The sequence below is a fragment of the Stenotrophomonas mori genome (assembly GCF_023556335.1).
GTDB lineage: Bacteria > Pseudomonadota > Gammaproteobacteria > Xanthomonadales > Xanthomonadaceae > Stenotrophomonas > Stenotrophomonas mori.
Map to the genome: position 1 here is coordinate 225,675 of NZ_JAIKTS010000002.1, position 230,686 is coordinate 456,360.

General features: G+C 70.4%; 165 protein-coding genes and 3 pseudogenes (1 of these 168 running past the window's edge). 77 read left to right on the forward strand and 91 right to left on the reverse strand.

Annotated features, from left to right (window positions below; genetic code table 11):
- Positions 1-318 precede the first annotated feature (318 nt).
- Positions 319-636: pseudogene (locus K5L01_RS08655) on the forward strand (helix-turn-helix domain-containing protein); the annotation flags it as partial.
- A gap of 52 nt (positions 637-688) precedes the next feature.
- Here K5L01_RS08655 and K5L01_RS08660 read toward each other — a convergent pair.
- The 18 genes from K5L01_RS08660 to K5L01_RS08745 all read right to left on the reverse strand — a co-directional run bounded on the left by K5L01_RS08660 (position 689) and on the right by K5L01_RS08745 (position 17,568).
- Positions 689-1,138, reverse strand: coding sequence for a universal stress protein (locus K5L01_RS08660; RefSeq protein ID WP_250063909.1), 450 nt, complete (start codon positions 1,136-1,138; stop codon positions 689-691).
- A gap of 95 nt (positions 1,139-1,233) precedes the next feature.
- The gene (cml, locus tag K5L01_RS08665; protein ID WP_250063912.1) at positions 1,234-2,436 is read right to left on the reverse strand and encodes a CmlA/FloR family chloramphenicol efflux MFS transporter; all 1,203 of its coding nucleotides are present in this window, start codon (positions 2,434-2,436) and stop codon (positions 1,234-1,236) included.
- Positions 2,437-2,630: 194 nt separating this feature from the next.
- Positions 2,631-4,820 carry a DNA helicase II gene (gene uvrD / locus K5L01_RS08670; RefSeq protein WP_250063914.1) on the reverse strand — a complete coding sequence of 730 codons (2,190 nt, stop codon included), beginning with the start codon at positions 4,818-4,820 and terminating at the stop codon, positions 2,631-2,633.
- Between the two features lie 9 nt (positions 4,821-4,829).
- Complete coding sequence (gene rrtA, locus K5L01_RS08675) at positions 4,830-5,426, reverse strand: rhombosortase (protein WP_250063916.1); 597 nt, start codon at positions 5,424-5,426, stop codon at positions 4,830-4,832.
- The gene (rhlP, locus tag K5L01_RS08680) at positions 5,372-6,238 is read right to left on the reverse strand and encodes a rhombotarget lipoprotein (RefSeq protein ID WP_250063918.1); all 867 of its coding nucleotides are present in this window, start codon (positions 6,236-6,238) and stop codon (positions 5,372-5,374) included. The genes rrtA and rhlP overlap by 55 nt, the downstream gene beginning before the upstream one ends.
- Before the next feature lie 26 nt (positions 6,239-6,264).
- Entirely contained in the window at positions 6,265-7,650 is a 1,386-nt protein-coding gene (locus K5L01_RS08685) for an FAD/NAD(P)-binding protein (RefSeq protein WP_250063920.1), read from the reverse strand.
- Between the two features lie 153 nt (positions 7,651-7,803).
- Positions 7,804-7,971 (reverse strand): 50S ribosomal protein L33, encoded by a 168-nt coding sequence (rpmG, locus tag K5L01_RS08690; protein ID WP_169411268.1) that lies wholly within the window; start codon positions 7,969-7,971, stop codon positions 7,804-7,806.
- Positions 7,972-7,981: 10 nt separating this feature from the next.
- Entirely contained in the window at positions 7,982-8,218 is a 237-nt protein-coding gene (rpmB, locus tag K5L01_RS08695; protein WP_054668347.1) for a 50S ribosomal protein L28, read from the reverse strand.
- Between the two features lie 204 nt (positions 8,219-8,422).
- A complete protein-coding gene (locus K5L01_RS08700; RefSeq protein WP_250063921.1) occupies positions 8,423-8,881 on the reverse strand; it encodes a hypothetical protein in 459 nt (152 codons plus the stop codon).
- Positions 8,882-9,048: 167 nt separating this feature from the next.
- Positions 9,049-9,714: a hypothetical protein gene (locus tag K5L01_RS08705; RefSeq protein WP_250063923.1), complete on the reverse strand. Its 666-nt coding sequence runs from the start codon at positions 9,712-9,714 to the stop codon at positions 9,049-9,051.
- 236 nt (positions 9,715-9,950) lie between these two features.
- A complete protein-coding gene (locus K5L01_RS08710; RefSeq protein WP_250063925.1) occupies positions 9,951-11,750 on the reverse strand; it encodes a DUF885 domain-containing protein in 1,800 nt (599 codons plus the stop codon).
- A 150-nt stretch (positions 11,751-11,900) separates the two neighbouring features.
- Complete coding sequence (locus K5L01_RS08715; protein WP_425603868.1) at positions 11,901-12,236, reverse strand: lipid-A-disaccharide synthase N-terminal domain-containing protein; 336 nt, start codon at positions 12,234-12,236, stop codon at positions 11,901-11,903.
- 2 nt (positions 12,237-12,238) lie between these two features.
- Positions 12,239-12,961, reverse strand: a complete 723-nt coding sequence (locus tag K5L01_RS08720; protein WP_250063927.1) for a glycosyltransferase family 2 protein — start codon at positions 12,959-12,961, stop codon at positions 12,239-12,241.
- A 115-nt stretch (positions 12,962-13,076) separates the two neighbouring features.
- Entirely contained in the window at positions 13,077-14,042 is a 966-nt protein-coding gene (locus K5L01_RS08725; RefSeq protein ID WP_250063929.1) for an NAD-dependent epimerase/dehydratase family protein, read from the reverse strand.
- Positions 14,043-14,359: 317 nt separating this feature from the next.
- Entirely contained in the window at positions 14,360-15,274 is a 915-nt protein-coding gene (locus K5L01_RS08730) for a ParB/RepB/Spo0J family partition protein (RefSeq protein ID WP_250063931.1), read from the reverse strand.
- Complete coding sequence (locus K5L01_RS08735; protein ID WP_250063933.1) at positions 15,274-16,071, reverse strand: ParA family protein; 798 nt, start codon at positions 16,069-16,071, stop codon at positions 15,274-15,276. The genes K5L01_RS08730 and K5L01_RS08735 overlap by 1 nt, the downstream gene beginning before the upstream one ends.
- Positions 16,072-16,196: 125 nt before the next feature.
- Positions 16,197-16,838 carry a 16S rRNA (guanine(527)-N(7))-methyltransferase RsmG gene (gene rsmG / locus K5L01_RS08740; RefSeq protein ID WP_250063935.1) on the reverse strand — a complete coding sequence of 214 codons (642 nt, stop codon included), beginning with the start codon at positions 16,836-16,838 and terminating at the stop codon, positions 16,197-16,199.
- 142 nt (positions 16,839-16,980) lie between these two features.
- Positions 16,981-17,568 (reverse strand): 4'-phosphopantetheinyl transferase family protein, encoded by a 588-nt coding sequence (locus K5L01_RS08745; protein WP_250064155.1) that lies wholly within the window; start codon positions 17,566-17,568, stop codon positions 16,981-16,983.
- A 96-nt stretch (positions 17,569-17,664) separates the two neighbouring features.
- Between K5L01_RS08745 and K5L01_RS08750 the strand changes: the two genes are divergently transcribed.
- Entirely contained in the window at positions 17,665-17,919 is a 255-nt protein-coding gene (locus K5L01_RS08750; protein ID WP_250063937.1) for a GlsB/YeaQ/YmgE family stress response membrane protein, read from the forward strand.
- Between the two features lie 81 nt (positions 17,920-18,000).
- Here the strand turns inward: K5L01_RS08750 and xth are convergent, their stop codons facing one another.
- The 5 genes from xth to K5L01_RS08775 all read right to left on the reverse strand — a co-directional run bounded on the left by xth (position 18,001) and on the right by K5L01_RS08775 (position 30,334).
- Positions 18,001-18,768 (reverse strand): exodeoxyribonuclease III, encoded by a 768-nt coding sequence (gene xth, locus K5L01_RS08755; protein WP_250063939.1) that lies wholly within the window; start codon positions 18,766-18,768, stop codon positions 18,001-18,003.
- 300 nt (positions 18,769-19,068) lie between these two features.
- Entirely contained in the window at positions 19,069-20,262 is a 1,194-nt protein-coding gene (locus tag K5L01_RS08760; RefSeq protein ID WP_250063941.1) for a beta-barrel domain-containing protein, read from the reverse strand.
- Positions 20,255-22,411: a type I secretion system permease/ATPase gene (locus K5L01_RS08765; RefSeq protein WP_250064156.1), complete on the reverse strand. Its 2,157-nt coding sequence runs from the start codon at positions 22,409-22,411 to the stop codon at positions 20,255-20,257. Before K5L01_RS08765 ends, K5L01_RS08760 begins: the two co-directional genes overlap by 8 nt.
- Positions 22,398-23,585, reverse strand: coding sequence for a TolC family protein (locus K5L01_RS08770; RefSeq protein WP_250063943.1), 1,188 nt, complete (start codon positions 23,583-23,585; stop codon positions 22,398-22,400). Before K5L01_RS08770 ends, K5L01_RS08765 begins: the two co-directional genes overlap by 14 nt.
- A 95-nt stretch (positions 23,586-23,680) precedes the next feature.
- A complete protein-coding gene (locus tag K5L01_RS08775; protein WP_425603869.1) occupies positions 23,681-30,334 on the reverse strand; it encodes an Ig-like domain-containing protein in 6,654 nt (2,217 codons plus the stop codon).
- Between the two features lie 294 nt (positions 30,335-30,628).
- Here K5L01_RS08775 and K5L01_RS08785 point away from each other — a divergent pair, with 294 nt between their 5' ends.
- The 12 genes from K5L01_RS08785 (at position 30,629) to K5L01_RS08840 (ending at position 48,421) form a co-directional block, all read left to right on the forward strand.
- Positions 30,629-31,495 (forward strand): HpcH/HpaI aldolase/citrate lyase family protein, encoded by an 867-nt coding sequence (locus K5L01_RS08785; RefSeq protein ID WP_250063949.1) that lies wholly within the window; start codon positions 30,629-30,631, stop codon positions 31,493-31,495.
- Between the two features lie 24 nt (positions 31,496-31,519).
- Positions 31,520-33,940 (forward strand): sodium:solute symporter, encoded by a 2,421-nt coding sequence (locus tag K5L01_RS08790; protein WP_250063950.1) that lies wholly within the window; start codon positions 31,520-31,522, stop codon positions 33,938-33,940.
- A gap of 94 nt (positions 33,941-34,034) precedes the next feature.
- Entirely contained in the window at positions 34,035-34,916 is an 882-nt protein-coding gene (locus tag K5L01_RS08795) for a LysR family transcriptional regulator (RefSeq protein WP_250063952.1), read from the forward strand.
- Between the two features lie 247 nt (positions 34,917-35,163).
- On the forward strand, positions 35,164-37,317 hold the full coding sequence (locus K5L01_RS08800; RefSeq protein ID WP_250063954.1) for a TonB-dependent receptor: 2,154 nt from the start codon (positions 35,164-35,166) through the stop codon (positions 37,315-37,317).
- Positions 37,318-37,555: 238 nt separating this feature from the next.
- Positions 37,556-38,830 (forward strand): serine hydrolase domain-containing protein, encoded by a 1,275-nt coding sequence (locus K5L01_RS08805; RefSeq protein ID WP_250063956.1) that lies wholly within the window; start codon positions 37,556-37,558, stop codon positions 38,828-38,830.
- Entirely contained in the window at positions 38,827-39,768 is a 942-nt protein-coding gene (locus K5L01_RS08810; protein WP_250063959.1) for a ribokinase, read from the forward strand. The genes K5L01_RS08805 and K5L01_RS08810 overlap by 4 nt, the downstream gene beginning before the upstream one ends.
- 28 nt (positions 39,769-39,796) lie before the next feature.
- Complete coding sequence (locus K5L01_RS08815; protein WP_250063961.1) at positions 39,797-41,986, forward strand: formylglycine-generating enzyme family protein; 2,190 nt, start codon at positions 39,797-39,799, stop codon at positions 41,984-41,986.
- Complete coding sequence (locus K5L01_RS08820) at positions 41,983-43,842, forward strand: glycoside hydrolase family 127 protein (RefSeq protein ID WP_250063964.1); 1,860 nt, start codon at positions 41,983-41,985, stop codon at positions 43,840-43,842. The genes K5L01_RS08815 and K5L01_RS08820 overlap by 4 nt, the downstream gene beginning before the upstream one ends.
- 110 nt (positions 43,843-43,952) lie before the next feature.
- Complete coding sequence (locus K5L01_RS08825; protein ID WP_250063965.1) at positions 43,953-45,140, forward strand: CaiB/BaiF CoA transferase family protein; 1,188 nt, start codon at positions 43,953-43,955, stop codon at positions 45,138-45,140.
- A 13-nt stretch (positions 45,141-45,153) separates the two neighbouring features.
- Complete coding sequence (locus K5L01_RS08830; protein WP_250063967.1) at positions 45,154-46,113, forward strand: transaldolase; 960 nt, start codon at positions 45,154-45,156, stop codon at positions 46,111-46,113.
- Between the two features lie 10 nt (positions 46,114-46,123).
- On the forward strand, positions 46,124-46,969 hold the full coding sequence (locus K5L01_RS08835) for an acid phosphatase (protein WP_250063970.1): 846 nt from the start codon (positions 46,124-46,126) through the stop codon (positions 46,967-46,969).
- Positions 46,970-47,332: 363 nt separating this feature from the next.
- Positions 47,333-48,421 (forward strand): helix-turn-helix transcriptional regulator, encoded by a 1,089-nt coding sequence (locus K5L01_RS08840; RefSeq protein WP_250063972.1) that lies wholly within the window; start codon positions 47,333-47,335, stop codon positions 48,419-48,421.
- Between the two features lie 54 nt (positions 48,422-48,475).
- On the opposite strand, the gene bla is transcribed toward K5L01_RS08840, so the two are convergent.
- Both bla and K5L01_RS08850 read right to left on the reverse strand, forming a co-directional pair.
- Positions 48,476-49,510 (reverse strand): class A beta-lactamase, encoded by a 1,035-nt coding sequence (gene bla, locus K5L01_RS08845; RefSeq protein WP_250063974.1) that lies wholly within the window; start codon positions 49,508-49,510, stop codon positions 48,476-48,478.
- 65 nt (positions 49,511-49,575) lie between these two features.
- Positions 49,576-52,254, reverse strand: a complete 2,679-nt coding sequence (locus K5L01_RS08850; RefSeq protein WP_250063976.1) for a TonB-dependent receptor domain-containing protein — start codon at positions 52,252-52,254, stop codon at positions 49,576-49,578.
- 1,153 nt (positions 52,255-53,407) lie between these two features.
- On the opposite strand from K5L01_RS08850, the gene K5L01_RS08855 reads away from it, so the two are divergent.
- From K5L01_RS08855 to K5L01_RS08870, 4 genes are all read left to right on the forward strand, one after another.
- Complete coding sequence (locus K5L01_RS08855) at positions 53,408-55,786, forward strand: ribonucleoside-diphosphate reductase subunit alpha (RefSeq protein WP_250063978.1); 2,379 nt, start codon at positions 53,408-53,410, stop codon at positions 55,784-55,786.
- A gap of 99 nt (positions 55,787-55,885) precedes the next feature.
- On the forward strand, positions 55,886-56,926 hold the full coding sequence (locus tag K5L01_RS08860; protein ID WP_250063980.1) for a ribonucleotide-diphosphate reductase subunit beta: 1,041 nt from the start codon (positions 55,886-55,888) through the stop codon (positions 56,924-56,926).
- A 25-nt stretch (positions 56,927-56,951) separates the two neighbouring features.
- Complete coding sequence (locus K5L01_RS08865; protein WP_250064157.1) at positions 56,952-57,419, forward strand: flavodoxin; 468 nt, start codon at positions 56,952-56,954, stop codon at positions 57,417-57,419.
- Positions 57,391-57,720, forward strand: coding sequence for a thioredoxin family protein (locus tag K5L01_RS08870; protein ID WP_250063982.1), 330 nt, complete (start codon positions 57,391-57,393; stop codon positions 57,718-57,720). The genes K5L01_RS08865 and K5L01_RS08870 overlap by 29 nt, the downstream gene beginning before the upstream one ends.
- 153 nt (positions 57,721-57,873) lie before the next feature.
- Here the strand turns inward: K5L01_RS08870 and K5L01_RS08875 are convergent, their stop codons facing one another.
- The 3 genes from K5L01_RS08875 to K5L01_RS08885 form a co-directional block, all read right to left on the reverse strand.
- Positions 57,874-59,595: a cation acetate symporter gene (locus tag K5L01_RS08875; RefSeq protein WP_250063984.1), complete on the reverse strand. Its 1,722-nt coding sequence runs from the start codon at positions 59,593-59,595 to the stop codon at positions 57,874-57,876.
- Complete coding sequence (locus K5L01_RS08880) at positions 59,592-59,909, reverse strand: DUF485 domain-containing protein (protein ID WP_250063986.1); 318 nt, start codon at positions 59,907-59,909, stop codon at positions 59,592-59,594. The genes K5L01_RS08875 and K5L01_RS08880 overlap by 4 nt, the downstream gene beginning before the upstream one ends.
- Before the next feature lie 117 nt (positions 59,910-60,026).
- Entirely contained in the window at positions 60,027-61,433 is a 1,407-nt protein-coding gene (locus K5L01_RS08885) for a DcaP family trimeric outer membrane transporter (RefSeq protein ID WP_250063988.1), read from the reverse strand.
- Positions 61,434-61,731: 298 nt separating this feature from the next.
- Between K5L01_RS08885 and acs the strand changes: the two genes are divergently transcribed.
- The 3 genes from acs to K5L01_RS08900 all read left to right on the forward strand — a co-directional run bounded on the left by acs (position 61,732) and on the right by K5L01_RS08900 (position 65,429).
- Positions 61,732-63,675, forward strand: coding sequence for an acetate--CoA ligase (acs, locus tag K5L01_RS08890; protein WP_250063990.1), 1,944 nt, complete (start codon positions 61,732-61,734; stop codon positions 63,673-63,675).
- 241 nt (positions 63,676-63,916) lie between these two features.
- A complete protein-coding gene (locus K5L01_RS08895) occupies positions 63,917-64,582 on the forward strand; it encodes a response regulator transcription factor (RefSeq protein WP_250063992.1) in 666 nt (221 codons plus the stop codon).
- A gap of 268 nt (positions 64,583-64,850) precedes the next feature.
- Entirely contained in the window at positions 64,851-65,429 is a 579-nt protein-coding gene (locus K5L01_RS08900; protein ID WP_250063994.1) for a manganese efflux pump MntP, read from the forward strand.
- 270 nt (positions 65,430-65,699) lie between these two features.
- Here the strand turns inward: K5L01_RS08900 and K5L01_RS08905 are convergent, their stop codons facing one another.
- Both K5L01_RS08905 and K5L01_RS08910 read right to left on the reverse strand, forming a co-directional pair.
- Positions 65,700-69,125, reverse strand: coding sequence for a hybrid sensor histidine kinase/response regulator (locus K5L01_RS08905; protein ID WP_250063996.1), 3,426 nt, complete (start codon positions 69,123-69,125; stop codon positions 65,700-65,702).
- 66 nt (positions 69,126-69,191) lie between these two features.
- Positions 69,192-70,496, reverse strand: a complete 1,305-nt coding sequence (locus tag K5L01_RS08910) for a sensor histidine kinase (protein ID WP_250063998.1) — start codon at positions 70,494-70,496, stop codon at positions 69,192-69,194.
- A 260-nt stretch (positions 70,497-70,756) separates the two neighbouring features.
- Here K5L01_RS08910 and K5L01_RS08915 point away from each other — a divergent pair, with 260 nt between their 5' ends.
- Positions 70,757-72,640 carry a GGDEF domain-containing protein gene (locus tag K5L01_RS08915; protein ID WP_250063999.1) on the forward strand — a complete coding sequence of 628 codons (1,884 nt, stop codon included), beginning with the start codon at positions 70,757-70,759 and terminating at the stop codon, positions 72,638-72,640.
- 24 nt (positions 72,641-72,664) lie between these two features.
- Here the strand turns inward: K5L01_RS08915 and K5L01_RS08920 are convergent, their stop codons facing one another.
- The 5 genes from K5L01_RS08920 to K5L01_RS08940 form a co-directional block, all read right to left on the reverse strand.
- Positions 72,665-73,687, reverse strand: coding sequence for an OmpA family protein (locus K5L01_RS08920; RefSeq protein WP_250064001.1), 1,023 nt, complete (start codon positions 73,685-73,687; stop codon positions 72,665-72,667).
- A gap of 10 nt (positions 73,688-73,697) precedes the next feature.
- Complete coding sequence (locus tag K5L01_RS08925) at positions 73,698-77,081, reverse strand: hypothetical protein (RefSeq protein WP_250064003.1); 3,384 nt, start codon at positions 77,079-77,081, stop codon at positions 73,698-73,700.
- Positions 77,078-86,641 (reverse strand): SdrD B-like domain-containing protein, encoded by a 9,564-nt coding sequence (locus K5L01_RS08930; protein WP_250064005.1) that lies wholly within the window; start codon positions 86,639-86,641, stop codon positions 77,078-77,080. The genes K5L01_RS08925 and K5L01_RS08930 overlap by 4 nt, the downstream gene beginning before the upstream one ends.
- A gap of 396 nt (positions 86,642-87,037) precedes the next feature.
- Complete coding sequence (locus K5L01_RS08935; RefSeq protein ID WP_250064007.1) at positions 87,038-87,856, reverse strand: response regulator transcription factor; 819 nt, start codon at positions 87,854-87,856, stop codon at positions 87,038-87,040.
- A 120-nt stretch (positions 87,857-87,976) separates the two neighbouring features.
- Complete coding sequence (locus K5L01_RS08940) at positions 87,977-90,121, reverse strand: S46 family peptidase (RefSeq protein ID WP_250064009.1); 2,145 nt, start codon at positions 90,119-90,121, stop codon at positions 87,977-87,979.
- Between the two features lie 149 nt (positions 90,122-90,270).
- On the opposite strand from K5L01_RS08940, the gene K5L01_RS08945 reads away from it, so the two are divergent.
- Both K5L01_RS08945 and K5L01_RS08950 read left to right on the forward strand, forming a co-directional pair.
- Positions 90,271-91,956, forward strand: a complete 1,686-nt coding sequence (locus tag K5L01_RS08945; RefSeq protein WP_250064011.1) for a molecular chaperone HscC — start codon at positions 90,271-90,273, stop codon at positions 91,954-91,956.
- Entirely contained in the window at positions 91,953-93,461 is a 1,509-nt protein-coding gene (locus K5L01_RS08950; protein WP_250064013.1) for a J domain-containing protein, read from the forward strand. The genes K5L01_RS08945 and K5L01_RS08950 overlap by 4 nt, the downstream gene beginning before the upstream one ends.
- A gap of 72 nt (positions 93,462-93,533) precedes the next feature.
- Here the strand turns inward: K5L01_RS08950 and K5L01_RS08955 are convergent, their stop codons facing one another.
- From K5L01_RS08955 to glyQ, 4 genes are all read right to left on the reverse strand, one after another.
- A complete protein-coding gene (locus K5L01_RS08955; protein WP_425603870.1) occupies positions 93,534-97,391 on the reverse strand; it encodes a translocation/assembly module TamB domain-containing protein in 3,858 nt (1,285 codons plus the stop codon).
- Positions 97,388-99,175 carry an autotransporter assembly complex protein TamA gene (locus K5L01_RS08960; RefSeq protein WP_250064015.1) on the reverse strand — a complete coding sequence of 596 codons (1,788 nt, stop codon included), beginning with the start codon at positions 99,173-99,175 and terminating at the stop codon, positions 97,388-97,390. Before K5L01_RS08960 ends, K5L01_RS08955 begins: the two co-directional genes overlap by 4 nt.
- Positions 99,176-99,349: 174 nt before the next feature.
- Positions 99,350-101,452 (reverse strand): glycine--tRNA ligase subunit beta, encoded by a 2,103-nt coding sequence (gene glyS, locus K5L01_RS08965; RefSeq protein ID WP_250064017.1) that lies wholly within the window; start codon positions 101,450-101,452, stop codon positions 99,350-99,352.
- Positions 101,449-102,360, reverse strand: a complete 912-nt coding sequence (glyQ, locus tag K5L01_RS08970; RefSeq protein WP_250064019.1) for a glycine--tRNA ligase subunit alpha — start codon at positions 102,358-102,360, stop codon at positions 101,449-101,451. Before glyQ ends, glyS begins: the two co-directional genes overlap by 4 nt.
- Before the next feature lie 348 nt (positions 102,361-102,708).
- On the opposite strand from glyQ, the gene K5L01_RS08975 reads away from it, so the two are divergent.
- Together K5L01_RS08975 and K5L01_RS08980 are read left to right on the forward strand one after the other, a co-directional pair.
- A complete protein-coding gene (locus K5L01_RS08975; protein WP_250064021.1) occupies positions 102,709-103,428 on the forward strand; it encodes a glutamine amidotransferase in 720 nt (239 codons plus the stop codon).
- A gap of 128 nt (positions 103,429-103,556) precedes the next feature.
- Positions 103,557-104,450 (forward strand): BPSS1780 family membrane protein, encoded by an 894-nt coding sequence (locus K5L01_RS08980; protein WP_250064023.1) that lies wholly within the window; start codon positions 103,557-103,559, stop codon positions 104,448-104,450.
- Positions 104,451-104,468: 18 nt separating this feature from the next.
- On the opposite strand, the gene K5L01_RS08985 is transcribed toward K5L01_RS08980, so the two are convergent.
- From K5L01_RS08985 to K5L01_RS09020, 8 genes are all read right to left on the reverse strand, one after another.
- A complete protein-coding gene (locus K5L01_RS08985) occupies positions 104,469-105,464 on the reverse strand; it encodes a diguanylate cyclase domain-containing protein (RefSeq protein WP_336254095.1) in 996 nt (331 codons plus the stop codon).
- The gene (locus tag K5L01_RS08990; protein ID WP_250064025.1) at positions 105,455-106,033 is read right to left on the reverse strand and encodes a chemotaxis protein CheB; all 579 of its coding nucleotides are present in this window, start codon (positions 106,031-106,033) and stop codon (positions 105,455-105,457) included. The genes K5L01_RS08985 and K5L01_RS08990 overlap by 10 nt, the downstream gene beginning before the upstream one ends.
- Complete coding sequence (locus K5L01_RS08995) at positions 106,030-106,893, reverse strand: CheR family methyltransferase (RefSeq protein WP_250064026.1); 864 nt, start codon at positions 106,891-106,893, stop codon at positions 106,030-106,032. The genes K5L01_RS08990 and K5L01_RS08995 overlap by 4 nt, the downstream gene beginning before the upstream one ends.
- The gene (locus K5L01_RS09000) at positions 106,878-110,486 is read right to left on the reverse strand and encodes a response regulator (protein WP_250064028.1); all 3,609 of its coding nucleotides are present in this window, start codon (positions 110,484-110,486) and stop codon (positions 106,878-106,880) included. The genes K5L01_RS08995 and K5L01_RS09000 overlap by 16 nt, the downstream gene beginning before the upstream one ends.
- Before the next feature lie 101 nt (positions 110,487-110,587).
- Positions 110,588-111,334 (reverse strand): twin-arginine translocase subunit TatC, encoded by a 747-nt coding sequence (tatC, locus tag K5L01_RS09005; protein WP_250064030.1) that lies wholly within the window; start codon positions 111,332-111,334, stop codon positions 110,588-110,590.
- Positions 111,331-111,747 (reverse strand): Sec-independent protein translocase protein TatB, encoded by a 417-nt coding sequence (tatB, locus tag K5L01_RS09010; protein ID WP_250064033.1) that lies wholly within the window; start codon positions 111,745-111,747, stop codon positions 111,331-111,333. Before tatB ends, tatC begins: the two co-directional genes overlap by 4 nt.
- A 16-nt stretch (positions 111,748-111,763) precedes the next feature.
- Complete coding sequence (gene tatA / locus K5L01_RS09015) at positions 111,764-111,997, reverse strand: Sec-independent protein translocase subunit TatA (protein ID WP_250064035.1); 234 nt, start codon at positions 111,995-111,997, stop codon at positions 111,764-111,766.
- Positions 111,998-112,078: 81 nt separating this feature from the next.
- Positions 112,079-112,975 (reverse strand): lipid-binding SYLF domain-containing protein, encoded by an 897-nt coding sequence (locus K5L01_RS09020; protein ID WP_250064037.1) that lies wholly within the window; start codon positions 112,973-112,975, stop codon positions 112,079-112,081.
- A 189-nt stretch (positions 112,976-113,164) separates the two neighbouring features.
- Between K5L01_RS09020 and hemH the strand changes: the two genes are divergently transcribed.
- On the forward strand, positions 113,165-114,124 hold the full coding sequence (gene hemH / locus K5L01_RS09025; RefSeq protein WP_250064039.1) for a ferrochelatase: 960 nt from the start codon (positions 113,165-113,167) through the stop codon (positions 114,122-114,124).
- Positions 114,125-114,168: 44 nt separating this feature from the next.
- On the forward strand, positions 114,169-114,969 hold the full coding sequence (locus K5L01_RS09030; protein WP_250064160.1) for an alpha/beta fold hydrolase: 801 nt from the start codon (positions 114,169-114,171) through the stop codon (positions 114,967-114,969).
- A 269-nt stretch (positions 114,970-115,238) separates the two neighbouring features.
- Here K5L01_RS09030 and K5L01_RS09035 read toward each other — a convergent pair whose 3' ends face one another.
- The 3 genes from K5L01_RS09035 to ttcA all read right to left on the reverse strand — a co-directional run bounded on the left by K5L01_RS09035 (position 115,239) and on the right by ttcA (position 118,122).
- A complete protein-coding gene (locus K5L01_RS09035; RefSeq protein WP_250064041.1) occupies positions 115,239-116,024 on the reverse strand; it encodes a M48 family metallopeptidase in 786 nt (261 codons plus the stop codon).
- 53 nt (positions 116,025-116,077) lie between these two features.
- The gene (locus K5L01_RS09040; RefSeq protein WP_250064043.1) at positions 116,078-116,986 is read right to left on the reverse strand and encodes a recombination-associated protein RdgC; all 909 of its coding nucleotides are present in this window, start codon (positions 116,984-116,986) and stop codon (positions 116,078-116,080) included.
- A 209-nt stretch (positions 116,987-117,195) separates the two neighbouring features.
- Positions 117,196-118,122, reverse strand: a complete 927-nt coding sequence (ttcA, locus tag K5L01_RS09045; RefSeq protein ID WP_250064045.1) for a tRNA 2-thiocytidine(32) synthetase TtcA — start codon at positions 118,120-118,122, stop codon at positions 117,196-117,198.
- Between the two features lie 124 nt (positions 118,123-118,246).
- Between ttcA and K5L01_RS09050 the strand changes: the two genes are divergently transcribed.
- The 3 genes and pseudogenes from K5L01_RS09050 to K5L01_RS09060 all read left to right on the forward strand — a co-directional run bounded on the left by K5L01_RS09050 (position 118,247) and on the right by K5L01_RS09060 (position 122,481).
- Positions 118,247-120,790, forward strand: coding sequence for a TonB-dependent receptor (locus tag K5L01_RS09050; protein ID WP_250064047.1), 2,544 nt, complete (start codon positions 118,247-118,249; stop codon positions 120,788-120,790).
- Positions 120,790-122,259, forward strand: a complete 1,470-nt coding sequence (locus tag K5L01_RS09055) for a CehA/McbA family metallohydrolase (protein ID WP_250064049.1) — start codon at positions 120,790-120,792, stop codon at positions 122,257-122,259. The genes K5L01_RS09050 and K5L01_RS09055 overlap by 1 nt, the downstream gene beginning before the upstream one ends.
- Before the next feature lie 17 nt (positions 122,260-122,276).
- Positions 122,277-122,481, forward strand: a pseudogene (locus tag K5L01_RS09060) (YdcH family protein).
- 231 nt (positions 122,482-122,712) lie between these two features.
- Here K5L01_RS09060 and plsB read toward each other — a convergent pair.
- From plsB to K5L01_RS09080, 4 genes are all read right to left on the reverse strand, one after another.
- The gene (gene plsB / locus K5L01_RS09065; RefSeq protein ID WP_250064050.1) at positions 122,713-125,307 is read right to left on the reverse strand and encodes a glycerol-3-phosphate 1-O-acyltransferase PlsB; all 2,595 of its coding nucleotides are present in this window, start codon (positions 125,305-125,307) and stop codon (positions 122,713-122,715) included.
- A gap of 8 nt (positions 125,308-125,315) precedes the next feature.
- The gene (locus tag K5L01_RS09070; RefSeq protein WP_250064051.1) at positions 125,316-126,278 is read right to left on the reverse strand and encodes a hypothetical protein; all 963 of its coding nucleotides are present in this window, start codon (positions 126,276-126,278) and stop codon (positions 125,316-125,318) included.
- A 279-nt stretch (positions 126,279-126,557) separates the two neighbouring features.
- Positions 126,558-127,295 carry an orotidine-5'-phosphate decarboxylase gene (pyrF, locus tag K5L01_RS09075; RefSeq protein WP_250064052.1) on the reverse strand — a complete coding sequence of 246 codons (738 nt, stop codon included), beginning with the start codon at positions 127,293-127,295 and terminating at the stop codon, positions 126,558-126,560.
- Positions 127,292-128,197: a 5'-nucleotidase, lipoprotein e(P4) family gene (locus tag K5L01_RS09080; protein ID WP_250064053.1), complete on the reverse strand. Its 906-nt coding sequence runs from the start codon at positions 128,195-128,197 to the stop codon at positions 127,292-127,294. The genes pyrF and K5L01_RS09080 overlap by 4 nt, the downstream gene beginning before the upstream one ends.
- A 117-nt stretch (positions 128,198-128,314) precedes the next feature.
- Here K5L01_RS09080 and K5L01_RS09085 point away from each other — a divergent pair, with 117 nt between their 5' ends.
- Entirely contained in the window at positions 128,315-128,974 is a 660-nt protein-coding gene (locus K5L01_RS09085; RefSeq protein ID WP_250064054.1) for a YceH family protein, read from the forward strand.
- 977 nt (positions 128,975-129,951) lie between these two features.
- Here K5L01_RS09085 and K5L01_RS09090 read toward each other — a convergent pair.
- The gene (locus K5L01_RS09090; protein WP_250064161.1) at positions 129,952-131,934 is read right to left on the reverse strand and encodes a UvrD-helicase domain-containing protein; all 1,983 of its coding nucleotides are present in this window, start codon (positions 131,932-131,934) and stop codon (positions 129,952-129,954) included.
- 76 nt (positions 131,935-132,010) lie between these two features.
- Here K5L01_RS09090 and K5L01_RS09095 point away from each other — a divergent pair, with 76 nt between their 5' ends.
- Positions 132,011-132,631, forward strand: a complete 621-nt coding sequence (locus K5L01_RS09095; RefSeq protein ID WP_250064055.1) for a thymidine kinase — start codon at positions 132,011-132,013, stop codon at positions 132,629-132,631.
- A 70-nt stretch (positions 132,632-132,701) separates the two neighbouring features.
- On the forward strand, positions 132,702-133,463 hold the full coding sequence (locus K5L01_RS09100; RefSeq protein WP_250064056.1) for a spermidine synthase: 762 nt from the start codon (positions 132,702-132,704) through the stop codon (positions 133,461-133,463).
- A gap of 12 nt (positions 133,464-133,475) precedes the next feature.
- Here the strand turns inward: K5L01_RS09100 and K5L01_RS09105 are convergent, their stop codons facing one another.
- From K5L01_RS09105 to K5L01_RS09120, 4 genes are all read right to left on the reverse strand, one after another.
- Positions 133,476-135,074: an OpgD/OpgG family glucan biosynthesis protein gene (locus K5L01_RS09105; RefSeq protein ID WP_250064057.1), complete on the reverse strand. Its 1,599-nt coding sequence runs from the start codon at positions 135,072-135,074 to the stop codon at positions 133,476-133,478.
- Positions 135,075-135,151: 77 nt separating this feature from the next.
- Complete coding sequence (gene mutM, locus K5L01_RS09110) at positions 135,152-135,964, reverse strand: bifunctional DNA-formamidopyrimidine glycosylase/DNA-(apurinic or apyrimidinic site) lyase (protein ID WP_250064058.1); 813 nt, start codon at positions 135,962-135,964, stop codon at positions 135,152-135,154.
- 329 nt (positions 135,965-136,293) lie between these two features.
- On the reverse strand, positions 136,294-136,665 hold the full coding sequence (locus tag K5L01_RS09115) for an EF-hand domain-containing protein (RefSeq protein ID WP_250064059.1): 372 nt from the start codon (positions 136,663-136,665) through the stop codon (positions 136,294-136,296).
- Positions 136,662-137,864, reverse strand: a complete 1,203-nt coding sequence (locus K5L01_RS09120; protein ID WP_250064060.1) for a DesA family fatty acid desaturase — start codon at positions 137,862-137,864, stop codon at positions 136,662-136,664. Before K5L01_RS09120 ends, K5L01_RS09115 begins: the two co-directional genes overlap by 4 nt.
- Positions 137,865-137,993: 129 nt before the next feature.
- Here K5L01_RS09120 and K5L01_RS09125 point away from each other — a divergent pair, with 129 nt between their 5' ends.
- The 4 genes from K5L01_RS09125 to K5L01_RS09140 all read left to right on the forward strand — a co-directional run bounded on the left by K5L01_RS09125 (position 137,994) and on the right by K5L01_RS09140 (position 142,095).
- Positions 137,994-138,818 (forward strand): ABC transporter ATP-binding protein, encoded by an 825-nt coding sequence (locus K5L01_RS09125; RefSeq protein WP_250064061.1) that lies wholly within the window; start codon positions 137,994-137,996, stop codon positions 138,816-138,818.
- Between the two features lie 50 nt (positions 138,819-138,868).
- Complete coding sequence (locus K5L01_RS09130; protein WP_250064062.1) at positions 138,869-139,714, forward strand: acid phosphatase; 846 nt, start codon at positions 138,869-138,871, stop codon at positions 139,712-139,714.
- Positions 139,715-139,767: 53 nt separating this feature from the next.
- Entirely contained in the window at positions 139,768-140,880 is a 1,113-nt protein-coding gene (locus K5L01_RS09135) for a glycoside hydrolase family 18 protein (RefSeq protein WP_250064063.1), read from the forward strand.
- A gap of 180 nt (positions 140,881-141,060) precedes the next feature.
- On the forward strand, positions 141,061-142,095 hold the full coding sequence (locus K5L01_RS09140) for a patatin-like phospholipase family protein (RefSeq protein WP_250064064.1): 1,035 nt from the start codon (positions 141,061-141,063) through the stop codon (positions 142,093-142,095).
- A gap of 266 nt (positions 142,096-142,361) precedes the next feature.
- Here K5L01_RS09140 and K5L01_RS09145 read toward each other — a convergent pair whose 3' ends face one another.
- Complete coding sequence (locus K5L01_RS09145) at positions 142,362-142,847, reverse strand: Lrp/AsnC family transcriptional regulator (protein ID WP_250064065.1); 486 nt, start codon at positions 142,845-142,847, stop codon at positions 142,362-142,364.
- A 132-nt stretch (positions 142,848-142,979) separates the two neighbouring features.
- Here K5L01_RS09145 and phhA point away from each other — a divergent pair, with 132 nt between their 5' ends.
- Positions 142,980-143,870 (forward strand): phenylalanine 4-monooxygenase, encoded by an 891-nt coding sequence (phhA, locus tag K5L01_RS09150; RefSeq protein WP_250064066.1) that lies wholly within the window; start codon positions 142,980-142,982, stop codon positions 143,868-143,870.
- A 410-nt stretch (positions 143,871-144,280) separates the two neighbouring features.
- On the opposite strand, the gene K5L01_RS09155 is transcribed toward phhA, so the two are convergent.
- Genes K5L01_RS09155 through K5L01_RS09170 form a run of 4 tightly spaced genes read right to left on the reverse strand, consistent with a single transcriptional unit; the run spans position 144,281 to position 148,759 of the window.
- Positions 144,281-145,846, reverse strand: coding sequence for a PepSY-associated TM helix domain-containing protein (locus K5L01_RS09155; RefSeq protein ID WP_250064067.1), 1,566 nt, complete (start codon positions 145,844-145,846; stop codon positions 144,281-144,283).
- A 7-nt stretch (positions 145,847-145,853) separates the two neighbouring features.
- Positions 145,854-146,153 carry a hypothetical protein gene (locus K5L01_RS09160; RefSeq protein ID WP_250064068.1) on the reverse strand — a complete coding sequence of 100 codons (300 nt, stop codon included), beginning with the start codon at positions 146,151-146,153 and terminating at the stop codon, positions 145,854-145,856.
- The gene (locus K5L01_RS09165; RefSeq protein ID WP_250064069.1) at positions 146,150-146,437 is read right to left on the reverse strand and encodes a hypothetical protein; all 288 of its coding nucleotides are present in this window, start codon (positions 146,435-146,437) and stop codon (positions 146,150-146,152) included. The genes K5L01_RS09160 and K5L01_RS09165 overlap by 4 nt, the downstream gene beginning before the upstream one ends.
- 60 nt (positions 146,438-146,497) lie before the next feature.
- Positions 146,498-148,759 (reverse strand): TonB-dependent siderophore receptor, encoded by a 2,262-nt coding sequence (locus K5L01_RS09170; protein ID WP_250064070.1) that lies wholly within the window; start codon positions 148,757-148,759, stop codon positions 146,498-146,500.
- Between the two features lie 194 nt (positions 148,760-148,953).
- Between K5L01_RS09170 and K5L01_RS09175 the strand changes: the two genes are divergently transcribed.
- The 4 genes from K5L01_RS09175 to K5L01_RS09190 are packed head-to-tail and all read left to right on the forward strand — an operon-like array spanning position 148,954 to position 153,394.
- Positions 148,954-149,679, forward strand: a complete 726-nt coding sequence (locus K5L01_RS09175; RefSeq protein WP_250064071.1) for a DUF3348 family protein — start codon at positions 148,954-148,956, stop codon at positions 149,677-149,679.
- A gap of 10 nt (positions 149,680-149,689) precedes the next feature.
- A complete protein-coding gene (locus K5L01_RS09180) occupies positions 149,690-152,086 on the forward strand; it encodes a DUF802 domain-containing protein (RefSeq protein WP_250064072.1) in 2,397 nt (798 codons plus the stop codon).
- The gene (locus K5L01_RS09185; RefSeq protein WP_250064073.1) at positions 152,083-152,742 is read left to right on the forward strand and encodes an OmpA family protein; all 660 of its coding nucleotides are present in this window, start codon (positions 152,083-152,085) and stop codon (positions 152,740-152,742) included. The genes K5L01_RS09180 and K5L01_RS09185 overlap by 4 nt, the downstream gene beginning before the upstream one ends.
- A complete protein-coding gene (locus tag K5L01_RS09190) occupies positions 152,732-153,394 on the forward strand; it encodes a DUF2894 domain-containing protein (RefSeq protein WP_250064074.1) in 663 nt (220 codons plus the stop codon). Before K5L01_RS09185 ends, K5L01_RS09190 begins: the two co-directional genes overlap by 11 nt.
- A 10-nt stretch (positions 153,395-153,404) precedes the next feature.
- On the opposite strand, the gene gcvA is transcribed toward K5L01_RS09190, so the two are convergent.
- Entirely contained in the window at positions 153,405-154,313 is a 909-nt protein-coding gene (gene gcvA, locus K5L01_RS09195) for a transcriptional regulator GcvA (protein ID WP_250064075.1), read from the reverse strand.
- 168 nt (positions 154,314-154,481) lie between these two features.
- Here gcvA and K5L01_RS09200 point away from each other — a divergent pair, with 168 nt between their 5' ends.
- Together K5L01_RS09200 and K5L01_RS09205 are read left to right on the forward strand one after the other, a co-directional pair.
- Positions 154,482-155,273 carry an MBL fold metallo-hydrolase gene (locus tag K5L01_RS09200; RefSeq protein ID WP_250064162.1) on the forward strand — a complete coding sequence of 264 codons (792 nt, stop codon included), beginning with the start codon at positions 154,482-154,484 and terminating at the stop codon, positions 155,271-155,273.
- Positions 155,270-156,136 (forward strand): MBL fold metallo-hydrolase, encoded by an 867-nt coding sequence (locus K5L01_RS09205; RefSeq protein ID WP_250064076.1) that lies wholly within the window; start codon positions 155,270-155,272, stop codon positions 156,134-156,136. The genes K5L01_RS09200 and K5L01_RS09205 overlap by 4 nt, the downstream gene beginning before the upstream one ends.
- A gap of 81 nt (positions 156,137-156,217) precedes the next feature.
- On the opposite strand, the gene K5L01_RS09210 is transcribed toward K5L01_RS09205, so the two are convergent.
- Entirely contained in the window at positions 156,218-156,922 is a 705-nt protein-coding gene (locus tag K5L01_RS09210; protein WP_250064077.1) for a pirin family protein, read from the reverse strand.
- 132 nt (positions 156,923-157,054) lie between these two features.
- Between K5L01_RS09210 and K5L01_RS09215 the strand changes: the two genes are divergently transcribed.
- Complete coding sequence (locus K5L01_RS09215; RefSeq protein ID WP_250064078.1) at positions 157,055-157,984, forward strand: LysR family transcriptional regulator; 930 nt, start codon at positions 157,055-157,057, stop codon at positions 157,982-157,984.
- Positions 157,985-158,313: 329 nt separating this feature from the next.
- Here K5L01_RS09215 and recD read toward each other — a convergent pair whose 3' ends face one another.
- From recD to recC, 3 genes are read right to left on the reverse strand one after another with little or no spacing between them, the layout of a single operon-like run.
- Positions 158,314-160,209: an exodeoxyribonuclease V subunit alpha gene (recD, locus tag K5L01_RS09220; protein WP_250064079.1), complete on the reverse strand. Its 1,896-nt coding sequence runs from the start codon at positions 160,207-160,209 to the stop codon at positions 158,314-158,316.
- Positions 160,206-163,847 carry a UvrD-helicase domain-containing protein gene (locus K5L01_RS09225; protein WP_250064080.1) on the reverse strand — a complete coding sequence of 1,214 codons (3,642 nt, stop codon included), beginning with the start codon at positions 163,845-163,847 and terminating at the stop codon, positions 160,206-160,208. Before K5L01_RS09225 ends, recD begins: the two co-directional genes overlap by 4 nt.
- Positions 163,844-167,200 carry an exodeoxyribonuclease V subunit gamma gene (gene recC, locus K5L01_RS09230; protein ID WP_250064081.1) on the reverse strand — a complete coding sequence of 1,119 codons (3,357 nt, stop codon included), beginning with the start codon at positions 167,198-167,200 and terminating at the stop codon, positions 163,844-163,846. The genes K5L01_RS09225 and recC overlap by 4 nt, the downstream gene beginning before the upstream one ends.
- A gap of 108 nt (positions 167,201-167,308) precedes the next feature.
- Here recC and K5L01_RS09235 point away from each other — a divergent pair, with 108 nt between their 5' ends.
- The 7 genes from K5L01_RS09235 (at position 167,309) to K5L01_RS09265 (ending at position 173,380) form a co-directional block, all read left to right on the forward strand.
- Positions 167,309-169,111: a Na/Pi cotransporter family protein gene (locus K5L01_RS09235; RefSeq protein WP_250064082.1), complete on the forward strand. Its 1,803-nt coding sequence runs from the start codon at positions 167,309-167,311 to the stop codon at positions 169,109-169,111.
- 137 nt (positions 169,112-169,248) lie between these two features.
- Positions 169,249-170,037 carry an ABC transporter ATP-binding protein gene (locus tag K5L01_RS09240; protein WP_250064083.1) on the forward strand — a complete coding sequence of 263 codons (789 nt, stop codon included), beginning with the start codon at positions 169,249-169,251 and terminating at the stop codon, positions 170,035-170,037.
- A complete protein-coding gene (locus K5L01_RS09245; protein ID WP_250064084.1) occupies positions 170,037-170,786 on the forward strand; it encodes an MlaE family lipid ABC transporter permease subunit in 750 nt (249 codons plus the stop codon). The genes K5L01_RS09240 and K5L01_RS09245 overlap by 1 nt, the downstream gene beginning before the upstream one ends.
- Positions 170,787-170,893: 107 nt before the next feature.
- Positions 170,894-171,412 carry an outer membrane lipid asymmetry maintenance protein MlaD gene (gene mlaD, locus K5L01_RS09250; RefSeq protein ID WP_250064085.1) on the forward strand — a complete coding sequence of 173 codons (519 nt, stop codon included), beginning with the start codon at positions 170,894-170,896 and terminating at the stop codon, positions 171,410-171,412.
- 1 nt (position 171,413) lies between these two features.
- Entirely contained in the window at positions 171,414-172,082 is a 669-nt protein-coding gene (locus tag K5L01_RS09255; protein ID WP_250064086.1) for an MlaC/ttg2D family ABC transporter substrate-binding protein, read from the forward strand.
- Complete coding sequence (locus K5L01_RS09260) at positions 172,072-172,383, forward strand: STAS domain-containing protein (protein ID WP_250064087.1); 312 nt, start codon at positions 172,072-172,074, stop codon at positions 172,381-172,383. Before K5L01_RS09255 ends, K5L01_RS09260 begins: the two co-directional genes overlap by 11 nt.
- A 1-nt stretch (position 172,384) precedes the next feature.
- Entirely contained in the window at positions 172,385-173,380 is a 996-nt protein-coding gene (locus K5L01_RS09265) for an MlaA family lipoprotein (protein WP_250064088.1), read from the forward strand.
- 43 nt (positions 173,381-173,423) lie between these two features.
- Here K5L01_RS09265 and K5L01_RS09270 read toward each other — a convergent pair whose 3' ends face one another.
- From K5L01_RS09270 to K5L01_RS09280, 3 genes and pseudogenes are all read right to left on the reverse strand, one after another.
- The gene (locus tag K5L01_RS09270) at positions 173,424-173,903 is read right to left on the reverse strand and encodes a GNAT family N-acetyltransferase (RefSeq protein ID WP_250064089.1); all 480 of its coding nucleotides are present in this window, start codon (positions 173,901-173,903) and stop codon (positions 173,424-173,426) included.
- A 43-nt stretch (positions 173,904-173,946) separates the two neighbouring features.
- Positions 173,947-174,492, reverse strand: coding sequence for a glutathione peroxidase (locus K5L01_RS09275; RefSeq protein WP_250064090.1), 546 nt, complete (start codon positions 174,490-174,492; stop codon positions 173,947-173,949).
- A gap of 256 nt (positions 174,493-174,748) precedes the next feature.
- A pseudogene (locus K5L01_RS09280) lies at positions 174,749-176,362 on the reverse strand (DNA recombination protein RmuC); the annotation flags it as partial.
- 10 nt (positions 176,363-176,372) lie between these two features.
- On the opposite strand from K5L01_RS09280, the gene K5L01_RS09285 reads away from it, so the two are divergent.
- From K5L01_RS09285 to K5L01_RS09295, 3 genes are all read left to right on the forward strand, one after another.
- On the forward strand, positions 176,373-176,732 hold the full coding sequence (locus tag K5L01_RS09285; RefSeq protein ID WP_250064092.1) for a DUF488 domain-containing protein: 360 nt from the start codon (positions 176,373-176,375) through the stop codon (positions 176,730-176,732).
- Positions 176,733-176,939: 207 nt separating this feature from the next.
- Complete coding sequence (locus tag K5L01_RS09290) at positions 176,940-178,382, forward strand: amino acid permease (RefSeq protein ID WP_250064093.1); 1,443 nt, start codon at positions 176,940-176,942, stop codon at positions 178,380-178,382.
- A complete protein-coding gene (locus K5L01_RS09295) occupies positions 178,379-178,744 on the forward strand; it encodes a hypothetical protein (RefSeq protein ID WP_250064094.1) in 366 nt (121 codons plus the stop codon). The genes K5L01_RS09290 and K5L01_RS09295 overlap by 4 nt, the downstream gene beginning before the upstream one ends.
- 202 nt (positions 178,745-178,946) lie before the next feature.
- Here K5L01_RS09295 and K5L01_RS09300 read toward each other — a convergent pair whose 3' ends face one another.
- Together K5L01_RS09300 and K5L01_RS09305 are read right to left on the reverse strand one after the other, a co-directional pair.
- Entirely contained in the window at positions 178,947-180,185 is a 1,239-nt protein-coding gene (locus K5L01_RS09300; protein ID WP_250064095.1) for a dipeptidase, read from the reverse strand.
- 129 nt (positions 180,186-180,314) lie between these two features.
- Positions 180,315-181,484, reverse strand: a complete 1,170-nt coding sequence (locus K5L01_RS09305; protein WP_250064096.1) for a class I SAM-dependent rRNA methyltransferase — start codon at positions 181,482-181,484, stop codon at positions 180,315-180,317.
- 281 nt (positions 181,485-181,765) lie between these two features.
- Between K5L01_RS09305 and K5L01_RS09310 the strand changes: the two genes are divergently transcribed.
- Entirely contained in the window at positions 181,766-182,719 is a 954-nt protein-coding gene (locus K5L01_RS09310) for a TerC family protein (protein WP_250064163.1), read from the forward strand.
- 95 nt (positions 182,720-182,814) lie between these two features.
- Here the strand turns inward: K5L01_RS09310 and K5L01_RS09315 are convergent, their stop codons facing one another.
- Complete coding sequence (locus K5L01_RS09315) at positions 182,815-183,717, reverse strand: LysR family transcriptional regulator (RefSeq protein ID WP_250064097.1); 903 nt, start codon at positions 183,715-183,717, stop codon at positions 182,815-182,817.
- A gap of 174 nt (positions 183,718-183,891) precedes the next feature.
- Between K5L01_RS09315 and K5L01_RS09320 the strand changes: the two genes are divergently transcribed.
- From K5L01_RS09320 to K5L01_RS09345, 6 genes are all read left to right on the forward strand, one after another.
- Positions 183,892-185,466, forward strand: a complete 1,575-nt coding sequence (locus tag K5L01_RS09320; protein ID WP_250064098.1) for an ABC transporter substrate-binding protein — start codon at positions 183,892-183,894, stop codon at positions 185,464-185,466.
- 28 nt (positions 185,467-185,494) lie between these two features.
- Positions 185,495-186,436 (forward strand): ABC transporter permease, encoded by a 942-nt coding sequence (locus tag K5L01_RS09325; RefSeq protein WP_250064099.1) that lies wholly within the window; start codon positions 185,495-185,497, stop codon positions 186,434-186,436.
- A 97-nt stretch (positions 186,437-186,533) separates the two neighbouring features.
- A complete protein-coding gene (locus tag K5L01_RS09330) occupies positions 186,534-187,475 on the forward strand; it encodes an ABC transporter permease (RefSeq protein WP_336254099.1) in 942 nt (313 codons plus the stop codon).
- Positions 187,472-189,091, forward strand: a complete 1,620-nt coding sequence (locus K5L01_RS09335; RefSeq protein ID WP_272494140.1) for a dipeptide ABC transporter ATP-binding protein — start codon at positions 187,472-187,474, stop codon at positions 189,089-189,091. The genes K5L01_RS09330 and K5L01_RS09335 overlap by 4 nt, the downstream gene beginning before the upstream one ends.
- Positions 189,088-190,452: an acyclic terpene utilization AtuA family protein gene (locus K5L01_RS09340; RefSeq protein WP_250064102.1), complete on the forward strand. Its 1,365-nt coding sequence runs from the start codon at positions 189,088-189,090 to the stop codon at positions 190,450-190,452. The genes K5L01_RS09335 and K5L01_RS09340 overlap by 4 nt, the downstream gene beginning before the upstream one ends.
- Positions 190,449-191,948 (forward strand): serine hydrolase domain-containing protein, encoded by a 1,500-nt coding sequence (locus tag K5L01_RS09345; protein WP_250064103.1) that lies wholly within the window; start codon positions 190,449-190,451, stop codon positions 191,946-191,948. The genes K5L01_RS09340 and K5L01_RS09345 overlap by 4 nt, the downstream gene beginning before the upstream one ends.
- Before the next feature lie 115 nt (positions 191,949-192,063).
- Here K5L01_RS09345 and K5L01_RS09350 read toward each other — a convergent pair whose 3' ends face one another.
- The 3 genes from K5L01_RS09350 to K5L01_RS09360 form a co-directional block, all read right to left on the reverse strand.
- Positions 192,064-192,699 (reverse strand): FMN-binding negative transcriptional regulator, encoded by a 636-nt coding sequence (locus K5L01_RS09350; RefSeq protein WP_250064104.1) that lies wholly within the window; start codon positions 192,697-192,699, stop codon positions 192,064-192,066.
- 153 nt (positions 192,700-192,852) lie between these two features.
- The gene (locus K5L01_RS14945) at positions 192,853-194,820 is read right to left on the reverse strand and encodes a S9 family peptidase (protein ID WP_250064105.1); all 1,968 of its coding nucleotides are present in this window, start codon (positions 194,818-194,820) and stop codon (positions 192,853-192,855) included.
- Positions 194,821-194,955: 135 nt separating this feature from the next.
- The gene (locus K5L01_RS09360) at positions 194,956-197,211 is read right to left on the reverse strand and encodes a TonB-dependent receptor (protein WP_250064106.1); all 2,256 of its coding nucleotides are present in this window, start codon (positions 197,209-197,211) and stop codon (positions 194,956-194,958) included.
- Positions 197,212-197,870: 659 nt separating this feature from the next.
- Here K5L01_RS09360 and K5L01_RS09365 point away from each other — a divergent pair.
- On the forward strand, positions 197,871-198,656 hold the full coding sequence (locus K5L01_RS09365) for a rhomboid family intramembrane serine protease (protein ID WP_250064107.1): 786 nt from the start codon (positions 197,871-197,873) through the stop codon (positions 198,654-198,656).
- Positions 198,657-198,683: 27 nt separating this feature from the next.
- On the opposite strand, the gene K5L01_RS09370 is transcribed toward K5L01_RS09365, so the two are convergent.
- The 8 genes from K5L01_RS09370 to rpmH all read right to left on the reverse strand — a co-directional run bounded on the left by K5L01_RS09370 (position 198,684) and on the right by rpmH (position 209,093).
- A complete protein-coding gene (locus K5L01_RS09370) occupies positions 198,684-199,244 on the reverse strand; it encodes a hypothetical protein (RefSeq protein WP_250064108.1) in 561 nt (186 codons plus the stop codon).
- 352 nt (positions 199,245-199,596) lie between these two features.
- A complete protein-coding gene (locus K5L01_RS09375; protein ID WP_250064109.1) occupies positions 199,597-200,637 on the reverse strand; it encodes a glycerophosphodiester phosphodiesterase in 1,041 nt (346 codons plus the stop codon).
- A gap of 168 nt (positions 200,638-200,805) precedes the next feature.
- Positions 200,806-202,422, reverse strand: coding sequence for an ATP-binding cassette domain-containing protein (locus K5L01_RS09380; protein WP_250064110.1), 1,617 nt, complete (start codon positions 202,420-202,422; stop codon positions 200,806-200,808).
- A 191-nt stretch (positions 202,423-202,613) separates the two neighbouring features.
- The gene (gene mnmE / locus K5L01_RS09385) at positions 202,614-203,969 is read right to left on the reverse strand and encodes a tRNA uridine-5-carboxymethylaminomethyl(34) synthesis GTPase MnmE (RefSeq protein ID WP_250064111.1); all 1,356 of its coding nucleotides are present in this window, start codon (positions 203,967-203,969) and stop codon (positions 202,614-202,616) included.
- Positions 203,970-203,972: 3 nt separating this feature from the next.
- On the reverse strand, positions 203,973-206,654 hold the full coding sequence (locus K5L01_RS09390) for a polysaccharide deacetylase family protein (protein ID WP_250064112.1): 2,682 nt from the start codon (positions 206,652-206,654) through the stop codon (positions 203,973-203,975).
- 92 nt (positions 206,655-206,746) lie between these two features.
- Entirely contained in the window at positions 206,747-208,453 is a 1,707-nt protein-coding gene (gene yidC, locus K5L01_RS09395; protein ID WP_250064113.1) for a membrane protein insertase YidC, read from the reverse strand.
- A complete protein-coding gene (gene rnpA / locus K5L01_RS09400) occupies positions 208,453-208,914 on the reverse strand; it encodes a ribonuclease P protein component (protein ID WP_250064114.1) in 462 nt (153 codons plus the stop codon). The genes yidC and rnpA overlap by 1 nt, the downstream gene beginning before the upstream one ends.
- A gap of 38 nt (positions 208,915-208,952) precedes the next feature.
- Entirely contained in the window at positions 208,953-209,093 is a 141-nt protein-coding gene (gene rpmH / locus K5L01_RS09405; RefSeq protein WP_006404565.1) for a 50S ribosomal protein L34, read from the reverse strand.
- Positions 209,094-209,347: 254 nt separating this feature from the next.
- Here rpmH and dnaA point away from each other — a divergent pair, with 254 nt between their 5' ends.
- The 11 genes from dnaA to K5L01_RS09460 all read left to right on the forward strand — a co-directional run bounded on the left by dnaA (position 209,348) and on the right by K5L01_RS09460 (position 222,461).
- On the forward strand, positions 209,348-210,679 hold the full coding sequence (dnaA, locus tag K5L01_RS09410; protein WP_250064115.1) for a chromosomal replication initiator protein DnaA: 1,332 nt from the start codon (positions 209,348-209,350) through the stop codon (positions 210,677-210,679).
- Between the two features lie 367 nt (positions 210,680-211,046).
- Positions 211,047-212,147 (forward strand): DNA polymerase III subunit beta, encoded by a 1,101-nt coding sequence (gene dnaN, locus K5L01_RS09415; RefSeq protein ID WP_250064116.1) that lies wholly within the window; start codon positions 211,047-211,049, stop codon positions 212,145-212,147.
- Between the two features lie 989 nt (positions 212,148-213,136).
- Positions 213,137-214,231, forward strand: a complete 1,095-nt coding sequence (recF, locus tag K5L01_RS09420; protein WP_250064117.1) for a DNA replication/repair protein RecF — start codon at positions 213,137-213,139, stop codon at positions 214,229-214,231.
- Between the two features lie 109 nt (positions 214,232-214,340).
- Entirely contained in the window at positions 214,341-216,800 is a 2,460-nt protein-coding gene (gene gyrB, locus K5L01_RS09425) for a DNA topoisomerase (ATP-hydrolyzing) subunit B (protein WP_250064118.1), read from the forward strand.
- A 73-nt stretch (positions 216,801-216,873) separates the two neighbouring features.
- Positions 216,874-217,710: a CPBP family intramembrane glutamic endopeptidase gene (locus tag K5L01_RS09430; RefSeq protein WP_250064119.1), complete on the forward strand. Its 837-nt coding sequence runs from the start codon at positions 216,874-216,876 to the stop codon at positions 217,708-217,710.
- A 50-nt stretch (positions 217,711-217,760) separates the two neighbouring features.
- Entirely contained in the window at positions 217,761-218,573 is an 813-nt protein-coding gene (locus K5L01_RS09435; protein ID WP_250064120.1) for a M48 family metallopeptidase, read from the forward strand.
- A 156-nt stretch (positions 218,574-218,729) separates the two neighbouring features.
- Positions 218,730-219,926, forward strand: coding sequence for a tetratricopeptide repeat protein (locus K5L01_RS09440; RefSeq protein ID WP_250064121.1), 1,197 nt, complete (start codon positions 218,730-218,732; stop codon positions 219,924-219,926).
- A gap of 145 nt (positions 219,927-220,071) precedes the next feature.
- Positions 220,072-220,743, forward strand: a complete 672-nt coding sequence (locus K5L01_RS09445; RefSeq protein WP_425603871.1) for an energy transducer TonB — start codon at positions 220,072-220,074, stop codon at positions 220,741-220,743.
- An 89-nt stretch (positions 220,744-220,832) separates the two neighbouring features.
- Positions 220,833-221,576 (forward strand): TonB-system energizer ExbB, encoded by a 744-nt coding sequence (gene exbB / locus K5L01_RS09450; RefSeq protein WP_250064122.1) that lies wholly within the window; start codon positions 220,833-220,835, stop codon positions 221,574-221,576.
- A 45-nt stretch (positions 221,577-221,621) separates the two neighbouring features.
- A complete protein-coding gene (locus tag K5L01_RS09455) occupies positions 221,622-222,047 on the forward strand; it encodes an ExbD/TolR family protein (protein ID WP_250064123.1) in 426 nt (141 codons plus the stop codon).
- Positions 222,048-222,050: 3 nt separating this feature from the next.
- Positions 222,051-222,461 carry an ExbD/TolR family protein gene (locus tag K5L01_RS09460; protein ID WP_250064124.1) on the forward strand — a complete coding sequence of 137 codons (411 nt, stop codon included), beginning with the start codon at positions 222,051-222,053 and terminating at the stop codon, positions 222,459-222,461.
- 274 nt (positions 222,462-222,735) lie between these two features.
- Here K5L01_RS09460 and K5L01_RS09465 read toward each other — a convergent pair whose 3' ends face one another.
- The 3 genes from K5L01_RS09465 to cls form a co-directional block, all read right to left on the reverse strand.
- Positions 222,736-223,491 (reverse strand): pyridoxine 5'-phosphate synthase, encoded by a 756-nt coding sequence (locus K5L01_RS09465; protein WP_250064125.1) that lies wholly within the window; start codon positions 223,489-223,491, stop codon positions 222,736-222,738.
- Positions 223,488-223,760: a hypothetical protein gene (locus K5L01_RS09470; protein WP_250064167.1), complete on the reverse strand. Its 273-nt coding sequence runs from the start codon at positions 223,758-223,760 to the stop codon at positions 223,488-223,490. Before K5L01_RS09470 ends, K5L01_RS09465 begins: the two co-directional genes overlap by 4 nt.
- Positions 223,761-223,828: 68 nt before the next feature.
- Entirely contained in the window at positions 223,829-225,289 is a 1,461-nt protein-coding gene (cls, locus tag K5L01_RS09475) for a cardiolipin synthase (protein ID WP_250064126.1), read from the reverse strand.
- 104 nt (positions 225,290-225,393) lie between these two features.
- On the opposite strand from cls, the gene K5L01_RS09480 reads away from it, so the two are divergent.
- Positions 225,394-226,485, forward strand: coding sequence for a PA0069 family radical SAM protein (locus K5L01_RS09480; protein ID WP_250064127.1), 1,092 nt, complete (start codon positions 225,394-225,396; stop codon positions 226,483-226,485).
- Positions 226,486-226,959: 474 nt separating this feature from the next.
- On the opposite strand, the gene K5L01_RS09485 is transcribed toward K5L01_RS09480, so the two are convergent.
- The gene (locus K5L01_RS09485; RefSeq protein WP_250064128.1) at positions 226,960-227,973 is read right to left on the reverse strand and encodes a class 1 fructose-bisphosphatase; all 1,014 of its coding nucleotides are present in this window, start codon (positions 227,971-227,973) and stop codon (positions 226,960-226,962) included.
- Positions 227,974-228,228: 255 nt separating this feature from the next.
- The gene (locus K5L01_RS09490; RefSeq protein WP_250064129.1) at positions 228,229-229,431 is read right to left on the reverse strand and encodes an amino acid aminotransferase; all 1,203 of its coding nucleotides are present in this window, start codon (positions 229,429-229,431) and stop codon (positions 228,229-228,231) included.
- Between the two features lie 191 nt (positions 229,432-229,622).
- Here K5L01_RS09490 and K5L01_RS09495 point away from each other — a divergent pair, with 191 nt between their 5' ends.
- Positions 229,623-230,686, forward strand: the 5' portion of a protein-coding gene (locus K5L01_RS09495) for a TonB-dependent receptor family protein (protein ID WP_336254101.1). 1,030 nt of this gene lie beyond the right edge of the window; 1,064 of the gene's 2,094 nt are visible here — the first part of the coding sequence; the start codon lies at positions 229,623-229,625; its stop codon lies beyond the right edge, outside the window.

Here is a 230,686-nt window from a genome sequence, read left to right on the forward strand (position 1 = left end):
CCGCGCCAGCCCGGGCCCGCCCGGCCCCACGGGGCGCATGGCCCGCGGCAGCGGCCGGACGACCCGCAAGTCTGGAAGCCGCCGGCCACGGCCGCCCGACATTCCGTCTCAGGAAAAAAGCGGCCGCACGATGAGGGGTTCGCGCCGCTACCCGCGGTAGTTACTGTGGAGGCCCGCGGAACGGGCCATGACCCCACCGCCATGACACCCATGCACCGTACTTCCCCGCCCGACGCGCACGCCGACGACCGGGACCGCAGCACGCCGGCGCATGCCGGCGCCGGCCGGGCACAGCGCCAGGACGCGCGCCTGCGCGGCATCCTGGTCTACATCGACGCCCACCTGGGCGACAGCGGCCTGGATGCCGACAGGATCGGCGCGGCGTTCGCGATTTCCCGTCCCACCCTGTACCGCCTGTTCCAGGACCTCGGCGGCGTTGCCCGGCATGTCCGCGAACGGCGCCTGTGGCTGGCGCACCGCTACCTGGCGCACGACCCCGACTGCAGCCTCACCTGGCTGCTGTACGAGGTCGGATTCGCCTCGGAACGCCAGTTCCAGCGCGCCTTCCAGGCGCGCTACGGGCTCTCGCCCGCGCAGTGGCGGATCTGCTGCCGCGCGCGGCTGCGGCGGCCCTCCGCGGCCGGCCGCCGCCCGGTCGCGGCCGACCCGGGCGGGGACGCCGCCGGCGTCAGCGGATGACCAGCACCGGCACCGTGCTGCGCGCCAGCACCTCCGCCGTCTGGCTGCCGAGCAGCACCCGGGTGACGCCGCGGCGTCCATGCGAGGTCATCACCAGCAGGTCGCTGCCGCAGGCCTCGGCCGTCTCGATGATGCCGTCCGCCGCGTAGCGGTCGAGCAGGTGGTGACCGTTCGCTCCGGCGATGCCCGCGGCGCGCGCCGCGTCCAGCGCCGGTTGCAGGATCTTCTGCGCGGCGGCCTCGCGGTCCTGCTTGTACTCAGGGCTGGCCTCGTAGCCCGCGCTCCAGCCCATGGCGTCGTACATGCCCACCGCCCACGGCTCGGACACGGTGACCACATCGACCTGCGCGCCCAGCTGCGCGGCCAGCTCCAGGCCCTTCTGCAGCCCCTTGGCGGCAAGCTCGGAACCATCGGTTGCGATCAGAATGCGCTTGTACATGCGGCTCTCCTCGGTAGCAGGTGTGTAGGCACACCATTGCACACCCGCCGTGGTGCCGGTGCATTGCGTTCGATCAAGCCCCGCCCCGCACCCGGCTAGCGGCCGCCGCGCCTGCCCTCCGCCAGCCAGCGCAGGCCCAGCAGGCACAGCGCCGGCATCGCCAGCGCCTGCACCAGCAGCGGGCGCACACTGTCGCCTCCCAGCCATACGATCCACAGGGTGCCCAGCCCCGTCACCAGCAGGCTCTGGAGGGCGTAGTACAGCGCGACCGCGGTTCCGGCATGGTCGCCGGATCCGGCGAGCGCCCCCTCGGCGGTGACCGACACCATCAGCACGATGCCGGCGGCGATCCCCCACATCGGCACCACGACCGAAACGAACGAAGGGGGCATCGTCGCGGCACACAGGCCCAGCGCGATCGCACCCGCCATGACCAGCAACGCGCCCCGGCCACAGCAGCCGGCCACTCCCCAGCGGCCGGCCGCGCGGCCGGCCAGCCGGGTGACCGCGACCATCACCAGCGCCACCGACGCGAACGCCAGGCTGAACGCCATCCGCGACAGGCCGGCGCCCGTCATCAGCAGCCGCGGGGCGATCGAGAAGAACACGAAGAAGCTGCCCATCGCCGCGCTGAAGCCCAGCGTGTAGACCCAGAACGCCCGCCTGTGCAGGACCGCGCCCCATGCCGGTGGCCGCCGCGGGCCCGCTGGCGGCCGCGTCTCGCTCCAGCGCGGCCATGCCCGGCCTACCGCGATGGCTCCGAGCGCCCCCAGTGCGGCGAAGATCCCGCGCCATCCCAGGCCCAGGGCGAGGGCCGCCCCCAGGATCGGCCCCAGGGCCGGCACGAAGGCCAGGATCGCGCTGAACAGGCCATAGACCGTGCGGCCCTGCGGCGTGTCGGCGTACACATCGCGCACCGTGGCGAAAGTGGCGACCAGCGCGGCCGAGGCACCCAGCGCCTGCAGCACGCGCAGCCCCAGGAACACCCCGCCGGTATGCGCCAGGGCGAGGGCGAACGACGCCAGCGTGAACAGCAGCGCGCCTCCCAGCAGTACCGGCCGGCGGCCACAGCGGTCGGACAGCGGCCCGAACAGCAGCTGGCCGGTGCCCAGCACCAGCAGGTAGCTGCTCAGCGTCAACTGGACCAGCGTCGCCGACGTGCCCAGCGCGGCCGGCATGTGCGGGATCACCGGCAGGTAGATGTCCATCGCCAGCGAGGCCAGCAGATCGAACGGGACCATCAGCAGCAGCGCCGACGGCAGCGGGTGGGCCCAGGAACGGGCCGGATGAACAGGCATGGCGAAACCTCCGTACGGACATGCGATCCGACGGCGGCGCGTGGTGCGATCTGGAAGAACAGCAGCGGCCGCCGCAACAACAGCAGAGCGTTGTTGCGGCTTAGCGGACTGCGAGCGGGTCGGCTCCCATCAGTACGGTCCCGTGCGCGGTAGTGCGCCGGCGCAGTGTAGCGCAGGCCGCGGCGGTGACCGCGCTACAGCACCGTCAGGTGCGCGTACGCCATCACCAGCCACTTGCTGCCGGCGTCGGCGAACTCCACCTGCACGCGCGCATGCGCACCGGTGCCCTCGTAGTCGGTGACCATGCCCTCGCCGAACTTGGGATGGTTGACCAGTGCGCCGAGCCTGACCGGCGGCGCCTCGACCGCGGCATGCCCCATGACGCGGCTGGTGCCCAGCGAGGCCGGCCGCGAGACCTGCACCTTCGGACGCACTTCATTCAGCAGTTCGCGGGGAATCTCGCGCAGGAAGCGCGAGGGCAGGCTGTAGTTGTCCTGGCCGTGGATGCGCCGCGATTCGGCATAGCCGAGCAGCAGCTTCTGCCGCGCGCGGGTGATACCGACATAGGCCAGGCGGCGCTCTTCCTCCAGCCGCCCGCTTTCCTCGAGCGAACGGGCGCCGGGGAACAGGCCCTCCTCCAGGCCGGCCAGGAACACCAGCGGGAACTCCAGGCCCTTGGCCGAATGCAGGGTCATCAGCTGCACCCCGTCCTCGCCGGCCTGGGCCTGGCCTTCACCGGCCTCCAGCGACGCGTAGGACAGGAACGCGACCAGTTCGCTCATGTCGGCGGCGCCTTCCTCGTCCTCCTCGCGCTGGATGAAGCGCGAGGCCACCGATACGAGTTCGTCGAGGTTGTCGCTGCGCGATTCCGAATCCAGCGCGTTGCGGCTTTCCTTGCCCCAGTGTTCGCGCAGCGCCGAGCGCAGCAGGACGTGGTCGATGCGTTCGGCCAGGGTCATCCGTGCGGTCTCCACGCCGATCTGCTGCACCAGGTTGGCGAAGCCGGCCAGCGCGTTCTTCGCGCGCGCCGTCAGCGTGCTCTCCTGGGTGGCGAGCATCGTCGCCTCCCACAGCGACAGCGCCTGCGCGCGGGCGATGCGCCGCACTTCGTCCAGGGTGCGCTCGCCGATGCCGCGCGCCGGGGTGTTCACCGCGCGCTCGAACGCGGCGTCGTCGTTGCGGTTGGCCAGCAGGCGCAGGTAGGCCAGCGCGTCCTTGACCTCGGCGCGCTCGAAGAAGCGCATGCCGCCGTACACCCGGTAGGGCACCTGCTCGGCCAGCAGGACCTCTTCGAACGCGCGCGACTGCGCGTTGCTGCGGTAGAGCACGGCGATGTCGCCATAGCTGCCGCCGTCGCGTACCCATTGCTTCGCGCGCTCGACCAGGTAGCGCGCTTCGTCCATCTCGTTGTAGGCCGCGTACAGGTCGATCGGCTCGCCATCGCCGCTGTCGGTCCACAGCTGCTTGCCGATGCGGTCGGGGTTGTGCGCGATGACCGCATTGGCGGCGTTGAGGATGTTGGCGCTGGAACGGTAGTTCTGCTCCAGGCGGATGGTCTGCGCGCCCGGGAAGTCCTTGAGGAAGCGCTGCACGTTCTCGACCTTGGCGCCGCGCCAGCCGTAGATGGCCTGGTCGTCGTCGCCGACCACGAACACGTTGCCCGAGTCGCCGGCCAGCACCCGCACGAACGCGTACTGGATGGCGTTGGTGTCCTGGAACTCGTCGACCAGGATCTCGCGGAAGCGGGCGCGGTAATGCGCCAGCAGCGCCGGGCTGTCGCGCAGCAGCTCGTGCGCGCGCAGCAGCAGCTCGGCGAAATCCACCAGCCCCGCGCGGTCGCAGCGCACCTGGTACTCGGCATAGGCCTGGCGCATGGTCTCCAGCCACGCATCATGCGGTTCGGGCTGGATGTGCTGCGGGCGGCGGCCTTCGTCCTTCTGCTGGTTGATCCACCAGGCGACCTGCTTGGGCGGGAACTTGCCGTCGTCCAGCTCCAGTCCCTGCACCACCCGCTTGACCAGCCGCAGCTGGTCGTCCGAGTCCATCACCTGGAACGCCTCGGGCAGCCCGGCATCGGACCAGTGCAGCCGCAGCAGCCGGTGCGCCAACCCGTGGAAGGTGCCGATCCACATGCCCCGCGCGCCGTTGCGCAGCTGCAGGTCGATGCGGTGGCGCATCTCGCCGGCGGCCTTGTTGGTGAAGGTCACCGCGAAGATGCCGTGGGTCGGCACCCCCTGCACTTCGTTGAGCCAGGCGATGCGGTGGGTGAGTACGCGGGTCTTGCCGGAACCGGCGCCGGCCAGGATCAGGTAATGGCCGGGGGGGGCGGAGACGGCCTCGCGCTGCGCTGGATTGAGCGCGTCGAGCAGGTGGGAGACATCCATGCCGGCATTTTAGTGCCTGTTGCCGGCGGCGGGGCCCATCAGGGACCGCACGGCCCCGCTGGCAGCCACCCAGAGCACGCCCCAGGCCGCTCCCAGGCGGTGCGCCAGGGTGACCACCGCGATGTCGCGCCAGGGACCGCCGGCGGCCGCTTCCCAGGCCAGCTTGAACGCCAGCAGCAGCAACAGGCCCGCGGCCACGGCACCGCCACGCCGCAGCAGCACGATCACCAGTACGCCGTGCAGCAGGCCGGACATGCCGGCGTACCACTGCAGCGTCGGTTGCAGCGCCATCAGCGCCAGCGAGATCACCGGCATGCCGGCCACGGCGCCGACCCCGATCTCCGGGACGATCCGCTGCCGTGCCGCCACCGCGACAATCACCAGCAGCGCGGCCAGGTTGAGCGCCGCATGCGTCGCGTCCAGGTGCAGCAGGTGGCCGCTCCACAGGCGCCAGGCCTGGCCCTGCGCCAGGCCGTCGCGGTCCAGCAGCAGCGCATCGAAGACCGGCGGCCAGCGCAGCGCCAGCACGCTGGCCAGCGCCGGCAGCAGGATCAGCGCCGCCGCAACAGCAGCAGCCCGGCCCCGGCCAGCAGCACCAGTTCCCATCCGCGCACGCTCCCGCCACCGCCGCGGCGCCACTCACCGCCGGAGCGGCGGTCCACCAGCTTCACCTGGCCTTCCTCGCGGGCACGCACCGCGAAGTCGGCGATCGCCGTGTCCAGGTTGGTGGTCATCTGCCCCATCGCCGCGGTGAAACTCTCGCCCGCCAGGCGCCCCTGGACCTCGTCCACGCGCACCGCGGTGGAGCCGGCATCGCGCTGGTCGGTGCCCGGCGCGCGGAACAGCAGCGCGCGGCTGGCGACATCGAAGACCGACGTATCGACGAAGGTGCTGACCTGGTTGCGGTTGCCGTGGATCGTGTAGGCGCCCACCAGCGTCCAGTACAGCAGCGACGCCGCGTTCTGGTCGGTGCGCACGATCTGGTCGTAGGAGACCAGCGCCACCAGGTCCACGCCATGCATGCGCGCCACCTGCTCCAGGTTGTCGAACCCGCCGCCGGGCCGCAGGTACTGGCCCGGGATCACTTCGATCCGCTCGATGAACGGCTGCTCCTTGAAGGTGCTGCGCACCTTCTCCAGCAACGCGCTCTGCTCGGCCGGGCCGACCCCCATCGGATCGTTGCGCGAGGGCACGAACATCAGCCCGACCCGCGCCGGCAGCCGCACCTGCGGCGTGGCGCTCTCGTCGGCCGGCTTGAACGCCTCGCCCTTGGGATACAGGTAGTCCACCACGCTGCTGGAAACGCCGCGGCGCTGGCCGCCGTCGAACAGCGTGGCGCAGCCGGCCAGCAGCAGCACCAGGGCCGCGGCCGCACCCACACGCATCCGCGCACGCAGCGCTCCGTCCTTACTTCGCATACCTGTCTCCCGATGTGGTCGCGGCACTATACGCGCGCGGCCAGTGCGGCGGCAGCCTGCGCCGCCTGGCCGCGCAGCTCGGGAATGGCCAGGCTCTCCCACAGGCCGCCGATGCGCAGGCTGCCGACGATGCGCACGCGCGGCTCGACGCGGCCATCGGCGGCGACCAGCTCGCCGTCGGCGGTGCTGTCGATGCCGATGCCGTGCGGCCCCGGGCGCGCGATGCCGCTGCCCAGCATCTGCTGCAGCAACGGGTTGCGCATGGCCTGGGCGCGCATCTCCACGCCGGTGGCATTGATGACGCAGCGCACGTCCAGCTGGAAGGGGCGCCGCCGGGCATCAAACGCCGTCAAGCGCACGCAGGCGCCTTCGGCGACCGCGCTGTCCAGCCGGCCACGGTGCAGGTGCAGGCGCCCCTGCGCGCGCATTGCCAGCAGGCTGGCATGCACCGGCACGGCGATGCGGTGCCGGTGCACGTCCCAGTAGCGCACCGCATGGCGCAGGAAACGCCGCTGGTCCTGCACCGACAGCGACTGCCACAGCGCCTGGCCCAGCGGGCGGATGCGGTCCATCACGCTCTGCCACGGAATACCGTGCCGGGCGGCCTCCGCGGCATGGCGGCGCAGCGTACGCACGCGCTGCCGCAGGGTCATGGCCAGCAGCGGTTGCGGATCGTAGCCGGCCGCCGGGCCGGCCGCGTGCGGCAGCGGCAGCAGCGCGTGGCGCGACAGCACATGCACCTGGCCGCGGTGCCCCGCCGCGGCCAGCGACACCACGCAGTCGGCCATGCTCAGCCCGGAGCCGACGATCGCCACGTCGGCATCGGCGGGAATCTCCCGCACCGCCTCGACCTCCCAGGCATCGATGCAACGGCCGGCAGGCAACGACGACACGCCGCGGGCCGGCAGCGGACGCAGGGCGTTGCCGGTGCACACCGCCACCGCGGCGGCCCGCAACGGCGGGCCGGATGCCAACTGCAGGGTGATGCCCTCCTCCCCTGCCGCCATCGCCGTCACCCGCTCGCCACGCACCTCCAGCCGCGCCGGGCTGGCCGCCACCGCCTGCTGCAGGCGGTGGCGCAGGTAGGCGGCATAGTGCAGCCGGGGAACGAAACGCGCCGCCAGCGCCTCGCGGTCGCTGTCGGGAAACGCACCGCTCTCGAGCAGGTAGTCGAGGAAATCGTCGGGGCGGTCGGGGAAGCCGCTCATCTTGCCGGCCGGCACGTTCAACAGGTGCCCGGGATCGCGGGTGGCGTAGGCGATCCCATGCCCCAGCGGCAGCCGCGGCTCCAGGATCACCAGGCGCAGGCCGTCGCGGGCGCCGTGCAGCGCGCCGATGGCCGTCAGCAGGCCGCTGGCGCCGCCGCCGATGATGGCGAGGTCGCAGACCTGCGGCTGGTCGAAAGCTGTCATGGGCCGATTGTAGGGGATGCCGCCGCCCGCGCCTGATGCCACCGGCACATGTGCTGATGGGCGCGCCCCATGGCGCCTGTCATGCGCCTGAAACACGGAACCCGCCTTGCGGCGGGTTCGGCGTCGAACGGCGGGAACAGCAATCCGCGTGGATTACTTGATCTTGCCTTCCTTGTACAACACGTGCTTGCGGACCACCGGGTCGTACTTCAGGAATTCCATCTTCCCGGGGGTGTTCTTCTTGTTCTTGTCCGTGGTGTAGAAGTGGCCGGTACCGGCCGAGGAAATCATACGGACCTTGTCGCGCTTGCCTGCCATGATGGTTTACTCCTCAGACCTTTTCGCCGCGGGCACGCAGCTCAGCCAGAACGGAATCGATGCCGTTCTTGTCGATGGTGCGCAACGCATGCGCGGAAACACGAAGCTTGACCCAGCGGTTCTCGCTGGCGACCCAGAAACGGCGCTCGTGCAGGTTCGGCTGGAAGCGGCGACGGGTCTTGTTGTTGGCGTGCGAGACGTTGTTACCCGTCTGCACCTTCTTGCCGGAAACTTGGCAAACTCGGGACATTGCGCACCTCGGTAATGTCGGTTGTCTCTTCCTTGGCCAGGAAGAGGGCGGCCCCGGCGGTGGTCCGCCGCACGTCACGGGAATCGGTCGCGCCGCGGGGCGGCCGGGCGACGTGCTGCCGGCCACCGACCCGGATTCCCGGGCACAGCGAGCCGCGTATTATGCGGCCGGGCCGCTCTCCTGGCAAGCGCGCCTTACGGGCGCTCAGTCGCCCAGCAGCCGGCCGGCGATCTCCAGGGCCCGCAGCGGCTCCAGGAGCGGCGCTCCGCCCGCCGCCCCGGCCCCGGCCTGGTTGACCATCAGCACTTCGGCATCGGCCAGGGCCAGCCAGAACGTCACCGCGGTTCCGCCGGCATCGGCCTGCGTGCGGATCGCGGCGGTGCCGCCCCGGGCCGCGAACGCCGGCACCGGCACCGGGCTGATCCCGGCACCGGCCGGCGAGCCGTCATCGACCGGTACCGGCGCCATCCCGGGCGCCACCCGCGCCTGCAGGCTGAACGAACGCCCGGCCTGCCTGTCCCACCAGGCGCATTCGAGGCTGCCGGCCGTCTGCCCGGCCCCGGCCGCTACCCGCTCCATGCCGTTGACCAGGTCGCCCAGCACCCCGCCCAGGCGGTCGCAGTCGGCGATGGCCAAGCGCGACACCGTCGCCGGCGCGGCCACGGGCGCCGGATCCCGGCCCGGATCCGGATCGCCGGCGCCGCCCTGCGGAAAGCAGCCGGCCAGCGGCAACAGCAGTACAGCCGGACCCCACCTGCGGACCCCATGCATCCCCTTCTCCCTTGCCGCGCGGACCCTCCGCGCACCGTCCGCGCGATGATAGCGCCCGCTCATTCGGGCGCGAATGACAGGCTGCGCCGCCAGCGCAGCGGCGTGGCCGCACGCGCCGGGTCCGGCGGGAACAGGCTCATGTAGCCGGCGGCGAAAGCGCGGTCGCGGAGGTGCTCGCCGATGCCTTCGGCGACCTCGATCTCGACATGGGTCACCCGCCCCTCGGGATCCACCTCCATCACCCAGACCAGCCGGCCACTCCATTGCGCCGCCGGGAACAGTGATGCGTCGTAGTTCGGGCGGCCGACCACATAGGGACTGTCGCGCTCCAGGGAGTAGGGCGACGCGTCGATGCGCGGGTCGACCCGGATGGAGGCCTCCTGGCTGCGGCCGTCCCCCAACCGCGCCGTCACCGTCCACGCACCCGGCACGCCGCCCTGGCCGAGGTCGGCGGGATAGCAGCGCTTGGTGCCGCGGTAGTCGGGGGACGAGTGCCGCGCGACCGTTTCGCCCCGCGCATCGGCCAGCGTGATCCACAGGCCACCGACGTCGGTGTCGGCCGTCTCGGCCGCCACGCAGATCTGGTGGTCGTGCCCGGCCTCGGTGACGAACTGGCGCGTCTGCTGGCGCGCGATGGCATCGGACGCGGGCTTGGACCAGAGGAACTCGATATAGAGGCTGTCATCGGCGCTGGCGCTTCCGGCCACCGCCGACAGCAGGATCATCCGCCCCGCCATGCCTGTCCGCATCGTCTTCTCCTCGCCATGCCGGGGGTCCGTGGCGATCCTGGGCCGCCACGGACCCGCCGTCAAACAACGGCCCTGCCGGCGCCGGATTGGGCGCCCGCCGTGGGCCGGGCCGATTCCGATGCCGCAGGCGGCCCGCCGATGGCACAACCAGGCAGCGGGCGTGCCGGGCGCGCGCGGCAGCCTGCCGCCTCTCCGCCGCGGCTGCGGCGGGATCAGGCCTTCTTGCGCTCTTCGATATAGGCCTGGATCTGCTGCTCCAGCACCGGCAGCGGCACCGACCCCTGTTCGAGCACGGCATCGTGGAAGGACTTGATGTCGAACCGTTCGCCCAGCGCCTTCTCCGCCTGCGCGCGCAGGCGGACGATGGCGATCTCGCCGAGCTTGTAGCTCAGCGCCTGCGCCGGCCAGGAGATGTAGCGGTCGACTTCGGTGGTCACCTCGTGCTCGCTCAGCGCGGTGTGGTCGCGCAGGTAGGCCAGCGCCTGCTCGCGGCTCCAGCCGTAGTGGTGCACCCCGGTGTCGATGACCAGCCGGCAGGCCCGCCACATCTCATAGGTCAGCCGTCCGAAGTCCTCGTAGGGCGTCTCGTAGATGCCCATCTCCACGCCGAGCTTCTCGGTGTACAGCCCCCAGCCTTCGCCATAGGCGGAGATGTAGGCGTTGCGCCGGAAGTCCGGCTGTCCGGTCTGCTCGGCGGCGAGCGCGCCCTGCAGCGCGTGCCCCGGATCGGACTCGTGCAGGGTCAGTGCCGGCAGGTTGTACAGCGGCCGCGCCGGCAGGTTGTAGGTGTTGAGCCAGTAGGTGCCCATGCCACCGCGGCCGGCGGTCCAGAACGGGGCGATGTCCGGCGGCACCGGCACGATGGTGAAGCGCGCGCGCGGCAGGGTCATGAACTTGCCGATCACGCCGTCCACGCGCTTGGAGATCCACGCCGCGCGCCACAGCAGCTCTTCCGGGGTCTTGGCGTAGAACTGCGGGTCGGTGCGCAGGAACTCGAGGAAGTCGGCGAAGCGGGTCTGCGCGCTCTTCCCCTTGAAGTCCACCTTGTCGATGATCGCGTTCATCTCCCGCTGGATGCGGGCGACTTCGCTCAGGCCCACCGCATGGATCTCCTGGGGGCTCATGTCCAGCGTGGTGTATTCGCGGATCTGCTGCCGGTAGAACGCCTCGCCATCCGGCATCTTCTCCGCCGCCAGCGTGGTGCGCGCCTGCGGCACGTACTCGTCGCGGAAGAACTGCAGCAGGCGGGCGAAGGCCGGCACCACGCTGCCGCTGATCGCCTGCCGCGCGGCCTCCTGCAGCGCCTGCCGTTCGGCGGCCGGGAGGCTGGAAGGCAGTTTCTCGAACGGCGCATACAGCGGCGAGGCGGTGGGGTCCTTGAGCTCGGCGACGGTCGCGATGGAGACGTCGCGGCCCTCGAGCACCGCGCGCGGCACGCTGAAACCACGCGCCAGACCGGCGCGCATGTTGACCATCTGCTGGTCGAAATAGCGCGGCACGTCGTTGAGGCGGGCGATGTAGTTGCGGTAGTCCTGCGCGGTCTTCATCTCGCGCCGCGCCATGAAGCTGAGGTTGGACCAGAACGAGGAGTCGGAGTTGAACGGCATCTCGTAGGTCCGCAGGCGCACCGCATCGGCCAGGCTCTCCACCTGGTAGCGGTAGATCGCGTAGTTGACCTGGTTGTCGGCCGACAGCGTGGCCGGATCGATCGCCTGCAGCTGTTCCAGCACCCCGTCCCAGACCTTGAGCCGTGCCTGCTGCGCGTCGGCGCCGACATCGGCCAGGCGGGTGGCGGCGGCCGGACCGTCGCTGTCCTCGCTGGCCTCGCCGCCACCGGTCTGGCGCCAGGCCCATTCCTTCTCGTAGATCGCCTGGAAACGCGCATCGGCGGCCCGGGTGGCGCTCGCGTTCGAGGGCGCGGCGGCGGTGGCCGCGGCCCCGGGGGCGGCATGGACGGCGGCGGCCGGCAACGACAGGGCGAGCAGCAGGGCGGTGGACAGGGCGGTTTTCACGAACGGACGACTCCCGGAAATACAGGCCCCGATCATGTCACCGGCGGCGCCGGCGTGCATGGTTCGAAAGTCCTGCGCGCCGCCCGGCACCTGTGCGTGCCGGTTCCCTGCCGGCTGCCGCGGCGCCGGCGGACGCCGCCTCCGGCAGGCTCAGTGCCCGGCGCGGTCGCGCCGCCAGCCGCGGTGGCGGATGTCCAGGCGCAGGCTGTACAGCGCGGTGAAGGCCGGGAACAGGTTCTGGATCACGCCCACCGCATCCTGCTTGGCCGAAAACACGAAGTAGCTCAGCGTCATCAGGCTGCCCAGCACGCTCATGTACCAGAACAGCCGCGGGATCACCGGCTTGCCGGCGCGCCGCGAGGCGACGAACTGCACCAGCCAGCGGCCGCCGAACATCAGCGCGCCGGTCAGGCCGATCAGCTTCCACGGCGACATGTGCACGCCGGTCCACTCCAGCCAGGCCAGCGGCTGGTTCATGAACTCCATGCTCAGAGCTCCTCCACCGCCGTGCGCCGGCTGCGTGCGATCAGCCACGCCACGCCGCGCAGGTCGCGGATGCCCACCAGCGCGCGGCCGAGGTTGGTGTACTTGGAGACGCCCGCGGTCCGCTGGCGATGGTTGACCGGGACGCTGGTGGTCGTCCAGCCGGCGCGCTGCATAAGCGCCGGCAGGTAGCGGTGCATGTGGTCGAAGTACGGCAGGTCGAGGAAGGCAGCCCGCTCGAACAGCTTGATGCCGCAGCCGGTATCGGGCGTGTCGTCGCGCAGCATGCGCGCGCGGATGCGGTTGGCCCAGCGGCTGGCCCAGCGCTTGGACCCGGAGTCCTGGCGGTCCACGCGCCAGCCGGCGAACAGCTTCACCTCCGGCGCCGCCGCGGCACGCGCGGACAGCAGCATCGGGATGTCGGCCGGGTCGTTCTGGCCGTCACCGTCGAGGGTGGCGATCCACGGCGCCCGCGCCGCCTTCACACCGGTGCGCACCGCCGTGCTCTGCCCGCATTGGCGGACGTGGTGCAGCACCCGCAGTTCCGGGTGGGCCGCCTTCAGCGACCGCAGCACCTGCAGGGTGTCGTCCTTGGAATCGTCGTCGACATAGACGACCTCGAAATCCATCCGGCCGCGCAGCGCGGCGGCGATCTCGGCCACCAGGGGCGCGACATTGTCGCGCTCGTTGAAGACGGGGACGACCACCGAAAGTGCGGGTTGGTTCATCGCGGGGATCCGTGGGTGCGAGGTGGACGGGAGCGCGCATTTTCCTGCACGCGGCTTGACGGCGCATGAGCCGGCCGCTGCCGCGGCCCGTCGGCGCGCCCTTGGCCGGACCGCTTCAGGCGTCCGCGCCGAAGTAGTCGCGGCACCAGGCCACCACCGGCGGCAGCCCGGTCTCGATCGGCGTGGCCGGATCGAACCCGAAGGCCGCCCGCGCCCGCGACGTATCGGCCATGGTCTCGACCATGTCGCCCGGCTGCATCGGCCGGTAGCGCTTGTCCGCGGCGCGCCCGGCCGCGGTGGCGATCACCTCGATGAAACGCTCCAGCGCCACCGGCACATGGTTGCCCAGGTTGAACAGCCGATGCGGGTGCGCCGCCTCCGGGGCCGCGTCCAGCGCGCCGAGGATACCGGCGACGATGTCGGAAACATGTGTGAAGTCGCGGCGCATGCGGCCTTCGTTGAACACCTCGATCGGCCGGCCCGCCAGCACCGCGCGCGAGAACAGCAGCGGCGCCATGTCCGGGCGGCCCCACGCCCCGTACACGGTGAAGAAGCGCAGCCCGGTGGCGCGCAGTCCGTACAGCTGTGCATAGGCGTGTGCCATCAGTTCGTTGGCGGCCTTGGTCGCGGCGTACAGCGAGCGCGGCTGGTCCACCCGCTGGTCCTCGGAGAACGGCGGCGTGGCCGAATCACCGTAGACCGAACTGCTCGATGCATAGACCAGGTGCTGGACGCCGTGGTGGCGGCACAGCTCCAGCATGTTGACGAACCCGGCCAGGTTGCTGTCGACGTAGGCGTGCGGGTTCTGCAGCGAGTAGCGCACCCCCGCCTGCGCCGCCAGGTGGATCACCCGCGCCGGCTGCAGTTCCTCGAACAGTGCGGCCAGGCCGTCGCGGTCGCCGAGGTCCAGGACCCGGATGTCCGTCTGCGGGCACAGCGCGGCGACGCGGTCGCGCTTGAGCTGCGGGTCGTAGTAGTCGTTGTAGTTGTCCAGTCCGACCACGCGCTCGCCGCGCGCGGCCAGTGCCTGACAGGTGTAGGCGCCGATGAAGCCGGCGGCGCCGGTGACGAGAACGGTCATCAAGGGGTTCCGGAAAGCGGAGGTCCAGGCGCCGCGCGACGCCGGCGGGAGCGGTCGCGGGGCGACCCGCCCATGATAGCCGGGTGCGCCGGCGGCCACGTGGCCGGTACCGGCCACGGCTTGCGCGGGCGACGGAGGCGGCCGGAACATCCTGCCCATGCCGGAGCCGCATGGCACATGCCGCACGGACGGGCGCGGCCGGGTTGCAGCCTCTCGGCAGTCCTGCCGCGGCCCGGGCGGGCACCGCGCGGACGTACGGCTGCTGGCGATCGCCCCCGGCCGGGCGCGCCGGGAACGTGGTCCGCGACAGCCGCCGCTCAGGACGCCTGGCGGGTGCGCAGGCGCTCCAGCACGCCTTCGAGCGTGTCCAGGTCGGTGTAGTGGATCACCAGCCGGCCCTTGCCGGCCCGGCCGTGGGCGATCGCCACCCGGGTCCCCAGCGATTCGGACAGCTCGGTCTCCAGCGAGGCGATGTCGGCCTGCGGGGCGGCCGGTGCCGGCCGCGCGCGGCGGGCGCCCGGCACCTTGCCGGCGGCGAACTGCTGGGCCCGGTGCTCGACCTCGCGCACCGACCAGCCTTCGTCGGCGGCTTCCTCGGCCAGCTTGGTCGCCAGCTCCGGCGCCAGGGTCAGCAGCGCGCGGGCGTGGCCCATCTCCAGGCGGCGGCTTTCCAGCAGCACGCGCACGCCCACGGGCAGGTCGATCAGGCGCAGCAGGTTGGACACCGAGGCGCGCGAGCGGCCCACCGCCTGCGCGGCCTCGGCATGGGTCAGCGAGAATTCGGAGATCAGCCGCTGCAGCGCTTCGGCCTCCTCCAGCGGGTTGAGGTCCTCGCGCTGGATGTTCTCGATCAGCGCCATGGCGATGACGGTGCGGTCCTCCAGCTCGCGTACCACCACCGGCACTTCGTCCAGCCCGGCCAGCCGCGAGGCGCGCCAGCGGCGCTCGCCGGCGACGATCTCGTACTTGCCGCCGGCGACCTGGCGCACCAGGATCGGCTGGATCACGCCCTGCGCCTTGATCGATTCGGACAACTCGCCCAGCTTGGCCTCGTCCATCTCCCGGCGCGGCTGGTACTTGCCCGGCTGCAGCAGGTCGATGGCCAGCTTGCGCAGCGCCTCGCCCGGCTGCGGCTCGGCCACCGCCGCCACCGAGACCGGCGTCACCGCGCCCTTGGGGCCGAGCAGCGCGTCCAGGCCGCGGCCCAGGCCGCGCTTCTTCACTGTGCTCATCAGACAGCCTCCATGGCCCTGACGGCCCTGTTGCGTTCATCGGTGCGGCGGATGAGCTCTCCCGCCAGCCCGAGGTAGGCCACGCCGCCGCGCGAGGCGCGGTCGTAGCCGACGATGCTCTGGCCATGGCTGGGCGCCTCGGCCAGGCGCACGTTGCGCGGCACGATGGTACGGAACACGCGGTCGCCGAAATGCTCGGTGAGTTCGGCCGACACCGCGTTGGCCAGGTTGTTGCGCACGTCGAACATGGTCCGCAGCACGCCCTCGATCTCCAGCGCCGGGTTGAGGTTGCCGCGCAGCGCCTCGATGGTCTCCACCAGCGCACTGAGGCCTTCCAGCGCGTAGTACTCGCACTGCATCGGCACGATCACCGAATCGGCCGCGGCCAGGGCGTTGAGGGTCAGCAGCGACAGCGCCGGCGGGCAGTCGATCAGGATGAAGTCGTAGCCGTCGCGGATCGGCGCCAGCGCACGCTTGAGCCGCTGTTCGCGGCCCTCCTGCTCCATCAGCTGGATCTCGGCCGCGGTCAGGTCGATGTTGCCGGGCAGCAGGTCGTAGCCCTCCGGCGCCCGGACCAGGATCCCGGCCGCGGTGTTCTCGCCCAGCAGCAGGTCGCAGGTGGACGCGGCGACCTCGCGCTTGTCCACGCCGCTGCCCATGGTCGCGTTGCCCTGTGCATCGATGTCGACCAGCAGCACCCGCCGGGACGCGGCGGCAAGGGCAGCGGCCAGGTTCACGGCGGTGGTGGTCTTGCCGACGCCGCCCTTCTGGTTGGCGATGGCGATGATGCGGGCCATGCGGGTGGGCCTCATGGACGGGAAAGGGTGGGACTGGGCATTATGCGGGCTGGCGCCGGTTCGGGGAAATCCGGCCCCGGCGGGCCCGTGCCCGCCCTTCCCGGCGCGTCCGGACGCACCGGCGCCTAGGCCCGGCGGCCGCACACCACCAGGTGGCGCTCGCCCACCAGCCCCGGCACCTGCAGCGGGCGCACGTCCAGTGCCTGCCAGTCCCCCGGCAGCGCCGCGATCTCCTCGTGCGGGTGCACGCCCTTCATCGCCAGCAGCTGGCCGCCGGGGCGCAGCAGGTGGCCGCCGACCGCGACGATGCCGGCCAGGGTGTCCATGGCGCGGGCGGTCAGGTTGTCGTAGGCGGCCGGCTCGTCCAGCGCCTCGGCGCGGGACTCGGCCACCCGGGCGTTGCCCAGGCCCAGCTGGCGCACGGCCTCGCGCAGGAAGCGCGCCTTCTTGCCGTTGCTCTCCACCAGCGTCACCTGCAGCCGCGGGCGGGCGATTGCCAACGGGATGCCCGGCAGCCCCGGACCGGTGCCGAGGTCGGCCAGGGTGCCCGACTCGATATGCGGCACCATCGCCAGCGAATCCAGCAGGTGGCGGGTCACCATCTCGCGCGGATCGCGGATCGCGGTGAGGTTGTAGGTGCGGTTCCAGCGCACCAGCAGGGCCAGGTAGGCCAGCAGCGGCGGCGCCAGGGCGGCGTCCAGGCCCATGGCCTGCAGCCCGTTCCGCAGGTCGGCGGCGACCTCGGGCGGGAGGGAGGTGTCGTTCATGGGGGGATTATCGCAGGCCGCCGCGCCGGCAAGGGCCGGCCACCCCGGACCGCACCCGCCGTCCGTGGCCCCGCCGGACGCGGCCCGGGTGCCTGCGGGGATCGGCAGGCGCCGTCGCGGACAGCGCAGCGGCGGTCCGCCCTCAGAGCGGATACCACGCCAGCGCCGCGCGGAAATCGGCCGACGCCTGCCATTCGTGCAGGTGCCAGCGGCCCGCGTCGCCCAGCCCCGGATCGCACCAGGCCAGGTACAGGGCGCCGTCCTCGCCCGGGGCGAAGCGCAGCCTGTGCAGGCCGAAGGACAAGCCGTGGCCGTGCGCCTTGAGCAGCGCTTCCTTGGCGCACCAGACCCGGAAGAACCAGTGCTCGCATTCGGCCGCCGCCAGCCCCTGCAGCCAGGCGATCTCCGCGGGATGGAAGAAGCGCCCGATCACCTCGCGCATCTGCCGCCGCGGACGCTGGCGCTCCAGGTCCACGCCCAGCCGCACGCCTTCGCCCAGGGCCACCAGCAGGTGCCCGCCGCTGTGGCTCCAGCCGGTACCGTAGTCCGCCAGCGCCCCGATCAGCCACGGCCGGCCGCGCTCGTCGCGGGTCAGCGGCAGCCGCTCCGGGGCGGTGTCCAAGGCGTCCGCCAGCAGTACCCGCGCCTGCGGCTCGCCGCGGGTGCCGGGCTGGTGCGGCAGCTGCCACACCCGCACCGGGCCGAAGCGCCAGGCCGGCTCCGCGGCCATCAGCCCCGGCCCCCGGTCCACGGCCGCTTCACGCCCGATCGTCTTGACTGCGGGGGCCGCGCCAATCCGGGGGCGGCAACAGAAGGAGGCACGGACATGGGCATCATCGTCTGGTTGATCGTGGGCGGCATCGTCGGCTGGCTGGCCAGCCTCATCATGCGCCGCGACGCACAGCAGGGCATCATCCTGAACATCGTGGTCGGCATCGTCGGCGCGATGATCGCCGGCTTCCTGTTCAGCGGCGGCAGCATCAACGGCGCGATCACCCTGCGCTCGTTCCTGCTCTCGCTGCTGGGCGCGGTGATCCTGTTGGCGATCGTCAACCTGTTCACCCGCAACCGCGTGCGCTGACCGCCGCGGACGCCGGCCCACCCGGGCCGGTGGCGGCCGTCCGCCCCGCGGACAGGCGCCGCCGGCCCGTCACGCCGCCGCTCACCCCAGCTGCACCCACGCCGGCGCATGGTCGCTGGGCCGCTCCCAGGTGCGCGGCTCGCGGTCGATGCCCGCGGCCACCACCCGCGGCCGCAGCGCTTCGGACACCAGGGTCAGGTCGATGCGCAGGCCCAGGTCGCGGCGGAAGCCGGCGGCCCGGTAGTCCCACCAGCTGAACACCCCGGCCTCGTCGCTGTGCAGCCGGAAGCCGTCGTGCAGGCCCAGCCGCAGCAGTCCCTCCAGCGCCCCGCGCTCGGCGCTGGAGGTGAGGATGTGGTCCTCGTTCCAGACCGCCGGGTCGTGCACGTCGCGCGCGTCCGGGGCGATGTTGAAATCGCCCATCACCACCAGCTCCGGGTACCGGCCCAGCTCCTCCTCCACCCAGGCATGCACCGCCTCGAGCCAGCGCAGCTTGTAGGCGTACTTGTCGGTGCCCACGTCCTGGCCGTTGACCACGTACAGGTTGATGATCCGCACGCCGCCGACGGTGCCGGCGATGGCCCGCATCTGGGCATCCTCGAAACCGGGGATGCCGATCCGCACGTCCTCGATGGGGCTGCGCGACAGCAGCGCGACGCCGTTGTAGGTCTTCTGCCCGGCGAACACGCTGCGGTAGCCCAGCTCCAGCAGCCGGGTGTCGGGGAACTTGTGGTCCTCCAGCTTGGTTTCCTGCAGGCCGACCACGTCGGGGGCGAAACCGGCCAGCCACTGTTCCAGGTGCGGCAGGCGGACATTGAGCGAATTGACGTTCCAGGAAGCGATACGCATACATCATCCAGTCTTCTGCTTTCTTCCACTACCTTCATGCCCGGCGCCATACGCCCGCGATCACGGTGCGGTGCGCCGGGACGCGATGGATCCTCTCCGACGCCTTCGGCCGGCGGAGCCCAGCCCGGCACGAACACCGTCCAAAGGGGACGGCTTGAGCAACATGATGCTGTTGGCTTCCCCCACAATGAAGACCCGTCGATGATCGTGAACAACACGCGGACCAACGGCACAGTGGGTTGGACCGGCTATGCAGGATGCCCCTGCATCACGCCATAAGACAACCCTGACCGGCCTGACCTAGTTCAGCCGTGCCTTGATCAGGGGACGCAACAGGTAGTTCAGCACGCTGCGCTTGCCGGTCAGAATATCCACATCGGCCACCATGCCGGGGATGATCGGCAGCGTCTGGCCGTGCCGGCTCAGCTGGCTGCCATCGGTGCGGATCAATACTTGGTAGAACGACTCCTTGCCGCGTGGCGTCTGTTCCTCGATGGTGTCGGCACTGATCTGTTCGACCGTCCCATGGAGTTCGCCATAGATCGTGTAGTCGTATGCGGTGATCTTGACCTTGGCCGGCATGCCGGGCACCAGGAAGGCCACATCCCGTGGCTTGATCCGGGCCTCCACCAACAAGCGCTCTTCCACGGGAATGACCTCCATGATCGGCTCCCCCGGCGGGATGACACCACCGCGGGTATTGATCAGCACCGTGTTCACGCGGCCGCGGACGGGGGAAAGGATCTCCGTACGCCGCAGCTGGTCCTGCCGTTGATCTACGATGGGCTCGATGGCCGCCAGTTGCGCCTTGAGCTTGGAACGTTCGGTGTAGGCGTCCTGGAAATAGGTATTGCGCAGTTCGCCGAGTTTGCCGGTAAGCGTTGCAATCTCCTGGCTGAGCTTCAGTTCCTCCATCTGGCTCACCGCATTGCGCGCGACCAGCGGCCGCACAATCGCCAACTGCTCCCGGGCGATGGCCAGTTGCTGGCTGATGGCTGCGCTGCTCTGCTCCAGCGTGGCACGCCGTGACCGGTACAGGCCCTGCTCCGAGCGCGTCAACGCACTATCGGTGGCGATGTCCGCGGGAAAGTGGATGGCGCCTGTACCAAGAACCTCCGCGTCCAGCCGGGCAATGGCGGCACGCAGCACCTGCGACTGGTTGGCAGACTCTTCGTAGTTGGTCCGGAAATGGGTGGCCTCAAGCCTGACCAGGGGCTGCCCCACTTCCACCAGGTCACCCTCCTTGACCAGCAGTTGATCGAGGATGCCGCCCTCCAGGCTCTGGATCTTCTGCATGCGGCTGAAGGGCACAACCCTGCCTTCGCCCCGCGTGACCTGGTCCAACTGCGCAAAGGCAGCCCAACCGATGGCGATGGCCACCGTCGTCAGCAACACCCACAGCAATGGCCGGTAGACCGGGTGCGTGGTGGCAAGCAGCGGGTCTGAAAGACCACGCCTCAAGCGTTGCGCCAGCTTGCGCTTGTGCTCAGCCATGACGCATCTCCGCGGCCTTGCCGCCAGCCTGCACCTGATTGCCCTGCACCACCTGGTCCAGCTCGCCGTCCATGATGATCCGCCCGTTACGCATCACCACCGCGCGATGCGCCAATGCCAGCATGCTGCGTTTGTGCGTGGTGAGTACCAGTGTGCGCTGCCCCAGCCAGCGCTGAAGGAACTCCACCACATGGGTTTCGCTGTGTTGGTCGAAGGCTGCGGTGGGTTCGTCCAGCAATACGATGGGAGGGTCCTGCAGGATCACCCGCGCCAGCCCGATGGCTTGTCGCTGTCCGCCGGACAGGCTGCCATTTCCCAGCACCCGCTGGTCCAGCCCCTGCGGATTGCCGCGCACGAAGGCGCCCATTCCCACCGCGTCCAGCGCCTCGAGCAATTCATCATCGTCCCACGTCGCCCCTTCCAGGTTGAGGTTGTCACGCAGGCTTCCATGGAACAGGGCGACATCCTGCGGCAGGTAACCGATGTTGCGGGCGCGGTCGGCCGGATCAATCTGCGAAAGCGCAACGTCATCCAACAACAGCGTTCCCTGCTGCGGGGCAACCCAGCCGGACAGCAGCCGCAGCAGGCTCGATTTGCCGGCACCGTTGCCCCCCAACAACGCCACCCGCTGCCCCGGTGCGATGGTCAACGCCTGCACGTCCACCACATCGGGGCCATCGGCGAAGGCCATGCGCACATCCTGCAACTGATAACCACCCTGCAGACGCGGCTTGTACACGAACCGGCTGCCTTCCGGGCGCTCCTGCGCGGAGCCCACCAACTGATCCAGGCCCTCCATCGCCACCTTGGTGTGCTGCCAGCGGCCAAGCACCGCAGCCACCTGCGCCAGTGGTGCGATGGCGCGGGAGGAAAGGATGGATGCAGCCACCAGTGCGCCCACGGTCATGGCGCCGTCATTGATCCGGTACACACCGAACGCGACTACCCCGACGTAGCACAGTTGCTGCACCACGGCTGCGCCGTGGCTGAGGCTGGCAGTCAGCGTGCTGGACTTCAGCGAGGTGCTCGCCAGCTGTGCCGTCAGTGCTTCCCACTGTTTCAGGCTGCGGCCTTCGGCCCGCGTGGCCTTGACTGTTTCCAGGTGTTCAAAAGCCTCCAGCAGGACGCTGTTCTTCACCGCGCCCTCGCGCAGGTTCTGTCGCGACAAGGCGCCCAGGTGGCGTTGCGCCAGCAGCCCGGGGATCACCATCAGTACACAGCCGATGACCGGAACCCAGACCACATGGCCGCCAATCAACGCGATCAGCAGCAGGAACACGAACACGAACGGCAGGTCGCTGAGCAATGCTGCCGTGGAGGAAGTGAAGAAATCACGCACCCCCTCGAACTCCCGCACCTGGGTACTGAATGCCCCCATCGACGCGGGCTTGGCGGAAATGCGCATCCCCAGCACGCGCGAGAACAGCAGGCTGCCCAACTGCAGGTCCAGGCGCTTGCCCAGCACATGCAGCAACTGCCCGCGCAGGACGCGCAGCACTCCTTCGATCACCACCGCCAGGGCAACGCCGCTGGCCAACACCCACAAGGTATCGAACGCCGCCACCGGCACCACCCGGTCGTAGACCTGCATGGCAAAGAGAGCGCTGGCGATGGCCAGCAGGTTGGCCACGAATGAGGCCACCCCCACTTCCACATAGGAACGCCACAAGCGACGCAACGGCCCGTAGAACCAATGTTCGGGACGGCTGGCCGCAAAATCACCGGCGCGCGGATCGGCACGGAAGCGCGCCTTGGCAAACACCGCCGTGCCGCTGTAGAGCTCGGCCGCCATCTGCCGCGGCAACGACTGCGTGCCCCCGTCAGCCTGGGGCACCTCCACCTGCACGTCTGCCTTGTCGATACCTGTAAGCAGCAGTGTGTTGCCGTTGTTGAGCAGCAACAGCGCCGGCAGCAGGTAGGCGTCCATGTCATCCAGCCCGTACGGGACGACTCGCGCATTCAAATCAGCGCGGCGCAGCGCGCGCGGCACCCGCGACAGGGGCAGCCGGCCCTGCTCCAGGGCAATGCCCTCCACCAATTCTGCCGCACCCAGCGGCCTCCCGAGGCGGGCGCACAACAGCAGCAACCCTTCCTGCAGCGGATCAAGCGCACGCTCGTGCGCACCTGCCGTTGTTTCAGTGCGTGGCATCGGCACGGGGGGGACCTCCAAGCAGCACTCCAAGCTGCCCAACCTGGGCTGCGGCGCGGTAATCAATACGGATGCGTTCCATGCGCAACGTGGCCAGTTGACGTTCGGCTTCCATCCGCTCGCGCTCCACGCTGAGCAGGTCAATGATGTCGCGACGCCCCACCTGGAACTGATCGCGATAAAGGCTGCCCACACGGCTGGACTCTGCCACCTGCTGGTCCAGCGCCTGCTCACGCAGTGCCAGCACCTGTGCACTGTCTGCCAGCGTGCGCATCTTGCGCGCCAGGTCACGGCGTGTTGCTTCAGTGGACCATTGCGCGGCGTCCAGGCGTTGCCGCGCGGCAAGCGGACGACGGAAACTGCTCAGGCCATGGGTGATGTCCATGCGCAGCCGCAGGGAGACACTGGCGTCATTTTCCATATGCCCGCCGATCTGCCGACGCAGTGCCGAAGCCTCCACGTTGAGCTGCGGCCGAAGCACAGCCCGCGCCTCGGCCAATTCGGCTTGGGCAGCGGCGGCCGCTTCATCCGCCTGCCGCAGCAGCGGTGCTGCTTCAATCGCCGCCGCCAGCCCCGCATGCTGCCAGGGCCATTCCGTGTCAGGCAGCACGGGCATCTGCAACTGCCCCGGGTCTTGCCCGAGCAGCAACCTCAGTTGGCTATCGGCGTCCTGCAACGCCCCCTCTTCCATAGCCAACTGCTCACGTCCGCGTGCCAGTTCCAGCTGTGCGCGGTCCCGCTCCGTGCGATCGGCATAGCCGCTGTCACTGCGGTTGCCGGCCATGGTCCGCACGTTCTCCATGCGGCGCAGGAAGTCACGTACAACGGCAACCCGCTCGCGCGCCAGCATCACATCGAAATAGGTTTCGATGATGTCCAGGGCTGCGTCGTCACGTGCAACCTCCAGCGCACTGAGGTAGCGCCGCTGCGTGGCATTGGCCGCTTCCACCTGGCTGCGCGTGCGCCCCCAGTCGAACAGCATCTGCGACAACGTGGCGTCGTAGGCGACCTCAGACATGCGGCCGGCCTGCGGTCCACCTGAAAGTTGCAGTGCAGGGAAATACCCGTCTTTTGCAATATCCACCTGCGTCCCGGCACGTTCGGCATCGGCCAGCGCCGCCCGCACCTGCGGGTGGATCGCCAGCCCCGATTTCACCGCCTGTTCCAGCGGCATCGCCTGTGCGCACAATGGCAGGCAAACCCCGAGGAACCAAGCGGCTCCTCGGGCAGGGCCATGACGCGGCCGGACATACTGCCTGTCACGACGCATCACACCACGACCTGCACCGTGTTGTCCTCGATCAGCAGCGTGGTGCTGCCGAAGGTATAGACGTCGTAGGTAGTGCCATTGATCAACTGCGTGCTGCCGGTATTCACCGCGCCCACGACATTCAGGATGTCGTTGTTCTCGCCGGTGATCTGCAACGTGTTGTTGGCATCGGTTATGGCATCCACCTCCGCTGCGGTCAGGGTCAGCACGCTCCCTGAATCGCCCTTGCCGAGGTCGATGCGCTCAAGGTTGCTGAGGGTACCGACGCCGACGGCGCTGTAGTCCAGGTCGATACCGTTGGCCAGGAGGAGCGTATCGAATCCCGCACCACCATCGATACTTACAAAATCGATCGCAGTGATCTGGATGGTGTCGTTGCCGCTGCCGGCCACCACATGATCGCCGGTGCCCACGTTCAAGATCAGGTCGCTGCCGTCGCCGCCATTGATGTACTCCGAACTGCCGTGGGCACCGGACAGCACGTCGTCGCCGTAAGTTCCATTGACGTTGATCTGGCCGATGTTGAGCGCCAGACCGCTGGGGACCAGAGTGATCCCGTAGGCGGCACTATCGTTGCCGCTGGAGTCGGTGGATACCAGGCTGAACGAGATCTGCGAGCCCAGGTTGAGGATGTCAGTCCTGTTCACCCCCAACTGGCCTAGGGTGGTCGGGCTCAGCAGGTCCAGCGAGAAGGTGCCCGACGAGTCCGTCTGGATCGGCAGCAGTTCGGTGTTCAGCGTCGGAGTGATGACCCGGATCACCACGCTGGAACCGGGCTCGGTGGTGCCACTGAAATGGAAGCGCGGGTTCAGCGGGTTGAGGCTGACGTCCAGACCGAAGTTGCCGATGGTCACCGGCTGCTCGATGCTGCTGCCGACGCCGATGCTCGCCACGTTTCCGGGGTTGCCGGCCGGGTCGTGACCGACCACCGCCACCTGTGCATGGAGAAGCTGGTCCCAGCTGAAGTCGATGTCAAGGCCGGTTAGCAGGTTCAGCGAGGTCAGCCCGCTGTTGTCGGCGGTCACCGCAGCGGTGGCCTCGATCCCGCCGACGTCGACGGTGACCATCAGTTCCGTGCCAGGCTCCGCCGAGATGGTCAGGAGGCTGCCGACCAGGGACAGCACCGGGGTCGCCGGCGGAATGGTGTCGATGGTGAACGGCACCGGGGTCGACGCGGTGCCGCCGTCGATGTCGGCGGTGACGGTCGAGGCGCCCTCCGGGAACGGGCCCATGCCGCCAGGAGGCGTCAGGGTCAGGGTCAGGTTGCCGGCGGCGATGTCGCCGGCGGTGAGGGTATGGCTGACCTCGGCCTCGTAGCCGTTCTGCCCGGCGAACTTGACCGTGACCACCTGGCCGACCTGCATGGTCGGACGGACCGTCACATCGACCTGGATGCCGTCGCCGATCTCCGCGGCGTTGATCCAGGTATCGGCGGCTTCCGGCACGCTGATGGTCGGCGGCGCCAGGTCCGGCGCGTTGATGGTGGCCGGCCCGCTGACGTTGCCGGCGGCGTCCACGGCAACCCCGGCGATCAGGTCTCCGGTGATCAGCGGCGGCGCGAACGGCAGGCCGAAGTTGCCGGCGCCGTCGACGGTGACCGTGATCGGGTTGGCGGTGTCGCCGTTGACCACGATACGCACCTGGCTGTTCGGCTCGGCGGTGCCGGTCAGCAGCGCGCCGTCGGCGCTGATGCTCAGCAGAGGAGCGGATGGCGCCACCGTGTCCACCGTGGTGCTGGCTGGACCGCTGGCGTTGCCTGCGGCGTCCTCGGCGACGGCATTGATCACCGTACCGTTTGGCAGCGGTGTCCCCGGGGTGAACGTCCAGTGGCCACTGCCGTCGGCGGTGGTCTCGCTGATCGGGTTGCCGTTGCCGTCGGTGAGGATCACTTTGGCGCCGACCTCGGCGGTGCCGGTGATCACGCTGCCGTTGCTGGCATTGATCACCGGCGTGGCCGGCGCCACCGTATCCACCGTGGTGCTGGCCGGACCGCTGGTATTGCCGGCCGGGTCCTGGGCCACGGCATTGACCACCGTGCCGTTGGCCAGCGGCGTGCTCGGTGTGAAGGTCCAGTTGCCGCTACCGTCGGCGAGGGTCTGGCCGATCGGGTTGCCATTGCCATCGGTGAGGATCACCCGGGCGCCGGGTTCGGCGGTGCCGCTGAGTTCCACACCGTTGCTCGGGTCGATCACCGGGGTGGCCGGAGCGACCGAATCCACTGTGGTACTGGTCGTACCGCTGGTGTTGCCGGCGGCGTCCCGAGCCATCGCCTTCACCACTGTGCCGTTGGCCAGCGGCGTACCGGGCGTGAAGGACCAGTTGCCGCTGCCGTCGGCTGTGACCTGGGCTATCGGGTTGCCGTTGCCGTCGGTGAGGATCACCGTCGCCCCGGCCTCGGCCGTCCCGCTGATGACCGTGCCGTTGCTCGGATCGAGTACCGGGACGGCCGGCGCCACTGTGTCGACGGTGGCACTGGTGGGACCACTGGTATTGCCGGCCGCGTCGCGGGCCACCGCATTGACCACTGTACCGTTGGCCAGCGGTGTCCCAGGGGTGAACGCCCAGTGGCCGTTGCCGTCGGCGGTGACCTGCCCTATCGGGTTGCCGTTGCCGTCGGTGAGGATCACCGTCGCCCCGGCTTCCGCCGTACCACCGACGACGACTCCGTTGCTCGGATCGATCACCGGCGCCGGCGGGGCGATGGCATCGACGGTGACGCTGGCCGGACCGCTGATGTTGCCGGCCGCATCCAGGGCGACGGCGTTGATCACCGTACCGTTGGCCAGCGGGATGCCCGGGGTGAACGTCCAGTTGCCGCTGCCGGCGGCGGTGGCCTGGCCGATCGGGTTGCCGCCGCCATCGGTGAGGATCACCGTCGCGCCCGCTTCCGCGGTACCGCTTATCTCGGTGCCGTTGCTCGGATCGATCACCGGCGCCGCCGGGGCCACGCCATCCACCGTGATCACCGCCGGCGCACTGTCGACATTGCTTGGGCTGCGCGCCACCACGTTGACCACCGTGCCATCCGGCAGCGGGATGCCTGGAGTGAAGGACCAGTTGCCGCTGCCGTCGGCGGTGACCTGGCCAATCGGGTTGCCGTTGCCATCGGTGATGATGATGGTGTTGCCGGCGTCGGCCCCGCCACTGATCACCGAGCCGTTGCTTGGATCCACCCGCGGGATTGACGGCAGCGAGGAATCCACCGTCGTCGTGGCGGGAGGGCTGGTATTGCCGGCGGCATCGGTCGCGGTCACGTTGACCACGGTGCCGTTGGGCAGTTGCGAACCGGGCGTGAAACTCCAGTTGCCGCTGCCATCGGCGGTGGTCTGGCCGATCGGGTTGCCGTTGCCGTCGGTCAAGGTCACGGTGCTGCCCGGCTCGGCGGTACCGTTGAGCAGGTTGCCGTTGCTCGGATTGACCACAGGCGTGTTCGGCGCCACCGCGTCCACGGTAGTGCTGCCCTGCGGGCCGGTATTGCCCGCAGGGTCCTGGGCCACGGCGTTGACCACCGTGCCGTTGGCCAGCGGCGTGGCGGGCGTGAAGGTCCAGTTGCCGCTGCCGTCGGCGGTGGTTTCGCCGATCGGGTTGCCGTTGCCGTCGGTGAGGATCACCTTGGCCCCGGCCTCCGCGGTGCCGCTGATGGTCGTGCCGTTGCTCGGATCGATCACCGGCGCCGGCGGCGCCACCGCGTCCACCGTGGTGGCGGCCTGCGGGCCGGTATTGCCGGTCGGGTCGGTGGCCGTGGCGACGATCACCGTGCCGTTGGCCAGCGGCGTGCCCGGCGTGAAGCTCCAGTTGCCGCTGCCGTCGGCGGTGACCTGCCCTATCGGGTTGCCGCCGGCATCGGTGAGGGTCACGGTGGCACCGGCCTCGGCGGTACCGCTGATGACGACGCCGTTGCTCGGGTTGATCACCGGCGCCGGCGGCGCGCTGGAATCGACGGTCACCGTCGCCGGCGGGCTGCTGTTACCGGCGGCGTCCTCGGCCACCACGTTGACCACAGTACCGTTGGCGATCGGCGTGGACGGGGTGTAGGTCCAGTTGCCGCTGCCGTCGGCGGTGACCTCGGCGATCGGATTGCCGTTGCCGTCGGTGAGAATCACCGTGCTGCCCGGCTCGGCGGTGCCGCTGAGGCTGCTGCCATTGCTCAGGTTGACGGTCGGCGTGGCCGGCGCGATGGCGTCCACGGTGGTGCTGCCCTGGCCGCTGGTATTGCCGGCCGGGTCGGTAGCGGTGGCGTTGACCACGGTTCCATCCGCCAGCGGCGTGGACGGGGTGAAGCTCCAGTTGCCGCTGCCGTCGGCAGTGACCTGCCCGATGGGATTGCCGCTGCCATCGGTCAGGGTCACGGTGGCGCCCGGTTCGGCGGTGCCGCTGATCTCCGCGCCGTTGCTCGGATTGACCACCGGCGCGGCCGGCGCCACCGAGTCCACGGTGGTGCTGGCCGGAGCGCTGGTATTGCCGGTCGGGTCGCTGGCCGTGGCGTTGACCACGGTGCCGTTGGGCAACGGCGTGCCCGGTGTGAAGCTCCAGTTGCCGCTGCCGTCGGCGGTGACCTGGCCAATCGGGTTGCCGTTGCCGTCGGTCAGGGTCACGGTGGCGCCCGGCTCAGCGGTACCGCTGAGCGTGGTGCCGTTGCTCGGGTTGAGCACCGGAGCCGCCGGGGCCTGCGAGTCCACGGTGACGCTGGCGCCCGGGCTGCTATTGCCGGCGGCGTCCTGGGCCACCACGTTGACCACGGTGCCGTTGGCGATCGGCGTGGACGGGGTGTAGGTCCAGTTGCCGCTGCCGTCGGCGGTGACCTCGGCGATCGGATTGCCGTTGCCGTCGGTGAGGATCACCGTGCTACCCGGTTCCGCAGTGCCGCTGAGGCTGCTGCCGTTGCTCAGGTTGACGGTCGGCGTGGTCGGCGCGATGGCGTCCACGGTAGTACTGGCCGGGGCACTGGTATTACCGGCCGGGTCGGTCGCGGTGGCGGTGGCCACGGTGCCGTTGGCCAGCGGCGTGCCCGGTGTGAAGCTCCAGTTGCCGCTGCCGTCGGCGGTGGTCTCGCCGATCGGGTTGCCGTTGCCATCGGTGAGGCGCACCTTGGCCCCGGCCTCCGCGGTGCCGCTGAGGGTCGTGCCGTTGCTTGGATTGACCACCGGCACATCGGGCGCCATGGCATCGATCGTGACAACAGTGGGCGGGCCGGCGTTGCCATGCTCATCCACAGCAACGACAGTGACTTCCGCGCCATCGCTCAAAGGAACATCCGGCGTAATGTGCCAATGGCCGTCCTCGCCAACTCCTCCCCGGGCGATAGCTTGCCCGTTGGCATCAAAGGCGATGATGGACTGTCCGGGCGCCGCCGTGCCGGAGATGTGGCTCCCATTGCTGGGCTCAACGATTGGGGCATCGGGAAAGTCCGGTGCATTGACCGTGGTGACGGCGCTGCGGTTGCCTGCAGGATCAACCAGCACGACGTCCAAGGTTTCGCCTGCAGTCAAGGGCGGCTCAAGTGCAAGGGTGAATTCGCCATCGGCCCCCACAACGCCAAAGATGTCCGGCTCGCCATCACCGTCGAGATCCACGCTCACCGTCGCACCGGGCTCGCCGTTGCCGCTGATGCTGCTGCCGTCAACGGCCACTGCCACCGCACTTGCAGCTGCCGGCGGTGTGGTATCCGGCGCAACCACCTGTACGACACTGCTGGTATTGCCTGCTGGATCGATCAGGACGACGCTCAGGCTCTCACCATTGGTCAACGGTGGCGCCAATGCAATGGAGAACCTGCCCTGCGCATCGACCTTGCCGGTGACATCGGCACGCCCGTCACCATCGAGATCCACAGACACGATGGCGCCCGCCTCACCGGTTCCCGTCAGCAGCCTGCCATCCGGGCTGATCATCAATCCGTACGGCGCAGCCGGAGGCTCGGTATCCGCTACAGGCACGGGTGTGGGTACGCGTGCGCTGCCATCTGACGCCGCGGCCAGGCCCACACCAACCATGCCAACTCCGCCCAGCAGCATGGCCACGCCCATCCCATCGGCGGACGTCAGCAATTCAAAGCCGGCGGGACCCGCCGTCCCTCCACTGGTGGCAAACAGCGGGCCATCGCTGGCCATCGCCGGCATCTCCACCACCACCAGCATGTCATCACCATCTACCAGGAACAGGTGGCTGGGCGGCTGCCCCTCCATGTAGAAGTTGACGAGCCGGATCGTCTGCCCATCCTTCAGCTGCACCAGCAGGTCCGGGCCCTGCTTCACGTACCCGGCTATCTGGTCCATTGGGGCATCCAGTGCCACGTTGCTGCTCTGCCGCAACGTCAATCCACCATCACCCACAAGGCTAGCGGCGACGTCCGCCGTAATTTCCTGGTCGCCAGCGACGACTTTTGCGCGAATGATCATGAGGCTCTTGATCTCGGTAGTGGAGTACAGCCCAAGTCCCGACGACGGAACGCCTCCGGTCCGGCCTGCGTTGTACCATGGCACCGTAAGAGCCCATCGGCACAATTGGTGAAGCCTGCAGCTTGGCTGCGATGCAACACGAGCCGCTTTCATGCCTCCAGGCCGTTTCGGTCCACCGGCGGCGCAATCGCCCCACCGCCATAGCCCACCGGCGCATGGGGCAGTGAATACGATGCGACCGGCGGCTGGCCCCATGGCGACCAGCCCACCGTCGGCGGCCGCGAGTGCCGCATCGATACGGGCAGGCGTCCACCACCCATCCACCGGAAGCGGTGCACCCGGCCGGGCCGCCCGTGTCCACAGCTGCGCGGACGCGGCCGCCGATCCAGCGCGACGCACTCATCCGCGGCCACCGGCTCCACGACAGGGCGGCGCTTCAGACCGATTATGCGCTGCCACTACAAACAAACGCTATCGCATGAATGTCCGGGAACGCACTTTTTCAGGGGTCCTATTCGCGCAGACTGCCCCGCAGGATGAGGGGAAACCATGCGTAGCAAGCTGTTCGTACCCGGTGCCCGGCCGGAGCTGTTCGACAAGGCGATGGCCGGCCCGGCCGATGTCCTGTCGTTCGATCTGGAGGATTCGGTCCCGGAAGCCGGCAAGGCCGCCGCGCGCGCCGCGGTCGCCGCCTTCCTGGCGCGCGCCGACGTCGCTGCCAGCGGACGGCGCCTGATCGTACGCAGCAACGCCGCCGAGAGCCCGCACTTCGCCGCCGACCTGGCGGCACTGGCCCGGCCGTCGGTGTGGCTGCTCAACCTGCCCAAGGTCGAGTCCGCGGCACAGGTCCGTGAGGCCGCCGCCGCGCTGGAACGCGCCGAGGCCGGCAACGGCGTCACGCGCCCGATCGGCCTGCTGCTCAACATCGAGACCGCCCGCGGCCTGCGCCTGGCGGCCGGGCTGGCGGCCGCGCACCCGCGGGTGGCCGGCCTGCAGCTCGGGCTCGGCGACCTGTTCGCGCCCAACGGCATCGCCCGCACCGCCGACAACGTCCACGCCGCCCTGTTCGCGCTGCGCATGGCCGCCGCCGAAGCCGGCGTGTTCGCCTGCGACGGCGCGTTCCCGGACATCGGCGACGCGGACGGCTTCCGCGCCGAGGCGCGCATGGCGCAGGCGCTGGGCTTCATCGGCAAGAGCTGCATCCACCCCTGCCAGGTGACGCTGGCCAACGCCGTGTTCGACGTGCCCGAGTCCACGCTCGAGGACGCCCGCCGCATCGTCGCCGCCGCCGCGGCAGCCGACGCCCTGGGCCGCGGTGCGTTCCTGTTCGAAGGGCGCATGATCGACCTGCCCTTCCTGCGCCGCGCCGAGGCGCTGCTGGCCACGGTGGCCGGCAGCGCACGCACGGCCTCCTGACCCTCTTCCCGCCGAGCTTCCCCGATGCCGACATCCGCCACCGCGTCCACCCTCCCCCTGCCCCGACGCCTGCTGCGCGGCCTGCGCCTGTTCGCGGCGACGGCGCTGCTGGCGCTGGGCGGCACCGCCGCCGCGGAGAACCTGAGCACGGTGGCCTCCGGCACGCTGGCGCCGCTGCCGGCCGATGCCGTCCAGCCGCGCCTGCTGGCGGTCGATGGCCGCGACGTCGCGCTGTCCGCCGGGCGCGGCTGGCTGCTCGACGGCGACGGCGCGGCCTGGGAGCCGCTGGCCCTGGCGCCGGCCAGCGGCACCGATGACATCCGCATGGCCGTCAACGCCGGCGGCCAGGCCTGGCTGCTCCGCGGCGTCGCCGGCAACCGCAGCGACCGCCTGCAGGGCGCGCGGCTGCAGGGACGCACGCTGGCGCTGGGGCGCACGCTGGCGCTGCCGGCCGTGCTCGGCGACGCCCAGGCCGCGGCGCTGGGCGACGTGCTGTACGTGGCCGGCACCGACAAGGACGGCCGGACCCGGCTCTACCGGCACACCCTGAGCGTGGAGAGCAGCGGCTGGCAGGCCGTCGCGGCGTGGCCGGGCGACGGCACGCTGGTCGCCCTGCAGGGCCAGAAGGGCGGCCTGTATGCCGCGATCGGCAACGCCGCCGGCACCGCGCTGTGGCGCTGGACCGCCGACCAGGGCTGGCAGGAAGCGCCGGCGCCGGACGGCCACGTGCTGCCCGGTTCGCTGCGGGCACTCGGCCAGGCGCACCTGCTGATGCTGGTGCGCGGCGCCGACGGCACCCGCCTGCGCAGCTTCCATACCATCACCAGCGCCTGGGCCACGCTCGACGGCCCGACGCTGCAGAGCGAGCCGCTGGCGGTCGCCGCACGCGGCAACGGGCTGCTGTGGGCCGGCACCGACGGCAGCGTGCACCGGGCCGAACTGCAGGGCGGCAAGCACCTGCTGGGCTGGCTGGACTGGAGCGTCATCGCCCTCTACCTGATCGGCATGATCGGCATCGGCGTCTACTTCTACCTGAAGGACCAGACCGCCTCGGAATCCGACTTCTTCGTCGGCGGCCGCAGCATTCCCTTCTGGGCCGCCGGCATCAGCCTGTATGCCACCAACACCAGCTCGATCAGCTTCATCGCCATCCCGGCCAAGGCCTACGAGACCAACTGGCAGTACCTGACCAACAACCTGGTGGCGGTGCTGGGCCTGATGTTCGTGGCGGTGTGGATCGTGCCGCTGCTGCGGCGCCTGGACCTGATGAGCGTGTTCTCCTACCTGGAGACCCGCTTCCACCCGGCCATCCGCATGCTCGCCAGCGCGCTGGCCATCGCCATGCAGATCGGCAGCCGGCTGAGCGTGATCCTGTTCCTGCCGGCGCTGGCGATCGCCACCATCACCGGCATCGACGTGGTCTGGAGCGTCCTGATCATGGGCGTGTTCAGCATCATCTACACGGTGATGGGCGGCATGCGCGCGGTGGTCTGGACCGATTTCGTGCAGGTGTTCGTGAAGATGGGCGGGGCGATCTTCGCCATCGGCTTCATCGTCTGGACGCTGGGCGCCGATTTCGACGGCATCCGCGAAGCGGCGATGGCCGAGCACAAGACCAAGCTGCTGGACTTCAGCTTCGACCTGACCAAGGCCACCGTGTGGGGCTTCATCTTCCTGGTGGTGTTCGACGTGGTGCTGACCTTCCCCAAGGACCAGGTGCTGATGCAGCGCACGCTGGCGACCAAGTCGGACAAGGAGGCCGGCCGCTCGATCTGGATCTTCGCGGCGATCATGATCCCCGGCGGCTTCATCTTCTACAGCATCGGCACCGCGCTGTGGATGTACTACAAGCACAACCCGGGCCGGCTGGACCCGCTGCTGCCGATCGACGCCACCTTCCCGCTGTTCATCGCCGCCGAGCTGCCGCCGGGCGTGACCGGGCTGATCATCGCCGGCATCTTCGCCGCGGCCATGTCCACCCTGTCGAGCATCATCAACAGCGTGGCGACCCTGCTGTCGGTGGACTTCTACGACAAGCTGGCCAGGAACCCCACCGAGCGCGGCAGCGTGCGCTTCGCCGAGATCATGACCGTGGTCGTCGGGCTGGTCGGCATGGGCCTGGCGCTGGTGCTCTCGCGCTACGACATCCACTCGCTGTTCGACGTCTCGATCGAGCTGGCCGGGCTGCTCGGCGGCGGATTCGCCGGCGCCTACACCCTGGGCATGTTCACCCGCCGCGCCAACTCCCCCGGGGTGGCCATCGGCATCGGCGGCAGCATCGCGCTGACCCTGCTGGCCTGGTCGTTCGACCTGGTGCACCCGTACTTCTACCTGGGCATCTCGATCCTGCTGTGCATCGTGATCGGCTACCTGGCCAGCCTGTGCTTCCCGACCCCGGAGCGCTCGCTGAAGGGCCTGACGATCTACCGCCAGGACGCAACATGAACGGAAAGCGCGCGCCGGCGACGACCATGACGTTGGTTGGATGCCGGCGGCCATGCCGTCCTGTAGCGTTGCCCCGACCCCGGAGGCCCACGCAGTGGAAACCCAGTTCCTCAACACGTTCGTGACCGTCGTCGACCGCGGCTCGATGGCCGCGGCCGCGCGTTCGCTGCACATCACCCCGGCCGCCGTGGCCCAGCAGATCCGCACGCTCGAACGCGAGCTGGGGGTGCCGCTGATCGCCCGTGCCGGGCGCACCGTCAGCGTCACCGAGGAAGGCACCCGCATCCTGCAGCGCGCCCGCGACCTGCTGCGCGGCGTGGCCGACCTGCGCAGCGTGGCCAACGAGAGCGGCATGGCCGGCGAACTGCGCCTGGGCGCGTGCCCGACCGCGCTGGGCGGCCTGCTGCCGGACATCCTGGCGCGGATGGTGGCCAAGTTCCCCGAGATCAACGTCTTCATCAAGCCCGGCTATTCGGCCGACCTGTACGGTGCGGTGGAGTCCGGCGACCTGGATGCGGCGATGGTGCTGCAGGCACCGTTCGCGCTGCCCAAGACCTGCGACTGGCAGCTGCTGCGCGAAGAGCCGCTGGTGGTGCTGGCGCCGGCACGGCTGGCCGGGGCCGACCCGCACCAGCTGCTGCGCGAGCAGCCGCTGGTCCGCTACGACCGCCACGAATGGGGCGGGCGCCAGGCCGACGAGTACCTGCGCCGGGCCGGCATCGTCCCGCGCGAGCGCTTCGAGCTCAACGCCCTCAACGCCATCGCGGTGATGGTCGACCGCGGGCTCGGCGTGTCGCTGGTGCCGGACTGGGCACGGCCATGGCCGGAGGGGCTGGCGGTGGCCCGGTTGCCGCTGCCCGAACCCAGCGAGCCGCGCCGCATCGGCCTGGTATGGTCGCGCGCGTCGGTGCGCCTGCGCCAGGTCAACGCGCTGCTGGAGGAAAGCCGCGCGGAGCTGCTGCCGCGCCGCGGCTGAACACGCGCGCGGCGGGGTGCGGTGCCGGCACCCTCAACAAAAGCTAGGCAGTGAACATACGAATCCGCGCTTCTATCGTCATCAAGCCGCCCCTAGTCTTCGCCCATGACCGGCCAGGGCGTGGCCAGACCCCGTAGAGGGTCGGCCCACCCGCGCCGGCGCGACGGGCCCGCGCCCGGACCTGTTTCCCGGTGCTGACGACTCCCCGGTCTTCGACGCCGCAATCCACTCGGGGGGAGAGAAAACCATGAGCAAGCCCATCGATGCAGCCCGCGTCGGATCGACACGCGCCCGCCTGTCGCTGGCCATCGGCATCGCGCTGACCGCCACCAGCCTGGCCGCCACCGCGCAGGACAACGCCGACGCGGTCAACCTGGACAACGTGATCGTCACCGGCACCCGCGCGCCCAAGGCCGTGGACCGCATCCCCGGCGCCGTCAGCATCGTCAGCCTGCAGGAAGTGCAGAACTCGCTGAGCCTAACCGAGGACGCCACCGCGGTGCTCGCGCGCACCATCCCCGGCTACTCCGAGTCCACCCAGGCACTGACCAACTCCGGCGAGACCCTGCGCGGCCGCATCGCCCTGCGCCTGTTCGACGGCATTCCGCAGACCTCGCCGCTGCGCGAGACCAACCGCGCCGGCAGCTTCACCGACCTGGGCGTGATCGGCCGCATCGAGGTCGTCAACGGCCCGTCCGCGGCCGAAGGCGTCGGCGCCGCCGGCGGCATCATCAACTACATCTCCAAGACCCCCGAGGAAGGCAGCCACACCCGCGTCGATACCCGCTGGAGCACCCAGGGCCGCGACGACAGCGACGGCTGGAAGGTCGGCGTGACCTTCGGCCACAAGGAAGACGCCTACGACCTGCTGCTGGCGACCTCGTTCGTCGAGCGCGGCATGGCCTACGACGGCAACGGCCGCAAGATCGGCATGCGCGGTTCGGGCACCATCAACGACTCCGAGTCGAAGAACCTGTTCATCAAGCTGGGCACCAACTTCGGCGAAGCCGACATGCAGCGCCTGCAGGTGTCGGTGAGCCGTTTCAACCTGACCGGCAAGGGCAACTACACCGGCGTGATCGGCGACCGCGCCAACAACGTCACCTCGACCTCGATCCACGGCACCCCGCTGGGCGCCAAGACCGAGTTCAACGACTTCAACCAGGTGGCGCTGTCCTACAGCCACTCCGACTTCTTCGGCGGCACCCTGCTGGCCGACGCCTACCGCGCCGACCAGCACATGCGCTACCCGGCCGAGGACGGCGCCGACCGCCAGGACCCGCTGCTGGCCCCGCTCGGCACCCTGATCGACCAGTCCGAGGTCAACTCGGAAAAGAAGGGCGCACGCGCCTCCTGGACCCGCGGCGAGCTGTTCAACGTCGACGGCCTGGAACTGCGCGTGGGCGTGGACCACGTCAAGGACACCACCGACCAGCGCCTGGCGCTGACCAACCGCGTCTGGGTGCCGCCGATGGAGTACACCTCCACCGCGCCCTACACCCAGCTCAGCTGGGACGTCGGCAACCTCACCCTGAGCGGCGGCGTGCGCCGTGAAAGCGGCGAGCTGCACGTGGACAGCTACACCACCACCTACTACAACAACCGCGTGGACGTGCAGGGCGGCACCCTGAAGTACCGCGAGACCCTGCCCAACGCCGGCCTGGTGTACCGCTTCACCGACGGCCTGTCGGCGTACGCCTCCTACTCCGAAGGCTTCAGCCTGCCCAACGTCGGCATCCCGCTGCGCAACATCAACCAGCCCGGCTACAAGGTCGACGGCATCCTCGACCTGCAGCCGATCATCGTCGAGAACAAGGAGATCGGCTTCAACTGGCGCGGCGGCAACGCCTCGGCGAGTGCCTCGTACTACCGCAGCTACTCCGAACTCGGCGTGTCGCTGAGCACCGACCCGGTCACCGGCGACTTCGTCATGAACCGCGGCCCGGTGCGCATCAACGGCATCGAGCTGACCGGCAGCTACGACTTCAGCGACGACCTCAAGCTCAGCGCGCTGTACTCGCACATCGTCGGCAAGACCTGGTTCACAAAGAACGGTCCGCTGGACAAGCGCATGGGCGCCAACGACGTCAGCCCGGACAAGATCGGCCTGAACATGTTCTGGCGCTTCGCCGAGCAGGCCGACCTGAACCTGGGGACCACCACCCTGCTCTCGCGCACCATCAACCGCGGCCGCAGCGGCGCCGAGCACACCTCGGGGCGCACCCTGCTGGACCTGAGCGTGAACTACGACACCGGCCGCTTCGGCAAGCTGACCCTGGGCCTGGAGAACCTGCTCAACAAGCAGTACATCCTGACCACCTCCGAGGCCAGCAATGCCAACGACGACTGGATGGCCGGCCGCGGCCGGGTGATCTCGCTCTCCCACAGCATCGCGTTCTGACCGTCGTACCCGCTCCCGAGCGGCGTCCCGGCTACCGGGGCGCCGCTTTCTTTTGCCCGCGCGCCCGCCCCCGGACGCGCCATCACCCCAGCATTGCTGTGGCCTGAAGCAAGCAGGCTTCCCTTTGCGCCGTGGCGCCCGCCGTCTAGGCTGGTCCCCGGGATGCGCCGTCCAGCGACGCAGCGCATCGCGCCCCTTCCGAACGGACCGGCCCGCGCCGGCGACACCGGACACCCGCATGCACCGCACCGCCAACGCCATCGCCCCCCTGCCGCGCCGCATCGCGCGCTGGCTGCCGGCCGCACTGCTGGCGGTGCTCGCCGCCAACGCCGGTGCCGCCCCCGCCGGACCGGCGCGCTGGCAGCGGCTGGATGCCTTCCTGCAGCAGGCCACCGGAGCCGACGGCTATCCGGGCGCGGTGGCGCGGGTGGAGGTCGCCGGGCGCCCCGTGTTCCAGGGCCACTGGGGGCATGCCGACCCGGCGCGCAGCCGCCCGCTGCACGACGACGCCATCTTCCGCATCTACTCGATGACCAAGCCGGTCACGTCGGTCGCGGTGCTGATGCTGCTGGAGGAGGGCAGGCTGTCGCTGGACGACCCGCTGTCGCGCTTCCTTCCCGACTTCGCCGACCGCCGGCAGGTCGTCGGCGGCGACCTGGACCACCCGCGGCTGGTACCGTCGCCGCGCCCGCTCACCCTCCGCCACCTGCTCACGCACACCAGCGGCCTGGCCGCCGACAGCGACACCCACCCGCTCGCGTCCGCGCTGCTGGCGCGCGCGGACGTGGACAGCGCCACCTCGCTGGAGGACGTCGCCGCACGCCTGGCCACGGTGCCGCTGGCCGATGCGCCGGGCACCCACTTCCACTACGAAGGCGCCAACACCGAGCTGCTGGCGCGGGTGGTGGAGGTCGTCGCCGGGCAGCCGTTCGCACGCTTCCTGCAGCAGCGCGTCTTCGATCCGCTGGCGATGCACGACACCGGCTTCGAGGTGCCCATGGCCCAGCGCGGCCGCGTGGTCGCGCTGCCCACCGGCGATGCCGCGGGCCGCCTGCGGCTGGCCGACACCGCCAGCGCGCGCACCCCCGGCGTGCGCCTGAAGGGCTACGACAGCGGCGCCGGCGGCCTGTATTCCACCGCCGCCGACTACCTGGCGTTCGCGCGCATGCTGCTCAACGACGGCGAGGAGGGCGGCGTCCGGCTGCTCTCGCGCCGGACCGTCGAACTGATGATGGCCGACCAGCTCGGCGGCTTCGAACCGGCGATCGCCGGCGCCACCCGGGGCGAGGGCTTCGGCCTCGGCGGCTACGTCGTCACCGACCCGGCCGCACGCGGGCGGCTGGGCAGCGTCGGCCAGTTCGGCTGGTCCGGCGCGGCCTCCACCTATTTCACCATCGACCGCCGCGAGAAGCTGGTGGCGATCCTGCTGATGCAGTACCTGCCCGGCGACGGCGTCCGCCTGCCCTCCCCGGCCACCCCGTTCTACACCCTCGTCTACCAGGCCCTCCCATGACCTCCACTGTGCTTGTCGCCGGTTCGGCCAACCTCGACTTCGTGGTCCGCGCGGCGCATGTGCCGGCGCCCGGGGAAACCGTGCTCGGCCGGGACTTCCGCACCTTCCCGGGCGGCAAGGGCGCCAACCAGGCGGTGGCCTGCGCGCGCGCCGGCGGCGCCGCCACGCGCATGCTGCTGGCGCTGGGCGACGATGATTTCGCCCGCCCCATCGAGGCCTCGCTGCACGGGGCCGGCGTGCAGCTGCACACGGTGCGTGAGACCGGGCTGCCGACCGGCACCGCCTTCATCTGCCTGTCCGACGATGCCGAGAACGCGATCACCGTCGCGCCTGGCGCCAACACCGCGCTGGAGGCCGGGCACCTGCCCGCGCTGGACGGCGTGCAGTGGCTGCTGCTGCAGCTGGAAACCCCGCTGGACACGGTGCTCGCGCATGCGCGCGCGGCACACGCGGCCGGGGTCAGGGTGGCGCTCAACGCCGCGCCGGCGCAGCCGCTACCGGCCGCGCTGCTGGCACAGCTGGACCTGCTGATCGTCAACGAAGGCGAGCTGGACGTGGTCGCCGGGCAGCCGCCGGACCTGGCCACCGGCCTGGCGCGGCTGGACGTGCCCTGCGTGATCGTCACCCTCGGCGCGCGCGGCAGCCTGGCCCGCTGCGCGGGCCGCACGCTGCTGCAGCCGGCGTTTGCGGTCGCGCCGGTCGACACCACCGCCGCCGGCGACACGTTCTGCGGCACCCTGGTGGCGGCACTGGCGCGCGGCGACGGCCTGCAGCACGCCCTGCTCGCCGCCAGCGCCGCCTCCGCGCTGGCCTGCACCCGGCTCGGCGCGCAGTCCAGCATTCCCACCCATGCCGAGGTCGCCGCGCTGCTGGCCGACCCCGCCCGTGTTCCCGATGCCCACGCCCATGCCGCACTCGCGGCGTGGTGTGCGCTGTAACCCCTGTGTTCCCTGTTGGATGAATGCCATGACCACGCCCTACACCACGCCCGACTACGACAACGAAGCCGCCGACCGCGGGCGCGAGGCGATCCGCACCGAATACAAGTTCTCGCACGTCACCACCGGCCGCTACCTGCCCACCCCGGGCAAGGCACCGGCATGGCCGTTCGCCGACATCGGCAGCTGGATGATCGACGCCAACGCCAGCGCCGCGGACTGGCTGACCGAGCTCAAGGACTGGCGCCGCGAACACCTGGTGCGCATCGGCTACACCGACGTGAACTACCGGCGCCCGGAACTGCAGTGGGCGCAGCGCAACTTCGTGCACGCACAGATGATGGTCGAGGACCGCTATTTCTTCGACGTCGAGACCGCGCAGTACACCGTCGACAAGTACCTGGACGACCTGATCGAACGCTTCGGCGGCATCGACTCGGTGCTGATCTGGTACATCTACCCGAACATCGGCATCGACGACCGCAACCAGTTCGACCTGGCCCACACCCTGCCCGGCGGCCTGGACGGGCTGAAGACCGCGGTGCAGGCGTTCCAGAAGCGCGGCGTGCGGGTGTTCCTGCCGGCCAAGCCGTGGGACCACGGCACCCGCGATCCGGGCGTGACGCACTGGGACGGCATGGCGCAGATCATCAAGGCGACCGGCGCCGACGGCATCAACGGCGACACCTTCAACGGCGTGCCGCGCGCGTTCTTCGACGCCTGCGACGCCAACGGCAACCCGGTGGTGGTGCAGCCCGAGTCCACCATCAGCTCGGAAGAGCAGCTGATCTGGAACGTGCAGAGCTGGGGCAAGAAGGCGCCGGACGGCCCGGTGCCGCCGGTCTCCAAGTGGAAGTGGCTGGAGCCGCGCCACATGGTCAACTACGAGAACCGCTGGGGCCGCAACCGCAACCACGACCTGCAGTACTGCTTCTTCAACGGCATCGGCTACAACGCCTGGGAGAACATCTGGGGCATCTGGAACCCGTTCACCGCGCGCGATGGCGAAGCCCTGCGCCGCATCGCCGCGATCTACCGCCAGTTCCCGCAGCTGGTAGTGTCGATGGACTGGGAGCCGTACCAGGTCTGCTACCAGGGCGGCATCTTCGCCAGCCGGTTCCCGGCTGACGGCCTGTGCCTGCACACCTTCGTCAACCGCAACGAATACGCGGTCGACGGCGAGCAGATCGGCCTGCCGCATGTGGATGGCACGCGCTACTACGACGTGTGGCACGGCGTGCCGCTGACGCCGGTGGTGCGCGACGGCCTGGCCATCATCGAACTGCCGATGGAAGCGCGCGGCTTCGGCGCGGTACTGAGCGTGCAGCCCGGCGTCGCGGTCGACAGCCTGAACGGCTTCCTCGCCGCGGCCGCCGCACGCGCCGAGCGGCCGCTCAACAGCTTCTCCGCCGCCTGGAAGGCCTCGCCGCAGCAGCTGCGCGCGATCCCCGCCACCGCACCGCAGGCCAGCGCCCCGGCCGGCATGGTCACCGTTCCGGCCGGCGAATTCGTGTTCGCCGTCGGCGGCATCGAGATCGAAGGCTTCAACTGGGCCGGGCAGGACGTGCAGTTCCCCTGGGAGGACTGCCCGCGCCGGCACCACCGCAAGCGGATGCAGATGGCCGCGTTCCATATCGACCGCCATCCGGTCACCAACGCGCAGTTCAAGGCCTTCATCGACGCCACCGGCTACCGGCCGGACGACGACATCAACTTCCTCGCCCACTGGGTGGACGGCGCGCCGCGCACCGGCTGGGACAACAAGCCGGTGGTCTGGGTATCGCTGGAGGACGCCCGCGCCTATGCCGCCTGGGCCGGCAAGCGCCTGCCGCACGAATGGGAATGGCAGTACGCCGCGCAGGGTGGCGACGGCCGCCTGTATCCCTGGGGCGACGACTGGGACGAAACCCGGGTGCCGCGCGTGAACCGCGGCCGCCGCGTGCTCGCGCCCGACGACGTCGATGCGCACCCGCGGGGCGCCAGCCCGTTCGGCGTGGAGGACCTGGTCGGCAACGTCTGGCAGTGGACCGACGAGCACTTCGACGCGCATACCCGCGCGGCGATCCTGCGCGGCGGCTCCAGCTACCAGCCGCAGACCTCGCACTGGTACTTCCCGCAGGCCTACCGCCTGGACCAGCACGGCAAGTACCTGCTGATGGCGCCGGCCAAGGACCGCAGCGGCATGCTCGGTTTCCGCTGCGTGGTGGACGCGGCATGACCGCGGCCATCGCCAGCGGTCAGCTGCTGGTCGCCCCGGCGGCGGTACGCCTCGACGGCGTGTTCGGGCAGATGCTCGCGGCCAACCGCGGCGGCCGCCTGAGCCACTTCATCGTCGACGAGGACAGCCCGTCGATCAGCATCTTCGGCCAGGCCCACAAGCAGCAGAACCAGGAAGGCGACTGGTACGGCGAACACGCCGGCAAATGGCTCTCGGCCACGGCGCGTGCCGTGGCCCAGGGCGGCCAGGCGGAACTGGAGGCGAACCTGCGCCGCGTCGCCGACTGGCTGATCAGCCAGCAGGACGACGACGGCTACCTCGGCAACTACGCCGCCGACCGCCGCTTCACCGTGCCGCAGCCGCCAAGACCGGAGAGCTGGAACGGCGAACCGGCGCTGCGCACCTGGGACATCTGGACCCACAGCTACCTGATCCTCGGTTTCCTGGAGACCTGGCGGGCGCTGGGCGAGGACCGCTACCTGCAGGCCGCACGGCGCATCGCCGACCTGTGCTGGCAGGCGCTGGACGCCGGCATCGACATCACCACCCTGGGCAACCACCACGGCATGTCGGCCACGGTGCTGCTGGATCCGGCCGCCGACCTGTACCTGGCCACCGGCGAGCCGCGCTACCTGGCGCTGGCCGAGACCATCCTGCGGCAGGCCAACGCCAATCCGCGCCTGGCCCTGCTCGACCAGGCGCTGGCCGGCGAGGACGCCGCGTTCATCGCCACCGGCAAGGCCTACCAGCTGTCATGGAACCTGGTCGGCCTGGCCAAGCTCTACAAGGCCACCGGCAAGGCCGACTACCGGCAGGCCGTGGACACCCTGTGGAACAGCATCCGCGAGCGCCACCTGACCCTGGGCGGCGGCCCGTGGGGCGGCGTCGCGCACCGCTCGCGCGAGGTGTTCAACGCGCCCGGCAGCTTCTTCCCGCAGGCCTATGTCGAGACCTGCTCGGTGCTGGCGTGGATGCAGCTCAACCGCGAGCTGCTGGCCATCACCGGCCACGCGCGCTATGCCGGGGAACTGGAGCGCACCGCCTACAACGACCTGCTGGCGGCGATGGCACCCAACGGCGAGGACTGGTGCTACTACACCTTCCCCAACGGCAAGCGCGTGCACACCACCTACTGGCGCTGCTGCAAGTCCTCCGGCGCGATGGCGGTGGAGGAACTGCCGCAGGTCGCCTACGGCGTCGCCGCCGACGGTGGCCTGCGGGTCAACCTGTACGGCGCCGGCGAGGCCACGCTGCCCCATGCCGGCGCCGGCGAGGTGGTGCTGCGGCAGCAGACCCGCTATCCGTTCGACGGGCAGGTGACCCTGCACGTGTCGCCCGCGCGCAGCGCCACGTTCAGCGTGGGCCTGCGGATCCCGGCCTGGGCCGAGGAAGCGCGCATCCGGGTCAACGGCACCGAGGTGCCGGTGCAGGCCGGCGAGGACGGCTTCGTGCAGGTCCTCCGCGAATGGACGGACGGCGACCAGGTCATCCTGCAGCTGCCGATGCGGCCACGGCTGCACCATGCCGCCAACGTCAACGTGCAGGAATCGCGCGCCCCGGACGGGTCGCCGGTGGCGCAGGAAGTGCTGCGTTGGGAGTACGTGGGCCTCAGCTACGGCCCGCTGGTCTACGCCACGCCGCTGATCGACGGCTTCAAGACCGACGAGACGGTGCGGCTGCCGGCCGGCGATCCGGCCACGTGGCTGCAGGTCGGCCCGGACCACGGCGAGGGCGCGGCGGTGACGATGCGCCTGGACTGCCGCGCGCCGCTGGTGTTCGAACCGTACTACCGCTGCGGTGGCCGTGAGCATGGCGCCTGGCGCCTGACCTGGCTGTCGCTGGCCCCCCGGCCGTGACCGCCCGCATCTCCCATTCAGCGTTTTAGGTCCTCGCTGAAAGTACCCGCACGCTATGTTTCTTCCCGGAGGCGCGGAGGAAACTGCAGACAAGGAATCGAGCGCACCCCATGTCAGGAAGCCACCCCCCTTCTCCCTTCGATATCGCCCGCCGCGACGGGGCCCCCGGCCCGCTCAGCGGCGTGCGCGTGCTCGACCTCAGTGCCTACATCGCCGGGCCCTACGGCTGCACGCTGCTGGCCGACCAGGGTGCCGAGGTGATCAAGGTGGAGCCGCCGAGCGGCGACAACCTGCGCAAGTACCCGTCCACCCTGGAAGCGGAAAGCCGCGCCTTCCTCGGCGTCAACCGCTCCAAGCGCGGCGTGGTGCTGGACCTGAAGCAGGCCGACCAGCGCGCGCTGCTGATGCGGCTGGTGCGCGGCGCCGACGTGCTGGTGCACAACTTCCGCCCCGGGGTGCCGGCGCGGCTGGGCATCGACTTCGAGAGCCTGAACCGGATCAACCCGCGGCTGGTGTACTGCGCCGTCACCGGCTACGGCGAGAGCGGTCCGTTGCGCGACAAGGCCGGCTACGACCAGGTGCTGCAGACCATGACCGGCATGTGCGCGATGCAGGGCAAGCCCGGCGGCGCGCCGGAGATCCTGTACGGCTCGGTGGTGGACTACTACGCGGCGGCGCTGGTGGCCGCCGGCGTGTCCTCGGCGCTGTTCGAGCGCGAGCGCAGCGGCGAGGGCCAGTACGTCGGCGTGTCGCTGCTGCGCAGCGCGCTGACCATGCAGTCGGCGCGGATGATCTGGGCCGAGGGCGAGCCGGAAGGCGTGGGCCGCGACATGCGCTCGGGAGGCGTCACCGGCATCCACCCCACCGCCGACGGCTGGCTGTACATCTCGGCCAACACGCCGCACTTCTGGACCGCGCTGTGCGAGAAGACCGGCCTGGCCGAGCTGGCCGGCGACCCGCGCTACGACAGCGTGCGCAAGCGGGCCGAGCATTCGGCCGAACTGCTGGCGCGGCTGCATGCCGCGCTGGCCGCACGCAGTGCGCTGGAGTGGGAGGCGCTGTTCGGCGAGGACGTGCCCTGCGCCGCGGCGCGCAAGGTGGAAGACATGTTCGCCCACCCGCAGGTGCAGGCCGAGGACATGATCGCCACCCTGGCCCACCCCTTGCTGGGCAGCTACCGCGGCATCGCCCGCCCCATCGTGTTCGGGCGCACGCCCGGCCCACAGCCCTTCGCCGCCCCGGTGTTCGACCAGGACACCGATGCCGTGGCCGCCGCCGCGGCCGGCGACGGCCCCTGACCCGGAGGACCGCATGCCCCCCCTGTCCAAGCTCGCCCGACTGCGTGGCCTGTCCGTGGTGGTCGCCGACACCGGCGACTACGAGGCCATCCGGCGCCTGCGCCCGGTGGACTGCACCACCAACCCGACGCTGGTGAAGAAGGCCCTCGACCTGCCGGTCTATGCCGGCCTGATCGAGCGCGAGCTGCAGTGGGGCCGGGCCCAGCCCGGCGACCGCGACGATGTCGCCCGGGCCGTGGTCGACCGCCTGACCATCGGCGTGGGCGCGATGCTGGCCGGGCTGGTCCCGGGGCGCGTCTCCACCGAGGTCGATGCCGACCAGGCCCACGACAGCGCCGCGACCATCGCCAAGGCCCGCCAGTTCATCGCCCTGTACGAGGCGGCCGGCGTGCCGCGCGACAAGGTGCTGATCAAGATCGCCGCCACCTGGGCCGGCGTGCAGGCCACCCGCGTGCTGCAGGCCGAGGGCATCGACTGCAACCTGACCCTGATCTTCAACCCGACCCAGGCCCTGGCCTGCTCGGAAGCCGGCGCGTTCCTGATCTCGCCGTTCGTCGGCCGCATCCTCGACTGGTACGTGGCCAACGGCCAGGCGCCGGCCAGCATCGACGCCGACCCGGGCGTGGTGTTCGTGCGTGGCGTGTATGCCGAGTTCAAGCGCCGCGGCTCGGCCACGGTGGTGATGGGCGCCTCGTTCCGCTCCACCGCGCAGATCGAGGCGCTGGCCGGCTGCGACCGCCTGACCATCTCCCCGGACCTGCTGGAGAAGCTCGATGCCGACTTCGGCGAGCTGCCGCGCAAGCTGGTGCCCGGCGCCGCCGAAGCGGTGAGCGTGGCGCCCATCGACCAAGCCCGCTTCGATGCCGACCTGGCCGCCGACCCGATGGCCACCGAGAAGCTGGCCGCCGGCATCGACGCCTTCGCCCAGGACCTGAACACCCTGCGGCGGCACATCGCCGCGCGACTCGCCTGAGAGGACTGCCATGACCCTGCTGCGCTCACCGCTCGTCCCCCTGCTCGCCACCGGCCTGTGCCTGTTGGCCAGTGCCTGCGCCACGCCCGCGGCCACGGCCCGCGATGCGGTTCCCGAGATCCGTCCCGGGGTCGCCCGCGGCTACCTGGAGACCGCGCAGCTGCCGGACAGCATCGCCCTGCTACCGCCGCCGCCGGCCCCCGGATCGGCCGCGTTCGCGCTGGACGAACAGGTCAACCAGGCCCGCGCGCTGCGCGGCTCGCCGCGCTGGCAGCAGGCCATCGCCGACGCCAACCTGCAGTTCCCGGAAGCCGCCTCGATCTTCGCCTGTGCGATCGGCAGCCGCATCGACGAGGCCACCACGCCGCGCCTGTACGGCCTGCTGCGGCGTACCCGTACCGATGCCGCGGTGGTCAGCGACGCCGCCAAGGACCGCTACAACCGCACCCGCCCGTTCGTGGCCAACGGCGAGGCCACCTGCACCCCGGACAAGGAAGCCGGCCTCGCGCAGAACGGCTCGTACCCGTCGGGCCACACCTCGATCGGCTGGGCCTGGGCGCTGATCCTGGCCGAACTGGCGCCGGACCGCAGCGATGCGATCCTGGCCCGCGGCCGCAGTTACGGCGAGAGCCGCCTGGTCTGCAACGTGCACTGGCACAGCGACGTGCTGTCCGGCCGCTTCATGGGCTCGGCGGTGGTCGCGCGCCTGCACGGCGACCCGCGGTTCCGCCAGGACATGGACGCGGCGCGCTCCGAACTGGCCGCCGCCCGTCAGGCCACCGGCAGCACCCCGCCGGCCGGCTGCGATGCCGCCGCCGCCGCGCTGGCCCAGCCGCTGCCGGTCACCGCCTACTGACCACACCCCGGGTTCGGATACCGGTTGCTCTCTCCCCCTTCCGGTATCTCCGCGGCCGGACCGTCATGGTCCGGCCGCGGTTCTTTTGCCCCCTCGCCGCCGACCGCGGCAGCAGGCCGTTCCCCCGGCCGCCACGCCCCACGCCCGTTTCCGGCGCGGGCGATCCTTTCCGCTGAAACCGATGCCGTGCCCGCACTGGCCGCGGCCCGCGCATCCGCCCACACTGGACGATCCGTGCGATCGCCGCGGGTGCTGAATGCCCCGGCAGCCCGCCCGCACCCCTCTTGATGATCGCCGGGCGGTATTGCATCGTCTGTCACAGCACATCGCCATCGCATTCTTCACCGTAGGGAACGCCATACCATGTTGGTACGCGAACGGGACATTCCGATCGGCTTCGGTCCCAACCCTCTCGAGGCGCGGGCCGAGGCCCTCAAGGCGCTGGACATGCACTCGCTGTGGAACGCGTGTGTCGACCTGATCAGCTACTTCCTGCCCTGCCATTCGTGCACGCTGATGTACGACATCCACCATGGCTACCTGCCGCAGAAGGGCCTGCACTTCCTCGGCGAGATGCCCGAAGGCAGCGAACTGCCGGCGCGCAGCCTGGACGTGGCCGCGCCCTACCTTGCCAAGAACCCGCGCATCCACTGGTACACGCTGTCGCAGATCGCCTCCGACGATGCCGGCGCGCACCAGCGCCTGCAGGCGCAGAACCCGGCGCCGGGCTGGGAGGAATTCATCCACCTGGCGTTCTGGCGCGACGATGCGCTGGACGCGGTGCTCAGCATCCGCATGCGCCTAGGCCATGAACGGCTCAACGAGCTGCAGAACAGTTTCCTCGGCGAACTGCACCAGTTGATGGGCGCGGGGCTGCAGCGGGTGCACTCGCTGCAGAACGAGCGCCGCACGCTGTTCCAGTCGCTGCTCGAACGGCAGGTGCTGCCGGACATCATCCTGGACCACGAGCTGCACCCGATCAGCTTCTCGCCGGCGCTCCGCCAGCTGTGCGGGGAGTGGCTCAATTTCGACGACCGCCACGAGGTGCTGCCGGAGGCGATCGCGGTGCCGCTGCATACCTGGCTGACCCACGCCAACGAGCAGGGCATCGACAGCGGCCTGCAGCTGCGCCATCCCAGCCAGCCGGACATGGAGCTGCACATCACCCTGGAGGGCCAGCTGCTGGTGCACCCCGGGCAGCCGATGTACCTGCTGCGGATCGCCCGCTCGCCGGCGTCCACCGCACTGCGCGGGCCCAAGGCCTGGGTCAAGCTGTCGCCCAGCGAACGGCGGGTCGCGGAACTGGTGGTGCAGGGGCTGCGCAACGAGGAGATCGCCAACCACCTGGGGCGCTCGCGCAAGACCATCGAAAGCCAGATCAGTGCGATCTACCGCAAGCTCGATGTCGGCCATCGGGCGCAGCTGGTCCGCCTGCTCAGCCCGGTGTGCTGAGCAGGCGGATCTGCCGGGGGCCGTCGCCCCAGGGGGGAGGACAGGACCTGGCGGTTACGGAACGAACAGGAAGTAGTCGTGCGCGGCGCGCGCGAGCTGGGCGATGGCCGCATCGCGGTCCTCGCTGCTGGCGCGCGATTCGACGAACACCGTGACGATGGCGTGGCCGCGGTCGCCCGGCAGGGTGATCACGCCGACGTCGTTGATCACGTCGCCCACGGTGCCGGTCTTGTGCGCCACCGGGGTGCGCTTGGGCAGCATGCCGCGCAGGCGCGCGTTCCCGGTGCGGGTGTCGAGCATGATGTCCTGCAGGACCTGCACGCTGTCCTTGCTCAGTACGTCGCCGGTCCAGACCTTCTGCAGCAGGGTGGCCATCGCCCGCGAGGAGCTGGTGTCGCGCGGGTCGGCGTTCCAGGCATCGGCATGGCTGCGGCGCTGCTGTTCGCTGCGCTCGCTGCGCGACAGCTCGCCGTAGGCCTGCGGCCCCATCGGCGCGGCCTGCGAGGCGCTGTTGCCGCGGTAGTTGGCCAGCAGCTCCCAGATGTAGCGGTCCACGCGCATGCCGCTGACGCCCAGCGCCTGCATGCGGGCATTGACCGCGTCGGTGCCGCCGCCCAGGCGGATCAGGATGTCGGTGGCGTTGTTGTCGCTGACGGTGATCATCATGTGCAGCAGGTCGCGCACGGTGATGGCCGAGCCGGCGCTCAGGTGCAGGTCCATCGGACCGCCCATTTCCGGATAGACGTCGTCGGCGCCCAGGGTGACCTGCTGCTGCAGGGCGAGCTTGCCTTCGTCCACCAGCTTCAGGATGTGCACGGCCACCGGCACCTTGACGGTGCTGGCCATCGGGAACGCACGGTCGGCATTGACGTGCACGCTGCGGCCGCTCTCCAGGTGCACGATGGTCGCACCGAGTTCGCCGGGCAGCAGCGCGGCCAGGCGCTGGGCCTCGGCCTGCAGCGGTGCCGGCGCGGTCGCCGGTGCGCGGGCCATGGCCACGGCGGGCGCCAGGCCGCAGGCCAGCAGCGAGGCCGCGACGAGCACGCGCAGGCGCAGGGGGGAACGGTGGCGGGTGTGGGGTTTGGACATCGTTGGATCCTCGTGTAGCGGAAAGAACGGCGCCGGGTCCTGCCCGGACCCGGCGCCGTCATGACTCAGAAGCGCATGCGCGCGCCCAGGGTGTAGTAGCGGCCGACCACATCGTAGTACGGCGAACCCACCGCGCCGAGCGGCGACTTCTTGTCGAACAGGTTGCTGATGTCGGCGTAGATCTCCAGCTCGTTGTCGCCGGACAGCGGGATGCGGGCCTTGCCGCCGACGTCCCAGTACATGTACGACCCGATGTTGCCGTTGGTCAGCACCAGCTGGTTGTTGTACACGCCCGGGGAGATGTAGCGGGCCCGGGCATGCGCCGCGTAGCGGTCGCCGCGCCAGCCGAAGCTGGCGTTGCCGCGCCAGCGCGGGACACCCGCACCGCCGGTCAGGCCCTGCGACTTCACGTACTCGAAGTCGTTCTTGCCGTCGAAGGTGGTCAGGCTGTCGATCCAGGTCGCCAGCACGCGGGTATGGAAGGTACCCGGCATCGACGGGAACAGCTTCGACGCCGGCAGCGTGTAGAGCAGGTCCAGGTCGACGCCGTTGGTGCGGTACTCGGCCAGGTTGACGTAGTTGGACTTGATCTGCTCGATGTCGCCGTTGGCGTCGCGCTCGATGCGGTTGCACATCGCCTGGTTGCCGGCGATGCAGCGCAGCACCGTTTCCTGTGCCGAGACCTGGGTGATGACGTCCTTGATCTCGATGTCGAAGTAGTCCAGCGACATGATCAGGCCCGGGATGCTGGCCGGCGCCCAGGTGAAGCCCGCGGTCAGGGTGTCGGCCCTCTCCGGGGTCAGCAGCGGGTTGCCGCCGCCGATGATCAGCGCATTGATCGAGCTGCCGGTCAGCGGATCGCTGATCGTGGACCAGCCGGTGGTGCTGGTGGTGTACATCTCCGACAGGTTGGCCGAGCGGATGTCGCGCGACCGGGTGAAGCGGCCACGGAAGCCGTCGAAGAACTCGTTGGTCAGGCCGTACTTCCACGACCAGATCGAGCCGGAGCTGTCGTAGTCGCTGAAGCGCGCGGCGGCGTTGATCTGCAGGTCGCGCAGCGCGGTGACGTCGCGCAGCAGCGGCGCGGCGACCTCGGCGAACGCCTCGCGCACGGTGAAGCTGCCCGACATCGGCGACGAGCTCCAGGTGGTGAAGGCCTTCGCCAAGTCCTGGGCGCCGACCTTCTGGTCGATCTGCTCCTTGCGCGCTTCCAGACCGACCGCCACCGACACCTCGCCGGCGGGCAGCGAGAACGGTTCGCCGCGCAGGTCGATGCCGGCCGCATCGAGCTTGTTCTTGGTCATGCGGCGCGGGGTGCCGGTGACGTAGGCCGCGGCCTCGGCCGACGGCGAACCGTGGCCGAACAGGTTGATCGGCACGCAGCCGGAGTTGGGGTTGGTCAGGGTCACGCGGCACACCGCCTTGCCGGTGGCCGGGTCGATCACCGCATCGACCGCGTCGCGGTAGTTGGCGGTGAGCAGGAAGCCCGGCGCCTCCAGGTCGTACTGGTTCTCGCCGTGGCTGTAGTAGCCACCCCAGCGCCAGTTGTCGCCGACCACGCCGTCCAGGGCCACCGTGAACTGGGTCGAGCGGCGGTCGTAGTCGACGTCGGGGAAGGCGAAATCGCTGTTGAAACGGCCCATGCTGAAGCTGGTCTCGCCGGCCGCCACCAGGGTGTCGCGCACCGCCTGCGGCAGGAACGCGTTGTCCACGTTCATGGTCAGGCTGCCGCGGTTGTGGTCGCCGAACCACGGGAACTTGTTCCAGCTGCGCGAATGGCGCACGTCCACGGTCAGGCCGACATCGTCGGTGAGGTTCCACGACAGCCGCGCCATTGCGTTGTAGCGGCGCTGCGGGGTCACCAGCGAGTTGATGTCCTCGTTGTTCGGGCTTTCACCGCCCTGGATCAGCGAATTGCCGTTGTAGCCGGCGAAGGGACGCAGGCTGCCGTCCGGATTGAACGCCTGCCCGGCCAGCACGCCGCTGGTGATCAGGCCGCCGATCGCGGCGTTGCCGTAACCGACGTCGCCATGCATGGTGTAGGTGCCGTCGCCGTTGGACAGCTGCGCGGTGCGGCCCAGCCAGGAGCGCGAGGTCTTCGGGATCACACCGTCGCTGTTGAGCATCTCGCCGCCGATCACCACGTGGCCGCGGCCCTGGGCGATCTCGAAGCCGGTGGCCGCCGAGACGTACTGCTTCTGGTTGTCCGAACGCGAGGACACGCCGCCCTGGACGTCGATCTTGGTGCCGACCAGCTGGCTGTCCAGCTGCACGTTGACCACGCCGCTGACCGCGCCCGAGCCCCAGGCCGCGGAGGCGCCGCCGGTCACCACGTCCACGCCGCTGATCAGGATCGAGGGGATGCTCGCCAGGTCGTTGTCGCTGGAGAACCGGCGGCCGTCCAGCAGCACCAGGGTGCGGCTGAGGCCGAGGCCACGCAGGTCCACCGGTGCGCGCGCGGCGTCGACGCCGGTGGTGTGGGTCTGCGGCGACATCGTGCCGCGGAACTGCGGCAGGTCGTTGAGCGCGGCGGCGACGTTGTTGTGGGTGGACAGCTGCAGATCCTCCGGCGTCACCTTGACGGTGGGCGTCGGCGCGTTGAAGCCGGGGCGATCGATGCGCGAGCCCGATGCGGTGACATTGACGCTGGAGATCTCCACCACCTTCTCGTCATCGGCGTTCTTTTCCTGCGCGTACGCGGCATGGGACAGGCCCACCATGCTCAGCGTAATTGCCGTGGACAATGCGGTTCTTGCGATACGGCACGACATACGGTTCCCCACGATTGGACTGGACGAAACGGGTGCCGCCGACATGGCGGAGCGACCCTTCGACCGCATCTTAGGAAGCCGCTTCGCGGTTCCGCATCAGGGGAAACCCCCAGTGCCGATGCCGCACTGCGGCAATTCCGGCCCCCGCCGACGGCCCCCGCGCAGGCCGTCGGTGGCCCCGCGGCGGCAACGACTTCGACCGCTGCACCGTGCGCGACGGACGCAAGCGCCTGTCCGGTTTCCACAACGCCGGCCACCGGCCGGACATGCACGCACGCGCTGTACGCCACCGCGAAAAGCACCCGCCCGCGCACCGACGCCGGCATGTACCGCCACGGCTACGCGGTGGACTACGAAGGGGTGGACGACGTCCGCGCCGCACGGCCCGACGCCCTCGCCCGGTGCCATGCCCACCGCACCTTCCGCCCCCAGGAATTTCCGGGCAGCAACCCGTCGTCCAAGGAAGACAACGATGTCGGCATCCGCGGTGCGCGGGGACGGCTCGACTGCAGCCTGAACTGCAACTACGGACGCGACCGCTATCGGTTCACCAGCGACCCGCCCACCGTCGACGGCGGCATCCACGGCGGGAGCGGCATCCGCGGGCAGGGCGAGCGCGACGAGCCCGACGCCGTGCCGGAACCGGCGCGCCGGGCATACGGGCCGGCGGACCCCTTCGCGTCGGCGCGCCCGTCGGCCTCCAGCGGCGCCACGCCACGGGCTCCGGCACGGCGCGGCCACCCACCCCCGGCCCTGTGCCCGCGCACCTGCCGGCGGCGGCACGGCATGCCCGGCACCGCGACCACATGTTTACAACATGTTGTGTTGACCATGCGCCACATACCCACTATGTTGTGCCCACTCCTCCCGGTCAGCCGCCGCCGCCGGACGCAGCAGTACACGTCCCGCGGCCCGCCCTCCAAGCCAGCCGTGTCGACGCGGCCGCCATCGCGCGGACCCTGTTCGTCGCCCACGGCCCGGCTACCGGCCGCAGGCGCAGGCGCATGCCGACGACCCGGTGTTCCCACGCCCTGGCATCCCCCCGAACGCCCTGCGCACCGGTACCGCGTGCGGGGCCGCCACGGCATCGGCGCCGCCGCGCGCGCGAGCCTGGAGATGCAGCCCCATGACCGACACGCCCCTGCACACCGCCGATGTGGCCGGTGCAATAGACGCCCTGCGCAGCAGCGGGGAATGCGTCCCGACCTGGATCACCAAGGAGGCCGGCAACCGGCGCCTGGCCTTCGACGCCCAGCGCCTGCAGCGCAGCATCGACGCCGTCCATGCCGAGTTCCCGCAGCTGGACGCGGACGACTACCGGCGCGTGGTGCAGGCGATGGTCGAGCGCAAGCCGAGCCTCAGCGCCGACGACCTGGTCGACCTGCTGATCCGCGAGGCCGAATCGCGCGTGGACCTGGTCGCGCCGGAATGGGAGCAGTTCGCCGCGCGGCTGTACCTGCGCCGCCTGTACAAGCGCGCCAGCCGCAACCGCTTCTACGACGTCGGCCTGAAGTACGGCTCGTACGTGGGGTTGCAGGAGAGCCTGGCCGACCGCGGCATCTACAGCAACGACATCCTGCGCTGCTACTCCAAGGAGGAACTGCAGCGTGCCGGGGAGATGATCGACCCGGAACGCGACCGCCTGTTCGCCTACAACGGCCTGTACCTGCTGGCCACCCGCTACCTCGCCAGCGACGGCAGCCGCGAGGTCTACGAGCTGCCGCAGGAGCGCTGGCTGACCATCGCGCTGTACCTGATGCAGGACGAGGGCGGCGCCGGCGAGAGCGGCCGCGCGCGGCGCATGCAGCTGGTCGGCGAGGCCTACTGGGCTCTGTCCAACCTGTACATGACGGTGGCCACGCCGACCCTGGCCAATGCCGGCAAGGTCGGCGGCCAGCTGTCCAGCTGCTTCATCGACACGGTGGACGACAGCCTGCAAGGCATCTACGACTCCAACACCGACATCGCGCGCGTCTCCAAGCACGGCGGCGGCGTCGGCGCCTACCTGGGCTATGTGCGCAGCAGCGGCGCGCCGATCCGCGGCGTGCCCAATTCCTCCGGCGGCGTGGTGCCGTGGATCAAGCAGCTCAACAACACCGCGGTGTCGGTCGACCAGCTCGGCCAGCGCAAGGGCGCGGTGGCGGTGTACCTGGACATCTGGCACCGCGACATCGAGGCCTTCCTGGACCTGCGCCTGAACAACGGCGACCAGCGCCTGCGCGCGCACGACGTGTTCACTTCGGTGTGCGTGCCGGACCTGTTCATGGAAGCGGTCGAGCGCCGCGCCGACTGGTACCTGTTCGACCCGCACGAGGTGAAGCAGGCCAAGGGCTGGTACCTGCAGGACTTCTACGACGAGCAGCGCGGCTCGGGCAGCTTCCGCGACCGCTATGCCGAGCTGGTCGCCGACGAGCGCATCAGCCGCCGCACGGTGAAGGCCATCGACCTGTTCAAGCGGATCATGCTCAGCCAGCTGGAGACCGGCAACCCGTTCCTGTTCTACCGCGACGAGGTCAACCGCCGGAACCCGAACAAGCACGCGGGCATGGTCTATTCCAGCAACCTGTGCACCGAGATCCTGCAGAACATGAGCCCGACGCGGATGATCCAGGAGATCGTCAGCGGCGACCAGATCGTCACCACCCGCCGCGCGGGCGATTTCGTGGTCTGCAACCTGTCCTCGATCAACCTCGGCCGGGCGATCAGCGCACCGGACGACCTGCTGGCCACGGATGTGCTGGAGCGCCTGATCCCGATCCAGGTGCGCATGCTCGACAACGTGATCGACCTCAATGCGCTGCCGGTGCCGCAGGCCACCATCACCAACCGCAAGTACCGCGCCATCGGCCTGGGCACCTTCGGCTGGCACCACCTGCTGGCGCAGCAGGCGATCCAGTGGGAATCGCCGGACGCCGAGCAGCTGGCCGACCGCCTGTACGAGCGCATCAACTTCCTGACCATCCAGGCCAGCGCGCAGCTGGCGAAGGAGAAGGGCCGCTACCCGATGTTCGCCGGCAGCGACTGGCACACCGGCCGCTACTTCCGCGACCGCGACTACACCGGCGAGGCGTGGGACGGCCTGGCGCGCGAGGTGGCCACGCACGGCCTGCGCAACGGCTGGCTGCTGGCGGTGGCGCCGAACATGAGCACCGCGCAGATCGCCGGCTCCACCGCCTCCATCGACCCGATCTACAGCGCGTTCTACTACGAGGAAAAGAAGGATTTCCGGCGGCCGGTCGCCGCACCGGGTCTCTCACTGGAAACCTGGCCGTACTACGAGAAGGGCGCCTACAAGGTCGACCAGTTCGCCAGCGTGCGCCAGAACGCGCGCCGCCAGCGGCACGTCGACCAGGCGATCAGCTTCAACCTGTACGTGCCCAGCACCATCCGCGCCAGCACGCTGTTGGAGCTGCATCTGACGGCCTGGCGCGAAGGCCTGAAGACCACCTACTACGTGCGCTCCAACGACATCGACACCAGCGAATGCGAGTGGTGTTCCAGCTGACCGGAACGCCCATCCAAGGCCGGGCCGTGCTCGGCTCCGGTTGGAACGGCAGCCGAGCGCGGGCTCGGCTCTACACACGCAACACGAAGGCAGACGACCATGGCAACCCCGCTCGACCGCATCAAGATCCTCGAACCGCGCCACCCCAACCGCAGCACCGGCATCATCAACGGCCGCACGTCCGGGATCCTCAACTGGAACGACATCCCGTACCCGTCGTTCTACCGGGCCTACAAGGAACTCTCGACCAACTTCTGGATCCCCGACGAGGTGGACATGAAGGCCGACGCGCGCCAGTACGGCGAGCTGTCCGGGCGCGAGAAGAACGCCTACGACTCGATCATCGGCCTGCTGGCCACGCTCGACTCGCCGCAGACCCGCTTCATCTACAACGTCGCCGAGTACATCACCGACCCGGCCGCGCACGCCAACGCGGCGATCATCGGACAGCAGGAGGTCATCCACAACGAGAGCTACAGCTACGTGCTGGCCTCGATCACCGACCTGCCGAACCAGAACCGCATCTTCGAGATCGCCCGCACCCACCCGACCATCATCAAGCGCAACGCGCCGATCATGGGCGCGTATGACGACTTCATGCGCGAGAAGACCGCCGAGACGCTGCTGAAGTCGCTGATCCAGTCGTCCATCCTGGAAGGCATCAACTTCTATTCCGGCTTTGCGTACTTCTACAACCTGGTGCGGCAGAACCGCATGACCGGCACCGGCAAGATCATCAGCTTCATCAACCGCGACGAGCTGGCCCACACCAAGTTCATCAGCGAGCTGATCCGCGCCATCATCGGCGAGAACCCGGAGCTGCAGACCAACGAGCTGACCGCCTACGTGCACCAGGCGTTCGAGCACGCCATCGAGCTGGAGACCCAGTGGTCCTCGGAGGTGCTGGACGGCATCGACGGCATCGACGTGGAGGAAATGACACGTTACGTGAAGTACCGCGCCAACAAGATGGCCGGCATGCTCGGCATCGAGCGGCTGTACAGCGACACCACCGACAATGTGATGCCGTGGATCAAGGCCTATGCCGACAACTTCACCGAGACCAAGACCGATTTCTTCGAGATGCGCAACGCCAGCTACAAGAAGACCAATGTCGACAACGGCTTCGACGACCTCTGACCGGCCGCCGGCACTGGACATCCTGATGGTGGTGGCGTCGCTGAGCGGCAATACCCGTGAACTGGCGCGGCGGGTGGCCGCGCGCTGCCGCGACGCCGGCCATGCGGTGCACTGGTACGAGGCCGACGACCTGCGCCAGGCGCCACCGCTGGCCGCCGATGCGGCCGACCTCGTGCTGCTCGGCTGCTGGACCGACAACGCCGGGCGCACGCCGGCGGAGATGAAGGCCTGGGTGGCCGGCATCGCCGCGCGCGGCGAGCAGCCGCGGCAGCTGGCGGTGTTCGGCACCGGCGAGACGCAATGGGGCGCGGAGTACTACTGCGGCGCGGTGCACCGCCTGCTCCGCTACTTCCGCAGCGACTACCCGCCCCTGGAGATCGAGCAGATGCCGCACGGCGAACGCAACGCCGCGGCCATCGCCGCCTGGACCGACGCGGTACTGGCCCACTACCGGAGCAACACCGATGCAGATCATCGACGCCACCACGCCTGAGCAGTTCCGGCAGCTGCTGGCCGAGCACCCGCGGGTGCTGGTCGACTTCCACAAGGACCAGTGCCCGGGCTGCCGGATGCTGGCGCAGTCGCTGCAGCGCGTGGCCGGCGGCGCCGCCGGACAGGGCACCACGCTGCTGCGCGTGCAGCTGGAAGTGCTGGGCGAGGCCTTCTTCCGCGAGCTCGGGCTGCGGCAGACGCCGACGCTCGCGCTGTTCCGCGACGGCGACGAACGTACCCGGCTCCCCGGCTTCCAGTCGCCGCAGCAGATCGAGGCGGCCATCGCCCGCTTCCTCGCCTAGCCCGCGGCCCGGGCCGCACGGTGCCGGCCGGTACGCCGCGCGGGCACGGCCCGCCCGCGACCGCCGCCGGACCATGGCGCCCCGCCCATCATGGCCGGGCAGCGAGGGCCGTCCGTCGCCGGGCGGCCCTCGTCGCCTCCTGCCGGACCGCGGTCAGTGCTCGGCGGCCCGGCTCGCGCCGACTCCGGTCTCGGCACGCACCTGCTGCGCCGGATAGGCCGCGCGTTCGGCCTTCGCCCGCGCGCTCCGGTCCAGCACCGAGAACAGCCAGATGGCGGCGAACGCCAGGGTCATCGAGAACAGCGCCGGGCTGGTGTACGGGAACGGCGCGCTGCCGGCCGGATTGCCCAGCGTATCCACCCAGACCGACGGCGACAGCAGGGTCAGCAGCAGCGAGGAGGCCAGGCCCAGGAAACCGCCGATCACCGCGCCACGGGTCGTGCAGTCCTTCCACAGCAGCGACAGGATCAGCACCGGAAAGTTGGCCGAGGCGGCGATGGCGAAGGCCAGCGACACCATGAAAGCCACGTTCTGCTTCTCGAAGGCGATGCCCAGCAGCACCGCGATCACTCCCAGCACCACGGTGGTGATGCGCGACACCCGCAGCTCCGAGCCCGCCGGCGGCTTGCCCTTCATGATCATCGTCGCGTACAGGTCGTGCGATACCGCCGAGGCGCCGGAGAGCGTCAGGCCGGCGACCACCGCCAGGATCGTGGCGAAGGCCACCGCCGATATGAAGCCCATGAACAGGTTGCCGCCCACCGCCTTGCCGACCAGCACCGCGGCCATGTTCGGCCCGCCCTGGATGGTGCCGGTGAGCGGGTCGGCGTACTCGGGGTTGGTCAGCACCAGGGCGATGGCACCGAAGCCGATGATGAAGATCAGGATGTAGAAATAGCCGATCCAGGTGGTGGCCCAGAGCACCGACTTGCGCGCCTGCTTGGCATCGGGAACGGTGAAGAAGCGCATCAGGATGTGCGGCAGGCCGGCGGTGCCGAACATCAGCGCCATGCCGAAGGAGATCGCCGAGATCGGATCCTTGACGAACCCGCCCGGGCCCATGATCGACAGGCCCGCACTGGCCGCTTCCTCCGCGTTCTTTCCGCCATTGGCGGCGATCTGGGTCTTGACCCGGACCGCTTCGGAGAACAGCGCCTCGAAGCTGAAGTTGAAATGCCACATCACCATCAGCGCCATGAAGGTCACGCCGAACAGCAGCAGGCAGGCCTTGATGATCTGTACCCAGGTGGTGGCGGTCATGCCGCCGAACAGCACGTAGACCATCATCAGCACGCCGACCAGCAGCACCGCGACCCAGTAGTCCAGGCCGAACAGCAGCTTGATCAGCGCGCCGGCGCCGACCATCTGCGCGATCAGGTAGAACAGCACCACCACCAGCGTGCCGGACGCGGCGAACAGGCGGATCGGCTTCTGCGCGAAGCGGTAGCCGGCGACGTCGGCGAAGGTGAAGCGGCCCAGGTTGCGCAGCCGCTCGGCCATCAGGAAGGTCAGGATCGGCCAGCCCACCAGGAAGCCGATGGCGTAGATCAGGCCGTCGTAGCCGTTGGCCATCACCGCCGCGGTGATGCCCAGGAACGAGGCCGCCGACATGTAGTCGCCGGCGATCGCCAGGCCGTTCTGGAAGCCGGTGATGCCGCCGCCGGCGGTGTAGAAGTCCGACGCCGAACGGGTGCGCGCGGCCGCCCACTTGGTGATGCCCAGGGTGGCCAGCACGAAGGTGGCGAACATGGCGATCGCGGTCCAGTTGGTCGGCTGGCGCACGGTCTGGCCGAGGTCGCCGCCGGCCGCCAGGGCCGCGCCGCTGGTGGCCAGCAGGGCGAGCAGCGCGCCGCTGTACAGGACGGGGCGGGTCATCGGCTCTCCTCCACGATCTGCTGGGTCAACTGGTCGAACTCGCGGTTGGCGCGGCGCACGTACAGGCCGGTGATGAGGATGGTGAACACCATCAGCCCCAGCGCGATCGGAATGCCGAGCGTGGTGACCTTGCCGGCGGCGACCGGCGTGGCCAGGAACGCCTTGTCGAAGGCGATCAGGCCGATGTAGCCGTAGTAGGCCAGCAGCATGAGCACGGTCAGGGTCCAGCCGAGCCGGTTGCGGGCCGTGCGCAGGCGCCGGTAGGCCGGATGGGAGGCGATCCGCTCAACACGGGGATCGACGGAAGCATTCATCGGGATTCTCCTGGTACGGGACGGCGGACGACAGGCCGCGGCGGTGGCGTGGAAGCTCGCCGTGGGGAGAGGGAAAGGAGGCGGCGCCGGCACCGCATGCGGGCCGGCGCCGCCGGTTCAGAAGCTGTACTTGGTGGTGAACTGCACGCGGCTGATGTCGCCCTTGCGGCCGTTCTCGATCTCGCGCACGCCGTACATCAGTTCGGCGCCGACATCGACCTTCGGCATCGGGGTGTAGAACACGTTGCCGCGGATCGACTGCACGCGCCTGGTCACCAGGTCGCCGGTGATCGCGGCATCGTTGTCGTAGTCGCTGCGGGCATAGATCAGGTTGCTGCGCAGCCGGGGCGAGAACGCATGCCGCCAGCCCACGTAGGCGGCGACCACGCCGGTCGGATCGAGACGGTCGCGCAGGGCGTCGTAGCCGCTGTCGGCGGTGATGCCCAGGCCGATGTAGCGCGCGATGCCCTCGCCGGCGGTGAGCTGGTAGTGCAGCGTGTCGCTGGCGCCCATCGCCCACTTGCCGCCCACGCTGACGCCGCCGCCGGTCGCGGTGGCGTGCGCGCCGGTGGCGCGGTTGTCCACCTTCAACTGGCGCAGCAGGCCGGCCATGCCGAACGTGCCCCAGTCGCCCTTCCATCCATAGCGCACGGTCATGTCCGGCAGCGCACCGCGGTCGGAACTGGCCGCCGCCGGGACGTTCCAGGTGCCGGCCACCGGGTCGTAGCTGCCGGTGAGGCTGGTGGTTTCCGGATTCTCCAGCGCCACGCTGAGGCCGCCGCGGGTGTAGCGCAGCTGCGCCTGGCGCACGAACACCACGCCATCGGTGGGGCCGACGAAGTCGGCCGCCTCCGGCAATGCGCCGGCATCCATGAAATTGGACCAGGTCTGCCCGGCCAGCCAGCCGTTCCAGTACATGTAGGCGTGGCGCAGGGTGACGCCATAGGTGTTGGTGGCGGTCTGGTTGCCCAGCGCATTGCCGAAGAAGTCCATCTCCAGCATCGCCCCGGCCTTGTCGCCGTTGTCGGCCACGTGGTCCACGCCGAGGTTGAAGCGCGAGAACTTGGCGTGCGCGTTGTAGTCCACCCCGGAGGCCCTGCCGTTGCCGCCGGCACCGGGTACCGGCGTCTGCCCCGGCAGGTACAGCGCGCGGCCGGTGGCGTCGTCGGCGAGCTGGCCGTCACCGGTGCGGGTGGCGAGGAAGTCGACCTTGATGAAGCCGCCGACCTTGAACGTGGTGCCCGGCGCGGCGCCGGGCGTGATGCTGGTGGCCTGGATGGGCGGCGCGGCGGCGGCCGCCGCCGGCGCGGTGGCCGCACCCTGTCCGGTGGCTGTCCCGCGGGCCTGCCCGTCGGTCCGCACCATGGCCTCCTCGGGCACCTGGCGATGCGTGAGCAGCTGCTGCACCTGGCGTTCCAGTTCGGCCACGCGGGCTTCCAGCGCCTGTTCCCGGGGCGTCTGCGCGAGCGCGATGACCGGCGCCGACAGCACCAGCGACAGCGCCACCACCAGCGGCCGGCGCATCCTGCACCCGGGGGTGTGCGCCGGGAGACGCACTCGATCCAACACGTGTCTGTTCATCCGCTCTGCCTCTCTCCGACGGGTATCGACGGCCGCTTCGCTTGCACGGTCGAGGGCAGGGTGCGGGGCTTCCGCCGCGGACGGCTATTCGCCATTAGTCGAAAGCGGCCCCCCATTCGACCATCGTCTAACACCGGGGGCAGCGCGCACCCGGGTGGATGCGGCACACTTGGGAGGTTCCGGCCGCGTCGCAGGATGCGGCTGCTTCATTGGTTACACGTGCAAAAGGTGAGGATTTGCCATGGCTGACATCTATCCCGTCGATCCCGCATTCGCCGCCAAGGCGCGGATCGACAAGACCACCTACGAGCAGCAGTACCGCGAATCGGTGGAGAATCCCGATGCGTTCTGGGCCAAGGCCGCGGAGCGCCTGGACTGGATCACCAAACCCACCCGGATCCGCAACGTCAGCTACCAGCTGGACGATTTCCGCATCAAATGGTTCGAGGACGGCGAGCTCAACGTCAGCGTCAACTGCCTGGACCGCCAGCTGGCCACCCGGGGCGACAAGACCGCGATCCTGTTCGAGCCCGACAGCCCCGATGCACCGGCGCAGAAGGTCACCTACCGGCAGCTGCACGAGCGCGTGTGCCGGCTCGGCAATGCGCTGCGCAACCTCGGCGTGGGCAAGGGCGACCGCGTCACCATCTACCTGCCGATGATCGTCGATGCCGCCGTGGCGATGCTGGCCTGCGCACGCATCGGCGCGGTGCACTCGGTGGTGTTCGGCGGTTTCGCCGCCAACTCCATCGCCGACCGCGTCGGCGACTGCGGCAGCAAGCTGATCATCACCGCCGACGAGGGCCTGCGCGGCGGCAAGAAGGTGCCGCTGAAGGCCAACGTCGACGCCGCGCTGAAGCTGCCGGGCACCCATACGGTGGAGACCGTGCTGGTGGTGCGCCATACCGGCGCGGCGGTGGACATGCAGGCGCCGCGCGACCGCTGGTTCCACGACGTGGTGGACACCCAGCCCGCGCAGTGCGAACCCGAGCGCATGAACGCCGAGGACCCGCTGTTCATCCTGTACACCTCCGGTTCCACCGGCAAGCCGAAGGGCGTGCTGCACACCAGCGGCGGCTATCTGCTGTACGCGGCCTACACCCATGAAGCGGTGTTCGACCTGCGCGAGGACGACATCTACTGGTGCACCGCCGACGTCGGCTGGGTCACCGGGCACAGCTACATCGTCTATGGACCGCTGGCCAACGGCGCCACCTCGGTGATGTTCGAGGGCGTGCCCAACTACCCCGACACCTCGCGCTTCTGGAACGTCATCGACAAGCACCAGGTGACGATCTTCTACACCGCCCCGACCGCCATCCGCGCGCTGATGCGCGAGGGCGAAGCACCGGTGAAGAAGACCTCGCGCGCCTCGCTGCGCCTGCTCGGCAGCGTCGGCGAGCCGATCAACCCGGAAGCCTGGCGCTGGTACCACGAGGTGGTCGGCGACAGCCGCTGCCCGATCGTCGATACCTGGTGGCAGACCGAGACCGGCGGCATCCTGATCTCGCCGCTGCCCGGCGCCACGGACCTCAAGCCGGGCTCCGCCACCCGACCGTTCTTCGGCGTGCAGCCGGCGCTGGTCAACGCCGACGGCGAGATCCAGGACGGCGTGGCCGAAGGCAACCTGGTCATCCGCGACTCGTGGCCGGGGCAGATGCGCAGCGTCTACGGCGACCACCAGCGCTTCATCGACACCTACTTCCGCACCTATCCGGGCAGCTACTTCACCGGCGACGGCTGCCGCCGCGATGCCGATGGCGACTACTGGATCACCGGCCGCGTCGACGACGTGATCAACGTCTCCGGCCACCGCATCGGCACCGCCGAAGTGGAAAGCGCCCTGGTCGGCCACCCGAAGGTCGCCGAGGCGGCGGTGGTCGGCTTCCCGCACGACGTGAAGGGCCAGGGCATCTACGCCTACGTCACCCTCGTGGCCGGCGAGGCGCAGACCGACGACCTGCTCAAGGAGCTGGTCACCTGGGTGCGCAAGGAGATCGGGCCGATCGCCGCACCGGACCACCTGCAGTGGGCGCCCGGCCTGCCCAAGACCCGTTCCGGCAAGATCATGCGCCGCATCCTGCGCAAGATCGCCGAGAACGCGCCGGACCAGCTGGGCGACACCTCGACCCTGGCCGACCCGTCGGTGGTCGCATCACTGGTCGAAGAGCGCAAGGTGCGCTGACCCCGCTGACCCCGCTGGCCCGGACCACGCCGAGCGCGTGGCCCGGCCAGCCCCCGCGGTGGCCCTGCGCCGCCACGGGACCGGGCGCAGGGACGCGCCGGATGCCACCGCGCCACGGGCCGCACGCAGGCCCCAGGCGCGGCGCGGTGCTGGACACCGCCGCGCATCGCCATGATCCTGCGGCCCTGCCCTTCCCTCCGCAGGACAGGGCGCCAACCGCCATAGCCGGACCGTTCGCCCCATGCCCACGCTGCTGATCGCCGACGACCACCCGCTGTTCCGCGAAGCGCTGCGCGGCGCGGTGCAGCGGGTGATCCCCGGCGTGCGGCTGCTGGAGGCCGACAGTGTCGAGGCGCTGTACGCGCTGGCCGAGCAGCACCCCGACGCCGACCTGGTGCTGATGGACCTGAACATGCCCGGCGCGCAGGGCTTCAACGCGCTGGTGCACCTGCGCGCACTGCACCCGCAGCTGCCCATCGTGGTGGTGTCCGCGCGCGAGGAGCCGACGGTGATGCGCCGCGCCCTGGACCATGGTGCGTTCGGCTTCATTCCCAAGTCGGCCGATTCGGACACCATCGGCCAGGCGCTGGGCACCATCCTCGATGGCGAACGCTGGGCGCCGGCCGAAGCCCACAGCCTGCCGCCCACCGACCGCGAAGAGCGCGAAGTGGGCCAGCGCCTACGCGAGCTGACCCCGCAGCAGTACCGCGTGCTGCTGATGCTCGGCGCCGGCCGCCTCAACAAGCAGATCGCCTACGACCTGGGTGTTTCCGAAGCGACCATCAAGGCGCACGTCACCGCCATCCTGCGCAAGCTCGGCGTCACCAACCGCACCCAGGCGGTACTGATGGCCGGCAAGCTGGCCATCGACGACGACAGCATGGTGCTGCCTCCCGACGAGGACTAGCCCGCGGCGCGATGCGGCGGCAGGCCGTCGCCGCCTTCCCGGCGCGTTTCCCGCCCCGGGCCCCCGCGGGCGCGGCATGTTAGAATGCGCGTTCCCTTGGGGAGTAGCCTGCTTCCGGCATCCGGAAGCGCACGCATCAACATGCTCGACCATTGCGTCGTGGTGCGTGTGACCGGTTTCTTCGGTTGGCGAGACCAGCGGCACGCGTGCGCAACTTCCGGTTGGGCGCGCCGTGTGCCGACCGCGTCCGCCCGACCAGGTAAACCCGATGTCCCCGATCTCCATCCTGCTTGTCGGCTTCGCCATGTCCACCGACGCCTTTGCCGCGGCGATCGGCAAGGGCGCGGCGATGCGCCGGCCGCGGCTGCGCGACGCCCTGCGCGCCGGCCTGATCTTCGGCACCATCGAAGCAATCACGCCGGTGCTCGGCTGGCTGCTGGGCCGCGCCACCTCGCAGTACGTCGAGGCCTTCGACCACTGGATCGCCTTCATACTGCTCGGCGCACTCGGCGCGCACATGATCGTGGCCGGCCTGCGCGCCGACCCCGAGGACGCCGGCGACGACGACGACAACCGCCACCACCGCTTCTGGACCCTGGCCGCCACCGGCCTGGCGACCAGCATCGACGCCGCCGCGGTCGGCGTGAGCCTGGCGTTCTTCGACGTGCACATCGGCATGGTCGCGCTGGTCATCGGCGTATGCACCCTGGTCATGGTGACCCTCGGCATCATGCTCGGCCGCGCCCTCGGCGCACTGGTCGGCAAGCGCGCCGAGATCGCCGGCGGCGTGATCCTGATCATCGTCGGCGCCAGCATCCTGCACGAACACCTGACCGGCGCCGCCTGACCCGGCCACACGGCAGCGCCCGCCCATTACAGAGCGGGGCCGCGGCGGGGCATCACCGGCAACGCCCCGCCGGGCACGGCCCGGCGCTACCGAACTCGACAACTTGCCCCCCTCCTGTAGAGCGGGGCCACGCCCCGCTGGGACACCAGCGGCAACACCCCGCCGGGCACGGCCCGGCGCGACCGGGCCCGGCAACCTGCCACCCCTGTAGAGCGGGGCCACGCCCCACTGGAGCATCACCGACAACGCCCCACCGGGTGCGGCCCGGCGCTACAGCCGCCAGGCGGTGAGGAAGGCGCGCAGGGAGGCCGGTTTCACCGGCTTGGTCAGCACCCGGTAGCCGCACTCGCGTGCCTGGCGCTTCAGTTCGTCGCGGCCATCGGCGGTGAGCAGGGCGCCGGGCAGGGGCCGGCCCGCGGCCTCGCGCAGCGCGACCAGGGCGTCCAGCCCGTGCATGCGGTCGTGCAGGTGGTAGTCGGCCAGTATCACGTCGGGGTCTTCGGACAGCTTCTGCAGGGCGATGTCCACGGTGCTGGCGGCGATCACCTGCACCTGCCAGCGCCCCAGCAGTGCGCGCATGCCGTCGAGGATCTCCTGGTCGTTGTCCAGGCACAGCACGCGCAGCCCGGCCAGGGCATTGTCGCTGGCGGCCGGGCCGGCGGCCCGCGGCGGTGGCGGCACCGCGGGCGCCGGTACCCGCGGCAGGGTGATGGAGAACATGCTGCCGCGTCCAGGCTGGCTGCGGGCGTTGAGCGCGTGGCCGAGCAGGCGCGAGATGCGCTGGCAGATCGACAGCCCCAGGCCCAGCCCCTGCTCGCCCCAGTCGAACGGCTGCGGGTAGCGGTGGAACTCGTTGAAGATCTGCCGCATGTGGTGCTCGGGAATCCCCGGCCCGGTATCCCACACCTGCAGCTCGACCCGGGCGCCACGCGCGCGCAGCGCCAGCACGATGCGGCCATGCCGGGTGTAGCGCAGCGCATTGGCCATGAAGTTCTGCAGCACGCGGCGCAGCAGCCGGCGATCGCTGTACACCCAGGCCGGGCGCGCGAACACGTGCAGGCGCAGGCCGCGCCCGGCCGCCACCGGGGTGTACTGCGCGGCCAGCTCGCGCACCAGTGCGGCGGCGTCGAAGTCGGCCAGGGCCGGGCGCAGGCCGCCGGCCTCCAGCCGCGATACGTCCAGCAGGCCATCGAGCAGTTCCTCGGCGGCGCGCAGCGAGGCGTCCACGCGCTCGGCCAGGTAGCGCTGTTCCTCGTTCTCCTGCGCGCCGTCACGCAGCGCCGAGGCGAACAGGCGCGCGGCGTTGAGCGGCTGCAGCACATCGTGGCTGATCGCGGCGAGGAAGCGGGTCTTGGACTGCTGCGCCAGTTCGGCGGCCTGCGAGCGCTCGGCCACCCGCTGCTCGAGGGTCTCGTTGGCCTCCAGAAGCGCGCGCTCGGCGTGCTTGAAGTCGGTGATGTCGTTGTAGCTGGTGACATAGCCGCCGCCGGGCAGCGCCTGGCCGCGCAGCTCGATGACCTTGCCGTCGGCATCGGTGCGCTCGAACACGTGCGCGGTCCCGGCGCGCATGTGGGCGATGCGGCGGTCGATCTGCAGCTCGATGTCGCCCTCGCCCAGCTCGCCGCGCTCGGCGTTGTAGCGGATCAGGTCGGCCACCGGGCGGCCGACGTAGAGCATGCCGTCGGGGTAGCCGAACATCTGCTGGTAACGGCGGTTCCAGGCGGTCAGGCGCATGTCCGGGTCGACCACGCTGACTCCGGCGCTGATGTTCTCCAGCGTGGTCGACAGGATCTCGCGGTTGAAGCGCAGCTCCTGGCCGGCCTCGTCGAGCACCGCTACCACCTCGCCCAGGTCCATGCCGGAGCCGCGCAGCAGGCTGGTCAGCAACAGCCGCGCCGACGCCGCGCCGATCGAGGCGGCGAGCAGGCGCTCGCTGAACTGCACCCAGGCGCGGTCGGCGGCCGCGGCCGGCTGCAGCTCCCGCTGCAGCGCCTGCGCCTGGTCGGCGAAGGCGCGCTGCGCGCGCTGTTCGCCCACCACCCGGGTGGCCAGCGCCAGCAGGTCGCGCACCTTGACGTGCGCGGGCCAGTCGCCGACCACCACCGGACGCTGCGCGTACGGTTCCAGGAACGGCCCCGCGCGCAGGCGCTCGGCGACCCCGGGGCGCCAGCGCATCGACACCAGCAGCATGGTGGCGGTGTTGAGCAGCAGCGACCAGAACGTGCCGTGGGTCAGCGCATCCCAGCCGCTCAGGCCGAACAGCTGTTCCGGCCGCAGCCAGGCGATGCCGAACGGGCCGCGCTCGACCAGCGCCAGGTCGAGCCAGCCGCCATGGCTGAGCGCCGGCAGCAGCAGGGTGTACACCCACACCCCGAAGCCCACCATCATGCCGGTGCCTACCCCGCGGCGGCTGGCGCCGCGCCAGTACAGCCCGCCGAGCAGGCCGGGGGCGAACTGCGCCACCGCGGCGAAGGCCATCAGCCCGTAGGTGGCCAGCATGGTGTCGTTGTCGCTGCCGCGGTAGTAGCCGTAGGCCACCAGCGCCAGCAGCAGGATCGCCAGGCGACGGGTCCACAGCACCCGCGAGGCGACGTCGGCGGCCACCCGGTGCCCGCCACTGCGGCGCAGCAGCAGCGGCATCACCAGGTCGTTGCTGATCATCGTCGCCAGCGCGATCGAGGACACGATCACCATGCCGGTGGCGGCCGAGAACCCGCCCACGTAAGCCACCAGCGCCAGCGCGGTGTTGCCGTCGCTCATCGGCAGCGCCAGCACCAGCCCGTCATCGGCCACGCCGCCACTGCCGAGCAGCGCGGTGCCGGCCACCGCGATCGGCACGATCATCAGCGAGATCAGCACCAGGTAGCCGCCGAACAGCCAGCGCGCGCGGCGCACGTCGCCGACGTCGCCGCACTCCACCACCGCCACGTGGAACTGCCGCGGCAGGCACACCAGCGCAAGGAAGCTGAGCAGGGTCTGAGACACGAAGCCGACCGGCGGTGTCGCCTCGAACAGCGTGCGCGCCGACTGCACCACCGTGGTGCCGCGGTCGGCCAGCCACACGTAGGCGAACACGCCCAGCGCCACGATCGCAAGCAGCTTGATCATCGACTCCAGGGCGATGGCCAGCATCATGCCGTGGTGGTGTTCGGTAGCGTCCACCTGGCGGGTGCCGAACAGGGTGGCGAACAACGCCATCAGCAGTGCCACGTAGAGCGCCGGGTCGCGCAGCACGCCGCCGCCGCCAGCGTCGCCGGTGAGCACCTGCAGGCTCATCGCCACCGCCTTGTACTGCAGCGCCAGGTACGGCACCACGCCGATCAGCGCGATCAACGCCACCAGCGCCGCCAGCCGCCGCGAACGGCCGTAGCGGGAGGAAATGAAGTCGGCGATCGAGACGACGTTCTCGCTGCGCGCGATCAGCGCCAGCCGCTCGATGATGCGCCAGCCGAACAGCAGCAGCAGCAGCGGCCCCAGGTAGATCGGCAGGTAGCCGATGCCGTAGCGCACCGCGGTGCCGACCGCGCCGTAGAAGGTCCATGACGAGCAGTACACCGCCAGCGCCAGGCTGTAGACCACCGGCCGCAGCCAGGGCCGGTCCGGGTACAGCGGCCGGCGGTCGCCCCACCACGCCACGCCGAACAGCAGGGCGGCGTAGCCGAGCGAGACCAGCAGCAGGATCCAGCTAGAGACCAAGGGCGAGTTTCCGGACGGGCCGCGGCCCAGTGTAGCCGGCGCGCGCCCGGCACCAGGGCATGCGGCTCAATAGGGAATGGCCACGTCGTCCTCGGAGCGCGGCGACACGTCCACCGCCGGGGGACGCGCCGGCAGGTACAGGCGGAAGCAGCTGCCCTCGCCCAGCGCGCTGGCGACCTCGATGCGGCCGCCGGCGGCGGCCACCAGGTTGGCCGCCACCGCCAGGCCCAGGCCGGTGCCCTGGCCGCTGGGCTTGGTGGTGAAGAACGGCTCCAGGCAGCGCTGGCGGACCTCTTCGCTCATGCCGTGGCCGCTGTCGCGGACCTCGATGCGCAGCTCCTCCCCCGGCGGCGGGCAGGCCAGGGCCAGGCGGAAGCGGCCGCCGTCGGGCATGGCCTGCTGCGCGTTGGCGGCCAGGCTCAGCAGCAGCAGCTCCAGCTGCGCCGGATCGAAATGGATCTGCCGCTGCACCTGGCCGGTGTCCAGCTCGAACGCCACCCGCGCGTCGAACAGCTGGCGCAGCATCGGCTCCATCGCCGCCACGGTGCGCGCGGCGTCCAGCAGCTGCGGCCGCGCCACGTCCTGGCGGCTGAAATCCAGCAGCCGCACGGTCACCGCCTTGGCCCGCCGTGCCGCCGACTCCACCCCGCGCAGCGCCGCCTTGAGTTCCTCCGGGTCGTCGCTGCGGCGTTCCTTGCCGGCATAGCCCATGATCAGCCCCAGCAGGTGGTTGAAGTCGTGCGCCACGCCACTGGCCAGGCGCTCCACGTTCTCGATCCGCAGCGCATGCGCCAGCTGCGCGTGCGAACGCTCCTTCTCCTCCATCTCCAGCTGCAGTTCGTCGCGGCGCCGCGCCAGGTCGGCCTCGCGGCGGCGGGAGAGGCGCAGGTTGTCGCGCATCGAGGACATGCACTGGTCGAGCACGAAGGCGGCCATCAGCACGCCCAGGCCCGCCAGGGCCAGGTCGCGGGTGGCCAGCGCCACCCGCGCCGGATGGTAGAAACCGCCGGCCGCGTCCAGCCAGGCCCCCACCACCAGCAGCGCGCACAGCCAGATCGCCGCCAGCCACAGCGCCCGCCGCCCCAGCACCGCGCCGGCCAGCAGCACCGGCAACAGTTGCAGCAGCTGCCCGGGCATCTGCGCCCGCAGCCCCCAGCTGGCGTACGCCACCGTCGCCAGCAGCAGGTTGAGCAGCACGAACAGCGCCGCCGCGAGCCGCAGCCGGCCCCGCCGCAGCGGCAGCAGCGGCACCAGGCACGCCAGCACCCCGCCCACCCCCAGCAGCAGCGACGGCGAGACCAGGGTGGCCGGCGCCCACAGCAGGAGCAGCACCTGGTAGCAGGCCATCACCAGCAGCAGGCGCCGCAGCATGGCCGCCGCGCGTGCGCGCGGCGCACTGGCGACCCGCTCCCTCCAGCGGGCGGGGGTGGCGGGTGGAAGCGGCAGGGAACCGTCGGGTTCCCCCGGGGACGGGGAGTATGGGGGCATCGGCAAGGGGGCCCGCGGCCGGGGCGTGGCACGTCGTCTGGATGAACGGCGCTATATTACGGTCCATCCGCCGCCGGCGCCGGGCCGCCTTCAGCCACCCGCGCCCGGAACGGCCTCCTACTCCGTCCGGAAGCGCACCCTTGATGTCCTGCCCCCCCCGCACCGCCCGCCTGTTCCTCCGGTGGTCCTGCCTGCTGTCCGTGGCGCTGGCCGCCCCCGCGCAGGCCGACGCGCGCTTGATGGACCAGGTGACGAACTGCCATGCGGTGATGCATGGCTCGCCGCCCGAAGCGCTGACGATCGCCAACGAGCTGCTGGCGATGCCGGCGCTGCCCATCCCGGTGGAGATCGGCGCGGTGAGCTGCCAGGGCTATGCGCTGCATCTGCTCGGCCATGGCGAGGGCAGCCTGGAGGCCGCCGCCCGCCTGCAGGCGTTGATGACCACCCCCGGCCTGGCAACCGAGGACCGCGACCGCGCGATGCGCTTCGCGGCCGCCCTGCTGCAGCGCAATGGCCAGACCCAACAGGGCCTGCAACTGCTCGAGACGATGCTGGAGCTGGGCGTCGCCGAGGCCGACATCAGCGCGCAGATCACCGCGCTGACCGGGATCTCGCTGATCCGCGCCGAACAGATGGACGACCCCGAAGGCGCGCTGCGCTACCAGCAGCAGGCGATCGCCCTGTCGCACCACCTGCGCCGCCCGGCGCTGCCGCAGGACGTGATGCTGCACTACAACTACGGCTACACGCTGCTGCGCCTGAAGCGCTACGAGGACGCCGAGCGCGCCTTCGCCCGCGTCGAGGCGATCGCCCGGCGGGTGTCCGACCAGGACGTGATCCTGCACCGGGTGCGCGGCCACCGCGCCGAGCTGCTGCACGCGGCCGGCGACCTCGACCATGCGCGGCAGCAGCTGGCGGCGCTGCTGCCGTGGCAGAAGGACAACGACCCGCTGGGCCAGGTGGTCACCCTGCAGCGGCTGGCGCGCATCGCCCTGGAACAGGCGCAGCTGGAGGCCGCGCGCGGCTTCGCCGAGGAGGCACTGGCGGTGGCCGAGCCCGGCAAGTTCCCGGAGGGCGTCCGCGACAGCCTCGACCTGCTGACCGAGATCAGCATCGCGCTGGGCGAGGCCGACCAGGCCCGCGACTACCTGCGCCGGGCGCGGCAGCTCGACCAGTCGCGGATGAAGGGCGACAGCCTCAACCGGCTGGCGCGGCTGCAGGCCAAGGCCGAACAGGCCCTGGACCCGATCCGCACCAATGCCGTGCAGGAGGCCAGCCGCGACCGGCTGCTGCGCAACGCCGCCCTCACCGCGGCGGTGGTGTTCCTGCTGCTCGGCGGCGGCCTCTACCTGCGCATGCGCCGCCAGCAGCGGCGGCTGCGCCAGCTGGGCATCACCGATGCGCTCACCGGGCTGCCCAACCGCCGCGAGGCCGAATACCTGCTCAATGCGGCGGTCGCCAGCGCCAGCGGCGCGCAGCGCACCGCGGTGCTGCTGCTGGAGATCGACGGCTTCAAGGCGCTCAACGACCTGCACGGCCACGCCGCCGGCGACGTGCTGCTGCGGGCGGTCGCCGATGCCCTGGTCGAGCACTGCGATGCCCATGACCGGGTGCTGCGCTGGGGCGGCGCGACGTTCGTGGTGATCCGCGCCGACACCGCGCAGGCCGCGGCCTTCGCCCTGGCCGCCCACCTGTGCCGCCGCATCGAGCGGTTGCAGGTGGATGTCGCCCACGGGCAGTGCCTGACGCCCAGCGTCTCGGCGGGCATCGTCGCCCACCCGCTGTTCCCCGGCACCACCCCGGACAACGCCGACACCCTGCGCGCGGTCAGCCGCGCGCTGCAGGTGGCGCGCCGCAGCGGCGGCGGCGGCTGGGCCGGGCTGTGGGGCCACCCCCAGGGCCGCGAGGCCGACCTGCATGCGGTGCTGCGCGATCCCGAGCGGGCCGCCGCCCAGGGCTGGATCGCGCTCGGCAGCAGCCGCCCGATGTCCTGGCTGCCGCCGGCCGCGGCCGGCGCCCGGCGCTGAGCCCCGGGCCCCCGCCGCACCGGGTCAGTCGGCCAGGTCGAAGCGCACTTCCACGCGGCGGTTCGGCAGCAGGCACTCCAGCAGCGCCGCGCGCGGCTTGACGCCGTCACACTGCTGCACCTGCTCGGTATCGCCGCGGTACTCGTAGCCGATGCTGGCCGGATCGATGCCACGGCCGACCAGCAGCTCGCGCACGGTCTGCGCACGACGCTGCGACAGCCCCTGGTTGTAGTCGAAGCCGCGGCCCTGCATGCGGTCGGCGTGACCGACCAGGGTGACCCCGGCCAGGGTCCGCCGCTCCTCGGCGATCGTCGCCAGGGCGCGGTCGATGCTGTCCAGCGAATAGGTGCGGATGTCGCGGTAGCCGTCGCGGTCGAACTCGAACAGCACATTGGCGATCAGCGGGCCGGGGGCCGGCGCCGCCGGGGCGGGGCCCTCCGCGGCGACGCCGCACTGCCGCGCCATCGCCTCGGCGTCGTTGACCAGGTCCTCGGCGATCTGGATGTACGGCTTGGAATGGCGCCACTGCTGCTGGTTGAACTCGTTGCCGGCGTGCACCAGCTCGACCTCGCCGCAGGCCACGGCCTGCTGCGCGCAGGCGAAGCCCGGGGTGCCGTGGATCGCCTTCAGGCGCTGCCACAGGTCGTCGCGCAGGTACTTGGCGCCGTTCACCAGCGGGGTGTCGGTGGGGATCGGCGAAATGCCGTTCTCCATGTCCACGATCAGCTTCTCCGACTCGGTCAGCGCTTCCTGCGGGAACGCGCTGCGGTCGTTGCGGGTGTATTCGTGGAAGGACACGTCCAGCCAGCACTGCGCCTTGGACAGGTGGTAGTCGCGGACCGGGCGGCCGGCATCGTTGAGCGCCTGGATGCGGCCCTGGGTGGCGTCGTAGCCCTGCAGGTCGGCATGGATGGCCTCGTCGGTGATGCGCTTTTCCTGCGGCAGGAGCCGGGTCTGCTGGGCGCCGGCGGTGCCGGCGACGGCGGACAGGACGGCGGCGGCCAGCAGTGCGCGCGACAGGGGGGAACGGGTATGCGGTGATTTCATCGGGTCGTCCTCAGCGGGCCGGGTCGCGGTAGCGGACCGGGTCACGGCGGAAAAGGTCTTCGTCGAACTTGAAGCGCAGGCGCAGGAACAGCCCCTGCTGGGTGTACTCGTAGCCGTTGAGGTCGCGGTCGCCTTCGAAGCCGGTCCAGTTGTAGCCGGCCGACAGCCACAGGTTCTGCCGCAGCAGGCGGCCCACTTCCACGCCGTAGGCGTACTGGTTGGCGCCGTACTGGCCGCGGAAGGTCGAGCCGAGCACGCCGACGTCCCAGTTCTCGGTGATGTCGTAGACGATCCGACCGGAGAACAGCACGGCGCGGAAGCTGCTGTTGACGCGGCCGCCGTCGCTGTAGGCGAACTGGTCGCGCTGCCACTTGCCGGCCACGCGCCCGGTCAGCCACCACGGCCGCGACGGGTGCCAGTCGGCATGCGAGGAGACGATATGGGCGCGGGTGCGCACGTCCTGGCTGGTGCCGTTCACCGCCTGGCCGCCGACCAGGGTCAGGCCGCTCTCGTCGCGCTCGAGCTTGTACTCGTAGCGCATCAGCGCGTTGACCCGGTTGCGGTCGGTGTCGCGGTAGGCCAAGCCCAGCTGGAAGCGGTCCTGCAGGACGTCGCCCCGTTCCTTGTAGTTGGTCGCCAGCAGGTAGTTGCGTCCCAGCAGGGTCCAGTCGCGGCTGAGCTTGCGCGCCACCATGAACTGCACCAGGGTGGTGTCGAACGCCTCGTTGACCTCGGTGTGCGGCACGTCCTCGGAGATCCGGTGCTCCACGCGCAGGGCGCCGCGCCACAGCGGGTTGGCGCTGTAGTCCAGCGCCAGCGCCAGGCCGGTGCTGTCGCCGGTGTCGCCGGCGATCACGTTGACCCGTTCGGCCGAGCTGCTCAGGCGCAGGCCTTCGCGGATGTCCCAGGTGTTGCGGATGCCGGAGGCGGCCTGGACGTCGCGGCCGCTGATCGCGTCGCGCAGCCGGTACTCGCTGAACGCCTGGGTATCGCGCAGGTAGGTGCTGTCGACGCCGAACACCAGCGCATCGGCCTCGCGGTCGGTGGTGGTGATGCCGTAGGCGCTGGTCAGGCCGGTCTGCTTCTCATAGCGGCCGTACAGCCGGCTGCGCTCGAACACCTGGTAGTCCACGCCGGCGGCGACCCGGCGACGGTCCTCGCCGTTGACGCTGTGCTCGTACTCGGCACCGCCGCTGAAGCGGTCGTTGAAGCGGTAGCCGAGGCCGAAGCGGGCGCTGTCCGACTCCAGCCGGGTGCCGACCGGGAGATCGCTGGTGAGCGTGCTGCCGGACGAGGAGCCGTTGATCACCATCAGCCCGGTGGCCGGGTCCAGCGCCTGCTGGCCGTAGCCGAGCGCGCCGCCGCCCATGCCGGTGGCGAAGCCGCCGGTGAGGCCGCCGGTCTGGCCGAACGGCGACCCCATCGACCAGGGCGACGTCACGCCGATGGTCTCGCGGATGCTGCGCAGCCCGAAATCCACTGTCAGCCGCTCGGTGGCGCCCACGCGCACGCCGGCGCCGCCGGCCTCGCGCTTGCCGCCGTCCGGGTTGCGGTCCTCGCTGCGCAGGCCCTCCACGTACAGCTCCAGGCGCGGACCGACCGCATAGCTGAAGCGCGCGTTGTACTCGCCGCGGCCGCCGTACAGCGGCGAGGCCGGGTTGTTGAACGCCGGGTCGGTGCGCGCCGCGAACAGCCGCGCGTCGAACTTGTCGCCGGCATGGGCGAACTCGACGCGCCACGCGTCGCCTTCCACCTCGCCGGTGACATCCTTCAGGCCCTGCGAGGTGACCTGGTTGAGCGCATTGGTGTTGACCTCGCTGCGGGTGCGCGCGAACTCGGCCACCAGCAGGGTGTTCTCGCCGAAGCGGTAGCCGGCGTTGACACTGCCCATGCGGAATTCCGCATGCGGGTTGCGGTCCTCGACCGCCGCCGCGCCGACTTCCAGGCGCTCGGTCACCTTGAGCTGGCCATCGGCGCCGAACACCCAGAACTTCTCGGTCTGCTGGTCCAGCTCGTAGGTGATGCGCAGCGAGACCGGGTTCAGGTCGCTGTCGAACGAGGGCATGAACTGGTTGAGCAGGATGCGGCCGGAGAACGGCTCGAAGCTGTAGTCCACCAGCCGTGCCAACGGCTTCACCGAGACGATGCGGGTCGGCTGGTTGCGGTCGCGCACGATCATTTCCACGCGCTCGCTGCCTTCCAGCACCGCGTTGTTGCGCAGTGCGTACGGGCCGCTGCCCTGGCTGCGGAACTCTTCGATGATCTGCCGCAGCGAATCCTCGATGGCGAACACGTTGCTGCGCACCCGCTCGCTTTCGAAGTGCCAGCCCAGGCCGGTGGCAGTGCGGTTGTAGGTGCTCAGGCTGCGCTGCGGGACCGGGCCGCTGCCACCGATGCCGGTGCTCGTGGCCAGGGTGTCGCCGGTCTGGAAGTCGCCGTACAGCAGGTAGCTGCGCTGGTTGTCGATGCGCACGTACAGGCGTTCGGCCGAACGCGCGTCGAAGCCGCGCAGCGACGAGTCGCCGTACACCGGGTAGAACTCCTCCGGCTGGATGTCGCGCAGCAGGCGGCCGCGCACGTCCTTGTCCGAGTCGTAGGCCGCGGTCAGCAGGTACTCGCCCTTGATCCGGCCCTTGACGAAGAACGCGGTACGCGCGGCGGCATTCGCCTTGCCGTTGTTGAACTGGCGCTCCCAGCGGCGGATGTCGCGGTCGAACGCGTCATGGTGCTGGACCGGCGAGATCAGCCCGGCATTGGACTTGTTGCGGAAGTTGACCACGCCCTCGATCAGGCCGGTGGCCAGCAGCTCGCGCATTTCCGGCAGGAAGCCGATCACGCCTTCGGCGGTATGCCCGCCGGCGGTGATGCGCAGCACCACGTCCTGCGGCTCGTGCGGCGCCAGCAGGTCGAACTCGGCCACGCCATCCTCCACCAGCAACTGCACGCCGGGGGTGAGCTTGTCGGCATCGGCCGCGCCGGGGCCGAACTCGTCGGTGCGCGAACCCGGCAGGCGGATGCGCCCACCGCTGTTCTCGATGGTCGCGAACGCCTTGCCGGCCAGCGGCTTGCCTTCGCCATCCAGCAGCTGCACCACCACGTGCACCGGGGTCTGGCCGTCTGCGGGCACGCCGTCGCGGTCGACCTCCACGCGCACCCTGTCCACGCCGCGGTTGAGGCTGTAGTCCACCTGCCCGGAGCGCGCGGCCAGGGTTTCCGGCGCGGCGTCGGTGCTGGCCGGCGAGCGCGGGTACAGGGTCGAGGCATCGCCCAGCACCGGGGTGAAGCGGTGGCCGCTGCCCACGCTCTGGGCCAGGGCCGGCATCGCCACGGTCGCCAGGGCACAGGCCAGCAGGCTCAGGCGCGGGGCCGCGCGCAGGGAATGACGCCGGCTCATGGCTGCACCTCCTGCGGGGCGGATGCGGACGGCGGGTTGGGTCTGGGTTCCACGATCGGTCTCTGGTTGGCCGAGTCCGTGGCCTGCTGCGGCGCACGGACCGGCTTGCTCTCGAAGCGCAGCGGCGACTGCCCGGACTCGTTCTCCGGCGCGCGCACCTCGCCCTGGGTGCGGCGGGCCTTGACCTGCTCCAGCACCGGGTTGGAGCAGCTGCCCTCGATGAAGTCGGCGCGGTGCAGCTCACCGTTCTTCAGGTCCAGGAACAGGCTGTCGGCATCGCCCAGGTTGCGGTTGCTGCTGGTGGTCAGGCGCGCGCCGAGCGGCAGGGTCGACGGATCGACCTTCAGCGTGTGGCTCTGCGGCGGCAGGCCGCAGTAGCTGTACTTGCCCTCCGAGTCGGAGATCAGCCAGGTGCCGTCGGAGAAGTACAGGCGCACGCCCGGGATGCCCAGCTCTTCCTCGTCCTGGACGTGGTTGTTGTTGCAGTCCACGAACACCTTGCCCAGCACGCAGGCTTCCTCGGTGAACACGCCACCGGTCACGCGCACGCGGTACTCGGCGCGGTTGGAGGGCACCGAGCCCGGCACCGGGGTCAGGCTCACCGGCTCGATGCAGCCGCCGTCGATCGAGCAGCCGTGGGCCTGGGCGCGGTTGACGCCGTCGCCCTGCATCGCACCGACGCCGACCCGTACGCGGTAGGTCAGCACCCGCTGCCCGCCGACGTCGATCGACCCCAGGGTGAAGCCCAGGCGCGGGCCCGGCCTGCCCAGCGGCTCGTCCAGCGCACGGCCGTCGACGCGCGCGGTGCCGTCGATGTAGGTGAAGCCGCGCGGCAGGGTGTCCACGATGTTGACCGTCTGCAGCGGGCTGCCGGCGGTCTGCCGCACCGTGATGGTGTACTGCACGGTGTCGCCGATCTCGGCGATCCGGCGGTCACCGGTCTTGGTGATCACCAGCCCGGTGGCCTCGGCGGTATCCAGCGGGATGTGGTTGTGGACGATGCCCGCGGTGGCCGAACCGGCGTACAGGGTCAGCCAGTACTGGGTGTCGCTGCCCACCGCGCCGGTCGGTGCGGTGGCCTGCGGCTGCACCGTATGGGTGGTGCCGGCGGCACCGGCCGGCGACAGGCTGCCGTCCTCCGGCACGATCAGCGTCGACACGAAGCGGTAACCGCCCGGGGGCGCCACCGTCAGCCGGAACTCGCAGCGTGCCGGCGCACCGGGGCCGAACACGAACTGGTAGTAGCCGCGGGTGCCCACGGTCATCGAGACCGCGTTGCCTTCGACGGTGTAGCCACCGGCGCCGGCGTTGAGGATCGCGGTCAGCGGGTCGTAGCCGTTGCACGCGCCCACCGGCTGCAGGGTCACGATCGAGCCCGGGACCGGATCGCGGGTGGTGGCGTCGTAGACCACGCCCGACGGATCGACCGGCAGGCTCTGCTGCGGCAGGTGTTCGCCCGGCTTGAGCACCACCTGCAGCTGGCTGTTGCCGCCATCGCTGACGCGGCAGGCGCTGGCGCCGCCATTGGCCAGCGCGGCATCGACGTCGCACGCCACCCCGGTACCGGCCGCGGTCTCGCGGTTGACCGGCCAGGCCCACACCACGCCCGAGGACGGATCGCGGAACTGGATGTTCCACTTCACGCCCGGGACCAGGTCGGCGAAGCGGTAACTGCCGTCGGCCGCGGTGGCCGCGGTCTTGACCACCGCGCCGCTGTCCGGATCGACCAGCTCGACGGTCCAGTCCTGCAGGCGTTCGTCGCCGCCGTCGAGCAGGCTGTCCTCGCTGCCGATGTCGAACCACACGGTGCCGCCGACCGAGGCGGCCAGCTGCACTTCGTTGGGAACACGGCAGGCGTTCTGGGTGATGGCCGGATCGCAGACCGGGAGGTCGGTCACCTCGCCCTCGAACGCGGCGCGCTCGGCAGGCGTCGGGGTGCGGAACTCGTTCTCACCGCCACCTTCGACCAGCACCGCGTTGTTGACGGTGCCGGCACGCGCGGCGGATTCGGCCACGTCGGCGCGCACGGTGATCGTCGACGGCGACGTCGCGCCGGCGTTGAGCACCTCCGAACTGCGGCACTGGAAGCGGCTGTCGCCACGGGCGCCGGTGCAGGTCCAGCCGTCGCCGGACGGCGTGTCCGCCAGGGTCAGGCCCGCCGGCAGGCGGTCGCTCACCAGGTACTCGCCGGACGAGGCCTTCTGTCCGCCGTTGCGCACGGTGATGGTGTAGACGGCCACGTTGTTGACGGTGAACTTCGGCGTGGTCGAGGACTTGCCGACCAGCATGTCCGGCGAATCGCCGATCTCGCCGAAGTTGTTGTCGATGGAGGACGCCCCCACCGGCAGCACGATGCCGCTGATCGCCGAGGGCACGGTGTCCCTGTCCGTGGCCACGCCGACGCTGTTGCCGTCGATGGTGCCGGCGGTGGTGATGCCGTTGAGCGTCTCCGGCGGCTGCGTCGGTTCGGTCACGGTGTAGGTGCCCGGGCGCAGGTTGTCGAACTGGTAGCTGCCGTCGACGTCGGTGGTCATGGTCACGTTGACCGGGTTGCCCAGGTCGTCGGTCCCGCTCAGCACCACGGTGACGCCGGCATAGCCGCCTTCGCCGGCCTGCTTGATGCCGTCGTCGTTGCTGTCGTTGTAGACGAAGCCGCCGATGCCGCCGGGCGGAATCTCGCCGAAGTTGTTGCCGGTCGAGGTCTGGTCGACGCCGACCTTGATGCCGGTGATCTTCGACGGCCCGTCGTTCGGCTGGCTCGGCGTACCGCCGGTGCTGCCGGCCACGGTCGTGCCGTCCAGCGTTCCGCTGGGCTGGTCCGGCTCGGTCACGGTATAGGTGCCCGGCGGCAGCTCGGTGAAGCTGTAGGTGCCGTCCGGTTCGGTCGTGGTGGTCAGGGTGATGGGCGTACCGTCGTCGGCGACGCCCTCCAGTTCGACGGTCACGCCGCCGATGCCGGTCTCGCCCGGATCGACCACGCCGTCATTGTTGCGGTCCAGCCAGACCTTGCCGGTGATGGCGCTGCTGCGCGGGATCTCGGCGAACAGGTTGTCCACCGAGGTGGCGCCCGGAACGCTCAGGTCGATGCCGGTGATGGTGCTGGGCAGCGTGGTCACCGCGCTGGCGGTACCCGAGCTCTGGCCGCCGATGGTGCCGGCGGTGGTGATGCCGTTGGCGGTGCCGGCCGGCTGGTCGGGCTCGGTCACGGTATAGATGCCCGGACGCAGGCCGTCGAAGCTGAAGCGGCCATCGGCATCGGTGGTGAGGGTGACGGGTGTGATCGGACCGAGGTCGTCGACCCCCGTCAGGGTGATGGTCACGTCCTTCAGGCCGACTTCGCCGGCGCCGGACTGGACACCGTCGTTGTCCAGGTCCAGGAACACGCTGCCGGACAGGGAGACCGGCAGGATCTCGCCGAAATCGTTGCCGCGCGAATGCTTGCCGGCGCCCAGCACGATGCCGGACACGGCCGACGGCGTGGTCGCCACCGCGGTGGCGGTACCGCTGGAAGCGCCATCGATGGTGCCCGCCAGGGTGACGCCGTTGAGGGTGGTGACGCTGGCACCGTCCACCGTGACCACCGGCTGCGTCGCCTCCTGGGTGACGGTGTAGGTGCCGCTGACCAGGTTGTCGAAGCGGTAGCTGCCGTCGATGTCGGTGACGGTGGTCAGGTTCACCGTGGCGTTGTTGGCATCGATGCCGCTCAGGATCACGGTGACCCCGGCGATCGGCGGTTCACCCGCGTTGCGGACCCCGTCGTTGTTGACATCCAGCCACACGTTGCCGGAAAGCGTGCCTCCCAGCTCGCCGAAGTTGTTGTCCGGCGACCCGCCCACCGGCAGGCCGGTGATGGTGACCACGTCCGGCGTCGCGCTGGCGAGGCCGTTCTCCTGGCCCTGGCCCAGGCCCGCGGGCTGGGTCTCGGTGATGCGGTAGTTGTGGCCGATCACGGCGTCGGCATACAGGTAGCTGCCGTCGCTGCCGGTCTCCTGGGTGTGGACAGTGGTCCACACGCCCGGGCTGGTTTCCTCCTCGATGACGATGGTGACGCCCGGCACCGGGACGTCGATGCCCGGGTCGTAGCGGCCGTTGTCGTCATGGTCCACGTACACGATGCCGCTGATCGGCGCGCTCTTCAGTTCGCCGAACAGGTAGCCGCTGGCATCCTGCCCGGCGGTCAGGCCGATGTCGCTGATGACATTGCTCACCGAGGCGTCGCCCGGCACGTCGGCGTTGCCGGCCACGTGCTTGCCGTCCAGGTAGGCCGGCTGGGTCTCGGTAATCGTGTAGGTGCCTTCCAGCAGGTCGGCGAACCGGTAGTTGCCGTCGCTGTCGGTGATGGCGGTGCGGGTGACGCCCTTGCCGGTGACGTCGGTGCCGGTCAGGGTCAGGGTGACGTTGGCGATGCCCTGCTCGCCACTGTCGCGCTGGCCGTTGTCGTTGGTGGCGGTGTTGGCCGAGAAGTCCTCGTAGACCGAACCGGACAGCGACCCCAGCTTCTCGCCGAAGTTGTTGTTGTTCGAGCCGGCCGCCGGCAGCGCCGCGATGTCGATCACGTTGCTGCTGTTTTCCGCGGCGTCGGCATAACCGTCGGGCTGGGTCTCGGTCACGCGGTACTTCTGCCCGACGCTCAGCTCCTCGAAGCGGTACTGGCCGTTGCTGTCGGTCTGCACCGTCACCGGCTCCGGATCGTCGGCGGTGCCGAAGATGCCGTCCGGACCCGCGCCTTCCAGGGTGATGGCCACGCCCATCAGGCCGCCGTTGGGCTGCGAGTTGAGGCCGTCCTGGCCGGCCGCGTCGCCGGCGTCGAAGCTGCCGTTGTTGTTGCGGTCCAGGTACACGGTGCCGGTGATGCCGGCCACCGCGTCCTCGCCGAAGTTGTAGTCGCTGCCGTCCTCGCCGCTGGCCAGCGAGATGCCGGTGATGAGGTCGGTGGTGGCATCCTCGGCCTCGGCGGTGCCACCGCCGTTGCTGCCCACGTTCACCGCGCTCGGGCGGTTGCGGTACTCGCCGTTGCCCGGCAGCACCTCGCGCAGGGTATAGGTCGTCAGCGGATCGAGGTCGTTGAAGGTGTAGAAGCCGGAGCTGTTGGTCTTGGTCGTGGTCACCACGTTGCCGGTGGCCGCGTCCAGCAGCTCGATCACCGCATCGGCGATGGCGCCGTCGCCGGCGTCGCGGACGTCGTTGTAGTTGCTGTCCACGTACACGTAGCCGGACAGCGCCGGGCGCCGCACTTCGGGGAAGTTGTAGCGCACCGCGGCGGTGTCGGCCGGCAGCACGATGCCGGTGTAGACCGAATCGGCGGTCTTGACCGGGTTGACGGTGGCGAAATCGCCGCCGGCCGAAGGAGCCTCGGCGCCGCTGGTCGGCGGATTCACCGGGCCGTTGACGTAGGTCGTCGGCTGGATCTGGGTCAGGGTGTAGCCGGCCGTGTCCGCCGGCGGCAGATGGTCGAACACGTAGCTGCCGTCGGCACCGGTGGTGGCCTCGACGTAGCCGGTGCTCCCGCCCAGCGGATTGCCGTAGGCATCGGTTCCGCTCAGCCGCAGCTTGATCCCGGAGATGCCCGGTTCACCGGCCTGCTGGATGCCGCCATGGGTGCCCGCACGGTCGCGGTCCTCGAACACCACGCCGGCCAGCGAGGACTTCTTGACCTTGATGTCGTAGGGGTCGTCGTTGTTGCCGGGATTGGGGTCGTGCTGGTCGCTGTCGGTGTGCGCGGTGTTGCGCACGTCGCCGGCGCCCGGCCAGGTGGTCCAGCGCACCGGCACCAGGATGCGGGTACGGCCGCCCAGTGCCAGGTCGCCCATGCGGCAGTCGATCGTGTTGTCGCTGCTCAGGCTGCAGTTGCCGTTGCCGGTGGTCACCACCTCGGCATCGCTGGTGGTGCCGTGCTTCTGCCACTGGATGGCACCGGCGCCGCCGAGCACTTCCAGTCCCTCCGGCAGGGTGTCGGTGACGACCACGCCATTGCCGCGCGCCGGGCCGTCGCCGCTACGCAGGCGCGACAGGCTGTGCCCCGGACCGTGGTTGTAGACCTCCAGCACGTACCAGAACGGCTGCAGCAGGTTGACCACCGGCGCGCTGGCCGGCAGCGGCTGGGTCGGATCGAGCTGCGGCTGGTCCAGCACCGCGGTCTTGGTCATCTCCAGGTCGGCGCGGAGACGGATGGTAGTCGACTCGCTGGCGTGGTTGTTGCCGGTGTTGCTCTCGTTGGAGCCGACGGTGACCTCGTTGGCCAGGGTGTCGCCACCGGCCTCCGGCGAATTGCCGTACTCGTAGACCAGGTACAGGTAGCTGGTCGAGCCGACGGCGATCACGCCCTCGCGCAGCGGGCTGGTGCCCACGCCGGGCATGGTGCAGGTCAGTTCCTGCGGTGCGCCGATCGTCGGGTTGCTGCTGCCGGCGCTGACCGCGCACGGGCTGGCGGGATCCTCGGCCAGCACCAGCGGACCGGTCATCGCGGTCTGGGTACCGGTGCGGGTGCCCACGAAGGTGACCTTCACGTCGGGACGCGGCGGGGTCAGGGTGTCGGTGATGACGGTGCCGGTCGCCAGCGACGGGCCGCTGTTGCGGACGTTGATCTGGTAGAAGAGGCGGTTCTGGGCCTCGTTGCCCGGACGCGCGTCGTAGCCCAGCGGATCGATGCCGCCCGTGAACCCCTGGTCGTACTTGTTGATGATCAGCTCGACCTTGCCGCTGTCGAAGCGCAGCGTGGCCTCCTTGCTGTCGTTGGTGGTGTTGGTGTTGTAGTCGTAGGTCTCGCCGCTGGGCAGGGTGCCCGACGTCGCGCTGTCGGGCACGCCGTCGCCATTGACGTCGAAGTAGAAGTCGGCGGTGTTGCGGAACTCACGGCCGGTGTTGCCGCTGTTGACGTTCGGACGGATCTTGATCGTCACGCTCTGCGCGTTGTTCCGCGGCATGCTCTCCAGCCGCGGGCACAGCAGGACCAGCGCTGCATCGCTGGCACCGGTATTGGCGTAGGACATGCCACTCGGCGCCGGCGTGGCGGTGATGCCCGATGCCAGCGGCGTCTGCACGGTGCAGGCGGTGCTGCCGCCGCCGGTGCGCACCGCGGAGATCAGCACGAAGCCGGCATCGTTGGCCGGAAGCGTGAAGGTGTCGCGGAACACCACGCCGGTCACGCCCGAGGCCCCCATGTTGCGGTAGTCGATGACGTAGGTGGTCTCCACGCCGGCACGACCGGGGTTGCCGGAGGTGATCTTCTTGGCGGTGGTGGCCATGTCCGCCACCGGGTGCACCTGCACCCAGTCCGACGCGCTGTTGTTGTGGTAATTGCTCTCGCCGATCGCACCCTGCCGGCTCGGATCGATGGCGATTCCGGCGGTGTTGCACCAGCTGCCGGCCGGCATCGCGGCCGTGCCGCAGGTGCCGGCGGCGCGGCCGACACTATCGGTCATGCCGCGGTTGACGCGGAAGCTGACCGTGACCGTGGCGTTCTTGGCCAGGACCTGGTCGTTGGAGCGCAGGGTCAGGGTGCTGTTGCTCCCCGTGGCACCGCTGTGCGTCCAGCCGATGGGCAGGCCGGTGATGTGGGTGACCGTGGTGGTGTTGTTGATGAAGTTCGGGATCAGGTCGTCCACCACCACGCCGGCGGTCGCGTCGCCGTCGTTGCCGATGACCAGCGTGTACTCCACGTAGTCCTCGTCCGCGGTCAGCACCTTGCCGCCATCGGGGGTGGTGGCGGTCTTGCCGATCTTCAGGTCGGCACGCAGCGCGGTGGCGCGCGCGGTGCCGTCGGCGCAGTCGTTGCCGGAAATCGGATCGCTGTTGATGCTGCCGCCGGTCTGCGGTTCCAGCGAGCCGCCCGAACCGCCGGTGCAGGCACGGTTGGTCAGCGCGTCGCCGGCGGCGAGTGCCAGCGTGTTCAGGGTCAGGCTGCGGCTGCTGCCCACGGCCACCGGGTAGGCGGCGGTCAGGGTGCAAGTGACCTTCTGCGCGGTATGACCGTCCCAGGCACGGTCCACGGAGCAGCTCCAGGTATTGTTGCCGCCGCCCACGCTGACCGACGTCCCGGGCGCGATCGGCAGCCCGGCGGCATCTACCCACTGTTCGCCCAGCGCCAGGGTGTCGACCACCTGCAGCTGGCCGGTGACCGCGCGCGGGCCGAGGTTGGTGACCTTCATTTCCGAGGTCAGCATGCTGTCGGAACGGTCGCCGCTGCCGTTGTAGATCGGCACCAGTTCCGGCAGCTTCCGCTTGGCCATCTCCAGGTCGGCGCCATCCGGCAGCACCGTGAAGGTGGCCTGGCCGCTGTTGTTGTCCGGATTCGCGTCGGGCGTGGTCGTGCTCACCTGCGCGGTGTTGGTGACCGAGCCTTCGCTGTTGGGGCCGGTGGACGGCACCAGTGCGCGCACGGTGATGTCCTCCTGGGCACCGGCGTCCAGCTCTCCACTGCGGGTGCAGCGCACGCGCTGGCGTCCCGGGGTGGGGGTGGTGACCTCGCAGCTCCAGCCGGCCGGTGCCGTCGGCGTGCCCTGGACCTCGAAGCCCTCGGGCAGGTCGTCGACCACCACGATGCCGGCCGCGGCGCTGGGGCCCAGGTTGCGCGGGGTCAGGGTGAAGGTCATTTCCTGGCCGGCCGAGGCCGGCGCCGGATTGGCCTTCTTGCTGAGGCTCATGTCGGCGCCCGCGGTCACCTGGGTGTCGACGGTGCCGGTGTTGTTGTCCGGCCGGGGATCCGGGGTGACGCCACCGGCCACGTGGGCGGCGTTGGTGACGGTGCCGCTGCCGACATTGACCTTGGCGCGGAAGCTGTAGCTGACGCTGCCGCCGTTGGCCAGCTGCCCGGCATAGGTGCCGTTGGCGCCGTCGAAGGTCCAGCCGGCACCGCTCTGGCTGCCCGCGACCAGCACCACGCCGCTCGGCAGGTCGTCGGTCACGGTGAAGCCCGAGGCAGCGCTCGGGCCGTTGTTGCGGACGGTCACGGTGTAGGTGACCTCACCGCCGCCGATCACCGGATCGGGGGTGGCCTGCTTGCTCAGCGCCAGGTCGCTGGCCGCCTGCAGGGTGGTGTCCTGGATGAAGGTGTTGTTGTTGGTGTTGGTGTCGCCGCCGTAGAACGCTTCGGTCGCGCCCAGGCTGGTGATCGGGGTTTCCAGGTCCGGCAGGGCGTTGGCATAGCCGATGGCCGCACGCAGCGTCATCAGGCCGGGCGCGCGGCCCACCGTGGAGACCCACAGCTCGAAGTTGTAGGGCGTGGTGGCGGCGTTGGCATCGTTCAGCGTCGGGTTGACGCAGACCACGCGGGTGAGCCCGGTGCTGGCGACCCCGGCGACACTGCAGCTGGAAGGCGTGGGCGCGGTCAGGCTGGTGCCGGCCGGCAGGTCGAAGATCGTCACCGTGTCGGCGGCATCGACGTTGACGCCGTTGGTGACCGTGACCTGGTAGCGGACATCCGCGCCGGCCGGTACCGGATCGTAGTCGATGTCGCTGACCGTGGTGATCTGCAGGTCCACCGCCAAGGCGGGCAGCGGCAGCGCCAGCAGCGCCGCAAGTGCGGTGCGCCAGCCGGCGCCGCGCAGGGCGCGGGCGAACACATTTCCACGCGCGCGCCCAAAGGCAGCGCGATCGGCCTGATCGTCTGAATGATGCACGGGATGTCCCCTGATTTACTGCGGTTGCGCCCTGCCCGGCTTGTCGATCAAGCGCGGGCCCGGCAACGCGGCGGTTGCCGCGCACACCGTCTCCGGCATGCGCCATTGCCCTTCCCAGGGCAAGTGGGGCGGCATTCTGGGCAGGGGGTCGGGTGAAAACAATGCCACCCGCCGTCAATTACTCACACTTGCTCACACTTGCTCACGAACGACGGCCGGATTCGGTCGTGGTGCCCCCGGCACCGGCAGCGCGGGTCCGGGCACATCGGCGCACGATTGCGCCCCCGGCACGCGCACGGGCGTGCCGGGTATGGAAGAGGCAGGTGCAGCGGCGGGATGCTAGCGGGAGACGCCGCCGTCGACGGACTCGGCAACCAGCAGATAGCCGACGCCACGCAGCGAGCGGATCGGCGGCGGTGCGCCGGTGGCGCTGCGGGCACGCAGGCGCAGGCGGTGCACCAGCACCTCCAGCCGATGCGGGTCGAAATCCCAGGGCTGGTCGGTGATCGCCGCGATCAGCCGCTCGCGGTCCACCGCCTTGCCCGGCGTGGCGAACAGCTCATGCAGGAAGCCGCGTTCGGCGGCGGTCAGGGTCAGCACCTTGCCGTTGGGCGCGCACAGGTCCCAGCCGTTGGCGCGCAGGCTCCAGGCCGCGTCCACGTCCCGGGGCGGCTCCTCGACCATGACGGCGGTGACGGGGACGGGGGCGGCCACCGGCAGCGGGGACGGTTCGCGGGACGGCAGCCCCAGCCGCCGCGCCAGGCTGTGCAGGGCCGCCACCAGCACCGGCAGCTCCAGCGGCTTGGACAGGTAGACATCGGCCCCCATCGACAACCCCTGGGCCATGTCCGCCGACCCACTGCGGCCGGTCACCAGCACGATGCCCATGCCGTCGGTGCGCCGCAGGTGGCCGGTGGCGCTGAGGCCATCCTCGCCGGGCAGGCCGACGTCGAGCACCAGGATGTCGCAGCGGTCCACCGCCAGTTCGCGGTACAACGCCTCGACGCTGCCGATGCCGCGCACCGTCGCGCCATGGCACTGCAGTTCCTCGAGCATCATGCCGCGCCATTCCGGGTCGTCCTCGACCACCCAGATCCGCACCCCGGCCAACCGACACTGGACGTCCGTCGGCGCATCCTCCTGCATCGTTTCCCCCACGTGCTTGTGCTGCCCCTGCCCGGCCATTTTAGCCAGTCGCGCAACCGCTGGCTTGAACGTACCCGACGCCGATCGTTGCGTCCGAAACCACCCGGGCGGCGGACCGCCCGGGCGCGGGGTTCATTCCTGCGGCAGGCCCATCTCCGCCAGCAGCGCCGGCGCCGGATAGACCTTGGCCAGCAGCCAGCGCAGGTAGCGCATGTCCACGTGCACGGCGCGCTTGTAGCGGGGATCGAACCACCAGCTGGCACTCACCGACTCCCAGTTGGAATCGAAGTTCAGGCCGATCAATTCGCCGCGGGCGTTGAGCACCGGCGAGCCGGAGTTGCCGCCGGTGGTGTCCAGGTTGGTCAGGAAGTTAACCGTCTGGGTCTTCAGCACCGGATCGGCGGTGCTGCCGAAATCGCCCTTGGCGATGGCGTCCAGCAGCGGCCGCGGCGCATCGAACGGATAGCGGCCGGTGTCCTTCTCGACGATGCCGGCGACCGTGGTCACCGGCGTGTAGCTCACCGCATCGCGCGGATGCAGCGCCTCGACCGTTCCGTAGCTGATGCGCAGCGTGCCGTTGGCATCCGGGTACACGGCGCGGCCCTGCCCGGCGCGCCAGGCGAACAGCGCCTGCATGTAGGAGGGGCGCAGGCGCAGCTGCTCGCCTTCGCGTTCCTTGCGGTCCCGCTCGGCGTTCAACTGCGCCATCACCAGGGCCGAGGCGACCGACACCAGCGGATCGGCCTCGATGAACCCGCCCTTGCGCGCGGATTCGAAACGCGACAGCCGCTGCGCTTCCTCGCCCAGCCGGGTGTCCGCGTACAGGGCGTCCAGGTGTCGGGCCAGCTCCGCCGGCGTGCGCCCGAACAGGTTGTCGTAGTGCGCATCGCGCTGGCCATCGGGCAGCTGCTGGTAGCGGGTAAGCAGGGCGGTGAGGAGCGCCTTCTCGACCGCCGGATCGTAACGGCGCTGCACCTGCTTCAACACGCCCTCGATCAGCGCCTGGTCGCGCTGCTGGTAGCCGCTCTCGCGCTCGGCGTCGGGCTTGGCCGACTCGATGCGGAGGCGTTCCAGCAGCAGCGCCGAGCGCAGCAGCTGGGTCTGGCTCGACATCAGCGTCACCAGGAGCTCGCTGGCGCCCACTTCGCGGTCGGCGGCCAGCGAGGCGAACAAGGCGTCGATGTCGGCCTTGTACTTGCCATCGGCGGCGGCGAGCATCGCCTGCTCGTCCTGCGCGCGCCGGGTCTTGGCATCGCTGCGCAGCAGGCCTTCCAGTTCGCCGGCGGCGCGCTTGCGGTTGTTCTTCAACGACTGCAGCTGCGAGGCGTAGCGCGTACGCGCATCGGCGTTGTCCTTGCCCTGCGCTTCGATGACGTCGATCAGCTGCTGGAACACCTCCACCCGGCGCGGCAGCACGGAATCGATCTGGTTGGCGAACTCGGCGGCGGTACGCAGGCGGTAGGTGGTGCCGGGGTAGCCGGCCAGCATCGCGTAGTCGCCCTCCTTCGGGCCGTCGGCAGCCATCTTCAGGTGCGCCGGCGGCTGGTAGGGCACGTTGTCGGTGCTGTACGGCGCGGGCCTGCCGTCCTTGCCGACATAGGCGCGCAGCAGGGTGAAGTCACCGCTGTGCCGCGGCCACATGAAGTTGTCGATCTCGTCGCCGTAGTTGCCGATGCCGCGCGGCGGCGCGTAGACCAGGCGGATGTCGGTCAGCTCCAGCTGCCGGATGCGGTAGAAGTCGGTGCCGTAGTACATGTTGGCGACCGAGCAGCGCACCCCGCCCTCGGCCTCGCAGTCGGCGACGATGCGCTTGCGCGCGCCTTCCACGGCATCGTAGTAGGCACGGCCGGTCTTGCCGCGCGCGTCCTTGAGGACCTCGTCGGTGACCTTGTCGAAGCCCACCGTCACCAGCACCCGGTAGTCCGGATTGGCCGAACGTTCGTCGGTGCGGTCGCGGGCGATGAAGCCCTCGTCGATGAGGTCGTGTTCCTTGCTGGCGTTGTACTGGATCACGCCATAGGCCACGTGGTGGTTGGTCAGCAGCAGGCCGTCGCCGGAGACGAAGGCGCCGGTACCGCCCCCGACCCGCACCACCGCGCTCAGCGGCGGCGCGGTGACATCGGCCAGGCCGCGGGGTTCCCCCTGGAACCCGGCGTCCTTCAGCGCACCCGCCAGCTCCGGCAACTGCGTGGGCATCCACATGCCCTCGTTGGCGTGGGCGGCGGTGGCCAGGGACATGCCCAGCGCCAGGGCGGCGGCAAGCGGTGTGCGGGTCATGGAAGCTCCAGCGGAAGGCAATACAGGCGCCGACAGTAGCGGCGCCCGCACGGAGCGGCAACCGCCAGCAGTCATGCCGCCGCCCGCGGTTCCGGTACCCGTGCGGCCCGCCTACAATCCCGATCAGGATCTGAACAGGTGTATCAAGGATGATTGTCGGTATCGATCTGGGCACCACGCATTCGCTGATCGGCAGGCACGGCGCCGACGGCCCGGTGCTTTTTCCCAACGCGCATGGACAGGTACTGACGCCCTCGGTGGTCAGCGTGTCGGCCGACGGCGTGTTGGTGGGAGCGCCCGCGCGCGACCGCCTGGTCAGCCACCCGGGCGACAGCGTGGCCGGCTTCAAGCGCTGGATGGGCACATCGCGCCCGACCCGGCTGGGCAGCCACACGTTCCGTCCCGAAGAGCTGTCGGCCCTGGTGCTGCGCGCCCTGCTGGCCGACGCCGAATCCGCGCTGGGCGAACCGGTGACGGAAGCGGTGATCAGCGTCCCTGCGTATTTTTCCGACGCGCAGCGCAAGGCCACCCGGGCCGCCGGCGAACTGGCCGGGATCCGCGTCGAGCGCCTGATCAACGAGCCCACCGCCGCGGCGCTGGCCTACGGACTGCAGCAGCGCGACCACGAGGGCCGCGTGCTGGTCCTGGACCTGGGCGGCGGCACCTTCGACGTGTCGGTGCTGGAGCTGTTCGACGGCGTGGTCGAAGTGCATGCCAGCGCCGGCGACAATTTCCTGGGCGGCGAGGATTTCCTGGAACGGCTGCTGCAGGCATTCCGGCAGGAACTGCAGGTGGACACCGCAGCGCTGGACGGCGCCGGACAGGCGCGGCTGCTGCACCGCATGGAGCTGTTCAAGCGCGAACTGAGCACCCGCAGCGACGACGCGCAGCTGGACATCACCCTGGGCGGGCGCGACCTGCACTGGCAGTTGGACGAGGCACGCTACGCGCAGCTGTGCGCGCCGCTGCTGCAGCGGATGCGCGCGCCCATCGAACGGGCGATCCGCGATGCGCGGCTGCAACCCGATGCGCTGGACGACATCGTGCTGGTCGGAGGCGCCACCCGCATGCCCATGGTGGTGCGCCTGGTCGCGCGCATGTTCGGGCGCCTGCCCCTGCGACATATCGATCCGGACCAGACCGTCGCCGCCGGCGCCACCGTGGCGGCCGGCATGAAGGCACGGGACAGCGCACTGCGCGAGGTGGTACTGACCGACGTCTGCCCCTACACGCTGGGCACCCAGGTCTCGCGGATGGGACCGGACGGCAAGGAACGCACCGGCTATTTCCACCCCATCATCCAGCGCAACAGCGTGGTGCCGGTCAGCCGCGAGGACGTGTTCCATCCGGTGCACGCCGCACAGAGGCTCCTGCGCATCGACGTGTTCCAGGGCGAAAGTCCCACCGTGGACCGCAACATCAAGCTGGGCGAACTGCAGGTCCCCTTGACCACCGGGAGCGAGGACCGTTCCGTCACCACCCGTTTCACCTACGACGCGGACGGCATCCTGCAGGTCGAGGTCACCGAGAATGCGACCGGCAGTCGCCATGAGCTGGTGTTGGAGCAGAACCCCGGCGTGCTGTCGCCCGAGCAGATCCAGCAACGCCTGCAGGCCCTGGACATGCTCAAGATCCATCCGCGCGAGCAGCAGCCCAACCTCGCCCTGCTGGCCCGCACGGAGCGCATGTATTCCGAATACGTCGATCAGCGCGACCAGCTGCAAGGCTGGCTGCTGCAGTTCCGCGAAGTGCTGGAAAGCCAGGACCCGCAGCGCGTGGAACAGCACCGGCGCGAACTGAGCCGTGTCCTGGACGAACTGGAGGGCGTGCATTGAACTGGGCGCTGGAGATCCTGGAACTGGACCCGGGCGCCGATGAACGGACGATCAAGCGCGCCTATGCACGGCTGCTGCGCAGCAACCGCCCGGATGATGATCCGGATGCCTTCCAGCGCCTGCACCAGGCCTACCAGGCCGCGCTGAACTGGCATCGCCACCAGCAGGAGTTCGAGCAGGACGAGTTCGCATGGGAAGCGCACATGGATGCGGAGCCGGCGCGTGAATCCGTTGCGTTGACGCAGGAGGCCGTACAGGACGTCACGCTGTCCGGTGGCCAGCCGCGATCACCCCGCCCCGCATCCACCACGCTGCATGGGGTGCCATCGCACACCCTCGAAGAAGACCCGGCGCTGGAACCGGTCACTGCGTTCCAGCCAGTCAGCGTGCCGCTGCCGCAGATCGACGTGGAAGCGCTGGTCGCGCGCATCATCGACGCGGCGCAAACGCTGCCCGACACCGAGCTCGGCCCGTGGTTGGAGCAGTGCCCGGAACTGTGGTCGATCCGTGGCAAGAGCGATGCCGGTGCGCGGCTCCTGGGGCGGCTCCAACAGCCGGAGATCGCCATGAACGGTGCCAGTTTCGACCTGATCGTCACCACGTTCGGCTGGGACGAGGTCAGCAACCACGTCGATCCGGACATGCTCAAGGCCCTGGGGGGCACCCTGCATGCGCGCTGGCTCCTGCTGGCCGGCAACGAAGCGCAGCTGGCGCTGCTGCTGCTGACCGGCGACGGCGACCCGGTGAGCCTGGCGGAGGCTCGCCGCTGCCGCATGCGGCTGGTACGTCCCTGGCATCGGGGACGTGCGCTGCTCAGTGCGGCACGGCCTTCCTGCGTGACCAGGATGCGCGCCATGCTGCAACGGCTGGACTGGTACGGGAGCGAACTGCCCTGCCCGCCGATCGATCAACACCAGCTCCGGTTCTGGCGTGGTCTTGTCGACAGGAGCCGGCCTGGCGGCAACCACCTGTTGGTCGGCGTGATCCGCAGCGCGCTGCTGTCGTGCCTGTGGCTGTTGCCCCTGGTCGCCGTATACGGACTGCTCGCCGCCAGCGACCTGCTGGCTGGAAAGGGTTGGCCCTCGCCCGGCGGCCTGGTGACGTATGCCGCTGCCGGCATGGGCATCATGCTGCTGCTCGGCATGGGAACCTCGCCATGGGTATGGGCAGGATCGCGGATCGCGGCGTCGCGCCCGTTCCAGCAGCTGCTGCGCCTGCGCTGGCTGGTGCTTCCCGGGCTTGCCCTTGCCGGCATCGCCGGATACCGCGTTGACCCGCTGCTGAGCGCGGTGGCCGGCGTCGGCGCAGCGTGGCTCGCGTTCATGGCGGCCATGCGCATGTTCCCCACGCTCGCTCCGCTGAGACCGATAGGCGGCCTGGGGCTGTTCCTGGCAGCCGTGTTCATGGCCGATACCTTGAACGTGCCGTATGGCACCGTCTGCGGCAGCATGGCCCTGCTGCTGCACGTGGGTACCCTCTGGTGGTCGCGGCGCGCCCGGCGTTAGCCGCGGCCGGGCCAGACCGCTCCCGCCCCCAGGCCGGGGCAGGGAGCCGCCCGGCCCGCGTACCGGCGGCGGCTACTTCTCCGTGCGCCAGTTCACCGAGCCGCGGTTCTCCACCGTGCTCGATTCCACTTCGACGTCGAAGCCCCGGCGCAGCAGGTACTTGAGGGTGAGCACCGAGCCGCTGCCGATCAACGAGACGCCATAGCCGACGTAGAGCTTGGGCGTGATGTACTTGCCCACGCCGATCACCGAGCCGCCCAGCGCGCGCGACTGGCTGACGCCCGCGTCGTCCAGGCCCAGCTTGGCGCCGACCTGCGCGGCCAGCAGGCCGCTGCCGGCCGACAGTGCCGCCGAAGCCGCGTTGACCTGCTGGGCCTGGTCGCTGCTGGCCATGCTCAGGCTGCGCCCCAGCACCAGGTAGGCCAGCGCCTCGGACTGCGACATGGCCGGATCGGACCAGACGTCCACCCGCGGCGCCTGCGCGCGGCCGCTGACATGGATGCCGGCGGTGACCTCGCCGATCTCGCGCTGCGCCTTGATGTTGATCCGCGGGTCGGACACGATGCCGTGGTTCCACAGCAGCTGGCCGTCGGTGATGGTCAGGTCCTGGCCATAGGCCTTGTAGCGGCCGCCGACTTCCAGCCCGCCGTTGGCGGTCATCTCGTGTCCCGGCCGCGCCCGCACCTGCATCTTGCCGGTCAGCGCGCCCTTGAGGCCGAAGCCGTTCATCCGGACCTTGTCGCCGAGGCTGACCGTCAGGTCCATGTCCAGCGGCGACGACGGCCCTTCCTCCGGGTCCACCGGGTCGCGCACCACGATGTCCTCCGACACCGAGGTGCCGCGGTCCAGGCGTTCAAGGTCCAGGTCGGCCTCGGGCACGTGCACGCTGCCGCGCAGCTCCATCGCCGTGCCGGCCAGGGTGAACTCCAGGTCCGGGTTGGCGACCACGCGCATCTCGCTGGTGTTGGCCAGCAGCACGTTGTCGCCGTGGATGTGCAGCTGCAACGGCTGCGCGTCGCCGAACCACGACAGGCCGCCGTCCACCTGCAGCGCGCCTTCGCCGCCGGTCTTGGCCGAGGCGCGGATCCGTGCCGACCCGTCGGACTGGGCGGTGAACTCGCCCACGCCCTCGCTCAGGGTCAGCCCCAGCGCCGGGAACTCGCCGGTGAAGTCGCTCAGCCGCGCTTCGCCGCCCAGCAGCGGCTGCGACCGCGTGCCGCGCAGGCTGACGTGGCCTTCGACCAGGCCCTTGGGCCGCACCAGGTCCGGCGAGAACAGCTCGATCCAGTACAGCCGCGCCATGTTCATGTACAGCTCGCCGGTCAGCGCCGCGCCCGGCTCCCAGCCGGTCTGCACCCGGGCGTCGATGAAGCCGTCGCCCTTGAAGCCCACGCCCAGGTAGCCCTGGATGCTGCCCGGCTGCATGTCCACGTTGATCGAGAAGTTGTCGTAGTGCAGCAGTTCGCCGCGCGCGTTGTCGCCCAGGCGGACGCCGCCGTCGGGGGAGGCCACCTTGAAGCTGCCCTCCCAGGCCTCGCCGCGCGGGCGCAGGCTGCCGTCCAGGGTGACTTCGCCACGCAGGTGGATGCGCCGCCCTTCGTTGGGCGGCAGCCAGGGCTGCACCAGGGTCAGCGGCAGCGCGTCGCCGCGCACCGCGAGCCCGGCACGCGGCCAGTCCGCGCTCACGCACAGGGCACCGCCGGTGTCCGCTCCCAGGCAGGTATCGTCCAGGCGGATGGCGCCGTCCTGCACGCTGAAGCCGGCCGCCTGACGCAGCTGCCAGGGCTCGCCCTTGACCGGTGCGATGCGCAGCGTGCCCAGCTCGCCGCGCCACGCCTGGCCGGCCTGGCGCACGCTGCCTCCCAGGCTCAGCGCCCCCAGTTCGTTGCGGGTGGCCGCGTCCAGCCGCAGGTCCTGCAGGCTGCCGCGCGCCTCCACGCGCACGCTGTCCAGCAGCATGCCCGCCTCCACCGCGGCCGCCTGCAGTTGCAGCGTCCCGTCGCCGCCCTTCCAGGGCAGGTGGCCTTCGAGGCTCACCTGGTCGGCTTTCCAGTCCTCCCACTGCAGGCCGCTGCCGCGCAGATGCGCGGTGATGTCCGGCTGCGCCGGGGTGCCGCGCAGGCGCAGGGTGCCGGCCAGGCTGCCGGTGGCCTCGGGCAGCAGGTCGGACAGCCGCAGCGGCTCCAGGGTGGCGTCCACGTCCAGGCGGTCGCCGACCTTGCCCTTGGCTTCGACCCGGCTGTCGCCCAGCACCAGGTGCAGGTCGCCCTCGCCCTGGGTGCCCTGCAGGGTCCCCTTGGCGCGCGCGTCGACGCCGCGGCCGCGCAGCCGGCCATGCAGCCGCGGCAGGTCCAGGGTGGCCTGCAGGCGCAGCGCGTCGCTGCCGGGCGGCGACGGCAGCTGCGTACCGGTGGATGCCAGGGTGCCGGACAGGTCGCCCTCCCAGCCGGGCAGGAAATAGCCGGGGTCGAAGCCGGCCAGCCGCGCGTCCACGTCCCAGGCCAGCGCCGGCTGCCAGGCCGCCGAGCCGCTCAGGTCCAGCGTGCCGCCCGGGGTGGTGGCCTTGAAGCGTTCGATGCGCGCCTGCTGGTCGCTGCCGCGCACGTCGAAATCCAGGTCGGCATCCTGGGCCTCGCGGGCCACTTCGGCCTTGCCCACCGCGGCCCAGTTCTTCAGGTGCCCGGCCACGCCGAGCCGGGCCTGCTTGAGGTGCATCGGCACCGGTGCGGCGTCCGTCGCCGGGTCGGGCTCCGGGGTCCAGGTCAGCTGGCTGGCCACCACCGCGAAGCGGAAACCGGGATTGTCCGCGTCGCTGAAATCCGCGGTGCCCTGCAGGCGCACGCTGCCGCCGAAGACCTCGGCCACCAGCGGCGCGACCGTCAGCACCTGGTTGTCGATAGCCACGCTGGAAGGCGCCAGCACCAGCTCCTGGTCCCCCTGGCGTACGCGGCCCTGCAGCTGTGCGTTGCCGCCGCGCCCGCGCGCGGTGAGGTCCAGTGCCAGCGGCGCGGGCGCCTCGGCCAGGAAGCGCGCCGGCACCAGCTGCCCGAGGTCCAGCGCCTCGCTGCGCGCGGACACGGTCCATACCGGATCCTGGCGGCCATCGAGCACCAGGCTGGCATGCAACGGCCGGGGCGCATGGCCGGCCAGCGCCACTTCCATGTGCGACAGGTCGCCGCGCGCCACCAGGCCCAGCCCCGCGGCCTTCTGCCCGGGACGCGCGGCCATCCGTGCCCGCACGGTCAGGTCGGTGCGGTAGTCCTGGCGCGGACGGTAGTGGCCGTCGATGTGGAAATCGCCGAGGTCGCTGTCCACCGCGAGCGCGGTCGCCGCGAACTCGCCGTCGGCCACTTCCAGTCCGCCGCGGATGCGGCTGATGTCGATCAGCGGCTGCTGCAGCTGGGTGATGCGCAGGCCGTCGACCTCGATGGTGTCGGCCTGCAGCGCCAGCGGCAGTTCGATGGCCGGCAGCACGTCCGGCCAGCGCGGCAGCTCGAACGGGGTGTCTTCCGAGGGCCCCAGCTCCAGCCGCGCGTCACGGATGCGCAGCGCGTCCAGGCGCAGCTTGCGCCCCAGCAGCGGCCGGATGTCCGGGTCCAGGTAGGCCTGCGCGGCGCTGAAGTGCAGGCCGTCGTAGCGGAAGTCGAGGTCGTGCAGGATCAGCGGACCGGCCAGCGGGCCCTCGACCTTGCTCCAGGTCAGCGACGAGGTCGCCGGCAACCGTGCCACCACCTGGGCCAGCAGCACGTCGCGGCCGGCCACGGTCTGCAGCAGCCAGTACAGCCCCACCAGCACCAGCACCACCAGCACGGCGATGCCGATGCCGCTGCGTACCGCCAGGGTGCGCAGGCGTGCGCGGCGACGCGCGCGCAGGTCGGCGATGCGCGCCTCGCGCGCTTCCGGGGTGAGGTCTTCGCTGGGCCGGCTCACAGGTCCGCTCCGATGTTGAGGTAGACCTGGAACTGCGAGTCGGGATGGTTGAGGCCGCGGGCGATGTCGATGCGCACCGGCCCCACCGGCGACTTCCAGCGCACGCCGAGGCCGACGCCGGTATGCAGGTCGATGGTGTTGTCGAAGGCGCTGCCGCTGTCCACGAACACCGCCGCGCCCCAGGGGCCGCCGCCGAAGTAGTGCTCATATTCGGCCGAGCCGACCACCAGGTTCTTGGCGCCGAGCGCGTATTTGTCCGGCGGCGGGGTGCGCGGGCCGACCTCGCGCCAGGCGTAGCCGCGGATGGAGCGGTCGCCACCGGCGAAGTAGCGCAGGCTGGGCGGCATCGCCACCAGGTCGCTGGTCCAGGTGGTGCCGACCTGGCCACGCAGGATCAGGCGGTCGGACGCGCCGACCGGCACGTACCAGCGCAGGGTGGCGTCGGCCTGGACGAAGCTGGTGTCCGAACCGGCTCCTTCCACGCCGCCGCGCAGCGTGGCGTTGCCGCTCAGGCCACGCCGCGGGAAGCTGCGGTCGTCGACGTCGACGTAGTCGGCGGTCAGCTGCGGATAGACCAGGGTGGTGTGCTGGTAGACGGCATCGTTGAACTGGTCGTCCGAGCCGTAGCGCCAGCGCTCGCGCAGGGCGTTCATCGAGACGATGGCGGTCCAGTGCTCGTTGATCTCGCCGCTGCGGCTGGCGATGAGCTTGAAGTTGCGCATGTCGATGTAGCGCGTCTGCTCGTCATAGGCGCTGACCGCGAAGGTGTACCAGCCATCCAGCCAGTGGAACGCCGGGATCCGGTAGCTGGTGATCAGGCTCTTGCGCTTCTGCGCATAGTCCAGCTGCGTATCGAGCTTGTGCCCGCGGCTGTTGACGTAGCGCCGCTCGACCCCGCCACGCACACCGGGGCCGCTCTCGCTGCCGTAGCTGAGACCGGCGGTGTAGACGGTGCGCTTGGCCCGGGTCAGCTTGACGTTGACCGGCACTTCGCCGTTCTCGTCGGCGTCCTCCGGATGCGGCTGGATGTCGATGACGCTGAAGTAATCGAGCTTGGTCAGCGATTCGCGCAGGCGGTCCAGCTTGCCTTCGTGCCAGTAGCTGCCCTGCTCCCAGTACACCAGCGGTTCGAACAGGCCGGGCCGGAAATAGTCGTACTCGAAGGTGATCGGCCCCATGTCGTAGCGGCGGCCGCTGTCCCAGGTGAGGAAGATGTCGGCGGCGTTGTCGGCACGCACCACGTCCACCCTGCGCTGGGTGAAGTCGGCATCGAAGTAGCCGCGCTCGGACAGGCGCCGGCTGATGGTGACCTTGCTGGCCTCGTAGCTGACCGAATCGAAGGGCTGGCCGGCCTTCGGCGTGAAGGCCGCCAGGTCGTCCTGCAGGTAGCGGTCGCGCGCGGCCGGCCCGGTGATGGCCACCTCTTCCTCGCGCACCGCGACCTGCGCGCCCTTGTCGACGTGGATCACCACCCGCACGTCCTCGCCCTCGCGCGGGCTTTCCACCCGGATCGTCGGGTTGTAGTAGCCGAACGGCTCCAGCGCCTTGCGGGTCTGGCGCTCGGCCTGCGACAGCAGGTATTCCAGCCGGGACTCGCCCTGCGGCTTGCCGATCGCGTCGTGCAGCGACAGCGACACCTCGATGTTCTCGATGATCTCGGCGTCGTCGCCCTTGTCCAGGCCCTTGATGTCGACCTTGCGGACCGTGCCGCGGGCATGGGCCAGGGAAGCCACCAGCATCAGGCCGGTGGCGAGGAGCACGGAAACGGTTCGGGAGGGCTGCATGGCGTGCAGGATACCGATGCGGACATGAGCGGCAAAATCACACCGCCACGACACCGCGGCCGGTGCGCGCCGGCGGCCTTCCGGCGGGGCCCTGCGGCCGGCGCCGCGCCCCGCGCGGACGCCGGCCCGGACCACCCTAACCGGCGGTCCGGCAGGCCCCGGAACCGCCGGGAATCAGCCCGACAGGTGCTCGATGGCGGCCACGCTGCCCAGGCGCCCGCCCAGCGTGCGCAGCAGCGCCAGGCGGTTGCCGCGCAGCGCCGGGTCCTCGGCGTTGACCATCACCTGGTCGAAGAACCCGTCCACCTGCGGGCGCAGGCGGGCGAGGCGGCCGAGCACGGCCACGTAGTCCTTCTGCTGCAAGCTGGCGTTGGTGTCGTCGATGGCGGCGGTGACGGCTTCGGCCAGTTCGCTCTCGGCCGGTTCGCGCAGCAGCGACGGATCGATCTGCCCCGGAATTTCACCCTCGGCCTTGCGCAGGATGTTGCGGATGCGCTTGTTGGCCGCGGCCAGCGCCTCGGCCTCCGGCAACTGGGCGAAGGTGCCGATGGCGTCGATGCGGCGGTCGAAGTCGTACAGCGAGGCTGGCTTCAGTTCGGCCACGGCGTTGAAGTGGGTGGCTGGGACGCCCTTGTCGGCGTAGTAGCCCTTCAGGCGGTCGAGGATGAAGTCGTAGAGTTCCGGAAGAGCTTTGCCTTGGATCGTTTCCGCCTCCAAATGGATAGATTCCGACTGATCAGATATCTGCTCGAATCCCTCGAAAATTAGATCCTTGATCGAAAAATCAAACCCACTCTCAATGATCGTCCGCGCCAGCCCCAGCGCATTGCGGCGCAGCGCAAACGGATCCTTGTTGCCGGTCGGCTTCAGGCCCGCGGCGAAACCGCCGGCCAGCGTGTCCAGGCGTTCGGCGATGGCCAGCACCTTGCCCAGTGGGCTCAGCGCGATGTCGTCGCCGCCGAAGCGCGGCCGGTAGGCCTCGTCGATGGCCAGCGCCACCTCCGGCGATTCGCCGCCGGCCACGGCGTAGTGGCGGCCGGCGATGCCCTGCAGCTCCGGGAACTCGTTGACCATGCGCGACTGCAGGTCGTTCTTGGCCAGCCCGGCGGCCCGCCCGGCCTGCACCGGATCGGCGCCGACCTGCGCGGCGATGGCCTGCGCCAGCGCACCGACACGCTGCACCTTGTCGGCCACGCTGCCCAGCCTGGCCTGGTAGGTCACGCTCTTCAGGCCCTCGCCCATTGCCGCCAGGCCCTGCTTGAGGTCTTCGTCGAAGAAGAACTTGGCATCGGCGAAGCGCGGGCGGATGACGCGCTCGTAGCCCTTGGCGACTTCGGCCACGTCCTTCGACGCGATGTTGGCGATGCCGATGAAGTGCTCGGTGAGCGTGCCCGCTGCATCCAGCACCGGGAAGAACTTCTGGTTGACTTCCATAGTCTCGATCAGCGCTTCCTGCGGCACCGCCAGGAAGTCGCGCTCGAAGCCACACAGCACCGCCGACGGCCACTCGACCAGGTTCACCACCTGCTCCAGGTTGTCCTCGGTGATGCGCGCCATGCCGCCGGCCTGTGTGGCGGCGGCCTCGACCTGGGCGACGATGCGCGCGCGGCGCGCGTCGGCATCGGCCAGCACGCTGGCGGCTTCCAGCGCGCCGAGGTAGTCGTCGGCGCGCTCCAGCCGCACCGGGCGGTCGGCCATGAAGCGGTGGCCACGGCTGAAGCGGTCGGCCGCCAGCCCGAACAGCCCGGCCTCCACCACCTGGTCGCCGTGCAGCAGCACCAGCCAGTGCACCGGGCGGGCGAAGGCATGTTCGTGCGCGCCCCAGCGCATCGGCTTGGGGATCGGCATCGCGGCGATGGCCTCGCGCAGGATCTCCGGCAGCAGCGCGGCGGTCCTGGCTCCCGGCACGACCGAGCGCAGCACGAAGCGCTCGCCCTTGGCGTCGGTGGTGCGCTCCAGTGCGGTCCAGTCGATGCCGGCCTTGGCGGCGAAGCCCTGCAGCGCCCTGGTCGGCGCGCCGTTGGCGTCCAGCGCGATGTTCAGGTACGGGCCGAACACCTCCGAATGCTGTTCGGGCTGCTCGGTTTCCACGCCCGGCAGCAGCACCGCCAGGCGGCGCGGGGTGGACAACGGCTTGGCGTCGCCGCGCTCGACGGCGATGCCGCGCTTGCCCAGTCCGTCGATCACGCCCTCGAAGAAGGCCTGCGCCAGGCCCGGCAGCGCCTTGACCGGCAGCTCCTCCACGCCCAGTTCGATCAGCAGCGGCTGCATGCTCATGCCCGCACCTCCTTGGCGGCCACGGCCTCCAGGCGCTTGGCCTCGTACAGCCTGGCCACGGCCTGGGCCAGCGCGCGCACGCGCAGGATGTAGCGCTGGCGCTCGGTCACCGAGATGGCGCGGCGCGCGTCGAGCAGGTTGAACGAATGCGAGGCCTTGCAGACCTGCTCATAGGCCGGCAGCGGCAGGCCGGCCTCGACCAGCGCCTGCGCTTCCTTCTCGCAGGCATCGAAGCGGTGGAACATCTCGGCCACGTCGGCGTGCTCGAAGTTGTAGGTGCTCTGCTCCACCTCGTTCTGGTGGTAGACGTCGCCGTAGGTGACCGCGGCGCCGTCCGGGCCGTAGGTCCACACCAGGTCGTAGACGTTGTCGCAGTTCTGCAGGTACATGCACAGCCGCTCCAGGCCGTAGGTGATCTCGCCCAGCACCGGGCGGCACTCCAGGCCGCCGGCCTGCTGGAAGTAGGTGAACTGGGTGACCTCCATGCCGTTGAGCCAGACTTCCCAGCCCAGGCCCCAGGCGCCCAGGGTCGGCGATTCCCAGTTGTCCTCGACGAAGCGCAGGTCATGCACCAGCGGGTCGATGCCCAGCGCCTTGAGCGAGTCCAGGTACAGCTGCTGGATGTTGTCCGGGCTCGGCTTCATCGCCACCTGGTACTGGTAGTAGCGCTGCAGGCGGTTGGGATTCTCGCCGTAGCGGCCGTCGGTGGGACGGCGGCTGGGCTGCACGTACGCGGCATTCCAGCTTTCCGGGCCGATCGAGCGCAGGAAGGTGGCCGGGTGGAAGGTGCCGGCGCCCACTTCCAGGTCCAGCGGCTGGATCAGCACGCAGCCCTGCTTCGCCCAGTAGTCGTTGAGGGTCTGGATCATGCCCTGGAAAGTGATGGGAACGGTGGGAGTCGCGGACATGCTGCCTGGGCCGTACGGAGGAGCCCGCTAGTATAGCGAGGGGCCGTTGCCGGGCCGCGCGGGAGCGCCGCCAGGGCCGCCAGGCAGGCCGCCGGTGATGGCGATGCGGCATCAGCTCATGCCGCGGCGCATGCACTCGGCGACCCTGGCGGCGCACGCCGCGGACACCGGAAAACCCCGCGAACGCCCGCCAGCACTGGCGCGGCGGGCGCCGACCCGCGGCCGCGGCGGTCGGCGCGGCCGGGGCCGGTCGACCGCCATGCCCGCCGCAGCGGCCGGCGACGGCTTGAAGGGGGCGGGCGGGGGCTGCCTACAATCGCCCCGCATCCTCCGCCCCCACACCGCGCAATGACCGCTCTGCCGTTCCTCATCATCGAAACCGGGCAACCGTTCCCCGGCCTGCGCCGCTACGGCCGCTTCCCGCACTGGATCCGCGTCGCCGCCGGCCTGGCGCCGGCGCAGACCGTGGTGGTCGACGTCCAGCAGGGCGAACCGCTGCCCGACCGCGGCCGTTTCGCCGCGGCGATCGTCACCGGCTCGGCCGCCTATGTCACCGACCGCGCCGACTGGAGCGAACGCAGCGCCGACTGGCTGCGCGAGGCCGCGCACGCCGGGCTGCCGCTGCTGGGCATCTGCTACGGCCACCAGCTCCTGGCGCATGCCCTGGGGGGGCAGGTGGACTACAACCCGGCCGGACGCGAGTCGGGCACCATCCGCCTCGACTTGGAGCCCGCCGCCGCCGGCGACCCGCTGTTCGCCGGGCTGCCGGCCAGCTTCGCCGCGCAGGCCACCCACCTGCAGACCGTGCTGCGCGCCCCCGAAGGCGCCACGGTGCTGGCCCGTTCGGCCCAGGACAACTGCCATGCGTTCCGCTGGGGCACGCAGGCATGGGGCCTGCAGTTCCATCCGGAATTCGCCACCCACCACATGCGCGGCTATGTCCGTGCCCGCGCGGACTGCATCGCACGCCATGGCGGCTGCGCGCGCCGGGTCGCGCGCGAGGTGAGTGCGGCCCCCGAGGCCCGGCGCCTGCTGCGGCGCTTCGTGCACCACGCCCGCGCCGCCTGAGCGCACGCCGGCCACGGCGTGCGCTGGAATGCACGGTCCCGCGGCCGCGGCTCGCCCGTCACCCGGGTTCGGGCGATAATCCGCCCACGCCGGCAGCGTGGCCGGTGCTCCCCCTCTTCGGAACTGCAATGGGCGATATTCGCAAGGTGCCGGCCTCCGCCGGCGCGGAATGGCTGCTGACCGGGTTCGGCCTGTTCAGGCGTGCGCCGATGGCGCTGGGCGCGCTGGGCATCCTGTGGGGAATCGGCACCTCGCTGGTGCTGTCGCTGTCGATGCTGGTGCCGCCACTGGCGCCGCTGGTGCAGTTGCTGTTGCTGCTGGCCGGCCCGCTGTTCATGGGCGGGCTGCTGTGGGCGGTACGGGAAGTGGACCAGGGCCGCACGGCGCGGCCGGTGCACCTGCTCGAAGGCGTCCGCGAGGGCCGTGCCCCGCACCTGCTGGTGGCACTGCTGCCGCAGGTGGTGGCGGCGCTGCTGCTGGGTGCGCTGCTGCTGGTGCTGGTCGGCACCGACGGCCTGCAGCGGCTGTCCGAGGTGATGCTCCGGTTCAACGAGATCAGCCGCTCCGGCGCACAGCCGGATCCGGCGCAGATCGAGGCGCTGGTGGCGACCCTGCCGGCCGCGCGCATCCTGCTGTGGCTGCTGCTGCTGATGGCCAGCTTCGCCGCGGTCACCCTGGCGCTGTTCGTGATGCCGCCGCAGGTGATGTTCCAGCGGGCCGGCGGCTGGCATGCGCTGCGCCGCAGCCTGCGCTCGAGCCTGCGCAACCTGCCGGCGATGCTGGTGTTCTTCGTGCTGGCGTTCATCGCGATCTTCGCCATCTACTTCGCGGTGGTGATCGCCGCGGCGGTCATCGGCCTGATCGCCGGCCAGGCCGCGGCCATGGCGGTGGCACAGCTGCTGTTGATGGCAGTGCTGATGCCGGTCTTCGCCGGCTCGGTCTACGCGGCCTGGAAGCAGATGCTCGGCCCGGCCGGCGGCGTCCCGCCCGCCCCCGCTCCCGGCACGGTGCTGGAAGCCTGAACCGCGGCGCCCGCCGGCTCAGCGGCCGCGGGCGCGCTTGACCAAGTACATCGCCTGGTCGGCGGCATGCAGCAGCGCGTCGACCTCGGCACCGTCCTCGGGGAAGGTGGCCAGGCCGATGCTGGCGGCGATCGCCAGTTCGATGGCGTCGCCATCGCCGCGGTGGACCATCGGCGCCTCCAGGCAGACACGCACATCCTCCAGCCGCCGACGTGCCGCTTCCAGGTCCTCCAGGTCCTCCATCACCAGCGCGAATTCGTCGCCGCCGAGGCGGGCGACGGTGTCGTTGTCGCGCAGCGCGCTGCGCAGCCGGCCCGCCAACTCCACCAGCAGCGCGTCGCCCGCGGCGTGGCCCCAGGTGTCGTTCACTCCCTTGAAGCCGTCCACATCGACGTAGATCAGCGCGAACTTGCCGCCGCTGCGCGCCGTGCGGTGGTAGGCGTTCTGCAGGCGGTCCATGAACAGGGCGCGGTTCGGCAGCCCGGTGAGCATGTCGTGCATCGCCAGGTGGCGCATCTCCTGCTCCATCTGCCGGCGCTGTTCGATCTCGATCTCCAGCTGGCGGTTGCGCTCGGACAGTTCGTGCAGGGCGTCGCGCAGGGCGACACGGTGGCGGTACAGGTCCAGGAACACCTGCACCTTGGACAGCAGGATGGTGGTGTCCAGCGGCTTGGCCATGTAGTCGACCGCGCCGAAGCCGTAGCCCTTGAGGCGGTAGACGTCGTCGGCGTAGGTGGCGGTGACGAAGATGATCGGCGTCTGCCGCGTGCCCTCCTCCTGCGAGAGGATCTCGGCGACCTCGAAGCCGTTGATGTCCGGCATGTAGACGTCCAGCAGGATCAGCGCGAACTCCGCGTCCAGCGTGGCCCTGAGGGCGTCGTTGCCCGAGGCGGCCTCGACCACGTCCACGTCGAGCTTGGCGAGCACGCGGCGGATCACCAACAGGTTGGCGGGGTTGTCGTCGACGGCGAGGATTTTCGGACGCGGCGGAACCGCCGGCACGGTCATGGACATAGCGACTCCAGCAGGGCGGGGATGTCCGCCAGCGGCAGGCAGTGGTCGGCGCCCGCCAGTTCAAGGGTGGCGGCCGGCATGGCCGGCGCCTGCGCGGTGCGCGGGTCTTCCACGATCACGCGGCCGCCGGCCGCGCGGATCCGCCGGCAGCCCTGCGCGCCGTCGGCGTTGGCGCCGGTGAGCAGCACCGCCAGCAGGCGGTCGTGCCAGGCCTCGGCGGCCGACTCGAACAGCACGTCCACCGACGGCCGGGAGAACGCCACCCGCGGATCGACGCTGAGCGCGAACCGGCGGTCGCGCTCGAACAGCAGGTGGTAGCCGGACGGCGCCACGTAGACATGGCCCGGCTGCGGCACGCAGCGCTCCTCGGCCTCGCCGACCGGCAGGCCGCTGCGCGCGGCCAGCAGCTCGCAGAACAGGCGCATGTCCTCCGAACCGCTGTGGCAGACCACCACCATCGGCGCCGGCAGCGGCCGCGCCAGGCCGCCCAGCAGCTGCTGCAGCGCCGCCAGCCCGCCGGCCGAACAGCCGACCACGACCGCCCGTGGCGGTGGCGGCGTGCCGCTCACGCCCAGCCTCCGGCATGGCGGTACAGGCGCAGCTCGGCATCGATGGGGACGAAGTCGCGGGCGCTGGGCGCGAAGCGGATCGACTCGCGGTTGCCCAGGCACAGCACGCCGCCGCGGGCCAGGCTGTCGCGGAACAGGCCGAGCACGCGGTCCTGCAGCGAATCGGAGAAGTAGATCAGGACATTGCGGCACAGGATCAGCTGCGCCTCGCAGAACACCCCGTCGCACACCAGGTTGTGGTTGGCGAAGGTCACGCGCTTCTTCAGGCTCTCGTCCAGCTTCATGAAGTCGTAGCGCGCATGGTAGTAGTCGGACAGCGTGTGGCGGCCGCCGGCGGCCAGGTAGTTCTCCGAGTACAGCCGCGCGTCGCGGATCGGGAAGATGCCTTCCTGGGCCCGGGCCAGGGCCTCGTCGCTGAAGTCGGTAGCGTAGATCTGGCAGCGCTCGTACAACCCGGCCTCCTTGAGCAGGATCGCCAGCGAGTACACCTCCTGCCCGTGCGCGCAGCCGGCCTGCCAGATGTTGATGTGCGGATGGGAGGCCAGCACCGGGAACACCTCGTCGCGCAGCCGGCGGAACACCGACGGGTTGCGGAACATCTCCGAGACCGGCACCGACAGCCGCGCGATCACCGCCGGCACCAGGGCGTCGTCGCGCAGCACCCGCGCGGTCAGCTCGCCCACGTGCGCCAGTTCCATCGACTGCGCCAGGGCCAGCACGCGGCGGCGCAGCGAGGCCGGCGCATAGCCGCTGAAATCGTAGCCATGGCGCCGCGCCATGGCCTGGACGAAGGCATCGACCTCGATGTCGTCGATGTCCTCGCCGTTGCGCGGGAGGGCGGCGCCTACTTTTGCAGCCATACGCGCATCATCGACAACAGCCGGTCCAGGTCCACCGGCTTGGCGAGGTAGTCGTTGGCTCCCGCATCCAGGCACTTGTCGCGGTCGCCGTGCATGGCCTTGGCCGTCACCGCGATGATCGGCAGGCTGCCCCACCGCGGCTGCTTGCGGATCTCGCGGATGGTCTCGTAGCCGTCCATGCCCGGCATCATGATGTCCATCAGCACCAGCTCGATGCCGGCGTTCTCCTGCAGCTGCTGCAGCGCCTTGTAGCCGTCCTGGGCCAGCACCACGGTCATGCCGCGGGCGCGCAGCGACTTGGACAGCGCGAACAGGTTGCGCATGTCGTCGTCCACCAGCAGCAGCGTGCGCCCGGCCAGCTGGGTGTCGTCGGTGGGCGTGGCGCCGGCGCCGCGCGAGCCGATGCTGTGCAGGAACAGGCTGACCTCGTCGAGCAGGCGCTCGGGCGAGCGCTTGCCCTTGATCACGATGCTGTCGGTGTACTGGCGCAGCTGCAGGCTGTCCTCGCGGCTGAGCTCCTGGGCGGAATAGATCACCACCGGCGGTACCGCGACCAGGTTCGCCGCCTTCTCCAGGAACTCGATCCCGGAAATGCCGCCCAGGTTCAGGTCGAGCACGATGCAGTCGTAGCTGTGGCTGGCGATGCGCGCCAGCGCCTCCTCGCCCGAGGCGACCTGGTCGATCTCGACGTTGTCGGCCTGCAGCAGCCGCGTCAGCGCCAGCCGCGAATCGTCGTCGTCGTCGACCAGCAGCAGCTTGCGGACGATCTTGCCGGCGACCTCCAGCAGGTGGTCGAAGGCGGCGATCAGCGCCTTGCGGTCGACCGGCTTGGTCAGGTAGCCGACCGCGCCCAGCGCCACGCCCTTGGCGGCCTCGTCCACCGCGGAGATGAAGTGCACCGGGATCGCCGCGGTCGCCGGATCGTGCTTGAGGTGCTGCAGCACCGACCAGCCGTCCATGCCCGGCAGCATCACGTCGAGGAGGATGCCGGTGGGCCGGTAGCGGCGCGCGAGCTCCAGGCCGCTCTCGCCGTCGGCCGCGGCCAGCGCGCGGTGGCCCTTGCGGCGGATCAGGTCGACCAGGATGCGCGCGAACGCGGGATCGTCCTCGATGGTGAGGATCACCGACTCGCCCGCGGCGATGGCCTGGCGGTCGTCGGGAATCCAGTCGATCAGCGGCGCGGCGAGCGCCCGCGCGACCGGCTTCGCGCGCGGCGGCGGCGCGGCCGCTTCCGCCGCCGGGGCCTGCAGCGCCGCGCGTGCGCGCAGCGGCGACAGCGGCAACACCAGGGTGAAGCGGCTGCCGCGCCCGGGCTCGCTGTCGGCCACCAGGTGGCCGTCCAGCAGCTGGGCCAGCCGCCGCGCGATGGCCAGGCCCAGACCGCTGCCGCCGTAATGCCGGCTGGTGCCGGAATCGATCTGCTCGAACGCCTCGAAGATCGAATCCAGGCGCTCGGCGGGGATGCCGATGCCGGTGTCGGCCACCGTCACCGCCATGTGCGGCTGGCCGGCGGCGGCGCCGACCCGGTTGAGCAGGGCCGCGTCGGCGGCATCCAGGCGCAGCGTCACCGTGCCTTCGCGGGTGAACTTGAAGGCGTTGCCGAGCAGGTTGTTGAGGATCTGCTGCAGCTTGGAGCGGTCGGTGACCAGCGCCTCGGGAAGCTGCGGATCGACATCGATGGCGAACTCCAGCCGGCTCTCCACCGCCATGTGCCGGAAGTGGCGCATCACCTCGCGGGTGATCGCCTCCACCTGCACTTCCTCGCGGTGGACATCCATCTTGCCGGCCTCGATCTTGGACAGATCGAGGATGTCGTTGATCAGGCGCAGCAGGTTCGAGCCGGAGTCGTGGATCACCGCCGCCGCCTCGACCTCCTCCTCGTCCAGGTGGCCGCTTTCGTTCTCCGCCAGCTCCTTGGACAGGATCAGCAGGCTGTTGAGCGGCGTGCGCAGCTCGTGCGACATGTTGGCCAGGAAGTCGGTCTTGTACTGGCTGGCGCGTGCCAGTTCGTGGGCCTTGAGCTCGGTCTCGCGCTGCAGCACCTGCAGCACGTCCTTCTGCTCGTTGAGCACCTCGGTCTTCTGGCGCAGCTCCTCGTTGGACGCCTGCAGCTCCTCGGCCTGCACCCGCAGCTCCTCTTCGGAGGCCGACAGGCGCTGCGCATGCTCCTCCAGCTCCACCGTCTTGCCCTGGAGCTCTTCATTGGTCGCGCGCAGCTCCTCCTCCTGCGCCTGCAGCGCCACCTGGGAGCGCTGCAGCTCCTCGGCCTGGGCCTGCGTGTGCTCCAGCAGCGCCTGGGTCTGCTCGGCACGGTGGATGTTGTCCAGGCCCAGCGCGGTGGACGGCAGCAGGCTGTCCAGGAAGGCCTCCTGGGCCGCGCTGAACTGGCCGAAGGTGCCGAATTCCAGCACGCCCAGCAGCCGGCCCTTGAGCAGCAGCGGCACCGCCACCAGCATGTTCGGCTGGGCTTCGCCGAGGCCCGAATGCACGCCGAAGAAGCCGTCCGGCACGTGCTGCACGCTGATGCGCTTGCGCTCCAGCGCGGCCTGGCCGATCAGCCCCTCGCCCAGCGCATAGCGCAGGCCCAGGTGCTTGCGGCGCTGGAACCCGTAGCTGCCCTGCAGGCTCAGCACCTTTTCGTCCTCGTCCCAGGCGAAGAACACGCCGATGGGCGCATCGATCCGCGGCGCGATCTGCGATACCAGCGCCTGCGCATACGCGTCCGAGGTCGCCGCCGCCTGCAGCAGGGCGCCGACCTCGCCGGCGCTGAGCTTGACCCAGGTCTCGTCGCGCGACGTCACCGAGTTGTGCCGGAACACCTCCAGCGCGCGGGCGATGGCGCCGATCTCGTCGCCGCGGCCGAGGCCGCTGATCTCCACGTCCAGCTCGCCGTTAGACAGGCGGGTCATCTTGTCGGTGAGGCGGTTGATCGGCGACACCACCAGCCGCGACACCATCCACAGGGTGCACAGGATGATCAGGAAGCCGGCGACCAGCAGCGCCAGCGACAGCCGGTGGGCCAGGCCGATCCAGCGGCTCATCTGCCCGCGCTCGTCGAGCAGGATCGCCAGCTCCGTGTCGTAGATGCCGTCCAGGGTCTCGGCCAGCGCGTTGCCCTGGCCGCCGCTGCTGATCGCATGCAGCCGCTGCAGCGGCGTCGTGTCCGCGCTGGCCGTGCCCAGCACGTCCAGTGCCTCCTTGTCCCAGGCCGCCGCCTGCGCCTGGACCTGCTGCAGACGCTCGCGCTGCGCGGTATCGCCGTTCCCTCCGGCCACGGCCGCCAGGGCCGCTTCGAGCGCGGCGTCGCGCTGCCGGCTCTGGGCCTGCAGCGTCCGCAGTTCCTGCTCACCGTCGCCCAGCAGGTAGTTGCGGGCGGCGATCTGCTGCAGCCGGACCGCCTGGACGGCGTACTCCACCTGGCGCACCACCTCGATCCGCTGCCCTTCGCGGCGGCGCGCGGCATCGTCCTGTCCGGACGTCCGGTAGCTGACGATGCTGGTGGCGAGGAAACACAGGAAGATGAGCGCGAATGCCGCCAGCATCTTGCCCATCAACGAAATATTGCTGATCCAGCTGTCTTTTTTCTGCGTCATGGGCCACCCCCTGGCTGCCGGCCACCGTGCCTGCACCGCCGCGCGGACCGGAGTCCGCCGGAAAGGTAACGCACACCGCCTGTACGCGCCTTCACGCCCATTCAGGGTGCAGCGGTGCGGTCCTGGTCACGGGGCGCCAGCCAGCGCGCGGCATGCAGGCCCAGTTCGTAGAGGATGCACATCGGAATGGCCAGCATCAGCTGCGACACCACGTCCGGCGGCGTCAGCACCGCCGCCACCACGAAGATGCCCACGACCGCGTAGCCGCGGCCCTCGCGCAGCTGCTGCGGCGACACCCAGCCCAGCAGCACCAGGATCACCATCGCCACCGGCAGCTCGAAGCTGGCGCCGAAGGCGAAGAAGATCGCCAGCACGAAATCCAGGTAGGCGTTGGCATCGGGGGTGATCGCGATGACATCGGGGCGGAACGTGGTCAGGAAGTGGAACACCGCCGGCAGCACCAGGAAGTAGGCGAACGCGCAGCCGATGTAGAACAGCGCCACCGCCGATCCCAGCAGCGGCATCGCCAGCCGCTTCTCGCGCGCGTACAGCCCGGGCGCCACGAAGGCCCAGACCTGGTACAGCAGCCAGGGCGCGGCCAGGAACACCGCGCTGAAAAAGGTGAGCTTGAGCGGCGCGAAGAACGCGCCGGCCGGGTTGGTGGCGATCATCGACTGCCCGGCCGGCAGCTGCGATATCAGCGGCATGGCCAGGTGCGAGTACAGCGCGCGCGAGAACGGCAGCAGCGCCAGCAGCACCGCGCCCAGGCCGAGCAGGCCGCGCACCAGGCGCGCGCGCAGCTCGATCAGGTGCTCGATCAGCGGGCTCTCGGTGAAATCGGCACTCATCGCGGCGGCTCCGGTGTCTGCCCGGTGCCGGAGGGCGCCGGCCCAGCCTCAGCGGAGGGCGCCGGCTCCGCGGGCGCATCGCCGGGGTCCACCGCGGAGGCCGCGGCGTCCGCTTCCGGCGTCCGCGCGACGTCGCGCTGGAGGGTATCGGCGGCCGCCTGCACCTGGCGCGCCTGTTCGCGCAGCCCGTCGCCGGCCTGCTGCACCGAGCGCTGCACGTCCTGCAGGCTGCGCTTGAGGTCCTCGGCTTCCAGTTCGCGTTCGAGCTCCTGCTTCACCGAATCCCATTGCCGGCGCGCGCGGCGCACCCACAGGCCGGCGAAACGGGCCGCCTTCGGCAGCCGTTCGGGACCCAGGACCACCAGCGCCACCACCGCGATCAGCAGCAGCTCGCTGAAACCGACGTCGAACACGCGCGCGCCCGCCCGGTCAGCGGGACGGGCGGTCGTGCTCGGACGGCTGCTCCTCGCGGCGGCTGCCGGCGGTGCGCGAGGCATCGTCCAGCCGCGCCGGCGGCGCCTCGTCGTCCTCGCGCATGCCCTTCTTGAACTCCTTGACCGCGCTGCCAAGATCCTTGGCGCCGCTGGTCAATTTCTTGGTGCCGAACACCAGCAGCACGATGACCAGCACGACCAACCAGTGCCACAAGCTGAAACTGCCCATGATCCGCTCGCGTTGTCTGTGGGGAGAAAGCCGAGCATAACGCACCCCGCCCTCCCCCAGCGCCGTGCCGAAGGTCAGTCCTCAGTGGCCGTCGTCCAGCGTTTCGGTGCGGATCTCGTCATCGGATACCGGCTGGAAGCCCTGCTGCGGAACGCTCTCGGTGGACGCCGGCTGCAGCGGTGCGGTGGTCGCGGTATCGGCCGGGGCCGGGAGCGGCGGCACGGCCACCGCCTCGGTGCGCGCACCGGTGGCCGGCGCCGCGGCGGCGGCCCCCTGGGTGCCGCGCTTCTCGCGGGCGGCATAGGTCGATTCCTCGAGCCGGTCGCGGAACGCCACCACGTCGCTGGACGGGGCGGCGGTCAGGCGGCCTTCGATGATCATCCGCGGCGTGGTGCCTTGCCCGTAGGCGTCGAGGTTGGCGGCGTCGTCGATCGACAGCACCGCGCCGTCCAGGGCCACGCCGGCGAACAGCCCGCGCGCGCGCGACCACGACCAGATCTCGGCCTTGAGCTGGCCGTCGGTGGCGGCGGCGGCGTTGCGGCCGACCGGACCGGCGGCCACGCCGGCATCGGCGCCGAGGGTGAACTTGCCGTTGACGATGTTGTCCAGGCTGCGGCTGTTACGGAACACCAGGATCACGTCGGAGGACTGCACCCCGGCCTGGAACCCGATGCTGCCGCCGGTGAGCTTGACGAACACCGGGTTGGACCAGGCGCCGTCGGGGGTCTTGACCGACATCAGCCCGTGCCCGCGGCGGCCGCCGATGACCAGGCCGGCCTTGATGGTGTCGGGAATGACGATGATCGCGCGGCCCTCGTCGAGCAGCTTGTCGGGGATGCCCTGCTCGGGGATCTCCTGGATTTCGCCCAGCACCCGCACCGCGTTGCGGGCGCGCTGGTCCTGCTGCGGGCCGGCCACGGCGAGGACGGGGAGCAGGCTGGCGGTCAACAGCAGGGCGAGATACGGCAGGCGGCGCATGGCGGACTCCACAGGTCGATGCACGGAAAGATACGGCAAGCTCGGCAAATTAGAAGCGGCGCGATGAACGTGGTGGAAACGCCGCACGGCACCGGAACACCGCGTACCGGTGCCGCCGGCCGGCGTCCGCCGGCCGCGGCGACGACGGCGCGGATTCTCACCCCGGCCCGCACCTGCGAGAATGGCGCCATGTCCGACGCACCCACCGCCCTGCTCGCGGTCAACCTAGGCACGCCCGAGACACCCACCGCCGGCGCGGTGCGGCGTTATCTGGCCGAGTTCCTCGGCGATCCCCGCGTGGTCTCGATCCCGCCGCTGCTCTGGAAACCCCTGCTGCACGGACTGATCCTGCCGTTGCGCAGCGGCCGTTCGGCGCAGAAGTACGCGCAGGTATGGCTGCCGGAAGGCTCGCCGCTGGCGATCCATACCCGGCGGCTGGTCGCGAACATCGCCCGCGAACTGCCGCAGTGGCAGGTGCGCGAGGCCATGCGCTACGGGCAGCCGGCACTGCTGCCGGCACTGGATGCGCTCGCCGGGGACGGCGCCCGGCGCATCGTGGTGCTGCCGCTGTATCCGCAGTACTCCACCACCACCACCGCCTCGGTCGAGGACCAGGTGCGGCAGTGGTCCGGACGCCACCCCGGGGTGGCCGTGCACACCGTACGCGACTACGCCGACGATCCGCACTGGGTTGCGGCGGTGGCCGACACGATCCGCGACCACTGGCAGCGGCATGGCCGTGGCGAGGTCCTGGTGTTCTCCTTCCACGGCATCCCGCAGCGCCTGGCCGACGCCGGCGACCCCTATCCGCGGCGCTGCGAGGCCAGCGCGCGGGCCATCGCCGCCGCGCTGGAGCTGGACGAGAGCGCCTGGCGGCTGACCTACCAGTCGCGCTTCGGGCGCGAACGCTGGCTGCAGCCGTATGCCGAGCCCACCCTGTGGGCGCTGGCCGAGGGCGGCGCGAAGACCCTCGACGTGGTCTGCCCCGGGTTCGCCACCGACTGCCTGGAAACACTGGAGGAAGTGGCGATGGGCTTCGCGGCGACGGTCGCCGAACGCGGCGCGGCCCTGCGCTACATCCCCTGCCTGAACGACACGCCGGCCCACGCCCGCGCACTGGCCGCGCTGGCCGCGGCGCACCCGGCGTGACCACGCCGTTCGTGCTGGACGCGGGCGGGCTGCGGGTGGCCGGGATGCGTGCCGGCACCCGCGGCGGGCTGCCGGTGCTGGCCCTGCACGGCTGGCTGGACAATGCCGCCAGCTTCCTGCCGCTGGCCGCGGCACTGCCGGAGCCGGACTGGGCGCTGGTCGACCTGCCCGGGCACGGCCTGAGCGCGCACCTGCCCGCCGGCGCGTCCTATGCGCTGCCGCAGGCGGTCGCGCAGGTCCTGGCCATCATGGACGCGCTCGACTGGGAGCGGTGCGTGCTGCTGGGCCATTCGATGGGTGCCGGCATCGCCAGCCTGGTGGCCGCGGTGGCCCCGCAGCGGATCCAGGGGCTGATCGCCATCGAAGCCCTCGGTGGACTGGCGGCACCGGCCACGGAAACCGTTTCCCGGTTGCGCGCGCATGTGGCGGCCCTGGCCGCCGCCGGCGGCAAGCAGCTGCGGGTGTTCAACGACCTCGCCGCCCCGGTGCGTGCGCGCATGCAGGCCAACCAGCTCGACGAGGCTTCGGCGCGGCTGCTGGTCGAGCGCGGCGTGCGCGCGGTCGAGGGGGGCTGGAGCTGGTCCAGCGACCCCCGGTTGATGCTGCCGACCGCGGTGCGCATGACCGAGGCACAGGTGCTCGATGTGCTCGACGCCATCACCTGCCCGGCGCAGGTGATCTACGCCACGCCGGCACAGGCGTATTTCCCGGAACCGGAACGCAGCCAGCGCGCGGCGCGGTTGCGCCACGGCCGCCTGCACACCCTGCCCGGCGGCCACCACCTGCACATGGACCAGGCCGATGCCGTGGCGGCGCTGATCCGCGGCTTCCTGCCGGCGCTGTAGCTCCCCGGAACGCTCCACAGCCTCCCGGGCGCCGGTGCATGGCCGCACCCGGCGCGCGTGGCGGGAGACGCTTCCGCCCCAGAGCAGACCTCCCGGGGAGGGCGGATGGGGCGTCACGGGACGGCGCCAGCGGGGCAGGGCCCCGCGCTACAGGGGGATCGGCATGCAGGCGACGGGAGCGGAGCGGGCAGCGCGCCATTGCCTGCGCGGGCGCTCGGCGGGGCCGCAGGAAGGCGCCCGCGGAGCAGGGCGACGGGCGGTGCGCCCGCTCAGGGCTGCAGCAGCTGTCGCAGGGTCGCCTTGAGCCGCCGGCCTTCCTCGCGCAGGTAGTCGCGCTCCTGCCGCCAGTGCGGGAAACGCGCTTCCACCTCGGCCCAGAAGGCCGGGGAATGATTGGCCTGCAGCAGGTGGCAGAGCTCGTGCACCAGCACGTACTCGAATGCCGGCGGGCGGGCCAGCGCCAATGCCAGGTCCAGCGCCAGCGCGCCGTCCGGCGCCAGCGATCCCCACTGCGAGGACATCACCTTCAGCCGCAGCCGCGCCGGCGCGCGCGGCAGCCCCGGGAGGTAGCCGGGCAGCCAGCGGCCGATGTCGGCCCGCATCTGCGCCTCGTAGAACTCGCGCAGCACCCGCCGCAGCGAGGCGTCGCCGGCACGCGCGGACAGCTGGATGCAGGCGCCGCCGGCATCCACGTCGATGCGGGTGAAGCGGCCGTCCTGCCAGCGTACCGGCAGCAGCGCACCGCGCAGCGGCAGCGCGCCCGGCTGCTGCGGCACCAGCGGCGGCGCCAGCAGGCCGTCGCCGTCGAAGTGCGCGAGCTGCTGCTGCAGCCATTGCCGGTTGGCGTGCAGGAAGCGCTCGCCGGCAGCCAGGCTCGCGCGCAGCGGCAAGGTCAGCCGTGCGCCCCGCTCGTCGACGCTGAGCTTGAGCCGGCGCGCACGCGGATCGCGCACGCGCAGCACGTCGATTTCGGCTCCGTCCAGGCGCAGGCGCACGGTATCGCGCTGGATCACCGGCGTGGCGGGAGCGGACGGGCGACGGAAGAGACGCTGCATGGCACCAGCATAGTCCCTGCGCCGCGCGCGATCCGGGTCAGGCAATTCCTGGTTCAGCTGTCGGCCTTGCTCAGCTTGAAGGCCTGCTCGAGCAGCAGGAACAACCGTCGGATCTCACCGCTCTGCAGCGCGAAGCGCGCATCCAGTTCGGCGCGGCGGCCGTCCTCGTCGATGTGTTCGAGCTGGTCCAATGCGCCGTCGAGGAACTTGAGCTTGCGCACGATCAGGTCGTCGCCGAGCACGAAGGACAGGTTGTCCTCGAACACCAGCGCCAGCTTGGTGACCTGCTTGCCGGCGTCCAGGTGCTTGTCGATCTCGTCGCAGCGCAGTTCCTGGTGCTGGCACTTGACCACCGCGCCTCCCTCCACCGGGTCCTTCATCTCGCATTCCTCGCCCAGGCTCAGGCCCTCGGGCAGCGGTTCGCCGGCGATCCACGCGGTCAGGATCGCGCGTGGCGCGACCTCGGCGTTCAGCGGCATCGCCGGGAAGCTGCCCAGCAATCCGCGGATGTCGCTCATCACGTTCTCGCCGGTCTTGCGGCTGGAGCTGTCCACCGCCACGTAGCCGTGCTGCAGGTCGAGGAAGGCGTCGGTGCGCGAGCTCTTGACGAAGGCGCGCGGCAGCAGTTCATGCAGCAGCTCGTCCTTCATCCGCTTGCGTTCGCGGCCGCCGGGCTTGCGGCCTTCCTTCTCCTCGATCTCCTCCAGCTTGCGCGCCAGCAGGTCGTTGACCACCGCGCCGGGCAGGATCTTCTCTTCGCCGCCGACGGTCAGCCACAGGGCGTCGCCGATACGGTGCGAGAACTGGGCCTTCTCCTCGCGCCCGAAGGGCGAGATGAAACCGCGCGAGCTCATTTCCAGCGCGCCGACCGGCTTGAGCACGGCCTCGGGCAGCAGGGTATCGACCTCGGCGAAATCGACCGACGTGGGAAAGCGGAACAGGGTGAGATTCTTGAAGAACATGGCATGACCGGTAAAGGAACGGATGGGTGGGCCGGTCGCCCTTCGGAAGGCGATCGGCGGTGGGGTCCGGCGCTGCGGCCGGAACGCCCGGAAGGCGGGGTGGGCGGTGGCGCCGCGGACCGCGGCGCGGCCGGGCGGCGGGGCACGGGCGGCGCGCCACGACCACGGTACCGCATCGCCACCCGCCGACGGGTGGCCTGCGGCCTCATTCAGTCCGCCCCGGCACCGGGCGGATGCGCCGCGGCCGGCACGGCCGGCCCGTCGCCGCCCAGCCAGGCGTGCAGGTCGGGCAGCGGCGCGTCGGCGCGCCGGCCCAGCGCCCTGAAGTCGAACAGCGACGGGTCGGCCATCTGCGAGGGACGGATGTCGCCCAGCGCGCGCGCGATCTGCTCGATGCGGCCGGGATGGTCTTTTTCCCACTGCTGCATCATCAGTCCGACCTGCCTGCGCTGCAGGTTTTCCTGACTGCCACACAGGTTGCAGGGAATGATCGGGTACTGCCGCGCGGCTGCGTAGTCGATGATGTCGCTCTCGCGCACATAGGCCAGCGGGCGGATCACCACGTGCCTGCCGTCGTCGCTGCGCAGCTTCGGCGGCATGCCGGCGACCTTGGCGTGGTGGAACAGGTTCATGAAGAACGTGGCCACCCTGTCGTCGCGGTGGTGGCCCAGCGCGATCTTGGTGAAGCCGTTGGCCTCCGCATGGTTGTACAGCGCGCCGCGGCGCAGCCGCGAGCACAGCGAACACAGGGTCTTGCCTTCCGGGATCACCCGGCTGACCACCGAATAGGTGTCCTGTTCGATGATCTGGTACGCCACGCCGAGCCCGGCCAGGTACTCCGGCAGCACGTGCTCGGGGAACCCCGGCTGCTTCTGGTCCAGGTTCACCGCCACCAGCTCGAACGGCACCGGCGCCTTCCTGCGCAGCTGCAGCAGGATGTCCAGCAGGGTGTAGCTGTCCTTGCCACCGGACAGGCAGACCATGACCTTGTCGCCGGCCTCGATCATGCCGAAGTCGGCGATGGCCTGGCCGACCTGGCGGCGCAGGCGCTTGGCCAGCTTGTGGTGGTCGCGCCCGGCCGGGCGCGGATCGCGCGCGCGCGGCGCGGGATCGGGCAGGGAAATGACGGCGTTCATCGCCCGCATTCTACCGGCTGGCCTGTCGGCCAGCGACGCCGCGGCGGTTTCAACAAAGCGTCATCGGCCCGTCACGGCGCGATGACAGCATGCCGGTCCCCTCCGCCACGCAACAGGCCGCACCGTGCTCCACAACCGTCTTGCCTGCGCCGTGTTCCACGCGCTCCTGCTGTCCGCCCTCGTTCCCGCCACGGCCTCGGCCGACGAGGCCGCCGCCTCCACACCCGCCTCCGCCAAGGACCTGGATACGGTGGTCGTCACCGGCCGCAGCGGCACCGGCGTGCGCACCAAGGCCGAGACCAGCTACTCGATCACCACCATCGAGGAAGAACAGCTGCGCATGCAGGCGCCCACCAGCGTCACCGAGGCATTGAAATCGGTGCCGGGCTTCTGGGTCGAGGCATCCGGTGGCGAGGCCAGCGGCAACATCCGCGCGCGCGGCATCCCGGTCGACGGTTTCGGGTCGGTGACCCTGCTGGAAGACGGCATCCCGGTGGTGCACGACCCGGCGCTGGGCTACCTCAACGGCGACCAGGCGTTCCGCCTGGACGAGACCATCGAGCGCATCGAAGTGGTGCGCGGCGGCCCGGCCTCGGTGATGTACTCCAACGCCCCGGCCGGCGCGATCAACTTCATCCCGCGCCAGGTCGGCGAGGACGCCAGCGGCGTGTTCAAGTACACCGTCGGCGACAGCGGCCTGAACCGCCTGGACTTCGCCTACGGCAGCCCGCTGGGCAACGGCTGGAAGCTGCTGCTGGGCGGCTTCTATCGGGTCGAGGACGGCGTGCGCGACCCCGGCTTCAACAGCAACGACGGCGGCCAGTTCCGCCTCAACCTGGCCAAGGAATTCGAGGGTGGCCGTTTCAGCATCGACGCCAAGCACCTGGACGACCGGGTCGCGCTGTACCTGGGCATCCCGATGTACACCAACGGCAACGGCGACATCCGCGCGGTGCCGGGCTTCGACGGCAACCACGGCACCCTGGCCGGCCCGGAGACCCGCCACCTGTCGATGAAGACCGCCGACGGCCGCGGCTGGGACTTCGACAACGCCGAGGGCACCCACGTCAAGCGCGACCAGCTGACCCTGAAGCTGGAAACCGAACTGGGCGCCGGCTGGGAGCTGGCGCAGTCGGCCCGCTTCAGCAAGACCGACACCATCCGCAACGGCGTGTTCCCGAACTCGCTGGCGCCCGCCGCCACCTTCCTGGACGGCCAGCAGGGCCTGCTGGCCTCGGTACCGGGCGCCACCGCGCTGGGCCTGCGCTACGTCAACGGCAGCGGCGGCTTCGACACCGCCCACCAGAACGGCAACGGCCTGCTGGTGGTCGGCGGCCTGCGCGGGCTGGACATCCCGGTGCGCGAGTTCGTCAGCGACACCCGGCTGATGCGCAGCTTCGACCTGGGCAGCCAGCAGCACAACCTGACCCTGGGCTACTACATGGCCTCGACCAAGGAGGACTACACCCGCTATTCCTCCTCGGTGCTGATGGATGCGACCCACAATGCCGGCCTGCTCGACCTGGTGGCGCTGGACGCCAATGGCCAGGTGCTGGAGACGCTCAGCGACAACGGCGTGTGGCGCTACGGCTATGAATGGAACAACGCCTCCGGCGAACAGAAGACCCACGCCTTCTACATCAGCGACGAGTGGCAGCTGAACGACCAGCTGCGCATCGACAGCGGCCTGCGCTGGGAGAAGGCCAGCAGCAGCGGCTGGAACGAGGTGCGCCGCAGCGTCGACGGCGGCACCCTGGCCACCTCGCAGATGCTGACCGGCTCGGGCCTGTACGTGAACCACGACCTGAGCTCGGACGACCTGGGCTGGTCGATCGGCGCCAACTGGCAGTTCAACGACAGCATGGGCCTGTTCGGCCGCTGGACCTCGGCCTTCCGCCTGCCCAGCCTGGGCAACTACATCACCCGCAACGACAACTGCGACGCGACCTCGGCCGAGACCGTGGCCGCCTGCGCCGCGGCCAACGGCAAGGCCGCCGACACCCAGACCATGGACCTGGCCGAGGTCGGCTTCAAGTTCGCCAACCCGGTGTTCAGCGCCTACGCCACCGCGTTCTACACCAAGTACGACAACGTCGGCTTCAGCAACTACCGCTTCAATCCCGACACCGGCGTGTCCACCCGCGAAGCCGGCTATGCCAGCACCCGCACCTTCGGCCTGGAGCTGGAGACCGCTTGGTACCCCAGCGACTGGTTCGACCTGCGGGTCAATGCCACCTGGCAGGACGCCCAGTACCGCGACCTGCGCTACAGCGAGCTGGTCAACGGCGCACCGGTGCTGCGCGACTTCGTCGGCAACCAGCTGATCCGGGTACCGGAGCTGGGCGCGCGCGTGGTGGCCGGGGTCAACCTGCTCGACCAGCGCCTGCGCCTGCAGGCCGCCGCCGAGCACCAGGGCGCGCGCTACGTGGACACCGCCAACTCGGTGCGGCTGCCGTCCTACGAGCTGCTCAACCTGAGCGCGCGCTACGAGCTGACCGACCGTTTCTCGATCTACGGCTACATCGACAACGTCACCAACTCGCTGGGGCTGACCGAGGGCAACCCGCGCGCCGGCGAGCTGGCCAGCAGCGATGCCGGCGCCAACGCCTTCATCGCGCGCCCGCTGCTGGGCCGCAACTATCGCCTGGCCGTGATGTACCGGTTCTGATGCGCGCCCTGCTTCCCGCACTGCTGGCGGCGCTGGCCGCCAGCACCGGCGCCGAGGCCGCGCAGACCCTGCAGCTGCAGGGCACGCTGACCGGCGCGGACCATCAACGCTACCGGGAGCTGCCCTTCGAGGTGCCGGCCGGCACCGCCCGGGTCGAGGTCGCGCTGCAGCATGCCGGCGACGGCGAACGCACCGTCATCGACCTGGGCCTGCTGGACGCGCATGGCTTCCGTGGCTGGAGCGGCGGCGCGCGGCGGTCGATCAGCGTATCGCGCTACGACGCCAGTGGCGGCTACCTGCCCGGCGCGTTGCCGGCGGGCCGCTGGAAGGTGCTGCTGGGCATTCCCAACATCCGCGCCACCGTGCGGACGCCCTACCGCGTCGAAGTGACCCTCTGGGACGAGGCCGACGTGCAGGCCGGCCGGGACCGGGCGCCGCTGGTGCTGCGCGACACCGCGGGCTGGTACCGCGGCGACCTGCACATGCACAGCACCCACAGCGACGGCAGCTGCAGCAGCCAGCAGGGCGCCAAGGTGCCCTGCCCGCTGTTCCTCAGCCTGCAGGCGGCGGTCCGCCAAGGCCTGGACTTCGTCGCCGTCACCGAGCACAACACCGTCTCGCACCTGGAGGAGCTGGCGCGCCACCAGCCCTGGTTCGACCGCCTGCTGTTGATCCCCGGCATGGAGGTGACCACCTTCCAGGGCCATGCCAACGTGTTCGGCGTGAACGGCCCGCTGCCGTTCCGGCTGGGCGACACCCTGCCCGACTGGAACCCGCTGCTGCGCCAGGTCAACGACAGCGGCGCGCTGCTGTCGATCAACCACCCGGCGCTGCCGTCCGGCGAGGACTGCATGGGCTGCGGCTGGACGCCGGCGACACCGGTGGACATGGGTGCCGTCGCCGCCGTGGAAGTGGTCAACGCCGGCCAGGCCGACGGCCCGCGCGCCGGCGTCGGGTTCTGGGAACGGCAGCTGCAGCAGGGCCGGCGCCTGACCGCCATCGGCGGCAGCGACAGCCACAATCCCGATGCCGACGGCGGCACCACGCCGGTCGGCCTGCCCGCCACCCTGGTGCACGCCCAGGCACTGTCGCGCGAGGCGATCCTGGCGGCGATCCGCCAGGGCCGGGTGGTGGTGGACGTGGCCAATGTCGCCGGCAGCCGGCTGGACCTGTCGCTGCAGGCCGACGACGGCCGCCGCGCCGCCATGGGCCAGGCACTGGCCCTGCAGGCCGGGCAGTGGGCGACGCTGGAGGCCGAACTCGACTACCCGGATCCGGCGCGGCTGGAGTTCATCGTCGATGGCCGGCGCCAGCCCGCGGCGATGGCGCGGGACGCGGACGGCAGCCGCCGGGCACGCCTGCGCTGGCAGGCCGACGGCGAGCGCCACTGGCTGCGGGTGGACGTGCGCGGCGACGACGGACGCCTGCTGATGCTGGGCAATCCGGTGTACGTGAACTGGCCACACTGAGGCGCTAAGCTGGCGGCATGTCCACACTGCCGCCCGCCGCCGACCTGCACCAGCGCATCGCCGAACTGCGGGCCGAGCACCGCGCTGGATGCGCGCATCGCCGGCCTGGCCGCCAACCCGGACGACGAACTGGAAGCCAAGCGCCTGAAGCGGCGCAAGCTGCAGCTCAAGGACGGCATCACCCGCCTGGAGAGCCTGCTGATTCCCGACGAGCCGGCCTGAGGCCGTCGCGGTTCCGCGGCCGCCCGCGGGCAGCGCACCGGCATCGGGGCAGCCGGACCGCCGCAGCCGACACCAGGGTTGCCACGGGCTCCGGAGCCGGCACGCGCGGGCGGTCCGCAGTCCTCCGCGCCTGGGCAGGCGTCCGGATGCGGCGCGTCGGCGGTGGCGTCCCCGGCACCGGGCCAAGCGTGCCGCCGGCGCTGCCGGCACGGCAGCGTTCCGGGCGGCGGTTCAGCCCGCCGCCGGCGCCTCCGGCTTCACCGCTTCCGGGCTGACGCGTTCGATGGTGTGCCGCAGCTCGCGGCCGAGGATGAACTTGGCGTCCTTGGCCCAGGCATCCAGGCGTTCGTCGAACAGCAGCTTGCTGTTCTCGTCCGGCCACACCAGGCGCAGCTGGCGCATCTTCTGGATGAAACCGCGGAACAGGGTGCGGTCGAAGAATTCCGGCGCCGCCGGCGCATAGAGCAGGCTCAGGCGCTGCGCTGCCTGCTGGCACAGGCTCTCCAGTTCGGCCGCACCCAGCACGCCCGGACCGTTCTTCACCAGCACCGAGATGGCGATGTAGTAGCGCTCGAACGCCTGCTGCAGCGAATGGCCGATGGCACGCAGGCGGAACACCTCGTCGGTCTGCCCGGTGTTGCGCGCGAGCATCCCGCCCTCGTCCTCGCCCACCTGCTGCAGCAGCCCTTCGCGCACGAACACGTCGATGGTCTGGTCGATGCGCGCGGCGAACTCGTCCTCGCTCCACGGCAGGAACAGTTCGGCCTGCAGGAACGGGTACAGGCCGCGGCCCAGCCGCAGCAGGCTGGCGCGGTTCATGCGGCGGTTGTTCTGGAAGCAGCACGCCACCCACGACGACGCGGTGAACAGGTGCAGCACGTTGTTGCGGAAATAGCTGAGCAGCACGGCGTTGTCGCCGTTGACGCTGAGCACGTCGCCGAGCGGGTGCTTGACCCGGGTGAGGACATTGATCTCCTCGGCGTGGGCGATGATCCGCTCCGGGGTATGCGGGGTGACCGTGACCCGGTCCGAGTACGGCATCTCCACCAGCAGCTTCTTGCACAGCTCGATCTGCGCGATCAGGTCGGACTCGCCCATCGCGTGCTTGGGCGTGGACAGCAGCGCCAGCGCCAGCAGGTTGATCGGGTTGACGTCGGCCGCGCCGTTGATGTGCACCTGGATCTGCGCGGCCAGGGTATCGACGGTGGTCGACAGCCAGGCCGGCTTCTCGTCCTCGCTCACCGGCTCGCCGTTCCACTCCGGGGCCTTCTCGGCCAGCACGTCGTTGAGTGCGATGGGCTCGCCGAAGTTCACCACCACCTGGCCGAAATTCTGCTTGAGCACCTTGGGAATCCCCCACAGCAGCGCCCAGATCGACTCGCTTTCCTTCGGCCGGCCGGACAGCTCGTCCAGGTAGCTGCCGCCTTCCATCAGCTTTTCGTAGCCGATGTAGATGGGCTGGAACAGCACCGGCTTGCGCGGCTGGCGCAGGTAGGCGCGCAGGGTCATCGAGATCATGCCGCCCTTGGGCTGCAGCAGGCGCCCGGTGCGCGAGCGCCCGCCCTCGACGAAGTACTCGATCGAATAGCCGCCGGCCACCAGCTGCGCGACGTACTCGCTGAGCACCGCCGAATACAGCGCATTGCCCTTGATCGAGCGGCGGATGAAGAACGCGCCGCCCTTGCGCAGCAGGGTGCCGACCACCGGCAGGTTGAGGTTGATGCCGGCCACGATGTGCGGCGGCACGATGCCGCGGTCGTACAGCAGGTAGCTCAGCAGCAGGTAGTCCATGTGGCTGCGGTGGCTGGGCACGTACACCACTTCGTGCCCGGGCGCGGCCTGCTTGAACTTGTCCAGGTGGTGGACCAGCACGCCGGCGTAGATGCGGTTCCAGACGTGGGTCAGCATGAAGCTGGCCGAGCGCACCACCGGGCTGGAGTAGTCGGCGGCGATCTCCCAGGCGTAGCCCTGCGCCTTCTTCCAGGCATCGGCCGGCTTGGAGTTGTCGCGCTTGGCCTGCGCGGCGATCGCCTCGCGTACCCCCTCGGCGTCCAGCACCTTGTCCACCAGCAGGCGGCGGGTGGACAGGTCGGGGCCGATGATCGATTCGCGGATGCGGCGGAAGTGGGCGCGCAGCACGCGCTGCAGCTTGCGCACCGTGCGCTCCGGCTCCAGGCCCTCGTCCACCGTGGCCCGCAGCGACACCGGCGCGGCGAAGCGCACGATGCTGTCGCGACCGTTGAGCAGCACCGCCAGCAGCCGGCGGAAACGCCCGACCAGCGCCCAGTTTTCCGAGAACAGCACCGCGAACCAGCCACTCTGCTTGTCCGGCGCGCGACCGACGAAGATCGACACCGGCACCAGCTGCACGTCCAGCGCGGGATCGGCCCTGTGTGCCTGCAGCAGCCGCGCCAGCGAATCGGAGTGGGTGCGGGCACCGCGCTGCTCGGGGATCAGCGCGTTGTTGCTGGACCGCCGCGACAGCGCGACGTAGGCGCGCTTGCGGCCGGTGGGATCGCCGGGCAGCGGCACCAGCGGCGACGGCAGGCCGGCGTCGCGGCAGGCCTTGTCCAGGATCAGCGCGTTGGACAGGCCATAGCCTTCCAGCACGTACACCACCGGCTGCGCGGGATCGTGCGGCAGCTGTTCGGGCTCGATCTTCAGCCCCAGCCACGGTTCCACCAGCCGGCCGAGCAGGCGCGCCCAGAGCGGGCGCCGGCCGGGACGCGCGGAAGGACGGCCGCCCGGCGCCGGTGGCATCGGGGAGCGGGCATCGCCCTGGGGCAGGAGTTCGCCCTGTTCGGGCCGGGAGTTCGGTTTCGACATCGGCGACATTATGGCTTAGCGGCCGCCACCCGGTTTCCCGTGCCGTCGTCGTCGCCGGCCGCGGGCGGCGGCGCGTCCTCCGGCGGCGGCGAGGCCGCGCGCGCGGCGGCCAGCACGGCCTCCACCTCGGCCAGGGTGCGGACCAGGTACCACTGCCCCTGGCGACGCTCCAGCGCCACCTGGAGCTCGATCTCGCGCGCCCCCAGCGGGTACTGCACCTGCACGGTGGCGCGGTCGCCCTGCTCGCTCACCAGGCCGGTGCGCAGCTGTTCGATGCTGTCGTCCAGCGGCAACCCGTAGCCGGCCAGCACCTGCTTGACGGCGGCGGCGAACGGCTGCAGGCGGGTCAGGCTGCCGGTCATGCCCGCCGCCTGGAAGTCGCCGTCGTCCTGCAGGCCGGTGGCCCGGGCAGCGGCGGTCAGGGTGGCGACCGTGGACTGGGCCAGCTTGGGATCGGACAACGGCGCGGCCTGCGCCCATTCGCTGAGCGCCTTGACCAGCTGCACGTAGTGGGCACGCTGGGCGTCGTCGTAATCGCCCTGCTGGGCGATGTACTGCTCGCCGAACAACCCCAGTGAATGCGCCGCCTGGCGCACGGCCGCGGCCTGCCCGGCGATCTGCGCCTTGAACGCCCGCTGCAGCCCGGCTTCGGCCTCCGGCGCGGCCAGGGCACCCAGCAGCGCCGGCAGCTTGTCGTGCAGCGGCAACTGGTCCAGCGGCCAGCGGCTGTGGCCCTGGGCCCAGGCGGCCTCCAGTTCGGCGTACTGCCCCGGCGGCACCGACGCCCGGGCGTAGGCGGCCAGGTCGTTGCGCTGCAGGTGCTGGACCAGCTCGCGCACGGCGGCGGCCGGCTCGGTGGCCGCGCCCGGCAGCGGCTCCTGCGAACGGCGGCAGCCCACGGCCAGCACCGCCACCGCGCAGACGGACAGGAATACGGCAGCCGGACGGCTGCAAGATGAACGGCGTTGCATGGCGTCGTTGCTCCTTCCTCCCCCGGAACCGGGGCATCTTGCGGCCTGTCAGGTGACAGCGGCAAGCGCGGACGGGCAGGTGGCGGCCCCGCTCCGGGTCGGTGCCCGGCAACGCCGCGGCCGGTTGGACGGGCGCAAAAAAAAGAGGCCGCCCTCCGTTGCCGGCAGGCGAACCTCTCTCAAACCGGCTGCGCCGGGGACATGTGACACATCGCCGGCATCGCCGGGACGGGCACAGCCTACGCGTCCCCGTCAGTTAATGCAACACTTCATGAATAATCATGCAAGTGATTGATTTTTATCGATTGCATCCGAAATTTCGCGCTGTATTTCCAGTGCGGCGGCACGCGGGTCCGGGGCCAGCCGGATCGGCCGGCCGACAACGATGGCATCGGCGCCGTCGGCGAATGCCCGGGCCACGCCCACCGTGCGCTGCTGGTCGTCGCCACCGCCGCCGTCCGGGCGGATCCCCGGACAGACGATGGAAAAACCGGCGCCGGTGGCGGCCCGGATCGGAGCGGCCTCCTGGCCGGAAGCGATCACCCCGTCGATACCGGCACGCTGCGCGGCCAGCGCACGCTCCACCACCACCTCCACCGGGGCGCGGTCGATGCCCATCCGTGCCAGGTCGGGACGGCCCATGGAGGTCAGCACGGTCACCGCCAGCAGGCGCATGTCCGACGCATTGGCCGCCGCCGCGGCCTCCATCATCGCCGGATGCCAGCCGTGGATGGTGCAGTAGCTCACCGGCCAGCGCGACAAGCCGCGGACAACGCCGGCGATCGTGGCGGGAATGTCGAAGAATTTAAGGTCCACGAACACGCGCTTGTCGCGTTGCGCCAGGGCGTCGAGGACCGCGAAATAGTCCCCGGAGGCCAGCAGCTCCATGCCGATCTTGTAGAACGACACGGCATCGCCGAGGCGTTCCACCCATGCGATCGCCTGCGCGCGGTCGGGCACGTCCAGCGCGAAGATCAGGCGCTCGCCGGCACCCAGCGGCAGGGGCCCTCGGCTCATTGCGCCACGTCCAGGGCACCGTGCTTGGCGGCACGCCGCTCGGCTTCCGGGCGCGACCAGGCATTGTCGAACTGCGCCGCTTCCCAGCCGCCGTAGGTCGGGTTGGACAGCATCCACCAGCGCTGGCCGAACCAGGCCTGGTGCGCCTGCAGCAGGCCATCGCGGCCGGCCTGGGTATTGGCGCTGATCGCCGCGAAATCGCCCAGCTGGTCGCCGACCTGCATCAGCACGCGGTACTGCTGCGCCACCAGGCGGCGGCGGCAGGCCTTCTCGCTGCCTTCCTGGGCACAGCCCGGCACATGCTTGTCCACGCCCAGATAGACGTCATCGCCGGCCACCGGGAATCCCAGCCGGCGCAGGTTCGCCAGCGTCACCGCCTTCATGTGTTCGGTGCGGTTGGTGATGTAGATCAGGGTCACGCCCTTGGCCGCCGCGGCCTGCGCGAACGCGACCGCGCCCGGCACCGCACCGGCCTTGCCCTCGGACACCCAGGCGTCCCAGGAGACGTCGTCGTAGCTGCCGCCATCGCGCACCAGCCGCGCCTGGTAGGGCGAGTTGTCCAGCACCGTCTCGTCCACGTCCACCACCACCGCCGGCTTCAGGCCCGGCGCCTGCGTGTCGCCGCCTTCCTCGGGCAGCAGGGCGGTCCAGCCGGGATCGGCCAGCGCACGGTCCAGCTGCGCGGCGGCCGCGCGCCAGGTCTGCAGGGCGTTGGCACGGTACTCCTGCGACCGCTGCACCCACAGCACGGCATTCAGGTTGTCGTTGGCGGCCGCGGCCACCGGTACCGCGGCGTCAGGCGCGCGCTCGCCCTGCAGCAGGGACTGCGGGGTGGTGCAGGCGGCCAGCGACAGCACGGCGCCGGCCAGCAGGGAAAAACCAGGAAGTCGGGACATGGGCATTGCGTCCGGATAGCACGAAAACCCGCGCAGTTTAACGGCTTGCCCGCGCCGGCGCCGCGGCCCCCGCCGCAGGCCGCTCGGCTATGCTGGCGCCCCCCGCGCCACCGGATGCCGACGATGACCGACGCCCCCGCCTTTCCGCCCGCCCCCGTCCTGGATGCAGCCCAGGCCCGGGTACTCGGCTGCCTGATCGAGAAGGAGGCGACCACGCCGGATGCCTATCCGCTGACGGTCAACGCCGCCCAGACCGCCGCCAACCAGAAGACCGCACGCGAACCGGTGATGAACCTGGATGCCGGCAACGTGCAGCACGCGCTGCGCCAGCTGGAGGCGATGGGACTGGCGCGCCAGCACTATTCCGCGCGCGCCGAGCGCTACGAGCACCTGCTGGGGGCGACGCTGGACCTGCCGCGCCAGCAGGTCGCGCTGCTGGGCCTGCTGCTGCTCCGCGGCCCCCAGACCGCCGGCGAACTGGCCACGCGCGGCGAGCGCATGGCCCGCTTCGCCGACGCCGACGACCTCCGGCACCAGCTCGGCCGCCTGGTCCAGCGCGAACTCGCGGTGCTGCTGCCGCGCGCCGCAGGACAGCGCGAGGACCGCTACATGCACCTGCTCGCCGGGCCGGTGGACATGGAGGCGCTGGCCGCGCAGTACCGGGCACCGTCCGGTGCGGCCGCGGACGCCAGTGCGCTGGAACCGCGCGTGCAGCAGCTCGAAGCCGCCGTGGCGGCGCTGCAGGAACAGCTGGCGCAGCTGCAGGCCCAGGTGAACGGCTGAGCCCCCGCGCGATCGCGGATGCGGACCATGCCCCGCCTGCCTTCCACCGGAAACGCCAACGCCCCGTCCCCGCACCACGGACGCCGCTACCGCCGTAGAGCGGGGCCTTGCCCCGCTGGAGCCATTCCCGGCAAAGCCCCGCCGGGCGATGCCCGGCGCTACAGATGCCGGTTACCGCCGTAGAGCGGGGCCGGGCCCCGCTGGAGCCATCCCGGCAAAGCCCCGCCGGGCGGTGCCCGGCGCTACAGATGCCGGTTACCACTGTAGAGCGGGCCCGTGCCCCGCTGGAGCCATCCCGACAAAGCCCCGCCGGGCGATGCCCGGCGCTACGGATGCCGGTTACCGCCGTAGAGCGGGGCCCTGCCCCGCTGGAGCCGTCCCGGCAATGCCCCCGCTTCTCATCCGGGGTCGCCGGGCGCGTTGGAGAGCGCCCGCACTTCCTCGTCCCTTCCCGGCAGGCGGGTCATGCCGCCGGCCCGGAACCCGGGCTTTTCCGGCAAGGCTGGGCGGGCGCCGGTTGTCCGGCGTCACGATTGCGCACAGCGTGCCCGTCCCCCAGAAGGTCCCGCGCATGGCGCAGCACCGCCTGCATGGCCTCGCGCGCGCAACCGTGGCCGGCAGGGCATAGCCGACGTCGGGATGCAGCAGTGTGGCGTGGCGCACCGGCCCTGCCGTGCCCAGCCAGGCTCCATCACCGCGCCACTCGAGTACGTACAGGCCATGACCGTGCCGTTCGCAGCTCGCCGGCGGGCCGCTGCGGAGGCGGTCCCGTGCCTGTTCCGGCGTGCGGAGGCGGCGGTCGCCGATGCAGCGATGGACATCCGGCGCGTTGAACAGCTCCCGCACGCCACGGCATCGCCCTCGTCGCCGCCCGGCAGACGCGACCGCGGCCGTCCGGTTTCGACCCGCATCGCCCCCGCACACCGCCATGCAGCCTCGCCCCGCCAGCGGACTGGTGCACGCACCGGAGGAGGTGCCTAGTCGAACAGCGCCTGGATCGCCGCCAGCCCCGCCTGGGCGCGCTCCTGTTTGTTCGCCGCATCGGCCACCGGATCGGCGCCGTCGCGCTGCAGTTCGGCCGTCGGCAGCTCGTCGAAGAAACGGCTGGGCTTGAGCCGGACATGCTCGCCGAACTTGCGCGTCAGCCGGCTGTAGCTCATCCACAGCCGGGTCTTGGCGCGGGTGATGCCGACATACAGCAGGCGCCGCTCCTCCTGCAGCTGGCCTTCGTCGAGGCTGACCTGGTGCGGCAGCACGCCGTCCTCGCAGCCGACGATGAACACGTAGGGGAACTCCAAGCCCTTGGAGGCGTGCAGGGTCATCATCCGCACCTGGTTGCCGCCCTCGTCGCCATCGTTGCGCGAAATCAGTGCCAGCTGCGCGGCCATGTCCGCGGCGCTGGCGCCGCGCGGGCCGTTCTCGAACCACGATGCCAGCTCCTCCAGGTTGCCGGCACGGCGTTCGTAGCCGGCGGTGTCCTTGGCCTGGTTGCGCAGTTCGGCCAGCAGGCCGGAGTCCTTGGCCACGCGCCGCACCAGGTCGCCGGAGGACAGCTGCCGCATGTCCATGCGCAGCGCGCGCAGGATGTCGGTGAACCGGCTCAGGCTGTTGGCCGCGCGCGGGGTCAGCAGCGCCAGCGCACCCATCGCCTCGGCGGCCTGTGCCATCGACATGCCCTTCTCCGAGGCCAGCTCGGCGAGCTTGGCCAGGGTGCCCGCGCCGACATCGCGGCGCGGCGCCTGCACCGCGCGCATGAAGGCGCTGTCGTCGCCCGGATTCACCAGCAGCCGCAGCCAGGCCAGGGTGTCCTTCACTTCCTGGCGTTCCAGGAACACCGTGCCGCCGGTCAGGTGGTAGGGCACGCCGACCATCTGCAGTGCCTTTTCCAGCGGACGGCTCTGGAAGTTGCCGCGGAACAGGATGCAGAAATCGCTCCACGGGATGCCATGGCGGGTGGCGACGAACTGGATCTCGGCCGCCACCTTCTCCGCCTCGTGCTCGCTGTTGCGGCACTCCCACACGCGGATGCGCTCGCCGTCGGCCTGGTCGGACCACAGCGTCTTGAGGTGCTCGTGCGGGTTGTGCGCGATCAGCGCGTTGGCCGCGCGCAGCACGCGGTTGGAGCAGCGGTAGTTCTGCTCCAGCTTGATGATCTCCAGCGCCGGGTAGTCGCGGCCCATCTGCTGCAGGTTCTCGGGATTGGCCCCGCGCCAGGCGTAGATCGATTGGTCGTCGTCGCCCACGCAGGTGAAGTTGCCGCGGTCGCCGGCCAATTGCCGGAGCAGCCGGTACTGGGCGTCGTTGGTGTCCTGGCACTCGTCCACCAGCAGGTAGCCGATGCGTTCGCGCCAGGCCGCGGCGGTGTCCGGATTCTCCTCCAGCACCTGCACCGGCAGGCGGATGAGGTCATCGAAATCGACCGCGTTGAAGGCGGTCAGGCGCGCCTGGTAGAGCGCGTACACGGTGGCTGCGTTCTTCTCGCGGCTGCTGCGCGCCGCCGCCGCCGCCTGCTCGGGCGACAGGCCGGCGTTCTTGGCCCGCGAGATCAGGTTCTTCATGTCCTCGATGTCGTCGGGCTTGGCAGTGCTGCCGCCGAGCAGGTCCTTGACCTGCGCGGCCGCGTCGTCGGCGTCGAAGATCGAGAAACCGCGCTTCAGGCCCGCCGCCGCATGCTCGATCTGCAGGAATTTCAGGCCGAGCGCGTGGAAGGTGCAGAGCGTCACCTCGTCGGCCTGGCCGCCGCGCAGGCGCTTGCCGACGCGCTCGCGCATCTCGCGGGCCGACTTGTTGGTGAAGGTGATCGCGGCGATGCGGCGGGCGCTGTAGCGGCCACTGCCGATCAGGTGCGCGATCTTCTCCACGATCACCCGGGTCTTGCCGCTGCCGGCGCCGGCCAGCACCAGCAGGGGGCCTTCGGTGTGCAGCACCGCCGCGCGTTGGGGGGGATTGAGGGAGTCCAGCATGGGGTCGGGTCCATCGCAGGGCGGCAGTGTAAGCCATCGGCCGGGCCGACCGGCGCACGCGTTAAAATGCGCCATGGCCAAGCTCTACTTCTACTACTCGGCGATGAATGCCGGGAAGACCACCACCCTGCTGCAGTCGGCGCACAACTACCGCGAGCGGGGCATGCGGGTGGCGATCATGACCCCGCGCCTGGATCACCGCGCCGGGCGGGGCGTGGTCGCCTCGCGGATCGGCCTGCAGGCCGAGGCCATCGCCTTCGAGCCGGATACCGACCTGCGCCGGCTGATCGAACACGACATCGCCACGCAGGGACGGCTGGGATGCGTGCTGGTGGACGAAGCGCAGTTCCTGAGCAAGGCGCAGGTGTGGCAGCTGAGCGAAGTCGTCGACCAGCTGCGCATCCCGGTGCTGTGCTACGGCCTACGGACCGATTTCCGCGGCGAGCTGTTCGAGGGCAGCCAGTACCTGCTGGCCTGGGCCGACGAGATGCAGGAGATCAAGACCATCTGCCACAGCGGCAAGAAGGCGACCATGACCGTGCGCGTGGACGCCAACGGCTTCGCCGTGCAGGACGGCCCGCAGGTGGAGATCGGCGGCAACGACCGCTATGTATCGGTCAGCCGCGCCGAGTTCAAGAAGATCACCCGCGGCGAGGGGCGGATCGACCCGATGCAGGCGCCGCTGCCGCTGTAGGCGATTTGCATCCGCGGGGAAGTTTGCAGAGGATGAAGCGGTCGTTCTGGTTCTTCACCGCGGATATCCAATGCCACCACTCCACGGCCACCGCGCCGGCTTCCATGAAGCGGTTTCCCGCCCCGCGCTTCCCGGCGAGGGCGTCCTGGTCACCGACGAGCACACCGGCCTGCAACAGGCGCGCATCGTCCGCCATCCGGTTTTCGGCGGCCAGTTGTTCCTCGATGGCGACTTGCAGATCTCCGAGTCCGATGCCGCCTACGGCATCGCCATGACCAACCCGCTGCTGGGCCTGGAGCGGCTCGAGCGGATCGCCATCCTCGGTGGCGGCGACGGCGGCGTGCTCTGGCAGCTGCTGCGCAGCCTTGAACCACGCACGCCACGCCCGCGGGTGACCCTGGTCGAGATCGACGCCCGGGTGATCGAGCTGTGCCGCGCCCACCTGCCGGCGGTATGCGGCGACGCCTTCGCGCATGCCGATGCCGACCTGCGCGTCGGCGATGCATTCGCATGGATCGCCGACGCGCGCGGCCTGGACGCGGTGATCTACGACCTGACGATGGACCCGGTGCGCGAGGGCCAGTCGCGCGATGCGTTCGTGCGCCACATCGTGGCGCTGGCCGCCCGCGCGCTGCGGCCGGGCGGGGTGTTCTCGATGCAGTGCTGCGGCCACGGTCATGCCGACCCGGCCGACCGCGCCGAACGCCGCCGGCTGCTGCCGGTCATCCGCGACGCGATCGACGCCCATTTCCAGGACCGCTGCGAACAGGAGGTGCTGATTCCCTCCTACCGCGACCTGTGGACCTTCCTGTGCGCCCGCACGCCGGCATGAGGCCGGCGGCGGTCAGTACAGCGTGCGCCGGGCCGCATCCGGCGGCGTGTACTGGTACAGCCAGGTCTCGGTGAGGGTGCGGCCGCCGCTGCGCAGGTACAGGCGCAGGTCGATCTGCCCGGTGCCGTCGTCCGGCGGCACCAGGTCGAACATCGCACGGTAACCCTGGATCTCGCGCAGCGGGCGTGCGGAGACGATCTCCACCCGGCCGCGGCTGGCTTCGACCACCGCTTCGACCTCGGCCTTGTCGATCAGCGCGGCCAGTTCGCCGCCCTCGAAATCCACCGCGAAGCGCCAGGAGAAATAGTCGCGCTTGCGGCCGATGACCCCGCCCAGCCCGGTGCGGCTGGCCACGCACTGCGCCAACGACGGCCGCGCCGGCGGCTGCGCGCCCCAGTACAGGCGGTAGCCGATCAGCAGCTCCTGCCCGGGCTGCGGCTTGGCCGCCGGGTTCCAGAAGGCGACGATGTTGTCGAAGGTCTCGTCGACGGTGGGGATCTCCACCAGCTGCACCGAGCCTTCGCCCCATTCGCCCTTCGGCTCCACCCACAGCGAGGGCCGCTTCTCGTAGAACACGCCGTCGTCCTGGTAGTGGTCGAAGTTGCGGTCCCGCTGCAGCAGGCCGAACCCGCGCGGGTTGCGGTCCATGAACATGTTGAAGCGCAGCTGCTCGGGATTGCACAGCGGCCGCCAGATCCATTCGCCGCCACCGGTCCACAGCGACAGCCCATCGGTGTCGTGGATCTCCGGCCGCCAGTCCCAGGCCATGCGGCGGTCGTTCTCGCCCACCTGGTACATGCTGGTGCAGGGCGCGATGCCCAGCCGCTCGATCTCCCTGCGCGGATACAGCGCGCTGTCGATGTCCATCAGCAGCACGTCGCCGTTGGTGATGGTGAAGCGGTAGGCGCCGGCCACGCTGGGCGAATCCAGCAGGCCATGGACCACGATGCTGTCCGAGCCGGGCCCGGGCTGCTCCAGGTAGTAGGCGATGAAGTCCGGGAATTCCTCCGGCTTGCCCATGCCGGTGTCGATCGCCAGCCCGCGCGCGGACTGGCCGTACTGGCCCTCCTTGCCGACCGCACGGAAGTAGCTGGCGCCGAGGAAGGCGGCGAAGTCGCGGTCGGTGTCCTTGCGGGTGTTCAGGCGGAAGCCGGCGAATCCCAGGTCGGCCGGCAGGCGGTCGCCGTGGATGCCGCTCTTGCCGTAGTCGAACGCGGCCGGGTCGTAGGCCAGCTCCTGCGCCTGCCCGTCGACCACGTCGAACATCCGCACCGGGGTGTGGAAGTACAGGCCAAGATGGAAGAACTTGGCCTGGAACCTGCCGGGCTGGTCGGCCCACAGCGCGTGGTCCTGGCGGTAGCCGATGGACTGGTACTGGTCCCAGTCCAGGGCTTCCACCTCCGCCGGCAGCGCGCGCTTGTGGCTGCGGTACGGCGCCTGCGCGAGGGCCCGGGCCTGGCCCTTGAGCGCGGCGAAATCGAACGGCTGCGGCTGGCCGATGCGGCGCAGGCCGAGCTGCCGCTTGTCGGTGGCCGCGCAGGCCGGCAGGACGGGGAGGCCGAAGGCGGCCAGGGCGAGCGAGGCGCGGCGGAGAAAGTCGCGTCGATGCATGCGATGGTCCGGATTGGGATGGAGGGATGATAGGCAGCGGCGGGTGAACGAAGCGACCCTGCCGCGCGGCGGGCGGCTCACCGCTGGCAGCGGCCGCACCAGACCGTCGCGCGCTGGCCGATGCTGGCGTGGCGCAGCGCCTGGCCGCAGCGCACGCAGGCAGCGCCCTCGCGGCCGTAGACCGACAGCTCCTGTTCGAAGTAGCCGGGCGCGCCGTCGGGGCTGATGAAGTCGCGCAGGGTCGTGCCGCCGCGGGTGATGGCGTGGCCGAGGATCTGCCTGGCCGCCGCGGCGAGCCGCCGGTAGCGTTCGCGCGAGACCCTGCCCGCCTCGCGCAGGGGGCTGATTCCGGCCATGAACAGGCTTTCGGCGGCATAGATGTTGCCGACGCCGACGACGATGCGCTGGTCCATCAGGAACGCCTTCACCGGCACCCGGCGGCCGCGGCTGCGCGCGAACAGGTAGTCGCCGTCGAAGGCGTCGTCCAGCGGTTCCGGACCGAGGCCGCCCAGCAGTTCGTGGGTCTCCCCCGGTGCCTGCCACAGCAGGCAGCCGAAGCGGCGCGGATCGTTGAAGCGCAGCAGCCGGCCGTCCTCCAGGCTGATGTCCACGTGGTCGTGGGCACGCACCGGGGTATCGCCGGGCAGCACCCGCAGGCTGCCGGACATGCCCAGGTGCAGCAGCGCACTGCCGGCAGCGGTGTCCAGCAGCAGGTACTTGGCGCGGCGGCGGATCGCGGTGATGCGCTGGCCCGGCAACTCACGCTCGATCTCCGGCGGGATCGGCCAGCGCAGGTCCGGCCGGCGCAGGATCACGCCGTGGATGCGGCGTCCCTGCAGGTGGGGTTCCAGGCCGCGGCGGGTGGTTTCGACTTCGGGCAGTTCAGGCATGCGCCGATTGTAGGGGCGGGCGCACGCCTTCGCTTCGCGCGGCGCCCCACGGTTCGCGGGGCGGACCGCGGGCCCCGTCTCTCGCCTGCCACGCCCCCCGCCTTCGGCGCGCCCCCTGACTCAGGGGGACACGCCTTCGCTTCGCGCTGGCGCCCCACGGTTCGCGGGGCGAACCGTGGGCCCCGTCTCTCGCCTGCCACACCCCCCGCGCCTTCGGCGCGCCCCCTGACTCAGGGGGCCATGCGTCAAAGCCTCGACAGATCGCAGGTGCGGGGCGGGCCCCGCACACCGGCGTTACCGGTACCGCGTCGGTTGTCGGAAAACCGCGGTCAGCGGGGCGGCGCCATCAGTTCGCGGGCGCTCAGGTAGCCGTCGCCGTCCGCGTCCTGCCTGCGGAAACGCTCGAGGATCACCCGCTTGTGCTGCTCGCGGGTGATCGGCCTGCCGCGGCCGCCAGGCTGCTCTTCCGGCTCCAGCACGCCATTGCCGTTGCGGTCCATGCGGTCGAAGGCATAGAGCATCCACTGCAGGTACTCGTCCGGGCCGATCCGGCCATCGCCGTCCAGGTCCATGCGCCGCAGGTAGTCGCCGGTGTCCTGCACCTGCGCTGCTGCAGCCCCCGGCAGCAGCACCGCCAGCAGGAACGGCAGACGCCGCACGAGGCGGCGTCCATGGGCGCAACCGGCGGCGCGACCGGTCATGCCGCGTTGAGCGAATAACCCTTCAACCGCGCGGCATACGCCTGCAGTGCCGCCACGCCGCTGGCCTCGGCCTCCAGGCACCAGGCCTGCAGGTGCCGGAGCCGTTCGGCGGCGTCGTGCGTGCGCGCCTCCAGCAGGGCGGCCAGGCGCGCGCGGTGCTCGACCAGCAGCTGGATGCGCGGGCGCTGCTGCACCCAGGCCTGCAGCTGCTCGCGGCATGCCGGCTTCAGCCAGCGGCCATCATTGACCAGGCCGTTGCGCAGGCGCCGCGGCAGCAGCTTGCGCAGCTTGGCGCCGGCGGCGGCGGCCTCCTCGCGCAGGGCCGGGGCGAACACGTTGCGCTGGTAGTCGGTCATCGCCTGGAAACGGTGCGACAGCAGGGCTTTCAGGGTGTCGGCATCGGGCACGGCGATGTTCGGGCGGATGTCCATGGTCGGCGCCACGCGCAGCACCTTGGCCAGTCCGAGCGCCTGCAGCAGGCGGATCGCCTGCCAGCCGATGTCGAACTCCCAGCGGCGCATGGAGAAGCGCGCCGAGCTGGGGAAGGCGTGGTGGTTGTTGTGCAGTTCCTCACCGCCGATCCAGAACGCCCAGGGCGTCAGGTTGGTGGAGGTGTCGGCCGATTCGAAGTTGCGGTAGCCCCACCAGTGGCCGAGGCCGTTGACCACGCCGGCGGCCCAGAACGGGATCCACGCCATCTGGATCGCCCACAGGGCGATCCCGGGCAGGCCGAACAGCACGAAGTTGACCGCCAGCAGCACCACCGGGCCAAGGTTGGCATGCGGGGTGTACAGGCGGCGCTCGATCCAGTCCTCCGGCGCGCCACGGCCGTACTGCTCGATGTCCGCGCGCAGGGTGCGCGCTTCGCGGTACAGCTCCACGCCACGCCAGAACACCCGGCCGATGCCCTTGGTCACCGGGCTGTGCGGATCCTCGTCGGTCTCCACCCGGGCGTGGTGCTTGCGGTGGATGGCCACCCATTCGCGGGTGATCATCGAGGTGGTCAGCCAGGTCCAGAACCGGAAGAAATGCGCGATCAGCGGGTGGAAATCCACGCCACGGTGCGCCTGGCTGCGGTGCAGGTACAGCGTGACCGAGAAGATCGTGAGCTGGGTGAACACCAACAGCACCGCGAGCATGCCCCACCAGCCGAGGCCGGCGACGCCGCCGACAAGGAAGTCGAAAAGGGTATCGGACATCGGGAAAACTCCAGGCAGCTCGGTGGCAGATGAAACCGTGGGTACCCATGATGGGGCCTGTCGCGGCAAACTTCACCCATCCGGCGCGGTGCGCCGTGCCCTTCCTTCAGCTGCCCGGCCCACGCCTGAATGTCCATCGCTCCCACCCCCGCTGCGGCACCCCTGATCGAACTCGACCATGCCTGCGTGGTCCGCGGCCAGGTGCGGGTCCTGCACGACCTGGACCTGCGTATCGACCAGGGCCAGCACACCGCGATCCTCGGCCCCAACGGCTGCGGCAAGTCCTCCTTCATCAAGCTGATCACCCGCGAGCTGTACCCGCTGGCGCGCGCCGACGGCGTGGTGGCGGTCAAGGTGCTGGGCCAGAGCCGCTGGCAGGTGGACCGGCTGCGCTCGCAGCTGGGCATCGTCACCGGCGACCTGTCCAGCAACCTGGCCGACATGCCCGGGCTGAGCGTGGAGGAGGCGGTGATCTCCGGCTTCTTCGCCAGTTTCGTGGTGCCGGCCCACCAGGACGTCACCGACACCATGCGCGAACGCGCGCGCGAGGCCTTGGCGCTGGCCCGCGCGCTGCCGCTGCTCGGCCGCAGCTACGCCGAACTTTCCGCCGGCGAGACCCGCCGCGTGCTGATCGCGCGGGCACTGGTCAACCAGCCGCGCGCGCTGCTGCTGGACGAACCTTCCACCGGACTGGACCTGGTCTCGCGCCAGCACCTGATCGACACCATGCGCCACCTTGCCCACCAGGGCATCACCCTGGTGCTGGTCACCCACCACATCGAAGAAGTGATACCGGAGATCCAGCGCGTGGTGCTGATGAAGTCCGGCCGCCTCTTCGCCGATGGCGAGCGCGGGCAGCTGCTGCGCGGCGGGCCGCTGTCGGAGGTCTTCGGTGGCCCGATCGAGGTACGCGAGGAGGACGGCCGGCTCACCGCCTGGGCCCGCGCGCTCTGACCACGGCGCGCTTTGGTGCGATGATGCCGGCTTCGCCTGCGGAGCCCTCCATGACCACGAACCCCCGTTGCGTGTTCCTGCCGTGCCAGGGCGCGGCCCTGCTGCTCGCCGCCGCGCTGGCCAGCGTCGCCGGCCTCGCCGCCGCGCGCGCCGGCAGCCCCGTGCCCGCGCCGGTGACCACCGGCTACCTGCAGGGCAGCGCGGTTCCCGACAGCCTGGCGCTGAGTCCGTCGCCACCCGCCGCCCGCTCGGCCACCGCCGCCGTCGACGAGGCCGTCGCCGCCCAGGCGCTGGCGCTGCGCGGCAGCGCGCGCTTCCAGCAGGCACGCCTCGACGCCGCGGTGGACTTTCCCGAAGGCGCCGACCAGTTCAGCTGTGCGCTGGGCATCAGCGTCGACGCCACCCGCACCCCGGCCCTGCACCGCCTGCTGGAGCGCAGCCTGATCGACGCCAGCGCATCGACCAAGGCCGCCAAGGCCCGCTATCAGCGTGCGCGCCCGTTCATGGTCAACGGCGAACCGACCTGCACGCCGGAGGAGGAGCAGGCGCTGCGCGGCAGCGGCTCGTACCCATCCGGGCACACCGCGATCGGCTGGGCTTGGGCGCTGATCCTGGCCGAAGCCGCACCCGAACGCGCCACCGCGCTGCTCGAGCGCGGCCACAGCTACGGCCAGAGCCGGCTGGTATGCAACGTCCACTGGTACAGCGACGTGCAGGAGGGGCGGACCCTGGCCGCCGCCACCGTCGCGCAGCTGCACGGCAACGCCGAGTTCCGTGCCGACCTGGACGCGGCCCGGCACGAGATCGCCCGCGCGCGCGCCGACGGTGCGCGACCGGCGCGTGACTGCGGTGCCGAGACCACCGCCCTGCAGACCCGGCTGTCCGAAGCCCGCTGACGCGGGCGCCGCACTGGGGCTAGAGTGGCCTCACATCCATGCCGGGGGGCTCCATGTCCATGCCATGCCGACACCTGCGCGCGCTGCTGGCCGCCGCACTGTCCGTCTGCGTCTTCACCGCCCATGCCGGGCCCCCGCGCCTGATCGGCTACGTGATGGACGACCCGGCGCCGCTGCAGCTGCCGGCCGAGCGCCTGGACGTGGTCAACTTCGCCTTCGCCAAGGTCGCCGCGGACGGCACCATCGTGCTGCCGCCGGAGGTCGACCCGGCACGCCTGCACGCGCTGGTCGGCCAGCGCGCGCGCAATCCCCGGCTGCAGATCGTGCTCTCGATCGGGGGCTGGGGCGCCGGCAACTTCTCCGAGGCCGCCGCCACCGCGGCAGCGCGGGCGCGCTTCATCGACAGCGGCGTCGCGCTGCTGCGGCGCTTCGACCTCGACGGCCTGGACATCGACTGGGAATACCCGGGGCTGGGCGATGCCGGCATCAGCCACGCCGCGGATGACCGCGGCAACTTCACCCTGCTGCTGGAGGCCCTGCGGGCACGCCTGGACCGCGAGGGCGGCGGCGCACGCCGCTACCTGCTGACCATCGCCGCCGCCGAGGGCCGCTTCGCCGACGGGCTGGAGCTGCCGCGCATCGCCGCCGCGCTGGACTGGATCAACCTGATGACCTACGACTTCCACGGCAGCCTGACGCCGACCACCGGCCACCATTCGGGGCTGGGGCGCTCGGCGCGCGCCGGCGCCGGCGCGCGCACCACCGAGGACGCCGTGCGCTACTTCCTGGATGCCGGTGTGCCGGCGGACAAGATCAACGTCGGGGTCCCGTTCTATGGCCGCCGGTTCGGCGACGTGGACCCGGCCGACGACGGTCTTTACCGGCCGTTCGCCAGCGACGGCGGGTTCATCACCTGGCGCGACATCGTCCGCACCCGGCTCGATGCGCCGGGCTGGGAACGCCACTGGGACGCCGACGCGCAGGTGCCGTGGCTGTGGAATCCGGCCGAGCGCCAGCTGATCACCTACGACGACCCGCGCTCACTGGCGATCAAGGCCGCGCATGTCCGCCGCAACGGGCTCGGCGGCATCATGTACTGGGAGCAGCGGCTGGACGACGGACAGCTGTTCGACGCGCTGTACGAGGCGCTGCACGCCACGCCCTGACGCTCGCGGCCGCCGCGCCCGCAGGCCGCCACCGCACCGGCCGCCCGGGCGGCCCGCTGCGCCGGGTGGCGGACGGCTGCCGGGGCCGGATCGCCGCACCCGCACCGGCGAACCGGCGTTGGATCGCGATTGGGCCGGCAGCGGGTATGCTTGCGCGGTTTCCCGGCCCCTGTTCCGTCGATGACTCCCACGCACGCGCGCCTGCTGCTGTCCCTTTCCCTGTCCGGCCTGCTGGCCGCCTGCGGGGGCGAGAACGTCCGCCCCACCGCACCCGCGCCTGCCGCGCCGGACACCGCGGCCGCGCCGGTGAAGATCGGGGTCGCACTGGGCGGTGGCGCCGCCAAGGGGTTCGCCCATATCGGCGTGATCAAGATGCTCGAGGCCAACGGCTTCGAACCGGTGGTGGTGGCCGGTACCAGTGCCGGCAGCGTGGTCGGCGCGCTGTACGCCAGCGGCATGGACGCGTTCGAGATGCAGCAGAAGGCGGTGGCGCTGGACCAGGCCAGCATCCGCGACGTGCGGCTGTTCTCCGGCGGGCTGATCCAGGGCCAGAAACTGCAGGACTACGTCAACGCCCAGGTCGGCAACACGCCGGCCGAGCAGCTGCGCAGGCCGTTCGCGGCGGTGGCCACGCAGCTGGAGACCGGCGAGCGGGCGGTGTTCGTGCGTGGCAACGTCGGCCAGGCGGTGCGTGCCTCCAGTTCGGTCCCCGGCGTGTTCGAGCCGGTCACCATCGGCGGCAAGACCTTCGTGGATGGTGGCGTGGTCAGCCCGGTGCCGGTGGACGCCGCCCGCCAGCTCGGCGCCGAGTTCGTCATCGCCGTGGATATTTCCAGCCGCGCCAGCGGCGAGCGCCCGAGCGGCCTGCTGGGCACGGTCAACCAGTCCATCGCCATCATGGGCCAGCGGCTGGGCGAACAGGAGCTGGGCCGTGCCGACGTGGTGATCCGGCCCGCGGTGCTGGACATCGGCGCGGCCGATTTCGAGCAGCGCGGCCGCGCCATCCTCGAAGGCGAAAAGGCCGCGATGGCGGCGATGCCGCAGATCCGCGCCGGCATCGCCCGCCTGCAGAACGCGCACGCCACCCGCGTGCGCGACGCCGATGCGCGTGCCAGCGCGGCGGCGGCCGAGGCCTACCAGCGCTGCCTGGACGGCCGCTCACGGCTGGACAAGCTGCGCGGCAAGGAAGGCGGCTGCGCCGCGCCGGCGCGCTGAAGCGGCTGCCGGCGTTTCCTCCGGCCGGCGCGACGTCTCCCGCTTGGGGCGCCGGAACATGCCCGCCCCCTGCGGCGCCCGGTGGGCGCCTGACCGGGAATGCTCCAGCGGGGCGGGGCCCCGCTCTACGGAAGAATGGATCGTGGCGGATCCGCGGCGTCCGGCGGGTTTGACCGCGAATATCCCGGTGGAGCGGACGGCCCAAGCCAACGCCGCCGTCTCCCTCCCGGCATGCAGCGACCCGGCCCGCTCCCGCCCCTGCCGTCTCAACCGCGGCCGAGCTGCGACAGCGGCAGCGCGCGGAACTCCTTCACCGTGCGCAGCACGAAGCTGGAATTGACGTCGGCGACGCCGGACGCGTTGAGCAGCTTGTCCAGCAGGAACGCGGAGAAATGGTCCAGGTCGCTCACGTAGATGTGCAGCAGGTAGTCCATGTCGCCGGTGAGCGCATGGCAGGCGACCACTTCGTCCCACAGCTGCACCGCCGCGATGAAGTGGTCGATCGCCGCCTGGCCATGCTTGGACAGCTGCACGCGCACGAACGCCTGCAGCCCCAGGCCGAGCGCGCGCGGTTCCAGGCGCGCGCCATAGCCGCCGATCACGCCCTCCGCTTCCAGGCGCTGCAGCCGGCGCAGGCAGGCCGAGGCCGACAGGTTCACCCGGGCGGCCAGTTCGGCATTGGTGGCACGGCCGTGCTGCTGGATCTCGGCCAGCAGGCGAAGATCCGTGCGGTCTAGGGAGATGGAATTCATTTTGCATCCGGTGACGGCGTAGATCGCGCAAGAATATTGCACATTCTGGCGATGGATGCGCAATTTCGCACACCTGTTGCGTCCACGGCTTCCTACCATGGGAGCCGTCCCGTCCCTCCTGGAAGCCGCCCCATGCAGACCGTCCCGCGCCGCGTCGAACACCAGCAGACCGACAAGGGCTACGTGCCGGTCTACACCACCGCCGTGGTCGAGCAACCGTGGGACGGCTACAGCGCCGACGACCATGCCACCTGGCGCACGCTGTACCGGCGCCAGCGCGAGCTGCTGGTCGGCCGCGCCTGCCGGGAGTTCCTGGATGCGCAGGACGCGATGGGCATGAGCGCGGACCGGATCCCGCGCTTCGACCAGCTCAACGAGGTCCTCGGCGCCGCCACCGGCTGGACCCTGGTGGGCGTGGAGGGCCTGCTGCCGGAGCTGGAGTTCTTCGAGCACCTGGCCAACCGCCGCTTCCCGGTGACCTGGTGGATCCGCCGCCCCGACCAGATCGACTACATCGCCGAACCGGACCTGTTCCACGACCTGTTCGGCCACGTGCCGCTGCTGATGAACCGGGTGTTCGCCGACTACATGGCCGCCTACGGCCGCGGTGGCGTCAAGGCGCACGCCATCGGCCCGGACGCACTCCAGCACCTCACCCGGCTGTACTGGTACACGGTGGAGTTCGGCCTGATCGACACCGCCGAAGGGCTGCGCATCTACGGCGCGGGCATCGTCTCGTCCAAGGGCGAATCGCTGTACTCGCTGGAATCGGCGGCGCCGAACCGGATCGGCTTCGACCTGGAGCGGATCATGCGCACCCGCTACCGCATCGACACCTTCCAGAAGACCTACTTCGTCATCGACAGCTTCGCGCAGCTGATGGCGGCGACCGAACCGGACTTCACCCCGATCTACGCGCGGCTGGCGGAGCAGGCGCACCTCCCGGCCGGCGACGTGCAGGCCGGCGACCGGGTGTTCCAGCGCGGCAGCGGCGAAGGCTGGGCCGACGGCGGCGACGTCTGACCCCCCGCGCCGCCGGAAACGGAAACGCAGAGGCCGCCCAAGGGCGGCTTCTTCATTCGTGCGCTCCACGAGGGATGCCGCGCCGGAAGACCTGCGCAACGCCATCGCCCGCATCGTCGCCGGCCAGGCCCTGCCGGCCAGCATCGATGCGGTGCGCCGGCGCTACCGCCGCCACGCCGACGCGCCCGAAGAGCCGTCCAGCCCGAAGCAAGGGGCGGTGCTGCGGAGGATGGCCGGCGGCGGCGGCAAGCGCGAGATCGCCGGCAGTCTGCTTCTGGCCGGGCGCACGGTGGAGAACCACGTCTCGACACGCTGGACGCCCGCGACCGCATTCGCGCGGTACTCAAGGCGATCGCGCTGCGCATCCCCTGAAACCGGGAGCGCGCGGCGCGTCACCCCCGGGCCGCCGATCAGGCGGCGGAGGCGGCCCAGACGCTGTCGGCATGGCCCCGTTCCATCCGCCGCCGGCTGCGATGGGCGATGTAGAGCATCACCGGCACGGCGACGAGCGCGGTGGCGTCCACCGGCCAGCCGCCGGGATGGTTCCAGGCGCCGCCGAGGCCCCACAGTCCGGCCAGGCTCGACAGCGGAATAGCCAGGGTGAGCGCCGCGCTGGCCCACAGCAGCTCCACTGCGCCACGCGCGGGACCGCGTAGGAAGGCCCAGCCGATGCAGGCGAAGAACACCGCGTAGTAGACCCCCTGGTGCCAGGTGCCCGGGTCCTGCACCTGCGCCGGCAGCCACTTGGTGGCGGCGATGGTGGCCGAGATGCCGGCCACGCTGCCCAGGGCGATGCCGCCGGTCAGGCAGCCCAGCACCCACGCCGAGCGTTTCTGCGCCACGCTCTCGGCGCCGCGCTGCTTCTTCCGCCGCGATTCGATCCACAGCACGTTGCCGGTGTAGAACAGCGCCGCGCCGGCCAGCCCCATCAGCACGTACAGCCAGCGCACGGGGTTGCCGCCATAGCTGCCGAAATGCAGCACGAAGAACGCATTGACCGCTTCGCCCCAGCCGTCCAGGTGGCCGGGCAGGTCATGGGTATCCACCGTGCCGCTGTAGGGGTCCAGGTCGGCGCGCATCCAGGTGCGGCCACGCGCGCCACGGCGTATGTCCAGGCCCATGACATAGGCTTCGGCCTGGCCTTTGCGGTTCTGCTGGAAGCCGAAGTTGTGCACCTGGAACCCGGGCAGCTGCGCCTCGACGCGGGCCAGCAGTTCGTGCGCCGGCAACGGCGTGTCGCCCACCGGCGGTGCGGCATGCTCGCCCCAGTCCATCTGCCCGCCGTACAGGACCTTGGCCTGGGTGGCGTAGAACGGCGTGTGGAACGCGAAGCCGACGCTGGTCAGCGCGATCATCAGGTGGAACGGCAGGCTGAAGATGCCCAGCGCGTTGTGCGCGTCCAGCCACATGCGCTTGAGGTTCTTGCCGATGCGCAGCGCGAACACGTCCTTGGTCAGCGTCGGCAGCAGCACGATCAGCCCGGACAGCAGCGCCACCGCATAGGCCAGTGCCACCGCACCCATCACGAAGCGGGCCACGATGTCCGGCAGGGGCAGGCCGACGAACTGGTGCATGCGGTCCACCAGCTCGGCCACCTTGGCCTTGCGCAGCCGCTCGGTCTGCAGGCGGCCGTCGGCGTCGAAGCTGGCGCCGTATTCGATGGTTTCGCGCGGTCGCGGCCCACGCTCGCTCCAGATCACCCGTGCCGGCTGGTCCGGTGCGATGTCGACCACGATCGCGTACCGCTGCGCGGCCTGCGGATGCGCGGCCACCACCGCCGCCAACAGCGCCTCGGCATCGGCCAGCGGCGGCGGCGCGTCCAGCGCGGAGGGGGGCGTCGCCCAGCGCTCCAGCGGCTTTTCGAACATGGTGATCGCGCCGGCGTAGAACGCGACGAACAGCATCAGGCCGCAGACGATGCCGACCCAGATGTGCACGTCCTTGTAGACCTTGATGATGTCGCTGCCGATCTTCATGCGTGCTTCAACCCAATCCCGTCTTCAATGCCCACAGCAGCCCGGACGCGGCCAGCGTGGCCGCGCCCAGCCACGCCCAGGCACGCTGGGCGTCGCGGAACAGGAACACGAAGCCGAGCACCGTGGCCCACAGCGGCACGATCATCCACATGTTGAACTGCAGCTTGCCCTCGCCGGCGAAGCCGCCCGGAGTCAGCAGGGCGATCACGCCGCTCAGCGCCACCGACAGGGGGTAGCCCAGCAGCGTCCCGGCCAGGGTCTTGCCGAGCCAGTGGCGGCTCTGCAGGCGCACGCGCGGGGCGCTCATGCCGCCCCCCGCGACCGCACCCGGGCCCGCCAGGCGCCCAGGAACGGGGCCAGCGACCAGACAAACATCAGCAGCACGCTCCAGGCGAATACCGCCTCAAGCGGTGCCAGCAGCCGCAGCATCGCCAGCAGTGACACCAGCGCGCAGGCCGCGGTGGGCCAGGCGCGGTGGCGTGCCGGCCAGGGGCCGGCCGCCCGCCACAGCTGCTGTGGCGAGGCGAGGTAACTGAGCAGGGCGGCCGCGGTACCGGAAGCGGTGGCCAGAAGGGCGTACAGCAGGGTCATGGCGGGCGCCTTGCGGAAGGGGCCGGCATCCCGCCCCATGGGCGGGATGCCGGGATCGGGTCACCAGGTCCAGCGGGCGTTGGCGGTGATGGTGCGGCCGGTGCCGTACCAGCACGACGAGGTGCCGGTGCAGGTGGTGACATAGCGCTTGTCGGCGATGTTGCCGATGTTCAGCGACAGCATCACGTTGGCGTCGGTCACCCGCGACAGGTCGAAGCGGATCGCCGCGTCCCACAACGTGTAGGAGGGGATGTTCTCCGGGTAGCCGGAGGTGATCGTGCCCAGGTTGCTGCCGACGATCAGGGTCTCGCCGTAGTAGCGCAGGCCGGTGGCGAGGCTGAAGCCTTCCAGGGCGCCCGACTGGAAGGTGTAGTCACCCCACAGCGAACCCATCCAGTCCGGCACCATCGCCAGTTCCTTGCCTTCCCACACCGTGCCGCTCTTGACCAGCTCCGAATCCATCCGCGACAGCGCGCCGATCACGCTGAAGCCTTCCAGCGGGGTGATGCGCGCTTCCAGCTCGACGCCGCGCACCTTGGTCTCGCCGGCACTGATGTAGCAGGCGGTGATGCCGCCGGCGCCACAGACGTTGCCGTGGTCGGTATCGGGGATGGTGTCGTCCTTCTTGCGCAGGTCGTAGGCCGCCAGGGTGAACAGGCCGTCGAAGCTGGCCGGCTGGTACTTCACGCCCACTTCCCACTGCTTGCCGCGGGTCGGATCGAAGGACTTGCCGTCGACGTTGTCGAGCGGGGTGCGGGCCGAAGGCTCGAACGACTCCGCATAGCTCAGGTACGGCGAGAAACCGCTGTCGAAGGCATACAGCACGCCGGCGTTGCCGCTGAAGGCTTCGTTCTTCAGCCGGGTCGTGGCCGAACGCGGCGGGCAGGTGCCGGCACCGGTGCAGGCCTGGCTCCAGGACTCGTCCTTGAACCAGTCATAGCGGCCACCGAAGGCGAGGCGCCACTTGTCCAGCGCGATCTGGTCCTGCACATACACGCCGGTCTGGGAGGTCTTGCCGCCGCTCAGGCCGATGCTGTCGGGGAAGCCCGCCGGCAGGCCGGTGTGGACCGGATTGAAGATGTCGATCGGCTTGGGGTTGCGCGGATCGGTGGGCGTCGCGCGCGGGCCCTGCAGGCGGCTGCCGGTCTGGTCGCCGCGGCGCCAGTCGGCGCCGACCAGCAGGGTGTGCTCGGCCGCGCCGGTGCTGAACTTGCCGATGATGCGGTTGTCGATGCCGTCGGTGTCGGCATCGCCCAGGCCGGCGGCCTGGCGGCGCGCCTGGGTGCGGCCATCGGCGTCGAGCGCACCATTGGTGACGATGCCGCGGTACAGCGACTCCACGTGCATGTGGCGCGCGCTCTGGCTGAACGACCACTGCTCGTTGAAGGCATGCTCGAACAGCCAGCCGGCGTGCCAGACGGTGGCATTCCAGGTGTCGAACTCCGGCTCGCCAATGAAGGTGGTGTTCTTCATGTAGCCGTGCTGGGTCGGGATCAGCGTGCCGTCCATCGGCAGGAACTGGTAGGTGCTGCCGCCCTCGTCCTTCTGGTAGTAGCCCAGCAGGGTCAGGCGGGTCTTGTCGGCGATCTGGAAGGTGTAGCTGGGCGCCAGGAACCAGTGCTTCTGCTTGACCGTGTCGACCTGGGTGTCGCCGTCGGCGTAGCGGCCGACCAGGCGGGCCAGGTGGCGGTCGTCATCCGTGCCCGCGCCCACGTCGAACGCGCTGCTCCAGGTACCGTGGCCGTCCACGCCCAGCTGCAGCACCTGCCGCTGGCCCGGCTCCGGGGTCTTGCTGACCTGGTTGACCATGCCGCCGGGAGCGACCTGGCCGTACATCACCGCCGACGGGCCCTTCAGCACTTCGACACGCTCGATGTTCCAGGTGTCGATCTTGCCGCGGTTCCACGCGCTGCCCTGCGGCGGAGCGCGCAGGCCGTCCACGGTCATCTGACCGCTTTCGCTGCCGGCGTTGAAGCCGCGGATGCGGAAGTCGTCGTAGCGGTTGTCGGAGCCGGAGCTTTCCAGCATCACGCCGGCGACGTAGCGCATCGCTTCGTTGAGGTTGACCACGCCACGCGCATCCAGCTCCTCGCGGGCGATCACCGACACCGACTTGGCGGTCTCGGCGATCGGCGTATCGGTCTTGGTGGCGCCGGAGGTGTGGGTGGTGACGCGATAGGCATTGACCTGGACCGCATCGAGCGTGCGGGCGGAATCACCGGCCGCCTCATCGGCAAGCACGGCGAACGGCGACAGGGCCAGCGCGATGGCCAGCGACAGCGTCGCCGGCCGGGAAACGGTACGTACGGAGGGGGAGTGCATGAGAGCCAACCTGGATCGTGGGGGGTGACGTTGGCTGACTGCGGCTGCAGCGGCTGACCGGTAAAAGTGTAACAAAATACGAATCATTAACAATAACCACGACAGCTGGCCCGGCCGGGCCTCCTGGAAACCGGCGACTTGTCTTGCCGGTCACGGTTGCCGTGTAAAATCCGCGGTTTTCCCTGTCAGGACCCATGGCGAAAGCTTCTTCACGGGCGCCCGTCCTGGGCCCGGCGTACATTCGCCTGCTGGCCCGCTTCAGCGCCGCCGACCTCCCGCGCACCCCTCCCGCGCTGACCGAGCAGCTGGCGCACTGGTTCGACTGGAACCGTGCCATCGCCCTGTCGCGTGCACTGGACACCTGTGCGCCCGCCGCCACCGAGGCCGCCTTCGATGCCGCCGAGGCGGCCGAGTGCGCCCGCCAGCGGGGCGTGCTGCAGGCGGCCATCGACGCCGACATCGACCTGTCCCCGCCGCGGCGCAGGGACGCCGCCACCGGCATCGATCCCGGCTACCGGCCGTACCGCCAGCACTGCCTGGCCACGCAGCAGGCGATGCAGGCGACCACCGGACGGCTGCGCGGGCGGCTGCGCGACCTGCTGGCCACGCAATCGCCGGCCAAGGCCCGGCTGGCCGAGGTGGACGCGGTGATGGATGCCACCCTCAGCCCGCGCGAGCAATCCCTGCTGGCCACCGTGCCGGCCCTGCTGGGACAGCACTACCTGCGCCTGCGCGAAGCCGGCACTCCCGACCCGCCCCGTACCCCCGGTGCCGACGCACCGGACGACTCCCCCGCGGCACCCGATGCCGGCCCCTGGCTGGCGCGCTTCCGCCAGGACATGCGCACTGCGCTGCTGGCCGAGCTTGAGCTGCGTTTCCATCCCATCGACGGCCTGCTCGCAGCGCTGCGTACCCGGTAACCGCCCTTCCATGTCCAGAACCCTTCCTGCTCTCCTCGTGTTCCTCGGCGGCCTGCTGGCCGTGTGCTGGATCGGCGCCGGCTACCTCGGCAGCCATCCGCTGGCCGCCGCGATCGCCGCCCTGATCGCCGCCTGCTACCTGGTCGGCGCCGTCGAACTGCTGCGCTACCGGCAGGCCACCGCCAGTCTGTCGCAGGCCTTGCCGGCACTCGGCGCTGCCGCCGGCGACCCGGATGGATGGATGGCGCGCCTTCACCCCGCGCTGCGCACCAGCGTCCGGCTGCGCATGGAGGGCGAACGCGTGGCCCTGCCCGCACCGGCGCTGACGCCCTATCTGGTCGGCCTGCTGGTGCTGCTGGGCATGCTCGGCACCCTGCTGGGCATGATGGCGACCCTGCGCGGCACCGGCCTGGCGCTGGAAAGCGCCAGCGACCTGGACGCCATCCGCAGTTCGCTGGCCGCGCCGGTCAAGGGCCTGGGCTTCGCCTTCGGTACCTCGATCGCCGGCGTCGCCAGCTCGGCGGCGCTGGGCCTGCTCTCGGCGCTGCTGCGCCGCGAGCGCGCGCAGGTGGTGCAGCAGCTCGACGCGGGCATCGCCGCGCAGCCCGGGCACCTGTCGCCGTCGGCGCAGCGGCGCGAAACCTTCCGCCTGCTGCAGGAACAGAATGCACTGATGCCGGCCCTGGTCGAGCGCCTGCAGGCCCTGGCCGGCACCCTGGAACGCCAGCAGCACGACGCGGGCGAACGCCTGCACGGCAGCCAGCAGGCGTTCCACCAGCACAGCCAGGCGGCCTGGACGCAGCTGGCCGCATCGCTGCAGCAAGCGCTGCGCGACGGCATCGCCCAGCAGGCCGATGCCGTCGGCACCGCCCTGCAGCCGGTGGTGGCGACCACCATGGCCGGCCTGGCGGAGAAATCCGACCAGCTGCACGCGGCCATTGAACAGTCCGTACGCCGCCAGCTCGACGGCCTGGACAGCGCCGTGCAGGGCGCGGCCAGCGCCGCCCGCGACAGCTGGAACGCCGCCGTCGCCGAGCAGCAGCGCGGCAACAGCGTCCTGGCCGAGAGCCTGCAGCAGGCGCTGCAGCAATTCGCCGGCACCTTCGAGCAGCGCTCGGCCGCGCTGGTGGAAGGCGTGGCGACGCGGCTGGAAGAGAGCACCGCCCGCACCGCCGGGACCTGGGACAGCGCACTGGCCCGCCAGCACGAAGCGCATGACGCACTGGCCCAGCGCAACGAACAGGCGCTGGCCGTCGCCGCCGCCCGCTTCGACCAGCACGCCCGCACCCTGGTCGATACCCTGCAGCAGTCGCACGGCGAGCTGCAGTCGGCACTGGCCGCGCGCGACGAACAGCGGCTGGCGCAGTGGTCGCAATCGTTGTCGACCATGCTCGCCACGCTCGACGAGAGCTGGCAGCGCAATGGTGCGCAGGTCGCGCAGCAGCAGCAACAGGTCTGCGATGCGCTGGCGCGCACCGCGGGCGACGTCTCGACGCAGCTGCAGGCCGCGGCCGGCGGCGCGCTGGACGGCATCGCCGGCACTGCGCAGGCGTTGACCGACGCGGCCGCGGCCTTCGCCCGGCGCAGCAACACGATGATCGACGCCCTGCAGCGCTCGCACGGCGAGCTGCAGGACGCGTTGCAGGCGCGCGACGGCGAACGCCTGGCGCAGTGGCGCGACGCCTTTGCCGAACTGACCGGCGCGTTCGGCCAGCGCTGGGAGCACAGCAGCGCGCAGGTCGCCGCCCAGCAGCAGCAGGTCTGCGACACCCTGGCGCAGACCACCCAGGCGATCCACGAACAGGCGCAGGCGCAGGCCCGCGATACCCTGGCCGAGATCGAACGTCTGGTCGCCACCGCCTCCGAGGCACCGCGCGCCGCGGCCGAAGTGGTCGCCGAGCTGCGCCAGAAACTGTCCGACAGCATGCTGCGCGACACCGCCACCCTGGAAGAACGCGGGCGCCTGCTGGAAACCGTGCAGACCCTGCTCGACGCGGTCAACCACGCCTCGACCGAGCAGCGCGGCGCCATCGACGCGCTGGTCTCCACCTCGGCCGACCTGCTGGAGCGCGTCGGCAGCCGCTTCACCGCACAGGTCGAAAGCGAGGCCGGCAAGCTCGACGACGCAGCCGCGCACGTCACCGGCAGCGCGCTGGAAGTGGCCAGCCTGGGCGAGGTGTTCGGCGGCGCGGTGCAGGCGTTCGGCCAGTCCACCGAGACCTTGAACGAACGCCTGCAGGGCATCGAATCGGCGCTGGAGAAATCGCTGGCGCGCAGTGACGAGCAGCTCGCCTACTACGTGGCGCAGGCGCGCGAGGTGATCGAGCTGAGCATGCTGTCGCAGAAGCAGATCATCGGCGAACTGCAGCAGCTGGCCGGCACGCGTGACGGAGCCGGCACCGCATGAGCGACGAGATCGAGTTCGACGCCGACTCCAGCGCCACCACCTGGGCCGCGTTCGGCGACCTGATGTCGGTGCTGCTGGGCGCGTTCGTGCTGATCCTGGCCAGCGTCATCGGCATCCAACTGCTGCTGCACAACCGCCTGGACGAGGAAGTGAAGCAGCGCCAGGCCGAGGCCGCGCGGCTCAAGACCCTTGAGCAGGCGCTGGCCGCACCGCTGGCCGCCGGTCGTGTGACCGTGATCGACGGCCGCATCGGCATCAGCGGCAGCGTGCTGTTCGCGCTCAACTCCGACCAGCTGCAGCCGGAAGGACGCGAGCTGCTGCGGAGCATCGCCGGGCCACTGCGCGACTACCTGTCCGCGCGCGACGAGATCCTGATGGTCAGCGGCTTCACCGACAACCAGCCGGTGCGCGCGGCCAACGCCCGCTTCGCCGACAACCTGGAGCTGTCGGCGGCGCGCGCGCTCACCGTCACCCGCACCCTGATCGCCGACGGCGTGGCCTCGTCGTCGGTGTTCGCCGCCGCGTTCGGCGCCGAGCAGCCGGTGGGTTCCAACGACGACGAGGCCGGCCGCGCGAAGAACCGCCGCGTGGAGATCGCGCCGATTCCGCGCCACACGTCCAATGAAGCGCCCGGCGGCAAGACCGATGCCCGCTGAAGCCGGCGACGTCCACGCGCGGCTCGAAGCCTGGCGCCAGCAGGGCGCCGACCGCATCGACCCGCTGCGCTTCGCGCTGATGACCGCGCTGGCGCAGCGCGCGGCGCGCCACGACGGTGCGCTGCGGCGACGTCTGGACACGCGCCTGCGCGTGCTGGCCGATGCCTATGCCGCGCTGCCGCCCCGCCCGCAGGCGGCGGAACCGCCGCGCGCCACAGAGACCAGCCCGCTGAAACAGGTGCTGGACCGGTTCGGCCGTCCGCCGCGGCCGGATGCGCCCGCGCAGGTGGTCGCGGCGCTTCCGTCGGGCGGCACCGGGGACGCCACGCCGGCTGCCGATCTGGCCGCGCCGATGCCGGTGCTGGACGAGTTCCAGCAGCTGTGGACCCGGATCCGCATCGACAGCCTGCTGCGCCAGTGCCTGGACGACCTGCCCGAGGACGCCGGCCCGCTGCATTCCCGCGTCCTCACCTACCGCGCCATGGCGGTGATGCGCGAGGTCTGCCCGGACTATCTGCAGCACTTCGTCGCCTATACCGACGCGCTGTCGTGGCTGGAGCAACTGGGCGGCATCGCGGCCGCCGGCAGCGACGCCGATGGCGCGGCCAGTCCGCGCAAGCCTGCGCGGGCCGGGGGACGCAGGAAAAAGTAGCACCCCACACTCATTGCCCCGAGGCTTCGCGCCGCAGCCACTGGCAGAAGGCGGCGACGGCCGGATTGCCGTTGTCTCCCTGCGGACGCACGATCCAGAAAGCATAGGCATTGGCGAGGGATTGATCGAATGGCCTGAACAGGCGTCCCTGACGCAGATCCTGTTCGACCAGCGGCGCCAGACCCAAGGCCAGGCCATGCCCGGCCACGGCCGCTTCCAGAGCCAGATAGTGGCTGGCGAACACCGGGCCACGCGCGGCATCCACCCCTTCCGCGCCGGCCGCTTCCAACCAAGCCTGCCAATCCGGCACGCCGGCACGGCCAAGCGCGCTCCTGTCCTGCAACAGCGTGTGGTGGCGCAAGTCGCCGGGCGTGGCCAGCGAAAACCGGGCATCCGCCGCCAGCGCAGGCGCGCAGACCACGAACACCGGCGCCTCGAGGAACCGCTCGGCATGGACGCCTGGATAGCCGCCGACGCCATAGCGGATGGCAACATCGACGCCGTCACGAGTGAAGTCGGCATGGCTGTCGCTTGTCTCGACGTGCACCTCGAGCTCGGGATGATCGTGCTGGAAGCGGTGCAAGCGTGGTGCGAGCCATCTGGCCGCGAAGGATTCGATGGCGCTGACGCGCAGGCTCGCCGACGCAGGCGCGATGGCCCGGTCCAGGGCCAGGTCGAGAAGCCCGAACACCTCGCCCAGCGATGTCGCCAGCGTTTTACCCGCGCCGGTCAATTCGACCGCGCGGTGCCCACGATGGAAGAGCCTCACGCCCAGATACTCTTCCAGCCGCTTCACCTGGTGGCTTACCGCCGCAGGGGTCACGAACAACTGCCCGGCGGCCGCCTGGAAGCTGAGGCTCCGCGCCGCCGCCTCGAAAGCCCGCAGAGCATTGAGCGGTACGGGATGGCGGGGTCTCATGATCGCTTCGGGTCTGTGCCAGCTGAGGCCAAATCCTAGCAAGTTATTTTTTCTAATGCGGCTACCGAAATATCTCGTTTGTCGCCCTGACCGGCGCTGGCGATGATCCCCGCACCCAGTCACCAGGCTCCGCCCATGGAATGCGTACACCTGCAATCCGACGTGCTGATGTTCGTCGGCGACGATCATGAATCAGTCGCCACCGCCTTCATTGCCGGCGACGATGTGCTGCTGGTCGACTCACTCGGCAGCCAAGAGGATGCACGCCGGCTGCAGAGCAGCCTGTGCGGAGAAATGGGCAAGACGGTGCGTATCGTCGCAGCCACCCACTTCATGAGCGACCACATCGCCGGCATGCGGCTGTTCGATGAAGCGACGACGATTGCGCACCGCCATCACCGCCACACGTTCCTTTCGCAGAACCGACAGGTCGATGCGTTCTACCGCGAACCTCAGGTATTGTTCGACGGCGACCTGCGGCTGCGCTGGGGCCGGCATGAACTGCACTTCCTGCACAACCCCGGCAGAACCCTGGACCACATCAGCGTGGATGTACCCAGCGCTGACCTGGTCTGCGCCGGCGACAACATCGTCGGCAACACCGTGTATGTATCCAAGGCCGACCCCACGCTGATCCGAGGTGCGGTCAAACGGATGCGTCAGCTTGGACGCGGCACCGTGGTCGGTGGCCACATGGGCCGGTTTCCCCCTGCCGTACTCGACAATGCCCTCCACTACCTGGACCGGCTGCAGCTGGCGGTGCTGCGCATCCGCATTGATGTCGCGATGCCCGACGTCAATGGCCACATCGCTGCGATCGCCATCGAGGACTGCCTGGCGCCCGGGATCGAGCCGTCCGCGTTCGAGCGCGAATGGCACCAGCACAACCTGGAAGCCATCGTCGCGCAGTCGACCTTCTCGCTCGATGCCGCGCTCGCCGTACGGCGGGAGCGCGCATGAACGCCGGCAAGTGTGGTGCCGGCCGGGCCAGGCCACGCAGGCGGTTCCTTGCCGGTTGCGCCGGTTTGGCGACCCTGGCACTGGTTCCGCCCGCTGGATGTGCATTGGCCGCGGCCGGCGCCGATGCCTTGCGCATCCAGCGTCTGGCCTGGGCGGGCATCCGTCTGCAGTTGCCCAGGGAAACCCTGTTCATCGACCCGCTCGCCAGCCCCGAGGCTTGGGGAACCGCGCTCCGCGACCGGCTGATTCCGGTCGATGACGCCGTCGGCAGTACCAATGTCCTGATCACCCATGCGCACAACGATCACTTCGATGCGGCTGCAGTGGCCACCGCCTTGGCCAGGGGCGGCACCCTGGTGCATGCGTTGGGCGCCGCGCCGCGCCCCACACCGGCGAATGCCCAGCTCCGCCCCAGCGCGCTGTGGGAGCCGCAACTGCTCGGAGGCTTCACCGCTGCCGCCGTACCTGCCGTGGACGGCAATGGCGACCCGCAGGTGTCCTGGGTGGTAACCGCCGGAGGCCGGCGCATCTTCCACGGCGGTGACACGCTCTGGCACGGGAACTGGTGGCGCATCGCCCGCCAATTCGCTCCGTTCGACGCTGTCTTCCTGCCGATCAACGGCGCGCGCTTCGGTTTCCTCAAGCCGGCGGTCGAACAACCCGGCGTGCTGACCCCGGAACAGGCGGTGGCGGCGGCAACGATCCTGGGCACACGGCGGCTGATCCCGATCCACTACGGCATAGCGGGAATGGACGAATACGTGGAAGTCGAGGACGCCATCGGGCGGCTGCGCGAGGCCGCGCAGGGAAAACCACTGGCGATCCAGGCACTGGCACCCGGTGACTGGCTGGATTGGGAGTAGCACGGCAAGCAGCCCGCACACGTCACGAAGGCGCGGTCGCCCGCACCTTCGTGACACCATATCGCCAGACGATACAGCCGCTCAGGCGGCGGTATCCACCAGCACCAGTTCGGTGTCTTCCAGCGCGCGCAGGGTGATGCGGCTTTCGCCGGTGATGGCGGCGCCATCGCGGGCCTCCAGCACCACGCCGCTCACCTCCACCCTGCCGGTGTTGGGCACCAGGTAGCCGTGGCGGGTGGCGTCGCTGAAACGGTACTCGGCGCTTTCGCCGGCCTTCAGCGTGGCACCCAGCACGCGGGCGTCGGCACGGATCGGCAGGGCATCGTCGTCGCCCGCGATGCCGCTGGCCAGGGTGACGAAGCGGCCGGAACGCTCGCCCCTGGGGAACGGCTTGGCGCCCCACGCCGGCGCCCCGCCGCGCGCGTCGGGGATGATCCAGATCTGGAAGATCCGGGTCACGCCCGGCTCCAGGTTGTACTCGGCGTGGCGGATGCCGGTGCCGGCGCTCATCACCTGCACGTCGCCGGCCTCGGTGCGGCCCTTGTTGCCCTGATCGTCCTGGTGGGTGATGGCGCCTTCGCGGACATAGGTGACGATCTCCATGTCGGCATGCGGATGCGGCGGAAAGCCGGTGCCCGGCTGGATGGTGTCGTCGTTCCACACCCGCAGGGCGCCCCAGTGGACGCGCGCCGGGTCGTGGTAGTCGGCAAAGGAGAAGTGGTGCCTGGCATCCAGCCAACCGTGGTTGGCTCCGCCAAGGCTGGCAAACGGGCGGCGCTCGATCATGGCGTTCTCCTGCATGGGTGGTTGCAATGGGGCCAGTCTAGGCGCGCGCCAGCACATCCGGAATGGAAGGAATGAAAATTCATCCTTTCCATTTGTGACATCATCAACCCCCTTCTTCCGGCCATCGCCGCCATGCGCCAACTCCCCGACCTGGAAGCCTGGGCGATCTTCGCCAAGGTCGCCGAAGCCGGCTCCTTCGCCCGTACCGCACAGGCGCTGGGGCTGTCGCAGGCGACCGTCTCCAAGGCCATCACGCGGCTGGAAACCCGCATCGGCACCGCCCTGTTCCACCGCACCTCGCGGCGCATGTCGCTGACCGCGGCCGGCGAGGCGGCACTGGAACGCGCTGCGCGGATCCTCGACGAGGGCGAGGCGGTGGAGGCCGAGGCCGCCGACCGCTCGACCACGCTGCGCGGGCCGGTGCGGGTGGCCGCGCCGATGTCGTTCGGCGTGGCGCAGCTGGCACCGCTGCTGCCGGCGTTCATGCACCAGCACCCGGACGTGGAGCTGGACATCCAGCTCAGCGACGCGCAGGCGGACCTGGTGGCCGAGCGCTTCGACCTGGCGCTGCGCATCGCCACCCTGGCCGACTCCGGCCTGCGCGCGCGGCGCCTGTGCCAGGTCCGCATCCTGCTGGTGGGCGCGCCGGCCTATTTCGCCGAACACGGCCGGCCGACGCATCCGCGCGACCTCGCCCGCCACCGCGGCTTCCAGTACAGCTACACCCGCGGCGGCCATGGCTGGCGTTTCCGCCACGCCCGCCATGGCGAGTTCGCGCAGAGCGTGCCGTGCCCGCTGCGGGCCAACAACGCGGAAGTGTTCGCCGCGGCGCTGCGCGACGGCCTCGGGCTGGCGCTGCAGCCGGAATTCATGGTCTGGGAAGACCTGCGCGACGGCCGCCTGGAAACGGCGATGGACGACTGGCAGGTGGAGCCGATCGCGCTGCACATCGTCACCCCGCCCGGCCTGCGCCGCCCGGCGCGGGTGCAGGCGCTGATCGACTACCTGGCCGCCGGCCTCGAACGCGCGCCGTGGGCGACAGGTGCGGGCGGCAGCCGATAACTTCGGCGATGGCGATGACCCTGGGGATGCGCCAGCTGCTGGCGCTGGCCGCAACCGCGGACGCGACCGCGCAGGTAACGGACCGCATCCTCATCGAAGGCCGCGCGTACGCGCTCAACACCCATCCGCTGGAAAGCCGGCTGCGCGGCCGCCGCGACTTCCTGCCGGAGAACGTCTCGCGCAGCACCGCCAACTGGCACGGCCAGGTCGCGCACTGGGGGATCGACGGCGACCGGCTTACGCCGAGCACTACCTGGGCCTGTAGCACCCCGCGGAATTGCCGGGAGCCTGCCGTGCGGCCCCGGCCACGGACACGTCCATGGGCGGCCCTATCCCCGTGCCCGGCCCAGCCGCTGCGCCAGGCCCGACCAGCGGCTGGCATGGCGTGCCAGCGCGGCGTCGATCAGCGCCGCATCGCCGGCCAGGTGCAGGGCGTGGCGGGCACGGGTGATGCCGGTGTAGAGCAGTTCGCGGCCGAGCACGCGGGCGTCGCGACGCGGCAGCTGCAGCCAGACCTCGTCGAACTCCGAGCCCTGGGCCTTGTGCACGGTCATCGCGAAGGCACTCTCGTGCGCGGGCAGGGCCGCCGGATGGAACGGGCGCGGCGCGGCCGGGTCGTCGCCGGGGAACCAGGCGGTGGTGCCACGGCCGCTGCCGTCGTCCAGGCAGATGCCGACATCGCCATTGAACAGGCCATGCCGGTAGCTGTTCTCGCCGACGATCACCAGGCGGCCGTGGAAATGGCCGGGCGTGCCGCCGCGCGCCGGGGCGCCGGACAACAGCGCCTCGATGCGGGCGTTGAGCCCGCGTGCACCCTGCGGGCCTTCGCGCACCGCGGTGAGCAGCCGCAGGCGGCCGGCGACGGCCAGCGCCTGCGCCGGGTCCGGTGCGGCGGCCAGTGCCGCCCAGTAACGCTGCAGCGGCGCGCGCCAGGCCTGCAGCGGATCGTCCTCGCCCTCGTGGAAATGCACGCCGGACAGGGTGCCTTCCCGGAGCAGCGCCAGCGCGCGCGCGGCGTCGCCGTCGCGCATCGCCGCGGCCAGCGGCGCCAGCTGCAGCGCCGCGCTCTGGCGGTAGCCCCGCTGCAGCTGCACCCGTGCGCCGGCGAAGCCCGCAGGTGACGCCGCGACCGCGGCGGGCGGCAGCGTTCCCAGCAGGGGCTGCAGCGCCTGCGCGTCGGCGGCCGCGACCCGGCTGCCGTCGCCCGCGGCGCGCAGGATGGCGGCGAGCACGTCGCCGGCCTCCACCGAGGGCAGCTGGTCGGGATCGCCCAGCAGCACCAGGCGCGTGCCGTCGGCCACCGCGTCCACCAGCTTGGCCATCAAGGGCAGGTCGATCATCGAGGCTTCGTCGACCACGACCGTGTCGTACGGCAGCGGGTTGTCGGCATGGTGGCGGAAGCGCGGCGATTCGGGGATCACCCCCAGCAACCGGTGCAGGGTGGTGCCGGTGGTCGGCAGCTGCGCGCACAGGGCCGCATCCACGCCCTGCTGCGGCAGCGCCTGCACCGCGCCACGCAGGCTCTCGGCCATGCGCTCGGCGGCGCGCCCGGTGGGCGCGGCCAACGCCACGCGCGGCGGCGCGCGGCCGGCGGCATGGGCCTGCGCGGCCAGCAGCACCAGCAGCCGGGCGACGGTGGTGGTCTTGCCGGTGCCCGGCCCGCCGGTGACCAGCAACAACGCATGGCGCAGCGCGAGCGCGGCGGCACGGGCCTGGCGATCCCCGGCCACGGGGCCCGCCGGCGCGGCCGCGAACAGGTCGCCCTGGCCCGCCCCTTCCGCAGCGGGGAACAGCTGCGCGAACACCGGCGCCAGCCCGGCCAGGTCGCCTGTCTCCAGGGGCGCCGCACCGATCCGCTGCAGGCCCTGCGCCAACCGGCGCTCGTACTCGCGGTAGCGGCGCAGGTACAGCAGTCCGTGTTCCCAGACCAGCGGCGCCTGCATGGCCTCGGCCTCCGGATCGTGCGTCGCGGCCACCCAGGGCGAGGCCTGCAGCTGCGCGCTCCAGGCCGCCGCTCCGGGCCACGGCAGCGCCCCGTCCAGCAGGCGCTCCGGCTGTGCCGGGTCGAAGCCGGCATGGCCCTGGGCCACCGCGTACGACGCCAGCGCCGCGGCCGCGAGCACCGCGTCGGGCGTGTCCGGGTCGAGCCGGCGCAGGCTCTGCGCCAGCGCATGGTCCAGCGCGCGCAGCGCCCCGGCGCGGACCAGTGCGGCCAGCAGGCTCATGCGCCCTCCCCGCCGCGTGCGCGCAGCGCCGCCAGGCGCTCCTCGCCCCCCGCGAACAGCGCATCCAGCGCATCCACCAGGGACGCCTCGAAGCGGTGCGCGTACACGCCCGGCGAGGGTATCCGGGCCGGCTCCAGGCCGCGGCAGAACAAGTAGCGGATGCCGCCGAAATCGCGCGCATAGTCGTAGCCGGCGCCCAGCCGGAAACGCAGCCAGCGGTGCAGGGCGACGGTGTAGATCAGCGCCTGCAGGTCGTATTCGCTGTGGCGCATGGCCGCCTCCAGCTGGGCGGGGGCGTAGCCGGGCAGGCGGTTGGACTTGTAGTCGAGCACGTACCAGCGGCCATCACGGTGGTAGGTGAGGTCGATCTTGCCGGTCATCAGCCCTTCCAGGCGGTCGCGCATCCCGAACGCCTGGCGGCCGCGCACCACGCCATGCGCGTGCAGTTCGCGCAGCAGTGCCGGCACCGCGGTGGGCTGCATCGCGAAGTGGAACTCGATCTCGGCCCGCCGCTCGCCGGCGTCCAGCGCATGCAGGGCGCCGCCTTCGGGCAGGGCCACGGTCAGGGTGCGGCCGACCAGGTCGGTGAGCAGGGCCACGCCGTCGTCGACAGTGTCGTCCACGTAGCCCTCGCCGCGCAGGGCCACCGCAAGCACCTCGGCCTGGCCCGGCGGTGCGGCAGCGTCCGGCCGCCAGCCGGCCCAGGCGCCGAAATCGACGCCTTCCAGCGCCGTGTGCAGGACGTTGCCGAAACGGCTGCCGGCGAAGCGCGGATCGAACGCCGCCGCCTCGAGGCCCGCATCGCCGTCGCCGGCCGGTCCGGCATCGCCCGGCGGCGGTTCGTCGGCGGCACCGCCGGCGGCCTCGGTGGCCGCGGCCGCGGTGTCGTGCCCGGCCTCGGCCCGCGCAAGCTGGGTGAAGCTGTAGACCCACCAGTCATGCGCCAGCGCACGGCGCACACGGCGCACCGGGGGCAGGGCCTGCCCGCGCTCGGGCGCCAGCCGCGGGGGCAGCGCGTCCACCGGGTCGTGCACGATGTGGATGTCGGCATGCGCGGCCAGTGCGGCGGGGTCGTCCAGCAGCGGCCCCAGCGGCGAGCCGGACAGGCCGGCCAGCGCACCGGTGGCGATCCACAGCGCATGCTCGGCCCGGGTCAGGCCGACATACAGCAACCGCGCGGCCTCGGCCGCTTCTTCGGCGGCGGCCTGCTGGCCGACGGCCTTCCAGTCGGCGGCGTCCTTGTCGATCTTCCAGTGCAGCACGCGCCGCTCGCCGTCGTGCACGATCCGGCAGCTGTCGGTATCCGGGGCGCGGCCGTCGATGCCCACGAAGGGCAGGTAGACCAGCGGGTATTCCAGGCCCTTGCTCTTGTGCAGGGTGACGATCTGCACCCGGTGCGCGTCCGATTCCAGGCGCAGCAGCTGGGCCTCGTCGCCCGCGTCGGCCCGGGCGATGCAGGTCTGCAGCCAGTCGAGCAGGCCGTGCAGGCCGATGCGGCGGTTGCCGGCCTCCTGCAGCAGTTCGCCCAGCTGCAGGTAGTTGGTGAGCCGGCGCTCGCCATCGACCAGCGCCAACAGGCGCTCGGCCTGCTCCGCGCACACCTCGGAGAGCATCGCCAGCACGCCGCCGCGCTGCCAGCGCTCGCGCCACTGCAGCAGGCGGTCCTGGTGGCGGCGCTGGCGGTCGCCGTCGTCGGCCAGGGCGGCGATGGCGGCCGCGCTCTCGCCCAGCAGCACGGTCGCCAGCGCCGCGCGCAGCCGGCCCTCGTCGGCCGGTTGCAGCAGGGCCAGCAGCAACAGGCGCAGCTCCTGCGCCTCGGTGCTGGCGAACAGGCTGCGGCGGCCGGCGGCGACCGCCGGAATGCCGACCGCGGCCAGTGCCTGCTGCACACGCAGCGCCTCGCGGTGCGACCGCACCAGCACCGCGATGTCGCCCGGCCGCGGCGGGCGCCCGTCGATCAACGCTTCGCCGCGGCGGGCCGCCGCCAGCACCCGGTGGATGTGGGTGACGCAGGCCAGGGTCGCGGCGTCGCGCGAGTCGTCGGCCTTGAGCGGTTTGCCGTCCGCATCGCCGGCGATGACGTGCAGGGTCAGCGGCGGGGCCGGGGCGCCTTCGAGCTGATAGTCGGCATCGTGGCGCTTGCTGCCCGGCGCTACCGGCTCGAAGCGGATCCGCGGATCCAGGAACGCCCGCTCGCCGGCCGCGGCGTACAGCGCCGCGACCGCGCGCAGCAGCCCCGGCCGTGAGCGGAAGTTGTGGGCCAGCCGCGGCGCCTCGACCGCCTGGTCGCGGGCCTGCAGGTAGGTATGCACGTCGCCGCCGCGGAACCCGTAGATCGCCTGCTTGGGGTCGCCGATCAGGAACAGCGCGGCGTCCCCGGAGGCACCGCCGAACACGCGGCGGAAGATGTCCCATTGGCGCGGATCGGTGTCCTGGAACTCGTCCACCAGCGCGAAGCGGTACTGCGCGCGCAGGCGCCCGGCCAGCGCATCGCCGCCGTCTCCGGCCAGCGCCGCGTGCACGTCGTCGATGAGGTCGTCGTAGGTCAGCAGCCGCTGCTGGCGCTTGTGCAGGGCCAGCCGCCCGCGGGCCTCCCCGCGCAGCCGGTGCAGCAGGACGATGGACTGCTGCCGGCGCCATTCGTGGAACCCCGCCAGCGCCTGCAGGTAATCGGCGATTGCCGGCTGCAGGGGCGAGACCGGCGTGCTGCCGGCCTTGGCCTTGGTAGTCCGGGCGGTGAGCGCGTCGAGGGTGAGCCGCTCCAGCCGCCCGTCCAGGGCCGCCCACGGATCGGGATGGCGGGCCCAGTGCAGCAGGTGCTGGAACAGCGGCTCGATCCAGTCGGCCTTGTAGCTGGCCTTGTTGAGCACGCCGCCTTCCAGCGCGGCACGCAGTTGCTGCAGGTAGGCCTCGCCATGCTCGACCAGCGCGTCGGCCAGGCGGCGGGCGGCGGCGGCACGCAGCGGGCGGGCATCCTCCAGCGGCGGGTCCGGCAGCGCCGGCAGCAGCGGCAGGCCGCCGACCAGCCGCGGCAGGTCGGCGGCCAGCGCGTCGGGGGTCTTCCACAGGCTGGCCAGGGCGTCCAACAGCGCGTCGCTGTCCGCCTGCTGGCGCCACAGATCGGCCGCCAGGGTGGCGTACAGTCCGCCGGTGTTGGTCAGCAGCTGCGGTGCGGCGAAGCTGTGTCCGCTTTCCAGCGCATGCTCGGCCAGCACCCGCGCGCAGAACCCGTGGATGGTGAAGATCGCCGCCAGGTCGGTCTCCTCGGCGGCGATGCGCAGCCGCCGCGCCAGCTGCGCCGGGCTCTCGCTTCCCTGCCGCAGGTGGCGCTGCAGGAGGGTGCCGGTCACGTGCTGCTCGGGGCTGTCGCCGGCGGTCGTCGCGTGCGCCGCCAGCCGTGCCGCCAGGTCCAGGCGCTCGCGGATCCGCCTGCGCAGCTCCTGGGTCGCGGCATCGGTGAAGGTCACCGCCAGGATCTGGCCCATGCGCAGGCCCTGCTCCACCACCAGGCGGGTGAACAGGGTGGCCAGGGTGAAGGTCTTGCCGGTGCCGGCACTGGCCTCGATCAGGCGCAGGCCCGACAGCGGCAGGTCGAGGTACGGGTCGGCGGGCACGGCCGGCAGGGAGGACGGCTTCATGCCGGCACCTCGCCGGGCTCCAGCGCGCGGCCTTCGCGCAGCGCGGTGAAGACCACCAGGCTGTTGTGGATAAAGCTGTTGGCAGTGGCCGCCGATGCGAACGGATCGGCGCCGCGGAACGCCAGCTGCAGGGCCTGGCCCTCGCGCTCGCCCCAGCTGCGCTCGCTGCCGTTCCATTTCTCGAGGGCCGCCCGCATGCGCTTGTCCGGCGGCGCGCCGTAGATCGCCCAGCCGGTGTACGGCGCGAACGGCAAGGGCGCCTGCAATCCCCGGGAACGCAGGCGCATCAAGGCTTTCAGGGCGTCACGCGCCTGCCCGGCGGGAACCGGCGGCAGGATGTGCGGACCGTGGTCGCCGTGGCCATCGTCGACGAACTGCAGCAGCGCCCGGCCCTCCCCCGCGGCATTGGCCAGCAGCCAGTCCAGGCCGCTGCGCAGCACCCAGGCCACGCCCGGTGCTCCGGCCTGCAGGCGCGGCAGGCCCTGTGGATGGATCTGTGCGATGCGCCCATGCACGCGGACACCGTCGATCACCACGTCGCAGGTCTGCGACTGCAGCGGGGCACCGTCGTACCAGTGCGCGAAACGCTCCGCGCAGGGCCGGACCTGCTCCAGCAGCCCGGCGAACTGCTGCCGGCCGAAAGCACCGGAAGGCAGCAGCGCGCGCGCGCGCAGGCGTGTGTACAGACCGTCCTCGTCGTCCTCCAGCAGCGCCGTGAGCACCTGCTGCTGCAGCGCGCTGCGGTCGCGGCCCCCGGAGGGCAGCGTCAGCGGCTCCAGGTCGTCGCCGATCTCGATGTCGTCGGGCAGGCGCAGCCCGAGGTGCTGCGCGAGGTACTGGCCGGCCGGGTCGGCGAGGAACCGGCGCAGCGCGTCCAGTGGCAGGTCCGCTTCCACGGCGGGCGCGGCCGGTTCCGCCACCGCGGCGGCGTCCGCCCACGGTGCCGGCACCCGCCGCTGACCACCGACCGCGGCGGCCGCCCGGTGCCACTGGCGGCGGTAGCTGAAACGCCGTGGCTCGCCATCACCGCCGAACGCGGCCGGCACGAACGGCTGCAGCGGATGCCGCACCACCAGCGCGGCGCGCGCGGCCGGAGGATCGTCGTGGCAGGCGGCGGCCGCATCGATCAGTTCGCTGACCAGCACCGACGGCTCGCGCCGGCTGCCGTCGCGCGCGTCGGCACCGAGGTAGCTCAGGTAGAACACGTCCTGCGCCGAGGCCAGCAGCTGCAGGAACAGGAAGCGGTCGTCCTCGCGCAGCGAGCGGTCGCCATGGCGGCGGCGCGGGCTGCCCAGCTCGGCGGTGAGCCGGCTCAGCCCGGCGGCCGGATCGCGGCGCGGAAAGTCGCCGTCGCCCAGGCCGAGCACGCAGATCACGCGGAACGGCAGCAGCCGCATCGGCACCATGCGCCCGAAACTGACGCCGCCGGTGAGCAGCGGCGCCCGGGTGTCGGCTTCGGACAGCACCGCGGCGAAGTGGGCGCGGACCGCCTCGGCCGGCACCGGCGCGTCGAAGCCGGCGTTCGCGGCGTCCTCGGCGAATGCGTGGATGAGCTTGCGCAGGCGCTCCAGCGCGCGCTGGGTGGACGCGTCGGCCGGTGGTTCGGGCAGCAGCGCGTCCAGCAGGCCGAGCAGGCGCTGCCGCCACTGCGCCGGCGGCAGCGCCTCGGCCAGCGTCTTCTGGTGGCGGGCGAGCACCCGCAGCAGCCGGACCAGGGCATCGAGCGCGGCCAGCGCGCCGCCTTCCAGTTCGGGCCAGGGCGCCACCCCCGCCAGATCCCGGTCGCTGCCGCTGGCGTGGCCGAGCAGCAAGCGGTCCAGCGCGAACTGCCAGGTGCAGGCATCGTCGCGTGGCGCCTGGTGCTGGCCGCGGTGCGCGGCATCCAGGCCCCAGCGGGCGCCGGCGGCCTGCAGCCAGCCGTGCAGCCGCTCGAACGCGGCCGCGTCCAGCCCGGCCGCGGCCGCCAGCGGCGGGCTGGCCAGCAGGTCGAGGATCTCGTTGCGGCCGAAGCGCGACACCGGCAGCCCCAGCAGCTGCACGAACACGTCGGCCAGGGGCTCGCCCTGCAGCGGGCTGGCGTCGGCCAGCGCCCAGGGAATGTGCTCCTCGCCCCCGCCGCGGCCGCCGAACACCGATTCCAGGTACGGCACGTAGGGATCGATGTCCGGCGCCAGCACCGCGATCTGTCGCGGCTCCAGCGGCGGGTCGAAGCGCGGATCGTCCAGCAGCGCGCGCAGCTGGTCGTGCAGCACCTGCATTTCGCGCAACCGGGTATGGCAGGCATGCACCTGCACGCTGGGATCGTCCAGTCGCAGTGCCGGGCGCAGTGGCGCCAGCGGTGCCGCACGGCGGTGGAACAGGTCGGCCTGCAGGCGGTGCAGCAGGCTGTCGCGCAGACCGCCCTGGTCCAGGGTCGGCCCGTCGCGCAGCTCCGGATCGACATAGGCGGCGATCTCGCCGGACGGATGCACCACCTCGTAGCTGCCCAGCACCGCCATGAAGTCGCGCCCGGCCGCCCCCCAGGCCTGCAGCAGCGGGTTCTCGCCGGCGGCGCTGCCGAACGGGTCCTCCACCCCGCCGCGCAGGCGCTCGGACAGGGTCTGCAGGTCGCCCCACCACGCGCGCGTCGGCGTCGGCAGGTAGAAATGCAGGGTCCCGACCCGGGCCTGGGTGGCGATCACCCGCAGCACGTCCGGCGAGACGTTGAGCGCGGCGAAAGCGAACAGCCGCGACGGCAGGCCCTGCGGCAGCGGCTGGCTGGCGCCCTCGAAGCGCGCCAGGTAGTCGTTGATGCGGCGCGCGCGGTGCTGGCGACCGGCGGCGATGCGCCGCCAGAGAAGCGCCTGCGGGTCATCGTGGTCGGCGCCGGCCTCCCAGCGCAGCAGCCAGTCGCGGCGCCAGGCCTGGTATTTCTCGAACACCGCGCCCAGCTCGGCCGCCAGCGCCCAGCACCGCAGCGGGTCGCCGCCGGCACCGCCGTCGCGCTCCAGGTAGGCGCGCAGGCCGGCCATGGCCGGCTGCCGCATCAGGGTGTCGTCGGTCAGTGCCGCGTACAGCCGCCAGTGCAGGCCGGCCGCGCCGAGGTCGTCGTGCTCGCCGGGCACGTTGGCCTTGAGCGCGCGCGCGACGAACTCGCCGGGGGTGAGGAATTCCAGGTTGGCGGCAATGCCGTACTCAGCCGCCAGCGTGGACTGCAGCCAGCGCCGCATCGCCACCTGCGGGATCAGTACCGTATCCGCGGCCAGCAGCGGCTGGCCCGGCGCCGGCGCGCGCAGCGCATGCGCCAGCAGCGACGCCAGCACGTCCAGCGCATTGGAATGGTAGAGGCGGAAATCCGGAGCGGCGTCGGGCATGGCCCGGCCATTGTGCCGGAGCGCGGTCGCGGCCGGCGCGACGACCTGCACCGCGCGCGGCCGGCGGCCGATAATGCGCGCCCCTGGCATCGACGGACCCCGGCGCACGTGAATCCCCGCATCCTCCTGGTCGTGGCCGCCGCCGCGCTGCTGGCATGGTCGTTCTGGCGCAACGACGCCTGGCTGCAGCTGTGCGCCGGCCTGGCGGTGTTCCTGTTCGGCATGCAGACCCTGGAGGAAGGGCTCAAGCAACTGGCCGGCGGCCGCCTGGAGAAGCTGCTGGCGCGCGGCACCTCCACGCCGCTGCGCGGCCTGCTGTGCGGCGTGGCCGGTACCGCGGTGCTGCAGTCGAGCACCCTGGTGTCGCTGCTGGCGATCGCCTTCATCAGCTCCGGGCTGATCCAGCTGGCCGGCGGCATCGCGCTCATCCTCGGCGCCAACCTCGGCGCCACCAGCGGCATCTGGCTGCTGGCGCTGGCCGGGCAGAACCTGAGCCTGTCCCCGCTGGCCCTGCCGTTGCTCGTGTTCGGCGTACTCGCCGGATTCACCGGCGCGCGCGGCAAGGCCGCCGGCCGGGTGGTGCTGGGCGTGGCGCTGGTGTTCCTGGCCATCGACCAGATCAAGGCCGGCTTCGACGGCTTCGGCGGCGGCTACGAGCTGGCCGCGGGCAGTGCCGGCGGCCTGGGCACGATGGCGCTGTTCGTGCTCGGTGGCCTGCTGCTGACGGTGGTGCTGCAATCCAGCCATGCCGCCCTGATGCTGACCCTGGCGGCACTGGCCGCCGGCCAGCTGCAGCTGGAGCAGAGCCTGGCCATCGCCATCGGCTCCAATGTCGGCAGCAGCGTCAGCACCGCGGTGGTCGGCATGCTCGGCGGCAACCGCAGCGGCCAGCGGCTGGCGCTGGCGCACGTGCTGTTCAACGTGGTGACCGCGCTGCTGGCGTTCGCGCTGCTCGCGCCGCTGACCTGGCTGGTGGGCGCGCTGGCCGGCGCCGCCGGGTTCGGTGACAACCCGCTGCTGCAGCTGGCGTTGTTCCATACCCTGTTCAACGCCGGCGGGGTGGCGCTGTTCTGGCCCTGGCAGCCGCAGCTGGCGGCGCGGCTGCTACGCTGGCTGCCCGACCGCGCCGACGCCGGCATCGGTGGCGACGCGCGGGTCCGCGCACGCCACCTCAGCGACCAGGCCCTGGAGTCGGCCGATGCCGCCGCCGCCGCGGTCGCGCGGGAACTCGAGCACCTCGGGCAGCTGAGCCTGGAGGTGATCTGCCAGACGCTGTACCTGCCGCTGGGGACACGGCAGACCCCGCCCGGCGAGGATGCGCTCGCGGCCGTGCCCGACGGCGATGGCCCGGACGCGGAGCTCCTGTACCAGCAGCGGGTCAAGGGCGTCTACGGTGACCTGCTGCGCTTCATGGGCCGGCTGGAAGTGGTGCTGGACGCCGAGCACCAGCGGTTCTGGGCCGGCAGCCAGGCCGCCGCGGCGCGCATGGTCGATGCGGTCAAGGACGCCAAGCACCTGCAGAAGAACCTCGGCCAGCGGCTGCGCGCGGACGACTCGACGCTGCGCGGCAGCTACGTGGCGCTGCGCGGGCACCTGTCCGCACAGCTGCGCGCACTGCGCGACCTTGCCCCGCTGCCGGCCGCCGGCGACGGCGATGCACGGCACGCGGCACGGCAACCGGCGCTGGAGGCGCTGGAACGCCAGGACACGGCATTCGTCGAAGCCTTCCGCCAGCAACTGTTCGCCGCGGTGAAGCAGGATCGGCTGGACGGGCTGCAGGCCGGCTCGCTGCTCAACGACCTGGGCTATGCGCGGCGCATCCTCGCCAGCCTGCGCGGCGTGGTGGCCTTCGCCGACGAACCGGACGCGCTGCGCGCGCTGCATCCCCCTCCTGCGGTGGACCCCGGATGAGCCTGGAGAGACGGGCCGTTCCGCCCATGGACACGCCGCCGGGCGGCGGCTCCGGCGACAATACTGCACGGTCCAGTTCTCTTTTGTTCAGCTGGGCCCGATAATCCTGCCACGTTGGTTTTCCGTTAAAGGCCGCCATGTCTCCGTCCCGGACGCCCCTGGTGCAGTTGTCCGACGTCCGCATCGACCGCGGCGGGCGCACCATCCTGCGCGACGTCTCGCTGACGGTGCCGCGCGGCAGCATCACCGCCGTGCTGGGACCGTCGGGCACCGGCAAGTCGACCCTGCTGGCGGCCCTGACCGGCGAGCTGCGCCCGGTGGCCGGGCAGGTGCGGCTGTTCGACCGGGACATCCCGCACGGCAGCCGCGCGCTGCTGGAGATGCGCCGCAACGTCGGCGTGCTGCTGCAGGGCAACGGCCTGCTGACCGACCTGACCGTGGCCGAGAACGTGGCCCTGCCGCTGCGCACCCACACCCGCCTGCCGGAGCCGGTGCTGCAACGGCTGGTGCGGATGAAGCTGCACGCGGTGGGCCTGCTGGCGGTGGCCGACGCCTGGCCACGGGAGCTCTCCGGCGGCATGGCGCGTCGCGTCGCGCTGGCCCGGGCCCTGGCGCTGGACCCGCCGCTGATGATCTACGACGAGCCGCTGACCGGACTGGACCCGATCGCCTCCGGGGTGATCATGAGCCTGATCCAGCGCCTCAACGCCAGCCTCGGGCTGACCAGCATCATCGTCAGCCACCACGTGCACGAAACCCTGCCGATCTGCGACCAGGCGCTGGTCATCGCCAACCAGGGCATCGTCTTCTCCGGTACCCCGGACCAGTTGCAGGCCAGCGCCGACCCGCTGGTGCGGCAGTTCCTGCATGGCGAGCCGGACGGGCCGATCCCGTTCGACGCCGCCGCGCGCACGAGGATCTCCTGATGCCGTTCGCCTCTTCCCTGCGCTCGCTCGGCCGCGCCGGCCTGTTCTCGCTGACGGTGCTGCGCGGCTCGTTGCCGACCCGCGACTTCCTGGCCGAACTGACCCGCGAGATCTACAAGATCGGCGCGCGTTCGCTGCCGATCATCGCCGTGGGCGGCGCCTTCGTCGGGCTGGTGCTGACCCTGCAGGGCTACCGCACGCTGACCACCTTCGGCGCCGCGGACGCGCTGTCCACCCTGCTCGGCCTGTCGCTGTACCGCGAGCTGGCGCCGGTGCTGACCGCGCTGCTGTTCATCGGCCGCGCCGGCAGCTCGATCGCCGCCGAACTGGGCCTGATGCGCGCCACCGACCAGATCAAGGCGCTGGAGCTGATGGCCATCGATCCGGTGGCCAAGGCGGTGGCGCCGCGGTTCTGGGCGGCGGTGCTGACCGTGCCGCTGCTGACCGGCATCTTCTGCTCGCTGGCCATCGCCGGCGGCTGGTTCGAAGCGGTGCAGGTGCTGGGCCAGGACAACGGCACGTTCTGGTCCGGGCTGCGCGGCAGCGTCGATTTCTGGGACGATTTCGCCGTGGCGCTGCTCAAGTCGGCGATCTTCGGCGGCACCGCGGCCCTGGTCGCGGCCTACGTCGGCTTCCATGCCGAACCCACCATCGAAGGCACCTCGGTGGCGACCACCCGCGCGGTGGTGAACGCCTCGCTGCTGGTGCTGATGTTCAACTTCGTGCTTTCCGCCCTGATGTTCCAATGATGCGAGTCCCTCGCAGAAGCCCGCCCGTGCCGGTGCGGGAATCCGACGAACAACCCGCTTCGGTCGACCCGACGAAGCGCCTGCTGGACCTGGAGTGAGACAACAACATGGCCATCCGTGGACCTCGACTCGAATTTTCCGTCGGCGCCTTCCTGCTGCTGGCACTGGCCTCGCTGCTGGTGCTGGCGGTGGCCTCGACCAACCAGCGCTTCGGCATCGGCGGCGGCGACTACGTGCTCAAGGCACGCTTCAGCCAGATCGGCCAGCTGCGCAGGCAGGCGCCGGTGAAGATCGGCGGCGTGACCATCGGCCAGGTGGCCGATATTCAGCTGGATCCCGTTAAATACGACTCCATCGTGACCCTGGCGCTGGATGGCACGTTCAAGGACCTGCCCGCCGACACCTCGGCCGGCATCTTCACCAGCGGCCTGCTGGGCGAGAGCTATATCGGGCTGCAGCCCGGCGGCGATCCGGACGTGCTCACGTCCGGCGACGAGATCGTATTCACCCAGCCGGCGGTGGACCTGATCCAACTGGTCGGCAAATACATGTTCAGCGGACCCGGCGGCGGCAGCGCCGAGCCCGCTCCGGACGCCCACGACACCCCCGGCATGGAAGAACCCTGACATGAGAACCCGACTGTTTTCCACCCTGCTCGGCACCGCCCTGCTCGCGGCCGCCCCGTCCCTGACGCTGGCCCAGGCGCGTCCGGCCGCCACCGCCGCACAGCCGTCGGCGGCCGCGCGCACCGTGCTCGACGCCAGCACGCGCATCCTGTCCACCCTGGAAGCGCGGCGCGCCGAGTTCCGCGGCAACCCCGCGGCGCTGCGCAGCTTCATCGACAGCGAGCTGAGCCGCGGCTTCGACCGCGAGTACGCCGCGCGGCTGGTGCTCGGCGTGCATGGCCGCGGCGCCGCCGATGCCGACGTCACCCTGTTCGCCGATGCCATGGCCGACAACCTGATGGCGCGCTACGGCTCGGCGCTGCTCGACATCCAGGGCAAGCCCAGCTTCCGCTACAAGAGCGAAACCGCGCTGCCGGGCAACCGCGGCGTCAAGGTGTCCACCGAACTGGTGCGCGGCGGCAGCGACCCGACCCCGGTCGAGTACCTGATGCGCGAGGTCGGCGGCCAGTGGAAGATCTTCGACGTGATGATCGAAGGCATCTCCTACGTGCAGACCTTCAAGAACCAGTTCGATGCGCCGCTGCGGCAGAAGTCGATCCGCGAGGTGGCCACCGAACTGCGCGCCGGCAGCATGCAGGCCGGCGACGCACCGGTGCCCCGTGGCCGGTGACGCCAGCGCCCGCGTGCAGGACGGCACCCTGCACCTGACCGGCACCCTGGACCGGGCCGCCGCCACCCGGCTGTGGCCGCAGCTGCTGGGCCAGGCCGCGCGACTGCGGCACCTGGACCTGGGGGCCGTCGAACGCGTGGACAGCGCCGGCGTGGCGCTGCTGGCCGAGCTGGCCGCGCGCATCCGCGCCAACGGCCACGCGGCCACCCTGTCCGGCAGTCCCGCCGGCCTGGAAGAACTGTGCGCGGCCTACCGGCTGGCGCCCGGCCTGGACTACAACGCCGCGCCGGGAGCGCACTGAAATGATCCTGCATCGCACGCTTCCCCTGCTGGCCACCGCCCTGCTGCTCGGCGCCTGCGCCGGCAAGCCGGTGCGCACCGCCGCCGCCCCGGACGCGGTCGTGGCGCCATCGGCCTGCAGCGATCCGGACGACTGCCCCGCGCCGGCGGCAAGCGCCGCGGCCACGGTCTCGCTCGCGCCGGCCGAGGATGCGCGGACCACGGACGCGCCGCCCCCGGAACCGGCCATCGACACCGCAAGCACCGACGCCGAGGACGATTTCGCGGCGCTGTACGGCAGCAGCCCCGGCGCCGCGAACGGCGACGGCTCGGCGCCCGCCTACGATCCCTGGGAGACCTACAACCGCCGCATGCACCGCTTCAACCTGGCGGTGGACCGCGGCGTGGCGCGGCCGCTGGCCACGGCCTACGTGCGCACCGTGCCGCGCGTCGCCCGCACCGGGGTGAGCAACTTCTTCAGCAACCTGCGCTCGCCGTTGACCCTGGTCAACCAGCTGCTGCAGGGGCGCCCGGACGATGCCTGGGACACCCTGGGCCGCTTCCTGATGAACTCCACCCTGGGCCTGGGCGGTCTGTTCGACCCGGCCGGCAAGGCCATGGTGCCGCGCCGCAGCGAGGATTTCGGCCAGACCCTGGGCGTCTGGGGCTGGCGCGATTCGCGCTACGTGGAGCTGCCGTTCTTCGGTCCGCGGACGGTGCGCGACGTGTTCGGCCTGGCCGGCGACACCCCGCTGTCGCCGCTGCGTCGCATCGAGATGGACAAGCTGCGGCTGGGCCTGCAGGGCCTGCAGCTGGTCGATACCCGCGTGCAGTTGCTGTCGCTGGACGACATCCGCGACAGCGCCGTGGACGAATACGCACTGACCCGCGACGCCTGGCTGCAGCGCCGCAACTACCAGATCGAGCGCGACATGCGCGGCGATCGCCAGCGCCACGAGGACGACGAGCAGACCACCATCCCGGTGGATGCGATGCCGATGCCCGACTGGGGGCGTTGAGCCGGCGCCTGCGGCCGCCCGCGGTGGACGCGGGCGGCCATGTTCATGGTGCTGGCCGGTCCGGCCGGCGCTCCGCCAGCGCCAGCACCTGGACGCTCACCGCGAAGGACTCGTTGCCCGGCAGCCGCCCATGCGCCCTGCGCACCCGCTGGAAGCCCCGCGCCTCGTAGAACGCGATCGCCGCCCCGTTGCCTTCCAGCACCTCGACCGCCAACGGCCCGCGGGTCGCCGCCACGACGGCATCGACCAGTGCGGTGGCGATGCCGCGGCGCTGGCTGGCCGGCTCCACGTACAACCAGGCCAGCTCGTCCTCGCCGAAGGCCGCGAAACCGCGCACCCGCCCGCCGGCCTCCGCGACCAGCAGGCGGTAGTCGAACAGCCCTTCGCGCGCCGCCGCGGTCTCCAGTGGCACGAACGCCGGCGCCAGGCCGGCCGCGTGCAGCTCCTGCCGCCGCGCCGGATCGTGGATGGCGCACAGGCGTGGCCAGTCCTCCGGGCGGTAGTCGCGGATCGGGATCAGCATGCGCTGGACGTCGGTACCCGACACCGGGGCCGGCGGCCGGGGCCTATGCCGCCAGCGCGGCGTCGATCGCCGCCTGCAGGCCGGCGTCGTCGGCCGCCACATCCGGCGCGAAGCGGCCGATCACCCGGCCATCCCTGCCCACCAGGAACTTCTCGAAGTTCCACAGGATGGCCGGTGCCGGATTGGGTTCGATGCCGAAGCCGACCAGCTTCTCGCGCATCGGGCCTTCGCCGGTCGCGGCCGGTTGCGCGGCGGTCAACTGCCGGTACAGCGGGTGCGCATCGTCACCGGCGACGCTGATCTTGGCGAACATCGGGAAGGTCACGTCGTAGGTCAGCGTGCAGAACTGGCGGATCTCGTCGTCACTGCCGGGTTCCTGGCCGTTGAAGTTGTTGGCCGGGAAACCCAGCACTTCCAGGCCGGCGTCCTTCTTCGCGCGATAGAGCTTCTCCAGCCCCTCGTACTGCGGGGTGAGGCCGCACTTGGAAGCGACATTGACCACCAGCAGCACCTTGCCGGCGTAGTCGCCGAGCGTGGCCGGCGCACCGTCCAGGGTGGTCAACGCGATGTCTTGGAGGGACGTGGTCATGGTGGACTCCTGCGGGGAAAGGAGCGCAAGCATAGCCGGGAACCACCGCCGGCACGGGCCGGGACCCGGCCGTCTCCGTCCGCGTGGCCGGCGGCCGGCACCGGGCCGCTGCCGGGAGGGCTCAGGCCGGGTCGGCGCCGCTGTCCTCGCTCTCTCCCTCCGCCTCGTCCTCGCCGCCGGAATCGCCGAGCAGCGCCTGCGAGGCATCGGCCGACAGCGATTCCACGCCGCGCAGCCGGCGCTCGATGGTGCGGGTCTTGCGGCTGGCCTCGCCGAGGCTGCGGCCGACGGTGGTGATCTGCTTCTCGGCCTTCTCGAGGATGCCGGCGAACTTGCCGAATTCGCTCTTGACCGCGCCGAGCAGGCTCCACACCTCCGACGAGCGCTGCTCGATGGCCAGGGTCCGGAAGCCCATCTGCAGGCTGTTGAGCAGCGCGGTCACGGTGGTCGGGCCGGCGATGACCACCCGGTGCTCGCGCTGCAGCCCGTCCACCAGGCCCGGGCGGCGGATCGCTTCGGCATAGAGGCCTTCGGTGGGCAGGAACATCACCGCGAAGTCGGTGGTGTGCGGCGGCACGATGTACTTGTCGCAGATCGAGCGGGCCTGCACCCGCAGCGCGCGCTCGAGCTGGTTGCCGCTGGCGCGCACCGCCTCCAGGTCACCGGCGTCCTGCGCATCGAGCAGGCGTTCGTAGTCCTCGCGCGGGAACTTGGAGTCGATCGGCAGCCACACCGGCGCCTGGTCGTTGCCGCGCCCGGGCAGGCGCACCGCGAAGTCGACCATCTCGCCGCTGTCCGGGCGCACCTTCACCCCGCGCGCGTACTGCTCGGCGGTCAGGGTCTGCTCCAGGATGTTGTCCAGCTGCACCTCGCCCCAGCTGCCACGGTTCTTGACGTTGCTCAGCACGCGCTTGAGGTCGCCGACCCCGGTGGCCAGCTGCTGCATCTCGCCCAGCCCGCGCTGCACCTGCTCCAGCCGCTCGGAGACCAGCTTGAAGGACGAATCCAGGCGCGCGTTGAGCGTGGTCTGCAGCTTCTCGTCCACCGTCTCGCGCATCTGCTCGAGCTTGGCGGCGTTGTCGCCCTGCAGGTCCTTCAGGCGCGCCTCCAGGGTCTGGCGCATCTCGCCGATGCGCTGTTCGTTGCGCTGGGTGAGCTCGGCCAGGCGCTGGCCCAGCACGTCGCCGAAACGCTGCTGCACCTCGCCGCTCTCCTGGCGTGCCGTGCGGGTTTCCTCCAGCAGCGCCCGCTGCAGCGTACCCAGCTGCTCGGCGAACAGCTCCATGCGCGCCTGCTGCTGCTGGCCGAAGACCTCCAGCTGCCCGCGCACTTCCTGTAGGCGCGCGTCGAGCAGCTGCGCCATCCGTTCGCGGGCGCCGGCGCTCTCTTCGCGGCCCTTGCGGGCATCCTCGGCCAGGCTGTCGCGCAGCAGGTCCAGGCGCTGGTCGGTGCGGATGGACAGGTCGGTGAGGTTGCGGCCGAAGCCGTCCATCCGCGCGTCCTGCTGCCGCGCCATGGCTTCCAGCTGCTCGCGCAGCTCGCCGCGCCCGCTGCGCTGTTCCTCGCGCAGCGCGGCTTCCAGCGCGGCGCTGCCGGTTCGGCGGACCAGCTGCAGCACCTGCAGCACGAGCACGGCCAGCAGCAGGCCGGCCAGGATCAGGGTTTCGGTTTGCATGCCGCAAAGTGTAGCCCCGCCGGTTCCCCCGGCCGCGCGCGGCGACGGCGGCGGGCACGGCGCCCGCACCGGAGCGCCCCCTGTCCGTGCCCGCGGCGCTCGGAGCCGCGCGTATGCTGGATGCCGGCAGGAGTGGCCTCCAGCGGTCCCGCTCGGTACGTCGCACTGCCCGGAGCCGGCGGCCGCGCCGCCCATGGAGGTGGCTATGACGATCCACTGCAAGCGCGCCTATGCGCCCGCCGCCGGGAGCGACGGCCAGCGCTTCCTGGTCGACCGGCTGTGGCCGCGCGGCGTCAGCCGCGCGCAGCTGCAGGCGCAGTGGCTCAAGGAGGTGGCGCCGAGCGACGCGCTGCGGCACTGGTTCGACCACCGTGCCGAGCGCTGGGAGGCGTTCCGGCAGCGCTACTGGCAGGAGCTGGCGGCCCGGCCGCGGCGGTTGGCGCCGCTGCGCGATGCGCTGGCACGCGGGCCGGTGACCCTGGTCTACGGGGCCCGCGACAGCGACCACAACCAGGCGGTGGCGCTGCGCGGCTACCTGCTGGCCCACCCGCGCCGCACACGTTGAGGAGTGCCGGCACACCCCGCGGCGGCCCGCGCGACCGCCCTGCGGCGGTGTGGCCACGGCCGTTTGTCCGCACTTTGTGCCGAATCCGGCAGCCCGACTATCGCCCATCGCCAAACCCATGAAAACAGCGGGAAATTCTGGCTTTGCTGCACCGCATTCGGCGACACTCGGGCAACTTTTGGTACTTCCCTGAACCGCGAGGTCCGCATGAAGTCCTGGCTCCGGCGCAAATCCATCGATCAACTCACCCAGCACGAGGAAGGCCGCCGGCTGATTCCCTCGCTCAGCTGGCCCCACCTGGTGGCCCTGGGCATCGGCGCCATCGTCGGTACCGGCATCTACACCCTGATCGGGGTGGGGGCGGACAAGGCCGGCCCGGCGGTGCTGATCTCCTTCGTCGTCGCCGGCATTGTCTGCGCCTGCGCGGCGCTGGCCTATGCCGAGCTGTCGACGATGATGCCGGCGGCCGGCAGCGCCTACACCTACAGCTACAGCGCGCTGGGCGAGACCATCGCCTGGGTGGTGGGCTGGAGCCTGATCCTGGAGTACTCGCTGGTGGTCAGCACCGTGGCGGTGGGCTGGTCGGGCTACTTCGTCGGGTTCCTGGAGTGGCTGCATGCCTCGTTCGGCTGGAACGTGGTGCTGCCGCAGGCACTGGCCGCCGGCCCGCACGTGGAAGGCGGCTTCCTCAACATCCCGGCCATCGTCATCACCTTCCTGGTCGCCGGCATGCTGATCGCCGGCACCCGCGAGAGTGCGACGGTCAACGCGGTGCTGGTGGTGTTCAAGCTGATCGCGCTGGCGGTGTTCGTGGCGGTGGCGTTGCCGGCCTTCGATCCGGCCAACCTGGAACCGTTCATGCCCTACGGCTTCCCCAAGTCGCTCGGCCCCGACGGGGTGGAGCGCGGCGTGATGGCCGCCGCGGCGATCATCTTCTTCGCCTTCTACGGCTTCGACGCGATCTCCACCGCGGCCGAGGAGACCAAGAATCCCAAGCGCGACCTGTCCATCGGCATCGTCGGCTCGATGATCGGCTGCACCCTGATCTACCTGCTGGTGGCGCTGGCCGCGATCGGCGCGATGAGCTACACCGTGTTCGGCAAGAGCGCCGAGCCGCTGGCGCTGATCATGCGCGAGCTGGGGCACGGCACCGCCGCGCTGGTGATCGGCGTCGTCGCCATCATCGCCCTGCCGACGGTGCTGCTGGCCTTCTTCTACGGCCAGAGCCGGATCTTCTTCGTGATGTCCCGCGACGGCCTGCTGCCGCGCCGCCTGTCGCTGGTGAACAAGCGCACGGGCACCCCGGTGACCATCACCCTGTTCACCGCGGTGCTGGTGGCCGCGCTGGCCGGCGTGGCGCGCCTGGACGAGATCGCCGCGCTGGCCAATGCCGGCACGCTGGCCGCGTTCACCGCCGTCGGCCTGTGCCTGCTGGTGCTGCGCAAGCGCGAGCCGGGACGGGTGCGCACCTTCCGTACGCCGCTGGCCTGGGTGGTCGGCCCGATCGCGATCCTCGGCTGCATCTACCTGTTCTTCAGCCTGCCGTCCTCCACCCAGAAGTGGTTCCTGATCTGGAACGCGCTCGGCCTCGGTGTGTACCTGCTGTACAGCCGCCGCAACGCGGTGCTGGGCAAGGGCACCCAGGCATGACGCCGGGGCCGCTGGCGACCATGCTTGGCCTGGTCGCCGCCGGCATGGCGCTGTCCGCTCCGGCGGACGCCGCCGCCCCCGACCTGGTGTCGGCGAACTGGATACGGGTCGAGGAGAACCACGCCGTGCTTTCCTCGGAAGGCCGCGACTACCTGTTCGACAGCTACATCGTCCCGTTCGAGCAGCCCTACTACATCCATGTCCGCGCCCGCGATGGCGGGGCCCTGGAGCGGGCGCAGGCGGAGCGGCTCGCCGAGGACTACATCCGGCCCCGCGGCTGCACGCAGCCGCTCCAGCGCCGGCCCGACCTCGATGCCGGCGACCCCGCCGAAGGCGTTCTGGTACTCGGCATCCAGTGCTGAACCCTGGCGGGACGCGGGACGCCGCTGCCGCCTGACAGCGACAGGGAAGCGCGCCCGCCCCCTCCACGCCGGAGGCCGGCGAGGCCCGTCCGCGGCGCGTGATCGGCGTTTCCCGTGCCTGCGCGTGTGCCCTGCCCCAGGCCGGGCACACCGCCACCGGCCTGCAGGGGAGCGCCGCCGGCGCCCCCTGCGGAGAGCGGTATCAGCGGGCCTGCCGGGCCGCGTACTCCTGCGCCTGGCGCATCACCCGCAGCACGTTGCCGCTCCAGATGTTGGCGATCTGCGCCTCGCTCAGGCCGCGGCGCTGCAGCCATGCGGTGATCTTGGGCAGGTCGGTGGTGTCCTCCATGCCGACCACGCCGCCGCCGCCGTCCCAGTCCATGCCGATGCCCACGTGGTCCGGACCGACGACGTCGAGCATGTGCCCGAAGTGTTCGAAGAAGTCGTCCAGCGTGGCCTTGCGGCGCGGGTACTGCTCATCCAGTTCGGCCAGGCCGGCGGCCAGTTCCGCCCCCTTGGCCATGGTCATGTGGTCCCAGCCGCCCAGGCGCTTCTCCAGCGCTTCCTCGGCCTGGATGCGCTCGGGGCTCTTGGCCTCGTCCAGCAGGTAGCCGCCATAGGCGTTGGCCTGGATCACGCCGCCCTTGGCCGCCAGCTGGCGCAGCCGCGCGTCGTCCAGGTTGCGCGGATGGTCGTAGACGGCCTTGGCCGAGCTGTGCGAGAGGATGAACGGCACCGGCATCATCTCCAGCAGGTCGTCGAACACCCCGTCGGAGGCGTGCGACTGGTCGACGACGATGCCCAGCTTCACCGCCTCCTCGACCAGCGCCCTGCCCGCCGGGCTCAGGCCGTTCCATTCCGGTCCCTTGGGATCGGTGGCCGAATCGGCGAACTCGTTGTTGGCGAAGTGCACGGTCGACAGCAGCCGCAGCCCGGCGGCGTGGTAGATGCTGAGCAGCGACGGGTCGGCCACCAGCGGGCTGCCGTTCTCCATGCTGATGTAGACCACCCGCTTGCCGGCGGCCTTGATGCGCGCCGCATCGTCGGCGGTCAGCGCGAGCTGGAAGGTGTCCGGGTTGGCCGCCAGCATTTCGCGGATCTGCATCAGCCGCAGCAGGCCATGGTCGCGCTCGGCGCGGTGCGCGGCGAGGCTGCGGTCGCCCTGGTCGGTGTAGATCGCCCAGAAGCCGCCGTCCAGCGCGCCCTCGACCATGCGCGGGTAGTCCACCTGCGACAGCGCGTTGTGGTCGTGGCGCTGCATGATGTCGAAATCCGCACGCGCGAAGTTCGCCGGCGTGTCCAGGTGCGAATCGAGCGTCAGCAGGGTCTTCTGCAGCGCGCTGGCCTTGCTCAGCTCGGCCGCGCTGAACTCGACCGCCGACGCCGCCAGCGGCCAGCACAGGGACAGGGATACCAGCAGGGACAGGGGACGCAGCGTCATGGGAGCCTCACCGTTGGGGGAAACACAAACCTTAACGCCGCGGCCGGGCCGGCGGCCAGTGACCGACGGCATGGAGCGTCTCCGCCGCGGTTCCGGAAAATGGACCTCCGTGGCCGGCGGCGCGCGGGCTCAGTCCAGCACGCGGCAGAACACCGCCTTGAGGTAGCGCGACTCCTGCGCATGGGCCATGAAGGGATGGTCGGGGCCGGCGCCGGCCACCTTCAGGACCTGGATCGTGCGCCCGGAGAAGTAGGCGGCGCGCCGCAGCATGTCCAGGAACTGCTCCTCCGACACCAGGCCGGTGCAGGAGAACGTGGCGAACAGCCCGCCGGGCCTGACCACGCCCAGCGCCAGCTTGTTCATGTCCAGGTACTTCTTCAGCGCGGTGATGACCTGGTCGCGGTCGCGGGTCATCTTGGCCGGGTCCAGGATCACCACGTCGTACTGCTCGCCGCGGTTGGCGGCCTCGCGCAGCCAGGGGAAGATGTCGGCCTGCACGAACTTCGGGCGCACGTTGTTGAGCCGCGCGTTGCCCTTGGCGATCTGGATCACGTCCTGGTCGATGTCCACGCCCAGCACTTCGCCGGCACCGCGCGCGGCCGCGTACACGGCGAAGCCGCCGGTGTTGCAGCACAGGTCGAGCACCCGCTTGCCCTCGACCTGCTGGCTCAGCCACTGCCGGTTCTCGCGCTGGTCGGCGAAGAAGCCGGTCTTGTGCGCGCCGGCCGGGTCGGCGCGGAACTTCACCCCGTATTCGCTGATGACCGCCGGCTCGGTGGTGGTGTTGCCGTGGAAGTCGAAGCTCTCCTGCTTCTGCACGTGCTCGTCGGCGAAGCTGTGGAAACGGCAGCCGGGGAACTGCTCCCGCAGCGCCTCGTAGATCCACTCGCGGTGGCGGAACATGCCGGCGGCGAAGAACTCGACCACGATCAGGTCGTCGTAGCGGTCCACCACCAGCCCGGACAGGCCGTCGCCCTCGCTGTGCACCACGCGCCAGGCGTTGGCCACCGCGTCCAGCCCGAGCACCCCGCGGCGCAGCGCCACGGCGTCGGCGATCCTGCGCGCGAACCAGGCCTGGTCCACCTGCACTTCCGGACGGGTCTCCAGGATGCGCACGGCGATCCGCGAATGGCCGTTGTAGAAACCGCGGCCGATCCATTCCCCGTCCACCCCGACCACGTCGACGATGGCCCCGGGCTTGGGCCGGACCGCCGGTTTCTCGACCAGCTTCTGGAAAATCCACGGGTGGCTGGAGCGCCACGCATTCTTCAGGCGTACGACGGGAAGTGGGGTAGTCATGGCGGCATTGTAACGGGCCGCCGGCGGACGCCAGAGCGCGTTCATTGACTGCCGGCGGCACAGGCCCCAGTATCGGCCCCTGAAGGGGAGTAGCTCCCAGACGTTGTCGCCGTCAGTTCGGGCCGCCAGGCTCCGGTGCAACGGCAATCCCGGCCCCGGGATTGTGAGCAAGACCTTCGCCGTACTGGCGAAGCTCTGTCCCGGTCTCCCCCGATTCCGCGTCCAGGTCCTCGGCCAGTACGGCCCCGAGATCCCTGCTCACATGACCGGAATTTCCCATGATCCAGACCATCGGTAATCCCTGGCTTTGGGGCGGCTTCATCGCCGTCGTCATCGCCGCCCTGTTGATCGACCTGGTGCTGATGCGCCACGGCGGCCCGCACAAGGTGACCTTCAAGGAGGCCCTGCTGTGGTCGGTCGGCTGGGTCGCCCTGGCCTTGGCCTTCAACGCCGGCCTCTGGTACTACCTGAACGAGACCGCCGGCAGCGCGGTGGCCAACGCGGTCGGCCTGCAGTTCCTGACCGGCTACCTGATCGAGAAGGCCCTGGCGGTCGACAACATCTTCGTGTTCCTGCTGATCATGGGCTACTTCGCGGTGCCCGAGACGCAGCGCCAGCGGGTGCTGGTCATCGGCATCCTGGGAGCGATCGCGCTGCGCGCGGTGATGATCTTCGCCGGCACCGTGCTGGTCAGCCAGTTCCACTGGCTGCTCTACGTGTTCGGCGCGTTCCTGCTGTTCACCGGCTGGAAGATGTGGACCAGCGCCGGCCAGGAACCCAGCTTGGACGGCAACCCGGCACTGGCGTTCATGCGCAGGCGCCTGCGCATCACCGACACGTACGACGGCAACCGGCTGGCGGTGGTGAAGGACGGCGTGCGCTGGTTCACGCCCATGTTCGTGGTGCTGGTGCTGATCGCGGTCACCGACGTGATCTTCGCGGTGGACAGCATCCCGGCGATCTTCGCCATCACCACCGATCCGTTCATCGTGCTGACCTCGAACGTGTTCGCGGTCTTGGGCCTGCGCGCGATGTTCTTCCTGCTGGCGGGCATGGCCGACCGCTTCCACCTGCTGCCCTACGGCCTGGCGGTGATCCTGGGCTTCATCGGCGCCAAGATGCTGCTGATCGACGTGCTCAAGATCCCGGTGCCGGTCTCGCTGGGCGTGGTCGCGGCGATCCTGGCGGCGACGATGGTGCTGAGCCTGAAGCTCCCGCCCGGCGACCGGGCCTGAGCCTGCGGGCCGCCGGCGGCCGGGGGCTGCAACGGCACCCGGTCCCTGGCGCGGCCTGCTGCGCGGCGGCGGCCCCCGGGCGTGGGGCGACGCCCTCAGCCAGACAGCTGTTTCGACACCGCCCGCACCACCTTGATGAACTGCTGCTGCAAGGGATAGCTCATGGTGTCCTCCATCTGCAGGATGCCCATGGTGCGTGCGCCCGCCTGCCCGGCGATGCCGGCGACGGTGATGCCCGGGTGGGCCATGTGGCGCACCGACGAGGCGGGCACCAGCGCGATGCCCAGGCCTTCCATGGCAAACGCGGTGGCCGTTGCGATGTAGGTCACCTCGAAGGCCGGGAAGACGTCCCCGCCGGCGTCCGCGAAGGCCTGGTTGACCGCGGAGCGCAGGCTGGTGCCCCGTTTCGTCAGGATCAGCGGCTCGTCCATCAACGCCTCGATCCGGACCTCGCCCCCGCCGGCCAGGGGGTGCGCACTCGGCAGCACCGCGACCAGCTCCTCGGAGAACAGCGCTTCGAAGTTCATGCCCCCTTCGAACATCCGCGCACTGGTCAGGCACACATCGCACCTCCCCTCCTTGATCGCCGCAACCAGCTCCTGGTCCACCGTCTCGAGTATCTCCAGGCGGACATCGGGAAAGGCCTGCCCGAACGTGGCGATCACACGCGGCAGCAGTTCCGCGGCGATCGAAGGCAGCGCGCCGATCTTGAGCTGGCCCAGGCGCCCTGCCGCCAGCTGCGCGCTCTTGGCGCGCACCTCGTCGGCGGTCGCCGCCAGCCGCTCGAACTCCTCCAGCAGCTCGGCACCGGCAGGGGTAAGCCGTACGACGCGTGTGGTCCGGTCGAACAGGGGAACGCCGATCGCATCCTCCAGGCCCTTGATCTGTATCGAAATCGTGGACTGGGACGTGGAGATGCGCTCGGCGGCCGCACGAAAGCTGTTGTACCTGGCCACGGCCAGGAACATCCGCACCTGACGCAGCGTGGGTTCGGGCATCGGAAAGACTCGCCAATTGATCTGTTTTACAAAAGATGCATTGCCTTTATTTCACTTGTCAAATCATTTGCCACATCAAACAATGGATCGCGAACAGGAACACAGCCGCGGGCGCGCCTCCCCTGGACGCAACGCCGCCAGCACCGGGCACGTCCCGCCTTCCGGAACAGACCATTGGCCTTCTTTCCATTGAAAACCTGCGTCATCGGACTGGTCGCGGCCTCGATCGCGCTGGGGGCCCAGGCCGGAACCCTCCGGGTCGTGCCCAGCGCCCCGCTGCAGATCCTGGACCCGCTTTCCACCACGGCGCACATCACCCGTGACCATGGCTTCATGGTGTACGACACCCTGTTCGGCACCGATGCGACCGGCGCCATCCAGCCGCAGATGGTCGAGAGCTACAGCATCGACGCGGCGAAGACGACCTGGACGTTCACGCTGCGCGAGGGCCTGGAATTCCATGACGGCAGCCCCGTCACCTCCGCCGACGTGATCGCCTCGCTCCAGCGCTGGCAGACCCTGGACATCATGGGCGGGAAGATGAAGGAGCGCACCGTGCGCATGCGGGCCGACGACGACCGGACCTTCCGGATCGAGCTGTCCGCGCCCTTCGCGCTGATGCTCGAAGCGCTTGGCAAACCCTCCTCGATCGTGCCCTTCATCATGCAGAAGTCGGTCGTCGATGCGGCCGGCACGGGACCCGTCACCCGGATCGTCGGCTCCGGGCCGTTCCGGTTCGTCCAGGAAGCGTTCAAGCCGGGCGAGCGTGCCATCTATGCCAGGAACGCACGCTACCGGCCGCGCGGCGAACCGGCATCCGGGACCGCCGGCGGCAAGACCGTCAGGGTGGACGCGGTCGAATGGGTGTTCCTGCGCGATCCGCAGACCGCGGTGAACGCGCTGCGCAAGAAGGAGGTCGACTTCCTCGACACCGCGCCCTTCGAACAGGTGCCCGATCTTCAGAAGGATCCCGGGCTGGAGGTCATCGACCGCCCCCTGAGCCTTTCCTACGTCATGCGCTTCAACGCGATGACGCCTCCCTTCAACGATCCGAGGGTGCGCCGCGCGGCGATGCTCGCGATGAGCCAGGAGGCGATCCTCAAGGTCCAGGTCAACGTTCCCGGCGCCTTCCAGAGCTGCACTTCGGTGTATCCCTGCGGCACGACGTATTCGTCCCCGTCGGCCCACTACACCGGAAAGCCGGACTTCGCCGCGGCCCGGCGGCTCCTGGAGGACGCCGGCTACGACGGTACGCCCGTCGTCATCCTCGACACGCCGGAAGTGCGCGCGCAGAACAAGACCGCCGCCATGATCTCGGCGCTGCTGCGCCTGGCCGGTTTCAGGACCCGGCTGATGCCCCTGGACTGGGCGAGCTGGCTGCAGAAGCGCACGAGTATGCTGCCGCCGGACCAGGGCGGCTGGAGCATCTTCGTCGCCGGCTGGTCGCCCCTGGACCTGACCGTGCCGCTGTCGTCCGCGCCGCTGACCGCCAGCGGCAGGGCGGGCTGGCCCGGCTGGTTCGAGGACGCAGAGGTGGAGTCGCTGCTGGCGCAGTTCGCCGACACCCAGGAGCCGGCACGGCAGAAGGCCATCGCCACCCTGATCCAGGAGCGGATCCTGGCCCAGGCCGCCATCGTCCCGCTCGGGCAGGCGAGCAGCTACTCGGTGGCGCGCCGGCATTCGCTGGACGGCCTGCTGCCGCGCATCGCGGCAACGGTGTACTGGAACGTGTCCCTGTCCGACAAATGATGTCCTCACCTGCAACGGCTGGAACAGCATGAGCACCTATGCCCTCCGTCGGCTCCTGTCCACCCTGCCGGTGATAGTCGCGGTGGCGGTCCTGGTCTTCGTCGTCCTGCGGCTCGCGCCCGGCGACCCGGCCCTGGCCATCGCCGGTGACGGCGCCACGCCGCAGGAGCTGCAGCGCATGCGCGCCCAGCTGGGCCTGGACAAGACCCTGTTCGAGCAGTTCCTGATCTGGGGCCGGTCGATGCTGCGGCTGGACTTCGGCAATTCGCTGTACTACCACGTCCCGGTCACCACGCTCATCGGCCAGCGCATCCTGCCCACGGCGAACCTGGCGCTGCTGACCATGCTCATGGCGGTACCCACCGCGGTCGGTCTGGGCACGCTCGCCGCGTCCCGGCAGGGCAGCCTGGTCGACCGGGCCGTGAACGCCTTTGCCGTCCTCGCGTTCTCGGTCCCGGTGTTCGTCCTCGGCTACGTGCTGATCTGGCTGTTCGCCGTCCACTTCGCACTGCTCCCCGTACAGGGGCTGGGCGCGGAGGGCGCGAGCCCCGGGGTCAAGCTGCTCCACTACCTGCTGCCCGCGGTCGGGCTGGCGTTCGGCCAGATCGCGCTGTTGACGCGCGTCACCCGAGCGTCGGTCATCGACACCCTGGGCGAGGACTACATCCGGACGGCCTATGCCAAGGGCGCCAGCGCACGGCGCGTGCTCTGGCGCCATGCCGTCCGCACGGCCGCGGTCCCCATCGTCACCGTCATCGGTCTTTCATTCGCGGTGCTGATCGGCGGCGTGGTCGTCACCGAAACGGTCTACGCGATCCCCGGGCTCGGCAAGCTCACCGTGGACGCGGTGCTGGCACGCGACTTTCCCGTCGTGCAGGGCCTGGTGATCTTCTTCTCGGCGCTGTACGTGGGCATCAACCTCGTGGTCGACCTCCTCTACATGGCGCTGGATCCACGCATCCGCTATTGACGCGCGGGCCGCTCGCTTCCCATCGCCAAGGGGAGCGGCCGGTCCATCCGTTCTCCGCCGCCGGCCAGCGCACGGCTGCCTTGACCAGGAACCCTTCATGCCAACCCCGCACGTCCCTCCCTGCCACCTGCCTCCCCTGGCCGCCGACGCACCATGGCGCGCCACGATGCGGGCCATGGCCCGCCATCCCGGTGTCCAGGCAGGATCGGCGGTGCTGGGCCTGCTGGTGCTGATGGCCCTGTTCGCTCCCCACCTGAACACCATCGATCCGGCCGCGATCGATCCCGACCATGTCGGTACCGCGATCGGCCAGCGGGCCGTCTTCACCGACCTCTCCGGCAACAGCGTCGAACGCCTGTTCTACTTCGGCACCGACGGCATGGGCCGCGATGTCTACAGCCGGGTGCTGTACGGCGCGCGCGTCTCGCTGGTCGTGGGCACCTGCGTCGCGGTCACCGGCGTCCTGCTGGGTGGCCTGCTCGGCCTGTTCGCCGGCTATGTCCGGAGGCTGGACGGGGTGCTGATGCGCATCATGGACGGGCTCATGGCGGTGCCGTCGATCCTGCTGGCCATAGCCCTGGTCTCGCTGTGGGAGGTGTCGCTCGCGACCCTGGTCATCGCGATCGCGCTGCCCGACCTTCCGCGCGTCGCCCGGGTGGTGCGGGCGACGGTCCTGTCGGTCCGGACAGCGGCGTTCGTGGAGGCGGCGCGGATGATGTCCGTCCCGGCCTGGAAGATCATGCTCAGGCATATCCTGCCGGCGGCGGTGGCGCCCCTGGCGATCCAGGGCACCTTCATCTTCGGCTCGGCGATCCTGGTCGAAGCCGTGCTCTCGTTCCTCGGAGTCGGGTTCTCCAGCGACGTGCCCACCTGGGGCAACGTGATGGCCGACGGCCGCGTCAACTTCAACCTCGCGCCCCACCTGGTGCTCATCCCGGGATGCTTCCTGGCCTTGACCATCGTCGCGGTGAACATGCTGGGCGACGGCCTGCGCGACGTCCTCGACCCCAAGTACGCGCCGCGGGACACCTCACGATGAATCCTGCGGTCCTTGAGATAGTCGACCTCCACGTCCGGCTGCCCGACGGTGCGGACAGGCGCCATGCGGTGAACGGCCTGTCACTCACCATCGGCGAAGGCGAAATCGTCTGCCTGATCGGCGAATCCGGGTCCGGGAAATCGGTCATTGCCCACTCGATCATGGGGCTGCTGCCGAACGCACTGTCGGTGTCCTCCGGAACCATCCGGGTCCTCGGCGACGATGTCGCGGCGATGTCCCCGGAGACGCTGCGCACGCTGCGCGGCAACCGGATGTCCATGATCTTCCAGGAGCCGATGACGGCGCTGAACCCGGTCGAGCGCTGCGGTGCGCAGATAGAGGAGTTGCTCCTCATCCATGGCGAACGCAGGGCCGGGACGCGCCGCGCGACGACACTGGAGATGCTCCGGCAGGTGCACTTCGCCGACCCCGAGCGCATCTACCGCTCCTACCCGCACCAGCTGTCGGGAGGCCAACGGCAGCGGGTGATGATCGCCCTGGCGCTCTGCCTCAAGCCGGCCCTGCTCATCTGCGACGAACCGACCACGGCGCTGGACGTGACCACCCAGGCCGAGATCCTGGCGCTGATCCTCGAACTGAGGCAGCTGCATGGAACGGCGATCCTGTTCATCACCCACGACATCGGGGTCGCCCGGCAGATCGCGGACAGGATCGCGGTGATGCGCCTGGGCGATGCGGTCGAGGAAGGCCCCTGCGCGGCTGTCCTGGACACCCCCGCCACCGCGTACACGCGCCAGTTGATCGCGGCCGTGCCGGCCCTGCAGCCGATGCGGGTCCAGGACCGCCCGGCGCAGGCGCCCATTCTCGAGGTCACGGACCTGTCCAACGCCCACCGGCAAACCGCCGGCCTCTTCGCGGCGGCGAAGGAAACCGTGGTCGCGCGCAACATCAACCTGGTGATCCGGCCCGGCGAGACCCTCGGGGTGGTCGGTGAATCCGGGTCCGGAAAATCGTCGCTCGCCCGCTGCATCGCCGGTCTCGACTCCTTCGACGGCGGCGAGATCCGCATCGGCGGCAGCTCGGTGTCGCAGCGGCGCCGGCGCAGCGAGGACAAGGCGTTCCGGCGCCAGGTGCAGATGGTCTTCCAGGACCCGTACCGCTCGCTCAACCCGCGGCGACGCGTGCTCGATTCGATGATCGAAGGCCCCATGAACCTGGGATGGAGCCGCGAGGCCGCGGTCGAGAAGGCCTGTGCGCTCATGGACCGCGTGCGCCTGTCGCGCTCGGTGCTCGGCCGCTACCCGCACGAGTTCTCGGGCGGCCAGAGGCAGCGGATCTGCATCGCCCGGGCACTGGCATGCGAGCCGAAGCTGCTGATCGCCGACGAGGCCGTCTCCGCGCTGGACGTCTCGGTGCAGAAGGAAATCCTGGATCTTCTCGAAGAGGTCCAGGCGCAGTTCCAGCTGGCGATGCTGTTCATCACCCATGACCTGCGGGTGGCGGCGCGGCTGTGCGACCGGATCCTGGTCATGCAGGCCGGCCAGGTCATCGAGGAAGGAACCGCCCGGCAGGTCCTTGCGGCGCCCGCGGCGCCCTATACGCGGCGATTGATCGCGGCCATCCCCGGCCACCCGGACAGGAGGCCGCAGCCATGACCCGCCCGCAGCAGATGCCACGGAAGCGCACGCTCCGGCTGGGCGCCGGCGCCGGCTTCGCCCGCGACCGGATCGAACCGGCGGTCGACCTGGCCGAACGTGGCGACCTCGACTACCTGGTGCTCGAATGCCTGGCCGAACGGACCATCGCCCACGCGCAGCAGGCAAGGAGCGCCGACCCGGCCAAGGGGTTCGACCCGATGTTCGCATCGCGGATGCGCGCGCTTCTTCCCGTGCAGCAGCGCAAGGGATTCAGCATCGTCACCAACATGGGCGCGGCCAACCCCCATGCCGCCGGCAGGCTGGCGCTGGCCATCGCCGACGAGCTGGGCGTGACCGGGCTCCGCGTCGCGGTGGTGGAAGGCGACGATGTGCTCGAGGCCGTCCTCGCTTCGGAGCTGGACTTCATCGAGTCCGGCGCCCCCCTCAGGGCGGTCGCCGCGAGCGTGATTTCGGCCAACGCCTACCTGGGTGCGGAGGGCATCCGCGACGCACTGCGCGGCGGCGCCAACCTGGTGATCTGCGGACGCGTGTCCGATCCGGCGCTGTTCCTCGGACCGCTGGTATACGAATTCGGCTGGTCCATGACCGATTGGAACAAGCTCGGCGCCGGCACGCTGGTCGGCCACATGCTCGAATGCGCGGGGCAGGTCACCGGTGGCTACTATGCCGACCCGGGCGTCAAGGAGGTGCCGGCGCTCGAGGACCTCGGCTTTCCCATCGGCGAGGTCGATGCTTCCGGTGCGCTGTGCATCTCCAAGCTGAGCGGCACCGGCGGCGTCGTCTCGGTGGCGACGTGCAAGGAGCAGCTGATCTACGAGATCCACGATCCGCGGCGGTACCTGCAGCCCGACGTGATCGCCGACTTCTCGAACGTCCGCATCGAGCAGCTCGGGCCCGACCGGGTGCGGCTGACCGGCGCCACGGGCCGGGAACGCCCTGCCATGCTCAAGGTATCCGTCGCCTACAGCGAAGGGTTCGTCGGAGAGGGACAGATTTCATACGCGGGAACGGGTGCGGCGGACCGCGCGCGCCTGGCGGGCGAGGTGGTCAAGGCCCGCCTGCAGCGCGCGTCGATCACGCAGAGCGAGCTGAAGTTCGACCTGATCGGCATCGATGCCCTGCACGAGGCCATCGGCCAGCGGCCGGCGCCCCCCTACGAGGCCCGCCTGCGGGTCGCCGCCAGGACGCCGTGCCGGGAGTCCGCGGAGGCGATCGGGCGCGAGGTCGAGGCGCTGTACACCAACGGCCCGGCCGGCGGCGGCGGCGTGACCGTGGCCACGCGCGAGGTGATTGCCGTGCAGTCCGTCCTCATCCCCAGGCAACAGGTCACGACCACGGTAAAGGCATTGTGCAGATGAAGATCAAGCTGAGAGAGATCGCCCACTCGCGCAGCGGCGACAAGGGCAACCGATCCAACATATCGGTGATCCCGTTCGACACCGCGCACTACCCGCACCTGTGCCGGGTGCTGACCGCCGATGCGGTCCGGCGGCACTTCCAGGGCATCGTCGCCGGCGAAGTGGCGCGCTACGAACTGCCGGCGATTTCCGCGCTCAACTTCGTCCTGGACAACGCGCTGGGCGGCGGGGTGACCCGCTCGCTGTCGCTCGATGCACACGGCAAGTCGTTGAGCTCGGCCATGCTGGAGATGGAGGTCGAGGCCCCCGCCGGGGCGGCCGGCGCCACGGGACGGTGCGCGCCGGTCGAGCACCTGCCGAAGGCGGAGGATTTCCTCCTCTGGCCACCCAACGTGCAGGCGCATGGCTACCGCATCGTGGACCGACTGTTCAACTCCCGGACCATACGCAGATCGGGCAGCCCCACGCCGTTGGTGTACGGCGCGCCGTTGGAGGTCGAGTACGACGCGGCGGGCGTGGCCTGCGGCATTCCCGGGTTCATGGACCGGAACGCCATCAGCGGCCTGCTGGTGATCAAGGACGGGACCGTGCGCGTCGAGCGGTATGGCCTGGGGCTGCAGCCCTGCGACCGCTGGAGCACGATGTCCACCGTCAAGTCGATCACCGCGACGCTGGTCGGGGTCGCGGTCAAGGATGGCGCGATCGGATCGCTGGACGACAGCGTCACGCGGTACGTTCCGACACTGCGTGGCTCGGCCTACGAGGCGGTCTCGATCCGCGACCTGCTGACAATGTCCTCCGGGGTCGCCTGGAACGAAGACTATGCGGACAAGCATTCGCACGTGAACCGTTACAGCAAGTCCTTGGCCGACGGCATCCCGGGCGGGGTGTTCGAACTGCTCCGCGGGCTGCCGCGGGCGCATCCGCCGGGCGTGCATTGGCACTACAACACCGGCGATACCTTCCTGCTGGGCGCGGCCCTGCGCTCGGCGGTGGGCATGCCGCTTGCCGAGTACCTGTCGAAGCGCATCTGGGGACCCTGCGGCATGGAGTTCGATGCCTTCTATACCCTGGAGTCGCCGGAGGGGCTCGAGATCGGCGGCAGCCGGGCGGGGGTCGCACTGCGGGACTTCGGGCGCTTCGCCATGTTCCTCCTGGACGAAGGCCGGGTCGACGGGACGTCGATGCTGCCCCAGGGCTGGAATGACGAGGCCGCTGCGATGACCTTCGTCTTCACCGACAAGCAGAAGGCCGAGTCTCCCGATATCACCTCCGGCTCACTGGGCGGCTATGGATACAGCTGGTGGATCGCCGAGGACGGCGCGATGATCGCGGCGGGATTCGCCGGGCAGCGCATCTACGTCAACCGCCGGCAGCAGCTGGCGATCATCACCCTGGGCGCGTTTCCGGAGCCCGGTTTCCGCGGCCCCGGCGACCACGACCGGCGTGCCGAAGTGGTCCGGTTCACCGAGGCGGTGAAAGCAGCCCTGTGCTGAGCCGCGCCCGGGAGCCCCGCGGCAGCGTCCGGCCCCTGGCCCGCGCTGCCACCGCCCGGCCGAATGCGCGCGCCACGTCGGTGCCCGCCCGCCGCAACGCGGCGGGCAGCGGCCCCTAGGGCTCCTCGTCCCGCGCTTCGAAGCGCCGCATCCAGTGCAGCAGCGAGGCCTCCTGCGACCGGCCCAGTCCCTCGGCGATCTGCGCATAGTCGCCGGGACGTTCGTCCTGCCCCAGCTTGAAGGTCGAATGCACGGACACGATCTGTGCACGGAACGCGACCACGTGGCGGGCCAGGTGCGCGTAGCGCCCTTCCATCTCTTCGAGCTGCCAGGCCTTCGGCCGTCCCGCCTCCATCTGCGCGACAAGGGCGGACAGTTCGTCGCGGATCGCGCCGGGAGCATCGTGCAGTTCCACCTTCAGCTGGAAGGCGGCCGCACAGTAGTTCCAGGTCGGTGCCTGGGTCCGGTCGTCCAGCCAGCTCGCCGAGACATAGGCCTGGGGACCGAGAAAGAACGCGGCCGCCATCGGGTCCTCGCGCAGCCGCGCGGCAAGCGGGTTGCGCAGCGCCAGATGGCCGAGCAGATGGCTCAGCCGCCCGTCCGCGGCATAGCCGCAGCGCAGGGGCAGCGGACTGTGCATCAGCGCCTCGGCCTTTCCCGAAACCACCCAGGCCAGGGGATTTCCTTCGATCAGCGCGACCAGGTCGGCCTGGTTGCGCGCGGCGTAGCTCTCGTCATAGGCGTGGCCCATGCAGGGATTCTCCAAACAGGAACAAGCAATTGCGTGGGGGACGGTGGCGGCCCCCCGAGGGGCCGCGCGCCCCTGGGAGCGGCGTTCGGGTCATCGCCGGGAAGCGCCGCAGCGCTCCCCCGGGTGCCGGGCCGGGCGAGCGCTGTCGCCCGGTCAGTGCGGGCGCTCGAGCCAGTCCAGCACCCGCTCGAGCACGTCCCGCTCCTGTTCGCGGGCCTCGAACCAGTGCGGCGCGCGCGGATACCTGACCATCTCGACCGGCGTCCGGTTGAACTTCAGCGCCCAGTAGAACTGCTCGCCCTGCGAGATCGGCACGCGCCGATCCTCTTCGCCATGCAGCACCAGCACCGGCACCTTGACGTTGTGGGCATGGCGGATCGGCGAGTTGCGGTCGTAGGCATCGCGGCGCTCGAGCACGTTGCCGAAATAGCCGGGAAGGTATTCGTAGGGAATGTCGGTGGTCATCGCCATCACACCGAGGTCGATGACCGCCGCACCGACGATCGCGGTGCGGAAGCGCTCGCTGTGGCCGACCGCCCAGGCCGAGAGGTAGCCGCCGTAGCTCCAGCCGCCGATGGCGACGCGCGCGGGGTCGGCGATGCCTTCCGCCTCGAGAAGGTCCAGCCCATCCAGGACGTCCTGGAAGGGCCCGGCCCCCCAGTCGTCGCGCGCCAGTTCGGCGAACGCATTGCCCTGCCCCACCGAGCCCCGGGGGTTGGGGAGCAGGACCGCGTAGCCGCGCATCGCCAGCGACTGCGCCCAATCGTGCCAGGAGCCCAGCCAGCCCGACGACCACGCATCGGCCGGCCCGCCGTGCGCCTGGACCAGCGTCGGCAGCCGCGTACCCGGCCGCCACTGTGGCGGCAGCACGAGCACCCCGTGGATCTCGCGGTCATCCCGTGAGCTGCGCCAGACCAGGTCGCGCACCTGGCCCAGCGGCCAGTCCCGCACCTGCGGGTTGGTATCGGTCAACCACTGCACGTCACCGCCGGACACGACGGCGAGTTCGGGCGGCGCATCCACGCGACCGTTGACCAGGGCGACCCGCCCGTCACGCGCGAGGCTGAAGCCCCGGGAGGGGCCATGCAGGGCGAGCCGTTCCCTGACCTGCCCGCTGCGCGGATCGACCTCGATCAACCGCGGACGTACCCCCCGCAGGCCCATTCCCACCAAGGTGCCGTCGTTCTGCCACTGCACTGCCCGCAGCGAGCCGGGCCAATGCGTTCCCAGCTCGACCCGGGACGCGTCCGCAAGCGTATAGACGACCTGGGTTCCGGTATGGCCGTAGGGCCCGAGCTGGCCATACAGCAGCCGGCGTCCATCGGGCGACCAGCGCAGCGCCACCGCGGAGGCGCGCTCGGTGACCGTGCGGAGAAGGCGCCCATCGGCCGCCGACACCAGGATCACCCGCGAGCGGTACCAGTGGTGGCCCAGGCCCACTTCGTCCGATACCCGCAGCGCGAACGACTCCCCGTCCGGCGCCCAGGCCATGTCCTGCACCTGCAGGCCCGGCCGGGTCAGCAGGCGTGCATTGCCGCCCGCCGCGTCCTGTATCCACAGGCGGGTGTACTGCCCATCGTGTCCGACCTCGATCGCATCGTCCTTGCGCTCGATCCGCGCCTTCTGCTCCGGCGACAGCGGATCGACGGCCAGGTAGGCCAGCCGCTTGCCGTCCTCCGACCAGGCAAAGCTCTTCACCTCGCCGTGCGACGCGGTCAGCGGCCGCGGCGTGCCGGTATCCAGCGCCAGCGTCCAGACCTGCGTGCGCGCCCGCGGCGCCGTCTTTCCATCCGCCTGCGCGGGCAACCCGCGGGTGGACAGGAACGCCAGCCCGGTGCCATCGGGCGACCAGCGCGGCATGCGGTCGGCCGCGCCGTCCGGTGCCGGCAGTTCGAGGGCGCCGCCGCCACGCAGGGGCATCCTCCATATCCGCCAGCGGGCCGCGCCGCCGTCGGGCACCGGCGTTTCCATGCTGTAGGCCACCCAGCGACCGTCGGGATCGACCTGCGGATCACTCAGCTCCTTGAGGTCGACGATCTCCGCGGCGGAAGGCACATGCCGCGCCGCCTGCAGTGGCGGCACGCATGCCAGCATCACCAGCGCCGCCAGGGCAGCCCCCACGCCGCGTGCACGGAACCGCCGTCGCCCGGATTCGCCTGCGGTTCCCGCCCTCGCCATCGATCTCATCTGCCGTGTCTCCGTCATTGTCATCGCCACCGCGCAGGGAACGCGGTCCTCCCGCCAGGCCGTCGGCCGCTAGTACTTCCAGCTGACGGTAACGCCCAGGGTGCGCGGCCGCAGCAGGAACTCCGAGCGGCCGTAGAGCGCCAGGGTACTGGTCCCGTAACCGGAGAGCGGCACATGCTCGTTGGTCAGGTTGGTCCCCCAGATCGAATAGCCGATGTTGCCACGGCGCAGGTTCAGGCGGAGGTCGAACTGGTTGAACCCCGCGACGGTGGCGACCGGATCGCTGAGCGTCTGCGGTGCCTCGGACAGGTAGCGGTGCTGGAAGACCAGGCTGGGCTGCCAGGCGGTGTCGAAGTACCAGGTCAAGGTGTTCGACAGCTGCACATCCGAGGCGCCCGGCAACTGCTGGCCCCTGCGCAGCACCGGCGAGGCGGTCAGGACGTCTTCGGTCAGTTCCGCCTTCAGCAGCGTCAGGTTGGTCCGCCAGTTCACGTTGGGCGTGACGTCGAACGAGAGGCTGCTCTCCAGGCCATAGATGCGCGCCTTGCCGGCATTGGTGCCGTACGTGGCGTTGTCGGGACGCACCAGGCGCACCTGGATGTCCTTCCAGTCGATGTAGAAGACCCCCGCATCCAGTGCCAGGCGCCGGTCGAGAAAGCTGCTGCGGAGCCCGAGTTCGTAGTTCCACAGCTTGTCCGACCCCCAGCCGTCGGGCGTCACGAAATCGCAGGCGCAGGGGTAGATCGTGTTCGGGTTGCCGAGCCGGAAGCCCTTCGAGGCGACGGCGTACCAGGTGGTGTCGGCGCTGGGCCGGTAGCGGAGCGACATCTTGGGCACGAACCCGTCTTCGTCGATCCGGTAGGGGTCGGGGTGCTGGCTCGGTACGTAGATGAAGCCATAGCGGTCGATGCGGATGTCGTACCTGCTCTTGAACAGGCGTCCGCCGACGGTCAGGTTCCAGGCATCGGAGAAGTTCAGCCCGATCTCGCCGAACAGGGCCGACTCCCTGCCCTCGGCGACGGAGTAGCCGCGGACCACATTGTCGGTACCGTCATACTCGGCCTCCGGGCGGACCTTGCTGAGGATCCCGTAGGCGCCCTCGGCGCTGGTGAACGTGCGTGTGTCGCGGTCGGCGGTGGTGTACATGCCTCCCACCAGCCATTCCCAGCGGCCGTCGGCCGGCGACGCGAGCCGCACTTCGGCGGTGCGCATGTCGATGTCCATGTACTCGGTGGCATCGATGGGCGTGTCCACCGGCAGGAAGGGACGCAGCGCGCTGGTCCGGGACACATCGCTGTGCAGCTCGTGGGTCTTCTTGTCCCGGGACACGATCGCGGTCAGGTCGGCACCGTCGAAGGCGTGTTCCAGCCGTGCGGTGAACAGGCTGATGTCGTAGTCCGTGCGGGCCAGGAGCAGCGAGTTGCGTGCGTACTTCCCCTGCGCACTGTGGGCGTAGTTCTGGTCGTCGCCCTTGAGGACCTGGTACATGCCCATCAACGACAGGGTGGTGGCATCCGAAGGCTGCCAGACCAGCGAGGCGCGCCCACCGTTCACGCTGACATCGGTACTGCCCTTGTCGCCCGTTCCCGTGTTGTCGAGGTAGCCGGCATCCATGCGGGTAAGCCCGACGATGCGCAGCGCGAGCGTCTCCGAGACGGGAAGGTTGACCATCGCCTTTGCGGTGTAGCCAAGCTCTCCGTGCGCGTTGTAGGTGTTGTTGATACCGGCCTCGACCGCCGCGTCGAAGCCGCCGGGGTCGGCCCGGTTGGTGATGTAGTTGATCGCGCCACCGAGCGACGAGGCGCCGAACAGCGTCCCTTGCGGCCCCCGCAGCACCTCCACGCGTTGCAGGTCGAACGTGTCGATGTCGGGAATGCCCACCGCGTAGCTCGGCTCGGACAGGGGCACGTCGTCGATGTACCAGCCGGTGGGCCCCTGCCCCTGGTCGATGCCGGCGGTGGTTCCGACCCCGCGGATCACCGCGGTGGATTGGCCCGGCGTGCCGACATTGAACACCACGCCCGGCTGGCGGCCGAGATAGTCCGCATTGCTCTGTGCACCGACGGCCTCCAGTTCTTCCTGGCTCACCGCGGAGATGCCGCCCGCGACGTCCTTCAGCTGCCCGACGCGCTTGGAGGCCGTGACCACCACGTGGTCCAGTGTCACCGCGTCCCTGGATTTTCCATCCGCCGGGGCCGCGGAGCCGGCGACGGCCTGGGCCGACGCCGGCTGCGCCATGCCGGCCCCCAGGGCCAGGCAGCAGGAGAGGAACAGCAGGGTGCGGGCGTGGGCGGTGCGGGCAGGACGGCGGCATTGCTGGAACATGACGGACATTCCTCTGGCTGGCGACGAAGAAACAGGGAAGCGATCTGCGCCGCGTGCAAGCAGGGCGGCATGTGTCCATGAGGTGCGGCCCGGCGCCGGCGGGGGTCGGGCGCAGGACCGTCCGGTCCATGCCGGGACGCCGCCCTCCTTGCGCGGTGCGTCCGTGCGCCCCTGGGGCACGGCGAGACCTCCTTCGGCCCCGTACCGCCCCTGATTCCCGGAGATTCCCTCTGCCGGGTCCGTGCGGGCTGCAAGGCATGCGCTCTTCGGGAGCACCGTGCGCGTGGACTGTCCCGGGGCCGTTCGAACCGTCGAACGTTCCCGGCTGGCGCGGCGTGCATCGAAGTGGACCGAGACCGTCTTTCCCTCCTGACGGCCATTGTTTGGTCGGGCAATTTGATTTTACAAGTGAAATAAATCCAATGAATATCCATGAAATCGAATCAATCTTCCGTCCCCTCGGGTACGGGTGACCGGGCACGTGGCCCACGCGCTACGGCCTGGCCGCCGACGCTCGACGATCCGCCCCGCCGTCCGCGCCGGCGTCTTCCCGGGCTTGTCCGCGGGGCCATGCGGCGGGAATTGTCCCGTGGGCGGCACCGCGGTTTCCCGTCAGGGCGCTCTTGCATTCGCCGCGTAGCGCCGCAATCCCGGGAGGCATGGACACTTCCCACGCGACCGCCGCCGGCGGCCCGGCCCCCGACCGCAGCGACCGCCGCCGCCTCCTGCGCGCCTTCAACCTGAGCCTGGCTGCCGTGCTGCTGCTGGTGGCGGTGTTCGCCCTGCAGCAGGCCGGCTGGGACTGGCGGCCCTGGGCGGTGGCCCCGCACGACACCGCCGGCCTGCGCGGCCTGCTCGGTGCGCCACTGCTGCACGGCTCCGTCGAGCACCTGGCCGCCAACGCGGCGGCGCTGCTGATCCTCGGGACCCTGGCCGGCAGCGTGTACCCGCGGGCGACGCTGCGCGCCCTGCCGCTGCTGTGGCTGGGTTCCGGGATCGGCGCATGGATGCTCGGCGATCCCGGCAGCCGCCACCTCGGGGCCAGTGGCGTCACCCATGGCCTGATGTTCCTGGTGCTGGGGCTGGGACTGCTGCGCCGCGACCGTGCGGCCATGGCCGCCGGCATGATCGGCGTGCTGTTCTATGGCGGCATGGTGATGACCGTGCTGCCGCACGAACCCGGGGTCTCCTGGCAGTCGCACATGGGCGGCGCCGCCGCCGGCGTGATCGCCGCCCTGCTGTTCCGCCAGGCCGACCCGCTGGCGCCGCGCAAGCGCTACAGCTGGGAAGACGAGGAGGACGAGGACGATTCCGGCACGGCGCATGCCGATGCCGAGCTGGAGCCGCCCTCGCCCGGCGAGGTGCCGGTGCTGTGGCAACCCCGCGAAGGCCGCGACTACGACGTGGTGGTGCCGTTGCGGCCGCGGCCGCCCCGCGACGACTGACCACGCACGCCGCGACACGCGGCGGCTCTAGCGCAGGCGGCCGCCCACCGCCAGCCGCAGGCAGCCCCAGGCCAGCATGCCGACGATCAGCACCTCGCCCAGCCCGGCCGCCGACTGCAGCAGGAAGGCCGCTGGCCGTTCGTCCCAGTGATACGCATGCGGGCCCCCGCGCCAGGCACGGCTGTACAGGGTACCGGTGCACAGCGCGCGCAGCAGGGCGAAGGCCTGGGTCGCCTCCAGCACCGCCAGGAAACTTCCCAGCAGCGCCAGCACCGCGCGGATGCCCGGTGGCAGCGCAACGGCCCCGTCGCGGTCGCGGTCGCCATCCGGTGGCGGCGCTGCCGCAAGGGTCGCGTGCCGCTGCGCCGGCGCGCCGGGGGATGGCAGCGGCGGCATGTCGACGACCGCACCCGGCGGCGGCAGCCGCAGGTGGGCGGCGATCCGCTGCACCCAAGCGTCGGTCACCGCATGCCCGGGACGCACCGCCACGGTGTCGAAACTGAGTTGATGGGCGCCGCCGCTCCGCGCGAGCAGCCACAACCGCACCGGCGCCGGCCACGACGCCTTGCGCGCACGACGCCCGGCCACCGAACAGGTTGCGGCGGCTGCGCTGTACGCGGTTGCCGGCCCGGTCCAGCTCCAGGGTTTCGCGGAGCGGGAAATACCAGGCGCAGGCCAGGCCCAGCACCGGCAGCAGCGTCATCGCCAGGACCGCCAGCAGGCGCTCCGGTCCATTGCGCCCGGCCAGTTCACCGGACAGCAGCAGCGGCACGCCGGCGCAGGCCAGCAGGAACAGCAGCAGCAGCGCCTGCAGCAGCACATTGACCGAGTGGATGCGCAGCGTGTCGCCGCGCTCTTCGTAGCGGTAGCCGATGATCACCGTGCCTCCATGGGACGATGATCCGTGTTGCCGGTGATCGCCGGCAAGCACCAGGCCGGCTCAGGACGCCGGGCCGGCCTCCACCGCCTGCCGGCCCAGCGCCGGATCGTCGGTGAAGAAGGCATCGATGCCGGCCTGCAGGTAGGCACGGATCTCGGCGACCGCCCCCGGCGGGTTGCGCGCATCGGCGGCCCCGTGGCGCAGCGCCGGTGGCAGGAACGGATTCTCGGGACGGAAGGTGTAGGCCACCACCTGCAGGCCGGCGGCATGCGCGTCGGCGATCAGCGGCGTCGCCGCACCGAGGCGTCCCTGCGCGTCCACCGGCAGCAGGGCGCGCCGTTCCACGCCGATGGCATCGGCATAGCCGGCGATGTCGCGCAGTCCCTCGGGCGTCATCATTCCCGCATAGTCGCGGCCGCCGCCGGCGAGCGCCACGTCGGCCGGCAGCGCCTCCGGCTCGCCCAGCAGCTGCAGCAGGCGGATGTTCGAGGGCCGCCCGATGCGCGCGCGCAGCTGCCTCAGGTTGCCGGTCTCGAACGACTGCACCAGGATCGGCGCGACATTGGTGTAGGCGTTGCCGCGCAGGGTGTCGAGCAGGCGCTCCTCCATCGGCAGGCCGATGCCGCGGAAATAGCTGCCGTGCTTGATCTCCGGGGCCAGGCCGATGCCGCGCCCGCTGCGCCGCGCCTGCTGCACCAGGAACTCGACGATCTCGTCCAGCGTGGCGATGCGGAACTGGCCGTCGAAAGCGGTACCGCGCAGTTCCGGCAAGCGTTCGCGGGCATGCAGCGTCTTCAGCTCGGCCAGGGTGAAGTCCTCGGTGAACCAGCCCTCGACCGGCCTGCCGTCGATCACCTTGGTGGTGCGGCGCGCCGCGAATCCGGGATGCGCGGCGACATCGGTCGTGCCACCGATCTCGTTCTCGTGGCGCGCCACCATGACCCCGTCGCGGGTCATCACCAGGTCCGGCTCGATGTAGTCGGCGCCGTCGGCGATGGCCTGTGCGTAGGCCGCCAGGGTGTGCTCGGGCAGCAGCGCGCTGGCGCCGCGGTGCGCATACACCGGGACATGCGCGAACGACTGTGCGGGAGGTGCGGCCATTGCCGCCGAGCATGCCATGCACAGCACCGCCGCTGCGCCCCGTACCGCTGTGTCGAACACCGCCCGCTCCTGGTTTCCGCATCGAAGGCCGGGAAGTGTGCCGCGGCGGTGTGACCGGACCGGGACACCGGCCCGGCGGAGTCGCCCGGGGCTTCCCGGCGCGGGGCCTCAGGCGGGAAGCCGGTGCCAGCCGCCGGCGCCGGCATGCAGGCGTCCGGTGAGGCCGATGCCGCGCAGGAACGCCTCGTCGTGGGCCGCCACCAGCAGGGTTCCCGGCCAGGCCCGCAGCAGGGCCTCCAGCGCCTGGGTCGCTTCCAGGTCGAGGTGGTTGGCCGGTTCGTCCAGCAGCAGCAACTGCGGGGGGCGCTCGGCGTATAGCGCGCAGGCCAGCGCCAGCTTCATGCGCTCGCCGCCGCTGAGCGCCGCCGCCGGCTGCTGCGCGCGCGCGCCCTCCAGGCCGAGCAGCGCCAGCCGCGTGCGCAGGTCGGCCTCGTCCATCACCGGGTTGGCATGGCGCAGCTGCGCCATGACCGTGGCCTGCGGCAGCGGCAATGCCATGTGCTGGTCCAGCCAGGCCCATGGCACGTTCACCTGCGCGCTGCCGGCAAGGGGCTGCAGGCGCCCGGCCAGCAGCTTGAGCAGCACCGACTTGCCGCTGCCGTTGCGTCCGGTGAGCGCCAGCCGTTCGCCCCGCCGCAGCACCCAGTCGAGCCGCGCCCGCGGACCCTCGATGAACGGCAGTACCGCCTCCTCCAGCACCGCCACGCGCTCCGGCACCGTACCGGTGGCCGCCACCGGCAACAGCACCACGGGAGCGGCCGCGGCCACGTCCGCCGCCGCCTGCCGTACGTGCTCGTCCAGCCGTTCGCGCTGCTGCTGCCGCTGCAGATGGGCCTTGCCGGCACTGGCCTGCGCCCATTGTTTCTGCCGGCCCAGCAGGATCGGCGCCTGGTTGCCCTGTGCGGCCTGGCGGTTGCCGCGGGCGGCGCGACGCTCGCGTTGCTCCTGCTGCTCGCGCAGTGCCCGCTCGCCCTGGCGGCGCGCATGCCGGCGCTGCTGCAGGGTGTCCACGGCCGCCTGCCGCTGCTCGGCGCTGCGCGCCGCGTAGAACGCGTAGTTTCCGCCGTGGCTGCGGAGACCCAGCGGCGACAGTTCGACGATGCACTGCATGTCGTCCAGCAGCCCGCGGTCGTGGCTGACCAGCAGCAGGCCGCGCGGCCAGCGCCGCAGCTGTTCGCGCAACTGCCGGCGGCCCTCGGCGTCGAGGTGGTTGCTGGGCTCGTCGAGGATCAGGAAATCGGCGGCGGACAGGAAGGCGCCGGCCAGTGCCACGCGCATGCGCTGGCCGCCGCTCAGCCGGTGCGCCGGTGTTTCAGCCGACACGCCGTGCAGCTGCATCCGCTCCAGCTCGGCCTGCAGCTGCTCGCGCAGCTGCCAGCGGTCGCCCAGCACCTCGAAATCGGCGGTATCGCTGCTGCCCTGCTCGATGCGCTGCAGGGCGGCAAACGCCCCTCCGAGCCCGGCGAGGTCGACGACGCGGGCGCCGGGCGGCGCATCGACCTGCTGGGGCAGCCAGGCCACCGGGCCGGAACGCAGGCAGCGGCCGCGCGCGGGTGCCAGGCGCCCGGCCAGCAGCTGCGCCAGCACGCTCTTGCCCACGCCGTTGCGGCCGACCAGCCCGGTCGGCCGAGCGTCGAAGGTTGCGTCCAGATCGGAAAACAGCAGCCGGCCGTCCGGCAACTGCCAGGAGACGCGTTCAAGCGTCAGGAAGGGAGTCGTGGTCATTGCGTTCCATCCATGCCCGGGTCACCCGGCTGCCGATGGCAGCGGGACGTCGCGAGGCCTCGCCAGCAGCGGCTGGCAGGGCGGGCATCAATGGCGCATTGGACCGGACTCCGTGAGGGACAGGACCGCCATCGCGGCGGCAGGGCGAAGACTAACCGGCGATGGATGAACGGTTCAATGCCACGGACGGGTCATTTGCCGATGCAGAAGCTGGAGAAGATGCGGCCCAGCAGGTCGTCGGCGGTCATCCGGCCGGTGATCTCGCCCAGCGCGTCGTGGGCAAGCCGCAGTTCCTCGGCCGCCAGTTCCAGCTGCTCGTGGCGCAGCTGCGCGGCGGCGTCCTCCAGGTGGCCGGCGGCACGGGCGATGGCCTGTACATGGCGCAGCCGCGCGGAGAATTCGCCCTGCGGGCCTTCGCCGCCCTCCTCGCCGGCCAGCGCGCGCAGCCGGGCATGCAGCTGCTCCAGGCCCTGCCCGCTGACGGCGGAGATCGCGATCGCGTCCGCCTGCGCCGGCTGCGGCCAGGCCGGCAGCAGGTCGCACTTGTTGAGGACCCACAGCTGCCGTGCGGCCTGCGCCGCCGCGTCGCCGACGGCCTGGCGCCCGGCATCCGGGTCGCGCGCATCCAGCACCACGATGGCCAGGTCGGCGCGCTGCATTTCCGCGCGCGCGCGGCGCATGCCTTCGCGCTCGATGGCGTCGCCGCCCTCGCGCAGCCCGGCGGTATCCACCAGGTCCAGTTCCAGGCCATCGATGCGGATGGTCTCGCGCAGGGTGTCGCGGGTGGTGCCGGCGATGTCGGTGACGATGGCGCGCTCGCTGCCGGCCAAGGCATTGAGCAGCGAACTCTTGCCGGCGTTCGGCGGACCGATCAGCACCGCGTGCAGGCCGTCGCGCAGCTTGCGGCCACGCTCAGCGTCGGCAAGCAGGCGGGCCAGCGCCGCCCGCGCCTGTTCCACGCCGGTACGCACCTGCGCGCCGCCCAGGGTATCCAGCGGTTCGTCGGCGAAATCGATGGCGGCCTCGACGTGGATGCGCAGCCGCACCAGCTGGTCGCCCACCTCCTCGACCCGGGCCGAGAACACGCCATCCAGCGAACGCCGCGCGGCACGGGCGGCACGCACGTCGCCGGCGGCGATCAGGTCGGCGATGGCCTCGGCCTGGGCCAGATCGAGCTTGCCGTTGAGGAAGGCACGCTCGCTGAACTCGCCGGCGCGCGCCTGCCGCGCGCCGAGTTCGATGCAGCGGCCCAGCAGCTGGCGCAGCATCACCGGGCTGCCATGGCCCTGCAGTTCCACCACGTCCTCGCCGGTGAAGCTGCGCGGGCCGGGGAAGTACAGCGCGATGCCGTCATCGATCACCGCGCCGGCCGCATCTCGGAACCGTACGTAGTGCGCATGGCGCGGGTGCAGCGGCGGGCAGCCGAGCCCGCGGGCGATGGACAGCGACAGCGGGCCGGAGAGCCGCAGGATGCCGACGCCGGCGGCGACCGCGCCGCTGGCGATGGCGATGAGGGTGTCGCTGGCAGCGCTGTCGGTGGCGTTCATGGTCTACAGCGTCTGCAACTGCGCACGCGCCTGGTTGGCGCCGCTGCCCTGTGGCTGCAGTTCCAGGTAGGTGGTGTAGGCCTGCCGCGCCTTGGCCCTGTCGCCGGCATGGAGATAGGCGTCGCCGAGGTTGAGGTAGGCGACCGCGCGCGAGGGGTCGATCTTCAGGGTGTTCTCCAGCCAGCGCGCCGCTTCGGCATACCGCTGCTGGCGGTAGTACACGAAGCCGAGGTTGTTGGCGGCCTGGGCGAAGTCCGGGCGCAGCTTCAGGGCCTCGGTGAACTGCGCCACGGCCTCGTCGTAGCGTTTCTCGCGGTACAGCTGCAGGCCGCGGTCGTTGGCCTGCTGGGCACGCTGCCGGTCCGGGGCCGGGGTTGCCGCCGGGACCACCAGGGTGGTGCTGCCGCCCTGCAGGCCGGCCACCTGCACCCCTGCATCGGCGCCGTCCTGCACCGCGTCGACACGGCTGTTGAGTGCGATGGCATCGGCCGACAGCTGGGTGCTGTCGGCGTTGAGGAACTCCTGGCTGTCCGGTACCTGGAACACGAATTCGCCCCCCTGCGATCCGGGCAGGCTGCCGAAGGCCGGCGTCTGCTGCGACACCGCCGACACCGCCGGCGCCACGTAGGCGGCCAGCTCGGTGCCGGTGATCAGGCCGTCACCATTGAGGTCACCCTTGCCGGACAGGGCCTGCAGCAGCACCCAGGTGAATACCGAGTGCCCGTTGGGGCCGCTGTCGGCCACCTGCTGGTCGGCGCCGCCGGCGGTGAGCATCTGCCGTGCGGTGCGGCGCGCGTTCTCGCGCAGGAAGGCGGACGAGGAGCCGCCGGCACGGGTCAGGCCCAACCCGCTGTAGCAGGCATCCATCACGAACAGCACGTGCTTGGCCTGCAGGCTTTCGGCGATGTTCTGCACGTCGGTCATGGCGATGGCGTCGGTGGCGAACTCGTCCGGGTCCGAATCCACCGGGATGATGTAGCCCAGGTCGCGTCCCGAGGCCAGCTGGCGGGTGGCGCCATGGCCGGCGAAGAACACGAATACGCGGTCGTTCCTCTGGGTGCGGCCATCGGCCAGGCGGTCGTGGAACGCGGCCAGGATGTTGTTGCGGGTGGCGTCGCGGTTCTTGAGTACGATCACCTGCGAGGCCGGGAAACCGAACTGGCCGGTCAGGGTGTCGGCGACCGCCTGCGCGTCGCGGCTGGCATATTCCAGCTTCGGCCACTTGGCGTAGTCGTCGATGCCGATCACGATCGCCCACGACGTGGCATAGCCGGTGGTGAGGGTGGCGTCCTCGCGCGCGGTGCGGTGCGCGCGGCTGACCGAGAAGTCGCGGCCGTTCCAGCCGGCGAACTGGTAGCCGTCGGCGATCAGCCGGTCGAGGATCTGCGGCAGCGCCTTCACCGCGCGGTCGTGGATGTCATGGAACAGGATGATGCCGCGCTGCTCCTTCTGGACCTGTTCGACCACGCGCTGGACGATCGACTCGGGTACCGGGTCGGCCCAGTCCAGCGAGTCGATGTTCCACATGATCGACTTCAAGCCCGCCTCGCCGAGCAGCTGCAGGCCCTCGGCATTGCGTGCACCGTAGGGAAAGCGGAACAGCGGCGCGCGCTTGTCGCCGACCTGGCGCAGCAGCGCGTCGGTACCCAGGACCTGCTCGCGCAGGGCGTCGCCGCTGGTGCGCGACAGCTGGGCATGGGTGAGGCTGTGGTTGCCGACGGCATAGCCGTCGGCCATCAGCTGCCGGCTGATGCCGGCCATGGCCCCCAGGGTCACCTGGCCGTCGCTGCCGATGCGGCCGAGGTTGCGGCCCACTTCGAAGAACACCCCGGGCACGTCGTAGCGCTTGAGGATGGCGCTGATCTCTTCGGTATGGGCGCGGTGCGGGCCGTCGTCGAAGGTCAGCACCACGGTCTTGGGCGGCAGGCCGCGGCCGAAGATCTCGCGCTCGCCATCCTGCATCGACATCGGGTACGGCTCGATCACCCCATGGTCGCGCAGGATCGCCTCGCGGTCGTAGTGCTGCCGCAGGTGCGCCACGTAGTCGTCCCATTTCTCGCGCTTGAGCGCGATGGCCCGGGTGCGCTCGAAGCGGCTGAAGATGCGGGTGATCTCCTGGTTGTAGGTGCGCTCGATCTCGTCCAGCGCATCCAGGTCCTCGCCGATGCGCTGGTGCAGCTTGACCGCCGGCAGCGAGGAGTCGGCACCGATGCGGACATGCAGGTCGCGGAGCACCTCACGGAACGCCAGGCGATCGGCGTCGTACAGGTCCGGGGCCGATTCGACGTAGTCCAGCACCTGGCCGAGCACGGCGAACCGCTGCGCGCGGGTGTCGCCGAGCAGGATGTCGAACAGCCCGGCGATGGCCTCGCGCCGCTCCAGCCCCTCATGGAACAGCTGCTGGCCGATGCGCGTGGAGACACCGCGGTCGCCCGCGCTCTGGCGGTCCTCGTCGGCCAGCAGCACGATGATCCGCCGATGTCCGTCCAGCTGTGCCTGCAGGGCCGCCAGCAGGGGCGCCGCCTCGGCCTGTGCGCCCGGCGGAACGGCGGCGGGAACGGCAGCCGGGGATGCATCGACCGCCTTGCCGTCCGGCTTGCCGCAGGCGCCGATGACCAGGACCACCAGCAGCACCAGGGAAAGCCGCGGCAGGGGCGGCGATGTCGGACGTTGGGCGACGGGCATGGGACGGACTCGGGTCCTGGGGAAAGGAAGGGCGCGGTGGCGGAATTCTAGCGCCGCATGCAGAAAGCCCGCCTGGCGGCGGGCTTTCCGGGTTACTTGGCTTCGGCCTTGGCCGGCGGCGTGTGCTCGCCGTGCTTCTTGGTCATCCACCACTGCTGGGCCAGGCTCAGGCCACCGTTGACCACCCAGTACAGCACCAAACCGGACGGCATGAAGGCCATCATCACGCCGAACACCAGCGGCATCAGCTGCATCATCTTCTGCTGCATCGGATCCATGCCCGGGGCCGGCGTCAGCTTCTGCGTGAACCACATCACCGCCACGTTGATCACCGGCAGGATGAAGTAGGGATCGCGCGCGGTCAGGTCCTGGATCCAGGCGAACCACGGTGCCTGGCGCAGTTCCACCGATTCCACCAGCACCCAGTACAGGGCGAAGAAGATCGGCATCTGGATCAGCAGCGGCAGGCAGCCGCCCATCGGATTGATCTTCTCTTTCTTGTACAGCTCCATCATCGCGGTCTGGAACTTCTGGCGGTCATCGCCATAGCGCTCCTTGAGCTGTGCGATGCGCGGCTGGAACTTGCGCATCTTGGCCTGCGACTTGTACTGCGCGTTGGCCAGCGGGAACAGCGCCAGCTTGAGCAGGATCACCAGGCCGATGATCGACCAGCCCCAGTTGCCCACCAGCTTGTGGACCTGGTTCATGACCCAGAACAGCCCCTGGCCGATGATCGCCATCAGCGAGAAGCGGCTGTAGTCGACCACGCGCTCCAGCCCCTTCACGTCTTCCTTGGCGATCTGGTCGACCAGCTTCGGACCGACCCACAGGCGCGCCTGCGTGCTCACCTGCTGCCCGGGGGCGACGGTGAAGCCCGGGCCACGCGCCTCGACCACGTTGCGCGGGCCATTCTGCGAGAGCAGGTACAGCGAGGCCTGGTCGGCCTGCGGGATCCAGGCGGTGAAGAAGTGGTGCTGCAGCATCGCCAGCCAGCCATCGCTGATGGTCTGGTTGAGGTTGCCGTCCTTGAGGAAGTCGGAGAACGCCCGGCGCTGGTAGCCGTCGGCCGGGCTGTACCAGGTGGCGCCGTTGAAGCTGAAGGAGTCCGGGTTGGTCATGCTGCGGCTGAGGATCGCCGGGACCCGGTCGAGCTTGCGGAACACGTAGCCCTGCCACGGCGTGGTGCCGGCATTGCTGACTTCGTCCTTCACCGCGACGGCATAGTCGCCGCGCTTGAAGCTGTAGGTGCGGCGGATGCTGACCCCGTCCGGCCCGTTCCAGACGAAGGGCACCTGCAGTTCATCCCGGCCTTCGTCCAGGCGGTATTCGCGCGCCGCCTGGGCCGGCTGGAAGCCGCCCGCGCCCGGTACCGGCGAGCCGGACTGGCTGGCCCAGCCGCTGGTGGCGCTGTAGGGGTGCGTCCGTTCCTCAGTCAGCAGCTGCACCGGCGGGCTGCCGGCGGCCTTGCTCTGCGGGAACTGCAGCAGGTCGGCCTGGAGCACGCTGCGGCCATCGAGCACCAGCTTCAGCACGTCGGTGGTGACGGTCACCCGCGGCGCGGCGCCGGTGGCCGGTGCCGTCGCCGGGGCGGACACCGCCGGCAGGCCGGGCACCGCGGCCTGGGGCACGTCCCCGGCCGCAGGTGGCGCGAGGTCGGCATCGTCGGCGGCCGGTACGGCCGGCTGGCTGCTCTCGGCGGCCACCGGATCGGGCGCGTTCTTCTCGCGGCCCCATTCCATCCACAACAGCACCGCCACCATCAGCCAGGCGAAAATCAGGAATACACGGGTCTGGTTCATCAGCAGGCAGGCTCGGCTCGACCGGGCGGGCCGCCCGGCGCATTCAAGGAAGGAGAGGGGCGGTTGCCCCCGCGCGGCGGCATTGTGCCGTCAGTGCCCCCCGCCGGCAATGCGCCGGCACGGCGAAGCAGGCGTTCGAACGCCTCGCGGATCTGTGGGTTGCCGGCCACCTTGGCCGCTGAACGGGCGACCACGACATAGTCGCCCCCGGCCAGGTCTGCCCGGAGGTGACGTACTGCGTCACGCAGCACGCGCTTGATGCGGTTGCGGCCGACCGCCCGCGTATCGACCTTTCGCGACACCGCCAGCCCCAGCCGGGCGGGGGTTTCCGCTTTCAGCCAGTGCAGCGTCATCAGGGGGTCGGATACACGGCGGGCGCCGTTGAAGACCGTTGTGTATTCGGCACGCGTACGAACCCGCGCAGAGCGAGGGAATCGCTTGCGCGGGCCGGTGCTGATCACGATCGGGGTTGCATCTGCCGCACGCAGCGGCGAGGCAATCAAGCGCTGAGGACTTTGCGGCCCTTGGCGCGGCGACGCGACAGGATCTTGCGGCCGTCGGCGGTCTTCATACGCGCGCGGAAGCCATGGTCGCGCTTGCGCTTGAGGTTGCTGGGTTGGAACGTGCGCTTGGTGGCCATTTTGGCACCTTGTATGAATGGGACGGAAAGAACCGGAAATTCTATAGATTCCCCGCCCCTGCCGTCAAGCGCCGCGGGGCCTGCGGCGCACGCATCGCCGTCCCGGCTGTGGACGAACCTGTTGGCAACCCGGGGACAAGCATTCCCGGCTCCCCCTTGCGATGGTAGTCTGGGCCATCCACTTCCCCCCTTTCCGGCCCCGGGACCGGGCGGCTGCCTGCGCCTGTTCCACGAGCCTTCGACGATTATTGCTGATGGATGCCTGGTCCCGTTGTATCGAACGTCTGGAGGCGGAATTCCCGCCGGAGGACGTCCACACCTGGTTGAAGCCGCTGCAGGCCGACCACCGCGCCGACAACATGGTGCTCTACGCCCCGAATGCGTTCATCGTCGACCAGGTGCGCGACCGCTACCTGCCGCGGATCCACGAGCTGCTGCGGTATTTCGCCGACATCACCGACGTGCAGCTGGAGATCGGCTCGCGGCCGCGCCTGGCCGAACCGCCGCCGCCGTCCGCCACGGCGCCGGCCGGTGTGGCCAGCGTGGTGCCGCCGGTGCCCTTCAACGGCAACCTGGATTCGCACTACACCTTCGCCAACTTCGTGGAGGGCCGCAGCAACCAGCTGGGCCTGGCCGCGGCGTTCCAGGCCGCGCAGAAGCCCGGCGACCGCGCCCACAACCCGTTGCTGCTGTACGGCGGCACCGGCCTGGGCAAGACCCACCTGATGCTGGCCGCCGGCAATGCGATGCGCCAGGCCAATCCGGCCGCGCGGGTGCTCTACCTGCGTTCGGAACAGTTCTTCAGTGCGATGATCCGGGCGCTGCAGGAAAAGGCGATGGACCAGTTCAAGCGCCAGTTCCAGCAGGTGGACGCGCTGCTGCTCGACGACATCCAGTTCTTCGCCGGCAAGGACCGCACCCAGGAGGAGTTCTTCCACACCTTCAATGCGCTGTTCGACGGCAAGCAGCAGCTGATCCTGACCTGCGACCGCTATCCGCGCGAGGTCGAAGGCCTCGAGGCTCGGCTGAAGTCACGGCTGGCCTGGGGCCTGTCGGTGGCGATCGAGCCGCCGGACTTCGAGACCCGCGCCGCGATCGTGCTGGCCAAGGCGCGCGAGCGCGGGGCGGACATCCCCGACGACGTGGCCTTCCTGATCGCCAAGAAGATGCGCTCGAACGTGCGCGACCTGGAGGGCGCGCTGAACACGCTCACCGCGCGCGCCAACTTCACCGGCCGTGCCATCACCACCGAGTTCGCCCAGGAAACCCTGCGCGACCTGCTGCGCGCGCAGCAGCAGGCGATCAGCATCCCGAACATCCAGAAGACCGTGGCCGACTACTACGGCCTGCAGATCAAGGACCTGCTGTCCAAGCGCCGCACCCGTTCGCTGGCGCGTCCACGCCAGGTGGCCATGGCCTTGACCAAGGAACTCACCGAGCACAGCCTCCCGGAAATCGGCGATGCCTTCGCCGGACGCGACCACACCACGGTGCTGCACGCCTGCCGGCAGATCCGCACGTTGATGGAAAGCGACGGCAAGCTGCGCGAAGACTGGGACAAGCTCATCCGAAAGCTCAGCGAGTGAGGCGGCCGCGGCCGCCGGCAAGGCGGGCGACAGGGCGGAAACACGGCAGGGACATGGCGGTCGCGACGGTGGTGGAGGCGGGAAGCGGATGATGCACGCCCCGTGTGCAGGCGTCATCGCACAAAACCGTGCATCATTCGGGGACAGGCGCTGGGGAATCTGTGGATAAGAACAGCCGGAACGCCCGGCGGAAAATTATCCACAGCTTTCCACACCGGTCCAGGCGGACTAATACAGAGGCTTTCAATGCATGGAAATCATTATAAAACAATGACTTGAGTGTGTTTTAAGCCAAATCTGGCGCTACCAGCACCACCAAGCTTTTGATTTAACCCACATATTTAAAAGCATAGGGGCACGAAACCACATGCGTTTCACACTGCAACGCGAAGCCTTCCTCAAGCCGTTGGCCCAGGTAGTCAACGTGGTTGAGCGTCGCCAGACCCTTCCGGTTCTGGCCAACCTGCTGGTCCAGGTCCAGGACGGACAGTTGTCGTTGACCGGTACCGACCTGGAAGTGGAAATGATTTCCAGGATCGCGGTCGAGGATGCGCAGGACGGTGAAACGACTGTCCCGGCGCGCAAGCTGTTCGAGATCATCCGGGCACTGCCCGACGGCAGCCGGATCGTGATGTCGCAGACCGGCGAGAAGATCACCGTGCAGGCCGGGCGCAGCCGCTTCACGCTGGCCACGCTGCCGGCCAACGACTTCCCGTCGGTGGATGAAGTCGAGGCGACCGAACGGATGGTGGTTCCGGAAGCCGCGCTGAAGGAGCTGCTCGAACGGACCGCGTTCGCGATGGCGCAGCAGGACGTCCGCTATTACCTCAATGGCCTGCTGTTCGACCTGCGGGATCAGCTCCTGCGCTGCGTGGCGACCGACGGCCACCGCCTGGCACTGTGCGAAACCGCGCTGGAGAACAATGCAGGCTCCAAGCGGCAGATCATCGTGCCGCGCAAGGGGGTCACCGAGCTGCAGCGTCTGCTGGAAGGCGGCGAGCGCGAGGTGGAGCTTGAGGTGGGCCGCAGCCACGTCCGGGTCAAGCGCGACGATGTGACCTTCACCTCCAAGCTGATCGATGGCCGGTTCCCCGACTACGAGGCCGTGATTCCGATCGGCGCGGATCGGGAAGTGAAGGTGGACCGTGAAAGCCTGCGCGCCGCACTGCAGCGGGCGGCGATCCTGTCGAACGAGAAGTACCGCGGCGTACGGGTGGAGGTGACCCCCGGGCAGCTGAAGATCAGCGCGCACAACCCGGAGCAGGAAGAGGCCCAGGAAGAAATTGAAGCCGATACGCAGGTCAGCGACCTGGCCATCGGCTTCAACGTGAACTACCTGCTGGACGCCCTTTCTGCATTGCGCGATGAGTTCGTGGTGATCCAGTTGCGCGATTCGAACTCGTCGGCCCTGGTGCGTGAGGCCGGAAGCGAGAAATCGCGGCATGTCGTGATGCCCCTGCGTCTCTGACCGGAGGTTCCACGTGGAACACGAAAGAGCCCGGCAACTGCCGGGCTTTTTTGTGCATCGCCCGCATGGATGCCATGTGCCCTTCCCTCGCCGCTTGGTGGGCCTGCACTCTCAGGAAACCTGAGGGCTTCTGCGCTGGATACGGTCAGGAGCGCCCGGCGGGATTGGCATCGGGATGTCTTGAGCGGAAATTCCGTGGGGGTCCTGCCAGGCTTCAAGCCCGCGGATGGAGAACGCTGTTCCGGGCTCCGCTGGAGCAGGCTTCAAGGGCGATGCCCACTGCCTTTCCTGGGCGCGCCTTCCCAGGTCGAGGATTGGTGGGGGCTATGCGATCAATGATCTTGGGGAGCGATGGCATCCGATGTGTTTCACGTGGAACACATCGCCCTTTCAGCACAGAGATCTGTCCAAAGGCGTGATCAGCGACCACGTGGCTTGTCGAGCGCCTGGATCCGGGCTGTCCCCTGGATGCGGCGGATCGAAGCGTCAAGGTATCCAGGAAGTGCTCCGGATGTCCCTCATTCCAGTCGGGTCAATGCAGGGACGCCTCCTGTCGAGAAGGCTTGGTTGCTGCCTGTTGCCTGCCTGTGCGTTTGAGTCTTTAAGCTTCTAAATACAGTTATTTCTAGACTGTAGGTGGCGGTGGTAGTCGTGGATTTCATGTAGAAAACAATCAAGCTGTTGATTTTAAAGTAATTCATGTCGGCGAAACCCATTGGAAAAGCGCCGATCTATCCTGTGGATAGCAGTGAATAACGGGAGTACGCCCTGGAAAGCCGTTTGTTATCCACAAATGCCGCCCGGTCGCCACCGGACTTGTCCACATGTTGCAGTCGGATGTCCAGGTTGCTGATCGTGGGTCGGACGAACCCCGAGGGCTGCGGGCCGGGTTCATCCGGGCCAGCACGGGGCGTTGTCGGGATGCATTAAGCTGAGCAGCTTGCCGTCCGTGCTCCGTGCGGCGGTTTCCTGTCCTTCCCCGAGCATCAATGCATATCGTCCGTCTTGCCATGAGCCACCTGCGTCGATTCGATTCGGTGGCGCTCTCGCCGCGGCAGGGCATCAACCTGATCACCGGCGGCAATGGCGCGGGCAAGACCAGCCTGCTGGAAGCGCTGCATCTGATGGCCTACGGCCGCAGCTTCCGAGGCCGGGTCCGGGACGGCCTGGTACGGAAGGGGGCCGAACACCTGGAGGTGTTCGTGGAGTGGCAGGAGCGGCAAGGCGGGATGATGGTCGGCCGTCGCGCCGGTCTGCGCCACAGCGGACAGGCCTGGACAGGCCGGTTGGACGGCGACGACGTGCATCAGCTCGGCACCCTTTGTGCTGCTCTGGCCGTGGTCACGTTCGAGCCGGGCAGCCATGCGTTGGTGAGTGGCGGGGGAGAAACGCGTCGTCGTTTCATTGATTGGGGCTTGTTCCACGTGGAACCTGATTTCCTGGCCATGTGGCGGCGCTACACCCGGGCGTTGAAGCAACGCAATGCACTTTTGAAGGCGGGCGCGGCACCACGGCAACTCGACGCATGGGATGCGGAGCTTGCCGATGCCGGCGAGCCGATGACCTTGCGGCGCCAGGACTACCTGGAGCGCCTGCAGGCCCGGACGGTCGCGATCGCGGCAACCCTGGCGCCGGGGCTGGAACTGCGGGCGCTTCACCTCCAGGCTGGCTGGCGCCGGCATGAACTGTCCTTGGCGGACGCCCTGTTGCTGGCGCGGGACCGTGACCGCGCTGCCGGCTACACCTCGGTGGGCCCCCACCGGGCAGACTGGAGCGTGGAGTTCGCCACCATCCCCGGTCGCGATGCGCTCTCGCGGGGACAGGCCAAGCTCACCGCCCTCTCCTGCCTGCTTGCGCAGGCGGCTGATTATGCGGGGCAGCGTGGCGAATGGCCGGTGATCGCGCTGGACGACCTGGCGGCAGAGCTGGATCGCGAGCACCAGGAACGGGTCCTCGGGCAGCTGCGGGATACGCCGGCGCAGGTCTTCATCACTGCGACGGAAACCCCCAGTGGGCTGGCGGGCTCCCTGCGCCCTGCAGTCCGGTTCCACGTGGAACATGGCAACGCGACCCTGGTCGAATGAGCCTTCAGGGCGCGATTCCGGTCGGCGGGTATAATCGTCCGGCTACACCCCATCCCTCACGCTCCGTCCCAGGACGGCTGTGTGACCTGCGGAGCCTACGGCAAGCGCAATGAGCGAAGAACAGAACACCCCGGTCAGCAACGGCAACTACGACGCCAACAGCATCACTGCATTGGAAGGCCTGGAGGCCGTCCGCAAGCGTCCAGGCATGTACATCGGCGATGTCCATGACGGCACCGGCCTGCACCACATGGTGTTCGAGGTCGTCGACAACTCCATCGACGAAGCATTGGCCGGTCACGCCGACAACGTCCGCGTGACCATCCACGCCGACGGCTCGGTTTCGGTCTCGGACAATGGCCGCGGCATCCCGGCGGGCAAGCACGAGCAGATGAGCCAGAAGCTCGGTCGCGAGGTCTCCGCGGCCGAAGTGGTGATGACCGTCCTGCATGCCGGCGGCAAGTTCGACGACAACAGCTACAAGGTTTCCGGCGGCCTGCACGGTGTCGGTGTCAGTGTGGTCAATGCCTTGTCGGAGAAGCTGCTGCTGGATATCTACCAGGGCGGCTCGCACTACCAGCAGGAATACAGCAACGGGGTCGCGCTGGGGCCGCTGGCGGTCGTCGAGCCGACGACCCGCCGCGGTACGCTGGTGCGCTTCTGGCCGTCCCTCCAGGCGTTCAGCACCAATGCCGAGTTCCATTACGACATCCTGGCCCGCCGGCTGCGCGAGCTGTCCTTCCTCAATTCCGGCGTCAAGATCACCCTGACCGACGAGCGTGGCGAAGGCCGCCATGACGACTTCCACTACGAGGGCGGCATCAAGAGCTTCGTGGAGCATCTGGCGCAGCTGAAGACGCCGCTGCACCCGAATGTCATCTCGGTCGTAGGCGAACACAACAACATCACCGTGGAAGTGGCCCTGCAGTGGACCGACTCCTACCAGGAGACGATGTACTGCTTCACCAACAACATCCCGCAGAAGGATGGCGGCACCCATCTGGCCGGTTTCCGCGGCGCGTTGACGCGGGTGCTGAGCAACTACATCGAGAAGAACGGCATCGCCAAGCAGGCCAAGATCAGCCTGACCGGCGACGACATGCGCGAAGGCATGATCGCGGTGCTGTCGGTGAAGGTGCCCGATCCCAGCTTCTCCAGCCAGACCAAGGAAAAACTGGTCAGCTCCGACGTGCGCCCGGCCGTGGAGAACGCATTCGGCGCGCGCCTGGAAGAGTTCCTGCAGGAGAACCCGAACGAAGCCAAGGCCATCGCCGGCAAGATCGTCGATGCCGCGCGCGCGCGCGAAGCGGCGCGCAAGGCCCGCGACCTGACCCGCCGCAAGGGCGCGCTGGACATCGCCGGGCTGCCGGGCAAGCTGGCCGACTGCCAGGAAAAGGATCCCGCGCTGTCCGAACTGTTCATCGTCGAGGGTGACTCGGCGGGTGGCTCGGCCAAGCAGGGCCGCAACCGCAAGAACCAGGCGGTGCTGCCGCTGCGCGGCAAGATCCTCAACGTGGAGCGCGCCCGCTTCGACCGCATGCTGTCCTCCGACCAGGTGGGCACGCTGATCACGGCGCTGGGCACCGGCATCGGCCGCGATGAGTACAACCCGGACAAGCTGCGCTACCACAAGATCATCATCATGACCGACGCCGACGTCGACGGCGCCCATATCCGCACCCTGCTGCTGACCTTCTTCTACCGGCAGATGCCGGAGCTGATCGAGCGCGGTTACGTCTACATCGGCCTGCCGCCGCTGTACAAGATCAAGCAGGGCAAGACCGAGCTGTACCTCAAGGACGATCCGGCGCTGGACGCCTACCTGGCCAACAGCGCGGTGGAAAACGCCTCGCTGATCCCGGCCGCGGGCGAGCCGCCGATCGAGGGCGTCGCGCTGGAAAAGCTGTTGATGACCTACGCCAGCGCGCAGGAAGCCATCAGCCGCAATGCCCACCGCTACGACCGGACGGTTCTCGAAGCGCTGGTCGACTTCATGCCGCTGGACCTGGAGAGCCTGCGCGGTGCGGCGGCGGACGAGGGCCTGCAGGCGCTGGCCAAGCGCCTGAACCAGGGCAGCCTGGGAACCCCGCGTTTCACCCTCACCCTGCAGGAGCCGAACGAACAGCGTCCGGCCGCGCTGCTGGTGACCCGTCGCCACATGGGCGAGGAACACATCCAGGTCCTGCCGCTGGCGGCCTTCGAATCCGGCGAGCTGCGCCCACTGCACCAGGCGGCGCAGCTGTTGCACGGCCTGGTCCGGGAAGGCGCCAGCATCAACCGCGGCAACCGCTCGGCGGAGATCACCGGCTTCGCCCAGGCCCAGGCCTGGTTGATGGAGGAGGCCAAGAAGGGCCGCCAGATCCAGCGCTTCAAGGGCCTGGGCGAGATGAATCCGGAACAGCTGTGGGATACCACGGTCAATCCGGATACCCGTCGCCTGCTGCAGGTACGCATCGAGGATGCGGTGGCTGCCGACCAGATCTTCAGCACCCTGATGGGCGACGTGGTCGAGCCGCGCCGCGACTTCATCGAGGACAATGCGCTGAAGGTCACCAATCTGGATATCTGACACAATCCTGCGGCGCAGGCCGGCATGCAGTTGCATGCCGGCCTGGTTCCCTGGCCTGCCGCACAGGATTGCGATGACCGTTCCTTCTCCGCTTCGCCCGTCCCGTCCCGCGTCTCCTCCCGTGCCCGCGCCGACCGGTTCGCCCGTACTGGGGTTCGGACTGGACGTGCTGTTGGCCACCGTGCTGCTGATGGGGCTGAGCCTGTTGTGCGGGCTGTTCTGGGGGCTGTGGCGCGGCTTCATGGTCGGCGTGGAGGCCGCACGCGCCGGACAGGCCCCCGACGTCAGCGCGTTCTCCACGCTCGGCCAGCCAGGCGCCCTTGCGCAGATGCTGATCGCCCTGGTCGCCACCGGCGGAACCGCCCTGGCCCTGTATCTGTGGCGCCGGCGGGCCACACCCGCCGAGCGTGCGGCGTCGCGCCATGCGGTGCGGCGCGGTTCCACCTGGGGCTGGACCCTGCTGGTGGCGGCCGGGGTGTTCGTCGGCAGCAGTCTGGCCGGCTGGCTGGGCAAGCAGCTGGGCGTCGAACCGGTGCCCACCAACCTCTCGCTCATGGAAGAGGCGCTCGCCCGCTATCCGGTGTTTCTGGTGGTGTTTGCAGTGCTGCTGGCGCCCGCATATGAGGAGCTGCTGTTCCGGCGGGTGCTGTTCGGCCGGCTCTGGGCTGCCGGCCGGCCCTGGCTGGGCATGCTGCTCAGTGGCGCGGCGTTCGCATTCATCCATGAGATTCCCGGCACCAGCGCCAACGGCCCCGCGGAGATCGCGCAGCTGTGGCTGGTCTATGGCGGCATGGGCATCGCGTTCGCCTGGTTGTACCGGCGGACCGGCACGCTCTGGGCCGCCATCGTCGCGCACGGTCTCAACAACGCCATCGCCCTGGCCGCGCTGGTTTTCCTCGGGGTGCCCTAGCCGCTTCCCGATTGACGGAAATTTAAGCTGCACGCTCGCACACTGCGGACATGAACAAGGGATTCCCCTCCATCGCTCCCCTGTTGCTCGGCCTGGCTCTGGCCGCGCTGCTGGCCTCCTGTGCGACCACCACTTCGCCGACCGGGCGCCGGCAGCTGGTCGGCGGCTACTCGCAGGCGCAGCTGGACCAGCTGGGCGCGCAGGCCTTCGCCGAGACCAAGGCCAAGAAACCGTTGAGCCGCGACGGCCAGCAGAACGCCTACGTGCAGTGCGTGGTCAACGCGCTGGTGGCGGAGCTGCCCCAGCAGTACCGGGGAGTGCGCTGGGAGACGGCCCTGTTCGCCGACAACGAACCGAACGCGTTCGCGCTGCCGGGCGGCAAGGTCGGAGTGAACAGTGGCATCTTCAGCGTGGCCAAGAGCCAGGATCAGCTGGCGGCGGTGATCGGCCATGAAATCGGGCACGTCATCTCCCGCCACCATGAAGAGCGCATGACACGGCAGATGGGGGCATCGAGCCTGCTGCAGATCGCCGGCGCGCTGGCCGGCGACTATGGGCAGCTGGTGACCCAGGGCGGCGGCATCGTCGCGCAGACCGGCTTCCTGCTGCCGAACTCGCGCACCCAGGAAAGCGAAGCCGACATCGTCGGCCAGCGGTTGATGGCGCAGGCGGGCTTCAACCCCGCGCAGGCGGTGGACCTGTGGCAGAACATGATGGCGGCGGGAGGCGCACGGTCGCCGCAATGGCTGTCCACCCACCCCGATCCCGCCAACCGGATCCGCGAACTGCAGCGCGACATCCCCGCGCTGGAGCCCGTCTACCGACAGGCCCGTGCGGCGGGGCGTACGCCCCGTTGCGGTTGAGCGACGCGCATGGCCGCTCCGGACCCCCGCGGATTGATGCACTACAGCATCGGAAGTGATTTCTCCGTCAAATTATTTCTGTTACGTTTGGGGGCTCTGCTCCACCAGACTCTCCGTTTCAGCACCGCCCCCGCGGTTTCATCGAGGTGACCCCACATGATCTCCCGCAGCCATAAGCAGGTTCTGCTTTCCGTCCTCATCGCAACCGTGCTCGGTGGTGCCGTGGTTGCCGATGCCGCCGCCCAGGCGCGCTCGTCGGACCGTTCCGGCAACGAACGCCGGGGGCGCGATTCGGCCCGGGCCGAGGTGCTGTACCCGGAGGCCACCCGCGAAGAGCCCAAGGCCAAGGCGTCCTCGAAGATGGGCGGCAAGCTGCAGAAGCTGTTCGCCGCCTACAACAAGGACGACTTCGAGCAGACGCGCACGCTCGCCGAAGAGATCATCGCCGCCGACAGTGCCAACGAATACGACAAGGCGGTCGCCAACCAGCTGGCGTCGCAGGCGGCCTACAACCTGGACGACAGCGCCGCGGCCAAGCAGTACCTGGAGCAGGCGGTCGCGCTGAACCAGCTCGACAACAACGGCCACCTGCAGGCGCTGCTGATGCTGGCGCAGCTGCAGCTGCAGGACGAGCAGTACGCCGAAGGCCTGGCCAACCTGGACAAGTACTTCGCCGAATCGGGGTCGCAGAAGCCCGAGGAGCTGGTGATCAAGGGCCAGGCCCTGTACCAGACCGAGAAGTACGCCGAGGCCATTCCGGTCCTCAAGGCGGCCATCGACGCCTCCAGCGATCCCAAGGACAACTGGAACCAGCTGCTCATGGCGGCCTATTCCGAAGCCGGCCAGACCGGCGAAGCGGTCAAGGAAGCCGAGGCGCTCGCCGCCAGGAACCCGGCCGACAAGAAGGCCCAATTGAATCTCGCCAGCATGTACATGCAGGCCGACCAGATGGACAAGGCCGCCGCGGTGATGGACGCGCTGCGTACGACCGGACAGCTCACTGAAGAGCGCGAGTACAAGCAGTTGTACTCCATCTACGCCAACACCGAGAACAAAGAACGGGACGTCATTGCGGTGATCAACGAGGGCCTTTCCAACGGCATCCTCAAGCCGGACTACCAGGTCTACCTGGCGCTGGCCCAGTCGTACTACTACTCCGACCAGATCCCGCAGGCCATCGAGGCGTGGCAGAACGCTGCCCCGCTCTCCAAGGATGGCGAGACCTACTTGAATCTGGCGCGCGTACTGCACTCAGAAGATCGGATTCCGGAAGCCAAGCAGGCCGCCCGGGACGCCTTGGCGAAGGGGGTCAGGAACCCTGCCGATGCGAACAAGATCATCAATCTGAAGTAAGCAGTAATAACGCCTGAACCACTGCATTTGTGATGCGCAGCCGGTCAGGATTGGTATAAGCTTGGAGGTTCCTGCGGTGTCATGCACCGCTGAATCAGGGGTGTCGGATATCGCCGCCCCGGCCCCACTAACGAGTTCTTGGCGCATGACGGAACAACTGGTTTTCCACCACAGGTATGACGGCGAGAAAGAGCCGGGGTTGAGCTGGCCCCGCATCGCCGGCATCGCATTCGTAATCGCACTCCATCTGGCAGCCCTGATGATGCTCCTGATCCCCGCCGTGGCTCCCAAGGCCGCCAAGGAGAAGGAACGCAACGTCATGGTGACGCTGGTCGACGCTCCGCCGCCGCCACCGCCGCCGCCGCCGCCGCCGCCGCCGCAGGACACCCCGCCGCCGCCGGTCAAGAACCTGGCGCCGCCGAAGCCCTCGCCGCTGCCGCCGCCGCCGGAAGCCCCGGTGGTCGACATCCCGGAGCCCCGTCCGAACGACGTGGTGACGCCGCCGTCGCCGCCGTCGCCGCCTGCGCCGCCGACCGACATCCAGGCCAGCGTCGATATCTCGTCCAAGAACATGAACCCGCCGCGGTACCCGCCGGCCGCTTTCCGCGCCGGTATCCAGGGCGAGGTCATCCTGATCATTGATGTCGACGCCAGCGGCAACGTCACCAATGTGTCCGTCGAGAAGTCCAGCCGTAACCGTGACCTCGATCGGGCCGCAATGGATGCGGCACGCAAGTGGAAGTTCAACCCTTCTGTCATCAATGGGCAGAAGGCGGCTGGCCGCGTCCGCGTCCCGGTCAACTTTGCGCTGAGCTGACCCTCAAGGCGGCTCTTGGGCCGCCGCGGGGAAGCGTTCGACTTTAGCCATACCCTTTATCAACACCACACACAACAAAGGTAAGCGTCATGCTGCAGGAAATCTTCATCGCCGCTGCTGCCGGGGGCAATGCAAACAACGCGCTCTCGCAGATGGGCTTCGAGCATCTGATCCACGAAATGACTTCCCAGCCGGGTGAGTTCGCTGTTTCCTGGGTCGTGCTGTTGACCCTCGTCGTGATGTCGGCGATGTCGTGGTACTGGACCGTCATCAACATCTTCCGCTCCACCCGCCTGAAGTCCGCTTCGGACCGCGTGCCGGGCATGTTCTGGGAAGCCGCCAACGCCCAGGACGCCATCCGTGCGATGGAAGAGCAGCCGGCTTCCGAGCCGTTCTCGAAGATCGCCCTGGACGCCGCCCAGGCGGCTGCGCACCACCAGCAGGCTGGTGCCGGCGAGACCCTGAGCCGTTCGGAGTTCGTCGATCGCGCCCTGCGCCAGGCCGTGACCCGCGAAGCCAACAACCTGCAGGGCGGCATGATCCTGCTGGCCACCGTCGGTGCGACCGCTCCGTTCGTGGGTCTGCTGGGTACGGTGTGGGGCATCTACGGCGCCCTGATCAAGATCGGTGCGACCGGTTCGGCCTCGATCGACGCCGTTGCCGGCCCGGTGGGTGAAGCACTGATCATGACCGCCATCGGTCTGTTCGTTGCGATTCCGGCGGTGTTCGCCTTCAACTTCTTCAGCAAGATCAACAGCGCGACCGTCAGCAAGTTCGACACCTTCGCGCACGATCTGCACGACTTCTTCGCCACCGGCTCGCGCGTCCGCTGAGCCGTCGGCCGAGTAGTCCTCGCAACGATATAGACGGAGCCCGTTATGGCTTTCAGTAGTGGTAACAGCGCCGGCCCCATGGCCGACATCAACGTCACGCCCCTCGTGGACGTGATGCTGGTGCTGCTGATCATCTTCATCATCACGGCTCCCCTGATGTCCCACAAGGTCCAGGTGGAGCTGCCCGAGGCCAACCTGAACATCAATCCGGACGATGCCGAAAAGCGCTCGGGCCCGATCACGGTGGCAGTCAAGGAAGACGGTTCGCTGTACTGGAACGATGAGCCCGTGACCAAGGACACGCTCGAGTCGCGTTTCGCCACTGCTGCCCAGCAGACGCCGCAGCCGCCCCTCAATCTGCGTGGTGACAAGACCACCAAGATGAGCGTGATCAACGAGGTGACCAAGATCGCGCAGAGCCAGGGCATGCTGGACGTCGGTTTCGTTGCCACCAAAGAAAAGGGGCAATAAGCGATGGCATTCAGTAGTGGTGGAAACAGGGGCCCGATGGCCGACATCAACGTCACGCCCCTCGTGGACGTGATGCTGGTGCTGCTGATCATCTTCATCGTGACCGCGCCGATCATGACGTATCCGATCTCCGTGGACCTGCCGCAGCGGGTGATCAACCCGCCGCCGCAGCTGCGCGAACCGCCGCCGCCGATCGAGCTGCGGGTCGATGCCAGCAACCAGGTCTACTGGAACAACAGCCCGGTGAACGTGGGAGAGCTGCAGCAGCGGATGGAGGAAGAGGTACAGAAGGATCCGACCAACCAGCCGGAACTCCGTATCGATGCCAACCCCGATTCCGAGTACGAAGTCATGGCGCGGATCCTGGCCCAGGCCAAGAACGCGCAGATGAAGAAGATCGGTTTCGTGCAGTAACGCAATACCCAAGTCATGACGCGACTGGAAAACGCCCCCGCTAGCCGGGGGCGTTTTTTTTGTTCCGCTCGGGCATCGCGGCTGTGCTGGTGCAGCCGCGCCATGCCGGCCTGCGGCGTCCCCCACCCCAGCGGTGGCTGACCCGACGCCGCTTGCGGACTGCGGGGCGATCCAGGGCGAGCACGGCGGCGGCCATGCGCATGCAGCGGAATCCATGAGGATCCCGCCGAAGTTGCCCCGCTTGCGTCAGTGCCTGCTGCGGCAGGCGGGCGGCTCAGCGCTGGGGGCCGATCACCGCCAGGTAGGCCTTCACCGTCGCATCGAGTCCGTCGTACAGCGCTTCGCCGATCAGCGCATGGCCGATGGAGACTTCCAGCACCTGTGGAACATGCTGCAGGAAGCGGCCGAGATTGGCCTGCGACAGGTCGTGGCCGGCGTTGACGCCCAGGCCCGCGGCGTGTGCCCGCCGCGCGGCATCCGCGAACAGCTCCAGCGCCGCCTGCGTCGGGCCGGCTGCGAAGGCGTCGGCATAGGGGCCGGTATACAGCTCGATACGGTCCGCGCCGATCGCGGCTGCCGTGGCGATGTCGGGGTTGCCGGCATCGACGAACAGGCTGACCCGACAACCGTAGCTCTTGAGCTCGGCGATCAGCGGGCGCAGGCGCTCGCCATCGCGGGCGAAGTCGAAGCCGTGGTCGGAGGTCAGCTGGCCGTCGCCATCGGGTACCAGGGTCGCCTGCGCCGGTCGGGTCTCCGCGCACAGCGGCAGCAGCCCGGGGTAGCCCGGCCGCGGTGGCGCGAACGGATTGCCTTCGATGTTGAACTCGACCGCGTGCTCCCGGGTGAGCGCGGACAGGGCCAGGACATCGTCGCTGCGGATATGGCGCTGGTCGGGTCGCGGGTGCACGGTGATGCCGTCGGCACCCGCCTCCAGGCAGGTGGCGGCGGCACGCAGCACGTCCGGGTCGTTGCCGCCTCGGGAATTGCGCAGCACGGCGATCTTGTTGACGTTGACGCTGAGGGAAGTCATGGCGGAGAACGTTCTTCGGACAGGGAGGGGGAGTGGCTGGACGACGTGCGCGCACGCAGCTGCGCGCGCAGTGCGTCCTGTTCGGCCGGATGAAGCGCCGGCGGCGGCGCCTGCAGGCGGCCACCGACCCGGGCCGCGTACAGCCCCTTCAGCCACAGCAGCAGCAGCGCGACCGCCGCCAGCAGCGAGCACAGCAGCAGCCATGCTTGGGTGGTCGTGACCGCCAGGACCAGGGCGCCCAGTGCGAGCGCCAGGAACAGCCAGTGCATTGCATTCTCCCCCGGTGACCGGGCGAGTGTAGCGGCCTTTGCCCGCCGCGTTCCACGCAACGGGCCGCCTACAGCAGCGGTGATGCCAACCGTGCGAAGGCCTCCGGCAGCCGGTGCCGCCACAACGACCGCTTCCGGTCGGGCAGCACGCGGGTGGCCCGGCTGAACTCCTGCGCCAGGATGGCGTCGAGCTCGGCGGTCAGCCCGCGGTCGTGGTAGAGCATGGACAGCTCGAAATTCAGCCGGAAGCTGCGGTGGTCGAAGTTGGCGCTGCCGACGATGCAGGTGTCGTCGTCGGCGATGAACGCCTTGGTGTGCAGCATGCGCGGGCCGTACTCGTAGATCTTGACGCCGGCGCGCAGCAGCTCCTCGTAATAGGAACGGCCGGCCAGTGTCACGAACAAGGAGTCGCTGCGCCGTGGCACCAGCAGGCGGGTATCCAGGCCGCCCAGCGCCGCCGAGGTCAGCGCCATGCGTGCGGCCTCGCCGGGGACGAAGTACGGGGTCACCAGCCAGACCCGGTGCGCGGCTTCGTGGATGGCCGCTACATGCATGCGGTGGATCGCTTCCCAGGACGAGTCCGGGCCGGACACCAGCACCTGCGCCTGCACCCTGCCCTCGTCGCGGGTGGGGCCGTCGGGCGGGAACAGGTCGTCGCGGTCGAAGCCGGTGACCGCCTGCCCGCTCGCATAGATCCAGTCCTCCAGGAACACCAGCTGCAGGCTGCGCACCACATGCCCGGTCAGGCGGGTATGCAGGTCGCGATAGGCATCGGGATTGCGGCTGTCGTCCTCGTCGTCGGTGATGTTGATCCCGCCGGTGAACGCGACGCTGCCGTCCACCACCACCAGCTTGCGGTGGGTGCGCATGTTCAGCCACGGCCGCTTGAACGGCTTGAGCAGCTGCCGCGGGTGGAACCAGACCACCTCCGCACCGGCCTCGCGCAGCGGTTGCAGGAAGCGGCGCCGGATCCGCGACGACCCTACCGCGTCCAGCAGCAGGCGGACCGTCACCCCGGCCCTGGCCCGCTCTATCAGCGCGTCGCGCAGGGCGGTGCCGGCGTGGTCGGGTTCGAAGATGTAGTACTCCAGGTTCACATGGCGGCGTGCGCCGGCCACCGCCCGCAGGATGGCGGCGTAGGTGACCGCACCGTCCACCAGCCAGTCCACCTGCACGGCGGTACTCGGCGCCAGCCCGGTGGTGGCCTGGCCGATGCGCGACAGCTCGGTGCAGTCCACATCCGGAGGGCAGGCGCTGCTGTAGGACTCCATGCCTTCCCGCGACCGGCCCCGCCGCAGGCGCTGGCGTACGATCTTCTGCGGCCCGAGCACGTAGAACACCACCAGTCCGATGTACGGCAACGCCGCCAGCGACAGGATCCAGCTCAGGGTCGCCACCGGTTCGCGCTTCTGCAGCACGATGTAGCACGCCAGCAGGACCAGGTAGACCACGTAGGCGGTGGCCAGCACCTGGGCGATATGCGGGACGGTGGCAAGGCTGTCCCACAGGCCGTGGAGGAATTCGCGCATGCGGTGATTCTAGCCGCGTGCGGCGTGACGGCCGGCTTCGCGTGGCGGCGGGAAATGAATGCCGCGTCGCTGCGCCTGCGACCGCATCGCGCTAGCGTGATGCGATGAACACGCCGATCAAGGGCCGCGGTGCCACGGGCCGGATTCCCGGACGCTTCGAGACCCTCACCACCCATGCCGTGGACGACGGCTGGCAGGCCGAGGACGGTGAGGAATTCGCGCCGCGGGCACTGCGCACCGAAGTCCGCAGCGAGACCGCACGGCGCATCATCAGCCGCAACACCTCCCCCGATGTGGGCTTCGACCGTTCAGTGAACCCCTACCGCGGCTGCGAGCACGGTTGCTCCTATTGCTTCGCGCGCCCGACCCATGCCTACCTGAACCTGTCCCCGGGGCTGGACTTCGAGACCCGGCTGTTCGCCAAGACCAATGCCGCCGAGCTGCTGCGCCGGGAGCTGTCCCGGCCGGGCTATGTACCCAGGCCGATCGCGCTGGGCATCAACACCGATGCCTACCAGCCGATCGAACGCAAACTGGGCATCACCCGGCAGTTGATCGAAGTCCTGCACGAAACCCGTCATCCGTTCTCGCTGATCACCAAGAACGCACTGATCGAGCGCGACATCGACCTGCTGGCACCGCTGGCCGAGCAGCACCTGGTCAGCGTGCACTTCTCGGTGACCACGCTGGACCCGCACCTGTCGGCCAGACTCGAACCGCGCGCATCCGCGCCGCACGCACGGTTGCGGGCGATGCGGCGCCTGCACGAGGCCGGGATCCCGGTAGGCGTGATGGTCGCGCCGGTGATTCCCTGGATCAACGATGCCGAGCTGGAGGCGGTGCTGGAAGCCGCGCGCGATGCCGGCGCGCGCAGTGCCGGCTATGTGCTGTTGCGGCTGCCCTACGAGGTGGCGCCGTTGTTCCGCGACTGGTTGCAGGCGCACCACCCGCAACGGGCCGAACACGTCATGAGCACCCTCGGCCAGCTGCGCGGCGGCAAGGATTACGACAGCCGGTTCGGCAAGCGCATGCGCGGCGAAGGCGTATACGCACAGCTGCTTTCGCGCCGCTTTGCGCTGGCCAGCAGGCGCCTGGGGTTCAACGCCTCGCGCGAACAGTGGCCCTGGCTGGACTGCAGCCGCTTCGTGCCGCCGGTACCGCCGAAGAAGGCCTCGCCGCAGGGCGAACTGTTCTGATCCGCTGGGATCGATGCCGGCCAGGATTTCCGCCGCTAGGAAGGCGGGTCGCGGGCACTCTTGCGGCGTCCCCGTACGCGGTTGTGCGGAAGCGTGCTTGTCGGGCCCCGCGCGGCGGCGCGGACGGCCGTTGTGGTTCCGCCGTGTCTGGCGACGCGGATGCGGCGGGCGTGCGCCCGGCCGGTTCACGGAGACCGCCGGGCGTGTGCTGCGCGCGGCCATGGAAACGGGTAAGCCGTCAGTGCCGGGGCGGCAACGGCACGAATACCGGTGCTGCCAATCGACCTGCTCCACGGGAAGTGCCCGGGGGATGAGCGGAGCCGGCAGCAGGGGCATGCGTCGGCGTCTCCGCCGGGGAAGACGCCGGTCCCGGACCAGCGTGACGCGCCCGTGTCGTGCCGGGCGACGCCCGGCAGCGGACCGGCAGCCACCGCTGCAGCGGGGCGTCGTCCCCTCCCCCGCAGGCGCGGGGCTTCAGCCCCGCGTGTCGTGCTCGTGGTGGTATCGGGTGGCCTCGGCCACCTCGTTGCGCGAACCGAGGAACACCGGCACGCGCTGATGCAGCTGGGCGGGCTGGAGGTCGAGGATGCGTTCGCGGCCATTGGTGGCGGCGCCCCCGGCCTGCTCGACCAGCATCGCCATCGGGTTGGCCTCGTACATCAGCCGCAGCTTGCCGGCCTTGGACGGGTCCTTGTCATCCCAGGGATAGATGAAGATGCCGCCGCGGGTCAGGATGCGGTGCACGTCGGCAACCATCGAGGCGATCCAGCGCATGTTGAAATTCTTGCCGCGGGCGCCTTCCCTGCCGGCCAGGAGGTCGCGCACATAGCCCTGCATCGGCGCTTCCCAGTGCCGCTGGTTGGACATGTTGATGGCGAATTCCTGGGTATCGGCCGGCACCTGCATGCCGCGCTGGGTCAGCACGAACTCGCCGGTCTCGCGGTCCAGGGTGAAGGCGTGGGTACCGTGGCCGACGCTGAGCACCAGCATCGTGCTCGGTCCGTAGATGCAGTAGCCGGCGGCGACCTGGCGGTCGCCGGGCTGCAGGAAGTGTTCATCGCCGGGCTTGTCGACGCCGGCCGGCGCGCGCAGCACCGAGAAGATGGTGCCCACCGAGACGTTCACGTCGATGTTGGAGCTGCCGTCCAGCGGGTCGAACAGCAGCAGGAAGTCGCCGTGCGGGTACTCCGCCGGCACCGGCTGGCTGTGGTCCATCTCCTCCGATGCGCAGGCCGCCAGGTGGCCGCCCCAGGCATTGGCCTCGAGCAGGATCTCGTTGGAGATCACATCCAGCTTCTTCTGGGCCTCGCCCTGCACGTTGCCGGTACCGGCGTCGCCGAGCACCCCACCCAGGGCGCCCTTGCTCACCGCGATCGAGATGCTGGTGCAGGCGCGTGCGACCACCGCCACCAGCTGTCGCAGGTCGGCATTGATGCGCTGGGCGTGCTGTTCTTCGATCAGGAACCGGGTCAGCGACGTACGGGACATGGACAAGGACTACCTTCAGACGAAAGGAGCGCTATTGTCGCGGGTTGCCCGGATTTTTACGAGTTGAGGGACATCGTTTGTCCCCTCGCGGACGGCAAGGGTCATCGCGGTGTCGGTCCGGAGACGCCACGCACGCCATTCCCTGCCCCGCCTGGACGGTCCCGGACGGGCGCGCCTGCGCCCGGTTCCCGTGGCGCAGGCGCAAACAAAAAGCCCGGGACGGGCCCGGGCTTTCCGCTGGCGCTGTGGCGGGGATCAGCCGCGGCTGACCGCGCACACGGCCTTGGCGACGTAGTCCAGGTTGCCCTGGTTGAGCGCGGCCACGCAGATGCGGCCGGTGCCCACGGCATAGATGCCGTAGTCGTCACGCAGTGCATCCACCTGAGCCTTGCTCAGCCCCGAGTAGGAGAACATGCCGGCCTGCTCGCCGATGAAGCCGAACTGCGGCGCGCCCGCGGCGGCCAGCTTCTCGACCAGCCCACCGCGCAGGGTATGGATGCGCTCGCGCATCTCGGACAGTTCCTGCTCCCACACCGCGCGCAGTTCCGGGCTGGTGAGCACGCCGGAGACCAGGGCGGCACCGTGCGTGGACGGGCTGGAGTAGATCGTGCGGATCACGCGCTTGACCTGCGATTGCACGGCCTTGGCGTCGGTGGCGGTCGGCGCGACCATCGACAGCGCGCCCACGCGCTCGCCGTAGAGCGAGAACGACTTGGAGTACGAGTTGGCGACGACGAAGCTGTCGATGCCGGCGGCGGCGATGATGCGCACCGCGGCGCGGTCCTGCTCGATGCCCTTGTCGAAGCCCTGGTAGGCCATGTCGATGAAGGGGAACAGCTGGCGCTCCTTCAGCACCTCCGCGACCTGGCCCCATTGCGCGTCGCTGAGGTCGGCGCCGGTCGGGTTGTGGCAGCAGGCGTGCAACAGCACCACGGTGCCCGGCGCGAAGGTCTGCAGGTCGGCGAGCATGCCGTCGAAATCCACGCCGTGGGTCGCGGGATCGAAGTAGCGGTATTCACGCACCTCGAAGCCGGCCGCGCCGAACACCGCCCGGTGGTTCTCCCAGCTGGGGTTGCTCAGCGCCACGGTCGCGTGCGGCAGCAGCTTGCGCAGCACATCGGCGCCGACACGCAGCGCACCGCTGCCGCCGACGGTCTGCGAGGTGGCGACGCGGCCGGCGGCGACGAGCTCGGAGTCCTCGCCGAACACCAGCTTCTGGGTGGCCTGGGTGTAGGCCGGCAGGCCGTCGATCGGCAGGTAGCCGCGCGGCTTGGCCTCGGCGGCCAGCTGCTGCTCGATCTGCTTGACGGCGCGCAGCAGCGGAATGCGGCCGCCCTCGTCGTAGTAGATGCCGACGCCAAGGTTGACCTTGGTCGGGCGCGCGTCGGCGTTGTAAGCCTCGGTCAGACCCAGGATCGGGTCGCCAGGAACCTGTTCCACGTTTGCAAAGAAGGACACGGCGGTACTCGTTTCGGTGGCGGAGAGGGGCGTCGGAGGTGACCGGCACAGCGCGATCACGGACAGCTCACAATCGTAACAGGGCCGAAGGCCGATGGCGGTACGATTCCACACGCAACCGCCCTGCGCGCGCCGGCTTCACCGGCGATCGGGGATGATGCCGGCGTGGGGGCAGCCAGGTGGTGGGAACGATGATCGGATGGGGGGTGACGATGCTGGCGCTGGCCGGTCCAGCGGCCACCACGCTGGACAGCGTGCAGGTGCAGGCGGCGCGGGTGCGCGCCGTCGACGATGCGGACCTGCCGGCATCGATGACCACCCTCGACGTGGATGCGCAAGGCAATGGCCGCGGCGCCCTGGTGTCCGAGGCCCTGGCCGGGGTGCCCGGACTGCTGGCGCGGGAGCGCCAGAACCTGGCCCAGGACACGCAGCTGTCCATCCGCGGCGTCGGTGCGCGCTCCACCTTCGGTGTCCGCGGGGTACGCCTGCTGGTCGATGGCGTGCCGGCGACGATGCCCGATGGCCAGGGCCAGCTGTCGCACTTCAACCTGCTGGGGGCCGAACGCATCGAGGTGCTGCGCGGCCCGTTCTCGACGCTGTACGGCAATGCCTCCGGCGGCGTCGTGCAGCTGTGGAGCGGCGATGGCCGGGCGGGTGATCCGTGGCGGCTGCGCGCCGCCGTCGGTGGCAACGACAGCCACAGCCTCGGCCTGCAGCTCAAGGGCGCGACGCCGGCCCTGCGCTACAACGTGGCCGCCAACCATTACCGGACGCAGGGCTGGCGCGCGCACAGCGCGGCGCGGCGGGAATCGCTCAACGCCCGGTTCGGGATGGACCTGGGCCCGGAGCGGACGCTCGAGCTGGTGGTCAATGCCCTGGAGGCCCCCCATGCGCAGGATCCGCTGGGCCTGAGCCGCGAACAGGCCCAGGCCGCTCCGCGCCATGCGGCCGCCGTGGCCACTGCCTATGACACCCGCAAGTCGGTGCACCAGGCCCAGGCGGGGGCGGTCTACACCCAGCAACGCGACCAGCGGACCTGGCGGACGATGGCCTATGCCGGCCAGCGCACCGTGGAGCAGTACCTGGCGATTCCCCCGGCGGCGCAGGCCAGTCCACTGCATTCGGGCGGCGTCATCGGCCTCGACGGCGGCTATGGCGGGATCGATACCCGCTGGGCCTGGCAGGCGACGTTGGCCGGGCGGCCGCTGGAGCTGGTGCTCGGTGCCAATGCCGACCGCCAGCGGCAGCACCGTAC

Bases quoted from the DNA above. Each gene is read 5' to 3' on its own strand.
- K5L01_RS09160 (WP_250064068.1), bottom strand. From the start codon at position 146,153: ATGAGCGCCCCGCGCGTGCGCCTGCAGAGCCGCCACTGGCTCGGCAAG.
- K5L01_RS08775 (WP_425603869.1), bottom strand. From the start codon at position 30,334: ATGGGGCCAGCCGCCGGTCGCATCGTATTCACTGCCCCATGCGCCGGT.
- K5L01_RS08870 (WP_250063982.1), top strand. From the start codon at position 57,391: ATGCAGATCATCGACGCCACCACGCCTGAGCAGTTCCGGCAGCTGCTG.
- K5L01_RS08980 (WP_250064023.1), top strand. From the start codon at position 103,557: ATGGGCGATATTCGCAAGGTGCCGGCCTCCGCCGGCGCGGAATGGCTG.
- hemH (WP_250064039.1), top strand. From the start codon at position 113,165: ATGTCCGACGCACCCACCGCCCTGCTCGCGGTCAACCTAGGCACGCCC.
- uvrD (WP_250063914.1), bottom strand. From the start codon at position 4,820: ATGGATGTCTCCCACCTGCTCGACGCGCTCAATCCAGCGCAGCGCGAG.
- K5L01_RS09430 (WP_250064119.1), top strand. From the start codon at position 216,874: ATGACCGTTCCTTCTCCGCTTCGCCCGTCCCGTCCCGCGTCTCCTCCC.
- dnaN (WP_250064116.1), top strand. From the start codon at position 211,047: ATGCGTTTCACACTGCAACGCGAAGCCTTCCTCAAGCCGTTGGCCCAG.
- K5L01_RS09345 (WP_250064103.1), top strand. From the start codon at position 190,449: ATGAAGATCAAGCTGAGAGAGATCGCCCACTCGCGCAGCGGCGACAAG.
- rpmB (WP_054668347.1), bottom strand. From the start codon at position 8,218: ATGTCCCGAGTTTGCCAAGTTTCCGGCAAGAAGGTGCAGACGGGTAAC.
- acs (WP_250063990.1), top strand. From the start codon at position 61,732: ATGGCTGACATCTATCCCGTCGATCCCGCATTCGCCGCCAAGGCGCGG.
- phhA (WP_250064066.1), top strand. From the start codon at position 142,980: ATGCAGACCGTCCCGCGCCGCGTCGAACACCAGCAGACCGACAAGGGC.
- K5L01_RS08785 (WP_250063949.1), top strand. From the start codon at position 30,629: ATGCGTAGCAAGCTGTTCGTACCCGGTGCCCGGCCGGAGCTGTTCGAC.
- K5L01_RS09070 (WP_250064051.1), bottom strand. From the start codon at position 126,278: ATGCAACGCCGTTCATCTTGCAGCCGTCCGGCTGCCGTATTCCTGTCC.
- K5L01_RS09335 (WP_272494140.1), top strand. From the start codon at position 187,472: ATGAATCCTGCGGTCCTTGAGATAGTCGACCTCCACGTCCGGCTGCCC.
- K5L01_RS09105 (WP_250064057.1), bottom strand. From the start codon at position 135,074: ATGCATCGACGCGACTTTCTCCGCCGCGCCTCGCTCGCCCTGGCCGCC.
- K5L01_RS08900 (WP_250063994.1), top strand. From the start codon at position 64,851: ATGTCCCCGATCTCCATCCTGCTTGTCGGCTTCGCCATGTCCACCGAC.
- K5L01_RS08660 (WP_250063909.1), bottom strand. From the start codon at position 1,138: ATGTACAAGCGCATTCTGATCGCAACCGATGGTTCCGAGCTTGCCGCC.
- K5L01_RS09140 (WP_250064064.1), top strand. From the start codon at position 141,061: ATGACTCCCACGCACGCGCGCCTGCTGCTGTCCCTTTCCCTGTCCGGC.
- K5L01_RS09380 (WP_250064110.1), bottom strand. From the start codon at position 202,422: ATGACCACGACTCCCTTCCTGACGCTTGAACGCGTCTCCTGGCAGTTG.
- K5L01_RS09265 (WP_250064088.1), top strand. From the start codon at position 172,385: ATGATCCTGCATCGCACGCTTCCCCTGCTGGCCACCGCCCTGCTGCTC.
- rpmH (WP_006404565.1), bottom strand. From the start codon at position 209,093: ATGGCCACCAAGCGCACGTTCCAACCCAGCAACCTCAAGCGCAAGCGC.
- K5L01_RS09100 (WP_250064056.1), top strand. From the start codon at position 132,702: ATGCCACCACTCCACGGCCACCGCGCCGGCTTCCATGAAGCGGTTTCC.
- K5L01_RS08800 (WP_250063954.1), top strand. From the start codon at position 35,164: ATGAGCAAGCCCATCGATGCAGCCCGCGTCGGATCGACACGCGCCCGC.
- cml (WP_250063912.1), bottom strand. From the start codon at position 2,436: ATGCCTGTTCATCCGGCCCGTTCCTGGGCCCACCCGCTGCCGTCGGCG.
- K5L01_RS09290 (WP_250064093.1), top strand. From the start codon at position 176,940: ATGAAGTCCTGGCTCCGGCGCAAATCCATCGATCAACTCACCCAGCAC.
- mutM (WP_250064058.1), bottom strand. From the start codon at position 135,964: ATGCCTGAACTGCCCGAAGTCGAAACCACCCGCCGCGGCCTGGAACCC.
- K5L01_RS09225 (WP_250064080.1), bottom strand. From the start codon at position 163,847: ATGAAGCCGTCCTCCCTGCCGGCCGTGCCCGCCGACCCGTACCTCGAC.
- K5L01_RS09135 (WP_250064063.1), top strand. From the start codon at position 139,768: ATGTCCATGCCATGCCGACACCTGCGCGCGCTGCTGGCCGCCGCACTG.
- K5L01_RS09245 (WP_250064084.1), top strand. From the start codon at position 170,037: ATGCCGTTCGCCTCTTCCCTGCGCTCGCTCGGCCGCGCCGGCCTGTTC.
- K5L01_RS09125 (WP_250064061.1), top strand. From the start codon at position 137,994: ATGTCCATCGCTCCCACCCCCGCTGCGGCACCCCTGATCGAACTCGAC.
- yidC (WP_250064113.1), bottom strand. From the start codon at position 208,453: ATGAACCAGACCCGTGTATTCCTGATTTTCGCCTGGCTGATGGTGGCG.
- K5L01_RS08925 (WP_250064003.1), bottom strand. From the start codon at position 77,081: ATGAGCCGGCGTCATTCCCTGCGCGCGGCCCCGCGCCTGAGCCTGCTG.
- mlaD (WP_250064085.1), top strand. From the start codon at position 170,894: ATGGCCATCCGTGGACCTCGACTCGAATTTTCCGTCGGCGCCTTCCTG.
- exbB (WP_250064122.1), top strand. From the start codon at position 220,833: ATGCTGCAGGAAATCTTCATCGCCGCTGCTGCCGGGGGCAATGCAAAC.
- K5L01_RS08825 (WP_250063965.1), top strand. From the start codon at position 43,953: ATGTCAGGAAGCCACCCCCCTTCTCCCTTCGATATCGCCCGCCGCGAC.
- K5L01_RS08830 (WP_250063967.1), top strand. From the start codon at position 45,154: ATGCCCCCCCTGTCCAAGCTCGCCCGACTGCGTGGCCTGTCCGTGGTG.
- ttcA (WP_250064045.1), bottom strand. From the start codon at position 118,122: ATGAACGCCGTCATTTCCCTGCCCGATCCCGCGCCGCGCGCGCGCGAT.
- K5L01_RS08840 (WP_250063972.1), top strand. From the start codon at position 47,333: ATGTTGGTACGCGAACGGGACATTCCGATCGGCTTCGGTCCCAACCCT.
- mnmE (WP_250064111.1), bottom strand. From the start codon at position 203,969: ATGAACGCCACCGACAGCGCTGCCAGCGACACCCTCATCGCCATCGCC.
- K5L01_RS09325 (WP_250064099.1), top strand. From the start codon at position 185,495: ATGAGCACCTATGCCCTCCGTCGGCTCCTGTCCACCCTGCCGGTGATA.
- K5L01_RS09340 (WP_250064102.1), top strand. From the start codon at position 189,088: ATGACCCGCCCGCAGCAGATGCCACGGAAGCGCACGCTCCGGCTGGGC.
- K5L01_RS09440 (WP_250064121.1), top strand. From the start codon at position 218,730: ATGATCTCCCGCAGCCATAAGCAGGTTCTGCTTTCCGTCCTCATCGCA.
- K5L01_RS08880 (WP_250063986.1), bottom strand. From the start codon at position 59,909: ATGAATGCTTCCGTCGATCCCCGTGTTGAGCGGATCGCCTCCCATCCG.
- K5L01_RS08770 (WP_250063943.1), bottom strand. From the start codon at position 23,585: ATGCCGCTGGAACAGGCGGTGAAATCGGGGCTGGCGATCCACCCGCAG.
- K5L01_RS09465 (WP_250064125.1), bottom strand. From the start codon at position 223,491: ATGACTTCCCTCAGCGTCAACGTCAACAAGATCGCCGTGCTGCGCAAT.
- K5L01_RS09445 (WP_425603871.1), top strand. From the start codon at position 220,072: ATGACGGAACAACTGGTTTTCCACCACAGGTATGACGGCGAGAAAGAG.
- K5L01_RS09360 (WP_250064106.1), bottom strand. From the start codon at position 197,211: ATGTTCCAGCAATGCCGCCGTCCTGCCCGCACCGCCCACGCCCGCACC.
- K5L01_RS08750 (WP_250063937.1), top strand. From the start codon at position 17,665: ATGGGCATCATCGTCTGGTTGATCGTGGGCGGCATCGTCGGCTGGCTG.
- K5L01_RS09365 (WP_250064107.1), top strand. From the start codon at position 197,871: ATGGACACTTCCCACGCGACCGCCGCCGGCGGCCCGGCCCCCGACCGC.
- tatA (WP_250064035.1), bottom strand. From the start codon at position 111,997: ATGGGCAGTTTCAGCTTGTGGCACTGGTTGGTCGTGCTGGTCATCGTG.
- K5L01_RS08835 (WP_250063970.1), top strand. From the start codon at position 46,124: ATGACCCTGCTGCGCTCACCGCTCGTCCCCCTGCTCGCCACCGGCCTG.
- K5L01_RS09095 (WP_250064055.1), top strand. From the start codon at position 132,011: ATGGCCAAGCTCTACTTCTACTACTCGGCGATGAATGCCGGGAAGACC.
- K5L01_RS09470 (WP_250064167.1), bottom strand. From the start codon at position 223,760: ATGCACTGGCTGTTCCTGGCGCTCGCACTGGGCGCCCTGGTCCTGGCG.
- K5L01_RS09270 (WP_250064089.1), bottom strand. From the start codon at position 173,903: ATGCTGATCCCGATCCGCGACTACCGCCCGGAGGACTGGCCACGCCTG.
- pyrF (WP_250064052.1), bottom strand. From the start codon at position 127,295: ATGAGCCGAGGGCCCCTGCCGCTGGGTGCCGGCGAGCGCCTGATCTTC.
- K5L01_RS09350 (WP_250064104.1), bottom strand. From the start codon at position 192,699: ATGGGCCACGCCTATGACGAGAGCTACGCCGCGCGCAACCAGGCCGAC.
- K5L01_RS09240 (WP_250064083.1), top strand. From the start codon at position 169,249: ATGTCTCCGTCCCGGACGCCCCTGGTGCAGTTGTCCGACGTCCGCATC.
- K5L01_RS09480 (WP_250064127.1), top strand. From the start codon at position 225,394: ATGAACACGCCGATCAAGGGCCGCGGTGCCACGGGCCGGATTCCCGGA.
- K5L01_RS09040 (WP_250064043.1), bottom strand. From the start codon at position 116,986: ATGTTCTTCAAGAATCTCACCCTGTTCCGCTTTCCCACGTCGGTCGAT.
- K5L01_RS08820 (WP_250063964.1), top strand. From the start codon at position 41,983: ATGACCGCGGCCATCGCCAGCGGTCAGCTGCTGGTCGCCCCGGCGGCG.
- cls (WP_250064126.1), bottom strand. From the start codon at position 225,289: ATGCGCGAATTCCTCCACGGCCTGTGGGACAGCCTTGCCACCGTCCCG.
- K5L01_RS09215 (WP_250064078.1), top strand. From the start codon at position 157,055: ATGCGCCAACTCCCCGACCTGGAAGCCTGGGCGATCTTCGCCAAGGTC.
- K5L01_RS08765 (WP_250064156.1), bottom strand. From the start codon at position 22,411: ATGCCACGCACTGAAACAACGGCAGGTGCGCACGAGCGTGCGCTTGAT.
- K5L01_RS09190 (WP_250064074.1), top strand. From the start codon at position 152,732: ATGCCCGCTGAAGCCGGCGACGTCCACGCGCGGCTCGAAGCCTGGCGC.
- K5L01_RS09165 (WP_250064069.1), bottom strand. From the start codon at position 146,437: ATGACCCTGCTGTACGCCCTTCTGGCCACCGCTTCCGGTACCGCGGCC.
- K5L01_RS09275 (WP_250064090.1), bottom strand. From the start codon at position 174,492: ATGACCACGTCCCTCCAAGACATCGCGTTGACCACCCTGGACGGTGCG.
- K5L01_RS09300 (WP_250064095.1), bottom strand. From the start codon at position 180,185: ATGACGCTGCGTCCCCTGTCCCTGCTGGTATCCCTGTCCCTGTGCTGG.
- gyrB (WP_250064118.1), top strand. From the start codon at position 214,341: ATGAGCGAAGAACAGAACACCCCGGTCAGCAACGGCAACTACGACGCC.
- rhlP (WP_250063918.1), bottom strand. From the start codon at position 6,238: ATGCGAAGTAAGGACGGAGCGCTGCGTGCGCGGATGCGTGTGGGTGCG.
- recF (WP_250064117.1), top strand. From the start codon at position 213,137: ATGCATATCGTCCGTCTTGCCATGAGCCACCTGCGTCGATTCGATTCG.
- gcvA (WP_250064075.1), bottom strand. From the start codon at position 154,313: ATGAGACCCCGCCATCCCGTACCGCTCAATGCTCTGCGGGCTTTCGAG.
- dnaA (WP_250064115.1), top strand. From the start codon at position 209,348: ATGGATGCCTGGTCCCGTTGTATCGAACGTCTGGAGGCGGAATTCCCG.
- K5L01_RS08875 (WP_250063984.1), bottom strand. From the start codon at position 59,595: ATGACCCGCCCCGTCCTGTACAGCGGCGCGCTGCTCGCCCTGCTGGCC.
- K5L01_RS09330 (WP_336254099.1), top strand. From the start codon at position 186,534: ATGCCAACCCCGCACGTCCCTCCCTGCCACCTGCCTCCCCTGGCCGCC.
- K5L01_RS09305 (WP_250064096.1), bottom strand. From the start codon at position 181,484: ATGACTACCCCACTTCCCGTCGTACGCCTGAAGAATGCGTGGCGCTCC.
- K5L01_RS08915 (WP_250063999.1), top strand. From the start codon at position 70,757: ATGTCCTGCCCCCCCCGCACCGCCCGCCTGTTCCTCCGGTGGTCCTGC.
- K5L01_RS08715 (WP_425603868.1), bottom strand. From the start codon at position 12,236: ATGGAGTTCATGAACCAGCCGCTGGCCTGGCTGGAGTGGACCGGCGTG.
- K5L01_RS08730 (WP_250063931.1), bottom strand. From the start codon at position 15,274: ATGAGCACAGTGAAGAAGCGCGGCCTGGGCCGCGGCCTGGACGCGCTG.
- K5L01_RS09080 (WP_250064053.1), bottom strand. From the start codon at position 128,197: ATGCCCATGTCCCGACTTCCTGGTTTTTCCCTGCTGGCCGGCGCCGTG.
- K5L01_RS09120 (WP_250064060.1), bottom strand. From the start codon at position 137,864: ATGTCCGATACCCTTTTCGACTTCCTTGTCGGCGGCGTCGCCGGCCTC.
- K5L01_RS09130 (WP_250064062.1), top strand. From the start codon at position 138,869: ATGACCACGAACCCCCGTTGCGTGTTCCTGCCGTGCCAGGGCGCGGCC.
- K5L01_RS08805 (WP_250063956.1), top strand. From the start codon at position 37,556: ATGCACCGCACCGCCAACGCCATCGCCCCCCTGCCGCGCCGCATCGCG.
- K5L01_RS08975 (WP_250064021.1), top strand. From the start codon at position 102,709: ATGACCGCTCTGCCGTTCCTCATCATCGAAACCGGGCAACCGTTCCCC.
- K5L01_RS09375 (WP_250064109.1), bottom strand. From the start codon at position 200,637: ATGGCCGCACCTCCCGCACAGTCGTTCGCGCATGTCCCGGTGTATGCG.
- K5L01_RS08855 (WP_250063978.1), top strand. From the start codon at position 53,408: ATGACCGACACGCCCCTGCACACCGCCGATGTGGCCGGTGCAATAGAC.
- K5L01_RS09455 (WP_250064123.1), top strand. From the start codon at position 221,622: ATGGCTTTCAGTAGTGGTAACAGCGCCGGCCCCATGGCCGACATCAAC.
- recD (WP_250064079.1), bottom strand. From the start codon at position 160,209: ATGAGCCTGCTGGCCGCACTGGTCCGCGCCGGGGCGCTGCGCGCGCTG.
- bla (WP_250063974.1), bottom strand. From the start codon at position 49,510: ATGTCCAAACCCCACACCCGCCACCGTTCCCCCCTGCGCCTGCGCGTG.
- xth (WP_250063939.1), bottom strand. From the start codon at position 18,768: ATGCGTATCGCTTCCTGGAACGTCAATTCGCTCAATGTCCGCCTGCCG.
- K5L01_RS09055 (WP_250064049.1), top strand. From the start codon at position 120,790: ATGCGCGCCCTGCTTCCCGCACTGCTGGCGGCGCTGGCCGCCAGCACC.
- K5L01_RS08815 (WP_250063961.1), top strand. From the start codon at position 39,797: ATGACCACGCCCTACACCACGCCCGACTACGACAACGAAGCCGCCGAC.
- K5L01_RS09000 (WP_250064028.1), bottom strand. From the start codon at position 110,486: ATGACGCAGAAAAAAGACAGCTGGATCAGCAATATTTCGTTGATGGGC.
- K5L01_RS08860 (WP_250063980.1), top strand. From the start codon at position 55,886: ATGGCAACCCCGCTCGACCGCATCAAGATCCTCGAACCGCGCCACCCC.
- K5L01_RS09285 (WP_250064092.1), top strand. From the start codon at position 176,373: ATGACGATCCACTGCAAGCGCGCCTATGCGCCCGCCGCCGGGAGCGAC.
- K5L01_RS09180 (WP_250064072.1), top strand. From the start codon at position 149,690: ATGTCCAGAACCCTTCCTGCTCTCCTCGTGTTCCTCGGCGGCCTGCTG.
- K5L01_RS08885 (WP_250063988.1), bottom strand. From the start codon at position 61,433: ATGCGCCGGCCGCTGGTGGTGGCGCTGTCGCTGGTGCTGTCGGCGCCG.
- K5L01_RS09030 (WP_250064160.1), top strand. From the start codon at position 114,169: ATGCGTGCCGGCACCCGCGGCGGGCTGCCGGTGCTGGCCCTGCACGGC.
- K5L01_RS09485 (WP_250064128.1), bottom strand. From the start codon at position 227,973: ATGTCCCGTACGTCGCTGACCCGGTTCCTGATCGAAGAACAGCACGCC.
- K5L01_RS09155 (WP_250064067.1), bottom strand. From the start codon at position 145,846: ATGAAGATCGGCAGCGACATCATCAAGGTCTACAAGGACGTGCACATC.
- K5L01_RS08745 (WP_250064155.1), bottom strand. From the start codon at position 17,568: ATGGCCGCGGAGCCGGCCTGGCGCTTCGGCCCGGTGCGGGTGTGGCAG.
- K5L01_RS08720 (WP_250063927.1), bottom strand. From the start codon at position 12,961: ATGAACCAACCCGCACTTTCGGTGGTCGTCCCCGTCTTCAACGAGCGC.
- K5L01_RS09255 (WP_250064086.1), top strand. From the start codon at position 171,414: ATGAGAACCCGACTGTTTTCCACCCTGCTCGGCACCGCCCTGCTCGCG.
- K5L01_RS09315 (WP_250064097.1), bottom strand. From the start codon at position 183,717: ATGCCCGAACCCACGCTGCGTCAGGTGCGGATGTTCCTGGCCGTGGCC.
- K5L01_RS08760 (WP_250063941.1), bottom strand. From the start codon at position 20,262: ATGGCTGAGCACAAGCGCAAGCTGGCGCAACGCTTGAGGCGTGGTCTT.
- rrtA (WP_250063916.1), bottom strand. From the start codon at position 5,426: ATGGGAACTGGTGCTGCTGGCCGGGGCCGGGCTGCTGCTGTTGCGGCG.
- K5L01_RS09145 (WP_250064065.1), bottom strand. From the start codon at position 142,847: ATGAATTCCATCTCCCTAGACCGCACGGATCTTCGCCTGCTGGCCGAG.
- K5L01_RS08910 (WP_250063998.1), bottom strand. From the start codon at position 70,496: ATGCTGCGGCGCCTGCTGCTGGTGATGGCCTGCTACCAGGTGCTGCTC.
- K5L01_RS08940 (WP_250064009.1), bottom strand. From the start codon at position 90,121: ATGACCCGCACACCGCTTGCCGCCGCCCTGGCGCTGGGCATGTCCCTG.
- K5L01_RS09020 (WP_250064037.1), bottom strand. From the start codon at position 112,975: ATGCGCCGCCTGCCGTATCTCGCCCTGCTGTTGACCGCCAGCCTGCTC.
- K5L01_RS08895 (WP_250063992.1), top strand. From the start codon at position 63,917: ATGCCCACGCTGCTGATCGCCGACGACCACCCGCTGTTCCGCGAAGCG.
- K5L01_RS09435 (WP_250064120.1), top strand. From the start codon at position 217,761: ATGAACAAGGGATTCCCCTCCATCGCTCCCCTGTTGCTCGGCCTGGCT.
- K5L01_RS08945 (WP_250064011.1), top strand. From the start codon at position 90,271: ATGATTGTCGGTATCGATCTGGGCACCACGCATTCGCTGATCGGCAGG.
- K5L01_RS08790 (WP_250063950.1), top strand. From the start codon at position 31,520: ATGCCGACATCCGCCACCGCGTCCACCCTCCCCCTGCCCCGACGCCTG.
- K5L01_RS08705 (WP_250063923.1), bottom strand. From the start codon at position 9,714: ATGATCCTGCTGTCGGCGGTGGCCGGAAGCGCCAGCGCCGATGACAGC.
- K5L01_RS09205 (WP_250064076.1), top strand. From the start codon at position 155,270: ATGAACGCCGGCAAGTGTGGTGCCGGCCGGGCCAGGCCACGCAGGCGG.
- K5L01_RS08960 (WP_250064015.1), bottom strand. From the start codon at position 99,175: ATGCAGCCCTCCCGAACCGTTTCCGTGCTCCTCGCCACCGGCCTGATG.
- K5L01_RS08725 (WP_250063929.1), bottom strand. From the start codon at position 14,042: ATGACCGTTCTCGTCACCGGCGCCGCCGGCTTCATCGGCGCCTACACC.
- K5L01_RS09185 (WP_250064073.1), top strand. From the start codon at position 152,083: ATGAGCGACGAGATCGAGTTCGACGCCGACTCCAGCGCCACCACCTGG.
- recC (WP_250064081.1), bottom strand. From the start codon at position 167,200: ATGCCCGACGCCGCTCCGGATTTCCGCCTCTACCATTCCAATGCGCTG.
- K5L01_RS08995 (WP_250064026.1), bottom strand. From the start codon at position 106,893: ATGGCTGCAAAAGTAGGCGCCGCCCTCCCGCGCAACGGCGAGGACATC.
- K5L01_RS09460 (WP_250064124.1), top strand. From the start codon at position 222,051: ATGGCATTCAGTAGTGGTGGAAACAGGGGCCCGATGGCCGACATCAAC.
- K5L01_RS09295 (WP_250064094.1), top strand. From the start codon at position 178,379: ATGACGCCGGGGCCGCTGGCGACCATGCTTGGCCTGGTCGCCGCCGGC.
- K5L01_RS09175 (WP_250064071.1), top strand. From the start codon at position 148,954: ATGGCGAAAGCTTCTTCACGGGCGCCCGTCCTGGGCCCGGCGTACATT.
- K5L01_RS08920 (WP_250064001.1), bottom strand. From the start codon at position 73,687: ATGAAATCACCGCATACCCGTTCCCCCCTGTCGCGCGCACTGCTGGCC.
- K5L01_RS09170 (WP_250064070.1), bottom strand. From the start codon at position 148,759: ATGCACTCCCCCTCCGTACGTACCGTTTCCCGGCCGGCGACGCTGTCG.
- K5L01_RS08735 (WP_250063933.1), bottom strand. From the start codon at position 16,071: ATGGCCCGCATCATCGCCATCGCCAACCAGAAGGGCGGCGTCGGCAAG.
- K5L01_RS09085 (WP_250064054.1), top strand. From the start codon at position 128,315: ATGACCGACGCCCCCGCCTTTCCGCCCGCCCCCGTCCTGGATGCAGCC.
- K5L01_RS09115 (WP_250064059.1), bottom strand. From the start codon at position 136,665: ATGACCGGTCGCGCCGCCGGTTGCGCCCATGGACGCCGCCTCGTGCGG.
- K5L01_RS09390 (WP_250064112.1), bottom strand. From the start codon at position 206,654: ATGCCCGTCGCCCAACGTCCGACATCGCCGCCCCTGCCGCGGCTTTCC.
- glyS (WP_250064017.1), bottom strand. From the start codon at position 101,452: ATGAGCATGCAGCCGCTGCTGATCGAACTGGGCGTGGAGGAGCTGCCG.
- K5L01_RS08985 (WP_336254095.1), bottom strand. From the start codon at position 105,464: ATGTCCATGACCGTGCCGGCGGTTCCGCCGCGTCCGAAAATCCTCGCC.
- tatC (WP_250064030.1), bottom strand. From the start codon at position 111,334: ATGAGTGCCGATTTCACCGAGAGCCCGCTGATCGAGCACCTGATCGAG.
- K5L01_RS08810 (WP_250063959.1), top strand. From the start codon at position 38,827: ATGACCTCCACTGTGCTTGTCGCCGGTTCGGCCAACCTCGACTTCGTG.
- K5L01_RS08865 (WP_250064157.1), top strand. From the start codon at position 56,952: ATGGTGGTGGCGTCGCTGAGCGGCAATACCCGTGAACTGGCGCGGCGG.
- glyQ (WP_250064019.1), bottom strand. From the start codon at position 102,360: ATGTCCGCGACTCCCACCGTTCCCATCACTTTCCAGGGCATGATCCAG.
- K5L01_RS09200 (WP_250064162.1), top strand. From the start codon at position 154,482: ATGTTCGTCGGCGACGATCATGAATCAGTCGCCACCGCCTTCATTGCC.
- plsB (WP_250064050.1), bottom strand. From the start codon at position 125,307: ATGTCGAAACCGAACTCCCGGCCCGAACAGGGCGAACTCCTGCCCCAG.
- K5L01_RS09035 (WP_250064041.1), bottom strand. From the start codon at position 116,024: ATGCAGCGTCTCTTCCGTCGCCCGTCCGCTCCCGCCACGCCGGTGATC.
- K5L01_RS08685 (WP_250063920.1), bottom strand. From the start codon at position 7,650: ATGACAGCTTTCGACCAGCCGCAGGTCTGCGACCTCGCCATCATCGGC.
- rsmG (WP_250063935.1), bottom strand. From the start codon at position 16,838: ATGAACGACACCTCCCTCCCGCCCGAGGTCGCCGCCGACCTGCGGAAC.
- K5L01_RS09210 (WP_250064077.1), bottom strand. From the start codon at position 156,922: ATGATCGAGCGCCGCCCGTTTGCCAGCCTTGGCGGAGCCAACCACGGT.